This window comes from Salinimicrobium terrae DSM 17865, assembly GCF_000424665.1.
In the GTDB taxonomy this organism is placed as follows: domain Bacteria; phylum Bacteroidota; class Bacteroidia; order Flavobacteriales; family Flavobacteriaceae; genus Salinimicrobium; species Salinimicrobium terrae.
The window spans coordinates 57,672-288,357 of record NZ_AUKI01000020.1; the positions used below are offsets into that span (position 1 = coordinate 57,672).

At 40.3% G+C, this 230,686-nt stretch carries 206 protein-coding genes, 2 tRNA genes, 1 other RNA gene, 2 pseudogenes and 1 riboswitch (1 of these 212 running past the window's edge); of the genes and pseudogenes, 92 read left to right on the plus strand and 119 right to left on the minus strand.

Annotated elements, in window-relative coordinates; all coding sequences use genetic code 11:
• The 4 genes from H148_RS0109360 to H148_RS0109380 form a co-directional block, all read right to left on the minus strand.
• Positions 1-476, minus strand: partial view of a TolC family protein gene (locus tag H148_RS0109360; RefSeq protein ID WP_029034570.1) — the beginning only. Its footprint begins 865 nt before the window's first position; 476 of the gene's 1,341 nt are visible here — the first part of the coding sequence; its start codon is at positions 474-476; its stop codon lies beyond the left edge, outside the window.
• A 349-nt stretch (positions 477-825) separates the two neighbouring features.
• Entirely contained in the window at positions 826-1,692 is an 867-nt protein-coding gene (locus H148_RS17600) for a hypothetical protein (protein ID WP_051286346.1), read from the minus strand.
• Positions 1,693-2,385: an ion transporter gene (locus H148_RS18345; RefSeq protein ID WP_051286348.1), complete on the minus strand. Its 693-nt coding sequence runs from the start codon at positions 2,383-2,385 to the stop codon at positions 1,693-1,695.
• Positions 2,386-2,691: 306 nt separating this feature from the next.
• Entirely contained in the window at positions 2,692-3,123 is a 432-nt protein-coding gene (locus tag H148_RS0109380; protein ID WP_029034572.1) for a hypothetical protein, read from the minus strand.
• Between the two features lie 341 nt (positions 3,124-3,464).
• Here H148_RS0109380 and H148_RS0109390 point away from each other — a divergent pair, with 341 nt between their 5' ends.
• Positions 3,465-4,940: a glycosyltransferase family 2 protein gene (locus tag H148_RS0109390; RefSeq protein WP_029034574.1), complete on the plus strand. Its 1,476-nt coding sequence runs from the start codon at positions 3,465-3,467 to the stop codon at positions 4,938-4,940.
• A 232-nt stretch (positions 4,941-5,172) separates the two neighbouring features.
• Here H148_RS0109390 and H148_RS0109395 read toward each other — a convergent pair whose 3' ends face one another.
• The 7 genes from H148_RS0109395 to H148_RS0109425 all read right to left on the minus strand — a co-directional run bounded on the left by H148_RS0109395 (position 5,173) and on the right by H148_RS0109425 (position 10,846).
• Positions 5,173-6,648, minus strand: a complete 1,476-nt coding sequence (locus tag H148_RS0109395; protein WP_029034575.1) for an exonuclease domain-containing protein — start codon at positions 6,646-6,648, stop codon at positions 5,173-5,175.
• 283 nt (positions 6,649-6,931) lie between these two features.
• Positions 6,932-7,462 (minus strand): DUF4494 domain-containing protein, encoded by a 531-nt coding sequence (locus tag H148_RS17610; protein ID WP_037324971.1) that lies wholly within the window; start codon positions 7,460-7,462, stop codon positions 6,932-6,934.
• 126 nt (positions 7,463-7,588) lie between these two features.
• A complete protein-coding gene (locus H148_RS0109405) occupies positions 7,589-8,227 on the minus strand; it encodes a DinB family protein (RefSeq protein WP_029034576.1) in 639 nt (212 codons plus the stop codon).
• Positions 8,228-8,271: 44 nt separating this feature from the next.
• A complete protein-coding gene (locus H148_RS19010; RefSeq protein WP_211222987.1) occupies positions 8,272-9,132 on the minus strand; it encodes an SRPBCC domain-containing protein in 861 nt (286 codons plus the stop codon).
• On the minus strand, positions 9,113-9,511 hold the full coding sequence (locus H148_RS0109415; protein WP_029034578.1) for a DoxX family protein: 399 nt from the start codon (positions 9,509-9,511) through the stop codon (positions 9,113-9,115). The genes H148_RS19010 and H148_RS0109415 overlap by 20 nt, the downstream gene beginning before the upstream one ends.
• Before the next feature lie 21 nt (positions 9,512-9,532).
• Positions 9,533-10,468 carry a VOC family protein gene (locus H148_RS0109420; RefSeq protein WP_037324974.1) on the minus strand — a complete coding sequence of 312 codons (936 nt, stop codon included), beginning with the start codon at positions 10,466-10,468 and terminating at the stop codon, positions 9,533-9,535.
• A 6-nt stretch (positions 10,469-10,474) separates the two neighbouring features.
• Positions 10,475-10,846: a nuclear transport factor 2 family protein gene (locus tag H148_RS0109425; RefSeq protein ID WP_037324977.1), complete on the minus strand. Its 372-nt coding sequence runs from the start codon at positions 10,844-10,846 to the stop codon at positions 10,475-10,477.
• Positions 10,847-11,003: 157 nt separating this feature from the next.
• Here H148_RS0109425 and H148_RS0109435 point away from each other — a divergent pair, with 157 nt between their 5' ends.
• Both H148_RS0109435 and asnB read left to right on the plus strand, forming a co-directional pair.
• Positions 11,004-11,990 (plus strand): GlxA family transcriptional regulator, encoded by a 987-nt coding sequence (locus tag H148_RS0109435; protein ID WP_037324979.1) that lies wholly within the window; start codon positions 11,004-11,006, stop codon positions 11,988-11,990.
• A gap of 196 nt (positions 11,991-12,186) precedes the next feature.
• The gene (gene asnB / locus H148_RS0109440) at positions 12,187-13,878 is read left to right on the plus strand and encodes an asparagine synthase B (protein ID WP_029034582.1); all 1,692 of its coding nucleotides are present in this window, start codon (positions 12,187-12,189) and stop codon (positions 13,876-13,878) included.
• A gap of 98 nt (positions 13,879-13,976) precedes the next feature.
• Here the strand turns inward: asnB and H148_RS0109445 are convergent, their stop codons facing one another.
• Positions 13,977-14,717, minus strand: coding sequence for an energy transducer TonB (locus tag H148_RS0109445; RefSeq protein WP_029034583.1), 741 nt, complete (start codon positions 14,715-14,717; stop codon positions 13,977-13,979).
• An 805-nt stretch (positions 14,718-15,522) separates the two neighbouring features.
• Between H148_RS0109445 and H148_RS18350 the strand changes: the two genes are divergently transcribed.
• Positions 15,523-20,475, plus strand: a complete 4,953-nt coding sequence (locus H148_RS18350; protein WP_051286350.1) for a PAS domain S-box protein — start codon at positions 15,523-15,525, stop codon at positions 20,473-20,475.
• Positions 20,476-20,689: 214 nt separating this feature from the next.
• On the opposite strand, the gene H148_RS0109460 is transcribed toward H148_RS18350, so the two are convergent.
• Positions 20,690-20,911 carry a CDGSH iron-sulfur domain-containing protein gene (locus H148_RS0109460; RefSeq protein ID WP_029034584.1) on the minus strand — a complete coding sequence of 74 codons (222 nt, stop codon included), beginning with the start codon at positions 20,909-20,911 and terminating at the stop codon, positions 20,690-20,692.
• 286 nt (positions 20,912-21,197) lie between these two features.
• On the opposite strand from H148_RS0109460, the gene H148_RS0109465 reads away from it, so the two are divergent.
• The 10 genes from H148_RS0109465 (at position 21,198) to H148_RS17620 (ending at position 31,086) form a co-directional block, all read left to right on the plus strand.
• Positions 21,198-21,797: a SatD family protein gene (locus tag H148_RS0109465; RefSeq protein WP_029034585.1), complete on the plus strand. Its 600-nt coding sequence runs from the start codon at positions 21,198-21,200 to the stop codon at positions 21,795-21,797.
• Positions 21,794-22,510 (plus strand): DUF3307 domain-containing protein, encoded by a 717-nt coding sequence (locus H148_RS0109470; RefSeq protein ID WP_029034586.1) that lies wholly within the window; start codon positions 21,794-21,796, stop codon positions 22,508-22,510. Before H148_RS0109465 ends, H148_RS0109470 begins: the two co-directional genes overlap by 4 nt.
• A 33-nt stretch (positions 22,511-22,543) precedes the next feature.
• Entirely contained in the window at positions 22,544-22,684 is a 141-nt protein-coding gene (locus H148_RS18615) for a hypothetical protein (RefSeq protein WP_156877237.1), read from the plus strand.
• Between the two features lie 167 nt (positions 22,685-22,851).
• The gene (locus H148_RS0109480; RefSeq protein ID WP_245583413.1) at positions 22,852-24,339 is read left to right on the plus strand and encodes a S41 family peptidase; all 1,488 of its coding nucleotides are present in this window, start codon (positions 22,852-22,854) and stop codon (positions 24,337-24,339) included.
• A gap of 1,576 nt (positions 24,340-25,915) precedes the next feature.
• Entirely contained in the window at positions 25,916-26,554 is a 639-nt protein-coding gene (locus H148_RS0109490) for a hypothetical protein (protein WP_029034589.1), read from the plus strand.
• A gap of 73 nt (positions 26,555-26,627) precedes the next feature.
• Entirely contained in the window at positions 26,628-27,953 is a 1,326-nt protein-coding gene (locus H148_RS0109495) for a 2TM domain-containing protein (RefSeq protein WP_029034590.1), read from the plus strand.
• On the plus strand, positions 27,953-28,264 hold the full coding sequence (locus H148_RS0109500; protein ID WP_037325044.1) for a 2TM domain-containing protein: 312 nt from the start codon (positions 27,953-27,955) through the stop codon (positions 28,262-28,264). Before H148_RS0109495 ends, H148_RS0109500 begins: the two co-directional genes overlap by 1 nt.
• Positions 28,265-28,294: 30 nt before the next feature.
• On the plus strand, positions 28,295-29,044 hold the full coding sequence (locus H148_RS0109505; protein WP_029034592.1) for a LytR/AlgR family response regulator transcription factor: 750 nt from the start codon (positions 28,295-28,297) through the stop codon (positions 29,042-29,044).
• 118 nt (positions 29,045-29,162) lie between these two features.
• Complete coding sequence (locus tag H148_RS0109510) at positions 29,163-30,542, plus strand: APC family permease (RefSeq protein WP_083961633.1); 1,380 nt, start codon at positions 29,163-29,165, stop codon at positions 30,540-30,542.
• Between the two features lie 28 nt (positions 30,543-30,570).
• Complete coding sequence (locus tag H148_RS17620; protein ID WP_051286354.1) at positions 30,571-31,086, plus strand: SAM-dependent methyltransferase; 516 nt, start codon at positions 30,571-30,573, stop codon at positions 31,084-31,086.
• Between the two features lie 84 nt (positions 31,087-31,170).
• On the opposite strand, the gene H148_RS0109520 is transcribed toward H148_RS17620, so the two are convergent.
• From H148_RS0109520 to H148_RS17625, 3 genes are all read right to left on the minus strand, one after another.
• Positions 31,171-32,265, minus strand: a complete 1,095-nt coding sequence (locus H148_RS0109520; protein WP_029034594.1) for a sensor histidine kinase — start codon at positions 32,263-32,265, stop codon at positions 31,171-31,173.
• 3 nt (positions 32,266-32,268) lie between these two features.
• Complete coding sequence (locus tag H148_RS0109525; protein ID WP_029034595.1) at positions 32,269-33,033, minus strand: LytR/AlgR family response regulator transcription factor; 765 nt, start codon at positions 33,031-33,033, stop codon at positions 32,269-32,271.
• A gap of 70 nt (positions 33,034-33,103) precedes the next feature.
• On the minus strand, positions 33,104-33,697 hold the full coding sequence (locus tag H148_RS17625) for a hypothetical protein (RefSeq protein ID WP_051286356.1): 594 nt from the start codon (positions 33,695-33,697) through the stop codon (positions 33,104-33,106).
• 801 nt (positions 33,698-34,498) lie between these two features.
• Here H148_RS17625 and H148_RS17630 point away from each other — a divergent pair.
• Complete coding sequence (locus H148_RS17630; protein WP_037324981.1) at positions 34,499-35,572, plus strand: endonuclease/exonuclease/phosphatase family protein; 1,074 nt, start codon at positions 34,499-34,501, stop codon at positions 35,570-35,572.
• 43 nt (positions 35,573-35,615) lie between these two features.
• Here H148_RS17630 and H148_RS0109550 read toward each other — a convergent pair whose 3' ends face one another.
• Complete coding sequence (locus H148_RS0109550) at positions 35,616-36,311, minus strand: arylesterase (RefSeq protein WP_037324984.1); 696 nt, start codon at positions 36,309-36,311, stop codon at positions 35,616-35,618.
• 61 nt (positions 36,312-36,372) lie between these two features.
• On the opposite strand from H148_RS0109550, the gene H148_RS0109555 reads away from it, so the two are divergent.
• The 4 genes from H148_RS0109555 (at position 36,373) to H148_RS0109570 (ending at position 41,612) form a co-directional block, all read left to right on the plus strand.
• Positions 36,373-37,056, plus strand: coding sequence for an ABC transporter ATP-binding protein (locus tag H148_RS0109555; protein WP_029034598.1), 684 nt, complete (start codon positions 36,373-36,375; stop codon positions 37,054-37,056).
• On the plus strand, positions 37,043-39,589 hold the full coding sequence (locus H148_RS0109560; RefSeq protein ID WP_029034599.1) for an ABC transporter permease: 2,547 nt from the start codon (positions 37,043-37,045) through the stop codon (positions 39,587-39,589). Before H148_RS0109555 ends, H148_RS0109560 begins: the two co-directional genes overlap by 14 nt.
• Before the next feature lie 143 nt (positions 39,590-39,732).
• The gene (locus tag H148_RS0109565) at positions 39,733-40,740 is read left to right on the plus strand and encodes an LLM class flavin-dependent oxidoreductase (RefSeq protein WP_029034600.1); all 1,008 of its coding nucleotides are present in this window, start codon (positions 39,733-39,735) and stop codon (positions 40,738-40,740) included.
• Positions 40,741-40,823: 83 nt separating this feature from the next.
• On the plus strand, positions 40,824-41,612 hold the full coding sequence (locus H148_RS0109570; RefSeq protein ID WP_029034601.1) for a PhzF family phenazine biosynthesis protein: 789 nt from the start codon (positions 40,824-40,826) through the stop codon (positions 41,610-41,612).
• Between the two features lie 49 nt (positions 41,613-41,661).
• Here the strand turns inward: H148_RS0109570 and H148_RS0109575 are convergent, their stop codons facing one another.
• From H148_RS0109575 to H148_RS0109610, 7 genes are all read right to left on the minus strand, one after another.
• The gene (locus H148_RS0109575; protein WP_029034602.1) at positions 41,662-42,453 is read right to left on the minus strand and encodes a hypothetical protein; all 792 of its coding nucleotides are present in this window, start codon (positions 42,451-42,453) and stop codon (positions 41,662-41,664) included.
• Positions 42,454-42,595: 142 nt separating this feature from the next.
• Positions 42,596-45,091 carry a glycogen/starch/alpha-glucan phosphorylase gene (locus H148_RS0109580; protein WP_029034603.1) on the minus strand — a complete coding sequence of 832 codons (2,496 nt, stop codon included), beginning with the start codon at positions 45,089-45,091 and terminating at the stop codon, positions 42,596-42,598.
• Positions 45,092-45,339: 248 nt separating this feature from the next.
• On the minus strand, positions 45,340-46,776 hold the full coding sequence (locus H148_RS0109585) for a hypothetical protein (RefSeq protein ID WP_029034604.1): 1,437 nt from the start codon (positions 46,774-46,776) through the stop codon (positions 45,340-45,342).
• A gap of 253 nt (positions 46,777-47,029) precedes the next feature.
• Positions 47,030-47,659, minus strand: coding sequence for a class I SAM-dependent methyltransferase (locus tag H148_RS0109590; RefSeq protein WP_029034605.1), 630 nt, complete (start codon positions 47,657-47,659; stop codon positions 47,030-47,032).
• 76 nt (positions 47,660-47,735) lie between these two features.
• Complete coding sequence (locus H148_RS0109595; RefSeq protein WP_029034606.1) at positions 47,736-49,274, minus strand: SulP family inorganic anion transporter; 1,539 nt, start codon at positions 49,272-49,274, stop codon at positions 47,736-47,738.
• 376 nt (positions 49,275-49,650) lie between these two features.
• Positions 49,651-51,210 (minus strand): glycogen synthase, encoded by a 1,560-nt coding sequence (locus H148_RS0109605; protein WP_029034608.1) that lies wholly within the window; start codon positions 51,208-51,210, stop codon positions 49,651-49,653.
• 206 nt (positions 51,211-51,416) lie between these two features.
• Complete coding sequence (locus H148_RS0109610) at positions 51,417-51,923, minus strand: cupin domain-containing protein (protein ID WP_029034609.1); 507 nt, start codon at positions 51,921-51,923, stop codon at positions 51,417-51,419.
• A 225-nt stretch (positions 51,924-52,148) separates the two neighbouring features.
• Between H148_RS0109610 and H148_RS0109615 the strand changes: the two genes are divergently transcribed.
• On the plus strand, positions 52,149-54,833 hold the full coding sequence (locus H148_RS0109615; protein ID WP_029034610.1) for a phosphoenolpyruvate carboxylase: 2,685 nt from the start codon (positions 52,149-52,151) through the stop codon (positions 54,831-54,833).
• Between the two features lie 163 nt (positions 54,834-54,996).
• On the opposite strand, the gene H148_RS0109620 is transcribed toward H148_RS0109615, so the two are convergent.
• Together H148_RS0109620 and H148_RS17635 are read right to left on the minus strand one after the other, a co-directional pair.
• Positions 54,997-55,227, minus strand: a complete 231-nt coding sequence (locus H148_RS0109620) for a ferredoxin (protein WP_029034611.1) — start codon at positions 55,225-55,227, stop codon at positions 54,997-54,999.
• Positions 55,227-56,470: pseudogene (locus tag H148_RS17635) on the minus strand (peptidase U32 family protein). The gene H148_RS0109620 and the pseudogene H148_RS17635 overlap by 1 nt, the downstream one beginning before the upstream one ends.
• A 186-nt stretch (positions 56,471-56,656) precedes the next feature.
• On the opposite strand from H148_RS17635, the gene H148_RS0109630 reads away from it, so the two are divergent.
• From H148_RS0109630 to H148_RS0109645, 4 genes are all read left to right on the plus strand, one after another.
• On the plus strand, positions 56,657-57,133 hold the full coding sequence (locus tag H148_RS0109630) for a glutathione peroxidase (RefSeq protein ID WP_029034612.1): 477 nt from the start codon (positions 56,657-56,659) through the stop codon (positions 57,131-57,133).
• A 162-nt stretch (positions 57,134-57,295) separates the two neighbouring features.
• Entirely contained in the window at positions 57,296-58,270 is a 975-nt protein-coding gene (locus tag H148_RS0109635) for a DUF438 domain-containing protein (protein ID WP_029034613.1), read from the plus strand.
• An 86-nt stretch (positions 58,271-58,356) separates the two neighbouring features.
• Entirely contained in the window at positions 58,357-58,515 is a 159-nt protein-coding gene (locus tag H148_RS18620; protein ID WP_156877238.1) for a hypothetical protein, read from the plus strand.
• 158 nt (positions 58,516-58,673) lie between these two features.
• Positions 58,674-59,261, plus strand: a complete 588-nt coding sequence (locus H148_RS0109645; protein ID WP_029034614.1) for a hypothetical protein — start codon at positions 58,674-58,676, stop codon at positions 59,259-59,261.
• Positions 59,262-59,304: 43 nt separating this feature from the next.
• Here H148_RS0109645 and H148_RS0109650 read toward each other — a convergent pair whose 3' ends face one another.
• Complete coding sequence (locus H148_RS0109650; RefSeq protein ID WP_029034615.1) at positions 59,305-61,341, minus strand: M1 family metallopeptidase; 2,037 nt, start codon at positions 61,339-61,341, stop codon at positions 59,305-59,307.
• Positions 61,342-61,416: 75 nt separating this feature from the next.
• Between H148_RS0109650 and recG the strand changes: the two genes are divergently transcribed.
• From recG to pheT, 3 genes are all read left to right on the plus strand, one after another.
• A complete protein-coding gene (gene recG, locus H148_RS0109655) occupies positions 61,417-63,522 on the plus strand; it encodes an ATP-dependent DNA helicase RecG (protein ID WP_029034616.1) in 2,106 nt (701 codons plus the stop codon).
• Between the two features lie 157 nt (positions 63,523-63,679).
• The gene (locus H148_RS0109665; protein ID WP_029034617.1) at positions 63,680-64,591 is read left to right on the plus strand and encodes a tetratricopeptide repeat protein; all 912 of its coding nucleotides are present in this window, start codon (positions 63,680-63,682) and stop codon (positions 64,589-64,591) included.
• Positions 64,592-64,717: 126 nt separating this feature from the next.
• Entirely contained in the window at positions 64,718-67,144 is a 2,427-nt protein-coding gene (gene pheT, locus H148_RS0109670) for a phenylalanine--tRNA ligase subunit beta (protein WP_029034618.1), read from the plus strand.
• A gap of 103 nt (positions 67,145-67,247) precedes the next feature.
• On the opposite strand, the gene H148_RS0109675 is transcribed toward pheT, so the two are convergent.
• On the minus strand, positions 67,248-67,835 hold the full coding sequence (locus H148_RS0109675; protein ID WP_029034619.1) for a DUF4136 domain-containing protein: 588 nt from the start codon (positions 67,833-67,835) through the stop codon (positions 67,248-67,250).
• Between the two features lie 197 nt (positions 67,836-68,032).
• Here H148_RS0109675 and H148_RS0109680 point away from each other — a divergent pair, with 197 nt between their 5' ends.
• The 3 genes from H148_RS0109680 (at position 68,033) to H148_RS0109690 (ending at position 69,271) form a co-directional block, all read left to right on the plus strand.
• The gene (locus H148_RS0109680) at positions 68,033-68,758 is read left to right on the plus strand and encodes a hypothetical protein (RefSeq protein WP_029034620.1); all 726 of its coding nucleotides are present in this window, start codon (positions 68,033-68,035) and stop codon (positions 68,756-68,758) included.
• Between the two features lie 77 nt (positions 68,759-68,835).
• On the plus strand, positions 68,836-69,072 hold the full coding sequence (locus tag H148_RS0109685) for a putative signal transducing protein (protein WP_029034621.1): 237 nt from the start codon (positions 68,836-68,838) through the stop codon (positions 69,070-69,072).
• Positions 69,023-69,271, plus strand: coding sequence for a hypothetical protein (locus H148_RS0109690; protein WP_245583414.1), 249 nt, complete (start codon positions 69,023-69,025; stop codon positions 69,269-69,271). The genes H148_RS0109685 and H148_RS0109690 overlap by 50 nt, the downstream gene beginning before the upstream one ends.
• 62 nt (positions 69,272-69,333) lie before the next feature.
• On the opposite strand, the gene H148_RS0109695 is transcribed toward H148_RS0109690, so the two are convergent.
• Positions 69,334-70,959: an ABC-F family ATP-binding cassette domain-containing protein gene (locus H148_RS0109695; protein WP_029034623.1), complete on the minus strand. Its 1,626-nt coding sequence runs from the start codon at positions 70,957-70,959 to the stop codon at positions 69,334-69,336.
• Between the two features lie 185 nt (positions 70,960-71,144).
• On the opposite strand from H148_RS0109695, the gene H148_RS0109700 reads away from it, so the two are divergent.
• Positions 71,145-72,557 (plus strand): TlpA family protein disulfide reductase, encoded by a 1,413-nt coding sequence (locus tag H148_RS0109700; RefSeq protein WP_156877239.1) that lies wholly within the window; start codon positions 71,145-71,147, stop codon positions 72,555-72,557.
• Positions 72,558-72,609: 52 nt separating this feature from the next.
• On the opposite strand, the gene fsa is transcribed toward H148_RS0109700, so the two are convergent.
• From fsa to ffs, 3 genes are all read right to left on the minus strand, one after another.
• A complete protein-coding gene (fsa, locus tag H148_RS0109705) occupies positions 72,610-73,263 on the minus strand; it encodes a fructose-6-phosphate aldolase (protein ID WP_029034625.1) in 654 nt (217 codons plus the stop codon).
• 62 nt (positions 73,264-73,325) lie between these two features.
• On the minus strand, positions 73,326-74,138 hold the full coding sequence (locus tag H148_RS0109710) for an SDR family oxidoreductase (RefSeq protein WP_037324992.1): 813 nt from the start codon (positions 74,136-74,138) through the stop codon (positions 73,326-73,328).
• 38 nt (positions 74,139-74,176) lie between these two features.
• Positions 74,177-74,276, minus strand: an RNA gene (ffs, locus tag H148_RS18500) — signal recognition particle sRNA small type.
• Positions 74,277-74,363: 87 nt separating this feature from the next.
• Between ffs and H148_RS0109715 the strand changes: the two genes are divergently transcribed.
• Genes H148_RS0109715 through H148_RS0109725 form a run of 3 tightly spaced genes read left to right on the plus strand, consistent with a single transcriptional unit; the run spans position 74,364 to position 77,339 of the window.
• Positions 74,364-75,425, plus strand: coding sequence for a glutaminyl-peptide cyclotransferase (locus tag H148_RS0109715; RefSeq protein WP_029034627.1), 1,062 nt, complete (start codon positions 74,364-74,366; stop codon positions 75,423-75,425).
• Between the two features lies 1 nt (position 75,426).
• Entirely contained in the window at positions 75,427-75,834 is a 408-nt protein-coding gene (locus H148_RS0109720; protein WP_029034628.1) for an acyl-CoA thioesterase, read from the plus strand.
• Positions 75,831-77,339: a hypothetical protein gene (locus H148_RS0109725; RefSeq protein WP_029034629.1), complete on the plus strand. Its 1,509-nt coding sequence runs from the start codon at positions 75,831-75,833 to the stop codon at positions 77,337-77,339. Before H148_RS0109720 ends, H148_RS0109725 begins: the two co-directional genes overlap by 4 nt.
• A gap of 99 nt (positions 77,340-77,438) precedes the next feature.
• On the opposite strand, the gene glyA is transcribed toward H148_RS0109725, so the two are convergent.
• Positions 77,439-78,713 (minus strand): serine hydroxymethyltransferase, encoded by a 1,275-nt coding sequence (glyA, locus tag H148_RS0109730; protein ID WP_029034630.1) that lies wholly within the window; start codon positions 78,711-78,713, stop codon positions 77,439-77,441.
• Between the two features lie 110 nt (positions 78,714-78,823).
• On the opposite strand from glyA, the gene fahA reads away from it, so the two are divergent.
• A complete protein-coding gene (gene fahA / locus H148_RS0109735) occupies positions 78,824-80,113 on the plus strand; it encodes a fumarylacetoacetase (RefSeq protein ID WP_029034631.1) in 1,290 nt (429 codons plus the stop codon).
• 70 nt (positions 80,114-80,183) lie between these two features.
• Here fahA and H148_RS0109740 read toward each other — a convergent pair whose 3' ends face one another.
• Positions 80,184-80,378, minus strand: a complete 195-nt coding sequence (locus H148_RS0109740; protein WP_029034632.1) for a hypothetical protein — start codon at positions 80,376-80,378, stop codon at positions 80,184-80,186.
• Positions 80,379-80,498: 120 nt separating this feature from the next.
• Positions 80,499-80,897, minus strand: coding sequence for a bacillithiol system redox-active protein YtxJ (gene ytxJ, locus H148_RS0109745; protein ID WP_029034633.1), 399 nt, complete (start codon positions 80,895-80,897; stop codon positions 80,499-80,501).
• 202 nt (positions 80,898-81,099) lie between these two features.
• Between ytxJ and clpB the strand changes: the two genes are divergently transcribed.
• A complete protein-coding gene (clpB, locus tag H148_RS0109750; protein ID WP_029034634.1) occupies positions 81,100-83,700 on the plus strand; it encodes an ATP-dependent chaperone ClpB in 2,601 nt (866 codons plus the stop codon).
• A 220-nt stretch (positions 83,701-83,920) separates the two neighbouring features.
• On the opposite strand, the gene H148_RS0109755 is transcribed toward clpB, so the two are convergent.
• Positions 83,921-84,106 carry a CsbD family protein gene (locus H148_RS0109755; protein ID WP_029034635.1) on the minus strand — a complete coding sequence of 62 codons (186 nt, stop codon included), beginning with the start codon at positions 84,104-84,106 and terminating at the stop codon, positions 83,921-83,923.
• Positions 84,107-84,207: 101 nt separating this feature from the next.
• Here H148_RS0109755 and H148_RS0109760 point away from each other — a divergent pair, with 101 nt between their 5' ends.
• Together H148_RS0109760 and H148_RS0109765 are read left to right on the plus strand one after the other, a co-directional pair.
• Positions 84,208-85,308: an esterase-like activity of phytase family protein gene (locus H148_RS0109760; RefSeq protein ID WP_029034636.1), complete on the plus strand. Its 1,101-nt coding sequence runs from the start codon at positions 84,208-84,210 to the stop codon at positions 85,306-85,308.
• A gap of 4 nt (positions 85,309-85,312) precedes the next feature.
• Positions 85,313-85,831, plus strand: coding sequence for a SixA phosphatase family protein (locus tag H148_RS0109765; protein WP_029034637.1), 519 nt, complete (start codon positions 85,313-85,315; stop codon positions 85,829-85,831).
• Between the two features lie 117 nt (positions 85,832-85,948).
• On the opposite strand, the gene H148_RS0109770 is transcribed toward H148_RS0109765, so the two are convergent.
• A complete protein-coding gene (locus tag H148_RS0109770) occupies positions 85,949-86,695 on the minus strand; it encodes a DUF6503 family protein (protein ID WP_029034638.1) in 747 nt (248 codons plus the stop codon).
• Positions 86,696-86,816: 121 nt separating this feature from the next.
• Here H148_RS0109770 and smpB point away from each other — a divergent pair, with 121 nt between their 5' ends.
• Both smpB and H148_RS0109780 read left to right on the plus strand, forming a co-directional pair.
• On the plus strand, positions 86,817-87,272 hold the full coding sequence (smpB, locus tag H148_RS0109775) for an SsrA-binding protein SmpB (protein WP_029034639.1): 456 nt from the start codon (positions 86,817-86,819) through the stop codon (positions 87,270-87,272).
• 37 nt (positions 87,273-87,309) lie between these two features.
• Entirely contained in the window at positions 87,310-89,790 is a 2,481-nt protein-coding gene (locus H148_RS0109780) for a DUF5686 and carboxypeptidase regulatory-like domain-containing protein (protein WP_029034640.1), read from the plus strand.
• Between the two features lie 32 nt (positions 89,791-89,822).
• Here the strand turns inward: H148_RS0109780 and H148_RS0109785 are convergent, their stop codons facing one another.
• Positions 89,823-90,467 (minus strand): protein-L-isoaspartate(D-aspartate) O-methyltransferase, encoded by a 645-nt coding sequence (locus H148_RS0109785; protein ID WP_029034641.1) that lies wholly within the window; start codon positions 90,465-90,467, stop codon positions 89,823-89,825.
• A gap of 140 nt (positions 90,468-90,607) precedes the next feature.
• On the opposite strand from H148_RS0109785, the gene H148_RS0109790 reads away from it, so the two are divergent.
• The 8 genes from H148_RS0109790 to miaA all read left to right on the plus strand — a co-directional run bounded on the left by H148_RS0109790 (position 90,608) and on the right by miaA (position 99,590).
• Entirely contained in the window at positions 90,608-91,570 is a 963-nt protein-coding gene (locus H148_RS0109790) for a Gfo/Idh/MocA family protein (RefSeq protein ID WP_029034642.1), read from the plus strand.
• A gap of 8 nt (positions 91,571-91,578) precedes the next feature.
• Positions 91,579-92,469 (plus strand): 3-hydroxyacyl-CoA dehydrogenase family protein, encoded by an 891-nt coding sequence (locus H148_RS0109795; protein ID WP_029034643.1) that lies wholly within the window; start codon positions 91,579-91,581, stop codon positions 92,467-92,469.
• A gap of 37 nt (positions 92,470-92,506) precedes the next feature.
• The gene (locus tag H148_RS0109800) at positions 92,507-93,742 is read left to right on the plus strand and encodes a DUF1015 domain-containing protein (RefSeq protein ID WP_029034644.1); all 1,236 of its coding nucleotides are present in this window, start codon (positions 92,507-92,509) and stop codon (positions 93,740-93,742) included.
• Positions 93,743-93,748: 6 nt separating this feature from the next.
• Complete coding sequence (locus tag H148_RS0109805; protein ID WP_029034645.1) at positions 93,749-94,408, plus strand: YggS family pyridoxal phosphate-dependent enzyme; 660 nt, start codon at positions 93,749-93,751, stop codon at positions 94,406-94,408.
• 15 nt (positions 94,409-94,423) lie between these two features.
• Positions 94,424-95,785 (plus strand): exonuclease domain-containing protein, encoded by a 1,362-nt coding sequence (locus tag H148_RS0109810; protein ID WP_029034646.1) that lies wholly within the window; start codon positions 94,424-94,426, stop codon positions 95,783-95,785.
• Positions 95,786-95,790: 5 nt separating this feature from the next.
• Positions 95,791-97,755 (plus strand): hypothetical protein, encoded by a 1,965-nt coding sequence (locus H148_RS0109815; protein ID WP_029034647.1) that lies wholly within the window; start codon positions 95,791-95,793, stop codon positions 97,753-97,755.
• A 109-nt stretch (positions 97,756-97,864) separates the two neighbouring features.
• On the plus strand, positions 97,865-98,689 hold the full coding sequence (locus H148_RS0109820; RefSeq protein WP_029034648.1) for an ion transporter: 825 nt from the start codon (positions 97,865-97,867) through the stop codon (positions 98,687-98,689).
• Positions 98,682-99,590 carry a tRNA (adenosine(37)-N6)-dimethylallyltransferase MiaA gene (gene miaA / locus H148_RS0109825; RefSeq protein ID WP_029034649.1) on the plus strand — a complete coding sequence of 303 codons (909 nt, stop codon included), beginning with the start codon at positions 98,682-98,684 and terminating at the stop codon, positions 99,588-99,590. The genes H148_RS0109820 and miaA overlap by 8 nt, the downstream gene beginning before the upstream one ends.
• On the opposite strand, the gene H148_RS0109830 is transcribed toward miaA, so the two are convergent.
• The 16 genes from H148_RS0109830 to H148_RS0109910 form a co-directional block, all read right to left on the minus strand.
• On the minus strand, positions 99,583-104,679 hold the full coding sequence (locus tag H148_RS0109830; RefSeq protein ID WP_029034650.1) for an HYR domain-containing protein: 5,097 nt from the start codon (positions 104,677-104,679) through the stop codon (positions 99,583-99,585). The genes miaA and H148_RS0109830 overlap by 8 nt on opposite strands.
• Before the next feature lie 135 nt (positions 104,680-104,814).
• The gene (locus tag H148_RS0109835; protein ID WP_029034651.1) at positions 104,815-105,537 is read right to left on the minus strand and encodes a response regulator transcription factor; all 723 of its coding nucleotides are present in this window, start codon (positions 105,535-105,537) and stop codon (positions 104,815-104,817) included.
• Between the two features lie 3 nt (positions 105,538-105,540).
• On the minus strand, positions 105,541-107,112 hold the full coding sequence (locus H148_RS0109840) for a sensor histidine kinase (protein WP_029034652.1): 1,572 nt from the start codon (positions 107,110-107,112) through the stop codon (positions 105,541-105,543).
• Positions 107,113-107,185: 73 nt separating this feature from the next.
• On the minus strand, positions 107,186-107,770 hold the full coding sequence (coaE, locus tag H148_RS0109845; protein WP_029034653.1) for a dephospho-CoA kinase: 585 nt from the start codon (positions 107,768-107,770) through the stop codon (positions 107,186-107,188).
• Positions 107,767-108,726, minus strand: coding sequence for a YbbR-like domain-containing protein (locus H148_RS0109850; protein WP_029034654.1), 960 nt, complete (start codon positions 108,724-108,726; stop codon positions 107,767-107,769). Before H148_RS0109850 ends, coaE begins: the two co-directional genes overlap by 4 nt.
• Complete coding sequence (locus H148_RS0109855; RefSeq protein WP_029034655.1) at positions 108,716-109,726, minus strand: glycosyltransferase family 2 protein; 1,011 nt, start codon at positions 109,724-109,726, stop codon at positions 108,716-108,718. Before H148_RS0109855 ends, H148_RS0109850 begins: the two co-directional genes overlap by 11 nt.
• Before the next feature lie 95 nt (positions 109,727-109,821).
• Entirely contained in the window at positions 109,822-110,646 is an 825-nt protein-coding gene (locus tag H148_RS0109860; protein ID WP_029034656.1) for an enoyl-ACP reductase FabI, read from the minus strand.
• 46 nt (positions 110,647-110,692) lie between these two features.
• Positions 110,693-112,345 carry a DNA repair protein RecN gene (recN, locus tag H148_RS0109865; RefSeq protein WP_029034657.1) on the minus strand — a complete coding sequence of 551 codons (1,653 nt, stop codon included), beginning with the start codon at positions 112,343-112,345 and terminating at the stop codon, positions 110,693-110,695.
• A 354-nt stretch (positions 112,346-112,699) separates the two neighbouring features.
• Positions 112,700-113,590, minus strand: a complete 891-nt coding sequence (gene porD / locus H148_RS0109870; RefSeq protein WP_029034658.1) for a type IX secretion system protein PorD — start codon at positions 113,588-113,590, stop codon at positions 112,700-112,702.
• Positions 113,583-114,794 carry a bifunctional phosphopantothenoylcysteine decarboxylase/phosphopantothenate--cysteine ligase CoaBC gene (gene coaBC, locus H148_RS0109875; protein WP_029034659.1) on the minus strand — a complete coding sequence of 404 codons (1,212 nt, stop codon included), beginning with the start codon at positions 114,792-114,794 and terminating at the stop codon, positions 113,583-113,585. The genes porD and coaBC overlap by 8 nt, the downstream gene beginning before the upstream one ends.
• Positions 114,795-114,800: 6 nt before the next feature.
• On the minus strand, positions 114,801-115,127 hold the full coding sequence (locus tag H148_RS0109880) for a DNA-directed RNA polymerase subunit omega (RefSeq protein WP_425414077.1): 327 nt from the start codon (positions 115,125-115,127) through the stop codon (positions 114,801-114,803).
• Complete coding sequence (locus H148_RS0109885; RefSeq protein WP_029034661.1) at positions 115,124-115,957, minus strand: outer membrane protein assembly factor BamD; 834 nt, start codon at positions 115,955-115,957, stop codon at positions 115,124-115,126. Before H148_RS0109885 ends, H148_RS0109880 begins: the two co-directional genes overlap by 4 nt.
• 106 nt (positions 115,958-116,063) lie before the next feature.
• Positions 116,064-116,936, minus strand: coding sequence for a 4-hydroxy-tetrahydrodipicolinate synthase (dapA, locus tag H148_RS0109890; RefSeq protein ID WP_029034662.1), 873 nt, complete (start codon positions 116,934-116,936; stop codon positions 116,064-116,066).
• Positions 116,936-117,448, minus strand: coding sequence for a DUF6913 domain-containing protein (locus H148_RS0109895; protein ID WP_029034663.1), 513 nt, complete (start codon positions 117,446-117,448; stop codon positions 116,936-116,938). Before H148_RS0109895 ends, dapA begins: the two co-directional genes overlap by 1 nt.
• A 57-nt stretch (positions 117,449-117,505) precedes the next feature.
• Positions 117,506-118,204 (minus strand): hypothetical protein, encoded by a 699-nt coding sequence (locus H148_RS0109900; RefSeq protein WP_029034664.1) that lies wholly within the window; start codon positions 118,202-118,204, stop codon positions 117,506-117,508.
• 109 nt (positions 118,205-118,313) lie between these two features.
• Positions 118,314-119,000: a hypothetical protein gene (locus H148_RS0109910; RefSeq protein WP_156877240.1), complete on the minus strand. Its 687-nt coding sequence runs from the start codon at positions 118,998-119,000 to the stop codon at positions 118,314-118,316.
• Positions 119,001-119,179: 179 nt separating this feature from the next.
• On the opposite strand from H148_RS0109910, the gene H148_RS0109915 reads away from it, so the two are divergent.
• Together H148_RS0109915 and H148_RS0109920 are read left to right on the plus strand one after the other, a co-directional pair.
• Positions 119,180-119,932 carry a 5'-nucleotidase C-terminal domain-containing protein gene (locus H148_RS0109915; protein ID WP_029034666.1) on the plus strand — a complete coding sequence of 251 codons (753 nt, stop codon included), beginning with the start codon at positions 119,180-119,182 and terminating at the stop codon, positions 119,930-119,932.
• Positions 119,932-120,843 (plus strand): bifunctional metallophosphatase/5'-nucleotidase, encoded by a 912-nt coding sequence (locus tag H148_RS0109920; protein ID WP_029034667.1) that lies wholly within the window; start codon positions 119,932-119,934, stop codon positions 120,841-120,843. Before H148_RS0109915 ends, H148_RS0109920 begins: the two co-directional genes overlap by 1 nt.
• 59 nt (positions 120,844-120,902) lie before the next feature.
• Here the strand turns inward: H148_RS0109920 and H148_RS0109925 are convergent, their stop codons facing one another.
• The 6 genes from H148_RS0109925 to H148_RS0109950 form a co-directional block, all read right to left on the minus strand.
• A complete protein-coding gene (locus tag H148_RS0109925; RefSeq protein WP_029034668.1) occupies positions 120,903-121,295 on the minus strand; it encodes a response regulator in 393 nt (130 codons plus the stop codon).
• On the minus strand, positions 121,264-125,418 hold the full coding sequence (locus H148_RS0109930; protein WP_029034669.1) for a PAS domain S-box protein: 4,155 nt from the start codon (positions 125,416-125,418) through the stop codon (positions 121,264-121,266). The genes H148_RS0109925 and H148_RS0109930 overlap by 32 nt, the downstream gene beginning before the upstream one ends.
• Positions 125,419-126,277: 859 nt before the next feature.
• Positions 126,278-128,269 (minus strand): NAD-dependent DNA ligase LigA, encoded by a 1,992-nt coding sequence (ligA, locus tag H148_RS0109935; RefSeq protein ID WP_029034670.1) that lies wholly within the window; start codon positions 128,267-128,269, stop codon positions 126,278-126,280.
• Positions 128,266-128,931, minus strand: a complete 666-nt coding sequence (locus tag H148_RS0109940) for a VOC family protein (protein WP_029034671.1) — start codon at positions 128,929-128,931, stop codon at positions 128,266-128,268. The genes ligA and H148_RS0109940 overlap by 4 nt, the downstream gene beginning before the upstream one ends.
• The gene (gene prmC, locus H148_RS0109945; RefSeq protein ID WP_029034672.1) at positions 128,928-129,770 is read right to left on the minus strand and encodes a peptide chain release factor N(5)-glutamine methyltransferase; all 843 of its coding nucleotides are present in this window, start codon (positions 129,768-129,770) and stop codon (positions 128,928-128,930) included. The genes H148_RS0109940 and prmC overlap by 4 nt, the downstream gene beginning before the upstream one ends.
• A 124-nt stretch (positions 129,771-129,894) precedes the next feature.
• A complete protein-coding gene (locus H148_RS0109950; protein WP_029034673.1) occupies positions 129,895-130,380 on the minus strand; it encodes a GNAT family N-acetyltransferase in 486 nt (161 codons plus the stop codon).
• A gap of 29 nt (positions 130,381-130,409) precedes the next feature.
• Here H148_RS0109950 and ribD point away from each other — a divergent pair, with 29 nt between their 5' ends.
• From ribD to H148_RS0109970, 4 genes are read left to right on the plus strand one after another with little or no spacing between them, the layout of a single operon-like run.
• Positions 130,410-131,459, plus strand: coding sequence for a bifunctional diaminohydroxyphosphoribosylaminopyrimidine deaminase/5-amino-6-(5-phosphoribosylamino)uracil reductase RibD (gene ribD, locus H148_RS0109955; RefSeq protein ID WP_029034674.1), 1,050 nt, complete (start codon positions 130,410-130,412; stop codon positions 131,457-131,459).
• Positions 131,452-132,060 (plus strand): HAD family hydrolase, encoded by a 609-nt coding sequence (locus H148_RS0109960; protein ID WP_029034675.1) that lies wholly within the window; start codon positions 131,452-131,454, stop codon positions 132,058-132,060. Before ribD ends, H148_RS0109960 begins: the two co-directional genes overlap by 8 nt.
• The gene (locus H148_RS0109965) at positions 132,057-132,935 is read left to right on the plus strand and encodes an EamA family transporter (protein ID WP_029034676.1); all 879 of its coding nucleotides are present in this window, start codon (positions 132,057-132,059) and stop codon (positions 132,933-132,935) included. Before H148_RS0109960 ends, H148_RS0109965 begins: the two co-directional genes overlap by 4 nt.
• Positions 132,926-133,543, plus strand: a complete 618-nt coding sequence (locus H148_RS0109970) for an IMPACT family protein (protein WP_029034677.1) — start codon at positions 132,926-132,928, stop codon at positions 133,541-133,543. Before H148_RS0109965 ends, H148_RS0109970 begins: the two co-directional genes overlap by 10 nt.
• On the opposite strand, the gene H148_RS0109975 is transcribed toward H148_RS0109970, so the two are convergent.
• Positions 133,537-133,935 carry an acyl-CoA thioesterase gene (locus H148_RS0109975; RefSeq protein ID WP_029034678.1) on the minus strand — a complete coding sequence of 133 codons (399 nt, stop codon included), beginning with the start codon at positions 133,933-133,935 and terminating at the stop codon, positions 133,537-133,539. The genes H148_RS0109970 and H148_RS0109975 overlap by 7 nt on opposite strands.
• 211 nt (positions 133,936-134,146) lie before the next feature.
• Here H148_RS0109975 and dnaA point away from each other — a divergent pair, with 211 nt between their 5' ends.
• Genes dnaA through H148_RS0109990 form a run of 3 tightly spaced genes read left to right on the plus strand, consistent with a single transcriptional unit; the run spans position 134,147 to position 136,762 of the window.
• The gene (gene dnaA / locus H148_RS0109980) at positions 134,147-135,574 is read left to right on the plus strand and encodes a chromosomal replication initiator protein DnaA (protein WP_029034679.1); all 1,428 of its coding nucleotides are present in this window, start codon (positions 134,147-134,149) and stop codon (positions 135,572-135,574) included.
• A gap of 2 nt (positions 135,575-135,576) precedes the next feature.
• Positions 135,577-136,032: a low molecular weight protein-tyrosine-phosphatase gene (locus tag H148_RS0109985; RefSeq protein ID WP_029034680.1), complete on the plus strand. Its 456-nt coding sequence runs from the start codon at positions 135,577-135,579 to the stop codon at positions 136,030-136,032.
• 1 nt (position 136,033) lies between these two features.
• Positions 136,034-136,762, plus strand: coding sequence for an SAM-dependent methyltransferase (locus H148_RS0109990; RefSeq protein ID WP_029034681.1), 729 nt, complete (start codon positions 136,034-136,036; stop codon positions 136,760-136,762).
• Here the strand turns inward: H148_RS0109990 and H148_RS0109995 are convergent.
• From H148_RS0109995 to dapF, 4 genes are all read right to left on the minus strand, one after another.
• Complete coding sequence (locus H148_RS0109995; protein WP_029034682.1) at positions 136,740-137,414, minus strand: hypothetical protein; 675 nt, start codon at positions 137,412-137,414, stop codon at positions 136,740-136,742. The two genes, H148_RS0109990 and H148_RS0109995, sit on opposite strands and share 23 nt — an antisense overlap.
• A 195-nt stretch (positions 137,415-137,609) precedes the next feature.
• Positions 137,610-138,653, minus strand: a complete 1,044-nt coding sequence (gene mltG, locus H148_RS0110000) for an endolytic transglycosylase MltG (RefSeq protein WP_029034683.1) — start codon at positions 138,651-138,653, stop codon at positions 137,610-137,612.
• Positions 138,654-138,655: 2 nt separating this feature from the next.
• Positions 138,656-139,177, minus strand: a complete 522-nt coding sequence (locus tag H148_RS0110005) for a GNAT family N-acetyltransferase (RefSeq protein ID WP_029034684.1) — start codon at positions 139,175-139,177, stop codon at positions 138,656-138,658.
• Positions 139,171-139,959, minus strand: coding sequence for a diaminopimelate epimerase (gene dapF, locus H148_RS0110010; protein ID WP_029034685.1), 789 nt, complete (start codon positions 139,957-139,959; stop codon positions 139,171-139,173). Before dapF ends, H148_RS0110005 begins: the two co-directional genes overlap by 7 nt.
• 133 nt (positions 139,960-140,092) lie before the next feature.
• On the opposite strand from dapF, the gene H148_RS0110015 reads away from it, so the two are divergent.
• The 7 genes from H148_RS0110015 to H148_RS0110045 all read left to right on the plus strand — a co-directional run bounded on the left by H148_RS0110015 (position 140,093) and on the right by H148_RS0110045 (position 149,058).
• Positions 140,093-141,460 carry a S1C family serine protease gene (locus tag H148_RS0110015; RefSeq protein ID WP_029034686.1) on the plus strand — a complete coding sequence of 456 codons (1,368 nt, stop codon included), beginning with the start codon at positions 140,093-140,095 and terminating at the stop codon, positions 141,458-141,460.
• A 128-nt stretch (positions 141,461-141,588) separates the two neighbouring features.
• A complete protein-coding gene (locus H148_RS0110020) occupies positions 141,589-143,037 on the plus strand; it encodes a glyceraldehyde-3-phosphate dehydrogenase (protein WP_029034687.1) in 1,449 nt (482 codons plus the stop codon).
• A 275-nt stretch (positions 143,038-143,312) separates the two neighbouring features.
• Entirely contained in the window at positions 143,313-143,894 is a 582-nt protein-coding gene (locus H148_RS0110025; protein WP_029034688.1) for a hypothetical protein, read from the plus strand.
• A 68-nt stretch (positions 143,895-143,962) separates the two neighbouring features.
• Positions 143,963-144,649, plus strand: a complete 687-nt coding sequence (trmD, locus tag H148_RS0110030; RefSeq protein ID WP_029034689.1) for a tRNA (guanosine(37)-N1)-methyltransferase TrmD — start codon at positions 143,963-143,965, stop codon at positions 144,647-144,649.
• 116 nt (positions 144,650-144,765) lie between these two features.
• A complete protein-coding gene (gene rplS, locus H148_RS0110035; RefSeq protein ID WP_029034690.1) occupies positions 144,766-145,116 on the plus strand; it encodes a 50S ribosomal protein L19 in 351 nt (116 codons plus the stop codon).
• Between the two features lie 536 nt (positions 145,117-145,652).
• A complete protein-coding gene (locus tag H148_RS0110040) occupies positions 145,653-147,875 on the plus strand; it encodes an NADP-dependent isocitrate dehydrogenase (RefSeq protein ID WP_029034691.1) in 2,223 nt (740 codons plus the stop codon).
• A gap of 238 nt (positions 147,876-148,113) precedes the next feature.
• Positions 148,114-149,058 (plus strand): LysR family transcriptional regulator, encoded by a 945-nt coding sequence (locus H148_RS0110045; RefSeq protein ID WP_029034692.1) that lies wholly within the window; start codon positions 148,114-148,116, stop codon positions 149,056-149,058.
• 56 nt (positions 149,059-149,114) lie between these two features.
• Here the strand turns inward: H148_RS0110045 and H148_RS18870 are convergent, their stop codons facing one another.
• The 3 genes from H148_RS18870 to H148_RS0110060 form a co-directional block, all read right to left on the minus strand.
• Positions 149,115-149,312 carry a hypothetical protein gene (locus tag H148_RS18870; protein WP_029034693.1) on the minus strand — a complete coding sequence of 66 codons (198 nt, stop codon included), beginning with the start codon at positions 149,310-149,312 and terminating at the stop codon, positions 149,115-149,117.
• A 128-nt stretch (positions 149,313-149,440) separates the two neighbouring features.
• Positions 149,441-150,241, minus strand: a complete 801-nt coding sequence (locus H148_RS0110055) for a TIGR00266 family protein (protein ID WP_029034694.1) — start codon at positions 150,239-150,241, stop codon at positions 149,441-149,443.
• Positions 150,242-150,376: 135 nt separating this feature from the next.
• A complete protein-coding gene (locus H148_RS0110060) occupies positions 150,377-150,829 on the minus strand; it encodes a DUF4442 domain-containing protein (protein WP_029034695.1) in 453 nt (150 codons plus the stop codon).
• Positions 150,830-150,973: 144 nt separating this feature from the next.
• Between H148_RS0110060 and H148_RS17640 the strand changes: the two genes are divergently transcribed.
• From H148_RS17640 to H148_RS18625, 4 genes are all read left to right on the plus strand, one after another.
• A complete protein-coding gene (locus H148_RS17640; RefSeq protein WP_037325003.1) occupies positions 150,974-151,498 on the plus strand; it encodes a DUF4870 domain-containing protein in 525 nt (174 codons plus the stop codon).
• A gap of 70 nt (positions 151,499-151,568) precedes the next feature.
• Positions 151,569-151,913 carry a PadR family transcriptional regulator gene (locus H148_RS0110070; RefSeq protein WP_029034696.1) on the plus strand — a complete coding sequence of 115 codons (345 nt, stop codon included), beginning with the start codon at positions 151,569-151,571 and terminating at the stop codon, positions 151,911-151,913.
• The gene (locus H148_RS0110075; protein ID WP_029034697.1) at positions 151,906-153,627 is read left to right on the plus strand and encodes a PspC domain-containing protein; all 1,722 of its coding nucleotides are present in this window, start codon (positions 151,906-151,908) and stop codon (positions 153,625-153,627) included. Before H148_RS0110070 ends, H148_RS0110075 begins: the two co-directional genes overlap by 8 nt.
• Positions 153,627-153,764, plus strand: coding sequence for a hypothetical protein (locus H148_RS18625; protein WP_156877241.1), 138 nt, complete (start codon positions 153,627-153,629; stop codon positions 153,762-153,764). Before H148_RS0110075 ends, H148_RS18625 begins: the two co-directional genes overlap by 1 nt.
• Before the next feature lie 66 nt (positions 153,765-153,830).
• Here H148_RS18625 and trxB read toward each other — a convergent pair whose 3' ends face one another.
• On the minus strand, positions 153,831-154,808 hold the full coding sequence (gene trxB / locus H148_RS0110085) for a thioredoxin-disulfide reductase (RefSeq protein WP_029034698.1): 978 nt from the start codon (positions 154,806-154,808) through the stop codon (positions 153,831-153,833).
• Between the two features lie 142 nt (positions 154,809-154,950).
• On the opposite strand from trxB, the gene H148_RS17645 reads away from it, so the two are divergent.
• Both H148_RS17645 and H148_RS0110095 read left to right on the plus strand, forming a co-directional pair.
• A complete protein-coding gene (locus H148_RS17645; protein ID WP_051286358.1) occupies positions 154,951-155,622 on the plus strand; it encodes a trimeric intracellular cation channel family protein in 672 nt (223 codons plus the stop codon).
• Between the two features lie 66 nt (positions 155,623-155,688).
• Positions 155,689-156,042 carry a hypothetical protein gene (locus tag H148_RS0110095; RefSeq protein WP_029034699.1) on the plus strand — a complete coding sequence of 118 codons (354 nt, stop codon included), beginning with the start codon at positions 155,689-155,691 and terminating at the stop codon, positions 156,040-156,042.
• Here the strand turns inward: H148_RS0110095 and H148_RS0110100 are convergent.
• The 8 genes from H148_RS0110100 to H148_RS0110135 all read right to left on the minus strand — a co-directional run bounded on the left by H148_RS0110100 (position 156,039) and on the right by H148_RS0110135 (position 163,466).
• Positions 156,039-156,455 carry a DUF6691 family protein gene (locus H148_RS0110100; protein ID WP_029034700.1) on the minus strand — a complete coding sequence of 139 codons (417 nt, stop codon included), beginning with the start codon at positions 156,453-156,455 and terminating at the stop codon, positions 156,039-156,041. The genes H148_RS0110095 and H148_RS0110100 overlap by 4 nt on opposite strands.
• Position 156,456: 1 nt before the next feature.
• Positions 156,457-157,014 carry a YeeE/YedE family protein gene (locus tag H148_RS0110105; protein ID WP_029034701.1) on the minus strand — a complete coding sequence of 186 codons (558 nt, stop codon included), beginning with the start codon at positions 157,012-157,014 and terminating at the stop codon, positions 156,457-156,459.
• Positions 157,015-157,087: 73 nt separating this feature from the next.
• Positions 157,088-157,978 (minus strand): NAD(P)-dependent oxidoreductase, encoded by an 891-nt coding sequence (locus H148_RS0110110; protein WP_029034702.1) that lies wholly within the window; start codon positions 157,976-157,978, stop codon positions 157,088-157,090.
• Positions 157,979-158,096: 118 nt separating this feature from the next.
• A complete protein-coding gene (locus tag H148_RS0110115) occupies positions 158,097-159,638 on the minus strand; it encodes an acyl-CoA carboxylase subunit beta (protein ID WP_029034703.1) in 1,542 nt (513 codons plus the stop codon).
• Between the two features lie 15 nt (positions 159,639-159,653).
• Complete coding sequence (gene accC / locus H148_RS0110120; protein WP_029034704.1) at positions 159,654-161,096, minus strand: acetyl-CoA carboxylase biotin carboxylase subunit; 1,443 nt, start codon at positions 161,094-161,096, stop codon at positions 159,654-159,656.
• 42 nt (positions 161,097-161,138) lie between these two features.
• Positions 161,139-161,624, minus strand: a complete 486-nt coding sequence (locus H148_RS0110125; protein WP_029034705.1) for an acyl-CoA carboxylase biotin carboxyl carrier protein subunit — start codon at positions 161,622-161,624, stop codon at positions 161,139-161,141.
• Positions 161,625-161,749: 125 nt separating this feature from the next.
• Entirely contained in the window at positions 161,750-162,109 is a 360-nt protein-coding gene (locus H148_RS0110130) for a DUF3703 domain-containing protein (protein ID WP_029034706.1), read from the minus strand.
• Positions 162,110-162,128: 19 nt separating this feature from the next.
• Positions 162,129-163,466: an MBL fold metallo-hydrolase gene (locus H148_RS0110135; protein ID WP_029034707.1), complete on the minus strand. Its 1,338-nt coding sequence runs from the start codon at positions 163,464-163,466 to the stop codon at positions 162,129-162,131.
• A 301-nt stretch (positions 163,467-163,767) separates the two neighbouring features.
• On the opposite strand from H148_RS0110135, the gene H148_RS0110140 reads away from it, so the two are divergent.
• Positions 163,768-164,361, plus strand: coding sequence for a TlpA family protein disulfide reductase (locus H148_RS0110140; protein ID WP_029034708.1), 594 nt, complete (start codon positions 163,768-163,770; stop codon positions 164,359-164,361).
• A 101-nt stretch (positions 164,362-164,462) separates the two neighbouring features.
• Here H148_RS0110140 and H148_RS0110145 read toward each other — a convergent pair whose 3' ends face one another.
• From H148_RS0110145 to H148_RS0110170, 6 genes are all read right to left on the minus strand, one after another.
• Positions 164,463-165,074, minus strand: a complete 612-nt coding sequence (locus tag H148_RS0110145) for a class I SAM-dependent methyltransferase (RefSeq protein ID WP_029034709.1) — start codon at positions 165,072-165,074, stop codon at positions 164,463-164,465.
• A gap of 10 nt (positions 165,075-165,084) precedes the next feature.
• Positions 165,085-165,702 (minus strand): class I SAM-dependent methyltransferase, encoded by a 618-nt coding sequence (locus H148_RS0110150; protein WP_029034710.1) that lies wholly within the window; start codon positions 165,700-165,702, stop codon positions 165,085-165,087.
• Complete coding sequence (locus H148_RS17650; RefSeq protein ID WP_051286360.1) at positions 165,674-166,747, minus strand: MBL fold metallo-hydrolase; 1,074 nt, start codon at positions 166,745-166,747, stop codon at positions 165,674-165,676. The genes H148_RS0110150 and H148_RS17650 overlap by 29 nt, the downstream gene beginning before the upstream one ends.
• Before the next feature lie 6 nt (positions 166,748-166,753).
• Positions 166,754-167,239, minus strand: coding sequence for a methyltransferase family protein (locus H148_RS0110160; protein ID WP_342663249.1), 486 nt, complete (start codon positions 167,237-167,239; stop codon positions 166,754-166,756).
• Between the two features lie 25 nt (positions 167,240-167,264).
• Complete coding sequence (locus H148_RS0110165; RefSeq protein WP_029034712.1) at positions 167,265-168,062, minus strand: sulfite exporter TauE/SafE family protein; 798 nt, start codon at positions 168,060-168,062, stop codon at positions 167,265-167,267.
• A 65-nt stretch (positions 168,063-168,127) separates the two neighbouring features.
• Positions 168,128-168,763, minus strand: a complete 636-nt coding sequence (locus H148_RS0110170) for a Crp/Fnr family transcriptional regulator (RefSeq protein ID WP_029034713.1) — start codon at positions 168,761-168,763, stop codon at positions 168,128-168,130.
• A gap of 216 nt (positions 168,764-168,979) precedes the next feature.
• On the opposite strand from H148_RS0110170, the gene H148_RS0110180 reads away from it, so the two are divergent.
• Positions 168,980-169,768: a TlpA family protein disulfide reductase gene (locus H148_RS0110180; protein WP_029034714.1), complete on the plus strand. Its 789-nt coding sequence runs from the start codon at positions 168,980-168,982 to the stop codon at positions 169,766-169,768.
• A 150-nt stretch (positions 169,769-169,918) separates the two neighbouring features.
• Here the strand turns inward: H148_RS0110180 and H148_RS0110185 are convergent, their stop codons facing one another.
• Positions 169,919-171,715, minus strand: coding sequence for a nitronate monooxygenase family protein (locus H148_RS0110185; RefSeq protein ID WP_029034715.1), 1,797 nt, complete (start codon positions 171,713-171,715; stop codon positions 169,919-169,921).
• 455 nt (positions 171,716-172,170) lie between these two features.
• A complete protein-coding gene (gene serA / locus H148_RS0110190) occupies positions 172,171-174,063 on the minus strand; it encodes a phosphoglycerate dehydrogenase (RefSeq protein ID WP_029034716.1) in 1,893 nt (630 codons plus the stop codon).
• Positions 174,064-174,435: 372 nt separating this feature from the next.
• Between serA and H148_RS0110200 the strand changes: the two genes are divergently transcribed.
• The 5 genes from H148_RS0110200 to H148_RS0110225 all read left to right on the plus strand — a co-directional run bounded on the left by H148_RS0110200 (position 174,436) and on the right by H148_RS0110225 (position 179,824).
• Complete coding sequence (locus tag H148_RS0110200) at positions 174,436-175,749, plus strand: rhodanese-like domain-containing protein (protein WP_029034717.1); 1,314 nt, start codon at positions 174,436-174,438, stop codon at positions 175,747-175,749.
• A 336-nt stretch (positions 175,750-176,085) separates the two neighbouring features.
• A complete protein-coding gene (locus tag H148_RS0110210; RefSeq protein ID WP_029034718.1) occupies positions 176,086-176,520 on the plus strand; it encodes an RrF2 family transcriptional regulator in 435 nt (144 codons plus the stop codon).
• An 18-nt stretch (positions 176,521-176,538) separates the two neighbouring features.
• Positions 176,539-177,486, plus strand: a complete 948-nt coding sequence (gene nadA, locus H148_RS0110215; RefSeq protein WP_037325011.1) for a quinolinate synthase NadA — start codon at positions 176,539-176,541, stop codon at positions 177,484-177,486.
• Positions 177,487-177,489: 3 nt separating this feature from the next.
• Positions 177,490-179,019 carry an L-aspartate oxidase gene (gene nadB / locus H148_RS17655; protein WP_051286362.1) on the plus strand — a complete coding sequence of 510 codons (1,530 nt, stop codon included), beginning with the start codon at positions 177,490-177,492 and terminating at the stop codon, positions 179,017-179,019.
• A 58-nt stretch (positions 179,020-179,077) separates the two neighbouring features.
• Positions 179,078-179,824: a PepSY domain-containing protein gene (locus H148_RS0110225; RefSeq protein WP_029034720.1), complete on the plus strand. Its 747-nt coding sequence runs from the start codon at positions 179,078-179,080 to the stop codon at positions 179,822-179,824.
• A 167-nt stretch (positions 179,825-179,991) separates the two neighbouring features.
• On the opposite strand, the gene H148_RS0110230 is transcribed toward H148_RS0110225, so the two are convergent.
• Positions 179,992-180,291, minus strand: a complete 300-nt coding sequence (locus H148_RS0110230) for a DUF202 domain-containing protein (RefSeq protein ID WP_245583415.1) — start codon at positions 180,289-180,291, stop codon at positions 179,992-179,994.
• 59 nt (positions 180,292-180,350) lie between these two features.
• The gene (trhA, locus tag H148_RS0110235; protein WP_029034722.1) at positions 180,351-181,007 is read right to left on the minus strand and encodes a PAQR family membrane homeostasis protein TrhA; all 657 of its coding nucleotides are present in this window, start codon (positions 181,005-181,007) and stop codon (positions 180,351-180,353) included.
• A gap of 215 nt (positions 181,008-181,222) precedes the next feature.
• On the opposite strand from trhA, the gene H148_RS0110240 reads away from it, so the two are divergent.
• The gene (locus tag H148_RS0110240; protein WP_029034723.1) at positions 181,223-181,567 is read left to right on the plus strand and encodes a hypothetical protein; all 345 of its coding nucleotides are present in this window, start codon (positions 181,223-181,225) and stop codon (positions 181,565-181,567) included.
• 67 nt (positions 181,568-181,634) lie between these two features.
• Here the strand turns inward: H148_RS0110240 and H148_RS17660 are convergent, their stop codons facing one another.
• The 6 genes from H148_RS17660 to H148_RS0110265 form a co-directional block, all read right to left on the minus strand.
• Positions 181,635-182,006: an SPW repeat domain-containing protein gene (locus H148_RS17660; RefSeq protein WP_051286364.1), complete on the minus strand. Its 372-nt coding sequence runs from the start codon at positions 182,004-182,006 to the stop codon at positions 181,635-181,637.
• A 115-nt stretch (positions 182,007-182,121) separates the two neighbouring features.
• On the minus strand, positions 182,122-182,574 hold the full coding sequence (locus H148_RS0110250) for a hemerythrin domain-containing protein (protein ID WP_029034724.1): 453 nt from the start codon (positions 182,572-182,574) through the stop codon (positions 182,122-182,124).
• A gap of 9 nt (positions 182,575-182,583) precedes the next feature.
• The gene (locus H148_RS0110255) at positions 182,584-183,105 is read right to left on the minus strand and encodes a hemerythrin domain-containing protein (protein WP_245583416.1); all 522 of its coding nucleotides are present in this window, start codon (positions 183,103-183,105) and stop codon (positions 182,584-182,586) included.
• A gap of 198 nt (positions 183,106-183,303) precedes the next feature.
• Positions 183,304-183,489 (minus strand): LytTR family DNA-binding domain-containing protein, encoded by a 186-nt coding sequence (locus H148_RS18875; RefSeq protein WP_281169119.1) that lies wholly within the window; start codon positions 183,487-183,489, stop codon positions 183,304-183,306.
• 15 nt (positions 183,490-183,504) lie between these two features.
• Positions 183,505-184,059 carry a LytR/AlgR family response regulator transcription factor gene (locus H148_RS17665; RefSeq protein ID WP_245583418.1) on the minus strand — a complete coding sequence of 185 codons (555 nt, stop codon included), beginning with the start codon at positions 184,057-184,059 and terminating at the stop codon, positions 183,505-183,507.
• A gap of 279 nt (positions 184,060-184,338) precedes the next feature.
• Complete coding sequence (locus H148_RS0110265; protein ID WP_037325013.1) at positions 184,339-184,890, minus strand: hypothetical protein; 552 nt, start codon at positions 184,888-184,890, stop codon at positions 184,339-184,341.
• A gap of 335 nt (positions 184,891-185,225) precedes the next feature.
• Here H148_RS0110265 and H148_RS0110270 point away from each other — a divergent pair, with 335 nt between their 5' ends.
• The 4 genes from H148_RS0110270 to H148_RS0110285 all read left to right on the plus strand — a co-directional run bounded on the left by H148_RS0110270 (position 185,226) and on the right by H148_RS0110285 (position 192,362).
• A complete protein-coding gene (locus H148_RS0110270; RefSeq protein WP_029034727.1) occupies positions 185,226-186,035 on the plus strand; it encodes a formate/nitrite transporter family protein in 810 nt (269 codons plus the stop codon).
• A gap of 332 nt (positions 186,036-186,367) precedes the next feature.
• Positions 186,368-187,399: a chemotaxis protein CheB gene (locus H148_RS0110275; protein WP_051286366.1), complete on the plus strand. Its 1,032-nt coding sequence runs from the start codon at positions 186,368-186,370 to the stop codon at positions 187,397-187,399.
• A gap of 124 nt (positions 187,400-187,523) precedes the next feature.
• Positions 187,524-191,948, plus strand: a complete 4,425-nt coding sequence (locus tag H148_RS17670; protein ID WP_037325015.1) for a chemotaxis protein CheB — start codon at positions 187,524-187,526, stop codon at positions 191,946-191,948.
• Between the two features lie 48 nt (positions 191,949-191,996).
• Positions 191,997-192,362, plus strand: a complete 366-nt coding sequence (locus tag H148_RS0110285; RefSeq protein WP_037325017.1) for a response regulator — start codon at positions 191,997-191,999, stop codon at positions 192,360-192,362.
• A 114-nt stretch (positions 192,363-192,476) separates the two neighbouring features.
• Here H148_RS0110285 and H148_RS0110290 read toward each other — a convergent pair whose 3' ends face one another.
• Entirely contained in the window at positions 192,477-193,601 is a 1,125-nt protein-coding gene (locus tag H148_RS0110290) for a sensor histidine kinase (protein ID WP_029034730.1), read from the minus strand.
• A gap of 281 nt (positions 193,602-193,882) precedes the next feature.
• Between H148_RS0110290 and H148_RS0110295 the strand changes: the two genes are divergently transcribed.
• Positions 193,883-194,566: a M50 family metallopeptidase gene (locus H148_RS0110295; RefSeq protein ID WP_029034731.1), complete on the plus strand. Its 684-nt coding sequence runs from the start codon at positions 193,883-193,885 to the stop codon at positions 194,564-194,566.
• Between the two features lie 3 nt (positions 194,567-194,569).
• Here H148_RS0110295 and H148_RS0110300 read toward each other — a convergent pair whose 3' ends face one another.
• The 3 genes from H148_RS0110300 to H148_RS0110310 are packed head-to-tail and all read right to left on the minus strand — an operon-like array spanning position 194,570 to position 198,245.
• The gene (locus tag H148_RS0110300) at positions 194,570-195,427 is read right to left on the minus strand and encodes a universal stress protein (protein ID WP_029034732.1); all 858 of its coding nucleotides are present in this window, start codon (positions 195,425-195,427) and stop codon (positions 194,570-194,572) included.
• 11 nt (positions 195,428-195,438) lie between these two features.
• On the minus strand, positions 195,439-197,064 hold the full coding sequence (locus tag H148_RS0110305) for a BCCT family transporter (RefSeq protein ID WP_029034733.1): 1,626 nt from the start codon (positions 197,062-197,064) through the stop codon (positions 195,439-195,441).
• Between the two features lie 38 nt (positions 197,065-197,102).
• Complete coding sequence (locus H148_RS0110310) at positions 197,103-198,245, minus strand: hypothetical protein (RefSeq protein WP_029034734.1); 1,143 nt, start codon at positions 198,243-198,245, stop codon at positions 197,103-197,105.
• 339 nt (positions 198,246-198,584) lie between these two features.
• Here H148_RS0110310 and H148_RS17675 point away from each other — a divergent pair, with 339 nt between their 5' ends.
• The gene (locus H148_RS17675) at positions 198,585-199,706 is read left to right on the plus strand and encodes an alpha/beta hydrolase (RefSeq protein WP_051286368.1); all 1,122 of its coding nucleotides are present in this window, start codon (positions 198,585-198,587) and stop codon (positions 199,704-199,706) included.
• Between the two features lie 309 nt (positions 199,707-200,015).
• Here H148_RS17675 and H148_RS0110325 read toward each other — a convergent pair.
• A tRNA-Pro gene (locus H148_RS0110325) sits at positions 200,016-200,089 on the minus strand.
• A 248-nt stretch (positions 200,090-200,337) separates the two neighbouring features.
• Here H148_RS0110325 and ggt point away from each other — a divergent pair.
• Entirely contained in the window at positions 200,338-202,044 is a 1,707-nt protein-coding gene (gene ggt, locus H148_RS0110335) for a gamma-glutamyltransferase (RefSeq protein ID WP_029034735.1), read from the plus strand.
• A gap of 37 nt (positions 202,045-202,081) precedes the next feature.
• On the opposite strand, the gene H148_RS0110340 is transcribed toward ggt, so the two are convergent.
• The gene (locus H148_RS0110340) at positions 202,082-203,176 is read right to left on the minus strand and encodes a sensor histidine kinase (RefSeq protein WP_029034736.1); all 1,095 of its coding nucleotides are present in this window, start codon (positions 203,174-203,176) and stop codon (positions 202,082-202,084) included.
• 324 nt (positions 203,177-203,500) lie between these two features.
• Between H148_RS0110340 and H148_RS0110345 the strand changes: the two genes are divergently transcribed.
• Both H148_RS0110345 and H148_RS0110350 read left to right on the plus strand, forming a co-directional pair.
• A complete protein-coding gene (locus H148_RS0110345; RefSeq protein ID WP_029034737.1) occupies positions 203,501-203,992 on the plus strand; it encodes a DUF2306 domain-containing protein in 492 nt (163 codons plus the stop codon).
• A 55-nt stretch (positions 203,993-204,047) separates the two neighbouring features.
• Positions 204,048-204,272 carry a hypothetical protein gene (locus tag H148_RS0110350; RefSeq protein ID WP_029034738.1) on the plus strand — a complete coding sequence of 75 codons (225 nt, stop codon included), beginning with the start codon at positions 204,048-204,050 and terminating at the stop codon, positions 204,270-204,272.
• 43 nt (positions 204,273-204,315) lie between these two features.
• Here the strand turns inward: H148_RS0110350 and H148_RS0110355 are convergent, their stop codons facing one another.
• On the minus strand, positions 204,316-204,510 hold the full coding sequence (locus H148_RS0110355) for a hypothetical protein (protein WP_029034739.1): 195 nt from the start codon (positions 204,508-204,510) through the stop codon (positions 204,316-204,318).
• Between the two features lie 185 nt (positions 204,511-204,695).
• A complete protein-coding gene (locus H148_RS17680; RefSeq protein ID WP_051286370.1) occupies positions 204,696-205,676 on the minus strand; it encodes an alpha/beta hydrolase in 981 nt (326 codons plus the stop codon).
• 255 nt (positions 205,677-205,931) lie between these two features.
• On the opposite strand from H148_RS17680, the gene H148_RS0110370 reads away from it, so the two are divergent.
• The gene (locus H148_RS0110370; protein ID WP_029034741.1) at positions 205,932-206,822 is read left to right on the plus strand and encodes an arsenite methyltransferase; all 891 of its coding nucleotides are present in this window, start codon (positions 205,932-205,934) and stop codon (positions 206,820-206,822) included.
• A gap of 147 nt (positions 206,823-206,969) precedes the next feature.
• Here the strand turns inward: H148_RS0110370 and H148_RS0110375 are convergent, their stop codons facing one another.
• Complete coding sequence (locus H148_RS0110375; RefSeq protein ID WP_029034742.1) at positions 206,970-209,114, minus strand: glycoside hydrolase family 97 protein; 2,145 nt, start codon at positions 209,112-209,114, stop codon at positions 206,970-206,972.
• 158 nt (positions 209,115-209,272) lie between these two features.
• Positions 209,273-210,550, minus strand: coding sequence for an alginate export family protein (locus H148_RS0110385; protein WP_029034743.1), 1,278 nt, complete (start codon positions 210,548-210,550; stop codon positions 209,273-209,275).
• Between the two features lie 148 nt (positions 210,551-210,698).
• Between H148_RS0110385 and H148_RS0110390 the strand changes: the two genes are divergently transcribed.
• Entirely contained in the window at positions 210,699-211,934 is a 1,236-nt protein-coding gene (locus tag H148_RS0110390; protein WP_083961637.1) for a YaiO family outer membrane beta-barrel protein, read from the plus strand.
• On the opposite strand, the gene H148_RS0110395 is transcribed toward H148_RS0110390, so the two are convergent.
• The 4 genes from H148_RS0110395 to H148_RS17685 all read right to left on the minus strand — a co-directional run bounded on the left by H148_RS0110395 (position 211,931) and on the right by H148_RS17685 (position 215,876).
• The gene (locus H148_RS0110395; RefSeq protein ID WP_037325021.1) at positions 211,931-213,373 is read right to left on the minus strand and encodes a glycosyltransferase family 2 protein; all 1,443 of its coding nucleotides are present in this window, start codon (positions 213,371-213,373) and stop codon (positions 211,931-211,933) included. The genes H148_RS0110390 and H148_RS0110395 overlap by 4 nt on opposite strands.
• The gene (locus H148_RS0110400) at positions 213,370-214,425 is read right to left on the minus strand and encodes a hypothetical protein (protein ID WP_029034746.1); all 1,056 of its coding nucleotides are present in this window, start codon (positions 214,423-214,425) and stop codon (positions 213,370-213,372) included. The genes H148_RS0110395 and H148_RS0110400 overlap by 4 nt, the downstream gene beginning before the upstream one ends.
• A gap of 1 nt (position 214,426) precedes the next feature.
• A complete protein-coding gene (locus H148_RS0110405; RefSeq protein ID WP_029034747.1) occupies positions 214,427-214,777 on the minus strand; it encodes a DNA-binding transcriptional response regulator in 351 nt (116 codons plus the stop codon).
• A 190-nt stretch (positions 214,778-214,967) separates the two neighbouring features.
• On the minus strand, positions 214,968-215,876 hold the full coding sequence (locus H148_RS17685; protein ID WP_051286372.1) for a diacylglycerol/lipid kinase family protein: 909 nt from the start codon (positions 215,874-215,876) through the stop codon (positions 214,968-214,970).
• A gap of 137 nt (positions 215,877-216,013) precedes the next feature.
• Here H148_RS17685 and surE point away from each other — a divergent pair, with 137 nt between their 5' ends.
• From surE to H148_RS0110425, 3 genes are all read left to right on the plus strand, one after another.
• A complete protein-coding gene (surE, locus tag H148_RS0110415; RefSeq protein ID WP_029034748.1) occupies positions 216,014-216,742 on the plus strand; it encodes a 5'/3'-nucleotidase SurE in 729 nt (242 codons plus the stop codon).
• A gap of 409 nt (positions 216,743-217,151) precedes the next feature.
• A complete protein-coding gene (locus H148_RS18355; RefSeq protein ID WP_051286374.1) occupies positions 217,152-217,520 on the plus strand; it encodes a hypothetical protein in 369 nt (122 codons plus the stop codon).
• Positions 217,521-217,825: 305 nt separating this feature from the next.
• A complete protein-coding gene (locus tag H148_RS0110425; RefSeq protein WP_029034749.1) occupies positions 217,826-218,263 on the plus strand; it encodes a hypothetical protein in 438 nt (145 codons plus the stop codon).
• Between the two features lie 478 nt (positions 218,264-218,741).
• Here H148_RS0110425 and ltrA read toward each other — a convergent pair whose 3' ends face one another.
• From ltrA to H148_RS0110480, 12 genes and pseudogenes are all read right to left on the minus strand, one after another.
• Positions 218,742-220,004, minus strand: a complete 1,263-nt coding sequence (gene ltrA / locus H148_RS0110430) for a group II intron reverse transcriptase/maturase (protein WP_029034750.1) — start codon at positions 220,002-220,004, stop codon at positions 218,742-218,744.
• A 1,516-nt stretch (positions 220,005-221,520) separates the two neighbouring features.
• Complete coding sequence (moeB, locus tag H148_RS0110435) at positions 221,521-222,579, minus strand: HesA/MoeB/ThiF family protein (RefSeq protein WP_029034751.1); 1,059 nt, start codon at positions 222,577-222,579, stop codon at positions 221,521-221,523.
• A 1-nt stretch (position 222,580) separates the two neighbouring features.
• Positions 222,581-223,690 (minus strand): 2-iminoacetate synthase ThiH, encoded by a 1,110-nt coding sequence (gene thiH / locus H148_RS0110440; RefSeq protein WP_029034752.1) that lies wholly within the window; start codon positions 223,688-223,690, stop codon positions 222,581-222,583.
• Positions 223,683-224,462 (minus strand): thiazole synthase, encoded by a 780-nt coding sequence (locus H148_RS0110445; protein WP_029034753.1) that lies wholly within the window; start codon positions 224,460-224,462, stop codon positions 223,683-223,685. The genes thiH and H148_RS0110445 overlap by 8 nt, the downstream gene beginning before the upstream one ends.
• The gene (locus H148_RS0110450; RefSeq protein ID WP_029034754.1) at positions 224,459-225,094 is read right to left on the minus strand and encodes a thiamine phosphate synthase; all 636 of its coding nucleotides are present in this window, start codon (positions 225,092-225,094) and stop codon (positions 224,459-224,461) included. The genes H148_RS0110445 and H148_RS0110450 overlap by 4 nt, the downstream gene beginning before the upstream one ends.
• Complete coding sequence (locus H148_RS0110455) at positions 225,091-225,852, minus strand: hydroxymethylpyrimidine/phosphomethylpyrimidine kinase (RefSeq protein WP_029034755.1); 762 nt, start codon at positions 225,850-225,852, stop codon at positions 225,091-225,093. Before H148_RS0110455 ends, H148_RS0110450 begins: the two co-directional genes overlap by 4 nt.
• Positions 225,839-226,435, minus strand: coding sequence for a thiamine phosphate synthase (locus H148_RS0110460; RefSeq protein ID WP_029034756.1), 597 nt, complete (start codon positions 226,433-226,435; stop codon positions 225,839-225,841). The genes H148_RS0110455 and H148_RS0110460 overlap by 14 nt, the downstream gene beginning before the upstream one ends.
• 12 nt (positions 226,436-226,447) lie before the next feature.
• Complete coding sequence (gene thiC / locus H148_RS0110465; protein ID WP_029034757.1) at positions 226,448-228,304, minus strand: phosphomethylpyrimidine synthase ThiC; 1,857 nt, start codon at positions 228,302-228,304, stop codon at positions 226,448-226,450.
• 60 nt (positions 228,305-228,364) lie between these two features.
• Entirely contained in the window at positions 228,365-228,568 is a 204-nt protein-coding gene (gene thiS / locus H148_RS0110470) for a sulfur carrier protein ThiS (protein ID WP_029034758.1), read from the minus strand.
• Between the two features lie 96 nt (positions 228,569-228,664).
• Positions 228,665-228,764, minus strand: a riboswitch (TPP riboswitch).
• Between the two features lie 152 nt (positions 228,765-228,916).
• Complete coding sequence (locus H148_RS18880) at positions 228,917-229,531, minus strand: site-specific integrase (RefSeq protein ID WP_245583420.1); 615 nt, start codon at positions 229,529-229,531, stop codon at positions 228,917-228,919.
• Positions 229,517-230,149 (minus strand): annotated as a pseudogene (locus H148_RS18885) (phage integrase SAM-like domain and Arm DNA-binding domain-containing protein); the annotation flags it as partial. The pseudogene H148_RS18885 and the gene H148_RS18880, both read right to left, overlap by 15 nt.
• A gap of 216 nt (positions 230,150-230,365) precedes the next feature.
• Positions 230,366-230,440 (minus strand) — tRNA-Pro (locus H148_RS0110480).
• Positions 230,441-230,686: the final 246 nt, after the last annotated feature.

The window sequence follows — 230,686 nt, forward strand, 5'->3', positions numbered from 1 at the left end:
TGCTGTGCCTGGTATACCTGATAATAGGCATTTGCCACCCGCTCAATAATTTCTTCATTGGTGAGTTGGGCGTTGAGCTGGTAAAATTCCTTGGTGGATTTTGCGGCCTTTAATCCTGTAAATAAGTGCTGATTGAAAAGCGTTTGTGTTAACTGCGCGTTCGCATTTGAAGTCCATTCTTTACCAAAAGCCACGGCTATATCCTGGCCCGGCATTCCAAAAATCTCCCCCGGAAGTACATTCTCCTGTAAAAGCGGATTGTAAGTCGCATTGGCACTTCCCGACAGGTTAGGCAGAGCATTTGCCCGTACTTCTTCAATCTGTGCATCGGCTTTTCTTATATCCAGTCGTGCCTTTTCAGCTTCTGCTTTATGCTCCAGTGCGAATGCCACCGCCTCTGGAAGGTTTAGCTCCACGGGATCCTGGGCAAAGGCGATACCGGAAGTAAAGAGCAAACCAATTAATAAATTTTTCATTCCAAATTTTGTTTTTGATTCTTTGATCGTGTAAGACGGATGCAAAGATAAGACCAAAATAAACTAAAAAACCAAAAAAGTTTCATAGTTTATTTTATTGAAAATGAAATGATTAAAATTGATCTGATAATTCCGAAATATTAAATAACCGGATTGAACTACGAATTTTTTCGAACTCTGCTTCCGGAAGGAATTCACAGGAAGCTGAAGAGCCTTTACTATAACCGATGAGTCAAGAAAAAAACGAATAAATAATGTGGTAAAATCAAAATAGTGAAGCAAAGAACCGGCGAACAGCAAAAAAATTATTCCTGATAAAAGGCTTTGCGCCAGATTACAAATTTAAATCTCAGGTCCTGTACTTAAATAATGCAAGCTCCTGTATCAACGTTCGGTTTTCCAATCCACCGGCAAGTGCCCCTGTTGTCACTCCCACGGTACTAATGAAAACCGCGAGTCGGATCTTATCAATCAGAGTTACGTCCGGTTTGTTAAGAGTGGGCCAGGTGGTGATCAAATCTGTAGGAAATACATAAACCTCAATGATCATCATGAGTCCGCCTACCATGATGAATAACCCTATACATGCCAGGAAGATACTGGTGTAGATGACTGTATTGGCTACCGCAAGATGCTCAGTCAGGGAACGTTTTTCCTTCATTGGCAGGAACAGGTTCTGCACACGTACCAAATAAAAACTTGCAAACATTATACTTATCACTGCAAAGAAAGCCGCAGTTCCATTGGTAAGTCCCAGTCCCACATCCCAAATCTCTGCTGTAAAAACCAGGATCAATGCTGGTGCAACTGCAGCTGTTGCGAGGTTTGGCAGGGAAAATGGAAGTAAAATAGCCCAATTCCTGATCAAAGGTTTGAAGAACTTTCCCGGATGCCTTAAAGTCATAAGAAGATGAAAAATAAAGGTTTCTAAAACATTTCCATTTCTCAGTTCCCGATCGGGCATCTTACCGGAATATTTTTTCAGGTACTGCCTTTCAGAAGCATTGAAGATCGGAATTTCCGAAATCTTCTCCACGTATTGGAATGTTCGCATGACCCTACTGTCCCCGGACACACGATGTGGAAGTCCTAGAATATGTCCGCAAAGATGAAGGAAAAGGGTCGCAATATTTAACTTTACTTCGGGATGATGTAATTCCCTGGAATCTTTTCTTCGCGTTGTGGTAATAAATTGTCTGGTGGAAATCACCATCATTCATGTAACCTCAGAACTTAATCCTGCCTGTATTTTGTTCTTACTGGAAGTTAGGGGCACATCGGTTATTACACAAACCATATCGTAAGGTCCTTCTGCCATTTTTAAACTTGCCCGATCCAGAAAGTCTGATGCACTCCTTGGATTGTCATTTTCAAGTTTTATTTTATCTGCAATATCAAAGAACCACGGAATAGAAGTTGACCTGATAAGTTCTTCTTTTGTAAGCTTACCTATCTCTATAGCTAATATTTCGAGTTGATCTGATCTTCCTTCTTTACCGGATGCTATTAAGAATCCCACATTCATTTCCGGAGTCGGCTGTGGGCCCTGAGCTTCCTGTAAGGCCGAGAAGAATCTTTTACCCGAAGTAAGAGCCCTAATGATATTGGTGGAATTAATAAGCCGCACTGAACTTAAAATACGAACCGCATAAAATATGCGTAGCACCCTAAAAGCAGGGATGATTAAAGCAATTAATGTTATGATGTTATTTTTGAGATATTCTTTTTTCCTTGGGGCCAGGTAGACCTTTAGCGCGAATTCCAGGATAAAAGCGACCCAGATGCAGTAGATAATGATTTCCTGTGTGGCCGACAAACCTTTTACCAGCTCCAGAATAAAAAAATAGAGCCACACCATGGCCAAAACGAACATCGGAACCTCCAATTGTTCTTCAAGTTTGTAGAACAATCTGTATTTTTTTTCTTTTACTGTCCATCTTCAGAAAAGTTAAGCTTTTCTGCTGTTGAAGATGTTAAATAAGTTGTAAATGAACATTTTATTTCTTCAGAAATGGAGCTCTTGAAATATGTATATCAGACCAAAAGACCTAAGTGATTACGACTTTTAAATTAATGTATATTAAGGAGTTATAAGTCAAAGTCAGACAAATAAGATTTCAAGCTTCATAAATATCTTTCAAAAACATCATTTTTGACTCCTCTGCTCCAGCAAATTTTATAGAGAGCTAGTCTCTTTTCAGGAAATAGCTGAGATTTAGTTCATCCGCCTTTCCTCCATTCTCTCCCGCATCTCCCCATACATTGCAGTGTCACGTTCCACCATGTTCATAATATTCTGCATCATTTGTTCCCTTCTTGCAGGATCGCGGAGCAACATACTGTCCTGGTCAATAACAGCATAGAGCCCTACTAAAACGGAATCAATAACTTCAGGATCTGCCATCATGGTTGCTTCTACCTGTTCCCTAGTGTAGATGTTCCGCATCATTTGCCGGTTATCACGCATCTCGTCCAAAAATTCATTGAAAAGTTCTTCATCGGCCAATATTTGTTGATAAACTTCCTCCCTTTGCTCTTCATTATCTAAAAGATTTACCTCCCGTTCCTGTTCTTCACAGGACACGAAGATCGGAGAAATGATCAAACACAGAATGGCTACTAAATGGCTGGAATTTAAGTTCTTCATTTTAATAAATTTTAAATTTTTAGATTATTTCGAGTTGTTGCCGTATCTCCAATTAAATTAAGGATTTTTCAGCTAACCACCTAATTCACCAAATTGGATTTATTTTCTTCTAAAGAATCTCATTATTTTACTTGTATTCTTCCCTTCTTCCAACCATTTTGTGGATTAAATCCCCATCTTTTTCTGCTGCACCACGATTTATTCTACATCACGAAATCCAAACAACCTGATTTCCAAAGGGCTTCCTTTAGGTATGCAAATTGGTACTGCCCCTACAGAGAATTTTCGGAAAGAGAATCACCCTGCTTAGAAATTAATAACAGAAAAAAATTAAAAATTAAATGATAATACGAGCACTTAAATTGCCATCCTCAGCTTTGGCTAAAAAATTTAAAATTGACCATACTAATCGACCAAAAGATAATTCAGCAGCTGAAACAGAAAAAGCGCAGGTTTTGGATAATTACCGGAAAGCAAGCTTTACTAAAAGACACCTTTTGACATTAACAAGTACTTTTTTACTTCTCCTGGGGGGAGCATTCTCCTTTTACCTGTTGCAGCCTCAATTTGAGGAGATGAATTTAAGCAGGATGAACACATTGAGTGGAATGATCCTGCTCTTTGTCTCCGGCTTCTTATTGCTGTTCAGGTTGAGCTTTTTAGCATTCATTACCAGGTTGTTCTTTCGTTATAAGCCGGTAAGTTCTGTTACAGATGAGAAATTACCCACCTGCACTGTTATTGTACCTGCTTATAATGAAGGCAAACAGGTTTATGACACATTGATAAGCTTAACAAACAGCCTGTACCCGGAAGAAAAGCTGCAATTAATCGCCATTGACGACGGAAGTAAGGATAATACCTGGGACTGGATGCAAAAGGCCAAAGACCTTTTGGGAGACCGTGTTTCCATTTATCAACAACCAGTCAACCAGGGAAAAAGACATGCGCTTTACCGCGGATTTAACCTTGCAACAGGTGAGGTGTTTATAACAGTAGACAGCGATTCAATTGTGGAGAAAGATACTCTGCGTAACCTCGTCTCCCCTTTCGTAACCAATGAAGAATGTGGTGCAGTGGCAGGAAATGTACGTGTGTTAAACAACGAAAAAGCGATTATTCCCCGAATGCTGAACGTAAGTTTTGTGTTCAGTTTTGAGTTCATAAGATCTGCGCAGAGTGTACTGGGATCTGTTTTGTGTACTCCGGGGGCATTGGCAGCCTATCGTCGTAAGGCGGTAATGAATTGCCTGCCGGAATGGATTTCTCAGACGTTTATGGGACAGCCTACAGATATTGGGGAAGACAGGGCAATGACCAATATGATCCTTAAGCAAGGTTATCATGTTTTGTTCCAGCGAAATGCCTATGTACTTACCAATATTCCTGAAAAATTCAGCAGTTTACATAAAATGTTTACGCGATGGGAAAGAAGTAATGTTCGTGAAAACCTCATGATGACAAAATTTGCTTTTAAGCCTTTTAGAACCGGATCAAGAACGGGCACCCGTCTTTTACTGCTGAACCAATGGATGCATATGCTAACAGCTTATCCACTTTTCCTTATTATGATCGTGCTATTGGTTTTACACCCGGTATTATTTATTAGCTCTACCCTATTAAGTATCCTTATATTTTCAAGTCTGCCGGCCTTCTTTTATGCTAAAAAATACAATATGGCTGAAGCATTCTGGGCCTACTCCTACAGTATTTTCTATACTTTCAGTTTGTTCTGGATCACTCCTTATGCTATGGCCACAGCCAACAGAAGAGGTTGGTTGACCCGGGAACTGCCGGTAAAGAAACAAGCTGCATAATTATTTAATCGAAGTTTAGCTCCTCATATTCTGAAGAGGCTGTCTTAAAAGTAAGAAGAAGTCATCCTGAGTTTTTTTAAGGATCCTAATAAAAATCAACATCAAATTGAAGTTGAAACAGGTTCAGCTTGAACGAAATACGTTCTTTTTAGACAACCTCTTCAGTTATAAATCTTCGGAAAAACCTTCCCCAACAGAAGTGTCAAAAACACTATTTTTTAAGATCGTTTTATTACCCGAACAAAGACAAAGTGCCGTGAGCAGCCATTAATGCAGCATTCTTTCCTGCTCTTGCTGTGGCTCTAACCATAGTAGGATCTTCCTGATTTTCAAAAAAGATCATCTTTGGTTTCCCCTGCTTCCGCAGGTAATTACTTAGGATCTTATTGGTGTGGTAAGTAGCCGGTTGGCGCCTTAAAAAAGGCTCGTAATCTTCCGGTCCGCTCACCTGTGCCTGAGTATCTATAAATCCATAACCCTGATATTTTCCGTCCCTCACCAGGACAAAAGCTTCTTCATCCAAATGTCTTCCTTTTTCTCTTATTACAAAAGTTGAAGATTCCTCTGTGAGAGAAGCTATAGCTAATGCCACTTTCTTATTGTAGGCTTTCACCTGTTCTTTTCCGGAACAAATCCCCTCACAGCTTTCGATATTATAATGGGAACACTCTTCTACGTTCCTCTGTAAACTACAGTATTTAGGACAAAGCCCGAATTCCCTGCAAAGGAACTCCAGTTTTTCCTGCGCCAGGGCACGGCTATAAAAGGTTCCTATTGACTCTCTTAGTTTATTGGTTCTTTCCAGTGCCAGCTGGCTTATTCCCCGCTGATTTGTGTAACTAACGATTTGATAAACCGGTCCCGGACGTTTCTGGGCTCGATTAAACCGGGGATAATACTTCCTGATGCATTCCGATTCCAGCAGCAGGGCAACAAGCTCACTACCGGTAGTTTCATGGTCTATATGATAAGTTTCCTGTCCCAGCTCATATTCCTTGCTCATGCGATCATAAAAATGGGAAACCACCCGCTTTTTAATGTCAATGGCTTTCCCCGCGTAGATCACCTTATGCCGCCGGTCCTTAAAAAGGTAAATCCCCGGACTTTCCGGGAGGCTGTGAATTTGATCGGCATCAATATGAGGCGGTAAAGTCGCCTGTCTGGAACGAACGTGCAGGAAAGAATTGATCACCTTGTAATCGTCATCCAGGGACAACAGGCGTTGAAAAAGAATAACGGTAGCATCTGTATCTCCTTCAGCCCTGTGGCGGTTCGAAATAGGGATGTTGATAGAGTCACACAATCTCCCCAGACTGTATGAAAATAACCCGGGTATAAGTTTCCGTGAGAGGCGGACAGTACAAAGTTTTCTGCGAGTATATTCAAATCCCAATTCCCTGAATTCATTCCGAAGTACATTGTAATCAAAGTTTACGTTATGAGCTACAAAAATGGCATCGCGCGTGAGCTCCTCCACCTTTTTGGCCACCTCGTGAAACTTCGGGGCATCGGCAACCATGGAATTATAGATTCCGGTGAGCCCGGTGATCTGCCGGGGAATCTCCTTTTCGGGATTGATAAGGCTGGTGAATTTTTCAACGACCTTAGAGCCACGCAAAAGTACAATACAGATTTCGGTAAGACGATTTCCATTAATTCCTCCTCCGGTGGTTTCTACATCAATGACTGCAAATAATTGATCTTTCATGAAAGCTTCCAAAAAGGTAAAAGTAGGAATAATTTTTAAAGAGTAGGAATTTTTCCGGTAGAATGGAAAAAATCCGATTACGAATCCATTATTTTTCTACCCAAGCCTCATTAAACAAGATAAAGAAGCTGTTTGAAAAGTTATCATAAAGTTATTCTTGATATATTCAAGACCTTATTAATTTCGTCTTTTAGAACCTGAAACAAGTTCAGGTTGACGGAAATCAGACTTTTCAGACAGCTTCTCCTTTTTCTGCCATTTTTGAGAGGATTGAATTTCGCTTTTAAACAGCTTCAGTCTCTTCTGAAATTTCTTCTTTGTTCTCTTCTTCCGCAGTTTCAGGAGCTTCAACAACTCCAAACTTCTCTAGCTGCTCCTCTTCCCCTGTGAAGTATGGAAAAACATCTAAAATTGGAGATTCAGTAATAGCAGGGATCGTATAATCGCCCATACTATCTGCCATGGCTGTGGTGGTATTTTCAAAAGCCTCTTTTATGTCATTGGCCTGCACCAGCAAATAAATATTCGTTTTTCTTTCCTTGCCACTCTCCTCATCCAGGGCCACAAGGGAAACCTTTGACTTGAACCAGCGATCTGAATTCTCAAAAGGATGAACTTCAGAAAAATTGGCCACCTTAATATTCATGATCCTGAAATCTTCGTTGGTGTAAGCCTTCATCTCCTCCGTAATTCGCGATTCGGCCTCTGTATAGGATATCGCATCAAGCAGATAAGTATCTGTAGTCACCTTTTGTTCACCCGTTTCATGTGTTTTTCTGTATTTCACCTTACATTCATACCAAATTACGCTCATATCATATTTTTTAGGCTGCCAAAAATATCATTTTAAGCAGGCCCCGCTAAGAAAAATCACAAAGAGATATTCACAAATTTTGTTTGGGTGAATTGGAATTGTTAACCAGACAAATGTAGACCTAGATTAATTTTCAGGGAAATCTTCGGAAGCCATTAGCTCCTCAATCTGCAATGTATGCCTGGATGTGTGTCCTGCTATGAACACAAAAGACTGGTAAGCATCTATGGGGCCTAAGGGAGAGTCGTTTATTCGGTTCCGTAACTCTTCTACTGGCATGTCTCGAATGTAATCCAACATCAATTTTCTTTGCAAAGCCAGGTCCTCAAGTGCTCTTTCAGGATTGGTGTACGCCCCTTTTCCTTCAAGTTCTACTGGTGCCTTAGCTTTGTGGCTGCGATCAATAATGGCCATTTTAAGATCATCATCAGAAAGTGTTATTTCCGGCCTTCTTTCAGGATTGGCAGGTTTTTGCATTTGTTCCTTTACCATTCCAAAAATCATTTCTTCTGTAAGGATAATATGTTCCAGTACCTGACTTACAGACCATGCTTCTTCAGAAGATTTGTACTGCATTTGATTGGCAGTAAGTCCGCCGACCTGGTTTTGTAAGTCATCATTTGTCTGCTGAAAATAGTTCAACAGCAATTCTCTGTCATCTTTTTCTAATATTTCTTTCCCTGTTGTACACCTGTTTATTTCAGCTTCAGTCTTGCTGAAAAAAAAGAAGACGAGGGTGGTAAATATTAATAATATCTTTTTCATAGCTTGATTAGATTATTTTTTTTACTGAAAAACCTGATTCAATTTTAATTTCTCTCCACATAATTTTTGAAATTATCTAAAATTGCCTGCCAGCCGTTTCTTTGCATTTCTGCGGAATGAGACTTGTCGGCATCGAAAGTTTCCTCAATAATTGTGGAATTTCCTTTCTTGCTGAAGTATACGTGCGTTTTACGGCCATCACTCAGGGTATAAGAAATCTTCTTATATGGTTCAACTTTATTATAAACCCCTTCGAAATCAAAGCCGTGACTGCCGTCTTTTGCTTCCATTCTATATGAGAACTTTCCATTTTCTTTAAGATCGTTTTTGGCTGCAGGTGAGTGCCAGTCCGAATTCGCAAAATTCCATTGAGTAATATGCTTCGGCTCTGTCCAGTACTTCCAAACTTTGTCTGCCGGGGCGTTAATTTCTGTTTTTACTGAAATCTTCTGGTTTTCCTGTTTTTCTATCTCCGCCAGATCTTTCAGTTTTTCGAAAGCCTTCGGCCAGGCCTTATCAAAGTAATCCTCGTGGCCTTCATCAAGGTCCAGTTTAACGGTAAGCTGAGTTTTCTCCCCGTTCTCCTTCAGAATATATATCTCCTCTGCCCCGCTCCATGCTTTGACCATTGGACTTTCAAAATCTTCCTTCCCGTTTTTGTCCACCATTCCCAGGTGTATAAAAACCATTTTTTCAGGTTCCTTTTTCTCCTGAATCCTGGCTACCATGCCTTCGTTTTCAGCATTCAGAAACAGAACTTTCCCGCCTTCTTTCCAATCGGTCTCCACTTTTGATCCTTCTGCAAAGGCCGAGGTCCATTCCACATAGGATTTTTCTCCCCAAAGTACTTCCCATAAGCGCTCGCGAGGAGCATTTATCGTTGTTTTATACTGCTTGCGTTTCATACGTTTTGATTTTCCTGGTTTTTAATAATTGATGGTAACTGAAATAAGAAATCATTAACACGGTCAGGGTTATGAGCGGGAAAAATACAGCCGCACCAAAGCCGTCAACAAAAAAGATACTCAGGGAGGCAAAAATAAAGTCGAAAGTAAAGCCGGCATAAGCCCATTCCTTTAATCGCTTCGGAAACTGCGGAAGGATTAGTGTAATGGCCCCCAGGATTTTAAAAATGTTCAACAGAGTTAGAAAATATTCAGGATAACCCAGGTGCAAAATTCCCTGCCTGGCCATTTCTGTATGGCCGGTGAGCGCAGGCATCACTCCCTGAAAAAGAAATATGAGGCCTGTGGAACTCCAAAAAATAATTTTTAACTTTTTCATAATAAGTGGTTTATTAAGGTGTCAAAAATGGCTTTTTTGAATAGGATTTTCCAGCGCCTCCAAATCTATCTTCTTCATTTTCATCATTGCTTCCATAGCGCGTTTTGCTTTTTCCTTATCAGGATCATTCAGCAGTTTTTCCATTCCCACCGGCACTACCTGCCAGGAAATTCCTAATTTATCTTTTAACCAGCCGCACTGCTGCGCCTGTGGATCACCTTCTTCGGTTAATCGCTCCCAGTACTTATCGATCTCCTGCTGATCTTCACACTGAATCATAAGTGAGATTGCTTCATTGAAAGGAAAATCGTTTTCCATCCCGCTGTCCATTGCCATAAAGGTTTCCCCTCTTAGCTGAAACTGTGCATGCTTCACCCCTCCCAATGCATACTCATTATTATCCTCTTTCTCATATTTCATGATTCCCTCAACTTTGGAATCCTCAAAAACTGAAGTATAGAATTTTATTGACTCTTCTGCTTTTCCATGACTGTCACCGGTGAAGAAGAGTAAGGGACAAATTCTTTGCTCCGGCTTGTATTCGCTGTCATCTATCATAAGCTGCCAGCTAAGGCCGTAGCGATCCTGCAACCAACCATATTTAGAGCTCCAGTCATAAGTATCTAAGGGTAACAGTGCCTCTCCCCCTTCTAAAAGGGCATTCCACACCTGCTTTATTTCCTCTTCATCCCTACACATTACAAAAAGTGAAATTGAAGGATTGAACTTAAAATGTGGCCCTCCATTTAAGGCCAGCAATTGATATCCTTCCAGCTCAAAAGCCATAGTCATGATCGATACCGGCTCCTTCTGGTGAATGTCCTGTCCCGCTTCAGAATAACGGGTTTGGGAATGAATTTTTGAATTTCTAAAGATGGAGGAGTAAAATTTTACAGCCTCTTCCGCCTCTGTATCAAACCAAAGGCAGGGAACAATCTTTTGCTTTATCTCTTTCATGGCTTGTTATTTTTGTTGCTCTTTAATTGCTACCACATAGGAAGTCATTCTTTTAACCTTTGGTGATTTCATACCGTTAAGGACGTAGAAATCTGCAAAACCAAAACTTTTGATCTCTCCCGAAGGTTCCTTGATCTTCATTCTTCCGTTGGCCGCTGCAGTCCGGCCATGAGTGATGATTTGCTGCAGCTCCAGTTCCAGGGTCTCAACCTTGCTCATAGGTATCAAAAATTCCCTGACTTCCTCTTTTCCCTTCACAGTCTTCTCTCCTGTAAAATTCCATACAATATCATCGGCCATACTGTTTAGGATAAAATCGAGGTCATTCTTCGAAAAAGCCTCATTAAAATCTCTGATGAATTCTTCCTTTTCTCTCATTACTTCTGAAATTTTGGTTTTAGTAAAGCTACCTGAAATCGGAAAGGAAACTAAGGGGGATTTACGTCAACTTGTAGGGGGAATTGCGACATTTTTTTTGACAACACAAGTTAAAAGTTTTTAGGTAAATTTATAACTTACTTAATACCTGAAGCTTATGCCTAAGCATGTGTCGATTTTAATTCCCAGAGGCCACACCAGCCTGGTCAACATTGTAGGAGCTCACCAGATCCTCAATCAGGTAAATTCCTTCCTTATAGATAAAGAAAAACCTGTAAAGTTCAAGGTGGAACTGGTGGGAATATCAAAACCAACAGATCAAACTAATGGACTTTTCACTGTTCATCCTGAAAAGATTATTTCTGATGTTTCCAAAACCGATCTAATTATAATTCCTGCGGTCCATGATGATCCTGAAGTTGCTTATTCCAACAACAAAGAATTTGTTCCCTGGCTGAAGCAGCAGTATAAGAATGGTGCCGAAATTGCCAGCTTTTGCGTAGCAGCTTTTTTCCTCGCATCCACCGGACTTTTGGACGGCAGGCAATGTTCTACCCATTGGATCCATGCCGACGGATTCAGACAAATGTTTCCGAAGGTAGACCTGGTAGATGATAAGATCATGACCGAAGATCATGGCATTTATACTAGTGGTGGTGCCTACTCTTACCTCAACCTGCTGCTATATCTTGTGGAAAAATTCTGTGGCCGGGACATTGCGATTTTGACCGCCAAGACTTTTATGATAGATATTGATAAAGCAAGCCAGTCTCCTTTTATAATGTTTCAGGGGCAAAAAGCTCATGATGATATATTGGTGCAAAAAGCCCAGGATTACATTGAAAAAAATTTCGAGGAGAAGATACAGGTAGAAAAGCTTGCCCAAAAGTTCGCCTTAAGCAGGAGAAGTCTGGAACGCCGCTTTAAAAAAGCCACTCACAATACTATAACCACTTATATACAACGGGTAAAGGTGGAAGCCGCAAAGCGGAGCCTTGAAAATTCACGGGATAACGTCAATGAAGTAATGTATGGAATTGGATATTCCGACGAGAAATCCTTCCGGAACACTTTTAAAAAGATCACCGGGATTTCTCCTGTCCAATACCGCAACAAATACAAAACTGTGCCGGGACGGGCGTAGGATATAATTATAGTTCTCGGTAGCCAGAGATTCTTTTCGGAAGTAATACCGAAAATGACATTTTTGAAACCTGATCTCCACAGTTATTCACCAACCTTTTAACAGTTTTCCATTTTATTTTTCTTCATAAAACTATTTTAGTTTAATTTTTCTTCGATATTTGTGACTAATCAAATATTAATAAAAATTATTTAATGTGTGCGGAATTGTATGTGCTTTCGACCTAAAGGAAGCTTCTGAAACCCTAAGACCCCAATTATTGAACATGGCTAAATGTCTGCGTCACCGCGGGCCCGACTGGAGCGGGATCTACAGCAATGAGAAGGCCATTTTAGCTCACGAACGCCTGGCGATAGTCGACCCGACTTCGGGTAAGCAACCCTTAATTAGTGAAGATCAAAACCTGATCCTTGCTGCCAACGGTGAAATTTATAATCATCGGGAGCTAAGAAAACAGTTTGAAGGAAGATATAATTTCCAAACGGAATCAGATTGTGAAGTTATACTTCCGCTTTACCGGGAGAAAGGCCCGAAGTTTCTGGATGAAATGAACGGGATCTTTGGGTTTGCAGTTTATGATGTGGAAAATGATGACTATTTTATTGCCCGAGATCATATGGGAATTATCCCATTGTACATAGGCTGGGATGCAAATGGAACCTTTTATGTGGCTTCAGAATTAAAAGCTCTGGAAGGTCATTGTAACAAAATTGAATTATTCCCTCCGGGACATTATCTATCCAGCAAAGAGGAAGGTTTTCAACGTTGGTACCAGAGGGACTGGATGGATTACGAGAATGTAAAGGATAATGAGACCAGTATTGCTGAACTACGGAAAGCCCTGGAAGACGCGGTTCACCGGCAGTTGATGAGTGATGTGCCTTACGGAGTATTATTGTCCGGCGGACTGGACTCCTCTATTACTTCAGCTTTGGCTAAAAAATATTCCGATAAAAGAATTGAGAGCGGGGATACAGATGCTGCCTGGTGGCCGCGCCTGCACTCCTTCGCCATTGGCCTTGAAGGTTCCCCGGACCTGGCCGCTGCAAAAAAAGTAGCTGAACATCTTGATACGGTACATCACGAGATAAAATTCACCATTCAGGAAGGTATCGATGCCATAAGGGATGTTGTGTACCAACTGGAGACTTATGATGTCACTACCATTCGTGCCTCCACTCCTATGTATCTAATGGCCCGTGCTATTAAGGCAATGGGGATTAAAATGGTGCTTTCGGGAGAAGGCGCCGATGAGATCTTTGGTGGTTATTTGTACTTCCATAAAGCTCCCAATGCCAAAGAATTTCACGAGGAGACGGTAAGGAAACTGGATAAACTTCATCAATATGACTGCCTGCGGGCAAATAAATCCCTTTGTGCCTGGGGAATTGAAGGGAGGGTGCCATTCCTGGACAAGGAATTTATGGACGTGGCCATGAGGATAAATCCGCAGGATAAGATGATCAATGGGGAGCGCATGGAAAAATGGGTGCTGCGAAAAGCCTTTGAAGATTACCTGCCTGCAAGTGTCGCATGGAGACAAAAAGAACAATTTTCTGACGGGGTTGGATATAGTTGGATAGATACTCTTAAAGAAATGGTGAATGCGCAGGTTAGCGATGAGCAACTAAAAAATGCACATTTCAGATTCCCTGTACAACCGCCTAAGAGCAAGGAGGAATTTTTCTACCGCTCTGTGTTTTCTGAACATTTCCCCAGCGATGCTGCAGCCTTGTCTGTTCCTTCTGTACCATCTGTGGCTTGTAGTACGCCTACTGCCCTGGAATGGGATGAATCTTTCAGAAATTTGAATGATCCTTCAGGAAGAGCTGTTGCTAACGTACATTCCGATGCGTACAAGAAAGAAATGCGAAATGCTGCTCTTTAAAAAAGGGCTTTGAACCTGATTAATTTCAATAAAAATACTGGCAAAGATAAACCCCTCAGTGAAATTTCATTGAGGGGTTTTATTTAATTGGTGTTAGATCAAATCCGGTCCCGAACTTCGTACATAATTGGTAAGGAATATTCAACGGCAACGGGTTTATCTCTTTGCCTGCCGGGAATCATTTTAGGTAGAAGATTGACCACACGTTGTGCTTCCTCTTCCAGTCTCTTATTAGGTGCTCTGACACGAACATCGGCCACATCTCCGTGTTCGTTGATCTTAAACACAACAAAGATCCTGTTCATCCCTGTAATTCCCAATTCTTCACTTATGCCGACATCGAAATGTTTCCTTACATGGGCATCAATTTTTTGAGACATGCACTTCTTCTGCTCCTCCTTATTCTTTATATCTTCACAGCCCGGGAAGGTAGGGATCTGTTGAACCACCATAAAGGGTATTTTTTCAATTTCCTCCTCCTCCTCTTCAAAGGCGACTTCTTCTACCTCCACTATCTCTATTTTATCATCCTGAGTGCTTTCTGTAGACCGAATTTTCGTCTCCTCGACCTCTGCTTTATCTTCTACGACTTCTATTACCTCGGGCATTGGTGGTGGAGGTGGCGGAGGTGGCGGGGGCGGTGTGTTGAGCTGAGTAATAGGAATGTCCTCCTGATCGAAATCGGTTACCTGCACTTCCACCAGATCCAGGTCTTCATTTTGACTGAAATCCCACTCCAATCCTAAATAAGTGAGACTGAGCATTATGATCAATCCTACCTGGAAAAATATCAGACTGTTTTTACCGAGATCTGCCTTTGGATTTTTCTTGACTTGCATAACAGTAGATTTAGAAGTTAATAACTAAATCATTATAATTTTAAGGGTCTCCCCTTTTTAAAAATCTATTTTTTAGATTCTCCTCCATCTTCATTTTTTCAGTCTCCAGGCACCTATATTACCTGTTTAATTACAGGAGAAAATTATGGTAGTTCTTCATCAATATTCTTGAAAACATGCATCTAAAACCATATTAAAGATAGAGACAGTATATGGGTTAAAGAATGATATTTGTCATCAAGATTTAATTAAAAAGAGTAATAAAAAAGAGCCGATTCTCGACAGGCTCTCTTTTGTCCATAATATGTTCATCCAGACCATAGGTATTACCTGTTCGGCGGTAGGATATTGCCCGCCGTAGGGGTGTTCGGTATAAATGTTTGAAAACAATTCTTTTCTTGCCTGTGTTTCCGCTCTCGATAAGACACACTAAAGTTTCGGTTCCTGTCTTATTTTAGCGCTCAACCTCACTTTCAGCCAATTTTGGATATACGAGTAAATCTCCAGGCTTTCCTAAAACTGAGAATCAAATTTTAATTCTTTGTTCCCAAAAATTTAATCTGAAAGCCCGAACCCCGAATTCTTAAACTTTAAGCGGTGAACTCTTAAACTTGAATTTATATTGTTTCATTTTGCTTATATTCCGACTCAGGACATCTTTTAGAATCCTATAAATATTCGTTATGCAGTTGTGGTGAAAAAGTCGTCAAAACTACTTTTCAGCAATTCCAATTCTGCCGATAACCATTTGACCTGGATAAAAACCTAGGAGATTGATTTTTACTTTTAATTTATTAAGTATTTAATGGCAGACGCAGATAGATCCCCTATGGATTCGGGAGAAAATGATATAAAAGAAAAATTCGATTTCATTCAGAAAGTGGCCAACCTGAGTCCTAACATCCTGTTTGTTATTGACCTGCAGGAAAAAAAGGTAATTTTTATAAGTAAAAAGGTTAAAGAGCTGCTGGGTTATGATTCTGAATATTTTCTAAACAAGGGTTCCGATATTTTCCAGATCATTCTCCATCCAGATGATTATGAGCGGCGTATAGATAACCTCGAAAAGTGTAAATCACTTTCGGGGGAGGAAGAGTGTGAAATAGAGGTTCGATTACGTGCCGACGAAAATCAATGGGAGTGGTACAGGATTAAGGAGAAAATTTTTAAACAAGACCAAAACGGCAAAGTTTCTCATATCCTGGGTATCGCTCAAAATATTCATGAGCAAAAATTAGGAGAAGAAAAATTACAGGAAGAGCACAGAAGACTTCAAAATGCTCAGAAGATTGGTCATATTGGAAGTTTTGAAAGAGAACTCCCGGGAAATCTTCTAAAAGGGTCAAAAGAATTTTTTAATATTCTGGGCATTGAACCACGGCAGGAGGGCATTACTCTTGAGGAATTTTATTCTTATGTACATTCTGAAGATTTACAACCTCTTATAGATGCGGTAGACACCACACATACCACAGGACAGCCTGTTGACACCCTCACCCGTTTTGTTCGTCCCGATCAAACAATAAGGCATATTCATCGAAGAGCAGCAATAACTTATGATGATAACGGAGTACCACTTCGGGTTTATGGTACAATGCAGGACATTACAGAGAGAGTGCAGGCAGAGAAAAAAAGAAAAAGAGCAGAAAAGCTGATGCGCTCTACCGAAATTCTAGCCGGAATGGGTAGTTATGAGCTTGACCTTAAAACCAATGCAGCTTATTTTTCTGACGGGCTATACCACATCTTTGGAGAAGAACCCGGTGCTTTTACTCCTTCAATGGAGTGGGTAGACAAACGTTCACACCCCGATGATAATTCCAAGGTCCATGATATTATTAACCGCGCAATCGATGAAAAGAGTAATTATACTTACATTCGAAGGATCTATAAAAAAGATGGCAGTCTTAGAATACTCGAGGCACAGGGAAGAATTATTACCAATTCCCGGGGAGAAATTAGCAGGATAATTGGTCTTGTTCAGGATATAACAGAAAGAAGAAAGGCAGAAGAAGAGATTCGTAAAAGCGAGGATAAGAACCGTAACCTCTTAAGAGTTCTGCAAAATGCACCTGATTCTTACCTGGTGCTTTCCCCAGATTTCCGAATCAAGATGGTGAGTGATGCGTATTTACATGCCACAGACACAAAGCGTGAGAACATTACGGGAAAATATATCTTTGATGTATTCCCCGATAATCCCAATTTAAAAGAAGCGACCAGCGTCAAAACCCTTAAAACTTCTCTGGAAAAAGTTCTGAAGACAAAGAAACTGGATCGCTTGCCTATACTCCAGTATGATGTCCCCAACGGGAAAGGTGGGTTTGTGGAAAAATACTGGATTCCCAATAATTCTCCTGTACTTGATTCAAGAGGAGAAGTGGATTATATTATTCACCGGGCTTTGGATGTTACAGAAGTCATGAATGAAAAGGCCACTTTTAAAGGCCTGGTTTCCGAAAGTGAAATGCTTAAGACCTCTCTAGAGGAAATTAAGTTGCAGGCGCAACAACTGAAAGAAAACAGGGCCCTGCTGCAGTCTGTTTTTGACGCCTCCCCCAATTCCATAATTTTATATAAGACCCTGTATGATCAAAATGGAGAACCTGAAGACTTTGAGTTTTTTATGGTCAACGAATTTAATTATCTAACTCTTAAATTACCGCGCGATCTCATAGGAAAGCGGTACTCTGAATTCTTTCCTAATGTTCATCCTACCGGCATTCTTGACCAATTCAAAAATACTGCAATTACAGGTGAACCCGCAGATTTTGAAGTCTGGTACGAGGGACAGGGGTTACAAAACTGGTTCCATTTTAGACTGGCTAAACTGGGTGATCTCCTGCTCGCCACCGCCGAAGATATTACGGAGCGTAAGGAAGCTGAAAAAGAACTGCTTCAACTAAAAGAAGAACTTACTGAAAGAGCTACAGACAAGTACAGAAAAATAATAAATTCCATGGATGAAGCCTTTTGCCTCCTGGAGATCATCAGGGACGATTCTGGAACTTGTGTAGATTACAGGTACCTGGAGGCCAATCCGGTTTTCGAAGTTCAAACAGGTTTGAAAAATGTTGTTGGCCGTACTATGAATGAACTTGTCCCGAATATTGAGGATCACTGGAAAAAAATCTATGGAGAAGTTGCCTCGACCGGGGTGTCCATACGATTTGAAGATTACAGCGATGCTATGGAAAGATGGTTCGATGTTAACGCATTCAGAATTGATGCCCCCAATGAGCAGCATGTTGCAGTGATGTTTAAGGATATCACAGATCGAAAAGAAGCAGAAGAGCGCAAATCTTTCTTACTTGACCTAAATGATGCAGTACGACCGTTAGAGGAACCTGCAAAAATTCAGGAGACAGCAATGCAGATCCTGGGAAGGCATCTGGAAGTTAGCAGAGCTTATTATTCCGAAATATTTGAAGATGAAGATACCCTAACAGAAAGAAAGGGATATGTAAATAATATTGAACCATTAAAGGGTCAAGTGAAAATTTCTGATTTTAGTCCTGAACTTCACCAGCAGTTTAAGGACGGAAAAACCCTTGTACTTGAAGATCTGCTCAAAGTGTATGAAAATGACGGGAAGGCCAGGAACAGGGTAGGCGCTTCACAGGTTCGGGCTATAATTGCAGTACCCCTGGTAAGGAATGGCAGGTTAGTAGCGGTTGTAGCTGTTCAGCAAAAAAATCCGCGGCGATGGACTTCTCAGGAGGTAACCCTTGTTGAGGAAGTTTGTGAACAAACATGGGCTGCTATAGAAAAGGCCCAGGCAGAAAAATCTTTAAGGGAAAGCGAGCAACGTTTCCGAAACCTGGTGGAATCTTCTGCACTTGCAGTGTGGGAAACTGAACCCGACGGAACTGTAAAGAAAGACAGTACTTCGTGGCGTGATTTTACCGGGCAGAGTTATGAAGAATGGATAGGGAAAGGCTGGGCAAATGCAGTCCATAAAGAAGACAGGGCTTATATCGAGAGTCAATGGAAAAAATCAATAACCACACAGACGAAATTTGACGAGGAATTCAGACTTGTTGATTTTTCAGGAGATTCCAGATGGGTAAGTGTAAAGGCTATTCCCATTCTTGACATTGAAGGCAATGTCACAAAATGGTCTGGTATGAACATCGATATTCATGACAGGAAACAGGCCGAAGAAGCTTTGATCCACGCCAAAGAAGATGCCGAAGCGGCTTCAAGGGCGAAGGAAGATTTCCTGTCCACCATGAGTCATGAAATTCGCACTCCCTTAAATGCAGTCATAGGCCTTACAAATCTACTGTTGGATAGAAATCCCAGAGAAGACCAGAAGGAAAACTTGAATTCTCTTCATTTTTCTGCTAAAAATCTGCTTGCCCTAATCAATGATATTTTGGACTTCAGTAAACTGGAAGCAGGAAAAGCAGAATTAACAATAACCAGTTTTGACCTCCCCGGACTCTTACTGAATCTTAAACAGGCACACCAACCTTTGGCGGATGACAAGAAAACAAAACTGGAACTACATATAGATAAAAGCATTCCTGATCGCATTGCTGCAGACCAACTCAAGCTTTCCCAGGTGCTCCATAACCTCGTAAATAACGCAGTGAAATTTACTGCCAATGGAACAGTAAGTATTTCTGTAGATCTTCAACAGCAGAATAAGGATGATCTCTTTTTAAAGTTTGAAATAAAAGATACGGGGATTGGAATTTCCGAAGAGAAGTTAGAGCATATTTTTGAAAAATTTACCCAGGCAGAGAGCTCTACAGTACGTCAATATGGAGGCACAGGTCTGGGGCTTAGCATAACCCGCCTCCTGCTTGAGTTAATGGGCAGCGAAATAAAACTGCATAGCACGCCCGGTAAAGGATCGCGTTTTTATTTTAGCTTACCAGTTAAAAAGGCCAAGTTGGGAGCTGCTTCACCTACTTTTTCTATTACGTCGGAAAACTTCAAAGATTTGCGAAATCTTAAGGTGTTGCTGGTAGAGGATGTGGAGATCAACAGGAAGATCATCATCCAGTTTCTGGAGAACTGGTGGCAGCTAAAACCTGATGAAGCTAAAAATGGTAAGGAGGCTATAGAAATGGCCAGCAAAAATCATTACGACATGATCCTTATGGATATTAGAATGCCTGTGATGGATGGTTATGAAGCTACTTACGAGATAAGAAAATTTTCGGGATATAAAGATGTGCCTATCCTTGCCCTTACTGCCGACAAAAACCAGGAAGTGGAACAGGCAGATCACGAAACCAGGTTTAGTGGACTTTTAACGAAACCATTCGAGCCCCTTGATCTAAAGAAAAAGATCCTGCTTCATCTTCCCGTTTCCAATGGAGAAATTGAAAATAATGAAGAACAGACCTCTTCAAAAGTTCCTTCTGAATTGTCTTCAGAAAAAGACTCTGAAGGATTCAAGGATGAAAAGGAGGATCCTCTTTTTGAAATTTCCAGATATACAGAGATAGCCGGTGAGAATGAGGAGATACTGAAAAAACTCCTTTCGAATTCTATTAAAAGTCTGCAACTGTATCAAAAGGAATTTACAACTGCGGCAAATGAGAAAAATTTAGTTGGCCTTTCCGATCTTGTTCACAAGAACACGACCTCCCTGCATTACCTGCAGGCCAATGGTCTCACTAAGAAAATTAATGAGTTCAGGGAAATCCTGACAAACTCAGATTCAGATTTAGAGGAAAAACAAAAAGAAATTCTGCGAGAGTTCAGATCAATTATTGCCGGTCTGGAAGATTTAAGAAAATAGGTGATCTGTTTATAGAGGGTCTGTTTTAAAACAATTAACTCTCATCCTGACTTTACTGGCAGGTTTCAATTACCATTTCTTCATATTTTTCCAATACCTGTTTTTTGCCGGCTGAATGGAAATTGCCAATCCCCCACCGGAAGCCAGGTTCTGGTGAAGTTTAGATTCCAAATTCACCAGTACCTTTCTTATAGTGTAGCTATGATCAAGATACTTAAGATTTTGTAGGCAAATCAAATGCCGTCGCTTCGTGTTCAAAGTGGCCGCGATGGGAACCATCACAAAAAGGTTTATTGGCAGACCTGCCGCAGCGGCATAGACTCACCTTTTCCCTCCCTCCCAGATGGTATTCCTTTCCGTTCTTATCAACTATTTGAAAGTCCCCGTCAATGATGAGGGAGCCATTATTGTTCACGGTAATTTTTGTCTTTGACATTTTATAGAATTTAAAATGCAATATAACCTCTTTTGTCCGGAACAAAAATAGAAACTGGTCAACCTCCTGGAGTCCTTTCTTCTGCCTGATTTTTAAAAAACCAGCAAAACCTAAGTTATTATATCAGAAGAAGTTCCACTTGTTCCTACTCTGTTGCAAATTCTCTTTCAGCTACTTAATGAGAAGGGAAATATAACTTAAATATCGGCTTGATAACCGATAAACCAAATTATCGGGTTATTAAACGATATTTGCATATATCGGCTTTTAAACCGATATTGTGTTCATGAAAGCAGTTATTACAGGAGACATTATTAATTCCAGGATTGAGCTGGCAAGTCAATGGCTGCCAATACTAAAGAAGATTCTGCAACAGTTTGGGAAAAATCCTGAACAATGGGAAATTACCAGGGGAGATAGTTTTCAACTATTACTCGCACCAGAAGTAGCACTTTATGCTGCCTTTCAAATAAAAGCAGGGATTAAGCAACTTCGGGATCTGGATGTTAGGATGGGCATAGGAATTGGAGAACAGGATCATGAAGCTTCAAAGATAAGTGAAGCTAACGGGCCAGCCTTTGTACGTTCAGGAGAATGCTTCGAAAATCTTAAGAAACAAAATCTGGGTATAATCACCGGAAATCCCGAAAAAGATGAAATTTTCAACCTGCTCCTTAACCTGGCCCTGCTTACGGCAAATAACTGGAGTTCTACAGTAGCCGAGACTATTAGCATTTTTCTTCAAAACCCGGAAAAGAGTCAGACAGAGCTGGCAAAACAGTTAAACAAATCACAGAGCAGCCTAAGTGAAGCTCTTAAAAGAGGTGGCTTTGATGAGATCATACAACTTGAAAATTTTTATCGTAAAGAAATCCACAGCTTATGACAGCTCTCGCCCTAAAATTGTTGCTGGCCCATTTGATCGGGGATTTTCTGTTACAACCTGACAGCTGGGTGGCTCAAAAAAGACAAAAAAAACATCGTTCTCCTTTACTTTACCTGCATATAGCCGTTCACGCCGGGACAATGCTGTTACTCCTTAATTTAAATCTCAATTATTGGTTAGGCATAATATTTATCTTAATTACCCATTACATAATAGATCTGTTAAAATTAAACTTCGAAACGCAGCATAATAGAGGTAAACTTTTTCTTATTGATCAATTAGCACATCTACTGGTGATTGCGGGGGTAGTTTATAGTTATCATCTCTTTGAAGTTCAATGGAAGAGCCTATTCGACTCTGTTGTTGTACTTTTCTTTATATGCATAATAATTTTGGGACCGGTGGCGGCAATTATTATGAGACTACTTATGGGTCGTTGGGTGTTGCCAGAAGACAATGAGGAAGACTCCCTGCCCCAGGCGGGAAAGTATATTGGCATACTCGAGCGATTTATGGTATTTGGATTCATTGTGCTCCAACAATGGCAGGCCATAGGATGGCTAATAGCCGCCAAATCAATATTGCGTTTTAGCGATCTCTCCCGGGCTAAAGACAGGAAACTAACAGAATATGTTCTTATTGGTACCCTGCTAAGCTTCGTCATGGCTATAATTACCGGGTTGCTTTATCTTTACATCAGTCAAAAAATTTAAATAAAATTTTCTACTTTAGAAGGAATGGAATTAATGATGTCAAATACTGCATGGGGTTTCGCCATAATAATGGGCATTGTGCTCATAGGCGTGATGATCTACACCTTTATAAAGCTGCGAAAGCAAGCAGGAAAAGCTGAAAAAGAAGAAAAAGAAAAGAAAAAGATCAATTAACAGTATCAAATATTGATTTCCATTTATCCGACGACAAATACCCGGTTACCAGACCTTAATTAACTATAATCATCTGACTCTGGCACAGTTGCTGTATATACTTAATGGATGCGGTAGAAACATTTATATCATTAACTACCGGCCAACTAAAACCAAAGTATATGAAGATGAAAAATTTTCCTCTGCTGATTACCTTATTTGCCCTGATATTAACTTCCTGTTCCAAAGATGATGAAGTCCTGGAAGAGAATACCAGCTCGAAGAATTTGGGAGAAACTACTGAAGTTAGCGAACTTGAGGTAGAAGAATTTATTTATGCCGGAATGAATGAAATTTATTTATATAAAGCTGATGTTCCTGTTCTCGCTGATAATTATTTCGGTACAGAGAATGAAAAGTTAGACTATCTCGCCGGTTCTGGCTCTCCTGAATCTCTTTTTAAAAGTCTTAAGTTTACTAATGATAGATTTAGCTTCATGACCGATGACTACAAAGCACTGGAAGATCGTTTTAATGGTGTGAGTAGTAGTACTGCAGGTATGCATTTCGGCCTTGGTCAAATTAGCGGTACCAACAATTTGTTTGGTTTTTTACAATATATTATTCCTAATACTCCTGCAGCAGAAGCCGGTCTTACCCGCGGAACAGTCTTTACGCAAATTAACGGTCAAAAAATGACCTCCAATAATCTTGAGACCTTACTCGACTCAGATTCCTTTACAATTAATATAGGAAAGGTCGAAGATGGCACTTTGGTCCTTACCGATGAGACTGTTACTCTTCACCAGGCTTCTTACACGGCCAATCCTATTCACATGGTGAAAACTCTTGATGTAGATGGAAAAAAAGTGGGTTACCTTATGTATAATAGTTTTATTGGAAATTTTGATGATGAATTGAATCTGGCTTTTGGAGAACTCAAAAATCAAGGTGTCGAGGAACTAATTCTTGATCTTAGGTACAATGGAGGTGGCGATGTGGTCTCGGCTGTAGATCTTGCAAGCATGATCACCGGGCAATTTGAGGGGAAAGTGTTTATGCAGGAAAAGTGGAATGATACCTACCAGGCATACTTTGAAGAGCATAAGCCCGAACGATTACTCAATCTTTTTGACGATGAAATTAGAACCGGGGCAAAGATTAACAGTCTGGGCCTATTAAAAGTTTATGTTCTGGCCACTGCCAGTACTGCTTCTGCCAGTGAATTAATTATTAATGGACTTGATCCCTATATTAATGTCGTCCACGTAGGAGAAAATACTACAGGGAAATTCCAGGCTTCAGTAACCCTTTATGACAGTGAAGATTTCTCAAAAGATAAAGAAATTAATAAAAATCATACCTATGCTTTACAGCCTCTTGTACTAAAATCGGCCAATGCGAATGGTATATCAGATTATATTAACGGTTTGGATCCGGATGTTGAATTATCAGAAAACATAAATAATCTGGGTACTTTAGGAGATCCTAATGAGCCTTTACTGCAGGCTGCTTTAAATCATATCAGGGGGATTTCGCAAATATCGGCGGCAGATGCAGGCCAGCAGAAAAAAGCTGAAAGTAACCTGAAGATCATAGGAGACGGGGAAATGTTTGAACCCCATTATCAGAGAATGTATCTTGATAAGGTACCTGATATTCTTCGAAGAAATTAATTTAAAGGATTAGCATAACTAAAATGACCTTCTGTTCAGGGAGGTCATTTTTTTTGATGACTAATTTTCTTAAAAAAGGGCCGTCCTGCACTTCAGTATTAATTTCTACACTTTCTGTAGAACAATTCAACAACTTTTGATTTTATCTATAACGGAATAGTAAGGCCTCTCGATAATATTCCTATTAAGATTTAATGTAAAATATCCTGCCCGAAAATACTTACAATTCCCAAAACTTCAGGAAACATGCAGCATATGAACATTTTGATTCCACTAATTGTAATAATAAATAATCCTCACAGCCGGATTTTTGATTCTGAATTAAAAAAATGGAATTGACATTGCTTATATAAAAGTGTGTAAAACCAACAGTTATGAAAGCAAGAGAAAAACGATTGAATAAAAAGATCCTTTTTGAAACGTATCTTTCACAAATAAATTGGGATTGGCTATTCCTGAAAGGTCAATTGATTTTCACCGCTATAATTAGCCTTGGAACCTTAAGTTTTATACTATGGTTTTTGCAATAAAATCCCCTAATTTTCCTGTAGAACCACCTTTTTGAAGTTCGATTGAATAAATATTAAACTGCTGTTAAACTTCATATTAAGCTGAAACAAACTTTCTCAAACTTCGTCTATTATGTATGAGCTGTCCCCTCAGTTGATAAAAAAGACGGGTAATGAAAACAAAAAGTACATTTTGGACACACGATGACATTCAGGCTTATCGAACCCACATCAACCGGGATTCATGGTTTTTGAAAGGGCAATTTTTTCTTTGCCTTCTTGTACTTCTGGGAGTTATTCTTTATTTATTTATGAGACATTAATTAACCTAACCACAGCCTGACAACCATAATTTACCCTTATAATAATACAATCTGGCAAAATATAATTTCTGTTATAGCTATATGCTACTCATCTTTAGAAAAAATTCAAAGATGAAGCCCGATTTTTTCCTTGTGTTTTATTGTAGCCCTTTCTCTGTACAGGCACAGCATCAAGTTTCTGAAAAAGTTAATGGACAGTCAATTCTGAAGCCAATGTTTACCTGCAAGGCAGCTATGAGAACTCTACAACCGACGAGCTTGTTGAATTTTCCTATCCACACCTCAATTTTTGAAGAACAAACTCTGATGATTTCCTACCTATCCTTTGAACAACTGGCAGGAGCATACAGATGACTGGTAAGAGAACCTTTCGATTAAATTTAGAGAGGATAACACCGCTCTTGATGCCGTTATTAATAATGCCGGCACCTTTTCTAGAGGAATTAATTTTAAAATTTCTCTAATAAACCTCTTGGCATCGTTACTACGGCAGGAGTAGCCGGAGATCTTCGTTGCAGCTTTACTAATCTTCCGCGCAGGCAATAACTCACGGCGCCCACAGATCCTGTTTTATCGATTTTTTCTGGACAATTAGTAATGATAAAAAGGGTAATCAGCTAGATAATCTTTAGATAAATCAGTTCATCCTCGAAAATTTACAATTCAGTAAGAAAGAATGTCATTATTATTTTGATAGATGCACTTTCGAACCAGAATTAAACACTAAAATCAAAACCTGAAATTATGCAAGCTTTAATCGTAACTATCGTACTCTCCTTACTCATGGCTGTTGGTTTAAATGCCCAAACCCACTACGAGGAAAAAATGACAACGGCCTTTGAGCTATGGCAGGATCAAAAACCAGAAGATGCAGCCAACCTTTTTGAACGAATAGCCATTGGCGAAGAAGAAAAATGGCTTCCGTACTATTATGCAGCACAGGTCAAAATCGTGGAAAGCTTTCCTAAATCCAATAGGGTGAAAAAAGAGCAGCTACTTAAAGAAGCTCAAAGTTTTCTGGATAAAGCAATAAAACGAAATGGAGATGAAGTGGAACTAATGATTCTCCAGGCCATGTTGCATACCTCCAGGCTTACATTAGATCCTTCAACTTATGGGATGACCCTGGCTCCCGTAATCTCCGGAATTTATGCTGAAGCTTCAAAAAAAGCTCCTAAAAACCCGCGACTGGTACTCTCAAAAGCCGAATGGGATATGGGATCTGCAGCATATTTTGGAGAAAGCCCAACAAAATATTGTCCAAATCTGAAAGCGGGCCTCGAGCTTTTTGCAGAAGAAGACTATACTCCTACGATAGCTCCCTCCTGGGGAAAAGACAGGTTACAATTTCTATTGGCTCAAACCTGCGGAAGTGAAAATTAGTGAAAGACAAAAAACTATTTTTTAGTCAGCAAAAGAAGTAGATTTTAATTAAACTTGACCAGGTGAAGAAAAAATGAAAGAACTGCTCAAAATTACTAAGATTTCCATAATTATTTGTATTGGAATCCTTCTCATTAATGTCCTTTTTGGTGCACATAATTGGGAACAGTTGATGGAAATACAGCTATGGGGCGCTTACTTCTTTTATTCTTTTGTGCTTACGGCAATAAATTCTTTTTATTTTGCCTTTTTTGAAAGGAAAATTGGCTGGGAAGGAGCCGACCTTAAAAGAATACTGTTAGCTGCCGTGGGATCTATTGTCCTCACCATGATTGGTTTCTTCTTTTGCAGGCTGGTAGACCACACTGTTTTCCAAGGAATTGGTTTTGCTCAATTCCTCTCCAATGAAAAATTCAAATATTACCTTTTTCCTTTACTGTTAACAGCAATAGTTTCTCTTTTTTTCCATCTAATCTATTTTTATAAAGCACTACAGGAAAAAAAAATAACCGAACAAAAGATCATAGCCGGTACCGCTTCAGCAAAATTTGAAAGCCTAAAGAACCAGATCGATCCACATTTCCTATTTAACAGTCTCAATGTTCTTACGTCATTAATAGATGAAAATCCTGAACAGGCACAAAAATTCACTACCGGCCTTTCCAAGATCTACAGGTATGTACTGGAGCAAAAAGACAAGGAATTAGTTAGCCTACAGGAGGAACTAACATTTGCAGTAACTTATATGAACCTGTTGACAATGAGATTTGAAAACAGTATTTTCTATGAGGTACCACAGGAGTTATCTACACCTGAAGCCAGAGTGGTCCCTTTATCATTACAATTGTTGCTGGAAAACACAATTAAACATAACGTTGTAAGCGAAAAGAGCCCCCTGTACATTAAAATTTTTGTAGAAGATGGTTATTTGGTCTTAGAGAATAATCTTCAAAAAAAGGAAGTTCTGCAAAAACGTGCCGGGGTTGGGCTTCAAAACATTATAAGTCGTTATGCACTGGTCACCCGCCGCGATGTACAAATATTAAAAGATTCAGAAAATTTTAGGGTGAAAATTCCTGTACTGACTAAACAAATAACCACCATGGAATCGGAAAATATTACAGAAAACAATGCCTACTTTAAAGCTAAACAACGCGTAAAAGAGATAAAGGAATTTTACGAAAATTTGATTTCCTATTGCGTAGTGATTCCCGCTCTTATCCTCATTAACTACCATACCTATTGGGAATTTCAGTGGTTCTGGTTTCCTATGGCCGGTTGGGGCTTAGGCCTTGCAATCCACGCATTCTCAGTCTTTGGCTATGGAGCGAATTGGGAAGAGCGAAAAATACAGGAATTCATGGAAAAAGAACAACAACGAACAAAAACCTGGAACTAATGGAACCCACCGAAAAGACATATCAATACCAACTTGCGCAAAAACGCGTAAAGAAGATCAAAGATTTTTATATCCACCTGCTGGTATATTCATTCATTAATGTTGCCATAATTGCTGTGAATACCAGAGATGAAGATTTATTGGAAGGATTACAGGATTGGGGTAATTACTTTACTGCATTCTTTTGGGGGATTGGATTATTCTTTCACTGGTGGAGTGTTTTTGGACCAGATTTTTTCTTCGGAAAAAATTGGGAAGAAAAAAAGATAAGACAGCTCATGGAAAAAAATAAGCACCAAACCTGGGAATAAATTTTCCTGAATAAATACTTCCCACTAATGATACAAGCTTTAATCATTGAAGATGAAAAACCGGCTGCCCGGCGTTTACAACGTATGCTGGAAAAACTGGAAGTGAAGGTAATTACAACATTACATTCTGTAGAAGAGGCTACAGAATGGCTCCGAAAGAATCAAAATCCAGACCTTATTTTCCTCGACATTCAGCTTAGTGACGGGCTCTCATTCGAAATCTTTGAACATACCGAAGTGCATTCCCCTATCATTTTCACCACTGCTTATGATGAATACGCACTACAGGCTTTTAAACTTAATAGCATAGATTACCTCCTGAAGCCTCTTGATGACGAGGAACTTGCAGTAGCCCTCGAAAAATTTAAAAAAACCAGGTTTTCAAATCAAAAGGAAATCGATTTCAAGACTTTAAAGTCTCTGCTTAACATTCCAAATTCAGATTATAAAAAACGCTTTTCCATTCAGGTTGGCCAACATTTAAAACTCATCGATATATCTGAAATCGTTTGCTTTTATTCAGAAAATAAGGGAACCTACTTACATAACAAATCGAATAGGAGTTACATGTTGGACAGCAGCCTTGACAAACTGGAAACTGAAATAAATCCGGAGATATTCTTCAGGGTTAATCGCAAATATATTATAGCAATGGAAGCTATTGCTGATATTCTCACATATTCAAATACAAGGTTGGAAGTAAAGCTCAAAGACTATAATGAAGAACAAATCATTGTAAGCCGGGAGCGGGTAAAAGCCTTTAAGGAATGGCTTCAATAAAACCGGCTTTTGGTACAACCCTTTGCAAAAATTTTCCCAATCCTTAACCTTTTTAGCTTTAATTTACTTAGCTTCAATTAGTTCCAGATCAAAAAAATAAAGGAACGGACAAAAAAAGATGTCTATAGGAAAAGAAGAAGTTGAAATTCCGGAAAAAGAAAGGAAACGAAAAAAATTTGTGGCTCCGGGTCCAGTCTTAAGCCCATTTGATGCCTTTGCCCTCATTATAGGAATCGTTATCGGAGCCGGGATCTTTCGAACTCCATCTCTTGTCGCAGGTAATTTAGAATCGGGAGGAATGATGTTAACTGCATGGCTCATTGGAGGTGCAGTTTCCCTTATCGGCGCCCTTTGTTATGCAGAGCTCACCACTACATTCCCAAATACTGGCGGAGATTATCATTTTTTAATGCGGGCATTTGGAAAACGCACAGCTTTTCTATTTGCCTGGGCCCGTATTAGTGTGATCCAAACAGGTTCTATAGCACTATTGGCATTCATTTTTGGAGATTATGCTTCCCAAATTTACGAGCTGGGTGAATATTCTGCAGTGATCTATGCTGCAATTCTTGTCTTTGCACTTACAGCAATCAATATTATCGGGATAAAAATGGGTGCAGGAGCTCAAAAATTTCTTACTACGATTGAAGTATTGGGAATCTTATTGATCATAATCGTAGGTTTCTTCCTGGTCCCTGAAGCTTCAGCAACTTCTTTCGGTTTTTCTCCTGTAAACAACGGCGGAAATTCTCTCGGGTTGGCAATGGTATTTGTATTACTCACTTTTGGAGGTTGGAATGAGGCTGCATACATTTCTGCTGAAATTAGTAAAGGAAAAAGAAAAATGGCCGTTGTTTTAATAGCCTGTATCATAGTAATTACTATAATTTATTTCCTTGTAAATATGGCTTTTTTGAGAGGGCTTGGTTTAGAAGAGATGGCCGGTTCAAAAGCTGTTGCAGGTGATCTTTTAGAAATAGCTTTTGGACATTTAGGAGTTGTTATAATTTCCTTGTTAGTAGCTGTAGCTGCCCTTACTTCAGCAAATGCCACAATATTTACCGGGGCACGTTCAAATTATGCCTTAGGAAGAGACTTTAAGGGTTTTTCTTTCCTTGGAAAATGGAAAAGCAGACTGGAAGGCCCTGTAAACGCTTTCATGGTTCAGGGAGGCATCACCCTGGTGCTGGTAAGCTTTGGACTCTTCTCCAGAAGTGGTTTTGAAACCATGATTGATTATACTGCACCTGTCTTTTGGTTTTTCCTTCTGCTTGTGGGAATATCACTTTTTGTGCTGCGGAAAAAAGAACCTCTTAAAAAACGCCCTTTTACAGTACCCCTCTACCCTGTACTTCCTTTAATATTTTGTATTAGCAGTGCCTATCTCCTCTACTCCAGTATAGCTTATACAGGTTGGGGAGCCCTGGTAGGAATAGCTGTACTGGTTGCCGGGGCGTTAATTATGTTTCTTAAACCTTCTATTACTGAAGAAACATAACAAGAAAGTTTAATTAAATAGTCATCCTATGAAAAACCTGAAAATTTTATTTGTATTTCTTATCCTGCCATTCCTGTCTCAGTCTCAGGATGTGGTGTACGTTCCCACCAGCGACACAGTTGTTGACGCAAGGCTTAAACTTGCCGGGGTAGAATCTAATGACATAGTTTACGACCTTGGAAGCGGCGACGGCCGAATTGTAATTGCTGCAGCGAAAGATTATGGCGCGCGCGGAGTGGGAATTGACATTGATCCCAAAAGAATTTCAGAGTCAAATGACAATGCAGTTCATGCCGGCGTAACAGATAAAGTAGAATTTATAGAAGCCGATCTTTTTGAATCAGATTTTAGTGAAGCTACAGTAGTAACCCTTTACCTGCTTGGAAGGTTAAATAAAAGGCTTAAACCAATCTTGTTCGAACAGCTAAAACCTGGCACACGTATAGTTTCTCACGCCTTTAGCATGGGAGACTGGGAACCTGAACAAACACAAATGGTAGATGGCACAACCATTTATCTATGGACAATACCAGAAAAGAAATAGAGAGATCAAAAGAGCGCATGGACAGAATATTAAGAGGCTCATGTGATCCCCGAATCTTTACTTTTCGGAAGTTTATATGAAACTTCAGGAAAGCGGGATCTTCACTAAAGTTTCCACACCCGTACCAAACCTCCTGTTTGTAATCTGGAAACTGTAATTATTTCCATAGAGGTTTGACAATCGGGCATCAATATTTGCTAGGCCTTTGCCCTTCTTCATAAGTTCTTCTGTTCCTGCCTTGAGACCGGTACCGTCATTTATTACTTTAATGATAAGTTCGTTACCTTCAGCATAAATTCTTATAGTTACCTCTAGATCTATATGTTCATAGGAATAACCGTGCTTAATAGAATTTTCAAGAATGGGCTGTAGTAGTAAAGCCGGAACTTTTTTGGACAAAAGTCGCTCATCAACTTCCTTATTTATTCTAAGATGATCTGAAAATCTTACGTTTAAAATATTTAAATAATATTCCAGGGTTCGCATTTCCTTTTCAAGCGCAATTACATTTTCCTCCCCACTGTACAGGATCTCCCTCAGAAAATCACTGAGATCTGCAATAGTGTCTTTGGCTTTTTGTTTGTCAAGATCGGCCAGCACTGCAATGCTGTTAAGGGTATTAAATAGGAAGTGCGGTTGTAATTGAGAAGATAGCATCTTCATACGGGTATTCACAAGTTGCGTTTCCAGTTGAGCCCTGTGGTGTTCGGCTTCCTTTACCTGTTTCACATAATAATATGTGTAAATAATAAAGGTCATTGCAAAATATATTAGAAAATTAAGGTCCACCACAATCATAAACCTGGTGAAACTTTCTCTTATGGTATATTCTTCAAGGGTAAATAACCCGGATAAAATGCCGTAGAGATCAAAAATTAGTCGAATGATGAACCCTATGAGTATCGAAAATACGATATGAATAGAAATTATCTTGACCCAGGAATAATTCTTATGTAGAAAACGCTTGGTACTAATAGCTATGATGCTCATGTAAAAAACCACAACCAGCCAGTCAATGAGAATATTGTTCACCAGGAAATCGTACCAGGGTACTGGCCTCATATCGGGGAAATTCACCTGAAGATACGCGGTTTTTGTGATATAGACCAGATTAAAAAGCGCGTAGAATCCAGCTAGCAACAAGATTAATTTAAAATCTAAGTACTTTTTAATTTTCATTTTTTAAATCCCCAGTTTTTCAAGAAATTCTTTTTTATTCGATTTGCTTATGTGGAGGAGTTTATCATCATTCATGCGGGCATCCACTTCAGAATAGTCTGAATGTACTATCTCCTTTACCTGATCCAGGTTAACAATAGTAGAGCGATGTATTCTAAAGAAGCTTGCTTCTTCAAGCTGCTCTTCCAGGTTGTTGAGAGATTCCCGCAATACATACTTGCCTGAAGTTGTGTAAATCTCAGCGTAATATCCTGATGCTATAATATAAAGGATGTTCCTGGGGTCGATTAAAACAGTTTTATTACCCTGCTTAACAGGAATTTTTGCTATCCGCTTTTCTGTCTTTTTCTCCAAGGAGTAAATCCGGAACATCTCTCTGATCCTTTTTTCAAAAATATCATCAGCTTCTTTCCCTCCAATCTTAAGAACCCTTTCAACGGTCTTAAAAAACCGCTGATCCTTAAATGGCTTCAGAAGAAAATCAAAGGCTTCCACATCAAAGGCACGAGTTGCATAAGAATCATAGGCGGTGACGAAAACAACTACAGGTTTAGGCTTTATTTCCACCTTTTGGAGTACTTCAAAACCGTTCATATCTTTCATGTTAATATCCAGAAAAATAAGATCCGGATTGTCACCGTTAATCTTTTTAATCGCAGTTTGTCCATTAGAACACTCTCCAATAACTTCTATACCAGAAACTTCCTCCAGAAGATTAACAATTCTTCTCCGTGCCAGCTCCTCATCATCAATGACCAGTGCCTTCATATGTAAGAAATTTATTCTTCCAATTTAAAACATAATTGTTTTGGTTATTCCTCCCGCTTAAGAAAAACCATCAAACGACGGCGTCTGATGGTTTTTGATCTAAAAACTTTGCTTCCTTAATTGCTGGCCATTTCTGTTTCTTTGACTGGAGCTTGTAAAATAACTTTTTTCGATCTTTCCCATTTTCCAGGATAACCTTAAAAATATCCTTGCCAACCATGCCATTTCTACTGTTAGTGATATGAATATTTTTAGTCATTTTCCACCCCTTGTGGTCCCGATATAAATCATGTCTTAACTTTTCAGGCAAGACAATATTTTTAAACCTCGAGGCAGTTTTGAGTAAATTTCCCCTTTTATTAAAATCAGCAATTAAAAATCCTTTTCTACTAACGAAACTTACCTCATAACTATCATACTGTTCATGCTTTAATTCCGAGCTGAGGTTATTAATATTAAAATGGGTATCCATAAAAGCCAGTGGATCTTTTTCAAATTCCCCAACGGCAGATTCTTTTACCTTAAAGTAAAACCGATTGCCGTCTCCTTCAACATCGGATGTCACCGGAATGAATTCTACTTTTGCCTCTTTAAGTTCAGTGAATTCCTGTGCGTGGCCAGTTCCTAATACCAGCATTACCAAATAAAAAATAAGGGTTTTCATAATTTCATGTTTTAGAATTATTATACCCTAAAATTAATAGCTAAACCCGGCCTTACCCTTGAAAAAGATTTGAATGGCTAAACAGAAGTAACTATGAAGGCAAAAAGTGATAATAAATTGTAAATCAGCATAATTAAGACCAAATCTCCTTTTATATCAAAAAAGGAAAGATTAAACTGCTTATTTTGGATACTCACTGCAAAAGATATATTAAAAAAAGAAGCCGCCTCCTCTACAAACATTCCGGTTACCCTACATTCCCAGAAGTTCATTAGAAAAAAGCGGCCTTTCTAAAATTTTAAATATATCAATTTAGGATCTTTCACAATTCCTACCAAATGTGGAATAGTACTGGCTCCAAAATCCGAATGCAGTTCCTTAAATTTTTTCTCTACTGAACTTTTGCTGATGGTCACCAATTTATAATTCTTAACATTCTCCCGGATGTACTCCCGAGTGTACCCGGTCGATATGACCTTGAGAAGTTACATGTCCTAATCCACGAAGTCCACATTTTGTTATGTCTTTGAATATCGTTTATATGTACCGAACTATTTTTTTCTTTTTTATTAAATACAATGGCATCCCGTAGATTCCGTATTTGTAGAGGTAGAGCCACTTTTTTAAATTCTATAGGGCAAACTTAAAATAAAGAATGCAGGTGGAATTACGGTTTCCCGTAATTTTTCCGAAAATAAATTTTCAGATAATTTTAATTTCTCACTTTTCTCAGAAATTGAGAACTTACTTTTCCCGTTTAATACAATAATGTATATTTGAAGAGTCTTGTTAATTATGAGTATGAACCTCCCAGAAACTATTGCCCTCATACTAGGATTCCTTGCACTTTTACCTACCATAGCTTCCCTCACCAGATTCGACCAATGGTGGATTAGAGGTTTTGACTTTCCACGCCTGCAAATAAGTTCATTCATACTTATCGTAATTATATACTCTGGTGTGGTTTTCGATTTCAGTTCCTTTTGGGAATATGTAATTATGTTCCTCCTGGTGTTTAGCTTTTTATATCAGGGAGTAAAGATCTACCCATATACCTTTTTTGCAAAAAAGCAGGTGCATAAATTCAAAGGGAAAGATGATCCTAATGAAATTTCCATACTGGTGAGTAACGTACTTGCTACTAATAATAATTACGGTAAATTAATTACACTTATAGTTCAGAAAAATCCGGACCTGGTGCTCACCCTGGAAAGTAATGACGACTGGGAAAAAAACCTGGAAATAATAGAAAAACAGTATCCATACACTGTCAAGATCCCTCAAGAAAATCTTTACGGTATGCATCTCTATTCAAAACTTGAGCTTGAAGATATAGATATTAAATATCTAATGTCTGAAGAAATCCCCTCAATACATGGAAAAGTAAATTTACGCAGTGGAAAAAAAGTAAATATTCACTGCCTGCACCCAAAGCCTCCGAGCCCTTCTGAAGATACTACCTCAACCAATCGTGATGCAGAACTTTTAATGGTTGGTAAGGAAATTGAAGGACAACGGGCAACCTTGGTCTTCGGCGACCTAAATGACGTTGCCTGGTCGCGCACCACAGATTTGTTTATAAGCTTAAGTGGCTTATTGGATCCACGCATTGGTCGCGGATTTTTCAACACTTTTCACGCCCAGTATCCTGTCTTTCGATGGCCTCTGGACCACGTTTTTCACAGTGACGATTTCCTGTTGGACAACCTGAAACGCCTGGATGATATAGGATCAGATCACTTTCCTATTTTTATAAAGCTGGTCTACGACCCCGAAGATGATGATCTTAATAATAGCCCGAAAGATCCCGACCAGGAGGAAAGAGATTGGGCAGACGAGAAGATAGAAGATGGAAAGACCAATAACCATAATTAGGATCTTCAAAAATAGTAAATCTTAAAAAGGTCATTTTTGACACTTATTCCTTTTCTCCAAGTACAGGCTTCAGCACTTCCCATACATTTTTGGCAACAATATCATAACCCTCTGCGGTAGGATGGATCCCGTCCTGCTGGTTCAGATCAGGATCTCCGGCTACGCCTTCGAGCAGGAAAGGAATAAGGTGGATGTTGTTTTGTTCTGCAATTTCTGGAAAAAGCTCCCGAAAATCAGTCGTGTATTCGGGTCCCATATTGGGCGGGATCTGCATTCCGGCAAGAATGATCTCCACCCCCGGATTTTCTTCTCTAACATTATCAATAATTGCCTGCAGGTTTCTCCGGGTCTCTTCTACCGGAACTCCGCGTAGGCCATCATTCGCTCCCAAAGCAAGCACAAATACATCAACCTTCTGGTTGAGCACCCAGTCAATTCTGTTTTTCCCCGCAGCAGTGGTTTCCCCGCTTAATCCGGCGTTTACTACTTCATAATTAAACCCCAGGGAATCGATCATCTCCTGAATTTCGGCGGGATAACCTTCAGCGGGATCAAGTCCCATTGCCGCAGTAAGGCTGTCACCAAAGAACAATATGGTCTTGCTGTCTTCTGAATTTTCAGCTTCATTCTCAACTTCCGAAGCAGTTTCAGCTTCAGTTTCTTTTTTCTCTTTTACAGATTCTCCACAGGAGGTGAATAGCAAAAGTGTCAAAAATGGCAAATACAACAGGTTTCTCATAGCTACTGGCTTGAAGTGAAAATCATTTCTTATTTTGCTTTTTTTGAAAGCAAGTTTAAAGATGACAAAAATACTTAATGTTCACAACCTGGAAAAGAGCTATTCCAGTGGCTCCAAACAGCTCACCGTACTCCATGATATAACTTTTGATGTTGAAGAAAAGGAAACTTTTGCCATTGTAGGTCCGTCGGGTAGTGGAAAAACAACCCTATTGGGCCTATGCGCAGGCCTGGATCGTCCTGATACCGGCAGCATAGAACTTTGCGGCACCGAACTCAGCTCCCTTTCTGAAGATGAACGGGCCGTACTGCGCAATCAAAAAGTAGGTTTTGTTTTTCAGGACTTCCAGTTGCTCCCAACTTTGACTGCACTGGAAAATGTTGCTGTTCCGCTTGAATTGCAGGGAGCAAAGGATGCTTCGGAAGCAGCAAAAGTTCTGCTGGAGAAAGTTGGACTTGGCGGCAGATTCGATCATTATCCTTCGCAACTATCGGGTGGGGAACAACAGCGCGTGGCAGTAGCGAGAGCCTTTTCAAACAGACCTTCTATTCTCTTTGCAGATGAACCCACAGGTAATCTCGATGCCGAAACAGGAGAAAGGATAATTGAACTGCTGTTTAACCTCAACAGGGAAGCCGGAACTACTCTTGTTATAGTTACTCACGACCTTGATCTAGCAAAAATGACACAACGAATCCTGCGACTCAAAGGAGGAAAAATAATGGAGACTAATGAGCAGCAATAAATCAAGAGTTTCCTTTTCCTGGTTGTTTAAAATGGCATGGCGCGATGGTAAAGCCAGCGGACGTAAGCTAATCCTGTTTATGGCTTCTATCGTGTTAGGGATCGCGGCTGTGGTTTCCATCCAATCCTTTGGGGAAAACCTGAAGGATAATATTGGTCTGCAATCAAAGGCCATGATGGGAGCAGATTTTAAGATTGACCTTGACCAGGAACCTACAGAAGATGTTTTGTCTATTATCGACTCTTTAGGCGGTGCCCAGGCAAGGGAAATCGGTTTTACTTCTATGGCTGCCTTTCCCGGTAAAGACGGTACTAAATTAGTCCAGGTGCGGGGAATTGAGGGCGGATTTCCATTTTATGGGGAACTGGAGACGATCCCGGAGGAAGCAGCACAAACCTATCAGCAGGAAGGTGGAGCTTTGGTTGATGTCACCGTAATGACACAGCTGGGTCTTACCACAGATGACAGTATTAAGGTTGGGGAGGTCATTCTTCCTATTTCAGGAGCTTTACGTTCCATTCCCGGTAGTAATTCCTTTTTTAGTTCTGTAGCACCACCAGCAGTAATCCCATATCGATTCATTGAAGAATCTGGCCTGGTTCAAACCGGCAGCCGCATTTCCTATGATTATTACTTTACCGCACCTTCGGGAACAGACCTGGAACGACTGGACGAAGTGCTTGATCCACAATTAGATAGACTTGAAGCTGATCTTGATACTCACACCTCCACCAGTGAACGACTGGGAAGACGATATGACAACTTTGGGAAATTTCTCAACCTGGTGGCTTTTGTAGCACTGCTGCTGGGATGTGTGGGTATTGCAAGTGCCATTAACATCTACATCAAAGGAAAACTGAGGGCTGTTGCAGTTCTTAAATGTCTCGGAGCCACAAAACGACAAACCTTTATGATCTACCTGCTTCAAATTGCCGGTATGGGATTTCTTGGTGGGATCATAGGTACTATTGCCGGTTTAATCTTACAGCAGCTTTTTCCATTATTACTCGAAGATCTGTTACCCGTAGATATTCAAATGGCCTTTAAACCTCAGATTATTCTACTGGGTGTCCTGCTCGGTATTTTTATGGCAGTGTTATTTGCCCTGGTACCACTTATCGGGACTTTATACATTTCTCCTTTACAGGCTTTAAGAGTGCAAACCAACGGCAATAAGAAAAAGGGAAAAGCAGAGCTTGCAGTACTTGGAGGCATTTTTCTATTTATCCTTCTCTTTTCCTATTGGCTCCTCCAGGATTGGAAATATTCTCTGGCGTTTGTCTTTGGAATAGTTGTGACTTTCTCCATTCTCGCAGGAATAGCTCGTCTATTTATGAAAGTGACAAGGGACAATTTCCCTACCGGCTGGGGTTTTCCTGCAAGGCAGAGCCTTCAGAATTTATTCCGGCCCCAAAATCAGACTTTAACCCTGGTGCTGGCTATTGGAGTGGGTACTTTTTTAATAAGTACTCTCTATTTTACTAAAGACCTTTTACTTGCCCAGGCTTCTCTCGAAGGGCAGAATAACAGTCCGAATATGATCCTGCTAGATGTGCAGGCGGGCCAGGAAAAAGAAGTGGAACAAACTATTAGGGATAGTGGAAATCCAGTGCTGGATGACATACCAATCGTTACTATGCGGGTACAGAGCATCGATGGAAGAACTGTTAACCAAATACGGGAAGATTCAACATCGGGCATTAATCGCTGGGTACTTAATCACGAATTCAGGGTGACTTATCGTGATGCTCTTTCAGATTCTGAGGTGCTGACTTCCGGAGAATGGGTTCCGGAAGTTGAAGAGCCAGACCTCATCCCTATATCGGTAAGCGATAATTTTGTGGAAGATGCCCTGGTTAGTCTGGGAGATCGTATTTCATTCAATGTTCAGGGAGTTGTGATGAATACAGAGGTCCGTAGTATTAGAACTGTGGACTGGAGCCAAATGCAGCCAAACTTTACAATTGTCTTTCCAAAAGGTGTTTTGGAAAGTGCACCACAATTCAGGGTTATTACTACCAAGGTTCCCAATGAAGACGCCAGTGCCGCTTTGCAACAGGAACTGGTTAGACTTTTCCCCAATATTTCGATCCTGGACCTGCGGCAAATCATAACTGTAGTTGAAGGTCTCCTTAATAAAATTGCATGGCTTATTAATTTTATGGCCTTTTTTAGCATCATTACCGGGATCATTGTGCTTCTTGGAGCAGTGCGCACAAGCAAGTTCCAGAGGATCAAGGAGAGTGTTTTACTAAGAACTTTAGGTGCCCGCAGTAACCAGATTCTAAAGATTCTTGCTCTGGAGTATTTTTACCTGGGAGCACTGGGAACCTTATCGGGGATATTGCTCTCCTTAATTAGCAGCCAGTTATTGGCCTGGTTGTTATTTGATACTGCTTTTGTGCCCTCGATTTTTCCGTTACTGGTACTTTTCCCGGCAATTACAATCCTGGTCATTTTCATTGGCCTTACCAACAGTATCAGTGTTATTAAAAGTCCGCCGTTAGAAGTACTTAGAAAAGAAAGTTATTAAAATGGCAAGTATTGCCCGACTTTAAGTGGGAGTAAGTGCAAAAGAGCAGAATTGATTTGTAGAAATAGCATCATTCAAAACCTATCTGTTTTCTTATTGTACTTCTTCTGAAATCCCGAACTTTGAACAAATCTGAAATTGCTATGTCCCGAAATAATGAACCTAAACCATATTCCATTCTCGAACTTGCCAGTGTGGGTGTTAATTCGTCAATAAAACAAACTTTTGACAATAGCCTTGACCTTGCGCAAAAGGCAGAAGATATGGGTTATCACCGGTTCTGGCTGGCCGAACACCATAATATGAAAAGCATCGCCAGCTCGGCTACTTCAGTTTTGATAGGACATATTGCGGGAGGCACAAAAAAAATAAGAGTAGGAAGCGGCGGGATCATGTTGCCCAACCACTCCCCGCTCATAGTTTCAGAACAATTTGGAACTTTGGGTTCCCTATATCCCAACAGAATAGATCTTGGCCTGGGCAGAGCTCCGGGAACAGATCAGGTTACTGCACATGCCATAAGGAGTGACCGCATGCAGGCGGTATATAAGTTTCCGGAAGAGATAAGTCAGATTCAGCAGTATTTTTCCGTAGAAAATAAAGATTCCCAGGTACGTGCTACTGTGGCCGAAGGAGTAAACGTTCCAATTTATGTTCTTGGTTCCAGCACCGACAGTGCACACGTAGCTGCCGAAAAAGGTTTGCCTTACGCCTTTGCAAGTCACTTTGCTCCCGCACAGTTATTTGAGGCGCTCAATATCTATTACAACAAATTTCAGCCGTCCAAATATCTTGAAAAACCATATACCATTGGTTGCATAAACGTTATTGCAGCCGATACTGATGAAGAAGCGGAAGATATCTCAACCACACTCTTAAGAATGATGCTGGGAGTAATGACCGGGAAAATTGACTATATGCAGCCTCCCGTTAAAATGAATGTGGAGTTGAGAGAACTTGCCGCAAATCCTGCTTTTGAAAGGATGCTTAAATACGCCTTTGTTGGCAGCAAGGAAACTGTGAAAAAGAAAACTTCAGAATTTCTTGAAAAAACAGAGGTCAATGAAGTCATGGTCGCCTCTCATATCTACCATCATGAAGACAGGTTAAAGTCTTACGGAATCTTTTCCGAACTCATGAAAGACTTTTAATTTTTTGCCTTTTTTGAGAGGTAATGGAAGTTAAAGTAAATATATAGAAAGAAAATCTTCATTGTAATTTTCTATTTTTGGATATGCAATTACACCTTTACCAGATTAACGCATTTACAGATACCATTTTTAGCGGGAATCCTGCTTGTGTGGTACCGCTTTCAGAATGGCTTTCCGATGATTTACTTCTAAAAATTGCGCAGGAAAATGCAGTTGCCGAAACTGCCTTTTTTGTGGATAAAGGTCACAGTTTCCATCTTAGATGGTTCACCCCCGAAATGGAGATGGACCTGTGCGGACACGCAACTCTTGCGGCGGCTCATGCCCTAAAGGAAATTAGAAAATATCCGGGTAAAAATATCATTTTTGAAACTCAAAGCGGAGAATTACAAGTAAGCGTTAACGATGGGAATTACATTCTCAATCTACCAAATAGAAACCCGACTTTCACCGAGCTTCCGGAACTCTTACAAAAATCCCTGAACATCCAGCCACAGGAAGTGCTTAAAGCACGGGACTTCTTCTTGATCTATTCCAATGAAGAGGAAGTAAGAAAAATTAGAATAGATCGTAATTTTTTTGACCAACTCGAATTGGGAACAGGAGGAGTAATAGTTACTGCAAAAGGAACAGAATGTGACTTTGTTTCCCGCTTTTTCACTCCGGGCGCTATAGTTTTTGAAGATCCTGTAACCGGTTCTGCTCATTGTTCTCTCACCCCTTACTGGAGTGAAAGGCTGAACAAACAGGAAATGCAGGCAAGGCAATTATCAGAACGTGGCGGGCACCTGTTTTGTAAAAATCTTGGAGACAGGGTTGAAGTAGGAGGCGGCGCCCGTACCTATTCCATAGGAAAACTATGGACAGAATGAAATTACCGGAAAACCTGCAGTATGAATTTTTTAGTTACCTGAGTTAAATTTACAGATCCTGTTGTGCAATATCCTCTTGTAAAAGCAAAGCTGCGCATAAGGAAGACAGTAGTAATCTTTCTGAAGGATCGTCGGTATGAAGATAAACTTCTCCATTGTCAATCAGAGAAACCGCTGCAACCGACTCTCCTTTGCTGTTGAAGATCTCATACCCTATAGATCCAGCGATAATCTTTTCAACTCCTTTTTTTCCATTTATATGAGTAATAGGTTGCAGCGCATAGAACTTCTCTTCTGTGAGGGCAAAGAAACCGGAATAATCTTCGGGTGTGATTTGTGCTGCATGATTGTCGAGCAGCAACTGCCATGGCTTTACTTCATCATTCAGAAAAACCTGAAGGTAAAATAAGTTCTCAGAAAACCCCGAGCCTCCAAAAATGTCTTCCAATATATTTATTACAGAATTTGGGTTGTCTCCTATTTGAAGGTCTTCAGCATGAAATTCTGAAACAGCGTATACATCTGCAGCATTTCCGAAGGGATCTGAGAGAGAAAAATAGAAAGACTGTTCACTATCTGCATAATCCATCGCCACCAGGTTTGGATATGAAGGATCTGCAACCTGTCCGCTTATGAGATCAACTCTCGTATTACCACTGCGGGTCCAGGAACGTTTAACGGACGAGGTCTTATAGTCACCAAATTTTAATTTTTGATTAATAAGAAGCCCCTGCCGACCTTTAACAGGAAAAGCATTGGTTTCAGAAACCGAAAGTGCGGGTTTCACGGGAGCACACGCAATAAGCAAGAGTGCTAAAAAAAGAAAGGAGATTTTTTTCATAAAACAAGAAATATCTTGTAATACGAAGAAGCAGAAAAAATGTTACACTAAAATGCCATTTGTGAATACTTAATAATTTTCAGTCGTCACTACTCCCCTAATCTCTTGCTTTTACCCACTCTGAAAAATTCCTATTCTTTATTTAATTAGGAATTTTGACCGGCTCAACTTTCCAGATCTTTTCACAATAATCCCGAATTGATCGATCTGCCGAAAATTTTCCCATCCTTGCGACATTAAGAATAGATCTTTTGGTCCATTCTTTCTTGTCCTTCCATACCTTAAAAACCTCTTCTTTTTCTTTACAGTAAGAATCGAAATCCTTGAGAAGCTGATAGGTATCCTGCTGAAGTAAATTATCATATAGTGGTTTAAATAACTCAGTGTCTCCACCGGCAAGTTCACCGGACACCAGAAAATCCAGAACCTTTTTCAAATTACCGCTCTCCTGATAGTATTTGTAAGGCCTGTAACCCTCCCGACGAGTTTTTTGTACCTCCTCTGTTGTCTGTCCAAACAAAAAGAAATTCTCCTTTCCTACTTCCTCAAGAATCTCAACATTGGCTCCGTCCAAGGTTCCTATAGTAAGTGCTCCATTGAGTGCAAATTTCATATTCCCGGTACCCGAAGCTTCTTTTCCGGCCATAGAGATTTGTTCAGAAAGATCGGCAGCAGGATATACCCTTTGGGCTTGTTTGACATTAAAGTTTGGCAAAAATACTACTCTGAGGTATTTATTCGCCTCTTCATCATTGTTCACCAGTTCGGCCACAGCCGTGACAAGTCTAATGATTAACTTTGCCATAAAGTATCCAGGAGCTGCTTTTCCCGCAAAGATAAAAGTTGAGGGTGCGATATTCTCTGTCTTTCCATCTTTTATCCTTAGATAAAGATCAATAATGTGCAGCAATTTGAGGTGCTGCCTTTTGTACTCGTGAATCCTTTTTACCTGTACATCAAACAACATTTCTGGATCTACTTTAACTCCTGAATGCTCTTCCAGAAAGGATGCGAGAAATTTTTTATTCTGGAATTTTACTTCCCTCCAACGCTGTTGGAAGTTTTCATCTTCAGCAAACTTCTCCAGTTCCTTAAAACTTGAAAGCTCGGTAAGCCATTCCTGCCCAATCTTTTCAGAAATTAGGTCTGCTAAACCGGGATTGCTTACTGCCAGAAAGCGACGGTGTGCCACCCCGTTTGTCACATTAGTAAATTTATCGGGCCAAAGATCGGCAAAATCATTAAGTACCTGCGATTTCAGCAAGCGCGAGTGCAGTTCTGAAACTCCATTTACTTTAAAACTTCCAATGGTTGCGAGATGGGCCATCCTTACCGAAGGTTCCCCTTGATCATCTATAAGAGACATACGTGCGATTTGATCTCCGCTATAGCCTTTTTCTCTAAGTTCCTCCAAAAAGCGACTGTTGATCTCATAAATAATCTCCAGGTGCCTCGGTAAAATTTTCCCAAGGAGGGAGACTGCCCATTTTTCAAGAGCTTCGGGAAGCAGGGTGTGATTGGTATAGGCAAAAGTCTGCCGGGTTATATCCCAGGCCTCATTCCAATCTATTTCGTATTCATCCACCAACAATCGCATAAGTTCGGCTACGGCGATTGAAGGATGAGTATCATTTAATTGAATGGCGAACTTCTCGTGAAAATTTGCAATTTTCCGCCCCTGCATTGTGTGCAGGTTAATCATATCCTGTAATGAGCAGGAAACGAAGAAATACTGCTGCTTAAGTCTCAATTCTTTTCCTGAGAGGTTTTCATCATTAGGATACAAAACTTTAGTGATGTTTTCGGAACGTAGTTTCTTCTCGACAGCACGATAGTAATCACCTAAATTATACACTGAAAAATCAAAAGACTCCACGGCTTCAGCTTTCCAGAGACGCATTATGATCCCGTTACTTTGATAACCAAGAATAGGAGTATCATAAGCTGTACCTTTTATTTCAGTTTCCGGAAGCCAGTCTACCTGATATCTGTCCTTCCCATCTGTGCCATGCTCTGTTCTTCCACCAAATTTCACCACGTAAGAAATCTCGGGTCGCATGATCTCCCATGGATTGCCGTTATGTAACCACTTATCTGTGGTCTCCAATTGCCATCCATCTTTAATCTCCTGTTTAAAAATCCCGAATTCATAGCGAATACCATATCCTATTGAAGGTATTCCCAGTGTTGCCATGGAGTCCATATAGCAGGAAGCAAGACGGCCTAAACCTCCATTGCCAAGTCCTGGTTCAACCTCCTGATCGAGAAGCTGATCAAGATCTAAATCGAGTTCTATTAAAGCTTCCCTTGTCTCATCCACAATCTCCAGATTAAGCAGATTGTTACCGAGGTGGGGACCTGGAAGATATTCAGCCGATAAATAAGCTACTCCACGCGCTCCCTGCTGCGCATGTTTTTCCGTTGACCTCACAAATTGCCGCAGGGCTCTATCTCTTATTGTAAATGCAAGTGCGGTATAAAGATCATTATTAGTGGCTACGCCAGGAACTCTTCCAAGATGATAAAAAAGCTTCTGCAGAAAATCCCTTTTTATATCCTCCTTTGTTAATCCAACTTCACTGGCATTAGTGCCTATGGAAGCAAAATAACTTTCTATAGATCTATTGTGTTCTTTCATAGTTGCTTTTTTCAAAAAATAAGAAAAAAATAAAAATTGATAGTACAGATAATTACTTTATAAGATAATATTATGAATATTCTCCTATTTAAAACTTACGAAAACGTTTGATATAAAAATTCCTCCTAATTCGAGTGAAGTTCTTGCTAAAACACCCTTGCCCCGACAGTTCTTGGGGTGCTTTTGAAAAGATATTTTAGAATCTACTCCAAAAAGGAAGTCTTAAAATAAAATTTCAGGGACCCGGATCAGTCTTTTGATGTCATAAAAAGTCTCTTCTCTTTTATCATCTCAGTAGTTTTTGGGGGTAACATTTCTTCCCAACCCGTTTGCCCCTCTAATATCATTTGATGTACTTCTCTGGAATAAATATCAAGAATTTCGGGGTTATAGTCTGTAATATCAACCACCCTTCCGTTGTCTTTAAAAAATTTAAAAAGCTCCTTCATTCGTGGATGCACCTTAAGGTTCTCACTGGTGATGATTTCACCAGTTTCAGGATCTTTTAATGGATGCAGGTAAACCTTTAGATCCCGGAAGAACAATTTTCCAAAGGCCTCCAGAATTCCTCCGCTAAGGTGCCGGTAATATTTTTCATCAAACAAGGCTAAAAAAGTATTGATTCCCATGGTTAGTCCCATTCTTTCAGCAGTGTATTGCGAAAAATATTCTACCACTTTATAATACTCCTGAAAATTTGAAATCATTACCATTTGTCCTAAAGACCCCAGAAGATCGGCCCGGTCCAGAAAATCCTTCTCATCAATATCCCCTTCAGACCTAAGGTTTGACAAAGTAATTTCAAAAATAACTTTAGTTTTTTCTTTATTTACTTTTTTCTCGTCAAGAAACAGTTTTAGCGACTGCTCATACATATTCATATTCACCTTGGTTACAGGTCTATAGCTCCCTCTTAGGGTAAGAATATTTTTTTTGTATAATTCATTCGCCGGCAGGACGTTGTTTCCGGTAGAGGCAAACATAACCGCCTGGGTCATCCCGTTCTTTACCAGTTGCAGACTCATTAGCCGATTATCGACATCTTTGAAAACAGGGCCTGTAAAATTAATCATATCGATTTCGACCTGATCATTATTAAGGTGATCGTACAGATGCTTTAAAAGTTGCTTAGGATTATCATATTGATAAAAGGCGCCATAAATAAGATTCGTGCCCATAGTTCCCAGAGTGATTTGCTGTAGGCCTGCATTATTTTCATGGAATTGTACATGAATAATAATCTCACTGAATTCTTCTTTAGGACGCGTCTGGAATCTTATTCCCAACCAGCCGTGACCTTTATATTTTTTAGCGAAATCAATGGTAGCAACTGTATTAGCATAACTAAAGAAGAGTTTATCGGGATGTTTTTCTCTCGAAATTCTTTGTTCAATAAGATCAGTTTCATACCGCAGCATACTTTTTAACCTCGCTTCGGTTACATACCTTGCGTCCTTTTCGATTCCATAGATAGCATCGCTGAAATCCTTATCATACGCACTCATAGTTTTAGCTATGGTACCCGATGCCCCGCCTGCCCTGAAAAAATTTCTTACCGTTTCCTGCCCCGCCCCAATTTCGGCAAAGGTGCCGTAAATGTTTTCATTAAGATTTACACGTAGTGCTTTGTTTTTTACGGAGGGAACCGGATCAAAATCTGACTCATCTTTATCTCTGGATCTCATATTTCCAATTTACTTTTGATTTTAATTTAAGGATTAAATCTGGGGTGAAGAATATTTTTTGATAAGTTCTTTAAAAAAGGTCTGCCTAATGATATCCTCCATTTTTCAATTATTTAAGGCTCGATAATTCTAATTTCCTAAATTTAATCTTCTTGAAATAAAAAATATAAAAAACCTGAACACTACTTCTGAAAGGAGTAGGGTTTTTCTTTTTCTTTTCTGTGGTAATAGTTTTTCTTTTATTTTCCTAAAGTTATACAATTAACGTTATTAATCGATTCTTAATCTTCACCTCCCGGAACTGATATTTCTCCATGATATAGTCAAATGTTTCTTCCCGATAAATGAAAATATGGGTTGGATCCTTTTTATAATACCACGCTGAAAAATCTATACCCGGCTTAAAAAGGTGCGTCATACAAAATAATTGCCCTCCCGGTAAAAGCATGGATTTCAACAAGTCGAATTCTCTGGCAGGATTTTGAAAATGTTCTATGACTTCACAGCAAACTATAAAATCGTAAGATTTCTGCAGGAGTTTGGGGAAAGGCAAAAAAAACGGATCGTACGCAGAAATCCGGTATTGAAGATTGGTGAGTAACTTAGTAATGACAGGACCTGTACCGGCTCCAAAATCCAGGCCCACATGGTCCACGGGATTAAAGTTTTCAATAACCGATTCTACAATAGGAGATACAAACTTTTGATAACGGGGATCATCTACATCGTTATTATGAGTCAGGTATCTTTCCTTCTCTACAACCGGATTGGGGAAATATTCTTTTGGAACAAATATTCCCTTACAGTTGGTACATTCCCAATACTCTTTTTCTGGCTGGGAATAAAAAAGATCACCGCGAGAAAAACACAAAGGACATTCCATTGAACAATATTAAGTTGCGCCCTACATATAATGTACTCTCCGGAATAAGCCTTTCTTCAGGAAATTGAGTTTTAAACTATTTGTCTATAGCCACCTTGTATGTAGGATCTTCCAGAATATTTACCTCGATGATCTCATCAGCATTTTGGAGTAACCGGCGACAATCACGACTAAGATATCTAAGATGCAATTTTTTTCCCTGTTTCAGGTATCGCTCGGTCAATTTATTTAAAGCTTCAATACCAGACATATCTACTACACGACTTTCAGAAAAATTAATGATCACCTCATCAGGGTCCCCTAAAACATCGAATTTTTCATTGAATGCGGCAACACTTCCGAAGAAAAGAGGACCGTAGATCTCATAATGTTTCACTCCTTTATCATCAATGTATTTACGCGCCCGAATTCTCTTCGCATTATCCCAGGCGAACACCAGGGCAGAGATGATTACTCCAACGAGCACTGCAAGTGCCAAATTATGAAGAACCACCGTTACAAAAGTTACCAGCACCATCACCAGTACGTCACTCTTGGGCATTCTGCGGAAAGTTCTTAAACTAGCCCATTCAAACGTACCTACCGAAACCATGATCATTAGGCCGGTAAGTGCGGCCATTGGCAGAAGTTCAATAACATCTGCAGCAAACATTACGAAAACCAACAGCATAACTGCAGCGACAATCCCCGAAAGTCTTGCTCTTGCTCCCGAAGAGACGTTGATCAAACTTTGACCTATCATAGCACATCCCCCCATCCCGGAGAAAAATCCAGAAAGGATATTTGCAGAACCTTGCGCTACACATTCCTTGTTTCCCCGGCCCCGAGTTTCGGTAATTTCATCAACTATATTTAGGGTTAATAAACTTTCTATAAGGCCTACCCCTGCCATAATTGCCGCATAAGGAAAAATCAAGGCAATTGCATCCCAGGTAAACGGTACCAGAGGAATATGAAAAGGAGGAAATCCACCTTTAATTGATGCTATATCCCCAACAGTTTTAGTATTTATTCCCAGAAAGGCGACTAATCCGAAAACAACAAGAATAGCAGCAAGTGAAGATGGAAATACTTTAGTAAGTTTAGGTAAACCCCAAATGATTAACATAGTTAGCAAAACCAATCCCAAGAGAATGTACAAATTCTCTCCTGTCATCCATACAAGTTCCCCTGCTTCATTGACAGTTTTAAATTGATCCAACTGAGACATAAAAATGATAATTGCCAGTCCATTGACAAATCCGAAGATCACAGAATGAGGCACCAGTCTTATTAATTTCCCAAGCCTGAAAACGCCCGCCAGGATTTGGATAATTCCTGCCAGAACTACAGTAGCAAACACATACTCCACTCCGTGAGAGACAGCCAGGGCTGCAATTACTACAGCAACAGCTCCTGTGGCACCGGAGATCATCCCCGGTCGTCCTCCAAAAATGGAGGTAACAAAGCACATTACAAAGGCTGCATAAATACCGGTTAAGGGTGAAAGACCGGCAATCATTGCAAAAGCCACAGCTTCGGGAATTAATGCCAGTGCAACAGTAAGACCGGCAAGAATTTCAATTTTATAATCTACTTTTTGAGAAAAGTCAAACAGGTTGAAGATTTGTTTCATTTCAATAAAGGGATGATAGTATGTAATAATAAAAGGAAAAGCACTCCTCAGGAAATGGGAAGCACGAAAGTAAGATCAAATCCTAAAGATCAGGGCGGAGTAACCGGCGAAACGGATATTTTTTTGTTGCTCATCATAAGAGTCGGCAAAAATAGATTTATTTATTCTATGTCAAAACCACAATCTTCTTTTTTTGACAAAAGATATCCGAAAACCATTTATTTTCGAAGTACAAGGCCCGAAATTATTTATGGTGAAATATGCCATTTTTGACACCTTAAAATTTAAACATGTATTGCGGTAAATAAAAATTCCAGTTCCTAACTTTTAATTTGGAACTGGAATTAAATTTTAAATCTTGAAAATTTTGAATCCCTTACGCTACTCTCATATCTGCCGGGTTGGACATATAAAGTAGCTTGTAGTATTCATCTACAGATTTTTTCCAGGTAAATCTCATCTTACGGGCATTAACCCCAATCTGCTTCCAAACGGTTTTGTCATTTTCAAACAGGTAAAGGGCCTCATTAAAACTTTCCACCATGTTATAAACCTTTTCATCATAGGTTTTCCCATCAAAAGCAAATCCTGTATGTACGTGTTGTACAGTATCTTTTAGTCCGCCGGTGTGATGCACCAGGCAAGGCTGCCCATTCCGCATAGCCAGCATCTGACTAATTCCGCAGGGTTCAAAGAGACTGGGCATAAAGTAAAGATCTGAATCCCGGTAAATGGAATTCACTACCTGCTCGCACTGAGTATTTACAAAAATAAAATTCTTCCTTTTATAACTCAATTCCCTAAGCAGTTCTTCATATTCTCCTGCTCCTGTACCTAAAAGCACATAAACTCCATTGACCTCCTCTAATCTATCCAGGATTTTAAGTAAAGCTTCGGGAGAACGTTTAAAGAAATAGAATTTTTGTTCGGTCAAACGAGCGACGCTTGCACAGATGAATTTAGGTTTCTTTTTTAAAAATGGAACCACCTTTTCACCTGTATGTGCTAAAAATGCAGCTTTTTCCCAATCCAGTTCCTTCTGAAGTTGTTTAAAAATAGCAGTGGCAATATTTGGGAACAAACGATTTTTTTTCACCAGCGTCTCAGGTCGATAATCCGAACCGTTTAAAATACCATGAAATCGTCCTTCTCTATCTGCCTGTCTAAGGTCATTCTCCAGTCCTTCTCCTCCTATAAATTCGGGAGCTGCACTTGGGAGTAATACATCCTGTTTGTATGAAGGGGAAACGGTATGAACAGCATCGGCAAATCTTATTCCAATAGCCATAAGGTTAAAACAATCTGAATATCGGGGATCTTTTAAAGCCTCACGATCAATGTCCAAGTCGGGAAACCAGGTTTTCAGAGAGGAATAATTATTTCCAAAAGGTCTTATTCCCTGTAAGGCCAGGTTGTGGATACAATAAACAAACCTGTTCTTTTTAAGACATGAATACTCCGGATGATAAGTCTTCAAAAACAGTAAAATACTGGAATGCCAGTCATGCAGGTGCACAATATCAAGCTTTCCAAAATGTTTTTGTTTTATGGCCTCAGCCACTGCTGTACAAAAAATAGTATATTTTATTACATCGCTGTAAAAGGGCTCCAAAGGATCATGATGATATATTCCGCCGAGATTTCCCATTTCAATCTCGGGATGGTGAATGACGTAATGTGTAATATTCTTATCTTCCTCTTTAGCAGGTACTTCATAAAGATGAGCGGTATAAGACATACCACGCAATTCTAGTTGAAGTGCGGCTTTAAGGGTTCCGTTTTCGTGCAGTCTTGAATAAGAAGGAACCACTACATGTACCCTGTCTCCACGTTCGGAGATCTGTTTTGGCACATCGCGGATGACGTCTCCAACCCCACCAACTTTACAATTGGCAATAGCATCATTTTCTGAAGCAACAAAAAGGAAATTATTCATATTTATAAGCCCTTAAAAATTTTATATTTTAATTCGAAGCGAAAGTACTTTTAAAAAGCATAACTTACAGCATATCAAAAGGTTAATTTAGTACTAAAAAAGTGTCACTTCAAACGTTTTAGTTACAGTTTTACCTAAAAGCTGATCAAAAAGGTATCTTAAAAACATCTTTTTTCGCTGACCTGGATGAAAATAGTTTGAACTTGCTATTTGTTCCGGTTCCAAATTTCATTTAACCCTCCTTTTTTACCTTCCACAGGATCAAAATCGGGAAAAGGAACAGCTGCAATATTTTTATCGGCCCCGGGTCTCTCAGTTTCTTTACCGGTGTTCATGTCATGTGATCTTCCCCTGGGATAGGCACCCACAACGGCAAAATCTTCACTCCCCAGGTTCTTGTGAGCCACTCCGGCGGGTATTACGATCACATCACCCGCAGAAACCTGCAGTTTTTTGCCATTTTCACCACCTAACTGCAACAAAGCCGAGCCTTTATATATTCCAAGAACCTCATGCGTGTTACTGTGATAATGATGATAATCATAGACACCATTCCTCCATGAATTCTTCCAGTCATTTTCAGCAAATCTCTTCTCTAACCATTCTGCACCCGGATCTCCTCTTTCTGAAAAATAATCCTTGTATATCAAAACGGGATATTTACTGTTGGGGATCTTTTTGTCATCCTGAAAGAAATATGATTCGGGGTACATTGAAAATTTATTTATGTTTTACCTTCTTTCTAAAAGATAGGAAAATCTTTCGGGAATTCGATAACGTTTTCGAAATTTTCTATAAAAACATTTTTTTAAGCTATAACGATTGAGCCCAGTAAAATGGGGTAAAACGAGAAAGTTTCCTCTGTTGAATTGCTTAAAATGCTCTACAATTCCTTAAATTAGAGGGACTAATTTTCGTATAGATAAACTCCTATTAAAATGAACGAAATATCCAACAGTAAAGCATTTAATAAAATTGAGGAGGACATGCAATATCTCACCGATTGTTTCCAGCAGGTCTTAAATGATCTTGGAGAGCATGAACTTGCAAATTTACTCACGAAACATGAAGATCTACAGGATTCTTTTTCAACAGATCTCGTTTTGGAAGAAAAGCAGATCCAGGTATTAAGTATTTACCTGCAACTAATGAACCTGGTAGAAGAAAATGCCGCGGTACAGTACCGTAGGAAATTGGTAAATAATAAGGGAATGGACGCTGTAAGGGGGTCGTGGAGTGAAACTTTTAAACGTTGGAAAGAACAGGGGCTCACTGAAACACAGATGCAGGAGATAATCGCAAAAGTTAACTTAATTCCTGTACTCACTGCCCATCCAACAGAGACAAAAAGAATCTCAATTCTCGAGTTGCACCGGGAGATCTATCTTAACCTTATAAAGCTTGAAAATAGCTCCTACTCTTTTGCCGAAAGAAATGTTATAGCCGAAGATATTAAGACCCTGCTCGAAAGATGGTGGCGAACCGGAGAAGTCTATCTTAAAAAGCCCACAGTAGAGATGGAGAGACGTAATGTGATCCATTACTTAAGCAAGGTTTTTCCGCAGGCTTTGAAAAAAAGTGACAGTCAGTTTAAACAAAGCTGGATCAATATGGGTTTTAGTTCTAAAAATCTGAAATTTCCGGGATTGCAATTCGGTACATGGGTTGGTGGAGACAGGGATGGACATCCATACGTTACCGCTTCAGTTACAAAGTCTACTTTAGCAGAACATCGTAAGACTGCACTAGATCTTGTTCTTGAGCAACTCAACGAACTTGCCGCCGACATGAGTTTTTCAGGAATCAGCAATAAAGCTTCAAAACAACTTCAGGATGCCATAGAAAAAAAATCCGTGGAGCTGGGGGAAGAAGGAAAGAAATCTCTTGAGCGCAACCCTTATGAGCCCTGGAGACAATTTGTAAGTCTCATTATTCTGAAATTAGAACTTACCCAGGACAATTCAGAACAGGAAAACACTTATTATAAGAGTCCCGAAGATCTCATGCTGGATCTTAACATATTAAAAGAAAGTTTATTGGAGATAGGTGCAAACAGAATTATAGAAGACCTGTTATTTCCTGTGGAAAGAATGATTTCAACTTTCGGCTTTCACCTCGCCCGGCTCGATATTAGACAAAACAGTGAATTCCATGATAAAGCCCTTGAACAGATCCTCACTGTTGCTTTTCCCGATAAGCCGGCATTTAAAACCTGGAATGAAGAGGAGCGGGTTAAATTTATTTCTGAAGAATTGAAAAGCGATCGACCCTTTGCCATTGCAGGAAGATCTTTTGGACCCGAGGCAGACCAGGTGTTGGACAGCTATAAAGTCGTCAAAAAACATACAGATAAATACGGTCCACAGGGTGTAGGTTCTTTTATAGTAAGTATGACACGACAGCTAAGCGACCTTCTTGTCGTTTACCTCTTTTTTAGGGAGGTAGGTATAGACAGGCATACCTTCCAGGTCGTTCCTTTATTTGAAACCATTGATGATCTTATTGCTTCCAGAGACATTTTAGAGAGCTTTATTACCCATCCTGCCTATTATCGGGAACAAGACCAGGCACAGGAGGTCATGTTGGGCTACAGCGACAGTAATAAAGACGGAGGAATAATTGCCAGCAGATGGAACATTTACCGGGCCGAAAAAACCCTAACCGAAATGGCAGATGATCATGGGGTAGAACTAAGATTCTTCCACGGGATAGGTGGAACCATAAGCCGGGGTGGCGGTAAATATCATCGCTTTCTGGAAAGTATGCCTTCCGGAAGTATGAGCGGAGAGATGAAATTAACTGTGCAGGGAGAGACTATTGCTCAGCAGTTTGCAAACAGGCTTACTGCTACCTATAATTTGGAGATGCTACTCTCGGGAAGTGCGCTTCAAACAGGATATCGCCTTCATCCAAAGGGAAAGAAAGGATATCCCGTTGATACCCTGAAACAAGTGGCAGAATATTCCCAGGAAAAATATGAGGAATTAGTGGCACATCCATCCTTCCTTAACTTCTATGGAGAAGCCACTCCAATAGATGTGCTTGAATTAAGCAAGATAGGATCCCGGCCGGCAAGGCGTACCGGCACCAGGAGTCTTTCCGACCTTAGAGCTATTCCATGGGTATTTAGCTGGAATCAATCCCGGTTTAATATTACCGGATGGTTTGGAATTGGCTATGCCCTGCAAAAATTAAGATCTGAAGATCCTACACAATATGAAAGACTTAAAAAAGTATCCCAGGAATGGCCTTTTCTAAGATATGTACTCATCCAGGTGGAAACGAATCTCATGAACGCCGAACCGGCTGTAATGGAAGCTTATGCCTCTCTTGTAAAGGATGAAAAGATAAGGACCGAGGTGACGGAAATCATAAAGGCAGAACATCAAAAAAGTCTTGATGAAATTGGAGCAATGTTTGACGGAAGCCGCGAAGAGAGAAGACAGAGCCTACTCGATAACTTAAACCGCAGGAATGATGCCCTAATCTCCCTTCACCGTTTACAAATCAAGAACCTGGAAGAATGGAGAGCATCCAAAGGAAGTACAAAAGACGAACAACTTGTTACACATCTTTTGCAGATCACCACTGCTCTTGCCAGCGGACTTAAAAATACAGGGTGATATTCATCTGAATGAATCAAAAAAGAGGATTTAATAAAGCTGTTTAAAAGCTTGATTTACATCACTCTGAACTTGTTTCAGGGTCTACCAGTTATAAAAACTAAAGGATCCTGAAATAAATTTCAGGGTGACGTACAACCATCAAACTTCGGTAAATAATTTTTTACGTCTCTTTTACCGAAATGATCTTCACGGGACAGGCTTTTGCCGCCGCCTCACAAGGTTCAAGAATGGAATAATCTGCAGATTTTAAGGTGTGGAAGCCTTTGTTGTCAACCGACTTCAAAAGTACGCTTTTTCCATCCTTTTTTGACATCTGAAATTGACCGGGCGCAAGTTCGACACAATAGTTGCAACCAATGCATTTATTCCGCTGCAGGGTAACTACCACCATTAGACATTCACTATTTTATAAAGCTTATCTGAAAGTCTTACCCTAAATGGGACTTTAATGGTACAGCTATCTCCTTTTCCGGCTCTTTCTGAATCCAGATCGTTTACGAACATTTCTTCCAGCTCAATTTCCCGAGCTCCTGTACTGGGTCCGGTAATAAGGATCTTATCACCTTTTTTTATATCGTAAGCTTCGATCTTAAATTCGGCTATTCCTGCTTTAGGAAAATAATGAACTCCCTTGCCCACATAAACTTTCTTTTGCGTAGCCTGCGAACCTGATGTTTTGCTCCACTCCCCCAGTTTCTGGCCAAGATAATATCCACTCCAGAATCCGCGGTTGTAAACGGTGCTCAATCGCTCCATCCAATCGGCTACTTTTTGTTCAGAATAAGTTCCGTTGTACCATGAATCTATGGCTTCACGATAAGCTTTTATGAAAGTAGCCACATATTCGGGTGCACGGCCGCGGCCTTCTATTTTCAAAACCTGAACCCCCGCTTCCAACACCTCATCCAGAAAGTTTATAGTACAAAGGTCTTTTGGGGACATCATATATTCGTTGTCGATCTCGATCTCAAACCCCGATTCCTGATCGATCACTGTATATTTTTTACGGCAGTTTTGTTTACACGCCCCACGATTTGCTGAAGAATTATGGGAATGGAGACTCAGGTAACATTTTCCGGAAACTGCCATACAAAGTGCGCCGTGACCGAATATCTCAAGTTTTACCAGCTCTCCGGAAGGCCCTTTTATTTGCTCTTTTTGGATCTGCTCAGAAATCTTCTTAACCTGTCGAAGGCTCAACTCTCTTGATAAAACCATAGTTTCGGCAAAGAGGCTGTAAAATTTAACTGTTTCAATATTGTGATGTTGAGCTGTGTAGAAATATGCACATCAATTCCCATACCCCGCGCTGAAGCAATAACCGCCTGGTCACTAGCGATCACAACTGTTATTCCCGCACTTTTAGCTGCTGAAAGCAGGTTTTTAATCAAGGAAAGATCGTGGTCGTAAACAATGGTATTTAAAGTAAGATAGCTACGGACGGCTTTTGCCTCACATCTTTTCACAATTTCAGGAAGATCATCCATGGTGAAATTAATGGATGCCCTCGCCCTCATATTAAGTTGGTCCACCCCGAAGTACACAGAATCTGCACCATTATCCAAAGCTGCCTGCAGAGAATCAAAATTTCCTGCGGGTGCCATTAATTCCATTTTTCCTGAATTATTATCCATGACTTGTTTCCAATAAAAAGTTGCCGCAGTAGATAATTCTACCCGACAAGAATTAGGGGGGCAAAGAAAATGGCATTTTCGGAAGGAAAATATGACCGTGGTCACATAATTTCCTGATAAAAATTTTATTCAGAAAAAGAAATATCATGAATTTCCTAAAACCTTACCTTTACAAAAAGCTATTTTATGAGTCAGTTTTATGGTTTTAAGGCAAAAGATCTGCAGGGGAATGAAGTGAACCTGGAAACATATAAAGGAAAGGTGGCTCTCGTTGTGAATACTGCTTCAGAATGCGGTTTTACACCACAATTTGAAGGTCTTGAAGCTCTTTATAAAAAATACAAGGATGAGGGATTGGTAATTCTGGGTTTTCCCTGCAATCAATTCGGAAAACAAGAACCCGGAGATGAAAAATCAATTGCCGAAGGTTGTGTTATGAACTACGGTGTGACTTTTCCCATGTTCTCAAAAATAGATGTGAACGGAAAAGATGCTCATCCCCTTTTCAAATATCTAAAAAAAGAAAAAGGCGGATTGTTAGGCAGCAAGATCAAATGGAATTTCACCAAATTCCTTATTGATCGTGAAGGAAAGCCCGTTGAACGATTTGCACCCACCACAAAACCCGAAAGCTTAGAGAAAGACATTAAAAGACTACTTTAATCATCAACCCTTTCAGGATTCATAACCTTGAAAGGGTTCTTTTTGAAACAACAAAGATATCAGGTGTCAAAAATGCCGTTTTCGACAACCTTTCTTTATCATGTGACTTAGGTCATAATTTAGGACAAAATTATCCGCTTTCTTTGCTGAAAATTTTGAATTATGACCGCGACTTTAGAAACTTCAGCATTACCAAAAGGGCATCCCGTCAATATATACTCCGAAGAAAAAGAATTGATCCAGGAGTTAGGAAAGGAACTGTTGGAAACAAATCCCGAAATTGAAAATCAGAAGTTTTACAACATCTTCAATCAGCTTCAGCAAATAGAAAGAAGATTTGAACGCAAGGAGAATCAGCTTTTTCCGGTACTGGAACAAAAAGGCTGGACGGGTCCTTCCAAGAATATGTGGTCCTTTCATGATACTATTCGGGAGCAATTCAGGATCCTCAGGAACAAGATAGAGAACCGCAATTTTTCAGAAGCCTCACAGGATGCGCAGTACCTGGTGAGCAGCATTTTCAGGTTATTATTAGTCGAAGAAAGCGTCCTTTTTCCAAATGCCCTGGAATTACTTACTGAAGAAGACTGGAAAAAAGTGCGTAAGGGTGAGGAAGAAATTGGATGGATGCTGGCAGATACACCGGCAGCTTTCCCTGAACCTAAAGAAGAAGCATATATTCATCCTTCGCAGGACCACATAAAGCGGGAACTTTCTTTTGATACTACAAACGCATCTCACTATGATGAAGGATACATGACGGTAGACCAGGTAAACCTGTTACTAAGAACAATGCCGCTCGATATAACATATGTGGATGAGAACGACAAAGTGATCTTTTATAACCGCGGGGAAGAACGTGTGTTTCCTAGAAGTGCAGGGATCATTGGCAGGGAAGTTAAATTTTGCCACCCGCCAAAAAGTGTGGGAACAGTGTTGAAGATCCTGGAGGAATTTAGAAAAGGCACCAAAAACGAAGCCTCTTTCTGGATCAATTTTAAAGGACGCCTCATTTATATAAGGTATTTCGCAGTGAGGGATGAGCAAAAAACCTACCGCGGAGTTATAGAAATGTCCCAGGACATCACAGAGATTAAAAAAATCGAGGGCGAACAAAGATTACTGGACTGGAATTAAAAGGACTATAAAAGGAACATTTTATGATTTTCAATAAGGGATGATCCTTTTTTTATTTTTAGTTTTACCGGGCTAAATGAATTAAAATGGAGTATTTTCTTATGGGTGTTGCAGGACTGGCCATCCTTTTTCTTCTTCTTTTATTAATTAGAAACAGGAAGCAGGGTTTAAGACTTAAAAGAAATATCCAGGAAATAAAAAATCTAAAAACAGGTTCCAGAGATTACCAAAATTTCTTTGAATAAGGCTTTTAAATTCATCAGGTTTTTCAACTTCTTTACCAGAACAAAATTTTTCGGATTAATTATTACAAACCCGGTTCTCAACCGAAGGGGATTTTACAAAATAGCTTAAGAGCAATTTTATTATCTTTAAGCTTCATCCACTAAACTCTTTTTAGGTCATGAAAACTTACCAAATTATCCTTTTGCTACTTTTCCCATCCTTTATTTTTTCACAAACTGAAGTCCTGCCTGTTGAAATTCAGATAAAAACTGCAACTCTTGCAGCACCAGAAGAGCTACGGGAAGGAGTAATGGTTTATGGCTTTAATGAGCAGGGTGAAATGGTCGTTTTACGTGAGGGTACTAATCACCTGGTATGCCTGGCCGATGATCCCAATAAGAAAGGAATTAACGTCTCCTGTTATTCCAAAAAGCTTGAACCGTTTATGGCTCGTGGAAGGGAAATTTCTGCTGAAGGAATAGGAGAAATGGAAAAAAGGGAAAAAAGAAAAAAAGAAGCTGAAGCAGGCTCGCTTACCTTAACAGATTCCCCAGGAATGACAACGATTCTTACCGGCAGTGAAGAAAACTACAATCCTGAAACCGGGGAATTAACCGATGGACATTTTCGTTATGTGATCTACATACCTTTTGCCACTGCCGAATCCACCGGTCTACCCGAAAAACCTTTTGCACCGGGAATGCCCTGGATCATGGATTCCGGGACACATCGTGCGCACATAATGATCACGCCACCGAAGAATTGACTTAAGACTAAAAATTCAGGATTATTTAGAGGAGAATGAAAAATTAATTTTGGACCTTTTCAACTTCTGCCTGTTGCAGGGTCTTAAGTAATTCCTTTGCAAATTTTCTAAAACGATATGTGGGATGCTTTGCAGCCAGCCTAAGATGTTCCACACTTTCTTCATCAAAGGCATTCAACTGGTACAGGTACCCAAAAGCTTTTTGCCGCACCTGGAACCTGTTATGTGGAGCAGTGTAGCCCTTAAGTTCTTCAAAAAACTGCTGCTTCGAAGTCATTTCAGTTTCCGCAGTGGCCAGATTTAAAGCCAGCCAAAGAGTCCGGAGGTTTTTATCAATAAACCCTTCTCTTCCTTCCATTATATCAAGGTACCGCTGTCTATCTTCAGGAAAGGACATCCATAAATTATAAAGTGCCATTTCCTGCGTAAGATAAGACTCGTCCTCCAGCAGAGACTCATATTCAGGTTTTAGTTGAGATGGTACGTCTTGTAATGAAAATGCTATAGCTTGCCGGGTAAAAAGATTTCCGCTTGAAAATGCCTTTTTGTAGAGGTTAGTGACTTCTGCAGGATCTTCCAAAGATAGTTGCAGTACAGCTTCCTGTCCTAAATAATCATTCACGGGGAAACTAAGCGACCTAAGCAGCAAATTTCTTTTTTCGGAAACAGGCAAAGGTTTGGCCGCAGCCAATTCCAGGTACTTCTGAATAAAAGGGGATTTTTTAAGTGATTCCAGTGCCTCAGTTCCCTGAAAAGCGGACTGTTTCAACCAGTTCCTGACAAATTCTGAAAGATCCTGTCCACTGGCAGCTTCCATTTCAGTTATTAGATCCTTGGTGGTGACTGTGGAATATTTGTACTTTTCCAGGTAATTTTTCACACCCCGGTCAAAAGCTTCCTTTCCTATTTTCTCATTTAGAATATGTAAAGCCCAGGCTCCTTTTTGGTAATAGGTAAGAGAACTTGAATTTGTTGAAACTACAGCTTCTCCTTTCCCACTGTCACTTAACTGCTTGAGCTCTTCGGCAGTTTTAAAAAGTTTACGGTAATAATAATCCTCTCCAAAGATCTCTTTTTCGGCCAGTAAAGCATAATATGTGGCAAAACCTTCCTGCAACCAGTGATCTTCATGAGCAGCAGCAGTCACGAGATTTCCAAACCACTGGTGTGCCAGTTCATGAGCATTCACGTTCACGTAATTCTGATCGTTGTAGCCAATGGAATCTACCAGGAAGAGATCTGAAAATATGGTGGTTCCGGTATTTTCCATTCCGGCGTATAAGAAGTCGCGTACAGGAATCTGTTTGTAATTTTGCCAGGGATAGGTAACTCCGGTTTCTCTTTCAAAAAAATCCATCATGAACTCACTGTGTCGATAGGTAGGTTCCACCCTGTTTTTCATTCCTTCAGGATAATAGAAAATCATGGGAGTTCCACTTTCCAAATCTGTAACCTCTTTAAAATCTCCTGCAGCCACGGCGACTAAATAGCTGCTCATGGGCTTCTTCATATCAAAATTCCACCTGGTAAGGGAATCATTGACCTGTTGTGAACTCAGCAACTCCCCGTTTGAAACAAGGGTTTTTCCTGAAGGATAAATAAAACTAAGGTCAAATTCCAATTTCTCGGTAGGATCATCAAAGCTGGGCAACCAATGGGAAGTATATTTCCCCTGGCCCTGCGTCCACACCTGATAATCCTGCTGCCCTTCCCCTTCCGGATTCTTCGAAATAAAATACATGGTTTGATCTGGCGTAGCCGAATATTTCAGCTGAAGTTGCTGGTCCTGTGCCGGTGAAAAATTTCCGGTGATCCAGAATTTACTGTTGTTACTTCCGAAGTTCACCGGTTCACCGTTCAGTGAAACTTCAGAAAAATCCATTTTTTGAGCATCTATAAAGATGGAATCTACCTGCTCAAAAATGTCAAATTCATAAAGAATTTCCCCGGAAACTGCTTTTTTGGAAGGATCAATAGCAACTTCGGCCTCCAGGTGTTTAAAATCTACAGCGGTTTGCTGCTGAGAATAGCCTGTAGCACTCAAAAAAACCGCAAGGATCAGCAAAAAAAATTTTTCCATTATTCAAATATACATTACCTGCTCAAAATGGTAAAAACTAACCTTCCTAAAAGGCTTTTTTTTATCTTCGTTTATATGAATCCAGGCCTGCTGCAAACTCCCATCGACTACCTTAAAGGAATTGGTCCCAACCGGGCGGAGATCCTGCGGAAGGAGATTGGAGTTCACACTTATGGTGATCTACTCAATTTTTTTCCCAATCGGTACCTCGATAAAACCCGTTTTTACAAGATCGCACAGCTGGAAAGAAATACTTCTGAAGTTCAGGTCGTAGGGAAGATTGTTAATCTTCGAACCGTAGAGCAAAAAAAAGGGAAGCGCCTGGTCGCCGACTTTATTGACGATACTGGAAAAATGGAATTGGTATGGTTCCGCGGTCAAAAATGGATCCGGGAGAATCTGAAGCTCAACACACAATATGTGATCTTCGGAAAAACCACCTGGTATAATGGCCTTTTTAGCATGCCTCATCCTGAAATGGAGCTGGTGGAGGATTATAAAAAAAACCTGCGTACTGCCATGCAACCGATTTACCCTTCTACAGAAAAACTCGGAAAATCGGGAGTTACGAATCGGGTAATTAGCCGGTGTGTACAGCAACTTTTTTTGGAAAGCGGAAATAAATTTGTAGACCCTCTTCCCGAAAACATTCGGGAAGAACTGCATTTGCTGCCAAAAGCTGAAGCCCTGTTTAATGCGCATTTTCCGAAGAGCCAGGAATTACTGGCCAAGGCACAGTTCCGGTTAAAGTTCGAGGAGCTGTTTTATATTCAGTTGCAGTTGTTGATCAAAAATTTGATCAGGAAGAAAAAGATCAAAGGTTTTACTTTTGAGGAGGTCGGCTCCCACTTCAGTGAATTTTATGAGAACCATCTTCCGTTTGAATTAACCAATGCTCAAAAAAGGGTTATTAAAGAAATAAGACAGGATCTTGGCAGCGGAGCTCAAATGAACCGGTTGCTGCAGGGCGATGTGGGCTCGGGAAAAACCATTGTTGCTTTGATGAGCGTTTTGTTGGCACTGGATAACGGCTTCCAGGCCTGTTTAATGGCTCCTACAGAGATCCTGGCTATCCAGCACTACAATGGGATTTCGGAACTCGTTGCCGATCTTGGTATCCAGGTGAAATTACTCACCGGTTCAACAAAGACTTCAGAAAGAAAAATAATTCATAAAGCTCTGGAAAGTGGAGAGTTGCATTTACTCATTGGTACCCATGCCCTGCTTGAAGAAAAGGTGAAATTTCACAATCTTGGTCTTGCGATCATTGATGAACAGCACAGGTTTGGAGTCGCACAGAGAGCCCGGTTGTGGAAAAAAAATCATTTGCCGCCGCATGTGCTGGTGATGACCGCCACTCCTATTCCCAGAACGCTGGCCATGAGCCTTTATGGAGACCTCGATATTTCGGTAATTGATGAACTTCCCCCCGGAAGAAAGGAAATTAAAACTGTGCACCGTTATGACAGCAACAGGCTTAAGGTCTTTGCTTTTATTCGGGATGAAATAAGAAAAGGCAGGCAGATCTATATTGTATATCCACTTATCCAGGAATCTGAAACCATGGATTACAAGGACCTTATGGATGGTTATGAAAGTATTGCCCGGGAATTCCCGATGCCCGAATTTCAGATCTCCATCCTCCACGGACAAATGAAGCCGGCCGATAAAGATTATGAGATGGACAGGTTTGTAAAGGGAGAAACGCAAATCATGGTGGCCACCACAGTGATCGAAGTAGGGGTGAATGTACCCAATGCGAGTGTCATGATCATTGAAAGTGCCGAGAGGTTTGGGCTTTCCCAGCTGCACCAGCTTCGGGGCAGGGTTGGTCGTGGGGCCGAACAAAGTTTTTGTATCCTCATGACCGGCCATAAATTATCCAATGACAGCAAGACCCGGTTGGAAACCATGGTTCGTACTGCCGACGGATTTGAAATTGCAGAAGTTGATCTAAAACTCCGCGGCCCCGGAGATCTTATGGGCACTCAACAAAGTGGGGTGCTCAATCTCAAGATCGCAGATATTGTAAAGGATAACGATATTCTAAAAACAGCACGGCATTATGCTTTACAGCTGCTCAAGGAAGATCCCAATCTTGAACTGGAAAAAAATACAGTAGTAAAATATATCTATTCCCAACTTGTAAAGGAAAAAACAATCTGGAATTATATAAGTTGATTTTGCTCTTCAACCTTTTTTAACCGGGGAAACGAAATTTTTTCCTACGACTTTTCTTCGGGTTTTCCCCCATTTTTCTCCCCCACACCTTCCGAGCTTCATGAAATCTCAGAATTTTCTTAAATTTAAAGGTTAACCATTTAAAAATTAAATAGTTATGGAAAAGATTTCGAACACCATCGGATTAATGAGCGTAATGCTTATGCTTTTTGTTACTGTGGGCTTTGCACAGGAGAAAAAGTCATTGGGAGAGGAAGTGTACAAAACGTATGAAACCAGCGGAGTGGATGCCGCCCTGGCAAAATACCGGCAGTTAAAGATGGATACTACCAACTATACTGTAAGCGAATGGGAATTAAATGATGTCGCTTACAGGATAATGAATGAAAAAAATGACCTGGTAGCTGCCGAAAAGGTTTTTAGATTGAACATGGAAGAATATCCCGAAGCAGCCAATCCATTAGACTCCTACGGAGATTACCTGCTAAAAAAAGGGGATAAGGAAGAAGCCAAAGAGTACTTTAAAAAATCTATCGCTATTTCTGAGAATTCTTCTGTCGAAAGTGAACGCAATCAGCTATACCCAAACACAAAAGGAAAACTGGCAAAACTTGACAATAAAGACAAACAATTGGATTTCCTGGAAGGAAACTGGGAGGTTGAGGAAACCGGCTATAATAACAATGTGGAAGCTATGAAGAGAAAACGAAATCACAAGATCTCCTATGATGAAGGCGGCAGTGCGTTAATTATTAGATATATGAATGACGAAAACAAACTGGAATATATGAGGATATTTGCCTATGATGCTATGGATGATGAATTTGATGTAGCCCACATCAATCCTAATAGTCCACAAGGAATACAAATTTCTCAAATGAAATTGAAACCTAAAAGCAACAATGAATATGAAATTATTGGTCATTTTAATGAAAGAGATGGAAAGAAGGTGAACATGCGTCATGAACTGGTTCGGAAAGCAGATGACAATGTTAACTGGATAGTATTTGAGCAAGGAGAAAATGATCAATGGGAAAAACTATATTCCATGAATATGAAGAAAGAGTAAGTTTAAGAATAGATTGCAAATAAGGAGATGCATGTATCTCCTTATTTTTTGCCCTGTGCTGATGTAGATTTTAATTATGTCAAAATCATTCGTAATGTTATCTTTGCAGCTGGAAAAATTTATTCAATGAAGATTTCATATAACTGGCTCAGACAATTTATTAAAACTAACCGCACTCCTGAAGAAACCGGGGAGTTGCTTACAGATCTGGGCCTTGAAGTAGAAGGTATTCATGAATTTCAAAGTGTCAAAGGAAGTCTTCGCGGGATCATAGTAGGAGAAGTGCTTACCTGCGAACAACATCCCAACGCAGACCGACTCAAGGTCACCAAAGTAGATCTTGGTAACGGGGAACCTGTTCAAATAGTTTGTGGTGCTCCCAATGTAGCTGCAGGACAAAAGGTACCTGTTGCAACCGTTGGCACCACCTTATATGATGATAAAGGTTCGCCATGGGAGATCAAAAAGAGTAAGATCCGTGGAGAAAGCAGTCATGGGATGATCTGTGCAGAAGATGAGCTTGGCCTGGGCCAAAGCCATGAAGGAATTATGGTCCTGGATTCAAATCTCGAAGCCGGTACTCCTGCAGCGAGTTTATTTGAGATCGAAGACGATCATGTTTTCGAGATAGGACTGACTCCTAACAGAGCCGATGCAATGAGCCACTGGGGAGTAGCACGTGATCTCAAAGCAGGATTAATACAACAGGGAGAGCAACAGGAATTGATCACTCCATCGGTGAGCAGTTTTCATGTCGATAGCCGTAGCCGGAAGATTCCGGTGAAAATCACTAAACCTGATTTAGCTCCACGATATACGGGAGTTACCATAACCGGAGTAGAGATCTCTGAATCACCACAATGGCTACAAAATCGTTTAAAGGCTATTGGTATTACTCCCAAAAATAATGTGGTGGATGTCACGAACTATGTGATGCACGAATTAGGACAGCCGCTGCACGCTTTTGATGCCGACAGAATTAGTGGCAATGAGATCATTGTTCAAACGCTACCGACAGGTACAAAGTTTATCACTTTGGATGAAGTTGAAAGAGAACTACATGAAGAAGATCTAATGATCTGTGATGCAGAAAAACCTCTCGCAATTGCGGGAGTATTCGGGGGAATTGGAAGCGGGGTGACTTCCGGAACTACCAGCTTATTTATTGAAAGTGCTTACTTTAATCCGGTGACTGTCCGAAAAACAGCCAAACGCCACGGATTAAACACAGATGCTTCCTTTAGATATGAAAGAGGAATTGATCCTAATATGACAGAATATGCTCTTAAACGGGCGGTCTTGCTAATCCAGGAATTGGCGGGAGGAAGTGTTGCAAGTGATATAGATGATTACTATCCCAGGAAAATAGAAGATTTTCCTGTTTTCCTCACTTTTGAGAAGATCAATTCCCTGGTTGGTCAAAATCTTTCGAAAGAAACAATAAAATCCATTTTAGCCTCTCTGGAAATTAGAGTCAATAATGTTACCGAAACCGGAATGGGTCTTACCATTCCATCTTACCGTGTGGATGTTAAGCGCGAAGCTGATGTCATTGAAGAAATCCTTAGGGTGTATGGCTACAACAATATAGAATTTGGAGATAAGATAAATGCATCTGTCGCTAACTCAACAAGATACGAAGATTACAAACTCCAGAACCTCATTGCCGGACAATTAGTTGGTCAGGGATTCTTTGAAACCATGGCCAACTCCCTTACCTCCCAGGCGTATATAGGGCTAAGTGGACAAATAAAGGAGGAACATGCAGTAAAAATGCTTAATCCCCTAAGCCAGGACCTTTCGGTGCTTAGACAGTCTCTGTTGTTCTCGGGTCTTGAAGCCGTAAGTTATAATTTAAACCGAAAAAGAACAGATCTTAAGTTCTTTGAGTTTGGTAAAACCTATCACAACTACAACGGCGGACGGGAAGAGCAAAAACACCTTTCTGTTTTTCTTTCAGGTAATAAAAGCAGGGAAACATGGACCGGTGAAGTTCAAAAAGGAGGGTTTTTCTACCTCAAAGGAGTGGTTACTTCCATATTAGAAAGACTGGGAATCAATAATCTAAATACTTCACCTGTCAAAAATGATATTTTTTCTGAAGGTATTTCCTTAAGTTATAACCATGCTAAGCTAGTTGAATTTGGAGTTATCAAAAGGAAGATTCTTAAAGATTTCGACATTAATCAGGAAGTGCTTTTTGCTGATTTCAACTGGGACCTGATTGTGGAGACCTCTAAAAATCAACAACAAAAATTTAATGACATTGCTAAGTTTCAGGCAGTAAGAAGGGATTTCGCTCTGTTATTAGACCATAAAATTCAGTTTGAAGAAATTCATGGAATAGCATTCAAAACTGAAAAAAATCTTCTTAGAGATGTAAATCTCTTTGACGTGTATGAAGGTGGTAATCTTCCAGCAGGAAAGAAAAGTTATGCAGTTAGTTTCATTTTGCAGGACGAAAAGAAAACCCTTACCGATAAACAGATCGACAAAATAATGAGCAAACTGCAGCAAAATTTTGAAAAACAACTAGGCGCAGAGCTTAGATAAAAAAAGAGGCTGTCCAAATGAACAGCCTCTTTTTCTACCATAGCAATTAAAAAAATACCAATTCCAATTCATGATGAACTTATAAATAGGTTTTGGAACTTTTTTATTTAGGTAACTTGTCGAAAATGGCATCTACATAGCTTCTTATTTCTTCATCTAGATTGCCAGGCGCCACAAGATCTTCTGCCCTACCTCTCCACACGATTTCATTCGTTCTACGGTTAATAAGGTCAATCACAATAGTACCTTCTTTATAATTAACTTGTTGGATTCCGGTACCAACAATTCTGGGCACAGTGAAATAATTACTATAAGCATAATTTCTGTAATATGGTCCAACATAAAAACCGGGACGATAGTAGCTGTAATTTGTGTATACAGGACTGGCGTTTACTGCCATTTCCTCATCTAGCATTAGGTGATAATATACAAGGAGATCGGGTTCATTACGATCTAACCTGTAATTTAATTCCTGCATATTCTCGTTAATCTCGTCAATCACTATTTCATTGACCTGTACATTATCAAAACGAGAAGTCTGGATGGTATCTTGGTTAGGTAAAAAGGCGTAGCTGTTAAAACTGTTCAGGCTTTTTGCAGTCATTTTATCAGCGTCGACTTTTGGTCCACACCCGGTAAAAAGAATTCCTGCCATTATACTCAGACTTAAAAAGTGTTTTAAAAATTTCATTCTTTAGGGGTTTTTAAAGTTATCACTTATTAAGGTAGGACATATTTGAAGTCTGAAGAGAGACAATTGCAGGTTTAAAACGATTTTAACCAACAATTCTTAAAATTAACATTGTAATACCTTAATATTTACCCAAAAATCAAGGTTTTGCATGTTATATTGTTATTGCCTAATTTTAGCTGCTAAATGAAAAGGAAATGCTGCTAGAGAGAGTAAATCTTAAGAAGGAATTGGAGCTGCTTCGGAAAAAGGAGATGAAAGAACAGAAGATCCTCGAGGAAGTTCAAAAGATCTTACAAAAGGATTTGAATACAGAAGAAGAAATCCTTCAGCGGATTTCTGAAGGTGATTCTGAAGGGAATGGATTAAATGATTTAAAATTTGACCTGCTGGAAAGTGGCAAAATCTTTCACCTTTCCCAGATCAAAAAAATCTGTGTGGATTACCGCCTGCGATTTCTTGACACCCGCTTTTTTAAAGGAGAATTACCTCAGGAAGCTATTTCTGCGGTAAAAGAGCTGGAGGCAAAACATGAGATTGGAATCAAGGGTTTTAAAATGATTGCTCCCGCAAAATTTTTTAGACTGGAGAATGCAGATGATCCTATGCTTTTTGCGCCCCTTGGAAATAATTATTACTACCTTATTCACAAATGGGGAACAGATATACATCCCTTGCGAAGAACCCTTATGTGGCCATTAAGAAGCCTGGAAAACCTGTTGATTTCTTGTTTCTTTTTCAGCTTTCTCTTCACCTTTGGAATTAGAGAAATTTTTTTCTCACAATTCCGAGAAACCTCTCAATTCCTTATTCTGTTTATGTACTCTTTTAAATCTGTAATCGCACTGGTATTCTTCTACGGAATAAGCCTCGGAAAAAACGTAAGCTCGGGAAACTGGAACAGCAAATTCTACAATGCCTAAGCTTAAATGTTAAACTGAGATTAAATACGCCTGAAGTAATCATCCTATTCTTAAATTTATGATGAAATATGATTTTTATGAGCGAAGAAAAAGAATACAAAAGAGTTTATACAGGTAGTGAAGTAAATGTTCAACACCTAAAAAATCTTCTTGAAGAAGAAGGCGTTCAAACCCGTGTGAGAAATGACTTTGATTCGGGCTTAAGAGCCGGTTTTGGAGGCGGATTGCGGGGACAGGTTTTATTGTTCGCTAAATCTGAAGACTATGAGAAGGCACTTCGCCTCACCAAAGAAACTTTCCCCGATAGTGATTAATGAAATGACTGCTGCCCGCCGCAAAAACTACTTCAATCTTTTCCTTGGCATTGCTTTCCTGGGTTATGGAGGTTATCGTATCTATACTTTTATCACAGGTGCAGAATATACAACCTTTAGGATCATAATTGCCCTTGGCTTTATAATTCTGGGAGGTTTCGATCTTTACAAATTTTTTAGAAAAGATGCAGAAGAATAAAAAGGAAAGGTCCCAAAAATATCATTTTTGAGACCTTTCCTTTTTACCTTAACTACTTCTGGTTACCGGGTGTACATTTTCTCCCGTTGTTCTCTAATTTTGGGATCACTCATGTATTCATCAAAAGTCAGGTAACGATCAATCGCTCCGTTTGGAGTTAATTCAATTACTCTGTTCGCTACTGTTTGTGCAAATTCATGGTCGTGAGTTGTAAACATTACAGTACCCTTGAAATTCTTCAGGGAATTATTGAAAGCCGTAATAGATTCCAGGTCCAGGTGGTTGGTAGGCTCATCAAGCATAAGTACATTCGCCCTCATCATCATCATTCGACTTAACATACAGCGCACTTTTTCCCCTCCCGAAAGTACCCGGGATGTTTTTAAAGCTTCTTCCCCGCTAAAGATCATTTTACCTAAAAATCCGCGGATATAAACCTCTTCCCTTTCCTCTTCTGTCTTAGCCCACTGGCGCAACCAGTCCACCAATGTAAGATCATTGTCAAAATATTCAGAATTGTCAAGCGGCAAATAGGACTGATTGGTGGTAATCCCCCAACTAAATTTACCTGAAACCGGTTTTTCTTTTTCATTCAGGATCTCATAGAAAGCGGTTGTAGCCCGTGAATCTTTGGAATAGACTACTACCTTATCTCCTTTAGCGAGGTTAATATTTACATCTTTAAAAAGAGTTTCTCCTTCAATAGAAGCTTCAAGACCTTCTACATTGAGGATCTGATCGCCGGCTTCTCTTTCTCTTTCAAAAATAATGGCAGGATATCTTCTGCTTGATGGTTTTATATCATCAATATTTAGCTTGGCGATCATCTTTTTACGTGATGTTGCCTGTTTTGATTTCGCTACGTTCGCACTAAAACGACGAATGAACTCTTCGAGTTCCTTCTTCTTTTCTTCGGCCTTTTTGTTTTGTTGGGACCGTTGGCGTGCGGCCAATTGGGAGGATTCATACCAGAAAGTGTAGTTACCACTATAATGATTGATTTTTCCGAAGTCAATATCAGAGACATGAGTACACACAGAATCCAGGAAGTGACGGTCGTGGGAAACTACGATAACCGTATTGTCGTAATTTGCCAGGAAATTTTCGAGCCAGGAAATTGTCTCGTAATCCAGGTCGTTTGTTGGCTCATCCATTATTAAAACATCGGGATTCCCAAATAAGGCTTGGGCAAGAAGCACCCTAACCTTAAGTTTATTATCCAAATCCCCCATAAGGGTGTAATGACTTTCTTCCTTTATTCCAAGGTTTGAAAGCAAAGCCGCAGCTTCACTATCGGCATTCCAGCCATTCATCTCTTCAAATTCAACCTGCAGGACTCCTACTCTTTCCCCATCTGCATCACCAAAATCTTCTTTTGCGTAGATCTCGTCCATTTCTTTTTTTATATCATATAGGGGCTTATTGCCCATGATAACCGTCTCCAGGACAGAATACTCATCGTAAAGATTGTGATTTTGCTCGAGTACAGACATCCGTTTCCCGGGTTCCAGATGTACGTGACCCGAAGATGGCTCAGATTTACCGCTTAGAATATTTAAGAAAGTAGATTTTCCGGCACCATTGGCACCTATTATTCCGTAACAGTTGCCTTGTGTAAAAGTGGTATTTACTTCATCAAATAACACTCTTTTTCCAAACTGCACAGAAAGATTTGAAACTGATAACATATAGTCTGTTCTAAATTTTTGCAAAAGTAGCTATTTATGCTTATTCATTAAAAGATTAACTTTTTTAATTCTCTATTTAACGATGAGTTAACATAGGCATTCTAACTCCGCGTATACATTTGTTATCCCTTGTTTTGCCCCCTGGAACTTTGAGAAACAGAAGTTTAAATATTCCTCCCTATGCCTTGCCAGCACTACTAGTGCTGTTCCTCAACCTCATAATGACCGGTTGCAAAAGCTCTGGTGAAAATTTACCCGATTATGCTTACGTGGGTGGAGAGATTCTGAACCCTACTCTTAATTATGTAATCATTAAGTACAGGGGAAAAACTTTGGATACTCTTAAGCTTGACGAGAGGAATAGATTCAGTTATAAAATTGAGAATGCCGAAAATGGTCTCTACATTATTGAGCACAAGCCCGAAACCCAGAATATTTATATTACTCCCGGTGACAGCCTGCTCCTTCGAGCCAATACTTTGGCTTTTGATGAATCCCTGCACTTTAGCGGAAAAGGAAATGCCAAAAATAACTTTATGGCCGAAATGTTCTTGCAGGATGAGAATAATGCCCAGTTCCTACTTAATTTTCATGAGTATGAGCCAAAGGCTTTTCTTCTCAAAGCTGATTCCATCAAAATGGAACGCATGAACAACCTGCAGGAAGTGTCCATAAAAAAGGATTTTCCGGATGAATTTAATGAGTTGGCAGAACAGATCATTTCTTATGAAAACTATGATCTAAAAGAGCGATATACCTACCTGGTTAATAAGTACTATAAAGAATATTCAAAGCAGTTCCCTCCCGGGTTTCATGATTATAGAGAGAATGTAGACTTTAATTCTGCAAATCTTCAATGCAGCCCCGGTTACAAAAGGTTTCTTGAAAATTACCTGATCAACTACTCTCTGTCCTGGTGTGCAGACAGTGGTTTAGATATTTCCGACTGTTATAGTCTTACTAATGCAGAAAATGTCAAATCCCGGTTGCGTAAAGCAGGAGAACTGGTACAGGAGCCAACTATTAGGGAACGTCTTTTAGAAAAAATTGCAGTAAGAGGGATTGTAACAGCAAAAAACCGGGAAGATATTATTTCTATTCTAAAGGAGTTGCAGTCTCAAAATTTAAATGAAGGTAATCTTGAGGAGATGAGGCAACTGGGAACCATTCAGTTGGCATATTTACCGGGCACTTTTCTATTAGATGTGCCATTGATCAACATGGCAGGAGAAATCGTAAAATTGGAGGAGATAATTGATGCACCTACTGTCATTTTCTTATGGTCGGTTTACAATGAGGGACACGAGGAAGAACATGAGTTAATAGACCGGTACAGAAAAAAATACCCCGAAGTGAACTTCATTGGAATCAACCTGGATCTTGCCGAAGAACCGGCCTGGAGAGTAACAGTGAGACAGCATAATTATGATCCTGAAACTGAATTCCAATTAGCCACTACCCAAATTAAGAAAGAATTTTTCTCTTATTTCCTGGATAAAATTCTCTTCCTTGATTCTTCTGGCGAAGTACAAGTAGGAGACATTTACCTTTCTTCTCCCGAATTTGAATCCCGGCTTGTCGCATTTCTTAACCTATAAAAAAGGCTTTTATCCGCAGAAAAAAGGCTTTTATAATGTCATTTTTGAGAACTTAGTTTCCTTTTTTGTGATCTGCAAGAAATTTTTCCAGACCAATATCGGTCAAAGGATGGTTAAGTAAACCTGGGATTGACGAAAGTGGTCCTGTCATCACATCGGCACCAATCTTAGCGCAATCTATTACGTGCATGGTGTGTCTTACAGAGGCAGCCAGGATCTGCGTCTCAAAGCCGTAATTATCATAGATCTGGCGAATCTCCATAATAAGGTTTAAACCGTCTGTGGAGATGTCATCTAGTCTTCCAATGAACGGAGAGACATAAGTTGCACCGGCCTTAGCAGCCAATAAGGCCTGTCCTGCCGAAAATACCAATGTACAGTTTGTCTTTATTCCTTTATCACTAAAATATTTTATTGCCTTGATTCCTTCCTTGATCATAGGCACCTTTACAATGATCTGGTCATGAAGAGCAGCAAGCTCCTCTCCCTCTTTTACTATATTGTCAAAATCTGTAGCGATTACTTCAGCACTTACATCTCCGGTAGTGATTTCGCAAATTTTCTTGTAATGTGCGATGATGTTGTCCTTCCCTGTGATACCTTCTTTGGCCATAAGAGAAGGATTGGTAGTTACTCCATCAAGAACTCCCAAATCCTGGGCTTCCTTTATCTGATCAAGATTGGCGGTGTCAATAAAAAATTTCATACTGTGTTGTTATAATGGTTAGAATCTGCCGAAAAAATGCGATTTTTCCGACTCCTGCAAAATTACAATTTATAATGCTTTAAGAGTAGACTCTCATAAATTTTATCGGGTAATATCCTTTTAAGGACAATTGAAAATTTCTGTAATGGCTCCCCTACCTTATAATGTATTTTTGGATTTTTTTCCTGAATGATCCTGTAGATCGAACGGGCCATAAGCTCCGGATCCTTTCCCTGGTCCACATGCTCATTCATGATCTTTAAAGTATTCCCATAAGCCTTTTCATAAGGTGATCCCTTTACAACAGGCGCATGATACCTTCCGGCAGCGATGTTGGTTGCAAAATCCCCGGGAGCAATATTTGTCATCTTGATATTAAAACCCTTAAGTTCCATTCTAAAAGCCTCCGTAGTTAGTTCCAAAGCTCCCTTGGAAGCCGAATAAATTCCGCGATAAGGAAGTCCCATGTATCCGGCGATAGAAGTTACATTAATGACAAGCCCACCGTTATTTTTTCGCATTTCCGGAAGTACTGCTTTGATTACATTAATAGGACCAAAATAGTTGGTATTAAAGGCCTTTTTGATCTCCTCATCCGGAGTTTCTTCAATGGGTCCGGTAATTCCAATTCCGGCATTATTAATAAGGATATCAATTTTTCCTGCGGAAGCAATGACTTCAGCCACGGCAGAGGATATGGTTGCAGGTTTCGTGACATCAAGGGCCACAAGAGGAAATGGAGAATCCTGTTTGTTCGGATTTCGGCTGGTTCCAAAAACGGTGAAATTTTTTGACTGAAGGAATTCGGCTATAGCCTTGCCAATCCCTGAAGATGCTCCTGTAATAAGCACCACTTTTGAAGCTGTTTCTGTCATGCTGCAAAGATGCAATAAATCTGACTTATAGAAACAAAAAATGGCAAGCTACCCACATCACACCGCTACGACCGCTTACCCTTGCTGCGTTCCCGCCCTGGGGGAGTTCAGCAGGAGCTGGTTGTGTGGGACTTGCCGGGGCAAATATACAACCTTTCATACTTTTTGCAAGTATTTTCTAAACCGAATTCTTTAAATTAGCCTGCATAAAAATTTCTGTGAAACATGAAGGTTCATAACATCCTCTTTTTGTTTGCTTTGAGCATCTTTTTCTTTTCCTGCGGAAGTGATCCCGATGATTCGGAAAGCAATTATATCCTTGAAATAGGAGAAAATAAAAAGGAATTTCAGCTGGGAGCAAGCATCCGGGCAAAGGTGAGTGGCGAAAAAGATTCTGTCATTTATTATCTGGGCGACCAGCGATTAGCCAAAACCGTAGGTGAGGAATCTTTGGATTATACCTTTAACAATGAAAAACTTGGTAAATGGAACCTCACCGCCAGGATATACCTTAATGGTGAACATCAGGAAAAGCACCAGGAAATTACCCTTTTTAATGACACTGCTCCCATCTCTTATTCCTACGAGATCATCAATAAGTATCCTCATGCCACAGATGCTTACACGCAAGGCCTGGAATTTTACAACAACACACTCTACGAAAGCACGGGCCACTATGGCAGTTCTTCTCTGCGCCAGGTAGATCTACAAACGGGAGAAGTTCAGAGAAAGATTGATATCCCTTCCAATTATTTTGCCGAAGGAATTACCATCCTCAATGATAATATCTACCAGTTAACCTGGAAGGAAGGCAAAGGCTTCATTTATGATGTGGAAACGTTCGAAAAAACAGGAGAATTTGAGTACGGCGAGAGTGAACAAGGTTGGGGACTGGCAAATGATGGTAGTACAATTTATAAAAGCGACGGAACAGAAAAAATTTGGTTTCTCGATCCCTCGTTGCCCTCAGTGCCCGAAGAAGATTTTATCCAGACAGTGACGAATCGTACTGTTGCAACCCAACTCAATGAACTGGAATGGGTTGATGGAAAGATCTACGCCAATACTTATCAAAAAGATGGGGTAGCTATTATTAATCCTGAAAACGGCGCGATTGAAGGAGTAATTAATTTCTCGGGCCTTCGGGATCAACTGGGAAATACTGCCGATCTTGATCCCGTGAATGATGTTCTCAACGGCATCGCCTACAACAAAGAAACCGGAAAACTTTATGTAACAGGGAAAGACTGGGATACACTTTTTGAAGTAAAAATTGTTGAAAAATAGAATGGTAGTACCTGCAGAAACATATACGCACCAAAGAACAGTCGCACAAGAAGATCTTGACGACCTCCACCACGTGAATAATGTTCGTTACGTACAGTGGATACAGGATATTGCCAAAGAACACTGGGAAGTTCGAGCTTCAGCCCAGCTTAAGAATGAATTTATCTGGGTTGTCATCCGGCATGAGATCGATTACAAAAAGCAGGCATTTCTTGGAGATGACATTCTTATAGAAACTTTTGTTGGGGAGACGACTTTTGTGACGTCAGAAAGGTTTGTAAATATTAAGAATGCTGAAACAGGTGAAATTCTTGTGGCAGCGAAATCGATGTGGTGCCTCCTTGACGCAGATTCCAAACGGCCTACGAAGATCACAGAAGAACTTCGCACCGTCTTCCATAAAACATGAAAAAGCTTATCGGCTTCATTCTTGTATTGTTGCTGGTGCTGTGGAGCTCCTGCCGCAGTGATTTTGAAGCTGAAGAGTTTACCGGGAATCTTGAATTTTCACGCGACACAGTTTTCCTCGACACCGTTTTTAGCAACCTCACCACTACTACTTATTCTTTAAAGGTTTACAATCGTTCCGGTGAGGATGTTTTCATACCTGAAATTTCTCTGGCAGCAGGGGAAAATTCTCTCTACAGGTTAAATGTAGATGGACTACCGGGAAATTATTTTGAAAATATTGAAATTCTCGCCCGGGACAGTATTTTTATATTCATAGAAACAACTATGCCTTCTGAAGACCTTCAGGAATCTGAATTCCTTTACACCGATAAACTGCAATTTAAATCAAAAATAAATGTTCAGGAAGTTCCTCTGGTTACACTGGTAAAGGATGCTGTTCTTTTATTTCCTCCAAAGAACGCGCAGGGAATTCCCGGGAAAATTGAATTCGACACGAATGGAGACGGCGAACCAAATTTAGTCACAGGATTTTATTTACCTGAAGATCACCTCCAGCTTACCCGAACTAAACCTTATGTAATTTACAGTTATGCTGTCGTACCTGAGGGAAAAACTTTAACCATCGACCCCGGCGCCCGAATCTATTTTCACGCTGACAGCGGCATTCTTGTTTCTAAGAATGCTTCAATCCAGGTCAAAGGTGCGCCCAGTACAGATCCTGAAAAAATGGAAAATCAGGTGATATTCCAGGGAGACAGGCTACAGAGTATCTATAAAGATATTCCGGGTCAATGGGGAGCGATCTGGCTCCAGAAGGGGAGTAAAAATCACCTTTTTGAGCATGTTACCATACGAAATGCAAGCGTGGGGATACTGGCTGAAGAAACTACCGACTCCCCTCCTATTCGGTTTAAAAATGTGGAGATCTACAACTCGGCCGTTTCAGGATTAAGAGCTGAAAAAGCAAATATTACCGCTGAAAATCTCGTGATCAACAACAGCGGAAATGCTTCTCTTCACCTCAACGGCGGAAATCACCTATATAAACACGTGAGTATCGCTAACTACTGGCAGCAAAGTTTTAGAATTTCCCCAGCCGTTTTTATGTCTAATACTTTGGAAGAAAGACCTGCTCCACTTCAGGTAAAATTCTTCAATTCCATCATCTTCGGAAACGAAAGCAGGGAATTAGGTCTTGAAATAGACGGAAACGTTCCGGTAGAAATATTTTTTTCTCATACCCTGCTAAAGTTTTTGGATGAAGAAACTGAAGGTAAATGGTATGACTTCAGCAATAATGATATCTACAACAAGGTCGGGTTAAATGAAGACCCCTTATTTGTAGCACCAAAGGAGAATAATTTGCAGCTGCAATTAAATTCCGCAGCAATGGACAAAGGCGATCCCAACATTGCTAAACAAGTTCCGCAGGATCTTTTGGGTAGAGATCGTGCTCAAAATCCGGATCTGGGAGCCTATGAATTTGTGGAAATTAAGGAATAAAAAAAGCTGCCCGAAAATCCCATTTTTGAGACCTTAGGCAGCAGTTTTTATAGAGACTAGATCGCTAGCGCTGCTAGAAACAAGAACCAGGACTTTTTGCTACATCTGGAATAACGGTCTTCCCTGCATTAGGTCAATTACATCTTCTCTTACAGCATTTAATTTATCGTCATCTTGAAAGTTTGTAATCACGCGATCAATAAGATCAACTATGGTATCCATATCGTCTTCTTTAAGTCCACGAGTAGTAACGGCAGGAGTTCCAATTCTAATTCCGGAAGTAACAAAAGGCGATTTATCATCAAAAGGCACCATATTTTTATTTACGGTAATATCGGCTTTTCCAAGAGCCTCTTCAGCTTCTTTTCCGGAGATATTTTTATTCCGCAGGTCAATAAGCATCATGTGATTATCTGTTCCGCCCGAGATTACCTGGTAGTCTTTTTTTACAAAAGCTTCGGCCATTCTTTTTGCATTCTTTTTCACCTGCACTGTATAGTGAAGAAATTCATCTGTAAGCGCTTCTCCAAAAGCTACTGCTTTAGCGGCAATAATGTGCTCAAGTGGACCACCCTGATTTCCGGGGAAAACTCCGCTGTTGAGTAAGGCAGACATTTTCTTTGGACTTCCATTTTTCAAAGTCTCTCCAAAAGGATTGTCAAAATCTTTTCCCATCATAATAATTCCACCGCGAGGTCCGCGAAGGGTTTTATGGGTAGTCGAAGAAACTACATGGCAATGAGGAATTGGATCGCTAAGCAGACCTTTGGCGATTAGACCGGCAGGATGAGCGATATCGGCAAACAGGATCGCACCAATACTATCGGCTATTTCCCGAAAACGTTTATAATCTATTTCTCGTGAATAGGCGGAAGCACCGGCAATGATCATCTTTGGTTGCTCCTTTTCAGCAATTCTTTGTACCTCATCATAATCTATAAGTCCGGTTTCTTTGTCTACTCCGTAGAATACAGGCTCATAAAGTCTTCCGGAGAAGTTTACCGGGGAGCCGTGAGTTAAATGGCCGCCGTGAGAAAGATCGAATCCAAGGAATTTGTCACCGGGTTTCATACAGGCGTGGAATACGGCTGTATTTGCCTGGGATCCCGAATGAGGTTGCACGTTGGCATATTCGGCGTTGAACAATTCTTTTAACCTTTCAATAGCAAGATTCTCTACTTCATCTACCACTTCACAACCACCATAATATCTTTTTCCGGGATAACCTTCGGCATATTTATTAGTGAGCACAGAACCCGCTGCTTCCAGCACTTGTTCACTTACAAAATTTTCACTTGCAATTAACTCTAAACCATTTAGTTGCCTTTCTTTTTCTGCCTTTATTAAATCGAATAATTCGCTATCCCTTTGCATATGCTTTTTTTACGTTAAATAATACTCAAAAATAGCAAATACATTCGGTTCTTAGTAAGAAAATAATATATTTGGTTCGAATTGATTTTAACAAAATACCAACATTTATTATGTCCATTACAGCTAACGACCCTACACGAAAAACATGGCTGGAAGTACCCGAAAATTCCGATTTTCCCATTCAAAATATTCCCTTTGGTGTCTTTCTTACCCGGGATGATATTATTACCATAGGAACCCGCATTGGAGATACTGCCATTGACCTGGGAGCCCTTCACCAGCTAGGCTATTTTGAAGGAATTCCATTGACCGATGATATTTTTCTTCAGGACACCCTGAACGATTTTATTTCTGACGGAAAAAAAACCTGGAGACTGGTAAGAAACCGTATCGCAGATATTTTCGATAAAAATAACGGTAAACTAAGGGATCATGAAGAACACAGAAAAGTGGTTCTTTTCGGCCTAGATGAGATTGAAATGCAGTTACCTGTACAAGTAGGTGATTATACAGACTTTTATTCGAGCAAAGAACACGCAACCAACGTGGGAAGCATGTTTAGAGATCCCGAAAATGCCCTGCTTCCAAACTGGCTTCACATTCCTGTGGGCTACCACGGAAGGAGCTCATCAATTATTCCCAGCGGAATTCCCGTTCACCGGCCTAAAGGACAAACAAAACCTAAAGATGCAGATCAGCCGGTTTTTGGACCTTCAAAAAGAGTGGATTTCGAACTTGAAATGGCTTTTATTACAACAGATGCAAATCACCTGGGAGAACCTATTCCTATTGATGAAGCCGAAGATTACATTTTTGGACTCGTACTTTTTAATGACTGGAGTGCCAGGGATATCCAAACCTGGGAATATGTGCCTTTGGGACCTTTCCTGGCTAAGAATTTTGCGTCTTCAATTTCACCATGGATCGTGACTTTGGATGCACTGGAACCATTCAGAATAGAAAGTCCAAAGCCGGAAGTAGAACTGCTCCCTTACCTGCAGTCCAGCGGAAAGAAAAGTTTCGATATTGAACTTGAGGTTTTTATTCAACCCGAAAATGGAGAGGAAACAAAGGTCTCGCAATCTAATTTTAAGCACATGTACTGGAATATGAGTCAGCAGCTGGCTCATCATACAGTAAATGGGTGTCCGGTAATATCAGGAGATATGATGGGTTCAGGAACCATTTCGGGACCTACACCCGATTCTTATGGTTCTATGCTGGAACTTTCCTGGAAAGGTGAAAAACCGGTGAAACTGAATGACGGTACCACCCGTACTTTTATTGAGGATAATGATACAGTTACTATGCGTGGTTTCTGTAAAAGAGAAAATTACAGAATAGGGTTTGGAGAAGTAAGCACAAAGTTACTCCCTGTTTTTGAACCCAAAAAGAAATAAGAAATTAAAAAATTGAAAAAGAGCCGCAAAATTTGCGGCTCTTCCTTTTTAATTTGGAGGTGAGATAAGATTATCTACGTTCTTCTCTTCCTTTTTGACCTTCATTACTTCGGTCCCGGTTCATATCTCTCTCTCTGTTGGCATCCTCCTGTTTTTGCTTATCACGGTCACCTGCAGCTTGTTGAGCAGGATTTCTTCTTTCTTCTTCCTGGCGCCTTTGTTTGTCCTGGCGATCTCTGTTCTGATCTTCTCTTCTCTCTTCCATAATACAAATTTTTAGAATTAAATTTATTCTTAAATATACCCAGTTAACCAATACCTAAGTATTTGATTATAATACTTTTAACTCTTTTTCAGAAGATTAACTTAACTTCAGGAAAATTAACTAAATATGCTCCTTCACATTTTCAAGTTCAATAGACTGGTGCGAGGCGTGATGAACAACTTTCCTGTCCTTGAGAATAATCATCTGCGGACTTTCATGCCTGACTCCAAAGCGACTTGCAACTTCGTTAGATATGCCCCGGTTGGCTAAAAGATCAAGAAAATAAAGTCTTACCTCCTTATCCTTTGGCAGGTCGTATTCTCTTTCAAATTTCTTCAGCACCATTTTACTTATTCCGCAACTGGTGGAATGTTTAAAAATTACTATCGGCTGTTTTTCAGATTCCTTTTCAATCTCTTCCAGCTGGTTACTTTCGGTAAGGGCATGCCATGGCACCTCCTCTATCTCTTTTTTAACTATATCCCGTTCACTTTTAAAAACCTTATCAAATAATCCCATTTCGTAATTCTTTAGTTACACATTTCTTGAACTATGTAAAATAGTAAATTCATTTGACCTTTTCCCTATTAAGACTAAAGTTTAGTATCTTTATAAGAGACAAAAAGTCATCATTTTACTCTTCTTATCAGCCAATTTGTCTGCTGTCTGGTGCTGGTACATGCTTTGCTTAACTTCAGAAAAAAGGATTAAAGATCTTACTATGAACTTAAATAATTTTACTATAAAAAGTCAGGAGGCCATACAACAGGCCCAGCAACTGGCTCAGGAATTGGGGCATCAGCAAATAGAGAACGAGCATATATTTAAAGCTGTTACTCTTGTTGATGAGAATGTGACTCCCTTTCTTCTGAAAAAGCTCAATATTAATGTTGGCCTATTCCAGCAAATCCTTGATAAAACGCTTCAGAGTTTTCCGAAGGTAAGCGGCGGAGACATTATGCTTTCCCGCGAATCTTCCAGAACCCTGAATGAAGCATCTTCAGTAGCCAAAAAAATGGGCGATGAATATGTATCTGTAGAGCATCTCATTTTAGCCATTTTTGGATCTTCCAGTAAAGTTTCGCAGATCCTGAAAGACCAGGGTGCGACCGAGAAAGGTTTAAAAGCAGCGATTCAGGAACTTAGAAAAGGAGAAAATGTAACCTCCCAAAGTGCCGAGGAAACCTATAATTCCCTGAACAAATACGCAAATCACCTCAACAAACTGGCTGAAGAAGGAAAGCTGGACCCGGTAATAGGAAGGGATGAAGAAATTCGAAGGGTATTGCAAATACTTTCCCGAAGAACAAAAAACAACCCAATGCTGGTAGGAGAACCCGGCGTAGGTAAAACAGCTATCGCCGAAGGCCTCGCCCACCGGATTATTGCAGGTGATATTCCGGAGAATCTTAGAGATAAGCAGATCTATTCCCTTGACATGGGAGCTTTGATCGCCGGTGCAAAATACAAAGGTGAATTTGAGGAAAGACTTAAAGCGGTAATTAAGGAAGTTACTTCCAGTGAAGGTAATATTGTACTGTTCATTGACGAGATCCACACCCTTGTTGGTGCCGGTGGTGGACAGGGAGCCATGGATGCAGCGAACATTCTTAAACCCGCTCTTGCCCGCGGAGAATTACGGGCTATTGGAGCTACAACCCTTGATGAATACCAAAAATATTTTGAAAAGGATAAAGCCCTGGAGCGACGTTTTCAGAAAATTATAGTAGATGAACCCGATACCGAAAGTGCCATTTCTATCCTCCGCGGTATCAAAGAAAAGTATGAGACTCATCACAAAGTACGTATTAAGGATGAAGCAATCATCTCGGCAGTTGAGTTGTCTCAGCGATACATTACTAATCGTTTCTTACCCGATAAGGCCATTGATCTAATGGATGAAGCAGCTTCCAGGCTACGTATGGAGATCAACTCCAAACCCGAAGAGCTCGATGTGCTGGATCGTAAGATCATGCAGCTGGAAATTGAAATGGAGGCCATCAAGCGGGAGAATGATGAAACCAAGTTGAAATCTCTTCGGGCAGATCTCGCCAACTATAAAGATGAGCGAAACGAGCTGCACGCCCAGTGGAAAAACGAGAAAGACGTTGTGGACAACATTCAGACCACGAAGTCCAAGATTGAAGAATACAAACTCGAAGCCGAACGTGCAGAGAGAGAAGGCAACTATGGAAAAGTAGCCGAGTTGCGATATGGAAAGATTAAGGAAGAGCAGGAAAAACTTGCAGAACTTCAAAAACAGCTGGAAGAGAATCAGCAGGGGAAATCGCTGATCAAAGAGGAAGTTACAAATGAGGACATTGCTGAAGTTGTTGCAAAATGGACCGGAATTCCGGTAACCAAAATGCTGCAGACCGAGCGGGAAAAACTCCTGAAACTGGAAGACGAACTTCACCGCAGAGTTGTAGGACAGGATGAAGCCATACAGGCGGTGAGTGATGCGGTGCGCAGAAGCCGTGCCGGCTTACAGGATCAGAAAAAACCCATTGGTTCCTTCCTGTTCCTTGGTACTACCGGTGTCGGTAAGACTGAACTCGCCAAAGCCCTGGCAGATTATCTCTTCAATGACGAGAGTGCGATGACCAGGATAGACATGAGTGAGTACCAGGAACGTCATGCTGTAAGCAGGCTCGTTGGTGCACCTCCGGGGTATGTTGGATATGATGAAGGAGGGCAATTAACTGAAGCCGTGAGAAGAAAGCCGTATTCTGTTATTCTCCTTGATGAGATCGAAAAAGCTCATCCCGATACTTTTAATATTCTTTTGCAGGTTCTTGATGAAGGAAGGTTGACCGATAATAAAGGTCGTCTAGCCGATTTCAAAAACACAATCATTATAATGACCTCCAACATGGGCTCTCATATTATCCAGGAGAAATTTGAGACAGGGAAAGATATGGATACTGCCATGGAAAGTGCCAAAGTGGAGGTGCTGGCTCTTTTAAAACAAAGCGTTCGTCCTGAATTCATTAACCGGATAGACGATATCGTAATGTTTACGCCCCTTACAAGGAAAGACATTAAAGAAATTGTTGGTCTTCAGCTTAAAGGAGTAACAAAAATGCTGGCGAAGCAGGGAATCACTTTAGACGCAACTCAGGAGGCTATTGCCGATCTTGCTGAAAAAGGATTTGATCCACAATATGGGGCAAGACCCGTTAAACGAACTATTCAAAAAGCAGTTTTGAACAAGCTTTCTAAAGAGATCCTAAGCGGAAATATTCATACAGATAGTATAATTCTGTTGGACTCCTTCAATGATGAACTGGTCTTTAGAAACCAGGAAGAAATTGTACAATAAGATCAAATAGTTATTAGAGGCTGTCTAAAAAATAATAAAATCGTCATTCTGAATTTATTTCAGAATCTATTAAATCTGTTTTTCAGATCTTTTTTGAACCTGAAACAAGTTCAGGTTGACGTAAATAGAATTTTTTAGAAAGCCTCTTTTTATTTTAAAGGTCACTTCACAGATTAAGTCTTGGGTCCTGGTTATTGTATTGAAGCAAACTCAAACCAATTTACCACCGGTCTATTTCCTGTTTAAGTTGTTCTTTGGTTCGGCCGGTCTTTTCCTGTAACCGTCCTATCATTTCATCAAATTTTCCTTCCCGGTAGGTAGTATCATCATCGGTGAGATCACCGTATTTTTGTTTAAACTCACCTCTTATTTGTTTCCACTTTCCTTCTAATTGATCATCATTCATAATTTTGGTTTTTATGGTTTCATTTGAAATTACAAAAAACATGACCCAACAACTTTAAAAATCTCATATTTTGCTCTTAAGATTTTGTTATTTTTATCGCCATGAAAAAAGTTCTTCTTCTTGTATTTTTAGCTTCAGCCCTTGTAGGTTGCAAGAGTTCCAGAGTGGGTGACACTTCAAATGTCCAGGTGAGATTTCTTGACGATTACAATATAACTGATGGACTTGAAATAAAAGACACGGAAGTTGGCGGACTTTCGGGCATTGACTATCATGAAGGAACCTATTATATGGTAAGTGATCATCCCTCCAATCCTCGCATTTACCTGGCTACCATAGAAATTTCTGAAGAGAAAATAGATTCAGTAGTAATTTCCGATGTAATACTTCTTGATAAGAAGCATAAAAGCCTGAAGGACCAGCACCTTGACCTTGAAAGTATCCTGTTTGAACCTGAAGACGAAAATTTTCTTTTAAGCAGTGAAGGGAATATCAACAACAACAAAGATCCCATGCTCTTTAGGGTGTCAAAAATGGGAGATTTTGTAACCTCTTTTGCCGTACCCGAAAATCTATTGGCTGAAAGCATAAAGAAACCCCGGAACAATGGAACTCTTGAAGGTCTTACCGAATCTTATGACGGGAAAGGTGTCTGGGCCGCAATGGAGCTCCCCCTGGAAACCGATGGTCCTAAACCAAAACTGTACCCTACAAAATCTCCGGTAAGGATTACACATTTTGATAAAGAAACTCAAACTGCAACAAAGCAGTTTCCATATAGATTAGACCGTATAGCGAAGATCCCCTGGTTATATTTCGCTGTTAATGGGGTGACCGATCTACTGGAATACGCACCGGACAAGTTCCTGGTATTGGAAAGAGGATTTTCTGCAGGTCATGGCCAAAAAGGAAATACAGTGAGAATATTTGATGTAGATGCGACTCTTGCCACAAATACACTGGACATAAATAACTTAAGAGTTTCCTTCAACAATCCGGCAAAGAAAACCCTGCTTTACGATTTCAAATGGGCAAAAAAATTTCTTAGTCAGGAGATAATAGACAATATTGAAGGGATTACTTTTGGACCCACCCTCCCTAACGGCAACCAAAGTCTTATTTTAATTTCAGATAACAATTTTAACTCCATGGGACAGCAATTGAACCAGGTCATCTTAATGGAATACATTCCAAAAAAATAGAACTATGGAAACCTTTATAATTTTTCTTATTTCCTTTTTATCTTTAGGTTCAATTGATCAGGCAAATGAACAGCCGGTGCAAGAGACCACGACATACTATTTTGTAAGACATGCCGAAAAGGATGAAAGTGATCCCAAAAATAAGGATCCGAAGCTTTCTGCTGAAGGCCAAAAGAGAGTTCAGGAATGGATTGAAATATTTAAGGATGTCCAATTTGACCTGATTTTATCTACCAATTATGAAAGGACCCGCACAACAGCTTCTGGAATCGCAGCATCTCAGGAAAAAGAAGTGCAGTTCTACGATCCCCGAAAATTATATGATCAGGATTTTCAGAAGAAAACTGAAGGGCAAACTGTTCTGGTAGTTGGACACAGCAATACTAATCCTTCTTTTGTAAATATGATCCTTGGAAGCGAAAAGCATCAGGCTTTAGATGAGAAAGAATACGGAAGCCTGTTCAAAGTAATGATTTCTCCCACCGGGGAAAAAACTTCTGAAGTTGAATACCATAATAATTAGGTAGTCAAAAAAGGCAAAATTCGATTCAAATTCTGCAATGTTACCAGATGGATATGATCAGTACTAACATCCTGATATAGTTTCCTATTTATTTTCTAAGATAATTCGGTTTAGAAGCTAATCCTGAACTTCAACATTCAGAATTTCATTTTCTATTTGGGAGACCTTTGTTAATTCCCCTTTTTGGAACATTTCATCCAGATTTTTCAACGGAGTAGAGTGCTCATCGGTCTTATAGTTTTCATAATCGACAAACCTTATCCCTTCCACATATCGTGGATTCACAGCTTTCCTGAATCTTATTCCGCCTTCGTTAACAAAAAAGCGATAGGCAAGATAATCAATGGTTAAATCTTCTTTATTCACCCAATACATATAGATGTCTTCATGATCTGCTCCCCCACCTTCCTGCTTAAAAGTGACTTTAATTTCATGATATACCTGATCCCCGATGGTGTCCTGCCCAACAAGTTCTTTTATAACGGCGTCATCATTTAAACCGAAAGGTAACTGCACGAAATAATGAACGGAGTTTACACTTTCAGCATAGATTCCCGAAAGAGAATCAGATAGAGTTACCTGTTCTTCTCCTGTATAGCGTTTAAAACCTTCGTTGTTTAATACATCGTAGTAAGTAGTTCCCGTAGAGTCGGTGAGGTTTCGTGTAAATTCATAAAGGCCCTTATCTCTTGAGCTGGTATATTTGTAATTTCTGAAGATGAATTCAATCTCTGCTTTTTCATAATTTTCTCCTCCGGCTTTTTCAATAGCTTCAGAAATGATCTTATCGGCTTCAGAAGCTGAAGGTTCATCATTACAGGAAATCAAAGCGGCAAAAAATAGAAGTAAAAAGCACTTTTTCATATTGGGGACTTATAAAGCAACAAAAATACCGATTCCATTTTTGAAACTGAAATTATAAAGACTCTTTTAAGAATTCCACAAAAACAGTGCTAATTCGCTAAAGCTTATTATTTTTGTTAATATGAAGAACGACATCAACATCAAAAACCGAAAAGCAAAATTTGAATATGAGATCCTGGACAAATATATTGCCGGGATCAAGTTGGCCGGTACAGAGATTAAGGCTATCAGGGAAGGAAAAGCTTCTATAGCCGAGAGTTTTTGTGAGTTCTCCAATAATGAACTGTTTGTGATCAACATGACTGTTCAGGAATATTCTCATGCCACCTATTTTAATCACGATCCCAAACATGCACGAAAACTTCTTCTTAATAGAAAAGAATTAAAGAAGCTGGAAAAAGAAGTGAAAAATTCTGGACTTACTATTGTTCCGCTCCGGCTGTTCATCAATGACCGCGGACTTGCGAAACTGCAAATCGCCCTTGCAAAAGGAAAGAAGATGTACGATAAGAGGGAGGTGATCAAGGAACGGGAAAGCAAAAGACGTTTGGACCGTATCCAGAAGGATTACCGCTAATTATTTTATTGGTAATTTTCCGGTAAATTATGTTTCTATGAAGGGCAAATTTCCATTGCTTACTTTACTCCTTTTTGTATTCCAGGCTACTTTTTCTCAGGTTAAAGGAACGGTAACAGATACTCTAGACCAGCCACTTCCATATGTAAACATTTATACCGAGGACGGGGAAATTGGTACTACAACCAATGAGGAGGGCATCTATGAATTAAAGCTAACTCAGCCGGGAACTTACAAGCTGGTTTTCCAATTTTTGGGCTATGAACCGGAAAGAAAGCAGATCACGGTCAAAGATTTCCCCTACACTCTTGATGTATCGCTGGTTTCAACCACAACAAGTCTTGATGAAGTAACCGTAATTGCTGGTGAAAATCCTGCAAACAAGATCATGCGAAACGCTATTGCCGCCCGGCAACGGAACCTCGAGAAGATTCAAAAATATACCGCAGATTTCTACTCCCGTGGTTTATGGAGAGTTGAGAATGTCCCTGAAAAGATATTGGGTCAGGAAATTGGCGATTTGGATGGCAGTCTCGACTCCACCCGTAGCGGAATTATTTACCTGAGTGAAACTATTTCTGAAATCAGCTATCGTGCTCCCAATGATTTTAAGGAAAACATTACAGCTTCCAAAGTGAGTGGAAATGACAATGGCTTTAGCCTTAATTCTGCACAGGAATCTAATTTCAACTTTTACAAAAACACTGTAGATATAAATGCCAAAATAGTTTCTCCGCTGGCCGATTATGCTTTCAATTATTATAATTATCACTTGGATGGAATATTTTACACAGATACCGGGCAGCTCATTAACAAGATCGAAGTGGAGCCAAAAAGACCAAAAGACAATGTCTTCTCGGGTTTCATCTATATTGTAGAAGACCTTTGGCAAATTTATGGTGTGGAATTGCAAACTACCGGGGAGGCCATACAAGTCCCCCTTATAGAAGAACTTGACTTCACTCAAAATTTTAAATTTTCTGAAGAAAACAACTTCTGGATCAAGATCTCACAAACGGTGGATTTCAGTTTTGCGATGTTTGGAATTACGGGAGACGGTAGATTCACCGCCGTTTACAGCGACTACAATTTTGATCCAGATTTCGATAACACTTTTTCAAGCGAGGTTCTGTCTTTTGCGCCCGCTGCAAACAAAAAAGATTCTCTCTACTGGCAAAAGGTAAGGCCGGTACCGTTAACTGCTGAGGAGGTTGAGGATTACGTTCGCAAAGACAGCATTCAGGATTTAAGGAGTTCCGAGAAATATCTTGACTCTGTAGATGCAGTAAGTAACAAATTTAAAATCCCCGACCTTTTATTTGGTTACAGTTACAGTAATTCTTACCAAAAAGAATACTTCAATATAAGTTCCCCGTTATTAGGTGTTCATTTTAATACTGTCCAGGGCTATAGTCCCACCGTAAAGATCAGCTTTAGAAAAAATGAGGATGATCTTCAGGGAGAATACTGGCGGCTTTTTTCTGAATTCAATTACGGCTTCAGTGATGAACGGCTCAGGGTTAGCGGTGGCTTTCAGAAGAAATTCAACAACATTTCCAAACCTGTACTTACTGTTTCTGGTGGAGTTGAAACTGCTCAGATCAATGACACACAGCCAATTTCAGAGATGATCAACAGTATTAGCAGCCTCTGGTTTGAAAGAAATTATTTAAAACTTTATGAGCGAAAGTTTGCTGAAATAGCATACGAACAGGAAGTTTTGAATGGGTTCGGACTCTATTCAAGTCTGGCTTTTGAAGAACGTTCACCACTTTACAATACTACTTCACAATCTTTCATTGATGTGGATGACAGGAGCTACACTTCCAATAACCCTTTACAACCTGATAATTTTGGATCGGCACCCTTTAAGGAGCATAACATTTTCAGGCTCAATCTTAGCGGAAGATTCAATTTTGGGCAAAAATATATGAGTTTTCCAAATGCTAAGTATAACATCCCCTCCAACAAATATCCCACGCTCTTTATCACTTATGAAAAAGGATTGGGAGCCTCTATTGAACAATACAATTTTGACCAGATTCGTGCTGCCCTGCGCCAAAATGTGGAGCTGGGAAATAAAGGGACTTTTAGTTACAATATTAAAGGGGGAACTTTTTTTAATTCTGAAGGAATTTCTTTCCTGGATTATAAACATTTCCATGGAAATCAAACCCGCATTGGCAACGGCAACTACCTGAACCAGTTTCATCTCCTGCCTTACTATGCCTTAAGCACCAGCAATAATTATTTTGAAGCACATATGGAGCAGGATTTTCAAGGATGGATCCTTGGAAAAATTCCCGGAATCAACCAATTAAACTACAACCTTATCTTAGGCGCTCATTTTCTTTCTACAGAAAACAATGAACCTTATTCCGAATATTCTGTAGGTCTGGATAACTTGGGCTTTGGAAAATACCGGCTGTTACGGCTGGATTACGTAATTTCAAATTTTGGCGAACAGCGAAATGGAGCCTTTATTTTTGGGCTGAAGTTCCTGGGGATTCTGGAATAGTTAGGAAATTCTAAAAAGAAGGTATAGATATTTCAGTTTCTATCTTCCAGTAGTGGAACGAACCTGAAATTTCCGAATTCAGTTTTCTCAAATTCGGTTTCAGATTTTCTCTCAAAAAGAGTCATTACCTGGGTGTCTTTCCCCACCGGGATGACCATTCTCCCTCCCACTTTCAACTGGCTCAATAACGGCTTCGGAACAAAAGGAGCTCCTGCGGTTACTATGATCCTGTCAAAAGGAGCATAATCCGGCAGACCTTTGTATCCGTCTCCAAAAGCTAAATACCGGGGGCGATACCCTATTTTTGAAAGGAAAAGCTTGGTTCTCTTAAACAACTCCAGCTGCCTTTCAATACTGTACACCTTTGCACCCAACTCGCACAAAACAGCGGTTTGATAACCACTCCCGGTGCCTATTTCGAGTACTGTATCTCCTTTTTTTACCTGCAGTACTTCAGTTTGAAAAGCCACTGTATAGGGTTGAGAAATAGTTTGGTCGGCAGCAATGGGGAAAGCTTTGTCCTGATACGCGTGATCTTCAAAGCTGCTGTCCATGAACAAATGCCGGGGAATTTTCTTAATGGTCTCCAGAACTTTTTCATCTTTTATACCTTTATCTTCCACCACTTTGGCCAGTTGCAACCTTTTTCCCTGATGTTTAAGTGTATCTTTTCGCACCCTCTTTACTTTTAAGTGACCAAAATTACATAAAGATTAACTCAGGCTAAAGAAAAAAAGGAAATGGGCGGTTTTATTCGGATGTAAATGGCATTGGCTTTAGGGCAAGAAATGTTATTTTTGTTGAAAACCTTTTAATTATGCTAAAAGCCGGCGTCCTGGGTGCAGGACACTTAGGAAAAATTCATCTGCGTTTACTAAATGAGTCAGAAAAATATGATCTCGTTGGTTTTCACGATATAGATGAAGAAAGAGGCCGCAAGGTAGAGGAAGAATTTGGATATAAATATTTTAGTGATCTTGATAAGCTCATTGCTGCTGTAGATATGATTGATGTGGTGACTCCCACCCTTTCTCATTTCGAGGTGGGACAAAAAACCATTAAAGCAGGTAAACATTTATTTATTGAAAAGCCTATTACCAATACCGTTGAAGAAGCCGAAGAGCTGGTGAAATTAGCCGGGGAGTATAATGTCAAAGGCCAGGTGGGGCATGTAGAAAGATTTAATCCTGCTTTTAGGGCCGTTGCAGATAAAATTGAAAATCCCATGTTCATCGAGACGCATCGCCTGGCAGAATTTAATCCACGGGGAACAGATGTTCCGGTAGTGCTGGATCTCATGATCCACGACATTGATGCTATTCTTAGCGTAGTTAAATCTGAAGTGAAGGAGATCAAAGCCAACGGAGTTTCAGTCATTAGTGATACGCCCGATATTGCCAACGCGCGTATAGAATTTGAGAATGGCTGCGTGGCCAATCTTACCGCCAGCAGGATCTCCCTGAAAAATATGCGGAAGGCACGATTCTTTCAGCGGGACGCGTATATCTCAGTAGATTTTTTGGAAAAGAAATGCGAGGTCGTGAAAATGAAGGATGCGCCTGAAGTGCCGGGAGATTTTGATATGATCCTTCAAAATGCCGAAGGTTTAAAAAAGCAGATTTATTTTGACAATCCGCAGGTGAACCCGAATAATGCCATTTTGGACGAACTAAATTCTTTTGCCGATGCTATTGAGAACGATACAACTCCAATTGTGAGTCTCGAGCATGGAACGCAGGCTTTGCGTGTGGCAAAACAAATTATAAATTCATTTAACTAATACTTTCTATGAAAAATATTGCAGTTATTGGTGCAGGAACTATGGGTAATGGAATTGCCCACACTTTTGCTCAATTTGGTTATAAGACAAATCTTATTGATAAGTCGGAAAAGACCTTAGAAAAGGGTATGGAAATTATTGCTGGCAATCTTGACCGTATGGTGGCCAAAGAGAAAATTTCTGAAGAAGACAAAAAAAATACGCTGAAAAATATCACCACTTTCACCCAACTTTCTGAAGGTGTAAAGAACGTCGACCTCGTGGTGGAAGCAGCTACAGAAAATGTGGATCTCAAACTTTCCATTTTCAAGCAACTCGATGAGTTTTGTGCAGCCGATACTGTCTTAGCTTCAAACACTTCTTCAATTTCGATCACGAAGATTGCTGCTGCAGTATCAAATCCTGAAAGGGTGATCGGAATGCATTTTATGAATCCGGTGCCGGTGATGAAACTGGTAGAGATCATTCGTGGATACAGCACCAGCAATGAGGTAACTTCTCAAATTATGGAGCTTTCTAAAAAGCTAAAAAAAGAGCCTGTTGAAGTTAATGACTACCCCGGATTTGTTGCCAACCGTATTCTTATGCCAATGATCAACGAATCTATTGAGACCCTGTACAATGGCGTTGCGGGTGTTCAGGAAATTGACACCGTAATGAAACTGGGAATGGCGCATCCTATGGGGCCATTACAACTAGCCGATTTCATTGGGCTGGATGTTTGTCTTTCCATCCTGGAAGTGATGTACAGCGGCTTTAAAAATCCGAAGTATGCAGCATGTCCTCTTCTTGTGAATATGGTACAGGCAGGCAAATTGGGAGTGAAGTCGGGTGAAGGTTTCTATGATTATTCAGAAAGCAGAAAAGCCGAAAAAGTTTCCGGCCAGTTTACTTCTTAAAAATGCCATTTTTCGAACCTATTTTAACTAGAAACACTTGGCAAAAATAATTCCGTTCAAGGCAGTGAGACCTTCCCGGGACAAGGTGGGTCTTGTGCCCACACGTCCATATCAGGAATATTCCCTGGAAGAAGTAAGATTTCAACTGGAGCACAATCCATTTTCTTTTTTACATATCATCAATCCGGGATATAAATTTCAGAAGGAAATTTCTGGTAGTGAGCGCTTTCAGCTTGTAAAGAACCGCTACCTGGAATTTAAAGAGGAAGAGGTTTTTATTCAGGATGAAAAGCCGGCTTATTATATCTATAAAACTATTTCTCGTGATAAGGCTTACTGCGGAATTATTGCTGCTACAAGCGCAGAGGATTACGAAAATAATGTGATCAAAAAACACGAGGATACCATTTCTCACCGGGAACAACTTTTTAAGGATTACCTGAAAACAGTAGGTTTTAATACAGAACCTGTACTGCTTACCTACCCCGATAGCGCAGTGATTAACGAAATTACCTCCCAGGTAATGCAGGAGCGGCCCGAATATGAGTTTTCATCTCTAAACCGTGATATACATTATATGTGGATCGTAAATGATCCTGAACAAACCGAAAAAATAAGAAAGGAATTCGAACGCATGGCAGCCGTTTATATAGCCGATGGCCACCACCGCAGTGCTTCTTCCTGGCTTCTGGCAAAAGAGTCCCGGGAAAAAAATCCCAATCACACGGGAGAGGAGCCTTATAATTTTTTCCTGAGTTATATGATCGCCGAAAGCAACCTTAAACTTTACGAATTCAACCGGTTGATACGCGATCTTAACGGTCTGGGAAAAGATGAATTCTTGATTAGTCTCGATGAATGGTTCCGCATAGAGAACAGGGGAACGCAGTTATACAAACCTTCTAAAAAACATCATTTTTCGATGTACCTTGATGGAGAATACTACTCTCTTTATCTGCGAAAGACCAACTATGAGTTTACAGATTCTTTAAGTTCTTTGGACCCTTACATCCTGTTCATCAAGGTCCTCAGACCCATTTTGGGCATTGAAGATCTTAAAAATGATCGCAGAATATCTTATCTTCCCGGAAGAAACGAAACTTTTGACGTTAAAAAAGCGGTAGATGAAGAAGAATTTGCTGTTGGTTTTGGGATGTTGCCTTTAACCATTGAGGAGATTAAAGAAATCGCCGATGCAGGTCTCACAATGCCTCCAAAAAGCACCTGCATAGAGCCAAAACTAAGAAGTGGTCTCACCATTTATGAATTCTAAGATTTTATGAGCATTTCAGGAAATATAAAAAAGATTAAAGCCGAAATACCAACAGGGGTTACCCTGATCGCTATTTCTAAAACCAAGCCCGAAAATGACATTTTAGAGGCCTATGATTTAGGGCACAGGATCTTTGGTGAAAACAAGGTCCAGGAAATGACCGAAAAATGGGAAAATCTTCCAAAAGATATTAAATGGCACATGGTAGGTCACGTACAACGGAATAAGGTAAAGTATATGGCCGAATTTGTAGATCTCATCCATGCAGTCGATTCTTTAAAACTGCTCAAGGAGATCGAGAAACAGGCCAAGAAATACGACCGGACCATTCCATGCCTTCTACAAATCAAAATAGCCGAAGAAGACACGAAATACGGAATAGATGTTGATAAAGCAGAAAGCATCCTGAAATCTGATGCATATAGTCAAATGACTCATGTCAAGATAGTTGGTTTAATGGGAATGGCCACTTTTACAGAAAAAGAAGAAAAAATTAGAAAGGAATTTAACTTTTTAAAGACTACATTTGAAAATCTTAAATCCAGGTATAATTCTTTTAGTACTTTATCGATGGGAATGAGTGGAGATTATAAGATCGCCATTGAATGCGGAAGTACAATGATAAGAGTAGGGAGTTCCATTTTTGGAGAAAGAAATTATAATTAATAGGGCAGTTAGCATTTGTACGCAATTTTAGACATAGAAACTACCGGCGGGAAGTATAATGAAGAGGGAATAACAGAGATTGCTGTTTATAAATTTGATGGACATAAAGTCGTAGATCAGTTTATTAGTCTAATAAACCCCGAAATCCCGATACAACCTTTTGTAATTAATCTCACTGGCATTAACAATGAGATGCTTCGGCATGCGCCAAAATTCTACGAAGTGGCCAAACGGATTGTAGAGGTAACAGATGGCGCTATTCTCGTGGCTCATAACGCAAAATTTGACTACCGTATCCTGCGGACAGAATTCAGCCGCCTTGGTTTTGATTATGAAAGGCAAAGCCTTTGTACCGTGGAGCTCTCCAAAAAACTTATTCCCGATATGCCTTCCTATAGCCTCGGAAAACTGGTTAGATCCCTTGGAATTCCTCTAAGCGACCGACACCGGGCCAATGGAGATGCCCAGGCTACGGTTAAGCTTTTTAAAATGCTCCTTGCAAAAGATTCAGAAAAGGAAATTCTTAAGAGTTCAGTTCGTAATGCACCCAAATTGCAGATGGACACCAAACTGATGCACCTCCTGGAAGACCTTCCCTCTATAACAGGGGTTTACTACCTTCACAATGCAGACGGAGACATTATTTATATCGGGAAAAGCAGGAATATTAAAAAGCGGGTAAATCAACATTTTACCAGCGAAAACAGAAAATCTCTTGAAATTCAAAAGGAAGTAGGCTCCATTACTTATGAAGCTACAGGAAATGAATTAAATGCTCTTCTCAAGGAGAATGAAGAAATTAAACGCAACAAACCCAAATACAATAAATCTCTAAAAAGATCTATATTTTCTCATGCCCTTTACCAGGCCAGAGATAAGGATGGATATATCCATTTAAATATTGGTAAAGTTGACGGCAGGAAAAAATATATCACAGCTTTTGCCAATCTGCAGCAGGCAAAGGCTGCCCTGGAAAATATTCTTCGGGAGTACGAGTTGTGTCAAAAATATACCGGTTTGCATAAAGGCACCGGGAGCTGTTTCAATTATAGTATCAAGGAATGCCGGGGAGCCTGCACAGGCGAAGAACATGTGAGAGATTACAATGAGCGCGTAAGCCAGGTGCTCGAAAAATACAGCTACGAAAAACAAAATATGCTGGTCATTGACCGCGGCAGAGATTTGGATGAAAAGAGTGCGTTACTGGTGGAAGAAGGACAGTTTAAAGGTATGGGTTATTTTAACCTGAATTATCAGCTGAATAACATGGAGATCATCAAATCAATAATTACTCCGATGAAGAGTGACAGAGATGCACAGCAAATAATTCAGAATTATCTCAGAAAGAATAACCGCCTTAAGATTATCCACCTATAATACTCATGAATAAATTTTTACTCCTCCCAATCCTCTTTCTTGCGACTACACTTTGTGCCCAGGAAGAATCATTTAACCTTACCGGTCTTACAGTATCCAACTCCGAGCTCGAAGCCAGTGTTTACAGTAAAGACTCTACCGCAAATGCCTTTTATATTTATGAAGACGGGTATAGCCGCTTTCAACAGGGTGGAGATTACAACCTCCTCACAGATTATAAGGCTAAGATCAAGATCTTAAACAAAGAAGGTTTTGATCAGGCAAACATTGAAATCAGACTCTTTAAAGGAAAATCTGGCGAGGAAAAGCTCCGTGACCTAAAAGCTGCCACTTATTATCTTGAAAACGGCAGGCAACATGTGAGATATCTTAGTCCCGATCTTGTCTATACAGAGGAACATCCCGAATATGACATTGTCAAGTTTACCTTCCCCTCTGTTCAACCGGGAGCGGTATTAACCTATACTTTTCAAAAAGAATCCCCCTATATTTTCAATTTTGAAACATGGTGGTTTCAGGAGGATATTCCAAAAGTCTATAGCCGCTACCTGACCGATATCCCCGGAAATTACAGATATAACATAAAAAAGATAGGAAGTCAGCCGCTTGATGTAGAAAATAATGATTTGAAAAAAGACTGCTTCTTTGTTGAGGGTATCGAAAAACCTGCAGATTGTACCCGCTCAGAATATGTCATGAAGGATATCCCTGCTTTTAAAGAAGAGAAATATCTGACCTCAAAATATAATTTTATCACCCGAATTGAATACGAGCTTCAGGAGATCATCATGACCGATGGTCGAATCAAAAAATATACAGAGACCTGGGAGGATGTGGACAGAGAGCTTAGAAGAGATAATGATCTTGGGAAACAGCTTAGAAAGACCAAATGGGTACGGGGTGTTCTTCCTGAAAGTATAAGCAGCAAAACAAACAACGTTGAGAAAGCCCGGGAGATCTTTGAATTTGTAAAAAATAACTACAGGTGGAATGGCGAATATAAAATTTACCGCAATGTTAGCATTAAGGATCTACTGGAGGAGAAAACCGGAAATGTTTCGGCCATTAACATCCTGCTCCACAACCTGTATGTAGAAGAAGGATTTAAGGTTCTTCCCTTGTTAAGTTCCACCAGGGACAATGGTTTGCCAACACAGTTATATCCGGTACTTTCAGAATTTAATTACCTCATGGTGCAGCTGGAGGTAGATGGAAAAAAATACCTGCTGGATGCAACCGAGAAAAATACCGATTTTGGTGTCACTCCTTTCCGTACCCTGAATAAATACGGCCGGTTGCTGGACTTTAAAAATGGCAGCAGCTGGGTAGATATAGAACCCGAGGGTTACTCCAATATCATCCTTCAGGATTCAATAAAATTGAATAGTGATGGAACTACAACAGGAGTTTCTGTTCATTCTTTTTCGGGCTACCACGCCTTGGGAGTAAAAAATAAACTGGATGAAATCCAACCAGATGAGATTTTTAGCGCTCTGTCGAACCCTAATTCCCACACCAGGAGCCTTGCGACAGTTCCCAATAAAGATCAGGATAAAGTGGATATCACCTTTGCGCTTCATAATTCCAGTCAAAAGATCAATGATTTGATCTACATTAATCCTTTCAGCTTTAAATTCTTCAGTGAAAATCCATTCAAGTTAAAGGAGAGAACTTATCCCATAGATTTTGGTTACAAAGATGTCTATACCTACAATATAATTCTGGAAATACCGGAGACTCATGAATTCGTAGAACTTCCTGAAAACAAAATGTTGAGCCTTCCCGAGAATGGCGGATCCCTTCGTTTTGTAACCCAGAAGATAAACGATAATTCCCTAATGGTTCATTGCAGGGTTGCATTCCCTCAATCTGTATACAGCCAGGGCTTTTATCCTTACCTGCAGAAGTTCTTTTCAGAAATGATCGATATACAGGAACAATCAATAGTATTAGTAAAGGAAAAAGCATAAGGTTTCCCTCTCTAGAGGCTTTACTTTAACGGCTTAAACAAAAACAAATTCCTGTTAAGTAAAAGGCCATGTGCCGAAAAATTCTATTTTTACTGCATAACCATCATCAGTGAGCGATTCAACCTCTTCAAATTGGAAAAGTAAACTTCATGAGATCATCTATGAAGCTGACACACCTACGGGGAAGGCTTTTGATGTAGGATTGCTTATTGTTATTTTACTTAGTATCGTTCTGGTAATGCTTGAGAGCATTCCGGGTATGAGTGATAAATACTATTGGGAATTCTATACGGCAGAGTGGATCATTACCATAATCTTTACCATAGAATACATTTTGAGGATTGTGGTAATTAACCAACCTTCGAAGTATATCTTTAGCTTCTATGGTGTAGTCGATCTGCTTTCCACACTACCAACCTACATTGCCATTTTAGGCGGAGGGCACAATCTTTTATTCGCAGTAAGGGCCCTAAGACTGCTCAGGATCTTCAGGATCTTAAAAATTACACGATATATTGGGGAGTCAAACAAGCTCCTGCTCGCTTTGCGAAATAGCCGTGCCAAGATTCTGGTCTTTCTGTATGCAGTGCTTATTCTCTGTGTGATTATGGGAACTGTAATGTACCTGGTGGAAGGGCCCGAAAATGGATATACCAGCATACCAACGGGTATCTATTGGTGTATAGTAACTCTAACAACGGTAGGTTTTGGCGATATTCACCCTGTCACACCTTTGGGACAATTCATAGCCTCTTTAATTATGATAACCGGTTATGGGATCATTGCAGTACCCACAGGAATTGTAACATCCGAGTTTACCCGAAGGAATCAGGATATACCTGTCAATACTCAGGTTTGCCCTCACTGTAATGAATCAAAGCACCTGGACAAAGCAGAATACTGTCATAACTGCGGAAATCTCCTGAATGAATAAAAAGCACCTCATCGTAGTTGTAGGTCCCACTGCTATCGGTAAAACTTCCCTCGGAATTGAAATAGCAAGACATTTTAAAACCGAAATCCTTTCAGCCGATTCCCGGCAGTTCTATAAAGAAATGAAAGTAGGGACTGCGGTACCTTCTGAAGCAGAATTAAAAGCCGCAAAACATCACTTTATTCAACATATTTCTATTGAAGAAGAATATTCTGTAGGAGATTTTGAGCGGGATGCCATGCACAAACTACAGGAATTATTTCAAAAACATGACGTCTTAGTGATGGTTGGCGGCAGCGGACTTTATGTAGATGCTGTAGTCAATGGCCTGGACGAATTTCCGGAAGTAGATCCTAAAATTAGAAACGAATTAAAGCAGGAGCTGGAAGAAGAAGGATTGAAAAAGCTTCAGGAGGAATTACAGAGACTTGATCCTGAATATTATTCCGAAGTTGATCTTCAGAATCCTCATAGAGTTATAAGAGCACTTGAAATTTCCAGGGGGACAGGCAAACCATATTCAGCTTTTAGAAAAAAGAATGTCAAAAATCGCTTTTTTGAGACCTTATATATTGGACTTTCTTCAGAAAGAGAACTTGTTTACGATCGCATTAACCGCCGGGTCGATAATATGATGGAGGAAGGCCTTTTGAAAGAAGCTGAAGAACTTTTTCCCAGGCGAGAACTTAACGCATTGAACACAGTAGGATATAAAGAACTCTTTAAGTACCTGGATAAGGAATGGGACCTCGAAACAGCGGTGAGTGACATAAAAAAGAACACCAGAAGGTTTGCTAAACGCCAGTACACCTGGTTCAGGAAGAACAGGGACATTCACTGGTTTGAAACCGGTACTCCCCCTTCAGAAATTATCTGTTTTACAGAGGAAAAGGTTACCTGATAATTGCCCTTTCCAGATATTCCCTTCCATTAGTAAATATAAGCAGTGGATATACTCCTGCCCTATACTCACTTAGGTTCAGGGTGTATTCCAGGATTGGTATGCTGTTGTCATAACTGTGCTCCAGCAGGAAACGGCCTCTCATGTCGAAAACCTGGATCCTGTCAATGTGAAGACCTGGAGATAGCTCAAATTTTAGCAGCCCGTCACTTGGATTGGGATACATAATTAAAAAATCATTTTCAATAGGCCCCGGTTGTAAATCGCAAGTGTTTAGAGGATCCTCCACTACAACTTTTACAGTACACGAGCCCGTTCCATTAATCGTTGAAAAAGACAAAATCACTTCGTTCTCCCCCAAATCCTCACAGGTAAAATCTGATTGACTTACCGTATAAGTTCCACCCGTACCACCGGAGAAAAGGTCCTGAGGCCGCAATTGTGCTGTTCCATTAGCATTTAAAGCAAGGGTAAAAAGGTCAACACACTCAACAGTCGTCGGATTTTCCTCATTGGGCAGAACCTGAATTGTAGCTTCGCAGGTATCAATATTTCCCGAACTATCTGTAACTGTAAGCACTACCTGTTGCTCCCCAAGATGTGCTGTCGTAAAAGTAGACCGGTCGAGACTCATAGAAACTATTTCGCAGTTATCTGTAGATGCAATACCAAATTCTTCTGCAGACAAAGTTGCTGTTCCCCCTGCGTTTAATGTCAATTCAAAATTAGCTTTACAAACAGCGACGGGATCAATATTATCCACCACCTCAAGCTCAATTTCACAGGTTTGAGAAGGATCACCTGCTTTTGATAAGGTAATATAATGGATCCCAATATCCTCACACGTATAAGTTACTTCACCAAAAAATTCATCTTGGTCGGGATTTCCTTCTAATAGATCCTGTGCCGTTAAAACAGCTTCTCCACTGGCATTTAGTTCAAGAGTAACTTTTTCTACACAATTGAGTTCCCCACTTGTAGCCATATAAGGTTTGACATTCACCCCGACTTCACAAAAATCTGAATTTCCGGAGGAGTCTGTGACAGTGAAACGTACAGTTTGAAAACCTACATCGGCAGATGTAAAATTGCTTCTGCTCAAAACCATGGTATCGATTTCACAATTGTCCGTAGAATTGAGGTTGACATCATTCACAGATATTTCCCCTTCCCCATTCTCGTCCAGCATCAGGTCAATTTCGGTAGTGCAATTAACCTGTGGGGGTAAATCATCAATAATATTAACCTCTATTTCACAGCTCCCGGTGTGCTCCCCATAATAAGTCGCCGTTATTATATGAGTGCCAATATCATCACAGGTAAAATCTTTTTTACTTAACTCCAATTCTATATTCTCCTGTTCCCCCGTATAATAAAGACTCAGTTCCACTAACCCGTTTTCATCCAGTGACCGGGTAAGAGAATCAACACACTCAATACCTCTTTCCGGATCATAGGGTACTACATTTATAGTAGCCTCACAGGTGTCCATATTTCCATTAACATCAACTACGGTGACCAGAACCTCATTCTCTCCGGCATCTGAAGTTTCGAAGCGATCCTTACTTAGAGTGACGCTTTTTATTTCACAATTATCTGTTACCGTTTCCAGTAACATTTCTGCCGGAATGATCCCGTAGCCATCTTCATTGAGGAAGAGTTCAAAATCTTCCCGACAGCTGAATACCGGCAGAGTGTCATCAACAGGTTCAACGGTGAAAAAACAAGTTGCACTCTTACTGCCGTCAACAGCAGTTAAGACAACCTCTGTAGGACCTGCCACCCTCGTGCCTGCCGCAGGTTCCTGGGTCACTTGTGCAGTGGCCGAGTTAACACTAGCCATACTGCTATAATCGGGTAATTCAAAAAAACAATTAGCACCTAATGATTCAGTTTGATCTCCGGGACAGAGGATTTCAAGGGGTTCTTCCCCTTCCATTAAGACAAGCTGAATTGCACAGGCCGTGGATTCGTTGTCATATTCATCATATGCAAAAATACTAACCGAAGTATCTGCAAGAATTTCATCTCCTGCCTCAGGAAACTGAGCATACCTTATTTCTCCCGCCCCGGTACAATTATCAAGCGCTGTAACTTCTCCTAAAAGGTTAGGGACTGTATATTTGCCATTTTCGGCGGCAATGAATTCTACGGAATTTTCCGGACAGGTAATTACGGGTGGAGCTTCGTCAACCACCTGGACATGGGTAGTACATTTCGCCGAGGTACCATCAATGTAATATACGGTTAACTCTACCGGCTGGGCCCCAAGATCCTCGCAAGTAAAGAAATTTGGCTCTACCTCCATACTCTGAATTTCAGAGTCCTGAGGGTTTCCATCATAAACAGCCACCGGATCTAAAGTTGCTGTTCCATCCTCACCCAGAGGGATATTTGAGGTTTTACAGTTAATAAAACGGTCAGGATTATCCACCACAAGCTGAACAGTACAAACATTGGATTCATTGTCATATTCATCGTAGGCAAAAATTCTGAGCGTAGTATCTGAAAAAATTTCTTCCCCGACTGCGGGGATCTGAATAAAAGTAATGTCCTGGCTCCCGGTACAATTGTCAATTGCTTCTAAATCCCCTAGAAGATTGGGCACAAGAAACTGACCATTTTCAGCGCTAATATCTACAGAACCTGGAGAACAGGTCGTAATTTCAGGGGCTTCTTCATCATCCACGGTTATAATTAAAATGCAGGTATCTACATTATCGGCAGCATCTCTTGCTTCAAATTCAATTTCAGTCACCCCCACCGGAAAGAAAGAGCCTGAAACCGGACCGCCATTGATGATTGTAATAGTGAGGTCACCGGCATTATCACTGGCTTCTGGAAAATCGTATTCTACGATCGCACCGCATTCTCCCGTATCGGTCAGCACCTCAATATTGGGTGGACAAGTAATTACAGGATCCTCTTCGTCTTCGGCTTCATTTATGGTCACCGTGAAGCTGCAGGGGGTTTTATTTCCTGAAGCATCTGTAACAACAAATGTATTGGTGATAGTTTTTCCAACAGGAAACACCTCTCCTGAGGCAAGTCCGCTGGTTTGCTCAATTGCGGCCCCGGTACAGTTATCACCAAAGGGAACAGTGTATTCAACTTTTTTTCCGGTTTCCCCGAATGGAACAGTTTCGACAATGTCTGGGGAGGGACAGGTGATTGTAGGGGGAATGTTATCAATGAGGGAGACAGTAAAATTACATTCATCCACGAATGTTCCATTCTCACCGTCATAAACTTTTATAATGACCTCAAGATTGTTGTCCTGTCTGGTGGCGGTTTGAACCAGATATTCCTCGTCAGTGAAATTTTGAAAGTCGGATAACAAATAACCAAAATCTGTTTGTGGATAATTACAATCGGCATCCAGTTCCAGCTCAGGAATATTTCCTTTATCGGGACATGAAAATGTGGGTTGAGGAGCTGCTTCAAGCTTGACTGTAAAAAAACAGGAAAAGACATTACCCGCAGCATCTTCCGCAGTAATGGTTACTCTTCCACCTTCGGTTATCTCTCCAGGAGACGGATTTTGAGTTATTCCAACGTTAGGATCACAGTTGTCACTTACCCGGCTGCTATAATCTGGTAGCATGTATTTTCCTTGTTCATTCCTGGATAGAACAACTTCAGCCGGAGTACAATCAATCACCGGCGGAGTCTTATCCCATACCATGGAAAAATTATTTGAAGCTTGAGCAGGGGTGTTATTACAGTCCACATCTACACCAACACCTGGGGGAACATTTATAGTCGCCGCTTTACATTCTTCATCAATTGTTAAATCGGCAGTAAATGTGGCAGGCAGGCGGTTGTACCATTTCAGGTCAAAAATGAATTGAGTCGGTAAAATAAGTTTGGGCGGGAAATCATTGCTCAATTTGGTTCCCTCTGTTTTAAGATCGCCATTATTTACGGCTAAATAACCACATGGTTTTAAAGCTAAATCAATAGGAATATTAATTTTATCTTTAATTGTTTTGGGCGTTTCATTTAAATTATTCGTATTAAAAACTTGAATTCTTAGATCACCTAAATTTAAGGCCAGACTAAGTATATCCCCCGCTGTTATATTCTCAAAATCTAGAAAAACATTTAAATCTACCCCCGCAAAATCGGCAACGTATAAATATCCATACTCATCCACAACTAGACTCCCTGGACTATTTAGTTTCGAGTTACCCCCGTTGATAGTACCTTTATGCTCTCCGGCAGAATTAAAGATTTGAATTCTATTATTACCGCTATCCGAAACATAAATTGTCTTATTAAGATCAACAGCTATTCTGATAGGATCGTCTAATTGATTTGAGCCATCTCCTTCCCCATTATTGATTTCACCAATTTGATCTCCAGCAGGATTAAAAATTACTATTCGATCATTATTAGTATCAGCTACATAAATATTATTGTCGGGTCCAATGGCTAAACCAGTTGGCGATGATAATTTTTGAAATCCAATATTACCAGTAGCAGACCCTCCGGAATCATTAAATATTAAAATTTGATTCTTTCCTGTATCAGCAATATATATTTTTTGATCCTTACCTATAGCTAAGTCGCGAGCATCACTTAAAGCTTCAGGCTTGATAATAGGATTTCCCGCAACGGCAACCCCTGCAGAATTATATTTGAACACACCATTACTTAATGTTAGTGCATAAGTAAAACCGGCCTTATCTATATCTATTGCAATTACTGCATCCTTTGAAGGTGCAAGACTCGTTTTTTCCGGAGTAACAATATCAACATTAAGATAAAAATTCCTTAGCCGAAAGTAATTTACATATGAAAAATCAGGCCAAGTGACCTGAAGTTTTCCTAATTCACCTCCAGATATGACAATATCCTCTAACCCAAACCCACTAATTGGCTCATCAAATCTAAAAGTTACTGGTACAGGATTCTGCTGAGTAGGACTGGTTTCAGGAGAAGTAATAGTCACCCCGTCCTGGGCAAATAGAGAAGAAGAAAACAGAAAAAGTAGCAGGAAAAAAAGTTTCCTACCATCACAACCAAAAAAATGCCGCAAGAGTACGGCAGTAGAATTACATTTTTGGATGGTTTGGAGTCTCCTCATTCAGCGCAGGTTACAAACAAATATAAGTAAGTAAAACGTAGACCCCGGTAAAGTATTGTTAACATACAAATATCAAGACATCGTTGCAGGTTCCCCTGCAACAATGCCAGATATTAGAAACTGAAAATTTGTACGTTAACTTTTTGCTTCTTCTTTATTTCTTATCACCAGTCTAAATCCTTCCCCGTGAATGTTAAGGATCTCTACGTTTTCATCCTTTTTAAGGTATTTACGCAGTTTGGCGATATAAACATCCATACTTCGGGATGTGAAATAATTGTCATCTCTCCAGATCTTTGTCAGGGCCAGTTCTCTTGGCATAAGATCGTTTTCATGAAGGGCAAGAAGACGAAGTAATTCATTTTCTTTTGGAGATAACTTAGATGGCTCCTCATCTCTAAAAGTAAGGAAGCGAAGTTTTGAATTAAGGTGGAAATCCCCTATCTGGAATTCAAATTGCTTACTGTCGGCCACACTGTCTGTAGCTTTGCGCTGCATGATCGCTTTGATCTTCATAAGCAGTACTTCGCTGTCAAAAGGCTTGTTGAGGTAATCGTCTGCCCCTACTTTATATCCTTTCAACACATCTTCTTTCATAGCTTTTGCCGTTAGAAAGATGATAGGAATTTCTTCATTCTTTTCCCTTATTTCCTTGGCAAGAGTAAAACCATCCTTGTACGGCATCATCACATCCAGGATGCAAAGATCAAAATCATCTTTTTTGAATTTTTCAAATCCTTCCATACCGTTCTTGGCGTGAGTGACTTCATAGTCGTTCATGGCCAGGTAATCCTTTAATACCGTTCCAAAGTTCGGATCATCTTCAACTAGTAAAATCTTCTTATTTTCAGTTTCCATAAATTAAGATATTAGTGGTAGTTTAATTATAAATGTACTTCCTTTTCCTTTCTCACTTTCCACGCTTATTTGTCCGTGGTGGTCATCAAGGATACGTTTTGCATAGGCAAGTCCAAGGCCGTGGCCTTTTACGTTGTGGATATCACCGGTATGCTCGCGATAAAATTTTTCAAATATTTTTTTCTGAACAGGTTTAGTCATTCCGCTTCCCTGGTCACGTACTTTCATTACTATATAATTCTTGACATTCTCTGTGTAGATATCAATCCTGGGTGCATCTGGCGAATATTTAACCGCATTATCCAGCAGGTTTACGATCACATTGGTGAAATGGGTCTGATTTGCAAGGATAGATGCTCTCAAGGCTCCAAAATGTGTTTGTATGTATCCTTGTTTGTCTTCCACAATTAAATCTACATGGGTTATAGCTTCCTCAATTAATTCATGCAAATCAAGTCTTTCCTTTTTAAGGTCAAGTTCGTTCTTTTCCAACCTGGAAATTCGCAGTACGTTCTCTACCTGGGCATGCATTCGTTTATTCTCATCCCTTATCATTCGGTGATAATGGGCAATTTTTTCGGGATCGTTCATGACCTTGGGATTCTTGATCGCATCCAGCGCAAGATTTATTGTCGCAATGGGAGTCTTGAACTCGTGGGTCATATTATTTATGAAATCTGTTTTTATCTCAGATATCTGCCTTTGCCTTATCAATTGGGACAGCGCACTGGAATAGGCTATTACAATGATGAGTGTAAATATGATCGATAAAGCCGCCATTAATGTAATGGAGGACAAAACGACCTGTTTCTTTTCGGTAAAGTTCACAAACAACTGATAGTTGTTACTGCTGTTTGCTGAACCAAAAAGCGGCACCCTGTAAGTGGTCCTGGCATCCAGTTTAAAATTTTCCGACTGCACTTTTGTAGCCAGGCCATTTCCATAAATCGCATATTGAAAGGAGGTATTCATCCCCCTGTTCGTAAGTTCATTCTGGATCAAACTTTCCAGATTTGACTTTGAAACCCGCTCATGCAAAGGTTTCCGGCTCGTATATTCGTTCACTGTGGAACGGATAAATTCTTTTTCCACATCATTCATTCTGAAGATGCGGTTGATCCTGCTTGAGGTGGTGAGCATGTTCTCGTTCAAACTATCATTCTCCACCAGCTTAGACACCCTCTGATTAATTAGTTTTTTAAACCGGAGAGTATCTATAGATGCATCCAGAAAAGCTGCCGAAAGTCGGTAATCCTCTTCCAGCTCTCCCTGTGAAGAGAGATAAGCATCCTCAGAAACATCATCACGCTCCTCTTCAAAAATTTCATTTATCATAGAACTGTCTGCCTGTGCACCCAGACTGTCTACCAGTTCCTGCATAGCGAAATAATAGTTCTCCAGTTCATTATTCTCAACCTCTGTGGCTACCCTTCGCAGTATCTGTTTGGCATTAAAAGAGAATTGCTCTTCCTTACTCTCAACTGTATTCTTTATCCAAAACCCCTGAACAAATATAATTCCTATAAGAGAGAGGCTCATGAGAACCACCAAAAGAAAAAATATCTTTTTGTTCATATCTTCAAAAATATGATTTTAACATTTAGCCAAACAGGCCTTTAACCAAATGTTAACAAAAGAAAGTCAGTATTTACGCGCTCTGGAGGAGGGTTTCGTGCAGTTTTCGTACTGCTTCACGGGTGTGGGAGAGCTCCCGGTTTTCAATAATGAACTCGGCCAGTTCAGCTTTTCTTTTATCACTCCACTGGTGGCTCATTCTGGCTTCTATTTCTTCAAGTGTGGAATTATCCCGTTCTTGCAATCTTTCTATTTTGCGATCGTAGGGAGCCGTAACGAGCAAATTGTAATCACATTTTCGGTAGCCTCCTTTCTCAAAGAGGATAGCCGCTTCATAAATAACGTATGGTGCACTTTGAGCCATTTTCCAGGTTTCAAAATGTCTGCCTACAGCCGGGTGAATTATTTGATTTAACTGTTCAAGTTTTTCACTGTCTCCAAAGACTTTTGAGGCAATAAATTTCCTGTCGGGTACTCCTCCCTTGTAGGCTTCCTCTCCAAAAAGCCGAATTATTGCAGCCTTTACATTTTCATCATCCAGCATTAGCTTCTTGGCTTCCTCATCGGCAATGTACACAGGGATCCCCAGTTCATTAAAGAATCCGGCCACTGTAGTCTTTCCGCTTCCAATTCCTCCTGTAAGCCCCAGTACTTTCATTTCTTTATTATAAACTGAATTCTCTTCTCGTTGAGTCTGATATTGGACGTGAAATCTGGCTTCTGAATAACTTCCGGGATCAGGAAATCCTGCTGCCCTCTTACTTCGTTGAAATCAACCACCACCCTGAAGTCTGAAGCTGTCACTTTATTAAAATCCTTCAGGTTGACCAGGTAAAAAAGAACCACTTCTTTTGGAAAGATCACTACATTAAGCCCCTGGGGCACATTAATGATCTCGATAGGAACCTGTACCTTCCCTTCAGTAAATTTTTCCACATCCACAGCATATTGTACTCTATTGCGATAGAAAGTGACGTTGGGAAGACCGGTGGTGTCCAGATACACTACTCCTTTTTGATCATCTTTTACTTTTGAAAGGGTAAGCCGCTGAGTGTAAAGTCGGGACAAAGTATCCAGGATATTATCTGGCCCGCTAACTTTTATGGAGTCCGGTTCAATTCGCAATTCATCCACAGCCGAGAAGCCCACCGCATATTCTACCTTGATACGTAGATCCACCGGCAGTTTTTTCTCCTGTCTTTGTTCAAAATTTACCACCAGTTCGTCTCTCAAAAAGTTGATATCATCCAGGTCAAACTCCAGTTGAGATTGCAGTTCTGTACGATTTTCATTAATAACATAAACTAAAGCACCATTCTCAACTGTAGCTTTAGAAAGATCTATGGAAACGGTGGGTGGGAAAAGTGAAAACCAGGCAACGGTAAAACCATTTTCCTGCATCCTGAATTCAAGATTTTCGGGTATATCCCCCACCAGTAATTTATCTGGCGGCATATTGACATATTCGACGGGGATCTCCAGTATCTCATTGTAGGGCTTCGAAAACTGAACAAAGATCCAGATCACAATGGCAAAAAAGAGGAAAAATAAAAATGAGTTGAAATCGGTCTTTTTAAACCGGGCCCTGGTAAGTGTCTTAAATTTATTGAGCATGTTTAAAGAATAGCTTTGGAAACCTCTCTTCCGGATCCATATTTAGAATCCTAAGATAGCAGGTTGCCTTGCAGTAACCAAACCCGTAACCCAAAAATTGAACAAGAGCAGCTACTATAGAAAGTGCGGCGATCTTTATACTTCGGTTGAGAAATAAGGAGTGTAAAAACAGCAATAAAAAATATCCGCCAAAGAGCCAGAGCGGCAAATACCATCCAAAAATGGCAAAAATGAGGGCTGCTATTAAACCTAAACTGAACAAAGTCGGAAACCAGTATATAATTTTAGCCGACTCAGGGTGCCATTTGTTGAGAATTGGTCTCACCATCCCGAACTTCTTCACTTGTTGATGAAACTTCTTCCAGTCTATACGTCGCTTGTGATACACAAAAGCTTCCGGAAATAACCGTGTTGAAAAACCCTTTTTTTGGAGCCTGAGTGCAAGATCGGGATCTTCACCGGGATGAATTCTTCCGAAGCCACCACTTTCCAAAAAAGCTTCTTTAGACAAGCCCATATTGAAACTGCGCGGTTGGAAATCACTCACCCGCTTCTTCCCTCCTCTTATTCCGCCTGTGGTCAAAAAGGAAGTCATGGCGTAATTAATGGCTTTCTGAAGGTCAGAAAAACTTTCGTGAGCCGCATCGGGGCCGCCAAAACAATTTACGAACCGCTTCCGGAGTTCTTTATCTACTTCAGCGAGGTACTGCGGCGGCAAAAGCACATCAGAATCCAGGACCAAAAAGTAATTTCCGGCGGCTTTTCTCATTCCGAAGTTGCGCGAATCGCCCGGTCCCGAATTAGACTTTTTGAAGTAGCTGATGTTCAGACTTCTGGAGAAATCCTGCACCACTTCTTCCGAAGAAATTATAGAACCATCCTCCACGATCACCACCTCAAACGGCCCATCAAAATCCAGCTCCTGCATACTTTGCAGCAGCTCCCGTATTTCATTGGGACGATTAAAAACCGGAATTACAAACGAGTAGGAAACTTCCATGGCACAAATGTATTAAAGAAAAAGCTGCAAAAAAGAAGAGGCCTCAAAAATGACATTTTTGAGACCTCTTCCTATCTATTGATATTTGAACTAGCTTACTCTTCCTTGCCTTTTATAAAAGCTTCCATCACCTGCTGGCTTACTCCCATGTTGGAGAATCCACCGTCGTTGAAAAGATTTTGAAGGGTGACTCTTTTTGTAAGGTCCGAGAACATGGCCACGATGTAGTTAGCACAGTCCATTCCGGTTGCATTTCCCAGGGGAGACATTTCATCTGCATAGGCTATAAATCCGTCGAAACCTTTCACTCCTGTACCCGCAGTGGTCGGTGTTGGTGATTGGGAAATGGTGTTTACTCTTACTTTTTTCTCCTTTCCGAAAAAATACCCGAAACTACGGGCAATAGACTCTAAAAATGCCTTATTATCGGCCATGTCGTTATAATCGGGAAAAACCTTTTGGGCAGCGATATAGGAAAGCGCCATAATACTTCCCCACTCGTTCATCGCATCCTTTTTGTAAAGGCTCTGCATTGTCTTGTGGAAAGAAACTGCCGAAACATCCCAACCTTTGGTAGTGAAATCATAATTCATATCTGTATAATGATTCCCTTTTCGCACATTTACCGACATCCCGATGGAATGCAGTACAAAATCCAGCTTTCCGCCAAGAATTTCCATGGCTTTTTCTACTAAATTCTCAAGATCTTCCACTTTTGTGGCATCTGCAGGAATGATCTCAGAACTGGTTTTTTCAGCAAGATCCTTAATATTTCCCATTCGCATTGCGATAGGGGCATTCGTAAGAACAAATTGGCCGCCTTCTTCATGCACGCGCAAAGCCGTTTTCCAGGCAATCGAGTTTTCATCCAGGGCTCCAAAGATGATCCCTTTTTTTCCTTTGAGTAGATTATATGACATGGTTGGTGTTTTGTTTTGTTAAGCCGGTAAATATAAGAAACATCTTTTAATTCAGAAGGGCTTTCGCATGTGCCACCGCAGAATCACTGATGTTCTTGCCGCCCAGCATCATTGCCAGTTCCTCTATCCTGTCTTCTCCTTTCAATTCTTTGATATTCGTGATGGTGCTGTTGACGGCGTCTTCTTTATAAATTTTGAAATGTCTGTCCCCTTTTCCTGCAATCTGTGGAAGGTGGGTAATGGCGATAACCTGCATGTTTTTTCCCATTCTTTGAAGAATACCGGCCATTTTTTGAGCAATATCTCCGGAAACTCCGGTATCTATTTCATCAAAAATGATCGTAGGCAGATTGCTGTAGGTTGCCAAAATGCTCTTTACAGCTAGCATGATCCTGGAAAGTTCCCCGCCAGATGCTGCTTTTTTGATGTCGTTATAACTTCCACCTTTGTTTGCTGCGAGCAACCAATTAAGCTTATCCTGCCCGTTGTGGTAAAATTCTTTTTGTTGCTCCAGCTCAATTTTTAATGTCGCGTTGGGCATACCAAGGTCGGCCAGGATATTTTCCACTTCCTTAATGAACTTCGGAATAACGCTCTTTCGGGAGGTATGAATTTCTGAAGCTATTTTCTGAAGCTCTTCCTTTTTTTCTAAAATGGCTTTTTCTGAACGTGCTATTTCTTCATCGGCATTTTCTGAAACCGCGACTTTCTTTGCAAGGTCTTCCTGGATTTCCTTTAGTTCCTCCACTGAACCTGCTGCATGCTTCTTTTGCAGATTATACAACACCTGAAGTTTTGCATTCACCTGCTCCAGCTCGGCCGGATTCGCTTCTACCTTATCCAATGCCGATTCAAGTTCGGTAGCAATATCATCCAATTCTATATTGACGCTTTGCAGTCGTTCAAAAAGTTGCTGATACTGGCCGCTAATTCCGGCAATCTTTTGAAGATTATTTTTCGCTTCCCGAAGTGATGCCGCAGCCCCTACCTCCTCCTGCTGAATATTATTGATCGCACCTCCCAATTGCTCGGTAAGTTGCTCCACATTGCTTAGCTCCTCATACCGCTCTTCCAGCTCTTCCTGCATTCCCGTTTCCAGTTTGGCTTGCTGAAGTTCTGTAAGCAAGAACAAGTTGTAATCGTATTCTTTTGTGGCTTGTGCCTGCTCTTCTTTTAAATCCTGTAACTGCTTCTGAAGTTTTTTCAGCTGCTGTAGACCTGCCTGATAATCCTTAATGGTTCCGGCATTTTTAGCCAGAGAATCGATCACAAGAAACTGGTATTCATTGTCTCCAAGGCTTAGAGTCTCATGCTGGCTATGGATGTCCAGCAGCTTTTCTCCCAGCGCCTGCAGCGAAGAAAGATTTGCGGGAGTATCATTAATAAACGCCCTACTCTTTCCTGAAGGCAAAATTTCCCTTCGTATAATGGTTTGTGATTCGTAGTCGAGATCTTCTTCAGCAAAAAGTGATTTAAGGTCGTATGAAGAAATATTAAAACTTCCTTCAATAACACATTTCTTTTCCTGGTTTCGAATGGCACTAAAATCGGCACGCTTCCCCAACAGCAGAGAAAGAGCTCCCAGCATGATAGATTTTCCCGCACCGGTTTCTCCTGTTATTATGGTAAAGCCGCTTTGAAGATCCATTTGAATATCTTCAATAAGGGCGTAGTTTTTTATAGAAAGGCTTGTGAGCAAGAGAATGTAAATTTGGGTTAAAGGTAAAACAATTTACAATTGTCAGGGAGCAATTAACAGGGAACAAATTATCATTGAACAAATTTAAGAATCAACTTTCAAGCACCAAATCTCACGAATTCAAAATTCAGAGTTCAAGCACCAAATTCCTGGGGATTCAAAATTCAAAGTTCAGGATTTAAAAAAGGTACTTAGAATAGAAATTGCCTACTTGAAAACTGCGCACTGCCTACTGAAAAGAAAGGTCTCGACTCCGCTCGACCAGACAAATGAACTGCGTAACAAAAAAATTGCGATTCTGCTCGACCAGACATTGAACTGCCTACTTAGCCTGCGCACTGCTCACTTAAAAACCTAATACCGAATATTCCCCCACTTTTCAGTTAATGTGGGTGCCATGGTATTTAAAGCGTCCACTACTTCCCTGATGTTAACCTGTGGCCCACCGCTAAAGATCTGTTCCACCTCGTCTGCCTTGGCATCAAAAAACGTCCTTAGCAAAAGAGAATTAGGACGGCGGCTATTCATTCGTTGTAGATCAATAATAGCTGTAGCAACTCCTTCCTTACCTTCCTGGGGTGACATATGCATTAGATCTAAACCATTACGATGATAAGTGTAAAGAGCATTTCGATATCCCGAATAGGTATTCGAGAGCAGGTCAGCATTGAGTTGATACCGGGAGCGATTCCCATCTGTTCCTTTCCAGCCCCTGTAGGAACTCTGCTGTGCGGTTCCCACAATTTGATTAGCAGTTTCAAAATAGGGCGTCCCCCCTTGTTCCCCGAAGGTATCGGCATCCAACCCCAGGATGGTGTATGCATAATAACCAATGATTGAAGAAAGATTTGAATCAAACTGATTGGGACTGAATTCCAGCGGCTCATACTCAGTATATTCAAATGCCAGTTGTTCATCATTAAAATTAAATACAGGGCTTACCATGGTGGAGCCAAAAACCGGTCTGGATGACTGCACCTGAATGCTGCCTGAAAAACTGTTGCCGTCATAACTGTTGATGTTGATGAACATACTACAGTTGATACGCTCCTGCGGAAGAAATTCCCTGTTGGTCCAGCGAGTCTGATTGACAAACTCGGAGACTGAATTTTCAAGAGTCTTAAAGACTGAAGCATTTACCTGTCCAGTTTGTTCACTATTAACAACAATCTGGCAGTTTAATTCCTGGGCTCCTGCACCTAAGCTCAGACTAAACATAAATAGTAAAACAAAAATTCTACTCATGACTTAACAGGATTATTTCATTCAGGATATCCTGAGCTACTTCTTTTTTGGATTTTACCTGAAACCCTTTTTTCTTTCCATCTTTGAACAGGATCCTGACCTTGTTGGTTTCAGATTTGAATCCCGCACCGGAGTCATTCAGGGAGTTTAACACGATAAAATCCAGGTTCTTTCTTTTCAACTTCCCGATGGCGTTCTCTTCTTCATTCTCAGTTTCCAGGGCAAAACCGACAAGGAGCTGATGTTTCTTTGCTTCCCCCATTGCCGAAAGAATATCAGGATTTTTCACCAGCTCAAGTTCCATAGTCTCTGCCGACTTTTTAATCTTTTGGCTCGCTGAAACTTTCGGACGATAGTCGGACACCGCTGCTGATGCAATGGCAATATCAACTTCGGGAAAAAACTTTGTCGCTGCTTCAAACATTCCAATAGCACTCTGCACCCTGATTAAATTTATCTCCGAATTAGGATTCTGCAAATGTGTAGGACCAGAGATTAAAGTTACTTCAGCTCCCGCAGCATGTGCAGCGGCAGCAAGTTCAAAACCCATTTTTCCACTGGAATGATTTCCTATAAAACGTACAGGATCGATTGCTTCGTATGTGGGACCTGCTGTGATTAGCACTTTTTTATTCCGAAGCGGAAGACTTTCAGTAAGATGATCTTCAATAAACCCAAGGATGTCTTCGGGTTCTGCCATTCGGCCTTCTCCCGTCAATCCACTGGCCAGTTCGCCCGAGGTAGCCGGAATCATTATATTGCCATAGGAAATCAGCGTATCAAAATTTTCCCTCGTGGAAGGGTGTTTGTACATATCGAGATCCATTGCCGGGGCAAAATAAACCGGACATTTAGCAGAGAGATATGTGGCAAGTAAAAAATTATCACTGTGTCCTTTTGCCATTTTTGAAAGAGTATTGGCAGTGGCAGGTGCGATAAGCATAAGATCGGCCCAAAAGCCGAATTCCACATGGTTACTCCATTGGTTACTGTGATCTTCTTCTTTTGTAAAAGAAGAAATGACCTCATTTTTGGAAAGTGTGGATAAGGTAAGGGGGGTTACAAATTCTTTGGCTTCAGGGGTCATTATTACCTTCACCTGCGCCCCGGCCTTTATAAATAACCGGACTAAGAATGCTGTTTTATAAGCGGCTATACCCGCGGTAACGCCGAGAAGTATTTTTTTGCCGCTTAATACAGACATATTATTTTATTCTTCGCTTTTGGTATTGCGATAATAGATTTTTTCATCCAGCCACTCCTGAACTGCTAAAGCATGTGGCTTTGGCAATTTTTCATAGAACTTGGAAACCTCAATCTGTTCCTTGTTTTCAAAGATCTCGTCCAGACTATCGTTGTAAGTAGCAAATTCATCAAGTTTTTCAAGAAGTTCTTTCTTGATCTCACCGTTTATTTGCGTAGCCCTCTTGGAGATTATTGAAATCGCCTCATAAATATTATTGGTAGTGGCATCGATCTTGTTCTTGTCAAGAGTCGTAGTGTTTAGTGGAGCATCTGTTTTCTTTAGATCTATCATATTCTCGTCTCAGATTTTAATTGTTGTTCTGTTTTTTCAATGTCTTTCAAGGCTGTATTGGCCATTTCTATGAACTCGCCTTCGGGATAATAACGCTGATAATCCTCATAATATTCCCTTGCCTTTTCCAATCGCTCGGGCATGGCATAAGCATAACTGTTGATGGCATACAAATAAGCCGATTCAAACCTGTAGTACATGGCTCTTTCCCTAAAAGGAGAACCGGGATAATCAGAAATGAAATTGTCAAAAGCTGCCATCGCCGCAATATAACTCTCGGTATGATGATATTGCTTTGCAATTTCATACACTTTTCTCTCCAGCTTCACCCTAAGCTCTGTTGCCAGTTCATTGGCTTCATCCATTCTTTCACTCTCAGGAAACCGGTCGATAAACTCCTGAAGTTGACCTATTCCTTTAACCGTCTCAGTTTGATCAAGATAGTATGGCGGAGAAAGATAATAATAACTCTTAGCTCCTTTAAAAGCAGCTTCTTCAACCTTTTCACTCTCCGGGTACGTTTCCGCAAAACGCTCAAATTGATAAGCGGCCAGGAAATAATCCCCCAGTTCATAATAAGTATCTGCAAAAAGAAAGGCTAATCTTTGCCCCTGGGGTTTACCTCTATATTCGGGCATTAACTGCTCAAAAAGCCGTAAAGCCTTCCGAAATTTCTTTCTGCTGTTCCCTTCGCCTGCTTTGGCCTCATTATATAAGTTTTCTGCAGTTGTATACTTGAGAGCAGTATCTTTGCTCTTTAACACTTCCTGATATTCTCCACAGGATGTCAAAAGAAAAACTACGCTTAAAAATAGGATGATTTTCTTCATTCTGAATTTTAACATCTGGCAAAAATACTCTTTTCTGCCTTATTACAAAAACTTTAGTTTCAGCACAAATTACACCAAAAACACAGGTTTTTCTAAAGTTTAATGATTAGAATTTTTCTACAAACTCATTAATTTTTTGAGTTAGGTTTTCAGTAGAAGGAACCAGCGGCAATCGAAGGTTATTCTTTACTATACCTCGCTTTTTTAGAAGGGCTTTTATACCCACAGGATTACCTTCAGCAAAAATGAGATCTATAGAAGGAGCCACTTTATAATGCAGGTCATAAGCTTCATCTACTTTTCTTTCGAGTCCGAGCTTCACCATTTTGGAGAACTCGGCAGGAAATCCCTGTGCAATAACAGAGATCACACCATGCCCGCCGGCCAGAACCATTGGCAGAGTAACCATATCGTCTCCCGAGATTGTAAGGAAACCTTCGGGAACGGCATCAATAATTCTCATAGCCTGCACTATGTCTCCCGCAGCTTCTTTTATCCCGATGATGTTATCAACCTGTGCCAGGCGTTTAACGGTTTCGGGAAGCATATTAGAGCCTGTTCTTCCGGGTACATTGTACATAATAATGGGCTTTGGCGAAGCGGCCGCCACTGCCTTATAATGCTGAAAAATTCCTTCCTGGGAAGGTTTGTTGTAATAAGGAGAAACCGACAACACTGCATCAAAAGCCGAAAGATCTGTGTTCTTTACCTCTTCTGAAACTTTTGCAGTATTATTTCCGCCAATTCCAAGTACCAAAGGAATACGACCATTATTTTCTGAAACTACAGTGTCAATTACCTGCTTTTTCTCCGCGGAAGTAAGGGTAGCACTTTCCCCGGTAGTTCCAAGAACCACCATGTAATCAATCCCATTCTCAATTTGGAAATTCACCAGATTCCTAAGTGCTTCCACATCTATAGTAAGATCGTCTTTAAAAGGAGTGATTAACGCCACCCCTGTTCCAACAAATTTGTTCATTAAGTTGTTGTGTTTAATATTTTTAAATACTTTTTCAATTCTTCTGTGAAAATTTCTGCTTCTGAAAGTCCTGCGGAAATTGTCAGGTCAAAAATGCCGTTCTGGTCCGGGATTTTCCTCCCTACCTTCAGCCTCGCACGGGTTACCGAAACGAGAAAATCGGCCATTTTATTTTCTGAAGCGGTAAATGAAATAAGAACATCATATTGAAAAGCCATAAATGCCGAAGCCGCTTGAGAGGTTTTACCACTCCAGCCAAAGTCCTCTTTAGAAATCACCGGGTAGTCAAAAGTCCCATTTTTGACACCTTTTTCTCTACAACTTACAATGTTAACCTCATGCTGTTGAAGGTTTAAATCCCCCTTCAGCTTTAAAAAAGATTTGATTGATTCTTCATTCACCTCATCCAGGATAATTCCCAGTTTACACTCCTTACTTTCAGCAACAGAATTATCTCCGGTTTGGCGCAAATTCTTTCTTGCCACAGCAAGTTTAATATCTGTTATTTTCACGGCGCAAAATTAGGAAATATAGCATTACCAAACGCAAAGGAAACTACCGATTTTTCGCTATACCAGGTGCAAAAGCCTGAGTTTCTTTTCGGGAGTGATAAAAAAGAGGAAAACAAGTTTTATTGCCGCAAATTTTATGAGGGTTCCTACGATTTCCACACTAAGATCTCTAAAGTAGAAAACCTCCATATCCCTTAAAACAGCCGAAAAAATGAAAGAAAGGGTCAGGCATATAAAGAAAACAGCCTTTTTAGAAAATGAATTCAGATAATAAATCAGTGCAGTAATAGCAAAAAACAAAAGATTGATATAATAAATCACATATAGCCAGAAGGAGAGATCATTTGTTAAACTGCGTTCGATTTCAATAATATGAACCCATAAAAGATATACATAAACAGCGATCACCGCTATAAAATAAAGGGTGGTAAACCTACTGCCTTTCTCATACTCTGTATGTTTAATAGCTTCACGGGCTAGAAAGATGTAGCTGATTAACCATAATCCAAGTTTCACCTGTTCAAAATACCAAACCCTGCCGCCCCAGGAAATTAAAGTAGCCGCTATTGCTATTCTCAAAAACATCAAAAAATTATAATTCTTAAAGGGAATTTTTTTGAGATAGTAAAGGACCAGAGGTAAGAAAAACAGAATTTCACCCAGCTTTTTAATCAAAAAGCTCTCGGAAATAATACCGGCCAGATTTATACCTATAGCAGTGATAGCCAGGAGAGAAAGAATAACCTTTTGTTTCATTACCGGGGGAAATTACCCGCAATATAGAAATTTTGTGAAGAACAGGCTTTAATGTTAATAATTTTGATAAAAAAATAAAAAAATATCATTTGTAAGAGAGAAAAATATTCTAAAATCCCGGAAGAATAGTATTTTTTCTTCGATGAAAGGCGTGTTCTACCATTCCAAAAAGAGCGATAACATGAAACAGGGGATAGAAGATTGTGACGCTGACGTCCGGTAAAATAAATAGTTTGAAAAACAGGGAAAGCTCGGATAATAACAAAGAGGCCGAAGCCAGCATAAGCCACAAAGAGGCATAATGGGATTTAAGGATGTATTGTGAAAAGGTTATAGCCAGAAGAAGTGTTAGCACCAGAATATATATGTACGCTATTACCTGGTGAGAAGGAATTACCTGCGGTACAAGATCGCCCAGGGTGAAAAACAGAAATCCGAGAAAAGCATACATGATTAACAGTGAAATGCCCTCCACAAGGTGAATTTTTGCCCTTTTGAAGCCTGTCAGGGCAAAAACATATAGAATCATTATTGCACCTCCAAAGCACCAGAGGGTAGATTCTGGATGACTAAAAAACCCCTCTAACATTAGCAAATCCCGAACGTAAAATAACATTAACACAATAATCATTGGCAGGAACCAGGTTTTTGCTTTATACCTGTAATATAAGATGAGCACGGGGATTAAGAGTGTGGTTGAGATAAAAGTAAGTGCCTGAATATTGAAAATAGCACCGACAATAAAAATTGTACCAAGAAACAGGAACAACAACAAAATTTTTTGACTCGTCTTCACAGTTTTAAGTTAGAAATAGCCAGCATATCCTATCAATTTGGCCGAAAAATAAAACAATTTTCCTTTAAGACTACAAATAATCTTAAAAAAAGTAAGAAAAGTGACTATCTGCTGAAAAATTCGAATCTTCTATTTCATCCTTACAAAAACTCCTACTTTTGTTTTTTACACAACACGAAATGAAGCGATACTTACTCTTCTTAATGCTAATAGCCGGTTCCTGTAAATTTAGCGGTGATTACACCCCCACCCGAATTGAGGGAGAGCAGTTGGAAATAACTTCTGCCATTAAAGCTAATGATTCCCTGGAAAGGTTTATTGAACCATATAAGACAAATATTGATCGGGAGATGGAACAGGTTTTGGCCTACGTTCCTTATAATTTGACCAAAAACGATGGGGAATTGAACACTGCTATAGGGAATCTAATGGCCGATGCTTTAATGGAACTGTCCGCTCCTGTTTTTAAAAGTCGCACTGGCGAAAATATTGATATAGTCCTACTGAACTTTGGAGGAATTAGGTCATCGATTACTATGGGCAATGTCACCACCCGAACAGCTTTCCAGGTTATGCCTTTTGAAAATGAGATCGTGGTGGCAACATTAAAAGGAGAAGCCATAAGGGATATGATCCACTATCTCATTGATTCGGGGAATGCACATCCTGTGGCAGGCATTGAATTACAACTTGAACAAGATAATAGTATAAAAAAGGTTTTAATACAGGGGGAACCGCTACAGGAGTCTGCAACATATAATGTCGCTACAAGCGACTACCTCCTGCAGGGAGGAGATAATATGGTTTTCTTTTCTAAGGCTCAAAAGGTAACCAATCTAGATTATAAAATCAGGAACCTGCTCATAGATTATTTCAAGCAGGAAGACACCCTTACTCCTGTAAGAGATGAACGATTTATTAGATTCAAATAATGGAAAGACGTAAATTTTTAATAAGAACAGCTACCGCCGGTGCATTTGCAGGGATTGGAGGTTTTGGTCTAATGTCTTTTGTACCAAAGAGAGAACTTAAGCATATAACTATTCTACATACAAACGACGTTCATAGTCATATTGAGCCTTTTGAACCGGACCATGCGCTATACCCGGGTTTGGGAGGAGTTGCCAGAAGGTATACTCTGATACAACAAATAAGAGAGGAAAACCCTCACACTTTACTGCTCGACGCTGGAGATATTTTCCAGGGTACCCCTTACTTTAATTTTTATGGTGGGGAACTGGAATTTAAGCTCATGAGCAAATTGGGCTATGATGCAGCGACCATTGGCAATCATGATTTTGATAACGGAATTGAAGGCTTATTCGCTCAATTGCCGCATGCTAAATTCCCATTTATAAATTCCAATTATAATTTTGAAGATACAATCCTGGAAGGAGTAATAAAACCTTATCAGGTCTTTTTAAGAGACGGAATAAAAATAGGAATCTTTGGTTTAGGAATTGAACTGGAAGGCCTGGTAGGAAAGAAGCTCTATAAGGAAACTGAATATCTTGATCCCGTAGAAATTGCAAGAGAAACAGTGAGAATTCTTAAAGAAGAAGAAAAGTGTGAGCTGGTCATCTGTCTTTCCCATCTGGGGTATGAATACCAAAGTGATAAAATAAGTGATCTAAAACTGGCAGCAGCCACAAAAGGCATCGATTTGATAATTGGTGGTCACACCCACACATTCCTTCCGCAGCCTTCAGTGGTACCTAACAGCATTGGTGAAAATGTAATAGTAAACCAGGTAGGATGGGCAGGAGTAAATCTTGGGAGGATTGACTTTTATCTGGATTCTTCAGGAAAAACCAGTGGCCGGGGAGCTGCCATTATTGTTTGAAAAATCAGCTCAAATGCTTATTTTTTCTTATATTTTAAAAATTAGTTAGTTTTTCCAAACTATAATTGTAATTCCTTCAGACGAGTCTTTGACAAAGGTTTTGACAGGAAATCTGTAACATATGGGAAATTTATTCTTTCATCTTTAAAATCCTCAATTGAGGAGGATAATATAAAGATGGTAAATCGCTGAATTACCTCCTCCTCTAATTTTTCCAATTCTTTCAGGAATTCCCAGCCAGACATGGTTGGCATGTTTACATCAACAAATAACACCATGGAAGCGCACCCATCCTCTTTTAAGATCTTATTTCTAATTGTAGAAAGTGCAATTTCGGGTTCATTAAATGTCATTACATCGGCATCGGGATCATAACCTTTGACAGCATATTCACATATTAAATTATTAGTACGATCATCATCAACTATTATATACTGCTTCGGTTTCTTCATCTTCCAACTGTTTTAATTCTTTCTCTGCTTTAAATTCAATAGTGAATTCTGTTCCTTTATTCTCCTCACTGGAAACCTGGATTTTACCACCCATTAATTCCACCTGCGTCTTCACCATAAATAGCCCCATACCTTTTCCTTCAACATGATGATGAAAACGTTTGTATAGACCGAAGATCTGTTTTCCCTTTTTAGAAAGGTCAATTCCCATTCCATTATCTTTAAAACTGATATAAACATTACCCTCCCTGTTTTCTGAAGTTATCTCGATTACAGGAGGAACTTCAGGTCTGCGGTATTTGATACTGTTAAAGATTAAATTATAAAATATACTATGAAGGTAAGTTCGTATAGAGTTAATAGAAGTTACTTCAGAGAAATTAGTAATAATCCTGACATTCTCTTTCTGGATTACCTGACCTATACCGGTTTCAACCGTTTCCACCAGTTCATTAAGGTCTACCGGTTCCTTTTTCTCACTCATATCTACCTTCACATGAAGGATATTATTAAGATCCCGAATGATAGTATCCAATCTCTGAACATTCGAAAGAAGTTCTTCCTGAAACTGCATTTTAACTTCAGAAGGATAATCCTCTTTAATTAAATCCCCCAATCCAATTATGTTTGCCACAGGGGCCCGAAGGTTATGGGAGATTATATAAGAAAATTGTTCTAATCCTTTGTTTGCTGCTACAAGCTCCTCGGTATGCACCTTTAGATTCTTATTGAGTTCTATAATTTGAAGCTCCGATTCTTTTCTTTCTGTTACATCTCTAAAATAAACCGAAAGTCCTCCTTTTGAAGGATATGCTGTAACGTCAAACCATTTATTTACCCTTTCAAAATATTCTTCAAAATCTACAATTGTTTGTTCCCCGACTGCTTCTTGATAACATCTATAGAATTCTGTATCTACGGCATCTGGGAAAACATCCCAAAAGTTCCTGCCTAAAATATAATCTTTAGAATTTTCCAATAGTTTCTCGGCATGTTGATTCCAGTAAGTTACAACCCAGTCATTATCCAGAGTAAAAAAAGCATCCCCTATACTTTCGAGAATAACCTGCTTTTCTTCTGAAGCTTTTAAGGCTTTCAACTCTGAATTTTTAAGAGTCGTAATATCTTGAAAACTTCCATTAATCCGAACACATTTCCCATCAACAAAAGTAGGTCGGCCAATTTTTCTCACCCAACATTCATTTCCTTTTGCCGTCACCATTTGCAACTCAAGGTCATAAGGAATGTTGTCTTCAACAGCTTTTTTAAATGCCCGGATCATACGATCTCTGCTGTCCCCTTGCTTATAGTACAAAATTCCGGTTTCATAATTTGGCTCATAATCTTCACTTACCTCATGAATTTCTTTGGTAACCGGGGACCAGAATAAATAATCCTTAATGAAATCAAATTCAAAGCTTCCTATGCGGGAAAATTTTGAAGCTTCATCCAGAAGTTCTTCCAGTCTTTTCCTTTCAGTGACATCCTGTATGGCGCCAACCATACGAAAGGCTTTTTCATTTTCATCACGAAGGATAAAACCTTTTTCTACAACAAAAGAGTATTTCCCATCTGCATTTTTGAACCTGTATTCTGCCTCCCAGTGATTTTCTGTACCCTCAAGGGTGCGGGCAAGGCTGTCCTGTATATGAAGTCTTTCTTCAGGATGGATGTTTTCTGTCCATGAATCAACTGTTAAAGAAAATTCCCTTTGGGAATATCCAAAAAGTGCGTAAAAGGCTTCTCCCCAAAACAAATAATCTGTTTCAATATCCCAATCATAAATAGCATCTGAAGTTGCTTTAGATACCAGCTCATAACGCGTATTGCTTTCTTTTAGAGAGCGCTCTGCTTCTACCCTGTCTGTAATATCAATTCCCACTCCCTGTACTTCAAAAGGATTTCCACCAGCGTCTGTAAGACAAATGAAATCCCATAGGGTTGGTTTTACCTTTCCATCTTCCTGTAGCTTATCCATTTCCACCTGGTAGACCACATTAGGATTGGCTAAACATTTTTCAAAAATGCCCCTTACCCTTAATTGATCATATTCCATTACACTTGTTGAAGCACATTTACCAACAAGAATACCATCAGGAAAGATCCAGTTGAAATCTGAATCAAATTTTTCATTTACATAGGAATAATTCCCGTCCAAATCTATCCTGGTAAGATAGTTGGTCTGCGACTTTAGAATACCTCGCTGCCTGCTTTCACTTTGCTTTAATTTAAGCATTGCATTCTTGAAATCGGTCACATCCTGAATAGAGCCCTCGAATCTAACCGGCTGCCCATTACTATCCTTTACAAGTTTTCCTTTTTCATGTACCCATTTGATGCTTCCATCGGGAAGTACAATTCGGTGTTGAAAGTCCATATCCTTACTTCCCGAAAAAGCTGCCTTTTGTTCCTCCAGTAGCGCATCAAGGTCATCGGGATGAATTGTTTTATAGAATACTTCCGGCCCAACCTGAAAATCTTCCTTTCTTCTTCCCCATATTCTATAGACCTCATCACTCCAGAAGAAATATTCATCTTGTAACCCTACTTCCCAGTAACCAAATTTGGCCAGTCTTTCAGCCAAAAGAAGTTTTTTACTCTTCTCTTCAAGCTCTTGTAGTACACTTTCTTTCTCTGTAATATCAATAGAGGTTACAAGCCTGCAATCTCTACCATTAAACTTAATCCCGTAACCGTGGACTTCAACAGTTATTTCTGATCCGTCCTTCTTCTTATGAGTGAATTTTCCAAAGTCAATAATGTCATTAGCATCTTTAAGGTTTTCCAGATTAGCCTTCAGCTTCGATATTTCCTCTTCGGGACGAAGATCATAAAGGTTAAAACTCAAAAATTCTTCTTTTGAATAGCCGTAATGTTTTAGTGCTGCTCTATTTACAGCAACAATTTTAAAAGTCTCCAGATCAAAGATCCAGTTGGGAAGTGGATTGTATTTAAATAAATGTTCATAATTCTTTTTGGACAACATTAATTCTTCCTCTACTTTCTTCCTCCCGGTTATATCCCGAATAATGGTAGACGCTATTTCCTCTCCATTTTCATCTAAAGATACAGCTGAGGAAATTTCTGCAGGAAACCTGCTGCCATCCTTTCGCTTCAAAACCATTTCTCCAATGAAACCAGCTTTGGTCTTTCTAACTTCCAAAAGTTCAGCCAGTCCTGAATTATCATCAATAGTTCCCTGACGTCCTATCCTACAAAACTCTTCTTCTGTTCGTTGTAGCATTTCACATGCGGCAGGATTGGCTCCAAAAATATTTCCATTGGGGTGAGAGAGTAAGATAGCATCCATGCTATTTATAAAAAATGCCCTGTACTTCTCTTCATTTCTTTTTAAGGCAATTTCAGCCTCACGTTGAGCGGTGATCTCTTTAAAGTTATTTACTATTCCACCAACATCTTTATCATGCAAAAGGTTTGTAAAGCTAGCTTCCATCCAACGCCAGGTTCCATCTTTATGTTTCACACGCGCCGTAATGGTATCAAGTGATATCCCGGGATTCTCCAGGCACAGAGCCATATAATCAAGTGCAGGCTGCACGTCTTCAATATGAACAATCTTTGTGATATCAATTTTTAAAAGATCTTTATGTGAAAAACCCAGGATTTTTTCAGCTGCAGGAGAGATATAAGATGTGGTTCCATCGGGAGAAAAGACCACCAGGGCATTATCTCCACTTTCCACAAGTCGCCTGAATTTTGGTGGTTCTGGTTTTGAATTATATTCTTTTTTTATCTTCAGAAGATTTGATAGAATAATGGCAGGCAATTGCGGGAGGTCGTCCTTCTGAATATAATCATCTGCGCCATTTCTAATAAGCTCCATGGCATAACCGGCAGAATTATTGTCTGAGATGACAATTGAAGGCACCGTTAAATTAGAATTTTTAAAAGCCTTCAAAGCATTCTTAATAGGGAATAATGGGTTTTCATCAGTAATTAAAGCTATATGTGGATTGAAATTCTTTAAAGCCTCTACAAATTTTTCATTTGTATTGACTGAAAGGTGTTCAAAAGTGTAATCGGTTGTTTGTAAAACTTTAAGAACCGGGTTTATATCTACCTGCTCATTTACAACGTGGAGAATTCTATATTGTTCACTCATTATTTCGTACCATCATTTCCCTCTGCTTCCCCACCTATTAGTGGTTTCAACTTCTAATTTTCGACTAACTGCATAATTAATCTGTTGAAAAGCAGAATTTGCGGATGCGAAAATAGGAAAATTAACTCAAATTTAAGGGTTATCCCAACCCTTAATAAGAAAATAGCCTAGCTTATATTCCTAACAACCAAAACCCTCTGAAATTCCTAGCTCGATAATGCCCTTTTCGTTTTTTACAACAAAAAACAAAAATATATTACAGAATATTCTTACAAGTGGGACGAATTGGACAACTTATACGAATAAGGGAAGATTAAAGAGATACCCAACATCATTTATAACTTAAAAGAGACAACTTTAACTTTAACTGTAGGGTTTTTATGATTAGGCAATACTAATTGTCATTGAATTCATCTTTTTTGGAAGGAATATTCTACTTGAGAATTCCTAATCGCAGAAATTGTAAGATCAATTTTTTAAGAATTCCTTAGATAAAAGAGAGGGAGAGAGTCTTATCGAAATGACTAAATCAAACTTTATCTCGCCTTAAAAACCGATATATAGTTTTGAATATCAATTGAATAACCTTCTGAAGATAGCTATGGATAATGATCATTGAAAAAGACAAAGACTCAAAATTGGGTTAAAACTGAAATCAAGAGCAGCAGCTACTGCTTAAAATTCTAATTTTGACCCGATTTTAGTAAAGATAAAAGATACATAATTAAAAAATTGCATCATGATCAAAAGAAAAGTTCTTGATACTTACAAGGGGATGTGTTTTCAACAACGATCAATGTTTACCATCTTCCTGATTCTTTCAATTATCCTAACGGCTATAATATCTACTGGCCTCTAGTCACCCGATCATTCCCAGGAATTTTTTCTCATCGATGATTGGGATCTGTAAACTTTCGGCTTTCGCCAGTTTACTTGGCCCCATATTTTCACCGGCCACAACATAACTGGTCTTAGAGGAAATAGAACCGGAAACTTTTCCGCCGTTATCTTCAATCAGTTTCTTAAGGTCATTTCGGGACATTTCGAACACTCCGGAGACAACAAAGGTCTGGCCTTCGAGCTTATTGGTCTGGTTGGCAAGTTTTTCAGCAGATATCTCCAGTTGCAGGCCATAGCCTTTTAACCGCTCGACATTCATTACATTCTCTTCATCTGCAAAGAATTCCACAACGCTTTCGGCTATACGTTCCCCAATTTCATCAACATTTTCAAGCTCCTCCTTTTTTGCCTTTTTTAATGCATCAATATTCTTGAATTCCTTTGCCAGTTTTTTAGCTACAGTTTCCCCCACGTACCTTATTCCCAGGGCAAACAGCACCCGTTCAAAAGGGATTTGCTTTGAATTCTCAATTCCATTGATCAAATTTTCAGCCGACTTCTCAGCCATACGTTCCAACGGTAGGATCTGTTCTTTCTTCAATTCATAAAGATCGGCGTAATTTCCAATCAGCCCTTCATTGACCAGCAAGGCCACTGTCTCTCCTCCAAGACCTTCAATGTCCATTGCTTTCCGGGAAATATAATGCTGGATCCTTCCAATGATCTGGGGTGGACAACCATTAAAATTAGGGCAGTAATGCTGCGCCTCTCCTTCATTTCGCACTAGGTCAGTTTCGCATTCGGGACATTGGGTGATATATTCGATTGGATCGGATTCGGGATCTCTTTTGGTAAAATCCACCCCAATGATCTTCGGAATGATCTCTCCACCTTTTTCTACATACACTTCATCCCCTTCTCTAACATCCAATTTTTCAATTTGATCGGCATTATGTAGGGATGCTCTTTTTACCGTTGTACCTCCAAGCTGCACCGGTTCGAGGTTGGCCACCGGCGTGATCGCTCCCGTGCGTCCCACCTGGTAACTTATCTTATTCAATTTTGTAGAAACCTGCTCGGCTTTGAATTTATAGGCCATTGCCCATCTTGGAGCTTTTGCAGTATATCCCAGCTCGTCCTGCTGGTGCAGGCTGTTCACTTTTACCACTACTCCATCCGTTTCATACGGCAGATCATGACGATGAATGTCCCAGTAATTAACAAAATCCATTACCTCCTTCAGATTTCTGGCAAGCTTTGCTTCCTCCGGAATTTTAAATCCCCATTCCCTTGCTTTTTGAAGGCCCTCATACTGAGTTTTGATTCCGGATAAATTTCCGCTTAAACTGAACAAAAGACAATCCAGGGGTCTTTTCGCCACTTCGGCACTATCCTGCAATTTCAAACTTCCCGAAGCTGTATTCCGGGGATTCGCATACGGCTCTTCTCCTGCCTCTACTCTGGCAGCATTCAACTGAGCAAACCCTTCATACGGAAGCACGATCTCTCCTCTAATCTCAAATTTTTCGGGATAATCTCCCTTTAATCTCAAAGGCACAGACCTTATAGTACGCACATTATTGGTGACATCATCTCCCTGTATGCCGTCGCCCCGGGTCACAGCCTGCTTAAATTTCCCTTTTTCATAGGTAAGACTAATAGAAGCCCCGTCATACTTTAACTCACAGGTGAAATTCACCTCACCATCAACCTGCTTTTCTATCCTTTTCTCCCAGTTTTCAAGATCTTCCTTGGAATATGAATTATCAAGCGAATACATCCTGTTCTCATGAACAACCGTTGCAAAACTTTTGGTGACAGCGCCTCCAACTCTAAGCGTGGGAGAATTCTCGTCGTAAAATTCCGGGTGTTTTTCCTCCAGTTCCTGTAATTCCTTCAGCTTTTGGTCAAAATCATAATCGGAAATTTCCGGCTTGTCCAAAACATAGTACAGGTAATTGTGGCGGTGTAATTCCTCCCGCAGCTTATTTATTTTTTCTTCGGGTTTCATAGAAGAGTAAGTCTTTCGTGCTTAAATGAGGTTCCAAAAATGGCATTTTGGACAGATATTTTTATTTCAAAAGGCGACGGATAAGCTTTGTCCCCCACAGGTATCCAGTCCTTTTGTTCTTTGTTGATAATAATGAAAAGCCCTTCGTCGTCACCGGTAGCGCAAAAATGCTCGTAATCGCCCGTAAATTTGGTAAGACCAAAATGAGAATTGAGGAAATCGAAACTCTCTTCCACATTTGAAGTTGCAAGGCCAATTTCACTGATCCCCAAAATACTTTCTGAAGAAAATTTTTCGGAATCGGCTTCATAGATATGTTTTCTGGAAATAAATTCCAGAATATTTTTATCTTCATCATAAAAGTAAATGGATCTCGCCCTCCAGGCCGGAAAATCGATGATTTCCTTGTCATCCCCAGGCAAAATTTCCACCCGCTCCTTGAGCCATTGGAGCGCCTTTTCTTCCTGCAGCGCCGGAATGTGAAAAGCTATATGGTAAGGAGTAGCATTTCTATCCTCTTCAAACTCGAGGGTCGAAAAACCCATTTTCACCCGGAAATTCTCTTCTGAAGTTTTTTCCACACCAAGCGCCAGGACTTCGCTGTAAAAGCGCAGCTGGCCTTGAAGATTAGGAGTGTAAAGCTTCAAAAATTCAATTTTCATAATTTGATGCCTCTTAACATGCGATCCACCCCGAAAATATCCTTTTTCAGGCGGGTTTGGAAATTTTTTTCAGTTAAAAGTGCTTCAGTTTCATTTCCAAGGTACTGGTTGATCTCGAAGTACAATTTCCCTCCTGCGTGCAGGTTGTTTGCTGCCAACTCTGTGATTTTCCGATAGAAGATCAGGGGATCATCATCCTTCACATAAAGAGCAGTTTCGGGCTCATGTTCCAGCACATTGCGCTGCATCTCATTCTTCTCCAGCTCCCGTACGTACGGCGGATTCGAAACTATCACATCAAATTTCTCCGGAAGTTTTTCCAGGCTCAAAATGTCATTTTGAAGAAACTTTATTGAGACATTTTTAATCTCTGCATTCTTTTCCGCCACTTCTAATGCCTCTTCTGAAATATCCAAAGCTGAAACTTTCGCCTGCAGATTTTTAGCCAGGGAAATCGCAATGCAGCCACTACCGGTACCAATGTCCAGGATTTTAATCTCTTCGGAAGCATCCAGATCTTCCAGTACCCACTGCACCAGCTCCTCAGTTTCCGGCCGCGGAATGAGTACATTCCTGTTCACCTGAAAATTTAATCCGAAGAATTCTGTGTTGCCGGTGATATACTGGATGGGTTCATGTCGCTGAAGCCTTTGTAAGGCGGTATTCAGCTTTTCCTCTTCCTCTGCTGACAGTTCCCGCTGCGGATCGAGTGCAAGATCCAACCTGGAAAGTCCGGTAAATTCCTGCAGCAGGATATTAAAGAACGAACCCGTCTCCTCCTTAGGATATTCCTTTTCTAAGGTGTCAAAAAAGTGATTTTTGAAGGCTGTTATTTTCATTCACTGGTAGTATTTCATGCAAAGGGCGCAAAGATTCCCCCTAAATCCCCCTGAAGGGGGACTTTAATTTTCAAATTCTAAAATCAACTTTGGAATTTGGTGCTTAAAAAATTGGAATTTGAGATCAAAGATCTCTAATCAACCAAACACTACAATTGTAATGCCCGGTATCGCCCAGCGGACCTTCCAAAGACTCAAAACCTGAACGAAGATAAAGCTTCTGGGCCTGCTTCATGTAAGGCATGGTTTCTATGTAACATTTTTCAAAGCCCTGTGCTTTGGCAAATTCCAGACATCTTTTCATCATTTCGGCTCCCACGCCCTTTCCTCTCACCTCGGGTAAGAAATACATTTTTTGAAGCTCACAGATAGAGCCTTCAAAATTGGCTAAAGGAGCTATCCCTGCACAGCCGACGACTTTTCCGCTATCCTCCACCACAAAATACTCCTTATTCGGAGCATTATATTCTGCATGCATATCATTTAGGGAAGCGTCTTCATAAGCCGTTCCCACTTTTGGTACTCCCATTTCCACCAGGACACTTTGCACTAAAGTTTTAACCTGTTCATTATCTTCGGGTTTTATTTCCCGTATTACATAACTGCTCATTATCTCTATTAAATGCTATTTTTGTGCCGGTGAAGATACATGAAAAATACATAAATCGCTGTATTCAGCTGGCTCAAAACGGACTGGGAAGGACCTACCCCAACCCCGTTGTAGGCAGTGTTATTGTTCATAATGATGCGATTATCGGGGAAGGCTGGCATCAAAAAGCCGGGGAACCTCATGCCGAGGTGAACGCAGTAAATTCTGTGAAGGATAAGAGCCTGCTTTCGAAGTCAACAATCTATGTGAGCCTGGAACCTTGCAGCCACTATGGAAAGACACCACCCTGCAGTAATTTAATTATTGATAGCGGAATTAAAAAAGTGATAATTGGAACTGCAGATCCATTTTCTGAAGTGGCGGGTAAAGGAATCAAAAAATTAATGGACGCCGGTTGTGAAGTCCGTGTGGGTGTTTTGGAAAAGGAATGCCGGGAGCTCAACAAACGCTTTTTCACTTTTCACACCAAACAGCGGCCTTATATCATCCTGAAATGGGCACAAAGCAGCGACGGCTTTTTAGCGCCTTTACCTCTCAAAAATGCCGAAAGAAAGCCGGTTTGGATCACCGGAAAATATACGCAGCAGCTCGTTCACAAATGGAGGTCTGAAGAACAGGCAATTATGGTAGGCACCAACACCGCAGTGGCCGATAATCCTAAGCTCAACACGCGGTTGTGGCAAGGCAATAACCCGGTACGGATTGTCCTTGACAGAACCTTGAGAATTCCGCAGGATTCTCACCTTTTTGACGGCTCAGTTAAGACGATTGTACTGACAGAAAATCCTTCAGAAAAAATATTGCCCAAAAATGTCATTTTTGAAACCCTAAATTTTCAGGAAGACCTGGCACAACAGGTTTGTGAGATCCTTTTCCGTCACGAGATCCAATCGGTCATTATTGAAGGCGGCAGGGAGACGCTGCAGACCTTTATCGATACCAATTTATGGGATGAAGCCCGAATTTTCACCGGAAAACCGCATTTTAGAGAGGGAATTAAAGCTCCCGAAGCCTTTGGCAGCCTCGCTTCCGAAACAAGAGTGGACGAAGACCACCTAAAAATTATTCTTAATGATTAAGTCCATAATATTTGATTTTGGAGATGTGTTTCTCAACCTGGATAAACCCGCAACGGCCCGGGAATTAAAGAAGCTCGAAATTTCACATTTTTCAGAGGAAATGCTGCAGCAGAATATGCAGTACGAAAAAGGGCTTATTTCTTCGGAAGAATTTATTTCAGGTTATAGCAGGTCATTTCCGCAGTTAACTTCAGAAGCATTTGTAAATTCCTGGAATTCCATCCTGATTGATTTTCCGAAGCACCGACTGAAATTTCTTCAGCAGCTGAAAAAAGAGGGTAAGTATAAGTTAATCTTGTTGAGTAACACCAATCATATTCATATTGATTGGGTGAAGCAGAATATTTCCTTTTTCGAAGAATTTAAAAACTGCTTTGATGCTTTCTACCTTTCGCAGGAGATCAACCTGCGCAAGCCCGATCCTGAGATCTATGAGTATGTACTGGAACAACACGACCTCAAGCCTCAAGAAACACTTTTTATTGACGACACTGCCGAAAATACTGAGGCCGCTGCAAAACTCGGCATCCACACCTGGAATATCGATCCCATGAAGGAGGATGTAGTCGATCTATTCACTGTTAAAAGCGAATTGTTTTGATCTATCTGCTGCTAAGCGTACTTTCTTCGAGTGTGATCTTTGTGATCTTCAAACTTTTTGAGCGTTTTAAGATCAACACGCTGCAGGCGATTATCTTTAATTATTTCTTCGCTTTTTCAGCTGGAATGCTCATTGACCGCCAAATCCCAAATCCTCTAAAAGTGGTTTCTGAAGCCTGGTTCTTAGGCACTTTTATTCTTGGGTTCATGTTCATCGCTGTCTTTTACCTGGCAGCCCTTACCACTCAAAAAAGCGGATTATCTGTAGTCTCTGTAGCTACAAAAATGTCAGTCGCAATTCCTGTACTTTTCGGAATCATCCTTTACAATGAAAGCACGGGCTGGATTAAAATTACAGGGATAATCCTGGCTCTTATAGCAGTATATTTAACCTCAATAAAAAAGAAAGAAGGCATAAAAATTAAGAAGCGGAATTTGATCTTTCCGCTCCTGGTTTTCTTTGGCAGTGGAATTATTGACACCACACTCAAGTTTTTGGAAACTTCTTATGTCGCCGAAGCCGATGTCGCTCTTTTCTCTTCTACTATTTTCGCAATTGCCGGACTTATAGGAATTTGTATTCTTATTTTCCAGGGGATAAGAGGATCTCTCCGCTTAAGTTTCAAAAATGTGATTGGAGGAGTCGTTCTGGGAATCCCGAATTTTGGATCCATTTACTTTTTGGTACTGGCTTTACGCACAGAAGGCATGGAAAGTTCCACAATCTTTCCGTTGAACAACGTCGCTATTGTCATGATCTCGACCTTCCTGGGAATTCTTTTATTTAAGGAAAGGATGTTACCAAAGAACTGGATTGGAATCCTGCTGGCCATTACCAGTATTATTTTAATTGCCACTGCTGAAGAATGGATGTAAAGGATACATATAAAACAATCACAGCGGCTTCTCCCGAGGTGCTTTTTAAAGACAAGAACAGCAAATTCTTTGGATATGCTTTTCCGGTTACCACTGAAGAAGAGGCTAAGGAACATCTCGAGGACCAAAAGAAGAAACATCATGCCGCGCGACACTGGTGTTACGCCTGGCAGCTGGGAAAAAGTCATTTTCATTACCGGGCCAATGATGACGGGGAGCCATCAAATTCGGCAGGAATGCCCATTTATGGACAAATTCAGTCTTTTGAAGTTACCAATATTCTAATTGTGGTGGTGAGATACTTTGGCGGGGTAAAATTAGGAGTCGGCGGTTTAATCAATGCCTACAAAACTGCTGCACAAATGGCATTGGAAGAATCGCAGATCGTCACCCGCACCATCGACCTGAAGTTTGAGATCTCCTTTGATTATCCCGAAATGAACAAAGTGATGCGGGTGATCAAGGAAAATAATTTAAATGTTGTGGATCAAATCCTGGAACTCGACTGCAGGATCATAATTTCGGTAAGAAAAGGTGAAGCCGAAAGGATCTATGAAAAATTTGATGTTACATATAAAGTTGCCATAAAAGAACTTGAAGATCAATAACCCAGTTTCTCCAGAACATACCTTGGACATTTCACAGGTTTATTCTTTTCTATATCCATAAATATTAAGGTAGTTTCGGCTTCGGTTAAAAGTTCATCGTGTTGATTGAAGATCTCGTATTCAAATTCTATCCGCACTCCGGGTTTCTTTTTGAGGCGGGTAATGATCTTTAGCTCATCGTCGAATTTTGCCGACTTTTTAAATTTCAGATTAAGTTCGTAAACAGGCAGCATAACCCCTTCCTCTTCCATCTTTCGATAGGAAATGCCAATAGCCGCAAGCCAGTCAATACGGGCAATTTCAAGATATTGCGCATAGTTGCCGTGATAGACTACTCTCATTTGATCTGTCTCTGCATATCTAACTTTAACATAGGTGAGATGGCTTTTCATGATTTTTTTGATGAATTATTTAATTCGGTTTTGTACTTTCACAGTGAACGAAGTATGCTAAAATTTTTGTTAAATTTCAAGTAGGCAAACGTTTTTTTTTCAGATAATTTGTTCACATATTTGTTGCTCTAAAAAACCCGGGAGAAAGATATTTTCTCTTTTTCTTATGGAAACCACTACTAACAAACGCATTAAAAATTTAGATTCCGGAATGTCAGAAACTGCGCAATCAGTTTGGAATAACTGCCTAGACTTTATAAAAGATAATATTACTCCACAGGCGTATAAAACCTGGTTTGAACCAATACAGGCAGTTAAACTTTCAGACAGGGCTTTGAGCATTCAGGTACCTTCTAAATTTTTTTACGAGTGGCTTGAGGAGCACTATGTTAAACTTCTTAAAGTTTCGTTAAACAGAGTGCTCGGTGACCAGGCAAAATTAGTGTATGTCATAAGAATGGAAAATACCTACGGAAACAAACAACCTTTTACAGAAAAGATCCCGAGCACAAATCGTTCGAACATGACTTCCCAGGAAGTTGATGTGCCGATTAAGAATAAAAATCCGGAGTTAAAAAATCCGTTTATAATTCCTGGTATCCGAAATGTAAAGATTGAATCACAGCTTAATCCCAGTTACAACTTTGACAACTTTTTGGAAGGAGACTCCAACAGGTTGGCAAGATCTGCAGGACTGGCCGTGGCTAATAAACCGGGAGAAACTTCTTTCAATCCTCTACTAATATTTGGAGGGGTAGGACTTGGGAAAACCCATCTCGCCCATTCTATTGGAATTGAGATTAAGGATAAATATCCGGAAAAGACGGTTTTATATATTTCTGCAGAAAAATTTACCCAACAATATATTGAGTCGGTAAAGAAGAATAATAGAAATGATTTTATTCATTTTTACCAGATCATAGATGTACTTATTGTGGATGATATCCAGTTGCTTTCGGGGAAAGCCGGAACTCAGGATGTTTTCTTCCACATCTTTAATCACCTGCACCAAAACCGGAAGCAGGTTATCCTTACCAGTGATAAGGCACCGGTGGATATGCAAGATATTGAACAGCGGTTGCTTTCCCGATTTAAGTGGGGACTTTCAGCCGAATTGCAGCATCCAGATACAGATACCAGGATTTCCATTATTAAGAGCAAACTTTATCGTGACGGAGTAGAGATGCCCGAAGAGATAGTAGAATTTCTTGCACATAATATAAAAACGAATATCAGGGAACTGGAGGGTGCTATAATTTCCTTAATCGCTCACTCCTCTTTTAATAAAAAGGATATTACTCTTGAGCTTGCCAAGAAGATCGTTGATAATTACGTAAAGAATACAAAACGCGAAGTTTCAATAGACTATATCCAGAAAATCGTTAGTGAATATTTCCAGATGGATGTGGAAACACTACAATCTAAAACCAGGAAAAGACACATAGTCCAGGCCCGACAGTTAGCCATGTTCTTTGCCAAGAAATTTACAAAAGCCTCTTTAGCCAGCATAGGTTCTCAAATTGGAAAAAGGGATCACGCTACTGTACTCCACGCCTGCAAAACTGTTGACAATTTAGCTTCTACAGATAAACAATTTCAAAAATTTGTTGAGGACATCAACAAAAAATTAACCCTGTAAATATGAAGACCAGAATCCTGATGGTGTGTCTCGGCAATATTTGCAGGTCACCCCTGGCCGAAGGCATTCTCAAATCCAAGATTAATCCACAGGAAATTGTTGTGGATTCAGCAGGAACCAGTGATTACCATGTGGATGATTGTCCGGACCCAAGGTCTGTTTCAATTGCGAAAGAGAACAATCTCGATATTACTTCACAGCGGGGACGTCAGTTTTCAGTAGAAGATTTTGACAGCTTTGACAAAATTTATGTCATGGATATGGCCAATTACCGCGATGTAATTTCCAAGGCCAGAAATGAAAAAGATAGAAATAAGGTATCCCTCATACTCAACGAAATATTTCCTGGCGAAAATGTAGAGGTCCCGGATCCTTACCACGGTGGTGCTGATGGTTTTAAAAGGGTATATCAAATGCTTAATGAAGCCTGTGAAGTTATTGCCAAAAAACATCAATAATTTGAACAATCCCTTCTCCTTCTCTGGAAAATTATATTTACTACCCACAACTCTGGGTGATAATGACCCGCTGGAAGTTTTGCCGGCAACCGTTCAACAACAGGTTGAGCGTATTGAGACCTTTATTGCCGAAAATGAGAAGACCGCCCGCAGGGCAATAAAAAAATTAGTCCCGGAAAAATCCCAGCCTTCCCTTCAGTTTTTTCTTTTAAATAAACATACAGATCCTGCTGAAATTCCTTCTTTTTTAGAAGCCTGCAAAGCAGGTAAAGATTTAGGTTTGCTGAGTGAAGCAGGTTGCCCCGGAGTTGCCGATCCCGGAGCCGAAGTGGTGAAAATCGCCCACAGGGAAGGCATTCAGGTAGTGCCAATGGTTGGCCCTTCCTCTATTCTTTTAGCAATGATGGCTTCGGGGATGAATGGACAAAATTTTGCTTTTAACGGCTATCTTCCTATTGATAAAGCAGCCCGAAAAAGTGAGATAAGAAATCTGGAGAGGCTTTCCCTTGAGAAGAATCAGGCGCAGGCTTTTATTGAGACTCCTTATAGAAATAATAAAATACTGGAAGACTTGATTCAGACGCTGCATCCCGGTACCCGCATTTGTGTAGCTTGCGATCTAACCTTAAGCACAGAATATATTGTTACGAAAACAGCTGCAGAATGGGGTAAAACAAAAATGGACCTTCATAAAAGGCCCACCATTTTTATATTACAGAAGGATTATTAGCTTTCGCTTTCCTGTCGGGAACCACAAAAGAAGTATCAAAGCCCTCAAACTTTTTAAAATAATGCTTAATTGAGGTACCAAAACCATCACTAAAACTGTTGGTTCCATTACTTCTAAGAAATTTCTTGACATTCCCGGGTCCTGCAAGGTGAGCTGCCGCAAGAATTCCCGATTCGGTGATCCTGATCCCATTTACTACCTGATCCTGAAATCGTTCAATATCTTTACGCAGGATCCATTTATTACGAGAGGCATTTGCGTAAAATGCAGCTTCCTGAAGATCGGGGGAGTTTAGAAAAAGAGTTGTGTCTCTTATTCCGATTAACTTTAGAGTTCCTCTACCAAACTGGTATTTCCCCATGTAACCAAAATCGTTGATCACCTTGTAATCCCCTCCGGATTCTTTAAAACCCAAAGCCTCTTTAAAGGCTACATACGACTTGCCTAATTGTGGGTAAAATCGAAGTTGTGGATCAAAAACAGTAGCATCTGGAGAAAATGGAACATCAAATATAAGTTCCTCATTTACTGTCTTAAACTCCTCAAGCAAAGCAGTATTAAAATCTTCTGCTTTGTGGGTCGAAAAGCTATAAAAGAAAATTGATGCTCCTACAACCGGTAATACTGAAAATTTTGCAACTTTCTTCTTCATCCTATTTGTTTTTGCTCGAGAAAACCTAAAAGCTTTTCCCGAAACGGCCGACAAATGTAAGACTTTTTTTAATAATCTAATTATCAACCTGTTAAACTTTAATCCCATAGAAATTCCTACAGGTTTGGACATTAAAGCATAGAACGTGCCAAAGAGGAAATTAGTATGACCTATAATCTTCTAAAGCTTAATTATTTACCTTTTAATTTTTTGCTCATTAATCCACCGAATATAGGCTCTCTTATTGGCATTGTGCTGCGAGAGGGTTTTCCCAAACTTGTGGTAGCCAAAATTCTCCACATCGGCCACGAAATAAAAATAATCGTGATCCTCATAGTTTAGAACAGCATCAATTGAGGAAATATCGGGCATGGCTATGGGCCCGGGAGGAAGCTCTTTGTATTTATAGGTGTTGTATGGGGAGTCCAGGGTAAGATCTGCATACAAAACCCTCTTTATAATGGTATCAAAATTCTGTAATTTGTCCTTCAATGCATAGATCACCGTAGGATCTGCTTCCAGTTTCCAGCCGTCTTCTATCCTATTCATGTATACCCCGGCAACTTTGGGTCTTTCATCTACTTTTGCTGTTTCCTTTTGCACAATGGAAGCGACCACCATTACTTCGTGGGGTGTGAGTCCTAACTCTTCCGCACGGGCCAGCCTTTTTTCTGTCCAGAAACGATCATATTCGGATTTCATTCGGTCACGAAATTCTTCAGCAGAAGTATTCCAGAAAAACTCATACTTATTAGGAATGTACATGGAGAGGGCATTCCTTTCTCCAAAGCCATACTGTGTTAAAAAAGCAGAATCCTTCATACTTTCCAAAAGATCTGTACTATCTGCTTCTATTTGGGAAGCTATTCTTCCTGCAAGATCCTCAAGCCTTTCCTGATTATTGAAAGTCACCCACACAGGCTCATTAGTACTGCGGAGTGTATTTATAATCTCATTGTTGTTCATGCCCTTTTTAAGAATAAATCTTCCGGCTTTAATATTGTCCACATATCCCTTTTTTTGCGCCACAACTTCAAATTCCTCTTCGTTTTCAAGGTAAGGTTCCAGCAGCTCAAGTACCTGAGGATAAGTAGCACCGGTAGGCACATAAACTTCCACAGTTTCTTCAGAAAAAGCAGTGTTTGAAGAAAAGATAATATCATATATGTACCAGGAAAATCCTGCCAAACCAAGGATTCCCAAAAGGGCAATTATTAATAAGATTTTTTTGATATACATTTTTAGTTGATCAATTGATACATAACTTCATTTTTATATTCTCCACCCACCAGATTCCAATCTTTTTTTGTTGCTGCTTTAAAAAATCCTGTTTTCTCGAACAGTAACTTACTCGAAATATTCTCGTCCCCCACATTTGCATAGACCTGATGCAGACCCAAATGTGCAAAACAGTATTTACAAACCAGTTCCAAAGCCTGGGTGCCATAACCTTTAAGGCGGTTCCTTCTGTTAATAATCACGATGCCTAAAGCAGCACGCCGGTTTTTTGGATCAAAATCGAAAATATCAATAAAACCAACTGGCGCTCCTGCAATGTCACAAATAACCAGTCTTAGCTGTTTAATATCGTAAATATCTTTATGAGAATTCTCCAGATATTGCCTGAGAATGTAGCGGGAAAAAGGTACACTGGTAGCACTAACCTCCCAAAACTCCTCATTATTCTCCACTTCAAAAAGCAGATCGAGATCTTCAGGTTCCAACGCTCTTAAATAGACCAGATCTCCTTTTAAGGTTAACATGTTATTTCTCCTTTAAAAACTTGTTTTGCAGGTCCCTTTAACCAAATGTTTCTATACCCGTCATCCAAAGCCTGAAAACTAACCTCCAGGTCACCGCCCGGTGTATTTAATTTAACAGTAGTTGAAGATGTCCTTCCCGAATGAAATGCAGCAAGAGCCACAGCTGTTACCCCTGTACCGCAGGAAAGGGTTTCACCTTCCACTCCCCTTTCATAAGTTCTCACTTTAAAATTACCCTTGTCTGTAGAAGAAACAAAATTTACATTTGTTCCTCCCTGTGGATTATACTGTTGTGAATAACGTACTGCTGAACCTTCCTTTTTGACGTCTATCGAAGCCACGTTTTCTGAAAAAATGACATGATGAGGAGAGCCAGTGTTCAGAAATAATGCGTTACCGATTTTAGAAATAAAGTCTACGTTTGCCATTTTCAGGCCGACCAGGTCTTTTTCTATTACTGCTTCGTGAAAACCATCTATTGCAGTAAAAGCTGCCTTATGGGAAACTATTCCTAAAAATTTTGCAAAAGCAACCAGGCATCTTCCGCCGTTACCACACATACTGCTCTCATTTCCATCGGCATTGAAATAAACCATTTCAAAATCTTCTCCTGTTTTAGCAGGCTTTTCCAGGAGGATAAGACCATCTGCTCCAATGCCAAATTTTCGGTCACAAAGAAAATTTATCAAAGTGGTATCATTTTTGGATAAAACCGAAGTACGGTTATCTACCATAATAAAATCATTTCCCGTACCCTGATATTTAAAAAAGTTCAGTTTCATCTGGCGATTTTGAGGGGTCAAAGATACAATAAAACATAAAAATCGGGAGCAGTTGAGTACAGGTATTACTATGGAAGATTTGAACTAAAAACTTTAATTATTTGTTCCTCATTAACTAAAAAATATAAGAAATATGAAAAAAATCACAAGTTTTCTCATGATCTCGGTCTTAGGCGGAATTCTTACCCTTGGTGGATACGTGCTTTTTATTGAAGATGATACCATCTTCATTCAGGAAAGTTCCGGTATCCCCGCCTACACGCCGGTAAATTTTAATTCGCTTCCTGCAGATGGTAATGTCGATTTTACAGAAGCAGCCAGCAAAACAGTCAACGCAGTTGTTCACGTCAAGAACGTAGGAACAGTTCGACAATCTCCCTTTTCTTCCAGTACCGCTCAGGCCTTGCAGGGAGCCGGTAGTGGAGTAATTATTTCTCCGGATGGTTATATAGTAACAAATAACCACGTAATCCAGAACGCAAGCCGCCTTCAGATAACTCTTAACAATAACCAGAACTACATGGCTGAAGTCATAGGAACCGACCCGACAACTGATATCGCCCTACTGAAAATTGATGCTGAAGATCTCGATTATCTGCCATTTGGGGATTCAGATAATGCACAAATTGGTGAATGGGTATTGGCAGTAGGAAATCCATTTAATCTTACCTCAACAGTAACCGCCGGAATTATTTCCGCAAAGTCACGGGACCTCGGAATGGATTCAAATGTCTCCTCTTTTATACAAACAGATGCAGCAGTTAATCCCGGAAACAGTGGAGGCGCATTGGTCAACACTTATGGTGAACTCATTGGTATTAACACAGCTATTACTTCTAAAACCGGAACTTACGTAGGATATGCCTTTGCGGTACCTTCCAACAACGCAAGAAAAATTGTTGAAGACATTCTTGAGTTTGGAGATGTACAACAGGGCATACTGGGAATTCGGGGAGTACAAGCTGCCAGGGTGCCAGGAGATTACAACCTAAATATTTCTGAAGGAGTTTATGTTGACCAGGTAGAAGACGGAAGTGGTGCAGATAAAGCAGGAATTAAATCGGGAGATATCATCATCAGACTTGACGACGTAGAAATCCGGAAATTCTCGGATCTTACGGGTTATATTGGTTCTAAAAGACCGAATGATATTGTGAAGGTACAGGTCATTCGAAGTGAAAAAATGAAAGAATTTGATGTTACTCTTACCAAAAAAGCTGACGTCTATCAAATAAAGGTAATAGGCCTTGAAGTAACTAACGCCACGGCTGAAGATCTTAAACAAAAGAATGTAAAGAATGGTGTGAAGATTACAAGAGGTCTAACCCCTCAAATGCAGAATGAACAACTTTACGGTACTATTATTACCGCTATTGATAACATTCCGGTAAAGAATGTTGAGGATGTTGAAAGAATAATGACCCAACGATCTTCCCATGACCCCATAACTGTCACATTTATAACTCCTGATGGTGAAAAACAAAAATATGTTTGGAGATAAGTTTCAAGTTTAAATGAATAGAAAATACCTGCTAAAAAAGCAGGTATTTTTTGTTAAAATATTTTTACGAAAACGTTTGAAATATATACTTTTGCTCCAGTTTTTAAAAGCAACACAATAAAGAAAAAATGAATTCCAACGAAGTCTACGAAAAAGAATTATCCTTTCAGGCAGATCGTCGCAGGGCGGCAGTCCAATTTATTAGAACAGTAAGTGATTTATGGTACGACAAATCTATTGAACTGGTTTTATTTAGAAATCAATTAATAGACCGCAATGTCAGTGATATCCTGGACCTGCACGAATATGCAGGTGAATTTGTACAAAAGCCAATATCTATTTTTGATTCGGTTGAAATTGCTGAAGCCATACAAAGATTGGATTTCCCCCCAGCAAAGCTTGATATTGGAAAGCTGACCTATGAATACCATTTGGATGGTGAGAAATCCTCAAATGCAACAGCTTTTGTTTCAGGAAGATTGAAAGACGCAAAAAAGGTTGATGAGCCTACCCCAAAAGATGTAGTGCTGTATGGCTTTGGACGCATTGGAAGATTAGTTGCCCGGGAACTTATGACACGCACAGGTAAAGGAAGCCAGTTGAGGCTTAGGGGAATCGTTACCCGCGGGAAAATTGATGAGACGGTCCTGGCAAAAAGAGCCAGTCTTCTAAAAAATGATTCTGTGCATGGAAATTTTTCAGGAACTGTTTCTTACAATGTTGAAAAAAAATGTCTTATAGTTAATGGCACCACAGTTCACATGATTTCGGCAAATGAACCCGAAGAAGTAGATTATACCTCCTACGGAATTAATGATGCACTGGTAATAGACAATACCGGAGCTTTTAGAGACCAGGAGGCCCTTAGCAGACATCTAAGCTCAAAAGGAGCTTCAAAAGTCTTACTAACTGCCCCTGGAAAAGGTATTCCCAACATTGTACATGGGGTAAATCACCTGGAGTACAATCCCGATGATGTTTCTATTTTCTCGGCGGCATCATGTACAACAAATGCCATCACTCCTGTTTTAAAAGCTGTGCAGGATTCCCTGGGTGTAGTTCACGGACACCTGGAAACCATTCATGCCTATACAAATGACCAGAACCTGGTTGATAATATGCACAAGAAGTACAGGAGAGGACGTGCTGCCGCCCTTAACATGGTAATTACCGAAACAGGAGCAGGCAAAGCCGTGTCTAAAGCGCTTCCGGTATTTGAAGGTAAACTTACCTCTAATGCAATTCGCGTTCCTGTGCCAAATGGTTCTCTTGCGATCCTTAATCTGGAAGTGGAAACTTCCACCTCCCGCGAAGGAGTAAATGACATTCTGAAAAAATATGCTCTGGAGGGCGATCTGGTCGAACAGATCAAGTACTCTATAGATAATGAACTTGTTTCCACCGATATTATGGGTTCTGCCCAACCCTCTATTTATGACAGTAATGCCACAATAGTTTCCGGAGATGGAAAAAACATATTACTATATGTTTGGTACGACAATGAATACGGCTACAGCCATCAGGTTATAAGGTTGGCAAAATATATCGCTAAGGTAAGAAGATATACTTATTATTAATTGTTAGTTTAGTTAGTTAACCTGCCCGTCATCCTCTGGTGACGGGTTTTTTATTTCCTGGGGTTCAAGACTCTGCCCGCGCTCCTTAGGTTTCCAAAAAATTAACTAAAAAGTTCTTCAGTTGCAGGACCGTCAACCGGATTATTGTATAATTTTGCCACCTCTTTTCCTATGCCCGTTTAGACACAGAAAGTTAAAAGAGAAAATTTAAAATTTTCTCTACAATAACAATTATAGGGGTTCGTTGTGATTATGACCAAGAAATTATACTTGCTATGAAGAAGATTATATTTGCCGCTTTTATTTTATTTACTGTTAACACAACAGTAGCACAAACTCCGGGGGAAACCACTATTGCTGAAAAATTTCAGGAATTAATTACCAGCTCCAATAATTTTAAGGGTTATAAAGTGGTTGATACAGATCAACTCACCACCTTACAGGAATTGACCTCAAACAGGATCACAGAACTTAAAGAAGAAATAGCTTCTTCCCAGGATGCATTCCAAGCTCAGGAAGCTGAAATTAAGGAACTACAGGCCCAACTGGAAGGTTTTCAGGAACAGTTAACTGCTGTAACCGCTCAAAAAGATGAAATATCTTTTTTGGGAATGTCATTTAGCAAAGCCACCTACAACACAATGATGTGGAGCCTGGCGGGAATATTGATTCTGGCGCTGGTCTTGTTTGTGGTGAGATTCAAGAGAAGTCATGTCCACACCACAGAAGCCCGTAAAAACCTGGCAGAACTGGAAAAGGAATTCGATGCCTACAGAGCGAAGGCTTTGGAAAAAGAGCAGCGTCTGGGAAGGCTTTTACAGGATGAGAAGAACAAGCAGCTTAAAGTTGCTAAATAACAGTTCTTCCCTTTTGTTGCTAATAACTAACTTTACAGCGTTATATTCTGCCTGTAAAATTCCGTCTCATGAGACTTGATATAATTACTGTTGTCCCTGAAATTTTAAGAAGCCCTTTTGAGGCATCTATTCTTAAAAGAGCAATTGAAAAAGGCCATGTGGAGATCCACCTTCACAATCTACGGGATTACGTGACAGATAATTATAAACAAATTGACGATTACCAGTATGGAGGAGGTGCAGGAATGGTCATGATGATTGAACCCATTGACAAATGCATACAGGGTTTGAAAGCAGAAAGGGATTATGATGAAGTTATTTATATGACCCCCGATGGTGAAACTCTTAAACAAGGAATTGCCAATGAACTCTCTTTAAAAGAAAATCTCATTATTCTTTGCGGCCATTATAAAGGAGTGGACCAAAGAGTGCGGGATCATTTTATTACCAGGGAAATTTCAATAGGGGATTATGTTCTCTCGGGTGGAGAACTGGGAGCAGCAATACTTTGTGATACCATTATAAGACTACTTCCAGGGGTTCTTGGCAATGAAACTTCGGCGCTAACAGATTCTTTTCAGGATAATTTACTTGCCCCGCCAATTTACACCCGCCCTGCCGAATATAAAGGCTGGAAAGTACCGGAAATACTCACTTCCGGAAACACGCCAAAGATTGAAGAATGGCGGGAAGAGCAGGCTTATGCCCGAACTTTAGTTCTGAGGCCAGACCTTTTAAATGAAGAAGAAAAATAAATAAAAGGTTTCTTTTTAGAATCATAAAAATTATTACTTTTGCACACGTTTCTGAACCAACCTCTGGCGATCTCCGTGAATGTTGTTTTAGACTTTATTTTTAAACCATTTTAGACATGGAGTCCTTAATTAAATTTGTACAAGACGAATTTGTAACAAGAAAAGATTTCCCGGAATTTTCAGCGGGAGATACTATTACTGTTTATTATGAAATTACAGAGGGTCAAAAAACCCGTACCCAGTTCTTTCGTGGAGTTGTTATTCAAAAAAGAGGAACAGGAGCTTCTCAAACCTTTACTATTCGTAAGATGAGTGGAACTGTAGGTGTGGAGCGTATCTTCCCACTTAACCTTCCTGCCCTTCAAAAGATCGAGATCAATAAGCGCGGTAAAGTCCGTAGAGCCAGAATCTACTACTTTAGAGAACTTACCGGTAAAAAAGCTCGTATTAAAGAAAGAAGAAGATAATCTTTCAATATACCGTTCAAAAAAGCCTCATTTATTGAGGCTTTTTTATTAATTATAATTTTAGGATATTTTTATAACTACCTGGCTACAAAATACTTGTGGGAGTAAAATTTCTTTCGTAAATTTAATACAGAGTTTAAAGTTAAAGAATGTCGAAAGGAGTTCTTCTTGAAAACTCGATGTAGAGCAAAAGATCTTTACATAGGTTTTTATCATTTTGAACAACAATATGCAGGACATAGTTGGTTTAATTCGGTAAAAACGTTTTGGATGATTTACACACACTCTTTTGGGAAATGTAAATCGATCCAGTTGAAATAACAGCTTGTTTGTGAAATTTAGATTTCACTTAAGAATGTAAAAGTTCAGCAAAGACCTGTTATTTCATCAGAGCCATTTCATTATGAAAATAGTGAAATGGCTTTTTTTTGCACTATTTAAGCCTTTTCCCGACACTATCTTAACCTTTGCACCTGTGAAATAAGCTTTAAAAATGGTAAATTGCAGACTCTTGATCAAAAAATTAAATTTTAAATATGTCGAACACAACCAGAATTATTTATACCAAAACAGACGAGGCTCCTGCCCTTGCAACATATTCTTTATTACCAATTGTAGAAGCCTTTACCAAACCGGCCAATGTTGAACTTGAAACCAGAGATATTTCTCTGGCTGGAAGAATACTTTCCCAGTTTCCGGAAAAGCTGAATGAAGATCAGAGAGTTTCTGACGATCTTGCCGAATTGGGCGAACTTGCAAAACAGCCTGAAGCAAACATTATTAAGTTGCCAAACATCAGTGCTTCCATTCCGCAGTTGAAGGCAGCCATTGAAGAATTACAGCAAAAGGGATACAACCTTCCTAATTACCCGGATGAACCAGGCACAGATGAAGAAAAAGAGATCCAGGCGAAGTATGACAAAGTAAAAGGTAGTGCTGTAAACCCCGTACTTCGTGAAGGAAATTCAGACAGACGCGCTCCCAAAGCAGTTAAAAACTACGCAAAGAAGCATCCGCATTCTATGGGGGAATGGAGCAAGGATTCCAAAAGCCATGTAGCCACCATGAGTAGTGATGACTTTAGACATAATGAAAAATCGGTAACTCTTCAGGAAGCGACGAAAATTAATATTCAGCTTAAAAACGCCTCCGGAAATACTACTGTTCTAAAAAAGGATCTGCAGCTCCAAAAAGAGGAAATTCTTGACGGAACTTTTATGAGCAAAAAAGCGCTTATAAAATTCCTTGAAGAACAGGTGAAAGATGCTAAAGAAAAGAATATCCTTTTCTCTCTGCACATGAAGGCGACAATGATGAAGGTGAGTGACCCCATTATTTTTGGTCATGCCGTAAAAGTTTTCTTTAATGACATTTTTGAGCAATATGGAACCGAGCTACAAAAAGCCGGCGCCGATCCTAATAGTGGTCTCGGGGATGTGCTTAATGTGATAAACAGCCTTCCGGAAGATAAAAAGAAAGAGATCAATTCAAAAATTGAAGAGGATATCAAAAATGGACCGGACCTGGCCATGGTGAATTCCGACAAGGGAATTACCAATCTGCACGTGCCAAGTGATGTGATCATTGATGCTTCTATGCCGGCAATGATAAGAACTTCAGGAAAAATGTGGAATGCCGAGGGTAACCCGCAGGATGCAAAAGCCGTAATCCCCGATAGTAGTTACGCAGATCTTTACGAAGCAACTATTCAATTCTGTAAAGAAAATGGTGCTTTTGACCCAACAACTATGGGAACTGTACCTAACGTGGGACTTATGGCTCAAAAAGCTGAAGAATATGGTTCTCATGACAAGACTTTTGAGATCAAAGAAGCAGGGGTGGTACAGATAGTTACTGAAGATGGTAAGGTCCTTATGGAACACGAAGTTGAAAAAGGTGACATTTGGAGAGCCTGTCAAACCAAAGATGCTCCGGTACAGGACTGGGTTAAACTTGCAGTTAGCCGCGCCCGTGCAACAAACTCTCCGGCTGTATTTTGGCTGGATAAAGATCGTGCGCATGATGCAGAGATCATTAAGAAAGTGGAGCACTATTTAAAAGATCAGGACACTGACGGCCTGGAGATCAAAATAATGTCTGTTGAAGAAGCCACTCTTTATACTCTTAAGAGAGTTAAGGATGGCAAGGATACCATTTCGGTGACCGGAAATGTTCTTAGGGATTACCTTACAGATCTTTTTCCGATTCTCGAATTAGGAACAAGTGCAAAAATGTTATCTATAGTCCCTTTAATGAATGGCGGCGGATTGTTCGAAACAGGTGCCGGAGGTTCGGCTCCAAAACACGTACAGCAGTTTGTGGAAGAAGGACACCTGCGATGGGATTCTCTTGGAGAATTTCTCGCACTGGCTGTTTCCCTGGAACATTTAGGGGAAAAATATGATAATAAAAGAGCTTTAGTCCTGGCAAATGCCCTGGATAAGGCTACGGAAGAATTTCTGGAAAAGGACAAATCCCCTTCCCGAAAAGTCAATGAACTGGACAACAGGGGCAGTCATTTCTATCTTGCACTTTATTGGGCACAGGCTGTAGCTGAACAAAATGAAGATCAGGGTCTAAAAGACCATTTTAAAGAAATAAGTCTTAAGCTAAAGGAAAATGAAGAACAAATTCTCCAGGAACTGATAGATGCACAAGGTTCTCCGGTTGATATCGGCGGATATTATAAGCCTGAAGAAGAAAAAGTGACTTCGGCAATGCGCCCAAGCGAAACTTTAAACAGCATCCTGAGAGGATAATAGATTTTCATATATTATAAATAGAAAAGAGTTGGCTAACCGGCTCTTTTTTACATAAAAGAACTGTAGAGTTATAACTAAACAGGTGTCAAAAATGTTATTTTTGACACCTGTTTAATTTCAGGTCTAATGAAGGTTAAGTTCTTTTCTGAACCATCAGGTATAAGTAAATCACGACTTTTTTTTAATATCTATAGAAAAAATAAATACTTTTGCAGCTAATAATATTTCAGGAAATATGACAATTACCCAGTTACATTATGTTTTGGCTGTTGCCGAGCATCAGAATTTCACTAAAGCTGCGCAAAAAGTATTTGTAACTCAGCCTACTTTGAGTATGCAAATTCAGAAACTGGAAGATGAACTGGATGTCCTGATCTTTGATCGTAGTAAAAAGCCTATTGAACTTACTGAGACAGGTCGTAAAATTGTTCAGCAAGCCAGGAATATTGTAAATGAAAGTGACAGGATCAAGGATATTGTAGATCAGCAAAAAGGGTTTGTGGGCGGCCTTTTCAGACTGGGGGTAATTCCCACGGTTATGCCTACTCTGTTACCTATGTTCCTGAACAATTTTATAAAGAAGTTTCCAAAGGTGAAGTTGAAAATTGAGGAACTCCACACCGAAGCAATAATTGAAAGACTGCAGGACGGGCATCTTGATGCGGCCATTGCAGCCACCCCGTTAGAACTTCCTAATATTAAAGAACAGGTTCTTTATTATGAACCCTTTGTTGGATACATTCCGCCGGGTCACAGACTGCACTCCAGGAACAAACTTGAGGTGGATGAACTCGACCTGGATGACATCCTTCTGCTGGAAGATGGACATTGCTTTAAAGAAGGTATTCTTAATTTATGTAAGGCTACGCGGGAATCTGGAAACAAAAATATTCAGCTGGAAAGCGGCAGCTTTGAAACAATGGTTAAACTTGCCAATGAAGGCTTGGGGATGACCCTTCTACCCTATCTTCATACCCTGGACCTGAAGGAGAATGAACAGAAAAATATTAGAATGTTTGTAGAACCAAGTCCTGCAAGGGAAGTAAGTATCATCTACAATAAAAGTGAATTAAAAATGCAGATCATTGAAGCTTTACGCAGCACGATCGCCGGAGTTATAAAAGGCGCAATAGCCTTTCAGAACGTACAAATAATCAGTCCTCTCCAAAAAAATAAATAGAGATCCTTATCCTGACTATCAATAAAAAAAAGCGGCTCCAGGAGCCGCTTTTTTATTTAAGGATTTAGATAAATTAGACATTTATTCAATTCGGGATTTTGCCGAATCAGGGTGAAAATGTAAAGCTTCAATTCTTCAATCTCATAAGGGAGTAATCGTTGAAGTGCCTTTTTCACCTCTTTGCAGAACAGAGTAACATCAAAACTTACTTTACTAAGTACGGTCTTAGTGTACTCGAACATCGCTCTTGCCATAATGAAAAAATTAGTTAACCTTGGTTAGAAAAAGTAATGGTTATCTATAAGCGAAATCGTTTTCGTTAATGATATAAAAATAAGCTTTTTTTTCTAAAAAGGAACAAGATGAAGCTAATTTAACACTCCTAAAATCGGTTATCCCCACTCACCATATTCCCAAGGCCTCCCAAGATACTACCCTCTCCTTTATCTTTACCTCCGCCCTGTGGTGCCGCAGCAAGTATACGCCCTGCAAGTCTGCTGAACGGGAGGGATTGAACGAAAACTGTCCCGGGACCTGTAAGGGTAGCATAGAATAAACCTTCCCCGCCAAAAAGGCTATTTTTAATGCCTCCTATAAATTCAATATCGTAATTCACATCTTTGGTAAAACCAATAATGCAACCAGTATCAACCTGAAGTTTTTCACCCGGTTGCAGGACTTTTTTTGCCGTAGTACCACCTGAATGAACGAAGGCCATCCCATCCCCTTCCAGTTTTTGCATAATAAAGCCTTCTCCTCCAAAGAATCCCCTGCCCAGTTTGCGACTGAACTCCACTCCAATGGCAACTCCTTTGGCCGCACATAAAAAAGCATCTTTTTGACAGATAAATTTACCACCATATTCGGTAAGGTCCAGAGGGATCACTTTTCCGGGGTAAGGAGAAGCAAAACTAATCTTCTTCTTCCCCGGCACCTGATTGGTAAAAATGGTCATAAAAAGACTTTCCCCAGTGAGTAATCTCTTTCCCGCTCCAAGGACTTTTCCCAGGAAACCTTCGTTTTGTTTGGAACCATCTCCAAAAATAGTATCCATCTTGATACCGTTATCCATCATCATAAAATTCCCGGCTTCGGCAATTACAGCCTCCTGTGGGTCCAGCTCCAGCTCTACGTACTGCATCTCTTCCCCAAAGATCTCGTAGTCTATTTCATGTGCATTCATATTAGTTAGGTTTAATGTTTAAAATTCAAAATTTAAAATTCAAAGTTTGGCGTTCTAGCGTCTGGAGTCTATTCTGATCTTTTAATCTACTGATTATTACGAACCCATCACTGAATACTGATAACTAAATACTGCCTACTTTAATTTAATCGTCCATTCAAATTCAAATACTGAAACTTCGTCTCCATTTTCATTTACTCCCCGAGAACGCATCCAGAAGGTTTGGCCTTCCCCGGTTTTTATTGTCTCTTCAATAGCTGTAATGACCAGGTGCGCATCATTACATATAAAGGATATTTTGCCTGTTGCCTTTTTGGTGAATTTAGAATTATTCTGCGCCACCAGCATCGAAATACGCTTATTAGAAGCTTGTATAGCCGTCATCACCAAAGCTCCGGTACTTAATTCGGCCGCCATCGCCTGTACAGCAAAGTATAGAGAGTTAAAAGGATTTTGATTGATCCAGCGATGGGTGACGGTTGTAATGCAATGGGTTTCATCTATTTCCTTAACTCTTACCCCGCATAACCATGCACTGGGAAGTTTAAACATTAAAAAGGAATTCAATTTTTGAGATGAAACATCCATAGTTACTGAAGATTTTTCTAAAAGTATTCAAATTATTCAACATGTTAAAATGTTAAATTTTGCATTTGATCTAAAAATTATAGTACTTTGTTTTGCATAATACTGTCTTTAAGACATATATTTGCATAAGAAAATCAATCAAAAATGACTAATCAATCGACAAATCCAGACAAAACAGTGGCAGCATTAATCCATTTATCCACTTTCTCGCAGTTCTTCTTTCCCTTCGGAAATTTTATTTTCCCTTTGATCTTTTGGACTGCTAAAAAGAATGATCCCTTTGTTAATGAACACGGAAAACAAGCTCTTAATTTTCAGATAAGTCTTTTCCTTTATGCTTTGTTCCTTATAATGATAGGAGTTGCAGGTGCAATTATTATTGGACTCAATCTGAATTTTGAAGATTCCTTCTACTGGAATGAACATCAACAATGGATCGGGAATCCGCTGGAAGCAGGTCCTGTAGTTATTTATATCATGACTATGGCGTTTTTACTTCTGGCACTCTTTGTATTAAATATTTATGCAGTTGTTTCAGCTACTATAAGAGCAGGTGAAGGCAGGTATTATAAATATCCGTTAACTGTTAATTTTCTCAATGCAGATGGATATCTCGAAAATCCTTCCGAAGCTACAGATAATACTACGCCAAAAGAGGCTTCAGAATAAATCATCAATCAATTATCATCATCAATCAATCAAAAAATGAGCAGTTCAACAACATTCAAAACCCAACACTATGAAGATTGAAAACACGAAGGCACAAATGCGCAAGGGTGTTTTGGAATACTGCATATTGTCTGTACTTAGAGACAATGATGCGTATGTAGCCGAAATCCTTGACACCCTGAAAAGTGCAAAACTCCTGGTGGTAGAAGGAACCATTTACCCGCTACTCACCCGGCTTAAAAACGCCGGACTCCTCACCTACCGGTGGGAAGAATCCACCAGTGGGCCACCAAGAAAATATTACGGCCTTACAGAAACCGGAAAAATATTTCTTAAAGAATTAACCCACACCTGGGACGAGCTGCAAACAGCAGTAACTATTGTAACCACCCAAAAACCTAAAAATCATGAATAAAACAGTCAATATAAATCTTGCCGGCATTTTCTTTCATATTGATGAGGATGCTTATGCCAGGCTGCAACATTACCTGGAGGCCATTAAAAAGTCTCTCACCAATACTTCTGGCCAGGAAGAGATCATTCATGATATTGAAGCGCGTATAGCCGAACTTTTTGCTGAAAAGATCAAAAATGAAAGACAGGTAATAGGCATCAGGGAAGTTGATGAAGTTATTTCTGTAATGGGCCAACCTGAAGACTATGTGCTTGATGAAGAGATATTTGAAGATGAGCCGGTCTATAAAAAAACCAGGGGCAAAAAACTATTTCGAGATACCGAGAACAGCTACATTGGCGGAGTATCCTCCGGGTTGGCTCATTATACCGGTATTGATGCTTTATGGATAAGAATTGCCTGGATCCTCCTTACCATCTTCTCTACGGGGGCTTTTATCCTTATCTATATTGCACTATGGATCTTTGTTCCCGAAGCTAAAACTACTGCCGATAAACTTGCCATGCGTGGGGAGCCGGTAACTATTAGCAACATTGAACGCAAAATTAGAGAGGGGTTCGATGATGTGTCGGGAAAGATGAAGGACATCAACTACGAAAAATATGGGTATAAAGCGCGGTCTGGTGCAAATTCCGCTGCCACCGCCGTAGGTGATGTCGTAAAATTCATTCTTAACCTGTTCGTAAAGTTAATTGGTATCTTCCTTTTATTACTGGCAGGAGCCACTTTAATCGGCCTCTTTATTGGTTTATTTTCCATAGGGACTTTTGGAATTATCGAAGCTCCCTGGACAGATATGGTAGAGATTTCGGGACCGGGGGCAGACAGTATATGGATCATTTCCCTCCTCGCTTTTTTCGCGGTGGGAATTCCATTCTTTTTCCTGTTCATACTTGGTTTGAAGATCCTGGTAAAAGATCTCAAGTCCATTGGGAAAACTGCCAAGCTGGTACTATTAGGACTTTGGATCATCTCTGTATTGGGATTAATATTCTTCGGAATCCAGCAGGCTACGGAAAGAGCTTTTGATGGCGAAGTAAGAACTTCTGAAAATTTACCTGTGACCGCAAATGATACTTTGTACGTCAACATGATGGGAGATCCACAATTTAATTCCACTCCCTATAAATCAAATGACCTTAATATCTCCTATGATGAGAATGGGCAAAAGGTAATATGGATTCAGAATGTGCAGTTAATCGTTCAATCCACGTTGGATTCTACAGCAAGAATGGAGATCATTAAAGAAGCTGAAGGGAAAACTTATGAAGAAGCCCGACAAAGAGCTGAAGAAATTAATTATACCACCAGTTTTTCTAATGATCGCCTTGATTTAAGCGGCTTATTCACCACAGATCCTTCAAACAAATACAGGGACCAGAAAGTGCAGGTAACCCTGTTCCTTCCCGTGGGCACTGTGCTTTATGCAGCAGACAACACCTATTCCTTCCATCGTAACACAGATAATTTCGGCGACATCCTGCATAATGGATATGAAGAGAGATACCTCAAAATAACACGTGAAGGAACAGATTGCCTGGATTGTCCTGCCGAAGAAGAAGACCCATGGGGAGATTCCAACAGTGACTGGGACACAGGAGATGCCCAGGAGCAAAATAGCGATTGGGACACAGGAGAAACCGAAGAGGAAACTCTTAATGAATTACAAGAGGAAGAACCCGAAGCGATCAAAACCGATACAATCTCAGGATAATGGCAGTACTTATAGAAATTGTAGTGGCCTCCATCTTCACTCTTCTTTTTCCATCCGTAGAAGAGTGTGAACCTGAAGTTGCAGAAAAAGCAAAAACAGAACAAGTTTGCAAGATCTATTCTTCCGAAGAATGTTAGAATTAACCAAAAACAAAAAGGCTGCCTTTGAGGGCAGCCTTTTTTATTTACAAAACAATCAGTTCTCTATTTTGTGGCAACTTCTTCTTCCTCGGCACTCTCCACCGTAGCAAGATATCTTTCGGCATCCAGGGCAGCCATACATCCTGTACCGGCAGCAGTGATTGCCTGGCGATATTCTTTGTCCTGAACATCTCCCGATGCGAAAACTCCAGGCAAATTAGTTTTGGTGCTCTTACCTGTAGTAATTATATAGCCGGTATTGTCCATATCCAGCTGACCTTTAAATATTTCCGTATTTGGTTTGTGTCCAATCGCAATGAAAAGTCCGGTGATGTTGATCTCCTCTTTTTCACCTGTTTTATTATTCAGGATACGAAGCCCTTCAACCACCTGATCTCCCAATACTTCATCAACCTCAGAATTGAACCGCACCTCAAGATTCTTAGTATTAAAAACCCTGTGCTGCATGGCTTTTGAAGCCCGCAGTTCATCTTTTCTTACCAGCATGGTAACTTTTGCACAAATATTTGCCAGATAGGTAGCTTCTTCGGCGGCAGTATCTCCTCCTCCAACAATAGCTACTTCCTGATTTTTATAAAAGAATCCGTCGCAAACAGCACAGGCCGAAACTCCTCCGCCTCTTAAACGCTGTTCACTGGGAAGACCAAGATATTTCGCGGTAGCCCCTGTAGAAATGATCACAGTTTCGGCTTCCAACCACGTGGAGTTATCCACACAAACCTGGTGGATCCCGCCATTTTCCTTACTCAATTGTACCTCGGTTACCATTCCAATGCGCACCTGGGTGCCAAACCTTTCGGCTTGTTTTTGAAGATCGATCATCATTGCAGGACCGTCAATCCCATCGGGATAGCCTGGGAAATTATCTACTTCGGTGGTGGTGGTTAGCTGGCCACCGGGTTCCATCCCGGTATACATTACCGGGTGAAGATCTGCTCTGGCAGCATATATGGCCGCAGTATAACCTGCAGGGCCCGAGCCTATAATAAGGCATTTTATTCTCTCTCTGGTTTCACTCATGATGATAAAAATTTCTTCCTGTAAAAGTAGTAACTTTCAAAGAAACCTTACAGTTTTATAGATACAGATTTGTTATAGAAGAATAACTTCTGTCATTGACAGAAGGTTTTTCAGGCTCCTCCTATTAACCTACCTTTGGAGCATGATCGATTTGTCCCTATTCAATATCCTGGACCTGTTGGGAACTATTGCCTTTGCAATTTCGGGAGCTCTCTCGGCCATGAACCGCAGACTCGATCTTTTCGGAATTTTTATTATAGCATTTGTCACAGCAATTGGCGGCGGGACGGTAAGAGATATATTAATAGGAAATACGCCGGTGACCTGGATGGAAAACACTATTTATATATATGTTATTGGATTTGTGACTATCCTGGCAATAATTTTCAGAAAAAACCTCGATCACCTTAAAAAATCTCTTTTCCTCTTCGATACCATAGGCTTGGGAATTTTCACCATTACCGGGGTGGAAATTGGGATTCAAAATAATCTTAACCCTATTATTTGCATTACCCTGGGAGCCATTACAGGCACCTTTGGTGGAGTGATAAGAGATATTCTTTGTAATGAGATCCCGGTAATCTTTAGAAAAGAAATCTACGCCACCGCTTGTATAGTGGGAGGCCTGGCTTTTATTATATTTTATGAGCTGGGAATGCCACAGGATGTAATTTATATCATCACCTCATTGACTGTGATAATTATAAGATTACTGGCAGTGAAATTTCAAATCTCCCTTCCTTCCTTCTACCTTTCTCAGAAAAGATTTACATCATTTTCTTTCCCAGCCTGTAACGTTTTCATTTCCAGATAGTCTTTAAGGTAAGAACAATCAAAATCCCCCGAAGAAATTGATTATTAATCTTTAAAATATTGCATTATGAAACGTTTTAAATTATTACTGCTGACCTTAGCGATCACTGTTTCTACAGTTATCTATGCAGAAAAGCCTGAAAGGATCTATGACCTCAACGGCCTTACTGCCGAAATCGAACTTTTACTTCGGGATACTAACCAAAGCCTGCAAGAAGGAACTAGCGTCACTGTTTTCTTTTCTGTTTCAGAAAACATGAGCATTCAATATGTCAGCGTAGCCGCACAAGACCTGGAAGTAAGCCATCTGTTACAGAAGAAACTTCAGGGACAAAAACTTGACGGACTAAAGTGGAAGGAAGGAATGATCTACGAACTCTCTGTCTTCGGAAAAAATCCCGGAAAATGCCTTGCCAACTAATGTGGCAAATGCTTCCGAAGCAATCCGTAAAGGAAAGCGCCCCCTAAAGCCCCAATTAGGACAACCACTACAGAAATATATCCCGCGCCTATTAAGGTATAAATAGGCCCGGGACATGCTCCGGCCAAAGCCCAGCCCAACCCAAAAATAATCCCTCCAAAAAAGTACTTTTTAAAGCCTCTTTCTTTAGAGGCTATTTTTATGGGTTCTCCAAAAAAAGATTTCAGGTGCTTTCTTTTTATAATCTGCACTCCAATTATTCCTATGATTAAGGCTGAGCCTATAATTCCATACATATGAAAGGCCTCAAACCTGAACATCTCATAAATGCGAAACCATGAAGCAGCTTCAGATTTGAACATCACTATCCCAAAAAATATCCCGATTAATAAATAACCTGCTGTTCTTTTCATCTTAAAAAATTATTGGAAATAATAAGTGCACCATCACGAGGCCGCCAATAAAAAATCCTATCACGGCTATGAGAGAAGGTAACTGGAGATTGCTGAGACCCGAAATGGCGTGGCCCGAAGTACATCCCGCAGCATAACGGGCTCCAAAACCAATTAACAAGCCTCCAATTAACAGGATTGCAAGCGACCCTATATCTGTAAAGGCTTCCATACTAAAAAGTCTTTCGGGCAAATAGGCTTCCCCGGCACTAAAAAAACCCAGGCCTTCAAGATTAGAAACCGTTTCGGCCGATATTTCTACTGAAGTGTCTGTGGAAAGCAGATGTGCTGCAAAAAACCCTCCTATTGCTGCTCCCAGGATTACGATCAGGTTCCAGCGGCTCGCCTTCCAGTCCACATTAAAGTAGTCAGATCTTTTCCCTGCGCCACAAACCGTGCAGAGAGTTTCAAGATTGGAAGACATTCCAAATTTCTTGCCCATAAATATAAGCAGGAACATTACCAGTGCGATGAGGGGACCGGCTACGTACCATGGCCAGGGTTCTAAAATAAATTCCATAGAAATATTTTTGGTAAAGATATGATTTCAGTTTTTCAACCGAATTCCGGGATCATTGGGAAAACCGATAAAGCTATTGCTTTAAAAAATCCCTGACATTCTGCAGCACCTTTTCGGAAAGTCTTCGCTGGGTTTCTGCTGCCCATCCCGCACTTTTTTCCGCAGTTATGACCCGGTCTAATTTTTCAGTCCCTTCTGAAAGCTGCTTCTTTCCATCCCCGTCAAAAATGGCAAAATTCCCATCTTTTTTTATCCACTCAACAAAAGCTCCCTCTTCAAACGGAAGCCCCAGGGAAGTGTTGATCAGGATCTTTCCGGTTCCAAAAAGGGCAAAATCGGTTGCTTTTAAAACCAGCGAATTCTTCGGAAGATGCAGGGAAATGATATCTACAGTCTTTAACAGTTGGTCCAGCGGCAGATAATTAATCTGATCTTCCCAATCTTTTTTGCGGGTACGGCTGTAATAATAAAGGTCAACCCCGAATGGCAACAAACATTTCGCAACCAGCTGCCCCGTTGTTCCCAGTCCAATAATCCCGATCTTTTTACCGGTGAGTTCCTGCGGCATTTCTTTCCATTGCTGGCCTGCATACCCGTGCAGCAAAAACACTAGTTGCGACACTATAAATTCGGCCACCCCGGGATCGCCGTAATCTTTTATTCCGGTTACGGTTATTCCTCTGCTTCGCGCAAATTCCACCGCCACATTAGCTGATGCATCATCGTACAAGCTACAGGCCATTCCAATGTATTTTAGATCGGGACATTGCTTTATAATGTCCTCTGGGATCTCTGTTTTCCATGAAACAATAACTGCTTCGGCGTCTTTTATTCTGTTTAAAGTCTCTTCTTTTGAAGGTTCATCGTCATACACCACCACCTCTTCACAAAAATTCTCAAGTTCTTTAGTAGCCCAGGGCTCTAGCTTTGTATAATCTACATAAACTAATTTTTTGAACTTCATTTTTTTAGATGTGAGATGTGAGATATGAGATGTGAGACTTTAGACTGTAAACGATAGATTTGAACTCCACAATTCTTTAATTTTGAATTTTGAATCTTGAACTTTGAATAACCGCAGGTTAAAGCGGAATATTCCCATGCTTCCTGTCTATCCGTAAGATTTCTTTGTTTTCGAGCATATTAAAGGCCTTCAGAAGTTTCCTGCGGGTATCACGGGGCATAATAACCTCATCAATGAATCCGCGTTGGGCAGCAATAAAAGGATTAGCGAATTTTTCGGCGTATTCCTTCTCCTTTTCAGAAAGTTTAATTTCGGGATCTTCGGCTTCTTTGATCTCTTTTCTGAAGATGATCTCACTGGCTCCCTTAGCACCCATCACGGCAATTTCTGCCGATGGCCAGGCGTAGTTAAGATCGGCGCCAATGTGTTTGGAGTTCATCACATCATAAGCCCCACCGTAAGCTTTACGTGTAATAACAGTCACCCTGGGAACCGTGGCTTCACTCAGGGCATAAAGTAATTTTGCACCGTGAAGAATGATGCCGTTCCATTCCTGGTCTGTTCCCGGCAGGAATCCCGGAACATCTACCAGCACCAGCAGCGGAATGTTGAAGCAATCACAAAAGCGCGTAAAACGGGCTGCTTTCCTGGAAGATTCCACATCCAGTACTCCTGCAAGACTCATGGGCTGGTTGGCTACAATACCTATGCTCCTGCCCCCCAATCGTGCAAACCCCACAATAATATTATCGGCGTAATTCTTATGGATCTCAAAAAAGGTATTTTCATCAATAATTCCTTTGATCACCTCATGCATATCATAAGGCTTATTTGAACTATCGGGCACTATGGATTCAAGTTCTTCCCTTACCTCATCTCCAAATTCGTATGGCAACTTTTCGGCAGTGACTTTATTGTTCTGAGGAATATAGCTAAGCAGGCTCTTGATATCCTCCAAACAACTTATGTCATTCGCAGCAGTCCTGTGGGTAACACCACTTTTGGTGGAATGTGTGCTGGCGCCCCCCAGTTCTTCGGAAGTCACCTCTTCATTAGTCACTGTCTTCACTACATTGGGACCCGTCACGAACATATAGCTGGTATCCTGAACCATAAACGTAAAGTCGGTAATGGCGGGGGAATAAACCGCACCCCCGGCACATGGTCCCATGATGGCAGAAATCTGAGGAACTACTCCTGAAGCCTGCACATTTCGGTAAAAAATGTCTGCATAACCTCCCAGGGATTTCACTCCCTCCTGAATCCTTGCTCCACCCGAATCATTGAGCCCAATGACCGGCGCTCCAACCTTCATTGCATGATCCATGATCTTACAGATCTTTTCGGCGTGGGTTTCTGAAAGTGAACCTCCAAAAACGGTGAAATCCTGGGCAAATACATAAACCAGCCTGCCGTTAATGGTTCCATACCCTGTAACCACACCGTCCCCATAATACTGCTGATTCTCCATTCCGAAGTCGGTGGTGCGATGGGTAACGAGGATACCTATTTCTTCAAAGGAGCCTTCATCCAAAAGATAATCCACCCGTTCGCGGGCGGTAAGTTTCTTTTGCTTGTGTTGCTTTTCTATTCTCTTTTCGCCACCGCCTTTAACGGCTTCGGCCATTTTTTCTTTCAGGTTTTGGGTGTTCTTGCTCATAGATTTCTTCTGCAATTATTTATTAGGTAATCTCAACTGCTCTCTGTCCTGCAGGTACTGTTTCAGCGCTACAAGAGCAGCCAACTCTGCTTCCTCCCGGGTTTGGGATTCAAGTTTTTCTGCAGAATAGTATTTTTTCACGAAATGGGTATCAAAATCTCCACTTCGGAAGGCTTCATGTTCAAAAACGAATTTTCCGAAGGGTAAAGTTGTACTAACACCTTTAATCTCGTACTCACTAATTGCCTTCAACATTCTCTGGATAGCTTCTTGCCGTGTCTTTCCGTAGGTAATGAGTTTAGCGAGCATGGGATCATAGTAAATTGGCACTTCCATTCCTTCCTCAAAACCATCATCCAATCTCACCCCTTCTCCCGATGGTCCGCGATACCGCTCCAGCAGCCCAACACTTGGCATGAAATCTTCAAGGGGATCTTCGGCATAAACCCGAAGCTCCACGGCGTGTCCCGAAATCCTTAAGTCCTCCTGAGAAAATGAAAGAACTTCTCCCCTGGCTATTTTTATTTGTTGTTCCACGAGATCTATACCGGTGATCAATTCGGTCACTGGGTGTTCTACCTGCAACCGGGTATTCATTTCAAGGAAATAGAAATTCTTATTTTCATCCAGAAGGAATTCTACTGTCCCTGCGCCAACATATTCACAAGCTCTGGCAACTTTGACAGCAGCTTCCCCCATTTTTTTACGTAACTCATCATCAAGAATGACCGATGGCGCTTCCTCCACCACCTTTTGATGCCTCCGCTGAATACTGCATTCCCGTTCAAAAAGATGCAGGATATTGTCGTGGGAATCTGCCAGAACCTGGATCTCAATATGCCGCGGACTACCAACATATTTCTCTATAAATACCGAACCGTCTCCAAAGGCGGACTCCGCTTCACTAATCGCCCGCTTCATCTGGTCTTCCAGCTCACTTTCTTTCTCCACGATACGCATACCCTTACCGCCACCTCCCGCCGAAGCCTTAATAAGGATGGGGAATCCTATTTGAGCGGCAATCTTTTTGGCCTTTTCGGGATCTGTAATTGCTTGATCAATCCCCGGTACCATAGGAATATCATAGTCTTTTACTGCATCTTTTGCAGCCAGTTTGCTTCCCATGATCTTTATGGCTTTAGAACCGGGACCTATCCATGTAATTCCATTATGCTCAACTTTTTCAGCAAAACCGGCATTTTCACTTAAAAAACCATACCCGGGATGTATTCCATCCACATCCAGCTCTTTGGCAACTTCAATGATCTTATCCCCCAACAGGTAAGATTGATTTGATGGAGCTTCTCCTATACAAACAGCTTCATCGGCAAATTTTACATGGGGAGCGTTGCGATCTACTGTTGAAAATACAGCTACAGTGCGAATTCCCATTTGGCGGGCAGTTTTCATCACGCGCAATGCGATCTCTCCCCTATTGGCTACTAATATTTTTTTCATTCAATTTATTTATTGGAATCGGAAATTTGGAGGTAAATAGTGTTATTCCATTTCAAGGAGCAACTGATTTTTATCTACAGTTTGCCCTTTTTGAACATTTACTGATTTTACAACGCCATCCCTGGGAGCGGTGAGTGTATTTTCCATTTTCATGGCTTCCAGGACTAAAAGATAATCTCCTTCTTTGACCTCATCCCCCTCTTTTACCTGCACATCAAAGATAAGACCCGGCATAGGAGCTTTTATATCATTGATCACCTGCGCAGCGGCAAGACTTAATCCCATCTCTTCAATGAGAAGATCAAGTTCATTGGAAATCTTCACCTCAAAAGGCCGGGAATTCACTCTAACGATATAGGCCCTGTTTAAAAAGTGGGAATCCTGAAGTTGAGTCGAGAAAGAACGGTGATCTTTTAAAACATGTGCAGACCCGGAAGAAGTTTCCTGAAGATCAAGGGCTTCAACCTGTTCCCGGGTAAATTCAAACTCCATATTTCCATCTACCGTTACTTTATATTTTTCTTCCATATTTGCGGTTTTTATGCGCTTTGGGTAAATATAATAAAAAAATATCCGCTCATTTTCGGGATTTTTGAATAATGGCAATAAAAAAAGCCACCTCACTGGCGGCTTTTTTAGATATTTCGAGGACACTATTTTTTAAACAGCAGCTGAATATCTTCGGGTAAGGGCATAGGTCTTAAAGGAGGAACATTTGCTCCGCCGGTATTTCCCAATGGTATTTTACCCACAAAAGATTTTATCCCTCCAATCAACAAACGGGGGAATTGCCCCAGGACCTCTTTCGTGTCTTTTATGCTAATTCCAAACTTCAGCATGAGCCAGTGCGCATACGAGTGCTCCCACGGGTAAGACTGACCAATTATATGCGCCCGTTCCAGATGATGCCAGGCATGCACAAAATTTCCCTGCTTAAAAGTTTCTCTATACTGCACCAGCTCCCGCAGGTAATAGTACTTAAGCCGTTTTGGAATAACAGTATTAAATTTCATTTTTTGTTCTCATTAAATCCTAGTTAAACTCCTTAATATTTTCACTAAGATCGTAAACTTTGGTCTTGGGAAAATGATTTTCCAAAATACTGCTTCCGGCAGAAGATCGATATCCACCGGCACAATGAACCACGATAGGTTTGTCTGCAGGCACTTCGTTGGATCGTTCCCTAAGTTCATTTAAAGGTATCGCTATTGCATCATCAAAGATCTTTCCCTGTGCAAGTTCGCTCTCATTCCTTATATCAACAATGGTGTATTGCTCTTTATTATCCTTAAAGTCCTTCAAGTTAAATTCATCCGATTCTTTTAAGGTTGCCCCGGCAAGGGTGACAATTCCTCTTAATTGTTTTTCGTAACCTATTTTTGCAGTTCTTTCCAGGATATCACCTACCTGTCCCATGCTTTTTACCACTATATAAAATGGCTCTTTGGGCTTCACAATTGCACCCAACCAGGTTTCGTATTTATCATCTTCACTTCGCGCCATGATATTTATACTGTTGGGCAAATGATTTTTCTTGTATTCATCCCCGTCCCGAACGTCTATTACAGTGATGCCTTCTTCTACTTTATCTACAAGTAGCTTCAGCTTTACTGCTGCTTTTGTTTGCTGCACATTATCGGCACCGGTCTTATTTACATCAACATTGAACCCAAAATAATGCGGAATAAAAGGCTGGTCCTGGAGTATGGTTTCAACAAATTTTTCTTCGGTTTGTTCCCGAAAGGCCCAGTTGTACTTCCGCTCATTCCCTAAAGTACTCGAGGAATCTGAACTCATATTTTTGCCGCAAAGAGAACCTGCCCCATGTGCAGGATAAACCAGGGCATCGTCTGGCAAATTGTTATACTTGTTGTTCATGGTGTGATACATGGCTTTTGCCAGTTCCACCCGCTTAGCGGTCATGTTACCAACTTTTTCCCTAAGATCTGGCCGGCCAACATCTCCAATGAACAAAGTGTCCCCTGTGAACAGAGCAGTTTCCCCCTTCTCTTCAGCAACTATGGTTATACTGTCCGGGGAATGCCCGGGTGTATTAATTGCTTTAAAAATTACCTGTCCCATTTGTACAGAATCTCCTTCATCAAAAGCTTTATGCTCATAATCTGCTCCCAGTAATTTGCTCGCATAGATTGTAGCTCCTGCTTGTTCATGGATCTGACAATGACTACTTACAAAATCGGCATGAGGATGCGTTTCAAAAACAGCCACGATCTTTGCATTCTCTTCCTCTGCATAATTATAATACTGCAATGGATTTCTTCCAGGATCAACCAGAGCCATTTTTCCTTCGCTTACAATGGTATAAGAATAATGTGCAAGCGGGCTATCTTTAAATTGTTTAATCTTCATAATGTTCGGTTTAAATTTTAAAGGGCCGGAATAGATCCGACCAATAAATCTAAAGCAAAAATACCTTTTTTCAGGAGGTTAGTCCGTAACATGGGTTACAGAAAGCCAACTGTTTGATATACATTAATCTATTTATTAAAAATTTCGCAAAAATTCAGAAGATATAACTCAGCGTCCCGGTTGCTATAGCCACTAAAATACTTAAAAACCTGTTTCTCTCAAAACCGGGTGGGGCTTATGTAACAAATGTGACATTCTCGTTCATGAGGTATTTCTACATTTGCTCTTCTTAAAACTTACCATGAATAAGAAACTGAAAAAAAATTTAATTGAATTCGGCCTTATTGGAGCAGTCTTCCTTGGCCTTTTTATTACCGGTCTTCATACTGAGGTACTCGGATTCCTCCAACGCGGAATCCTTGCCACCGGCATCATGGATCCCGATATTAAGGACAAAGCAGAAATGGCTTCCCTCACTCCCGCCGAAAGTGCAGATCTTAATATAAGCCTGGAAAATTCAAAAGGTGAAAAAGTTAATATGGAAGATTTCCGGGGGAAGGTAATCTTTCTAAACTTCTGGGCGACCTGGTGCCCTCCCTGTATAGCAGAAATGCCGGGGATCCATAAACTTTACGGCGAGATGAACGAGAAGAATGTAGAATTTGTAATGTTGTCTTTAGACAACGACTTTGAAAAAGCAAAAAATTTCAGGGATAAAAAAGGATATACTTTTGAGATCTATAAATTGACAGGACCATTACCCGCCGCATATTCTACGAATAGCATCCCAACAACCTATGTTATAGATGCAAATGGAAATCTTGCACTAACCCACCTGGGAATGGGAGATTTTAACACTAAAGAATTTAAAAAGTTTCTCAGGGATCTACAATAAAATATGGCTGCTGAAAATATCATTTTAGCAGCCAATTTTTTTTCATCTATATAGTTTTCAAGAACCGGACTTTCCCTTTTTCTTAAAGCTGAAGGTTCCGGTTATTTCTTTTGCGCCACAAAACGTATCACTGCGCCCAGGCCGTTGTGGTATTTGCCCTCCTTAAGATCTATCTCAGCTTCATACAATTCCAGAAAGTTCAGGCTTCCAAAATCTTCTTTGATCTCTTCCATTGAATAAAGTAAAGCTTCATCTTTAGGACCACCCACCTCCGGATTCTTTTCCTGATAAACTTTGTGTTTCTTGCTGAAACCTTCAAAAAAGATCAATCCGTCCCTTCGTATAAAAGAAATCAATAATTTGTGGTATTTTTTCCGGACATCCACCGGAAAATGAGCATAGATCAAGGCAACGGCATCAAAATCATCTTTTTCAAAACCCAGCTCAGGGAGTTCTCCTACACGATAATCCAATTCCACTGCATGTTTTTTAGCGAGACCTTCTGCTTTTTTCTTAGCTTCTTCACTAATGTCAAAAGCAGCGACCTTCCAGTCACACTTGGCCGCAAAAACAGCATTCCTCCCCTCTCCTTCCGCAGCGAATAAAATCTCGCCGGGATCGAATTGTGTAAATCTCGAATGGAAATACTCATTCGGCACTTCCCCGTAAACATATTCTTCTTCACTATACCTTTCGTTCCAAAAATCCTTCATCTTTTTATTTTTATTTTTTCTTCTGAAAACTACAAACAGTAAAATTCTGCGTACTACCTGATGGCGTTGTGTGATCCACACTTTTTCCGCTTAACACATTGAATTCCTCCTGAAACAACTCCTGCATTTCTCCTACCGAGTAACGCTGAACCTCAAGGCCACTGCATTTAGTAGGTCCGTTTTCCGAAAAGGTGCTCATAAGCACATAACCTCCAGGTTTTACAGCTTCAATCAATGTTTTTAAATATTTTTCCCGCTGAGTTTCCTCTGTGAGAAAATGAAAAGCAGCGCGGTCATGCCACAGGTCAAACTTCTTCCCGGGATTAAAGTCGGCAGCATCGGCAACGATCCAGGTCACCTCATCCGCTTTTTCGCACATCCGCTCCTTTGCCCTTTCAATGGCTTTTTCAGAAATATCTACTACAGTGACATCGGTGTAGCCTTTGGAAACGAGAAATTCAGCTAAAAAACTGTCTCCGCCACCAATGTCTATGATAGCTGCATCCTTTTCAAGTTTACATTCGTTAATTAAGTTCAGCGATATTTCCGGCATTGGTTCATACCAGCTCACCTCTGTAGGTTGTTTTTCGGAATATACCTTATCCCAGTGTTGCTTGTCCTGCTCCATATTTATTATCTTTTTTTTCGAATAGCCACCAAGGCTCCTGTTGATATTCAGAATTAAGATCTACTGCTTCGCCTATTTTCGGAATCATATAATTAAGACCGGCGGCATCAGCTGCAGTTATGAATCTTTGTATGGGTTCATTCCAGGGATGATAGGAAAGTCCAAATTTTCCCCAATGCACCGGGATCACTTTTTTAGCTTCCAGATCTATGGCCGCCTGTGCAGTTTGCTCGGGAAACATATGGATTTGAGGCCAGTATTTCCCAAATTGCCCACACTCCAGGAACGCAAGGTCAAAAGGCCCGAATTTGCTGCCAATTTTCCTGAAAGTCCCATCATAACCGGAATCCCCGCCAATAAATATCTTCGTTTCCCCTGCTTCCAAAACAAAAGATGACCACAGCGTTTGCGCTCTTTTAATTCCCCTACCGGAAAAATGTCGGGAAGGAGTTGCGGTAACTTTTACTTCTGAATTTACCCTATGTTCCTCCCACCAGTCAAGCTCGTTAATTTTGTCATTTTTGACACCCCAGGTTTCCAGGTGAGCTCCTACTCCAAGGGAAGTAACCACCGTAGCCGCCTTTTCATGCAGCTTTTTTATACTTGGATAGTCCAAATGATCGTAATGATCATGCGTAAGGATCAAAAGATCTACAGGCGGAATATCTTCAGCATTAAAATGGTCGGCTCCTTTAAAAGCTTTTCCAAAAAATCTGAAAGGAGAGGCATTTCCGCTAAAAACGGGATCTACCAGGATCCTGAAATCCTTCAGCTGAATAAAATAGGACGAATGCCCAAACCAAACTACGGAAATCTCATCACTGTCAAGACCGGATAGATCTGATTTTATATTTGGAAGCTCTTCAGAAGGCTCAACAGAGGAAGGTCGGAAAATCATCTTTTTGAGGATCCTGAACATGGAAACATCATCTGGATTCACCGATGTATTTTCCACATTTTCGAAACTTCCATCCCGGTAATGAAGCGAACTTTTTATTCTTTGTAACCTTTCACCCTGCGGATTCTTCCCAAATCTTTTTACCATCTATCTTCAAATTCTTCCTCTAAATTTAGGAAAAAATCTGCCTGTATCTTTCTTATAATCCAGATATTCGGGAAAAGCAGCTATGAGTCTCTCCTCTTCATATCTGCTTTTAAAGTAGAAGATCAGGAAAAGTAAAAACGTCATGAGAAGCTTATACCCCGAGCCCATCCAGACCGAAATTCCGAAACCCATAAAAAGTACCCCTGAATAAATCGGGTGCCGGGCAAAAGCAAAAACTCCCCCGGTAACGAGTTTGGCTCCCTCTTTGGGGCTTGGGAAAGGTGAAAGATTAGTATTGAGTTGTAAAAACGCCGCCAGCACAAGTAACAGTCCAATAATTGCCAGTACCATTCCCAATCCGTGAAGATTGTCAGATAATTGAAAATGCCAGGCCTCTACCTCAAATAACCAGGCAATAAAAACAAGGAACTGGAGCATTACAAATATTTTGTCCTTTTTGGGAACAGCCATTTTTTTATAATTTGATATTATCTCTTCATTTCAAAATTTCAGAAAATCAGAAGATCTCTTTCCAGAAAATATAGATCCCCATAAGCAGCACAAACCAACCGAAACCTTTCTTCAGCTTCTTTCCGTCAATAAAACGGTTAAGCCAAATCCCTACAAAAATTCCGATGATAGAGATCGTTGTGAAGATAAGAAGAAAGAGCCAGTCTATTTCCAGGTTTTGCACATCTCCAATAAAGCCGATCAAAGATTTAACTGCAATGATCACCAGCGATGTGGCTACTGCTCTTTTCATGGGCAGTTTGGTCATTAATACCAGCGCCGGAATTATAAGAAATCCCCCGCCGGCCCCTACAATTCCGGTTAAAACGCCTACGATCCCGCCTTCCAGCACTATAAACAGGTAATTATATTTTACTTTTTTAGGCTTCGCATCTTTTTCTGAAGGTTCCAGGATCATAGATACTGAAGCCAGGACCATTATAAAGGCAAAGAACAGCATGATCCCGATATTCTTTGTTACAGTGAAATCCCCAATGGTTATAATGGTTTCAGGAATGGCAGGAACCAGAAATTTTCTTGTGAGATAAACGGCAATAAAAGCGGGAATCGAGAAAACCACTGCGGTTTTAAGGTCTACTCTTTTCTTCTGAAGGTTCTTTATTGATCCAAAAAGAGAAGTTGCGCCCACAACAAAAAGGGAGTAAGCTGTAGCGGTCACAGGATTAATAGAAAGCAGGTAGACTAGTACAGGTACTGTGAGAATAGAACCTCCACCGCCTATAAGCCCAAGAATTACTCCAATAATTAAAGCTCCCAGGTAACCAAGAATATCTATTATCTCCATTGTTTCAAAAGTTCCGCACAAAAGTAAGTTTTCAAACTTGCCGGATCTGTAACAAAGGTCACATTTTAAAGATCATGCACCAGGATACTATTCCGCTGCAATCTTATTTTCCCCTCATTTTCGAGCTTTTTCAGGAGGCGTGAGATCACAACCCGCGAAGTATGCAGATCATACGCGATCTCCTGGTGTGTAATTTGTAGCTGTTCATCCTGATTGATCTTGGCTTTGTCCTGCAGGTAGCGCATAAGGCGCTCATCCATATTCAGGAAAGCAATGGTATCAATGGTATCAAGCATTTCAGTCAACCTGGAGTGGTAACTCTCAAAAACAAAATTCCTCCAGCTCTTGAACCTCGAGGTCCATTCTTCCATTTTTTCAATGGGGATCATTACAAGGCGCGTATCCTTTTCAGCAACCGCCCTAATCTCACTTTTGGTCTGTCCCAGGCAACAGGACAGGGTCATGGCGCAGGTGTCGCCCCTCTCCAGAAAATACAATACCAGCTCGTCCCCATCCTTATCCTCACGCAGGATCTTAATGGCGCCTTCCAGCAGGAGGGGCATGTTTTTCACATAATCTGAAATTTCAATAATTGTTTCTCCTGCCTTAACCTCCTTTAGAGTTCCGAATTTCAGGATCTCTTGTAACAGTTCTTCTTCGAAAATGAAATGGTAGGCTTCCCGTAAATCTTTTTCAAGCATAAGGCAGGTTTTGTTCGTGTAAATTTACAGTATTTTTGAAAATGCCTCCTCATCATTCCCGGAACTCTTCATCCATAATTCCAGCAGGAACTTTTCCGGAAATAGCTTTCGAAAATGCCATTTTAGACCCCTCATATTTCTGCCGAAGGATTAACAAGAGACTTTCCCCATTATGGCAAATTCCATATCTTTGGAACCTCAAAAAACGACACTATCTTGCGATATTTCACAACTTTACTCCAGGTTTTTTTCTTCGGAAGCTTTCTCTTTCTCACTTCCTGTGAGGAAAATGAGAAGATGACCGAATCTGAACTTATCTTCTCCTCTATACAGACCGATCAGGCCAAATGGTGGAGGTATCACAAAACCAATATTGATCTTGCATCAGATTTTATTCCGCTGGGAGAGGAAGGGGACACCATTTCAGAAAAAGCCTTTTTCGAGGAAATTTTAACCGGAGATTTCATTACCCTAAAACTAAAATCGAATACCGGGACAGACCGCTATCAGCTCTTCAGGCTTGGAGAAGATGCAGACGATGATATTAGTTACACCATTATGGCCGACACCTATCCCGAATACCGGCATTTTATGATGGAAGGACAGGAATTTCCCGACTTTGAGTTAACCGATCTTGAAGGAAGAAAATTCTCTAAAGATCTGGCTGAAGGGAAAACGCTGGTAGTAAAAACCTGGTTTCTAAGATGTAAACCCTGTATTGAAGAAATGCCTCAACTCAATGAGCTGGTAGAAGAATACAAAAACCGTGAGGATGTAATCTTCATGAGTCTTTCGCTGGATCCTGAAGAAGAACTTAAAGATTTCCTTACTACCAGAGAGTTTAACTACCCGGTAATTGCCAATCAAAAAGCTTTTATTGAAGACACTCTGGGCTTTTCTATTTATCCCACCCATATCGTTGTAGAACCGTCGGGCAAGATCAAAAAGGTAGTGAATACAGCTCCCGAAATGATCGCTGCTTTGAAGTCAATGGACAAGGGTTAAGAGCTTTTTGGCTATTGATTATTGGCTGTTGGCTAACGGCCAAAGGCTAACAGCTCTTGGTTCTTGACTCTTGGCTAACAGCAAAAAGTTAGCGACTAAAAAAAACTCTCCAAAAAAGTCATTTTTGAAGAGTGTTTTTTTTGAACTTTCTTAGTTACTGAGGCTTGTTTTGATCTTTATCACTTCAAGTTCCCATTTTTTTAGCCCCTGGTCAAAAGCTTCTTTCTTTTTAATGAATTCCTTTTCTGCCAGCTGCCTGTAGTGGGAAACTCCTTCAAGGAGATTGTTACAAAACCCCGTCCAGCCTTTGATATCTCTTGGTCCGGGATTAAAATTACTCCTTATTTCCTCTTTTAAATACTCAACATACAACTGCATTTCCTTGAGGAACATATGCGGCCGCGAGGGATCCTGGGGCAGTTCATTGCGTCCGTAAATATGATCTGTCATCTCCTGCAGACTCGCAGTTTTACTAAAATTCACAATATTTGGACCCGGACAAATGGTCACGGCATCCAGCTTTTCCACAATTGGCACTTTATAATTGAGCCCGGCGGAATTACTTAAGCCAATGCACAAACATTCCTTGCTTAGCAGGTCGTCCACCTGGTACTTGTATTCGGCTTCGGGCAGGCCTGCCTTTTCCAGCTGCTCCAGCTTTAATTTCTGGTATTTCCTGGAGGCGGTACAAATAGGTTCTTTAGTGAACTCGGTATTTGAAACCAGGTACTTTTCGGTACAGGGACTTCCGGGTTTGCCTTTGTCGATCCTTTGCTGCCTTTCTTTTTCGGCAGTAGTTCCTTTGAGGTAGTTGAATCTCACTCCCAGGGGAGAAGCTTTACTCAATACCACATCCTTTTCCCGGCTCGCAGCAAGCAGTTCAAGGGTTTTGTCATCTACGGTGGTAGCTTCGGGACACAGCAAAAATGGGGTTCCCCAACCGGCACCGTCAACTCCGTAATAGCCGTAGAGCAGTTTTTGTTCTTCGGCAGTACCAATTCCGCCCTGCACGGTAATATACACAGGATGCGGTTCCTCAAATCCTTCCTGCCCTTTGGCCATTATCGCCGGATTATAAAGACTGAAAAGTTCTTTTCTTAATTCTTCTTTTTTATTTCTGAATTCTTCCAGAATTGGTCCCAGCAGATATCCCTGAGTGGCAAAAGCATGTCCGCCGCAATTGAGGCCCGATTCAATTCTGAATTCACTCACCCAAATGCCCTTTTTGGCAAGATATTTTCCCTGAATTAGTGCCGAGCGATAATCACTGACTTTAATGATCACTTTCTTCTTGAACTGCCCTAAACCTGAAGCATCAAATTCCCTGAAGTTTTCCAGGTAGTTGAACAGTCTTGGGTTCATGCCGGCAGAAAAAATAACTGCTGAATTTTCAAGATCACTTTCGGCGTAAGCTTTAAGCGCGCCCAGGGCATCAGACCCATCCGGTAAAATCTCTCCGGCTCTATTGAAGTTATTCTTATCAACTTTAGTCATTATGTTCACCTCGATCCCACCGGGACGAATGTGCTTCCGAAGAAAATTTTCGAGTTCGGTCTTGGCTTCTCCATGCTCCTTCAGAAATTGGTAGTACTTTTCTTTAAGCCCACTTTCCTCGGGTAACATTTCGAAATACTTTACGATCTCCGAACCCTTTTCAAAAGCTGATTCTTTCAGCTTTTCAAATTTTACGTGCACATTACGGTTCACGAGATTCAAATAATCTGTGATGCGACGCACGCGGTAGTTCTCCTCGTGTTTTTCAATTGGAACATAAGGTTCCTCGTTTTGCTGGTAATAGTACTTTCTCATCATCTCGATGAGGTTGTCTTCAATGATAGACAATGCCGAGGTAATTCCATAGGAAGCCACCTTGACAGGAGTGTCTATAGTGAATGCAATACCCATGACCGGAATATGAAACCGGTGTGGGGATAGATTATATGTCATATTTAATGGTTTTTAAAGGCAAAACCTCAAAGATGACTAACCTCCTGTTCCTAAAATATGATTTGGGTCATATTTGGAAGGAGTTATGAGTTGAGAGTTATAAGTTGGAGTTGCCGGTTATCGGGGTGTGAGTTGTGGTTGTGGTTTGCGAGTTCTGAATCTTGAATCATTGTTGTCCGGGAAAAGAATCTAGATCGCTCCGCTTCTAGAATTTAGAGCCAAGATTTGTATATAATATACTGAAAACCAAAGTTTTATAAATTATAAATACTGGTGCAGCAATTAAAAAATTGAAAACCACCTCTTAAAACAGCGAAAATCTGATTTGGATCAGCATTAGCAGGTTTTTTTCGAAATACTTATCTTTTAATCGGACAACAATGATCTTGAACCTTAAATCCGAAACCCTGGATTTTGAACTTTGAACCTTGAACCAGAAATCCTAAACCTTAAACCTAATAAAGCACCCGGAACCTTATTGTACCTTCAATTCCCTTCATTTCGGCGATCACTTCTTCGTTGTAGGCTTTATTGATATCTGTGATCACGTATCCTATAGTTTCATTTGTTTTGAGGTATTGGCCTACAATATTACATTCATGTTGAGACAGGATGTTGTTAATATGAGCTATTATCCCCGGGCGGTTATGATGAATATGAATAAGACGGTGCGCATTTTCCAGAATTGGAAGTTGCAGGTTAGGAAAGTTCACACTATTTGTGGTACTTCCGGTATTGATATATTCGATGATCTTTCCGGGTACAAAATTTCCGATATTCACCTGGGCCTCTTCGGTACTTCCACCAATATGAGGCGTTAAAATGACATTTTTAATACCTCTTAATTCAGATTCAAACTCTTCATTATTTGTTTTTGGTTCCTTCGGGAAGACATCTATTCCGGCACCTCTTATTTTGCCGCTTTCCATGTATTTTCTCAAAGCTTTTATATCCACCACATGGCCCCGGCTAAGATTTAGAAACACAGAACCTTCTTTCATTAATTCAAGTTCCTTGTCACCTATGAGATCCTGATTTTCCTTACGCCCGTCAACGTGTAGGGTAACAATGTCCACTGTCTTTAGCAACTCCTCCAGGCTACTGCATTTAGTAGCATTCCCCAGCGCAAGCTTTTCCATGAGATCGTAATAATATACATCAAATCCAATAGCTTCGGCCACTACCGAAAGCTGGGCACCAATATTTCCATATCCCACAATGCCGAGCTTTTTACCACGGACTTCCCTGCTACCAATGGCCGACTTGTTCCAGTTACCGGCATGCATCTCACCAATCCTGTCGGGCAGGCCACGCATTAAAAAGATGATCTCCCCAATAGCCAGTTCCACTACAGATCTTGTATTGCTAAAAGGAGCATTGAAAACCGCAATGCCCTTTTTAAGGCATTCTTCCAGGTCGATCTGGTTTGTACCTATACAAAATGCACCCACTGCTATGAGTCGGTTGGCATTTTCAAGCACCTTCTTAGTCACATGAGTTTTAGAGCGGATTCCAAGAACAGAAACATCTTTAATTTTTTCCGCCAGCTCCTCTTCATCCAGCGCTCCCGAAATCGTGGTCACATTATAACCTTCGTTCTTCATGATCTTTTCGGCGTCTTCGTGCACGTTTTCAAGAAGCAAAATTTTTATACGATTTTTGGGATAAGAAATAGCTTTGTTCATTTTATGGAGGTATAGAAATTCGTCTAAACTTGGAGTGATATGGTCGGCTTTTTCGAGAACGTTGCCGCGTTCAACATTTTCGGTAAAGGCATAGAACTTATTGGCAAGGCCGGCAGCTTTGATTTCATAATCTGTGTAGCCATCACCAATTACGTAAACATCTCCCTGCAGATCCATACGCTTGAGCATTTCTACCTTTCCGTTATTGGAAGAAAGAACATTTGTGGTGTCAAAGGAAGTTAGCTTTCCGTTGTCATCTGGTTTAAAAGTGTTGGCAAAAACATTCTCTTCCCTTATACCAAATTCCTTCACAATGGGAACAATAAATTCTTTGAAACCATTTGAAATAATATAGATATTCTCCTGATTCTCTTCAAAGAACTCTCTGTTGCGAACAAAACTTGTGGAAACCTTACTTTTAAGACGGTCCACCAGTTTTGGGAGATGTTGTTCTTCAGCGTTGAGAAGGGCGAGGCGCTGTTCAAGGGATTCCCTAAAGGAGAGATCCCCGGCCATCCCGCTATTGGTAAGATCAATTAACTTTTGTAGCCGCTCTTCCTTTTCATTATGACCTTCCAGGGAAATTTCCCCTAAGATATCAAGAGCTTCCACCTGTGTAAAAGTACTGTCAAAATCAATTACAAAATGCCTTTTATTCCTCATGCTGAATTTATTGAAATCTTCCCAAAACTAAGCTTTTTCAGGCACACGCGGAAGATTTAACCCTAAAGAACAAGACATTTATCACTTCCTGAAATGCAGCGCAGAAAAATAATTTTTTTTCAATGATTTCGGGTTTTAACTGAGTTATTTGAAAAAAGCCTCCTTTCAAAATTACTTGTCTCATCTAATTTTTGGTTCTGGACTCCTAATAAAAAGAGAAAGACCTGTAGTCGAAATCTCCAGCTTCAGCAAGATTTAGGAATTTCTTAAGTCGGCACCTGCTTAAGAAAAATCGAAATTTAAGTATCTTGGGAAAAACAGGGATCCACAGGGCTTATTCAGACGTTCTTTTCTATCTCAAATTCAATTTAAATGACACAGTTTAAACAAATAACCACTCAGGAATTATTAGACAAACAGAAAAAAAGTGCAGTCATCATTGACGCCCGGCCGGTTGATGCATATAACGGCTGGAAACTACATAATGAACCTCGCGGTGGTCATATAAGGGGTGCTAAATCTCTGCCTGTAAAATGGACCGGCTATATGGACTGGATCGAGATCGTTAGACATAAAAAAATAGATCCTTCCGAAGAGATTATTATCTACGGCTATACGCCCGAAGAAGCACAGAAAGTTGCTGAAAGTTTTGAAAAAGCAGACTATTCAAAAATAGCAGTTTATAACAACTTTTTAACCGAGTGGGCTACAGATGAGACCTTACCAATGGAGTATCTTCCGAAATACAGGCAACTTGTTTCTGCCGAATGGGTAAAGGAACTGATCTCCGGCAAAAAGCCCGCAGAATACGAAAATGATAAATACGTGGTGGTGCATGCTCATTATCGTAACCGGGATGCTTATTTGAGCGGACATATTCCGGGCGCTATTGATATGGACACCAACGCGCTGGAATCCCCTGAAACCTGGAACCGGCGCAGCCCCGAAGAACTAAAGAAAGCTCTGGAAGAGCACGGGATCACAGTCGATACTACAGTGGTACTCTACGGAAAGTTTATGTTCCCCGATAATGATGATGAATTTCCCGGAAGTGCTGCCGGCGATATTGGAGCCATAAGAAATGCTTTTATAATGATGTACGCGGGCGTGAAAGACGTGAGGGTACTCAATGGCGGCTTCCAATCCTGGGAAGATGCAGGATTTGACGTGGGTACAGAAGACGTGCCGAAGCAACCGGTTTCTGATTTTGGTGCCAGAATCCCTGCCCGACCCGAACTGGCTGTAGATGTTCCTCAGGCTAAAGAAATGATTGCCGACCGTGAAGCCGAACTGGTTTGCGTGCGCAGCTATCCTGAGTATATAGGAGAAGTAAGCGGTTATAATTACATAGAAGCAAAAGGCAGGATCCCGGGAGCCATTTTTGCCGACTGTGGGAGTGACGCATACCATATGGAAAACTACAGGAATGTTGACCACACCACCCGGGAATTTCACGAGGTGATTGAGAACTGGAAGCAAAACGGGATCACCCCAGATAAACACCTGGCTTTTTATTGTGGTACCGGCTGGCGTGGCAGTGAAGCATGGTTTAATGCATGGCTGTTAGGCTGGCCCCATGTTTCGGTTTATGATGGCGGCTGGTTTGAATGGAGTAACAATCCCGCCAATCCTTATGAAACGGGAGTTCCGGAAGAAGCAGCTTCAAAAGATCAATCTCAGCATTAGTCTGCATATCTCTTATCTGCAATGAAACCGAGAACTTAAAAATTGCTCGCCGGAGAACCTTTTACGATGTATCGGGTAGCGTGGTCACCCGTGATATTCCGCCAAAGGTATTTGCCGCCGGGAATCTTTGTAAGGTCTGAGAAAAATAACTGAAGAGAATAAAAGGTCTTATTTACCGGAATAACTCTAGTCCATGGAAACATCGGGAATTTCAACTACAGTAATTCCCCTGAATGAAAATCCAACTGAAAAAAAAAATCAACGGTAACTGATACAGGTCATAAAATAAAGACAATTAGGTCCTTAATTTTGCTATTTAACCTAAAAATTTTGACCATGTTCTCAAAAGCCTGTGAATATGCAATAAGGGCCGCTATTTTTATCGCTTCGGAATCTGAAAAGGACAAAAGAGCCAGCCTTAAAGATATTGCGCGGGAAATAGACTCTCCGGAAGCCTTTACTGCAAAGACCTTACAAAAGTTAAGCCGTAGCGGCATCATTACTTCTACCAAAGGTGCCCACGGCGGGTTCGAAGTAAAAGGAGATTTATCGAACACTATCATGATCTCCCAAATTGTCCTTGCCATAGACGGGGATAAAGTCTATACCCGCTGCAGCCTTGGGCTTCACAATTGTTCCGAAGACCACCCCTGCCCTTTCCACTCCAGGTTCAAACCGGTAAGGAACGGCCTGCAGCAAATAGTAGAAAATACCAGTCTTAAAGATCTCACCAGCGGACTCGTTTCGGGAGATACTTTTTTAAAGATATAAAACCAGAGCAAAATTTTTATGACAGTAGCCACTCTGAATCAAACCAGCCTTCAGGAAAAGGTAACCCAATTAAAAGAGAAGAAAAATGCTGTGATCCTGGCCCATTATTACCAGGAACCGGAGATCCAGGAGGTAGCAGATTTTATTGGGGACTCCCTTGAACTGGCCAAAAAAGCCGCCCAAACATCGGCAGATATTATCGTATTCGCCGGCGTTCATTTTATGGCCGAAACCGCCAAGATCCTGAACCCCTCAAAAAAGGTGCTTCTGCCCGACCTTAAGGCAGGCTGCTCCCTGGCCGACAGTTGTCCGCCGGATGCATTCCGGGAGCTGAAAAAACGATATCCGGATCATGTTGTGGTGACCTACATAAACTGCTCAGCGGAGATCAAAACCCTCAGTGATATAGTTTGTACCTCCTCCAATGCCGAAAGGATTATAAACTCAATTCCGCAGGACAAACCTATAATTTTCGCGCCCGATAAAAACCTGGGGAAATATCTCATGGAAAAAACCGGCAGAAAGATGCTGCTGTGGGACGGTGCCTGCATTGTACATGAGGCATTTTCCCTTGATAAGCTGCTGGAGCTATATAAAGAACACCCATCGGCACAAATCATTGCCCATCCGGAATCTGAGACTCATATTCTTAAGGTCGCAAACTATGTTGGCTCTACCTCGGGAATGCTCAATTATGTCAAAAGCAGCGAAAAAGACACTTTTATTGTAGCTACAGAAGCGGGAATCCTCCACCAGATGCAAAAAGATGTGCCATGGAAAACGCTCATCCCGGCACCGGCTAAGGAAGATAATACCTGTGCTTGCAGTGAATGCGCATTTATGAAGATGAATACTCTTCAGAAACTTTACAACTGTCTCGAAAAAGAAGACCTCGAAATAATCCTGTCACAGGATCTTATGGAAAAGGCCCTGGTGCCCATTGAACGCATGCTTAAACTTTCTTAAAAAATGAAAACAGATGTGCTGGTAATAGGCTCGGGGGTAGCAGGCCTGACCTTTGCTATCAAAATAGCAGCAGCCCGGCCAGATGTACAGGTTACGGTGATCACTAAAGAAAAGAACGAAGTTTCCAACACCGCCCAGGCCCAGGGAGGGATCGCGGTAGTTTTGGACAAGCTTCGGGATAGCTTTGAGTTGCATATTAAAGACACTATAAAAGCCGGCCACGGACTCAACGATCCAAAGGTGGTGGAGATGGTAGTATCCCAGGCTCCTGCACGTCTTCTGGAGTTAATTGGCTGGGGCACCTCCTTTGATGCAGGTAAGAATGGAAGTCTGGAGTTAGGCCTTGAAGGAGGCCATTCCCGAAACCGCATTGTACATCACCGGGACTTAACCGGCCTGGAAATTCAGCGAAAATTGATCTCCCGTGCAAGATCCTATCCCAATATTCAGTTCTTTGATCACTATTTTGTGACAGATCTATTGCTGGATGATCAGGAAAAATCCTGTATAGGAAGTACGGTGCTGGATAAAAGGACTGCACAAAAAATAAATATTGCATCAAAAGTCACCTTTTTAGCCAGTGGTGGCAGCGGGATGGTATTTGAGAACACCACAAATCCATCGGTCGCTACCGGGGATGGCGTTGCAATTGCCTGGAGGGCAGGTGCACGTGTGAAAAACATGAATTACATGCAGTTCCACCCCACAGCTTTGTATGAAAAAGGTAAAAACCCACTCTTTCTTATTTCTGAAGCGGTTCGGGGCTATGGCGCCTACGTGGTAAACAAGCAGGGCAACAGGTTCCTTTTTAAATCTGATACCCGGGGAGAGCTCGCTACAAGAGATGTGGTTTCTGAAGCTATTGTAAAAGAACTTAAGGCTTCGGGTGAGAAAAACGTTTACCTTGACTGCAGACACCTTGACTTTAGCAATTTCAGTAAAAAATTTCCAACCATAGTTTCCTATTGCAACTCCATAGGAATAGACCCGGCTACAGATCTTATTCCTATAGTTCCTGCCGCTCATTACCAGTGCGGGGGAATAGAGGTGGATCAAAAAGCGAGGACTTCGGTGGGGCAGCTATATGCCTCGGGAGAATGTGCTTATACCGGTTTGCACGGTGCAAACCGTCTGGCTTCCAACTCTCTGCTGGAGGCCCTGGTTTTCTCACATGAAGCCTCCACGCTAGTTTTAGAGGAGCTGGACCAGATCCCCGAACCACAACTTCCTGAACAAAAGGTGTTGCTCAAATATGAAGAAGAGGCCGATGATGAGATCATAAACAGTCTTAGGCTTCGGCTTAATGAGATCATGAATTACGATCTTTTGCATTCGGCTCCAAAAAGGGCAAAAACAGAGGCGCTTGAACGGCTGCAGGAGTTGCAGGAAATGCTGGATAACTATCCGCCTTTTAACTCGGGCACTGTAGCCTTCTATGAGCTGCGGAATATGGTGCAAACCGCAATTTTGATCATGAAGGAGGTGCTGGATGAATTCTTTCCAAAAAAGGGAGTTCCGCAGGAAATTTTTTAGATAAATACTTTCAGCTGAAGCAGAATTAGTATAATTGTAAAAATTATAGCTCCCAAAAATGCCATTTGTTAAACGAAAAACTGCTTCGGCCTTTAGAAAAGCACACCGCTATCTCGGAATTTTTCTCGGAATCCAATTTCTAATGTGGACCATTAGCGGAATGTACTTCAGCTGGACAGATATTGATGAGATCCATGGAGATCACTTTAGAAAAGCTCATGTTCACCCTGCTTCTTTCTCCAACCTTGCCGGTATTTCGGAAGTAGCTCCAGCTTTGGAAGTCAACTCCCTTCAGCTAAAAGATATTGCTGGGGAACCTTATTACTGGGTCAACGAAGAATTTCTCGTTCACGCCCGCACGGGTTCTCAAAAACAGGAAATTTCGAAGGAGGAAGCTGTGGAGATAGCAGAAAAATATATGTTAGAAAGTTTAAGTGTTTCGGGAATTGAACGCATCACCAGTACCGGGAACCACCATGAGTACAGAGGAGGTAGTCTTCCCTCTTATGTGATCTCCTATGCGGGATCTGAAAATATTAAAGCTTACGTTTCTGCACAGGATGGCACCTTTAGATCTTTGAGGCACAGGGACTGGCGCTGGTTTGATTTTCTGTGGATGACACACACCATGGACTACGAAACCAGGGATGATTTCAATACATTTATCCTGCGCGCCTTTTCCTTACTGGGGTTGATCACGGTCCTTAGCGGATTCCTTCTATGGTTCATCTCCTCTCCTACTATGATGAAGCTCTTTGGAAAGAAAGGAAAACGAAGAACCAGAGGGAAAAAACGGCGGGGATAGATCTATTGAACTTTAGCCAAAATTGACATTAACTGAAGGGTTCTCGCTTAACCTTTTAAAAAAGGAGTTTGAAAAATGTCATTTTTGACAGGTTAGGCACTGTTGATCTTCAATAGGATTTTGGGAAAGGATATTCACTAAAGGGCTTAGCAGGTTCATTTCGGAAGTTATTCCTCATATTCCTTAATCTGAAAGTATTTTTTAATATGTCTTCTAACATAAAGGAATCTTGCAACTCCAATCAACATGATAAAAGGAGCGATGACCAGCAGAAAAATTCCCAGGTCATACATATCCCGAAGCACTTCTACTCTAAGAATTGCCACTCCCGAGCTTAATATCACAATAAATGTACGCAAATAAGCAAGAAATGTACGTTCATTTGCCATACGGGTGCGGTCTATAGCCAACCAGTCGCGAGTGATGAGATCTTCTTTAATTCTTATATTCTTTTTCCTGCGTTTCAAATTATCGAAAGCTTTGAATAAAGGTAAAAATTAATCTGAAGTAAAACCATAGGTGGCAATTATACCGGCGGAAGGACATGTCTGTAAATTGCCATAAAATGACAATAACTGCCTAACAGCACAAAGAAATGAAAGATTGCATGGTTATAATTCAACCTGCTAATGCTGTAGAGTACTGCACCGATAGTGTATGCGAGTCCGCCGCCCAAAAGCCACTGTAAACCTTGTGGGGAAAGGTTTTCCATTAAGGGTTTTATAGCGAAAACAATTACCCATCCCATGCCTACATAAAGAAGGGTTGATAAGATTTTAAACCTTCCGGTAAAGAAGAGCTTAAGGATAGTTCCCAGTAAGGCGATTGCCCATACCACTCCCAGGATGATCCAACCGGTACGGCCCTGCAATGTTACCAGGGCAAAAGGAGTATAGGTCCCGGCGATGAGTATAAAAATGGCAATATGATCAAATATTTTAAAGTTAAACCGTTTCCTTAGATCCTTAGTGCTGTGGTAAAGCGTGGATGCCAGGTACAGTAAGACAAGGGAGGAGCCAAAAATGAGAAAACTCAGCAACAATTTACTGCTGTCAAATTCAAGTGCTTTGAAAATTAAAAGGAAGAGACCCAGAACGCTCAGGACCAAACCTGCACCATGGGAAACTACGTTTAAGAGTTCCTCCTTAGGAGAATAAAACCTGATCTTGGGCGGTTTTTTCATGAGCTGCGATACTTGTTACAAAAGTAAACTTATAACCAATTAATTCAAACCGAAACCAGCTTATAAGAATTTTCATGGAATAGTTATTGTAACTTAAAAAGAAACATCGATGAAAAACAATTTTTATAGATGAAGTGTAAATAATATTCAATTTAACTTGCAGGATTAAAATATTCAATTAATTTAGCTCCTTCAGTTTCACCTAGTTACAACATATGGATCTGTTACTTGCCCTTGTGGCTTTTGAAATAATCGCATCGAAATTTTTAGTATCCTATATTTCTTCTTACGGACCTGCCGGGTCTTATGAAGAAAAGAACCCACTACTCCGTACTGTATTTAAAAGACTAAAGCTGCAACATGATGTTTGGCTTTCCTTCTTTTGTACTGTGTTGCTGACTGCAGTTATTATATTTATGCTCACCTCTGCGTATACAGCCACGGTCTACCAATTAGTTTTTGTCCTGGCGGGTTTTTATACTACGGTTCTAAATCTTGGTGCAGCCCACAGCGTTTACTTTCAAAAGAATAATTTTATTACCAGAAGGCTTTTGAGGTAAAAGAGTCAAGAACCAGGAGCCAAGATTTAATTAAAAATATCCCCCCTAAATAGTAATCCTAACAAAATCAGGAATGGCTATCGTGCGTGGGATTCTCTGCCCCGGGTGGTTTTTTCTCTGTTAAAAGTCCTGCTCCAATTTCCAGAATTCCCAAAACCACAAACGGCCAGGTCAATTCATCGGCAAAACCGAAAAGCCACGGAGAGGTGGCAAGCAACACTCCTCCCAAAACATCCATGCCGAGGTGCGTTTTCATCGCCAGGATCTTGAATAATCCCAATTCATAATCTGTAAGAAGACTGTAAAGGATCACTCCTGCACCCAGGATGACCAGTAAAGTAGAGGCAGCACCTTCCGGAATTGCCGGGTGCAATGGAAGAAGGATCAATAAAAGACCCATGAGATAGTCAATATAACCGTGAATTTTTGTGCTGATCATAATTTCAGTTTTAAGTTACAACCTACAATTACTTAACTTTACTTCTTAAAAACCAAAGGCTTAACACAACTTTGTACTGAATTCATGAATCTTTTCTGAAGAATTCCCCAACTAACTAAGATTTCCAAAACTTATCCTTCCAGTCCTCCTCATTGAAGACAATACTATCATGATGAGTTTGCAGCTGAAGTAGCTCTTCGGGGCCCACTTTTTTGACGATCTCCTTAAAAAGTACCCGCTCTTCATATCTTATAAAAGTACTCAACTCTTCTTCCAGCAGGTTCAACACTCTTTCATTATCGCAGTCACAGCTAAGTAATTTATTGATTCGCCGGTGGTTGGCCAGTGCTTTTTTAACCCGTACATTATTTCCTAATAGGGGAAAAATAAACTGTTCTTCCAAATCAAAATGTGGGTCGAGATAGTTTCTCTTAAACCAGTTGGTGTACTTTCTTATTCTTTCCTTATCGACACCCTGGCTAAGTCCCTTTCTTATATTTTCACACACCCTAAGGGCCTGTTGGTGTTCCAGAGACAAAGGTTCCAAAGCTTGAGAAGTTGCAGTCATATCTAAATTTTAAATCTTTTTGGAATTCCAGAAATGGTCTTCCCAATTGTCATCTGAAAAAGCTATGGCGTGATGCTTTTGCTCAATATCTTCAAATTCCTCCGGAGAAGCTATTTGCTGCACTTCATTAAACACCACTCTTTCCTCAAACCTGATATGGCTGTCCAGCTCTTCCTCTATGAGGCTAAGGGCCTTAAGAACTTCAGATTTCTGATTAAATAATCTCTTAAGCCTCCGGTGTTCTGCAAGGGCTTTTTTAATCAGCTGATTTTCATCTCCCAATACAGGAAAAACATATTCTTCTTCAGCTTCAAAATGCGGATACAAATATTGCTTTTTGAACCAGTCGGTATAACTCTTCATTCGCTCCGGGGCAACCTCCAGCTTTATTCCCTGCCGTATTTTCCAGCAAAGTAAAAGGCCGTGATGGTGTTCCCGGCTCAGAGGCTTTAGAGCTTCATGTCGTTTGATTGGTTTTTTCTTTTCCATTACTTTTCTTTCGTTCCAGATCCTTCTCTTCTGAAGGTCCATTTCTTATTTGGCCACAAACGTTGCAAACTTTAATAGATTCCCTTATTGCTTTGGAAGCAACTTTAGCAGAGATAATTTGATCCTTTTCTTGCATTAATACTTCTGACTAATTAAGACAAAAATGTCCAAATAAATTTTAATATTTTATGATGGTAATCATATAGAGTGATAATGATTAAGGACCAAGGATTTTCCCAATTAAATGCCCAATTTTTCTAAAAAAGGTTTTTTTTGAGCTTTACTGGTATGAAGAAGTCGACCATCGGCCATCTTAGCGTCAATTTCGCCATATTCGGAGTGAACCAACTCCTTTACATGATCAAGGTTGACAATTGTTGAACGGTGTATTCGAAAGAACACATTAGGATCAAGAATTTCATCCAGGGCGCAGAGGGATTCTCATAATAAATACTTATTGTTATGGGTATATATTTCGGCATAACACCCTGAAGAGGTGACGTAAAGTATATCTTGCGGTTCAAGAAGGATGGTTTTGTTTCCCTGCTTTACAGGAATCTTAAATATAGTCCCTGTAGAACGATTCGTGTAAAAACCCAGACGACTTTGAATCTTACCGTCTATATCCAGCTCTTCCCGCAGAATAGTGTTAAGTACTTTTGAGACTGTTTTATAGAAGCGCTCATCCTTAAATGGCTTTAAAAGCAAATCACAGACGTTGGCTTCAAAGGCCTTACTGGCATCGGGGTTGTGAGCGGTTAAAAGAACAATTACGGGACGGGGGGAAATTTTTATTTTTTCAAGGACATTGAAGCCATCCATGTCTTTCATTTCCAGGTCCAGAAAGATTAGATCGGGTTTAAGAGAATTAATTTCTTTAATGGCCGTTTTTCCACTAGAACATTCTCCCAAAACCTCGACTTCCGGCACCTTGTTAAGAAGGTTAATCACCCGCTTTCTCGCGAGGGCTTCATCGTCTATTATTAAAGCTTTCAAAGGTCGAAGCTTAATTCTAATTACTTATTCAAAGTTACATTTTTTAGTGCTAATAAGGGAAGAAACGGGGGAATAAAAACATATAGATTTGTGCTCTTTTCCTCCGTTATAAATATAAAAATTCCTAAAAGAAAAAAAGGCTGCTATGATAACCAAGGACTATCAAAAAATTATTCACTACCCCCCTTCGTCCCGGGTATTCCTGAGACCCTGCACCTGGAAAGGTGCAAAATGAATTTCTTTTTCGACAGTCCCTGATTGAGCCTCAACTATCAACTATTATTTGCTCGCAACTTCTATGGGTTTCCCATCAGTAACCTGAATTTTCAAATTCTGTACCTCATCCCCTTTCTCCAGGCGAATCTTAAAATATTCTTGCTGCACATTTCCGTCCCTTCCTTTGGCCACATGAATGTTACGAGTCATATTCCATCCCTTGTAATTCCTATACACCTCTTCCTGTAAGTGGGGAGGCAGAAGAACATTTTTAAGCTTATAAGAAACTGTGAGTAAATTTCCTTCTTTACAATATTTTGCTCTCATCTTTCCTTTATTACTTCTTACCTCCACCTGGTATTCCAGCGTTTTTCCATCCTCCACGAGATCAATAAAGGCTTCTATTTTGCAGTACCTGTCAAGAAATTCAACAGGATCTTTTTCAAATTCTCTTCCGTACTTCTCTCTAATTTTAAATATATATTTTTCACCATCTACCGTAACTTCAGGTAGCACAGGATCGAACCCTACACGGGCTTCTTTAAGTTCAGTAAATTGAGCATTGCCAATTTCTGCCCACATCAAGATCACAAGAGAAACAAAAAAAATTTTCATGATAATAGCTTTAGATTATTACTTTTCACTCCTTAATTTATACGTCGGTACGTTAAATTCCATGCAAATTTACGGGTGAAAACAGGCTTCTTTCAGTGCTATGATATCAATAGCCCGAAATAGATTACCGGGACCCACTTTGGGGATACAGAACCAATGTTGTTGTAGAATAATAACATAGTTTTAAGGCTCGATTAACCATTTATCAAACGGCTAGCATCTATTTTTACTTTGCCGTGGTGGCTTCCATCCTGCTAACTTCAAAAATAGATATACAGAGTTTTTACAAAGAAGTTGCTTTTGTCTGATGGTTTCATAATCAAATCCAATTTTATATGACAAAGGAAAACTTTTCTGATACAGACAAACAGGAGTCGGAGGAAAGAAAATCTCCTACTGCAAAAGTTATACATGATTCTATTTTTATAGAAGCTCTCTCGGAATTATCCCGTTCCTCTTCTGCATTGTTCTGGTCTGGCCTTGCTGCCGGGTTGTCCATGGGATTTTCTATGATTTCGGAAGGATTGTTAAGGGCTAATCTTCCTGATGTTGAGTGGCGAGTCCTGATATCAAATTTGGGCTATAGTGTAGGATTTCTTATTGTCATTCTGGGAAAGCAACAATTGTTTACAGAAAATACACTAACCCCGGTTTTGCCACTCCTTCAAAGAAGAGATCTAAAAACGTTTTGGCAAGTATTAAGGCTTTGGGGAATAGTGCTTATTGCAAATCTTATTGGAGCTGTCATTATAGCATTTGTGGCTTCGAAAAGCCAGGTATTTGACCCACACGTTCAGGAAGCTTTTAAAGAAATAGGGAAAATGGCCATGAAACCTTCTTTTGAAGTCACTTTACTTCGGGGAGTCTTTGCCGGTTGGCTCATTGCATTAATTGTGTGGCTTCTACCTTACGCGCAAACCGCACGTATATGGGTTATTATCATTATAACCTACATTATTGGTATAGGCCATTTAAGTCATTCAATCGCAGGATCAGTAGAGGTTTTTACACTGGCCTTTATGGAACAAACGTCCTGGGGGAATGCCTTAATCAACTTTACTATTCCCGCTTTAATTGGTAATATAATAGGTGGTGTAGCCATCGTTGCCGTACTAAATCATGCACAGGTAAAAGCAGATTCATAGCAAAAACAAAAAACAGCCTGCATGTGAAAGTTTATAGTTTTGCCCGTAAATAAACATGATCAGGACAAACTCTAAACTGAAGCATATCCAAAGAATACTGAAAAAATCGGAAAAAATACAGTTGAAGTAGTAAAACGCTGACTTTAAAACAAGAAAAAACACATAGTAACAAGAAATCAAACTTAAGATGCTTAAATTAGACTGAAATGAAAATTCCGGGCTCGCCAGCTAACAACGCTTTTATATGAGACATGGCTTTTTCTTGTTAAAAACATAGGAGAAAATGAAATGTTCCGGATAAGGCATTTAATTATTTTAGTTTGATTAAAAAAATGGAAAAAAGCAATAAAACAGATAATTCAGGAAAAATTTCTAAGATAGTTGTAATAGGTACATCTGCAGGAGGGCTTAGTGCATTGAAAAAATTAATTAGTCAACTGCACAAGGATTTCCCTCTGCCGGTACTGGTTGTGCGTCATATTTCTGCAGATGCTACTGGAAATGTACTTTTAGACGAGTTAAATAAGTTGAATACAATAAAATGTCAGCATGCAGAAAGCGGAGATAACCTTAAACCCGGACATCTTTACCTGGCACCATCAGACCATCACCTGATGATTGGAGAAGATCTTAAAATACTGGTGACTAAAGGAGCCCAGGAAAACAGGTATCGTCCTGCTATTGATCCCTTATTTCGATCTGCTGCCGTAGGATTTGGTACCGGGGTTATTGGAATATTGCTAACGGGTTATCTCGATGATGGAACGGCAGGAATGAAAGCCATTAAAAGATGTGGAGGAACCTGTATTGTCCAGGATCCTGAGGAAGCCGATTATCCAGCGATGCCAAAGAATGCTTTAAATAATGTAAAAGTAGATCATTGCCTGCCTATATCTAAAATGGGAACCCTGCTTTATCAGCTTATCCCACAGAAATTAAAACAAAGTAAACCTGTTCCGGATGATGTTTTAATAGAGACTAAAATTGCCGAACGTGTTTTGAGTGATTTGGCTTCAGTCAATAAAGTGGGCGATCAGGTACCATTTAATTGCCCGGGTTGTGGTGGGGTTCTATGGAAAGTGGAAAAAGATACCGATCTCCGGTATCGTTGTCATGTGGGGCACGCATATACGGCAGCCTCTCTTTTAGCTGAACAGACAAAAAAGATTGAAGAAACCATGTGGACTGCTCTAAGAATGTTCGAGGAACGTAAAAATTTGCTGACTACCATGGCAAAGGACAAAAAAGGTGTTGGTTCTAAATCGGCCGAGGAAAGAGCAAAAGTCTCCCAGGTTCATATCGATAGGATTAGGGCAATCCTGAAAACAGCTAATATTGAAAGTGAGGATGATATGCCTACCTGATGAATACGTGATATTTAACCCTCATATTTCTCTTCTTTCTCACAAACATTTGTTATAAAGCTCTTAAAGTTTTTATAACCTGTAAAAAAGGGTATTTTTATATTATCCCCATAGGATATTGTATATGAAAGAACCTAACCAAAAAACTCCAAATAAAGCACTCACCAAATCTAAAAATAAATTTCCCGTAGTAGGCGTTGGTGCTTCCGCGGGGGGATTGGCGGCATTTAAACAGTTTATAAAATCCATCCCCAAAGATTCAGGAATGGCCTATGTACTGGTGCAGCATCTGGACCCAAACCATGATAGTCAGCTGCCGGAACTATTGCAAAAAGTCAGCAATATTCCTGTTCTGGAAATTTCAGATGACATTAAGGTGGAGCCCAATAATATTTACATTATCCCCAGCAATAAAATGCTGCTTTCTAATGATGGTAAGCTGGAACTCAGCCCCAGGCCCGAAAAGAGCGAAAAATTAAAAAACCTGCCTATAGACTTGTTTTTCACCTCCCTTGCATGGGTTCACCAGTCGCATTCTATTGGAGTAGTATTAACAGGCACAGGGAGTGATGGTACTGAAGGATTAAAAGCCATTAAGGAACATGGGGGCATCACGTTTGCCCATGACCTGGAGTCGGCAGAGTATGATGGAATGCCCAAAAGCGCAGCCGATGCGGGAGTGGTGGATTTTGCCCTTCCCCCGGATAAAATTCCTGCAAAAATTCTTGAAACAATTAAAAAAATCGCCGCCAAGGATGCCGATGGCGACGATCAAAAATACAACGGGCAGGATGAGAAGGTTTTTAAACAAATCCTTTCCCTGTTGCGAACGCGTAGAGGAACCGATTTTACTTACTATAAGCAAACCACTATTCGCAGAAGAATACTCCGCAGGATGGCTCTTAATAATAAAGAAGAACCTTCAGAATATCTTGAACAATTAAAATCAAAGACCTCCGAACAAGATGTGTTGTACCAGGATCTATTGATCCCGGTAACCGCTTTTTTCCGGGACACCGAGGTTTTTGACACTTTATGTCATACTACCCTTCCAAACATTATTAAGAATAAGCAAGAAGGTGTTCCCATTCGAATTTGGGTGTCGGCATGCAGCACCGGCCAGGAAGCCTACACTATTGCTATCTGCCTCCTGGAGTTCTTTGAGAACAATCCTTCATCGGGCCCCAGGGAAAAAATACAAATATTTGGTACAGATATTAGCGAACCTGCCATTGAAAGATCTCGAACAGGGATTTATAAAAAAAATGAAGTACAGGATCTGTCTCCCAAACGTTTGAAAAAATATTTTACTAAAAGAGATGGCCATTACCAGATAAACAAGAAGGTACGCGAAATATGTGTTTTTGCCCTTCATAATTTCCTCATGGACCCGCCATTTGGGAAAATAGACCTTGTAAGTTGCCGCAATGTGCTCATATATATGGAGCCTTACCTTCAGAAAAAGGCCCTTACCACCTTTCACTATGCCCTAAACCAGAATGGGTATTTATTACTGGGAAAATCGGAGACCGTGAGTAATGTACCCGATCTTTTTGCTCCTTCAGAAAAACAGTATAAAATATACTCCCGCAAAGATAAACGCAGCAGGTTCATGCTGGTGACCAGCAAGCGAAGCGAACAAAATATTAAAGACATTAACACCGATTTCCGGGAAGAAAATACACGTACCGATTTCCAGACGATCGCAGACGATGTTATCCTGAGCAATTACTCCCCGGCCGGGGTGGTGGTGAATGAAACCATGGATATTGTTCATTTTCGGGGAAATACCAGCAAATTCCTGCAACAGTCCCCAGGAAAACCTACCCATAACTTGTTAAAAATGGCAAAATTGGGGCTGTCCTTCGAACTCCGGAATATTTTGCATCAAGCCAAAATAAACCAGCAGAAGGATCCCGAAGGAAAATCTGCTATAGTAAAAAATGACATATTAATAGAAATAGATGGGCAAACATGTAACGTTTCCATAGAAGCTGTTCCTTTGCCGAAACTTGTAGAGCCCCATTATCTCGTCCTTTTCCATGACCATGGGCTCGCAGTCTCCAATGAGGACACTTCTGGAGCACCAAAAGATAAAGAAAAAGACAGGCGCATAAAACAACTGGAACTGGAACTTTCCCAAACCCGGGAAAATATGCGCAGCATTACCGAAGACCAGGAAGCAATTAATGAAGAGCTGCAAAGTGGCAATGAAGAGTTGGAAAGTAGCAGTGAAGAACTGCAGAGTTTGAACGAGGAATTGGAGACCAGCAAAGAGGAATTGCAGAGTACTAATGAAGAACTAACCAGCTTAAACCAGGAGTTGCAGAGCCTCAACACTCAGCTCGTGAGTTCCAGGGATTATGCTGAGATCGTTGTTGATACTATTTGGGAGCCCCTGTTGATTCTGGATAAAAATCTACATGTGAAATCTGCCAATAAAGCTTTCTACAAAACATTTAAGGTTCGGGAAGAGCAAACAGAGGGAAAATTGGTGTATGATATAGGTAATAAACAGTGGGACATTTCCCAATTGAGAACCCTGTTGGGTAACATTTTGCCAGAAAAAGAAGGTTTTACCAATTTTGAGATGACACATGATTTCCAAAAAATTGGAACGAAAACCATGCTGTTAAATGCCCGGCAGATCTTTAGTCCCGATAATGAAGACAATAGGATCTTACTGGCGATTGAAGATATTACAGAAGTAAAAAAGGCCGGTGCAAAAAATGCGAGATTGTCGGCAATTGTAGAATCTTCGGAGGATGCCATTATTAGTAAAACCCTCGATGGAACCATTACGAGTTGGAACAGAGGTGCAGAAAAAATATTCGGATATAACCTTAAAGAAACTATTGGAAAACACATATCGATTATTATTCCCAAAGAGTACCAGGACGAGGAGGATACAATTACCGAAACAGTTAAAAAGGGAGGTAAAATAAATGAATTTGAATTGGTAAGAATTACCAAAAAAGGAAAAAAAATCCCCATATCCCTTACAGGTTCCCTGGTAAAAGATGCGGAAGGCAAAATAATTGGGGTCTCCGAAATAAGTCGTGATATTACCGACCGTAAAGAGGCAGCGGAAAAAATTGAACAAAGTGAGCGCCAGTACCATGAAATGATCTATTCTTCCCCTTCATTAATTGCTACTTTTACAGGAGAAGACCATAAAATTGGTATAGCCAACGATGCAATTTTAAAATCCTGGGGGAAAGGCAGAGATATAATCGGCAAGCCGCTATTTTCGGTATTGCCCGAAATAAAGGCACAAGGCTTTGATGTAATTCTAAAAGATGTTTATAAGAAAGGAGAACCTTTCAGTGCCATTGAAAGACCTGTGAAATTGCTTAAAAATGGAAAAATAAAGACCATATATTACAATTTCATTTATTATCCTCAGAGAAATGCCAACGGGGAAATCTTTGGAGTAGTAGTCATAGCCACCGAAGTGACCCCACAGGCCGAATTCCATATTAAATTAAAGGAGAGTGAATCTCATTTTAGGAAAATGGCCGATTTAATGCCGGGGAAAATCCTTAACACAGATGAAGAAGGAAACGCCTACTATTTCAACAGGCATTGGCTTAATGACACCGGTCAAAGCCAGGAAGAACTTGAAGGCCGTGGTTGGCAGAATTGTATCCATCCAAATGATCTTGAAAATTTCATAAGCACCTGGAAGGAATCTTTGAGCACCGGGAAAGAGTTTGAAATGGAGTTTCGGTGTGCAAACAAAAACGGAGGATATAACTGGCATTTAGGCCGGGCCGTACCTCTTAAAAATAACTTCGGGAAAATTCAATTCTGGATCAATTCGGCAATAGAAATTCAAAAATTAAAAGATGAGGAAAAACGTAAAGAAGATTTCCTCAAAATGGTAAGCCATGAGCTTAAAACCCCGGTTACTTCTATAAAAGGATATGTGCAATTGTTGTTAAGCATACTTAAAAAAGATAAAAATATAGTTTTGGAATCTTTACCCCTTAAACCTTCTTTGGAACGCATAGATACCCAAATAGGACGTTTATCAAGACTGATTTCTGAAATGCTAGATCTCTCCCGTCTTGAGGACAACAAGCTTGTATTCCAAAATAAAGTGTTCAGCATAAATGAATTGGTAGATGAAACCATTCAGGATATCAATCATTCCAGTACCGGCCAAAAGATTACAATCAAACATAAATTTGAGTGCACGGTCAATGCCGATAAGGATAGAATTGGTCAGGTATTAATAAACCTAATCACCAATTCCATAAAATATTCTTCTAATGAACACCCGGTTGAAGTAAAAATTGAAAAAGGAGAAAACAATTATGTCAAAGTAAGCGTGAAAGACAAGGGTATAGGCATAGCCGAAAATGATTTACAAAAGATATTTGACCGTTTTTACCGGGTAAGGGAAAATGAAGATATGTATGCCGGTTTTGGAATTGGTTTGTTCCTTTCTAATGAGATCATACAACGGCACGGGGGGAAAATATCAGTGAAAAGTAAAATAGGAGAAGGTTCTGTTTTTTCTTTTTCGTTGCCTTATGTAGTTTGAATAGTTAGCTGTGTTAGAAATATTTAATAACATAACCTGAACAGAAAAATGGAAAAGAATAACAAAAAAGTTTTAGTAGTAGATGATGACAAGGGGATTGGTGAAATGCTCCAAATGCTGCTTGAAATGAACGGTTATGAGGTATTTGTCTCCGAAAAGCCCGAAGAGACTGAAGAAAATATAATTGCTCATAATATTGATTTAGTACTTTTGGACATGCTCATTTCGGGTGTTAACGGTACAGATGTTTGTGCCCGGTTAAGAAGAGATGAAACCACCAAACATGTAAATATATTAATGATGTCCGCCCTTCACGATGCAGGAAAAAAATGCAAGGCAGCGGGTGCCAATGATTTTATTGCTAAACCCTTTGAAATGGAAGAGCTACTGGAAAAAATAGAATCGTCCCGTTAAAGACCAGGTTAAGTATCACAGGATATCCCCCTTAACACTCCGAAAAAACCGGCGCCAACATCAGGAGTTCCTTGCTCCCACTCCATGTTGTTAATTTAAGCACCCAGATTTTGTTTAAGACTTTCTGGGAAGGGTAATTTCAAAATTGGTGCCTTTTTCTTCAGTACTGCTTACTTTTATTTGTCCGTTATGACCATCTACAATTTGCTTTATAATATACAAGCCAAGTCCATAACTATCCCTTTTTGTGGGATCTCCATTAGTTTTAGTGAAATTACCGGTAGAAATCATTTCTTTAATACTTTTCGGTATTAGCGGCCCTTCATTGTGAATCTTAAAGAATGCATCATTGCCTTTAGCAAGTATACTAACTGTGACAGGACCACCGGGTTTTCCGTGACGCAAGGCATTAGTAATTAAATTGGTCATTAATTGATCCAGCCTTAAAACGTCCCACTCTCCCTGTACGGGACCGGGAGATTCAATGATCAATTCTGCTTCGGGATAAGCTATCTGTAATTCCTGAACAATTTTAGTACTTTGTGTTGAAAGATCAACCTGTGATTTATTAATATTCATACCGTTTCCCAGGCGCAAATTGGTTAGTTCCAGAAGATTATCTATCAATTCTGCCATACGTTTTACACTGGAACCAGCACGCCCCAGTAAGGATTTCTCCTTTTCTGATAAATTCTTGGACATCTTAAGAATTGACTGCACTCCAGAAATGGCAGCAAGAGGATTTCGCAAATCATGCCCTAAGATACCCATAAACCAATTTTTACTATCATCTACTTTATTTTGAAAGCGTTCTACTGAAATTATCAGTAATTCATCAATGGCTTCATTAAAACGAATCATATCCTGAAAATCAGTCTCCAATTTCCCGGCTTTACTATTCGCTTCCCATAACCGGAGTACACTAGCCCTGAGTGCTCTGAATTCCGAGCATAATTCTATAAGGTTAAAACCTTTATCTGCCCGCTGTTCCCCATGCTGGTTGGCAGCCTCAGATTCACCAGACAACATATTCATATTTCCTTTTGACTTCTCTTCCTGCTGGGCATCAGTTTCTGATGATTCCATGCTCTCCACTACTCTATCGAGCATTTGCTTGATGTGATCCCGGACCTCCTCAAGATCTAGTTTACCAACGCATTCAATATTATCTTTGGCGAATTTCACCCATTCGTCAGTAATTTCTTTCTTATGGGTTTTAATAAAGTGAGCAAACTTCATATAATTAAATTGTATTTGTTTTAAAATAAAACTTTGAATTATATCGTCCTACCTATTTAGATAGAATTAACAGATAAGCCTTTAATTATAGGCTGTTCAATTCAAAATCCTTCTTACAACCTACACTTTTTTTTGGGCGACACTTGATGATGGACGGGAGAGAACTAATTGATGGAAAAAACAGATTTATTAAACCCTGTTAAAGATCTTTCTTAAGATTCTCGATTTCTTAATATTTGTAATAGTCAGCATTTGACGAAAAGACACAAAAGTAAATTACAATGTTTGGAATTAGCGATTTACCGAAATTTTTTCTGGCTTTCTTTCTGGTAATGCCGCTAATTTCTATCCTGCACGAAGCAGGTCATGTATTTTTTGCCTGGCTTATGGGAGGTAAGAACATCAAGGTAAGTATTGGCACGGGGAAGCCAATTTTTAATTGGGGAATGATTGAGGTACGTAAATATTATTTTTGGTATGGCCTGTGTACCTTCGAAAACCTTAAAATCAACAGAAGATGGAGCAATATTCTTGTTTTTGGGGGAGGAAGTCTTTTTAATCTGATTGGAGTATTGACTGTAATGATCCTGGTAGAGCAACAGTTGATGGACACCAATATGTTTACTTATCAATTCACCTATTTCTCCCTCTACTACATTTTCTTTGCACTATTTCCTATGCCTTATCCCGATGGAAACTACAGCGACGGGAAAATAATTCTGGATCTTCTACGGAACAGAAAATATGCTGTTATGGAAAGAGTTTACCGGGTACAATGGAACTCTGAAAAAAAACAATGGTATGTTCTTAACCATGAGAAGGAATTTGTTGAAGCCTTTGAGAATGAAGAAGAAGCCTCTAGTAAAGCAAGGGAAGTAGCTAAAAACTATCGACCCAGTAGAGTTGTTAATATAAAGGACGGAGAGGAAAAAGAAATCCATAACTACCCACGAATCCCCCTGTAGGTTCTATTTTACAACCCAGAGAGGCACCCCGAAATTGGCGTTAAACAATTCTTCGGTTACACTTCCTACTGCAAAAGGGGAAAAGGTATTGCCCCCTTTATCTGCAACCACTAGTAGGTCTGGATTGGATTTTTTGATATTGGCAATGATCTTTTGTGCAGCACCAGATTCCCTTCCCAGGAAAAACAAAGGTTCAATAGATTCAGAATAATTAATTTTTTTAATGTACTTGTCGATTTTCTCCTTCACATGTTTTTCTACTTTGGGAGCCATTGCTTCAGGAGAAACGTAAGGTGAAAACTGTACCGGCACGCTATAGACATGGACAAGTTTAAGAGAAGTTTCATCATGCTTCTGTAAAGCCCTGGTTACATTGAAGACTTTTCGAGATTCAGGTGAAAGATCAGTTCCGGCCCAGATCAATTCGATCTTCGGTTTCGCTGCACGCGGTACAGCCAAAATATCACATCTCAATAACCTTAAGAGTTTCCCGCTCACCAATCCGGTACCTTTTTCATGTTTTTTATTGCCAACTATGGTCAGTTGTACAGCATATTTGTCCACTACATATTTAATAAGGGATTCGCTGTAAGGGTCTTCAGAAATTAATACCTCCCAATCTATTTCAGCCTTGAAATGTTCCTGTACTTTTTCATTAAGTTCATCTCCAATGACCTGGTCAAGGTTAACATCTTTAAGTTGTTCTTCAAAAAGTTCAGAAATTGCATATTTCTTTATGTTATGAACAAAATAAACTTTTTCTGCTCCCAATCTTTTGGAAATAAAGGAAGCGTATTTAATGAGCACCTCATCCAGGTCTGACAGGTCGAGTGCAACGAGAATATTTTTATAGGTTTTCATAAGAGCTGAAGTTAAAGTTTAGGATTTGATTTTTCGGTACCACGTTTTTTAATTATATCTGCCACCTTTTCTTCGTAGCTTTCCCATTCTTTCTGCATTTTTCGTTCTTCGGTTTGTTGATGTTCATCCCGCAGAGCGGTATATAAGGAATAACACATGAACAGAAGAATAAAAGCGAAGGGCAGCCCTGTGGCTATAGATGCAGTTTGTAATGCCTGCAAACCTCCACCTATGAGTAAAACCGCGGCTACAGTACCTTCGGCAACTGCCCAGAATATCCTTTGCCCCACAGGAGCATCGATCTTTCCTCCAGATGTAAGGCTGTCTACAACAAGAGAACCGGAATCGGAAGAAGTAACAAAGAACCCTGCAATTAAAACTACTCCGATAACATTCATTACCACCGCAAAGGGATAATCTTCAAGAAAAACGAAAAGTGCGGTGGCCACATTGTCATCAACTGCATCAAGTACAGACATGTCTCCTACCAAAGCCTGTTGAATTGAAGTGCTTCCAAAGGCCGTGATCCAGAAAAAGGTGATGAGCGAAGGAACTATAAGCACTCCCAGAATAAACTCTTTTATACTGCGACCTTTACTAATGCGGGCAATAAACATCCCAACAAACGGGGACCAGGCGATCCACCAGCCCCAGTAAAATACGGTCCAGGCATTCTGCCAGTCATTTCCTGTATAACTTTCGGTCCAGGTAGAGATCTGCAGAAAGCTATAAAAATAGTTTCCTGTATTTTGTACAAAAGACTGAAATATAAAGATTGTAGGCCCTAACAGAACTACAAGCACCAGTAAAAGCACTGCTATTCTCATATTCCATTCGCTCAAAAATTTCACCCCTTTGTCCACTCCCAATACAACTGACCCTGTCGCAATAAGGGTAATTCCCACGATAAGGGAGACTTGGGTAACAATTCCGCTACTAAGGCCAAAAACGTGAGCAAGTCCTGCCGCAATTTGTTGAACCCCCAGACCAAGGGAAGTGGCCAGTCCAAAAACTGTTGCCAAAACAGCAAATATATCAATAAGATCACCCCATTTTCCGTAAATTTTATCCCCCATAATAGGATAAAAAACCGAACGAATCGTCAATGGGAGCCCGTGGGAGTAGGTGAAATAAGCAAGTGATAGCCCCACCAGTGCATAAATTCCCCAGGCGTGGAAACCCCAGTGTAAAAAGGTGAAATTCATCGCCTCCTGGGCTGCAAGCGGGGTTCCTCCCTCTGCAAGAGGAGGATTCATGAAATGGGTCACCGGCTCTGCAATACTCCAAAATAATAAGCCTATCCCCATTCCTGCACTAAAAAGCATGGCAAACCATGAAAGAGTTTTAAATTCGGGCCGGGCATCCTTTCCGCCTATCCTTATGTCGCCGTACTTGCTGAAGGCAAGGTAAATGACAAAGATCAGGAAGATATTTACACACAGCACAAAAAACCAGCCGACAGTGTTGGCGATAAAATCCTGAATTTCGGTAAAATAAGTTTCTGCCTGTTCTCTGAAAATGAGGGTAAGCGCTATACTTATTATAATAATTATGGAAGAGGTGAAAAATACGGGACCATTGACATCCAACCCCATTATAGATTTTTTCTCGTCGCTTCTTACAATTTTTTTAGTCATGAAATAGTCTTTTATCTCCTGGTTGTACTATGGTAATTTTAAAAATAATACCCGATATTGATATTGAACCTGGCCTCCCAATTAGCCTCCGGAGTACCACGGCTAAAATCATCGATGTAATTCCCTCCCAGCCAGGAATGATTTAAACCGGCAGCATAATCAATATAGGTATAAATATTCCCTGCTGTTATCAGTACACCCGTTACGTTCATGGCAGAATCATCAAAATCATCTTCTTCCTTTTGCATATATCCAAAATCGTTATAAAACAGAAGAGCCGATACCGGCCCCCAGTCTACAGAAACATTTCGGGCCAGGGTAAGAGTGTACATATTGAAATCTGCAGCAACTTCATAAGGGGCACCATAAGCCGCCATTAAAATCACCTCCCGGGATGCCAGAACGGAGTTTTCAGGATTGTGAGCGATGTTCATGGCTTCAGCTTTAAGATTCCAGTTGTTATAGGTTGCTTCATAATGCAAGGCAAGACCATAATGGTCTCCGGTTTCTTCGGTGTCGAGATTGTAAAGACTTCCATACTGTCCGGAAATTCCAATCCGTTGCAGCACATTTCCGTTAAATTTGTAGACGAATTTTCCGTTGAACTGGTTGATCTCTTTATTTCTTCCTGCTACATCATAGGAATACCTGCTATGGGAGATCTCTGTGTCATTTCCAAAGCGCATTTCTTCAGCATTTTTGAAAAAAGCCAGGTGATATTCCGTGTTCTCTCCCAGGTGAATGTATTTGATCCCCATATCGTGATCATCCTCCAGGCCTACATAGTAAGACAGATTGAAAAACCAGTTGTTGGAGTTATACTGCTGAATTCCAAAAGGCACCTGCGTTAATCCCAATTGCAATTCATCTGTTTTGCTGAAGCGATAACCAAACCAGCCTTGCTTTAGCATTCCACCGCCAAAGGCTTCTGAATAGAACCGGTATTCGGCATTAAGATATAGGCCTTTATAAGCTGCATTTGCATTGATCCTGAACATATCATATCCAAAATCCCCTCCTCTCTTCTTCTGCTCCGGTTTCCATGAGGATAAATTGTAGTTGAACCGTAAAGCACCGCCAACTGTCACTTCCGGATTTTCTTGTGCATTAAGAGTATTAGGAATAGCTACTATGATTAGTAAGAGCCCGATTGTAATTAATGGTGTAATTTTTAAATTCATTCACTTTACTTGAGGTTTTCAAGTTAGGTTTAGGAATCTGGAAAGCCATTTATTTTGTGATAAAATAATGTTAAGCGACACTTTAAAAATAATGATCAATAAGAATTCCCCTCAAGCTGTTGTTTTCTATTCGCTTATCAGCTAAGATTTTTTCAAAACAAATAGGATTCTCTTGCATTACTTTTACACTAACTATATATAATAAACTAATTATCAGCCCCATAGGTTTTATGAGTTTTCAAAGCCTTGAATCTTAAAGTATAACAATTAAAGACATAATTGTTGTTAATAAACCAAAAGAAAGGGACAAATGCAGCTATTTTTATAAAAAACAGTACGATGAAAAAATTTGCTACAAATACTTTTAAGCTTAAATTTCTGCTCTTGATAATGATCGTTTTTCTTTATTCCCAAAACGGAATTGCCCAGATCGCAGCTAATGTAGAGACAGCCACGAATGCTGAAAAAATTCAGCCTGAAGGCCCGGCACCAGATTGGGCCCCGGGTATTGATCCTCAAATGCTTGCTGTTATTGAGCAATTTCAAAGTTATGGAATTGTCCCATATGCAAAACTCACTGCCGAACAGGCGCGGGAAGAACCCACTTTTCATACTGCCTTGCAGGAACTACTGCGGCGGAATAATATTACTCCGGAGGTTGCCGATGTATCCGTCAATCATAAGGTAATACCCAGTGGTACAGATCAGGATCTTCTGGTTAGGATCTATACCCCTAATTCCGGAACAGGTCCGTTTCCCGTTATTGTATATTATCACGGGGGAGGATGGGTAATAGCCGATCTTAATACCTATGAGCCTTCAGCCAGTGCTCTTGCGGCCAAAACCGGAGCTATTGTTATTTCTGTAGCTTACCGGCAGGCACCCGAGCACAGATTTCCGGCGGCGCATGAAGATGCCTTTGCCGCCTATGAATGGGCGCGGGATTCTGTAAGTACTATTAATGGAAATCCAGATATGGTAGCCACAGCGGGTGAAAGCGCAGGTGGTAATCTGGCCGTTGCCGTAGCTTTAATGGCAAAACAAAGAAATGTAGAAATGCCAAATCATATTCTTTCTGTATATCCTATAGCAGATGGTAATATTGATTCTCCAACTTATGATGAGTTCGTGAATTCACTTTTTCTGAATAAACCTCTTATGAAATGGTTCTTTGAGCAATATAATCCTGATTGGGAAACAGAGGAAAATCAATGGATCTCATTAGTGAGTGCTGATCTTAGCGGCTTACCACCAACTACCATAATAAATGCAGAAATCGACCCTTTACGTTATGAAGGAATGAAACTCGCCGAAAGCTTAGAGGCAGCAGGTGTACCTGTAGATCGTAGAGTCTATGAAGGAGTGACCCATGAATTTTTTGGTATGAATGCTCTTTTGGAAGAGGCTGTGGCTGCACAATTATTTGCAGCATCACGCCTGCAGGAAACTTTCAAGAAATAGTTAGATTCTGAACATAAGAGATGCCGCCTGCAGCTTTTCTTGTTATACTCTGACGCCGCAAGGTAAACTTTGCATGCTGAATGCAGCTAGAATTCTTAGTTCCAATTTGAGATTTAGAGCTTGAAAAAATGGAATTAACCAAAAGGGTTTAGGATTTACAGAATCCTCATTACATCCGGCGCTAGAAATATAAAAGTTCTGCAGGCTAGCGCCTGCAGCTTTTCTTGTTCAAAGACTGTGCTGCAAAAGTAAACTTTGCGCACCGCTTTAAACAAGAAAAGTGATGCTCTCGCATCACTTTTATACTTGTCGGGATGACAGGATTTGAACCTGCGACCCTACGCCCCCCAGACGTATACGCTACCGGACTGCGCCACATCCCGAATTGAAAGTGCAAATTAAGCAGCTTATTTCTAATTTTCAAAGGGAAACCATAGCTTTTTCCATCCTCTCTCATATTGTGTTAATCTATCATACCGAAATGACACATAATGAGTCATTTATTAAAAATCTTATTTAGAAAATTCTTTCATAGTTTTTGTCACTAGCTACAGGGTTTAAGACATTTTTTATAAAGCTGTAATTTTTTTGCCTTAGTTTAGCTTCTGCGCCTAAAAAAAGCTTTCCCTGTATGAAGAAATATTTCATCTTTTTCCTCCTGGTTGTTCTTCAGCAATCCTGCAAAATCCCTGCAGAACCCAAGATATATCCTTCTCTATCTGAACGCGGACTGGTAGCAGAGCACGCTATGGTGGTTTCGGCAAGAAAAGAAGCCTCAAAAATAGGATTGGAAATCATTAAGATGGGTGGTAATGCATTTGATGCAATGGTCGCGACAGAGATGGCTCTTGCTGTTGTCTATCCATACGCGGGCAATCTGGGCGGTGGCGGCTTCATGGTCTACCGGCTCAACACCGGGGAAACCGGAGCTCTTGATTACCGGGAAAAGGCACCGCTTAGGGCTCATAGGGACATGTTTCTCGACAGCCTGGGAAATGCAGATCCCAAAAAAAGCCGTTCTGGAGGCCTCGCTGTGGGAGTTCCCGGAACTGTAGCCGGAATATTTGCCGTTCATGAAAAATTTGGGAGTATGTCTATGGAGAGGATCCTGGCTCCTGTGATTACCCTGGCAAAAAAAGGATTTATAGTAACTCCAAACCAGGCAGCCTCTTTGCAACGACACAGAAACTCAATTATTAAAGCCAATGGAGAGAACGTCCTTTTTGCGAAAGAACGGGAACCGGGAGATACATTTAGGAACCACGCCTTAGCAGCAACTTTGGTGAAGCTTTCCACCAATGGAAGGAATGAATTCTATTCCGGTGAAACTGCAGAAAAACTGGTGAAATTTCTGCAGGAAAAAGGGGGCATTATTACAATGGAAGATCTTGCAGCCTATGAAGTACAGTGGCGCGATCCAGTTGCTTTCCAGTACGATGACCTTAGGATCATCTCCATGTCACCTCCCTCCAGCGGAGGGATCGTTATGGGGCAGATCATGAAAATGATCGAACCCTATCCCCTGCACGAATACGGACATAACTCGGTGAAAGGGATTCAGGTGATCACAGAAGCCGAAAGAAGAGCTTACGCAGATCGTAGTTACTACCTGGGAGATCCAGATTTTGTGGAAATTCCGGTGAAAAAACTGTTAAGTCAAGAATATCTTGAAAATCGTATGGATAATTTTAGCTTTGACCACGCCACTTCCTCTTCTGAAATTAGTCACGGTACCATTCCCGGCTATGAAAGCATGGAAACCACTCACTACTCTATTGTGGATACCGAAGGTAATGCAGTATCAGTGACTACTACTCTCAACGGTGCTTATGGGTCAAAACTCTACGTGGAGGAACTTGGTTTTTTCCTGAACAATGAGATGGATGATTTTAGTGCAAAGCCGGGAGTACCTAATATGTTTGGGCTTATAGGAGCCGAAGCTAACGCCATAGAACCCGGTAAAAGAATGTTGAGTTCAATGACTCCAACTATTGTGGAAAAGAATGGAGAACTTTTCATGGTTCTAGGTTCGCCGGGAGGCTCCACCATCATAACTTCGGTGATGCAAACGATCCTCAATGTTACGGAATTTAATATGGGAATGCAGCAGGCTGTGAGCGCACCGCGTTTTCATCACCAGTGGTTACCCGATGAAGTGCGCTTTGAACCTAATTCTTTTTCAGAAGCTACGTTGGACTCCTTGAGAAAAAAAGGTTATGAAGTTACAGTGGGTGAATCTACCATCCTGGGAAAAGTAGATGCCATCCTGGTCCTACCCAATGGAAAACTCGAAGGTGGAGCCGATCCACGGGGAGATGACACTGCTGCCGGATTTTAAAATCAGGTGGAAATCTACCATTTTTGGCACCTGAGCCTTAATTGCTTTCCCTTGCCTTAAAAAATATTTTGAATGTAGTACCTTCTCCTTCTTTGCTCTCAAGTTTGATCCTGCCCTCATAGTCCTCCACCATTCTTTTCACCACGTAAAGTCCCATTCCTGTGCCGCTTATCTCTTCAGATAACCTGGAAGATTTTTTAAAGATCTGCCGTTGATATTTTTCCGGGATGCCAACACCATTATCCCGCACACAGAGTACAACAAAACCGTCAACCGATTCTGTAGCTATTTTTATTTCTGAAGATTTTTTGGGATCGCTGAACTTAACAGCATTGTGAACAATATTGTAAACCACACTTCTTAAGCTGCTGCGTGGAAAGATGATGCCTGAAACTTTAAGATCTAATGTAACTTTGATCTTTTTTTCGCGGATCTCCAGTTTAAGGGCGGTAAGTATATCTTCACATAAATCTTTGATGTGCAGTACATGTTCTCCAGAAGTTTCTCCTTTCTGCTCCCATTTTCCCGAAGTAAAGTCTTCTACGAGATCTTCCAGGCCTCTCGACGATTCTTTCAGTGTCTTAATCCACTTTTCAAAATGTTTAGTGTCGTTTTTCTTATGTGCGATTAATAACCCATCAGCAATTAAAGTAATGGCTGAAATTGGTTGCCTTATGTCGTGGGCCAGGGCGTACATGAGGGTCTGGTGCTGTGAATTAAGTTTTTCAAGACTTCTAATGGCAAGCAGGCGCCTGGTAATATCCACAAATGTAATAATTACCCCATTAATTTGTGCTGTCTCAAATTCGATGTATGGTACGATGTTCATTTGAAACCAGCGCCCGTCGGTAGTCTGAACTTCTTTCTCCAGGCTTTTTTTCTTGTTATCAATTACATCCTGAATATCTTCAACAACATGTGGGTAACGCAGGTTGTCTTTAACATCGGTAATATTCTTCCCAACATGATCATAAGTGAGTGAGAATTGCTTCATGGCCGGGGGAGTAAAGATTCTCAATATGAGATCTGCATCCACGAACAGCTGCGGGATTATGGTATTAGAAAAGTAATTTTCAAGATCAAAATTGAGCTTCCGCAGTTCACGGGCATCCTCTCGTGGAGTTTCAGACATATTATGACAATTGCATATTAAAATGCAAGATGTAAATAACGTAATATAAAAAAGAGTAAAACAGAAAAACTTTCAAAGTTTTAAGAAAATTTTTAGATCAGTTAAATCTAATAATTCCTTTTCTTTTGAACCTGTAGCCGCTAAAAGCACATTTTAATCACTGTACTTCCCCCGCAAGGTGACATAAAAAATCTAAGCAAGTAAAGCCAACTTAATTTTTTTAAACTATTAGTTTTTACAACTCATCTGTAAATTCTTACAGATGAGATATTAAATATTGGGTTTTGTTTATTTCACTCCTAATTTATGTGGAAAACTAAAGAGATGCCACACGACTCTATTGGATGGATCCATACCATTGCAGCAGTAATTGCTTTAATTACAGGAAGTTTAGTTTTGTTAAAGACCAAAGGAACATTTCTGCATAAAATGACAGGAAGAGTGTATGCTGTTTCTATGCTCATGGTTTGTGGTACAGCATTTATGATATACCGTGTTCATAACACTTTTGGTATTTTACACATTTTTGCATTAATTAGTACTATAACTTTGTTCTTAGGTATGCTCCCGTTATATTTAGGTCTTCATAAGAAACCAGTTGTAGCACATTTATCCTGGATGTACTGGTCGGTTATTGGACTTTATTGTGCTTTTGCTGCAGAAATTTTCACACGTTTGCCTACCATCCTGAATATTAAGAATACGTATGGAATTTTTTATGCCCTAATAGGGTTGTCTGCAGGAATTGTTGGATTTATTGGCAGTCATTTTTTTAAGAGAAAGAAAAAAGTTTGGGAGGATCAATTCGGTTCTTAGAATTAAAACAAGGATGTAAATTTATTTTAATTATAATTGGAATTTTTAAATATCTATGAAAGACAAATTACTTGGTCCGAACAACAGTTTATCTAAAAATACCAGAATAGCTTTGCTCATCGGAGGAATAGTTCTATTGATCATGAACCTGTCTCTGGTGGATTACGAGCATTTATTGTCCCGCAAAAATCTTTCCCCCTGTCTAAATATGGTTGCCAACATTTTAATCATTGCGGCAATAGTGGTTTCATTAAGATATACAAGAAAAAAAGACAAATAGATCAGATCTGCATCCTCTCTGAAAATAGATTTATAGAAAGACTTTATTTTTTCCGGAGAATTACCTCATAACTTGCACTAAGTTTTAACTCGTTAATAGTATTCCAACTGTGCATTTCCTTCCGGTCGGGATAACCTAACTCCTCGTCCTGCCAATCTGTAATCTTTGGTTCCTGTTCTTCTGTCCCAAAGACTGAACATAAAATAGTAGTGACAACAGCAACTATAACCTTTTCCATTTAAGCGGATTTTTGGTAGTTAAAAAACGAATGCTGTAGGGAAGCGGACCAAAAGTAGGTATTAACTTTTTATTAAGAAAATGTCCGAAAGTTAAATTTGAAAAGAGCTCCTAAAAATGGCATTTTTGAGATCTTGTTTTTATACTTAAAATCCTGAAGAATTCACAGTTAGGTTTATTCTACCATTACTTCTGAATATTTTTCATAAAAAACCTGATCACCTCAAGGTTAATCTCTCCGGTAGACCAGTGTCCCACTTCTGCATAGGTGCGAAATTCAGCATTTACTCCCTCCTCCTTATAAATCTCCTGACAATTTTCCCATCGTTCCGGCTGCATTTGTCTTCCAACCGTAGCATAAATCACACTGCGTTCTGCATCGTTATAGGCATCGTCAAAAGGCACTGCATCATTGTTATCCAGTGCACCCATAAACAGAAACTGCGGAATTTTCCTATACTCTTTAAGATTGACTTCCCTGCCTGATATCTCCTGAAGATCGTTAATTCCTAAAGGATAATTTAGTTCGTGACCATTCATTACCTTCTTTGGAAGCATAAGAATACCGTTTAAACCTCCCACCGATGCCGCCTTAACTATTTCAGGATGTAAAAATAAAAAGCGGTTTACAAAACTACCCGAAGCAGAAAAGCCGCTCATTAGTACCTTCTCTGCTACAGGGATTTTTAGTTCTTTCAACCGGGAACTTACATCCTTAATCATGGCTACTAACTGCAGGTCAAGATTTTCAAAATTTTCATTCTCGACCAACAAAGCGTCACGGTCGAGGGCATGAGTATAAACCAGATCGTGTGCTTTGGGTCGAGGAAAGATTGGCACCAAAAAAGGAATCTTCATTTCGGTAGAAACATTATTTCCTATGGATCTTTCTGTAGCCACAAACATGGCTGCTTTTCGATGAACTTCAATGGAATCTGAAGTAAATCCGGTGTTATTCGGTTCCACCAGCAACCAGGTCTTTTTCTCTTTTTGTAATCCTTTCGGGATGTACAGCAAGTAGTCATAGGCAAATCCGGCTTCGGGGTTTGCCTTCACGGTAATAAGCGTGTCCTGCTGAAATTTTTTAGCTGCACTTCCTGAAACTACTGTTTGGGAAAAGGCTGCACAGAATGAAAAAATAAGACTGAGTGTAAAAAATGATTTCATAACTGACTTTTTAAGAAACTGACTGCCAGATAGTTTGTTTGACAAATTTCGACAAATGACAATACAATTACCTTTTTTACCAGAATTTTTTTTACGAAATACGATACTTTTTGAGGAAGATCTGTGTTAAAAATACATACCGCTTCACTCACTAATGTATTAGGAAAAACCGTCCAATTTTTTCTTAATGACATATATTTATCGTAATATTACAATGATTATATAAAATATTCTTTTCTACAAATTACTATTGTTATGAAAAATGAGCAAGAACTTAAAGATTCAGTGAGAGAACGCTACTCAAAAATCGCCGAGCAGGGCAAGGCAGAGAATGCTGCCTCCTGCTGTGGCGCGACCACTCCTTCCAATAAGGTTTATAACATCATGATGGACGACTACACCGGAACCGAAGGGTATATTGAAGATGCCGATCTTGGACTTGGCTGTGGACTTCCTACGCAATACGCCGGGATCAAAAAAGGAGATACAGTGATAGATCTGGGATCTGGTGCGGGGAATGACTGCTTTGTCGCCAGGCATGAAACAGGAGCTGAAGGAAAGGTTATAGGGATTGATTTTACTCCGGCTATGATACGAAAAGCCCGTATAAATGCTGATAAGTTAGGTTTCAATAACGTCGAATTTCGCGAAGGAGATATTGATGACCTGCCGGTTAATGATAACACTGCAGATGTAATAGTTAGCAACTGCGTGCTCAATCTCGTACCAGATAAGCCAAAAGTTATTACGGAAATCTTCAGGGTATTAAAACCGGGGGGACACTTCAGCATTTCAGATATTGTTCTGGTGGGCGATTTACCAGTAGCTTTGCGCGAAGACGCCGAAATGTACGCAGGTTGCGTAGCCGGTGCCATTCAAAAAGGGGATTATTTGCAGTACATTAAAAATGCAGGTTTTAAGAACCTCATCCTTCAAAAAGAAAAACCAATCACCATTCCCGATGATATTCTGTCGAAATATCTTTCAGAAGTAGAAATTACCGAATTTAAAAAAGGGGAAACCGGAATTTTTAGCATTACCGTTTACGCAGAGAAACCGGGAGTAAAAAAGGAAAAACCAAAAATTAAAATGACCGCCCTGCAAACAGAGGGAGCATGTTGCGCACCGGATTCGGGTTGTTGTTAAATGGAAGCCGTCAGTTCCTACTGCCGTCAGTATGAGTAATTTTTTCACGAGCGGAAGCCGGGAAAAAATTATATTGAGCACGGCAGCGAGCACAAAAAAAGCAGGCAAGAATTTGCCTGCTTTCCATCATTTTTGGGAGGTATAGATCTATAACTTCTTCAAGCCACGGGTTTCAGATTTATCTGCTTCAATGATGCTAATAGCATATCCACCTCCCGGAGCAGAAGGCTGTGAGAGTTTTGATCTATTGTTTACTACCACTTTTCTGATATCATAAGCTTGCGGATTCTCCCGGTAGTGCGCATCTTTAGCATCAGAATAAATAGTAGCTATATAAGTTTTGTCTTCATCAAGAAAATCAAAGCTGATTTTAGAAGTTCTGGGTGTTAGCCCGTTCACATTTCCTAAAAACCAATCATTGGTTCCTTTTTCCTTTCGGGCTATGGTGATATAGTCTCCAGGCTCGGCTTCCAGATATACGCTCTTGTCCCAGTCTATTCCTACATCTTTTATGAACTGAAAAGCATCGGGAAAACGTTCATAGTTCTCGGGAAGATCGGCAGCCATTTGAAGAGGAGAATACATAGTAACGTATAAGGCCAACTGATTAGCAATCGTACTGTTTACCCACGAATCATTTTCAGGATTGACTTTGGAAATATCCATTTCAAAGATTCCCGGAGTGTAATCCATGGGTCCACCAATAAGTCTCGTAAATGGCAATATTGTCACGTGATTCGGCTTGGAACCTCCAAACGCCTGATACTCTGTTCCCCTTGCTGATTCATTAGCGATAAGATTTGGCCATGTTCTGGCAACACCTGTAGGCCTCACCGCTTCATGAGCATTAACCATGATCTCATAGTCTGCCGCTTTTTCAATAGCATACTGATAATGATCTACCAGCCACTGGCTGTAATGGTTCTCCCCCCTGGGAAGGATATCGCCTACGTAACCGCTCTTTACAGAGTTGTAACCGTGATTTTTCATGAATTGGTAAGCTGTGTCCAGATGGCGTTCATAATTTCTTACCGAAGAAGAAGTTTCATGGTGCATCACCATTTCTACTCCTTTGCTCTTTGCGTAGTCCTCTATTTCTTCAAGATCAAAATCGGGATAAGGAGTCAGGAAGTCAAAAACATAATCCTTAGAATTTCCGAACCAGTCTTCCCATCCAATATTCCAGCCTTCAACAAGGACTCCGTCGAACCCATGCTCGGCAGCAAAGTCAATATAACGCTTTACATTTTCTGTTGTTGCGCCGTGAGTGTCATTGGGTGTGGCATTTTCATAATCGGTTTCTCCAAGTTTTACTGCAGGAAAGTCATTGGTATAGTGCCACGAACTTTTTCCTGTGATCATTTCCCACCATACTCCAATATATTTCATCGGCTTTATCCACGAAGTGTCATCAATAGCCACAGGGTCGTTAAGGTTGTAGGTCATTCTCGAGGCCAAAATATCTTTGGCATCATCGCTAACAATAATCGTTCTCCAGGGGGTTTTTCCCGGCGCGATCATATAGGCTTTGTTACCCAGGACATCCGGTGTTAGCCATGATTCCAAAACCATATTCTCATCGTCCAGATTAAGGTGCATTGCAGAATAATCAAGTAAAGCAGCCTCGTGTAAATTGATATAAAGACCGTCATCTGTTCTTAGCAGAAGTGAAGTTTGCACCCCGGTATCCGAAAATGAAGTTTGAGAAAGATTCTCTGTAATGGATGTTTCCATTAAACCGCGTATTTCTGAAAGTCTTGACTCAATATAATCGTACTCCTGCGTATCATAATCTCCCGGAATCCAGAAGGCCGTATGATCTCCCGTCATTGCAAACTGAGTTCTTTCATCTTCCACAATAAAATGTCCCAGGTTTTGCTGTTGTGGAAATTCATATCTGAATCCGAGTCCGTCATTAAAAACCCTGAATCTAATGATCATTTGACGATCTGTAGACTTTTGATTTAGTACTACTGCAAGTTCATTGTATTGATTACGAATCTCACTTTCCTCTCCCCAAACAGGTTCCCAGGTTTCGTCAAAATCAGATTCTTTATGTTCAATAACTTCAAAATTGTTGAGCAGCGAATGTTCATCATTTTTTAATTCTAAGCCGAGTTTGCTTGTCTCGATTACAGCTTGGTCCTTATATAAAAGATTATAGGCAGGCGTTCCATCTTCCAGCAGCATAAACTCCATTTGCACCTCTCCATTGGGAGAAGCAACGTTTTGAGCCAGAGTTAGCTCGGTACAGCTTAAGCAAAGACAAGCCGTTATAAATAAATTCTTCATCTTCAAATTTTTATTCTTTAGAGGCATTATTTAATAAAATGAATGGCAAATATATGGCTTCTTCCGAAGAAGGAAATATCTGGACCTATTTTGACAATTGTTATTGGAAAGAAATTAGCCGGGAATTTCCCGGCTAATATGATAACTACAAATAAGATTTATAAAGCATTCGGGGAGTCCTGAGGTTTTGTAAAACTAAACAACTTAGGACTAAAGCTCACCATCACCCAGGCCCAGTTCTGCGTTATGGATGCATTCCCTCCTTTTAGGATCTCAAGTGATTCACTGCCAAACATCTGGGAATAACCAAGATTGATCCCCAAATCCTTCCGCACCTTATATCCCGCTGCAATGTCTATTTCTGTCCCAAGGTAATCATCCTGCTCATTTCCGGCAGAATCGGTGATAGTCGCAGCCGATGAGAAAACATGAGGCGTTACAGAAATTTCAAATTTTGAAGTGACATAGGAAAACTTTCCGTAGAGATCTAAAAGGCCGACAGAATTCTGGTGGTTACCCACATAAAAATAGTCCATATGCCCATTGAAGGCGTGGTTTGTTCCAAACAGCGGAGTGAATGATTTGAGTTCTCCTGAAGTATCGTTCATATCTGTCCCCGAAAGATATTCGGCTCCCACTCCAGTTACGAAAATATCAGCCAGTTTGTAATTTAGATTAATGCCTGCATACCATGCAGAAACTTCCCGACCTGTATGACTTCCCGCCTGCCCGTAAGCTCCAACATTACCAAAAAGATCTCCAGAAACGAAATTGTGAAAGGCTCCATAGGTTTGAATATAATCTACTTCCCTCTCCTGCGTGGCTGCATCAAATTCATAACCGGTATTCATTAGAAGGAAACTAAAACCAACATTGTTGACGTCCAGATGGTACCAGGCCATTTGAAGGTTTTGATAATTATTTATGCTGTAAGGAACTTCTAACAAAGTTTCTGTCTCGGCGTTATAGGCTGCAGCAAGATCCAGCCTGTGGTTTGCAGCAGGCTTCCAGGAGACAAGAGCCGCATCATGACTGCGTGCTTGCTGAGCCCAGCCAACTTCCCCTAAGATCCTCTGGTTGTCATAGGATAAAACCTGTCTACCTATACGGAAAAGAAAATTTCGACTTGTTTGATACTGGCCATAGGCTTCAAATATTGAAAAGGAATTATTATCTTCTAAACGCATGGTTGGAGTATCCCCCCAAACACCAATGCTCTGGCCTGAAAATTTCACCTTCAGGTTTTCGTCACCATACCCAAGAGTAAGACGGGTACGTTGGGACGTATGGGCAGCAGGATCTGCATCCTCCGGTAATAGTGTTTTATATCCATTCCTGAATTCAAACCTTGGTCGCACCTGCAGGTCGGCTTCAAAGGTCTGTGAAAATAAGGTTGATGAAAAAAGAAGAGCGAATAAGAAGTAGAATTTATTCATTTTTATATAAATTTTCAGCTACAAAAGAATCTATTGCTCCTGTTATAAACTATGATTTTTCTCATAATTACATAAAAATTTAAACTCGCCCTCGCAATTAAGAACTATAAAATTTTCATATTTTTAGCAAACCTTTGCCCCCTCACTTATGAAGCACCTCCTACTGTTTTTAATGATTTCTTTAAGTTCATTTACCGCAGTTACCCAGGAAATAAATACAGATAAATTATACTATGAAGCTTTGGAGGAGTATCAAAGTGGCAACTTCAAGAAATCTCTTGTGCTTACGACTACCGCTCTTACTGCCGCTCCTGAATATCATGATATAAGAGTACTCCAGATACGGAACAAGTTTGCTTTACAGCTTCTGGAAGAAACTAATGTAGATCTTGAATTTTTACTGAACCGGGCCCCTCATTATGAAGGGGTAAAATCATTGACTGTTCAACGTCTCCGACAAATGGAATCGCAAACTGCACTACTATTTGCAGATCACCTTCTGGAGATTTATAATGAAGATGCCGAAATAAACATCATTAAAGCCCGACTCCTGTTGCAATTAAGTAAATCTGAAGAAGCAAGAACGCTAGCAACAAAAATTTTCCAACAATCTGCTCTTAATGATGGCCAACGATATGCTTTACATCAAATAATAAACCTCACTGTCAAAAATGCCGTGCAGGTAACGGGACAGTACATTTCTTTTAGCGATGACTATCCCCGGAATGACCCCTGGTATGTAGTAAGTACAGAATACCAGCACAACTTTTCAAATATGGCGCTCATTGGAAGATTAACCTATTCAGATCGCTCCTATAATGATGGAACTTTATATGAAATAGAGGCCTATCCTATTTTTTCCGAGAAATTATATGCCTTTGGTAACGTTGGTTTTCCTGATGGAAGTGTTTTTCCCGAATTTAGAGCCAGTGCTTCAGCTTTCTATAATTTCGCACCCTCTTTTGAAGCTGAAATAGGATTTAGAAGCTTAACTAATGATAGCAATACCCATTTTATAGGAATTGGAGGACTAACCACCTACACCGGGAAATTTTATTTAAATGCAAGAGCTTTTATTGGTCCCGAGCAATTTGAGAAACTGGTTCAGAATTACCAATTCAATATTAGATACTACTTAAGCACCCCCGAAAATTACCTTTTTGGAAGGGTGGGTAGCGGTATCTCCCCAGATGATCCTACACTGTACACCCAGGCTCAGGAAAATCCTGCTTTGGATGCCTGGTATATAAATACCGGAATTAATAAATCCATCGGAATTCATCACGTAATTTCTATTAGCGGCGGAATGCTTTATGAAGATTTAGCGAATGACAAGAAAGGACAACAGTTATTTGCAAGCCTGGGTTACAGGTATAAATTTTAAGAAGAAGCTGAAGTTTCTGTACTAAATCCTTTTCGGGTCATGGTACCCCAACCCGATTTAATTCCGAAGAGTTTTTTATAAAGTCCCTTAAGCTGCCCAAAGACCAAAACAGGATGAAAAATAAAAGGCTCGAGGTATGCTGCAAGTAAAAGCTCTGCAACTTCCCGGGCAGAAGAATAATGCCTGAAATTTAGGATATAAAAGAAAACTGCTACTGAAGAGAAGATGCACCCCAGCAAATAAACTGCTGTGAACAGTAGTATCGCCGATGGCCAGTCAATGAGCCCGTGATAGCCAAAGAATATTATAAAGATGATCCCTAGAAATTCAACTATGGGCGCTCCAAATTCAAAGAAGCACCAGTAAGGAAAAAAGATCATTCCCATTTTCCCATACCTGGGATTCATGAAAAGGTAACGATGTAACTTCAGAGTTTCCCAAAGACCCCTGGTCCATCTATCCCGCTGTTTTACAAAAATGCTGTAGGTATGGGGAACTTCGGTCCAGCAAAGGGTTTCAGGGATATAGACCACTTTGTATTTCTTCTTCAGTTTTTCCATATGAACCCGGAGTCGGATACAAAGCTCCAGGTCCTCTCCAACCGTGTTAATGTTGAAACCTCCTACTTCTAATAACCGGGTGCGGGGATACATACCAAAGGCGCCAGATACCAGCATGAGACCGTTCACTTCTCCCCATCCCATTCGACCTATAAGAAAAGCCCTAATATATTCCACTACCTGGGTTGTAGGTAAAAGATCCTTCGGAACTTTTAGCTTTTTAAGGACACCGGACTTAATTTCGGAATCATTTGCAACTCCAATAGCTCCGCCACAGGCAATAATTTCCCGGTCTCCTTCCTCCAGGTATGGCCGTACCATTTTAAGAATAGCATCCTGCTCTACAATACAGTCGGCATCTGTACAGAGAACAAGCTCTGTAGTGGCGAAATTAATTCCGCAGTTTATAGCATCACTTCGCCCCCCATTGTTTTTATCAATAATCGTCAGGTGTTTATACTGGATCTCTGTACTTTTATATACCGCCCGTACCATAGCAGTGGGAATAGGCTGTACGATAAAGGTAGAATCTATAGTTTTCAGCTTATATTTTTCAATAAGCAAATCCATGGAGTTGTCTTTGCTCCCATCGTTTACTACAATCAATTCATAAAAAGGATATTGTATAGAAAGAAGGGATTTTACATTTTCAACAATAGTTCGACCCTCGTTAAATGCAGGAGCAACAAGAGTTACCGAAGGAATATCTGTGGCACTAACAATATCCTTAACCTGCAGGAATCTTGACCGGCGCTTATTGCGTTTAACTGCCATTGCAGAGAGGACTACACCCAAAAAATAAAATGATAGCAGGAGCATTCCGTAGACAAAGAATAGCCAACTTATTTTTACATAGAAGCTGTACAATAAATCAGTCATATAACTTCTTTTAGAGCGTCAATGGTGGAATATTGGCTGTAGTAGAATTCATGCACCAGCTTTTCATGGCCACTGGTCCAGAGAATTTCGGCTGCACTAAGCTCAAGAATATCATTCCCGGTATGCAAAATGGCATCATAAAATTCCAGATCGGGGGTGTCTGAGATCTGGTGTATATACTTTAGCAACTGTACCTGTTGTTCGATTGTGGGAACGTTAAAAATCTTAGCTTTTACCTCTTGGAGCTGTTCTCCCGTAAGTTTAAATGAACTAATACAATAAATTGCCGTTTCCCGGCGATCAAAACTTTCATGATCAAGGAAACCAATGATATAATCGACTTCTGTAAACAAATTATACTTCCTGATGATCCTCATTAGTAACTCCTGTGCGTAAGGTCGTTGTGTCGCATAAGTTTTTTTTAAATATTTAATTTTCGGATCGGGATAGAGAGCAAAAAGCTTCTCCACGATCTTGATCTGTTGCCAGAGTGTCATTTCTCTTTTTAGATAAGGAAGAAATCGAAGACTCTCCCATCCCAGGAAAACAACCATAGCAATCTGCGCCTCCCTTCTTACATAAATATTAGGATTATTACGTTCCCTTGTCACATCTTTTAGATACTGGGATTGTTCCATTTCATAAATTTCCCTTATTCCTCTTGCCTTCACATACCATTTCCTGCTCTTAAGCTTGGATTGGGCTGCTCTATAGGGAGGAATTTGACTAAAAAGAAGACGTAATTTGATGTAATTTTCTCCCAGCATTGTTCTCTGGGCCCTTATCATAAGATCTATAAGGTACTGGATATTAGCCTTTTTAGAAGGTTTAGCACCTACAGCCTGTAAAGCTCGCTGAACATTTATAAAAGAATATTCCTCCCCCCTGGGTGGGTAAAGGTACTTTGCTATTTCGTTGGCAAATGTATATTCAATCCTATCCAGTTGTTTTTTTCTAATCTTACGGTATAGCAGGCTAATACCAATAGTACACCACACCAAAACGAGAAAAAAAAGCAGGATTGAAATAAGCAGAAGTAGTTTTCCCTCCATACTATGACAACATTTGTTCTACTTTGTCAAAATTGAAAGGAACTGCAAAAAAGCCGGATACATGCCCCATCTCCAAAATGTTTTGACGAACTTTCTTCTGCCCCATGCTGGTAATGATTAGCAGGGATTTATGCCGTATGATCTCTTTTATCTGGTATACGTAATCCAGGGGCGCAATTCCGTCAAATAAAATATCTGAAATAATAATATCGAAGTTTTCATCCTGATCTTCAATATCCAACTGGTCCAGGCTACGTATTGCTTTACAGCGATAGTCGTGATTTAAGATCATTCGTTCCAGAACCTGTAACAGAATGAGGTCCTGCTGAATTATCAGTGCAGTTTTTACCATATGAGGCTAAGTAGGGAGTACTGAATTGGGGCTCAGTACCTTACAAATCTAACAAAAATTAGTTATAAATATGTTAATCCAGTCATTCTTTTTGACTGATAAAGAAGTATATACGTTAAACATCTTGTTTATCGGCAGGGTTTTAATCGGATAACAAAGTGGATCTGTAAAATTGAATTGAAATCATCCTCTAACTTTCAACTATGAAATTAAAAGCAGCATGTTTGTTTTCGACTTTTATTTCTTCTCCTTTATAATCATCAATTCTCTCATCATCTATGTGCATATCCTTACCAAACCATTTAAACCGAACCTTCTTTACCTTCTTTGAAAAAACAAAATCCTCAAGGAAAATATTTTCATCCTTTTTTAGAAGATCCTGAATATAACTTTCCAGGTCTTTTCGGGCTTTTTCGGGTACGGCAACCAGTTCAAAACTTCCATCGCCCGTCAGGGCTCCGGGAGCAAGTTCAAAATTGGGACCAATGAACCTGATGTTCATTAGTTCCACCAGAAGAAATCTTCCGGTAATTTCTTCTCCATCAGCAATAATTATTGCTTCACATGCCTTGGAGTTTCTTACGATTTCCAATAGCTCTTGCAACGATTGATTAAGTTCATCATCAGGATCTTCCGGCTCTCCTTCGTTTTTCTTTTTCTTTTCCATTACTTTCAGCAGCTTCGGAAAAATTCCAAAGCCCAGTCCTTCGATAAAAAATCCTGCTTCCCCCGCACCTTCCACCTGTCCCACATCAAAAGGTTCAATATTCTTAAGTTCATCAAGTGCTTTAATAGAAAGATTTAAATTTAAAGTGGTAGCAATATTATTAGCTGTGCCCAATGGCAGCACTTGTACAGGGGTTTTTTGAATGGGTGCTCCCACCTTGAGTAATTCTGCAGCCAGTTTTTGTACCGTGCCGTCACCCCCGGCAAGAAAAATGACATCGGCCTCGTTTCGAGTAAACCGCTCCCAACCCGGTGTATCTGTGGAATAATATTTAACCTCATATCCTGCCGCTTCAATTTTTTTTACCAGAGTTTTTTCATCATGTTTCCCAGATCCAGCCGTAGGGTTATGTATAAGAATTGTTTGTTTCATTACCGTGGTTTCCAATAAAGATAAGATTCCGTTAAGAAGAATATGGCTTCATTAACACAGACTTATAATACTCAGGTTTTATCTTAGTCTAAAGTTTTGTATTTTAAAATAACAACCACATTAAAGATAATTAACTTATGAAAATACTTGTAACCAATGACGACGGAATTTACAGTCCCGGGCTTTCCTGCCTGGCTAAATGTGCCTCCAAATACGGGGAAGTAATTATAATGGCTCCCGATGTTGAACAGTCATCTATGGGCCAAGCCATAACCTCTGCTAAGCCTATTACTTATAAAAAATCCCCCATCCACTTCGAAGGAATGGAAGCATATAGAGTAAGTGGAACTCCTGCCGATTGTGTCGCTCTGGGAACTCATTTATTTGATGATATAGATATTGTCCTTTCGGGTATCAACATAGGATCAAACCTTGGAAATTCGGCTTGGCATTCCGGAACCTTGTCGGCTGCACGACAGGCTGTATTGTTTGGAATTAGAGGTGTTGCACTTAGTGTATCAATAGGTGATAATGAACCCGATTTTGATGCCCTGGAACCTTTTGTTGTAGATTCATTAAAAGAGGTGATGCATGAATCTTCAATGGAACTCCTTAATATCAACTTCCCAAGAAAACCCGCAGGAGATATTGTCTGGACCTGCCAGTCGGTACGTCACTATGATGGGAAAGTGGTACAGCAGGAAGACCCTATGGGTCGCGAGCATTACTGGTTCACCGTCTTCCCCATTGAAGATGTAGAAGAAGGAACAGACAGGTGGGCTGTGAAGCATGGTAAGACGAGCATCACCCCAATGATCCTGGACCTAACTGATAAAAAAATATACGAGGCGAAAAAGGAGAAATAAGGATAAGATTTTTTTCCTTAACCTCACAGAATAAAGCTCTGCACTTTGGTGTGGGGCTTTATTTATGTGACAGCACTTTAAATAATTTTTTTAAGCCCTCATTACCCTTCCTATTCCGCCGCCGTGCTTACACCTCCATACCTATTTGGATTTCAGTAGCTGCACCATCAAAATTGGCCTGCTGTGCATTATGTTAAATACAAGCTTTAAATTATTATTCTAAAACCCTTTTTTTTTCGGTACAAGCATCTGCGCATGATATAATTGTCGAAAAGGAATGAATATTTTCATCTTTGGAAAATTTCAGTTCAATTTATATTAATCTCACGCAACCTTTTAAGAGTTTCTGCTCATATAAGTATAAGCAGTTCTAACTTAAAAGAAATAAAATGAAAAATTATTCTCACTTATGTTCATTCTTCCATTACTTTCCTGCTCAATAGAGACAGATGGCCCTTTAGATCCGGGTATGCCGGGTGACTGGGTTCTTGTACAAACCTCCGGGCAGGTTAAAAATTCGGTACAAACCGGATCAGATATGCCTTTTCAGGAGGCATATACTTTAAATGCCGATGGAACCTTTACAAAAACAAGAATTCACGATGGAGAAGTATTAAAAGCAACAGGCACATATGAAATTTCTGAAACCAGCAACGAAATGCAGAGCCCGGAAGTAAATGTTTATGTTTACTTTCACCATGATAAACAAAGCATGTTAGTAGCTACATGCTACTCTTCTTCTTTGACTGAACATCTCTATCTTACTACCGATGTGTGATGGGTTGGGTCTACAGTATGAAAAACTGGATTAGGAAAATAATTAATAAACCAACCATGAAAAGGTTTGTGGGGTAACTATCAAAATTGTTTTCGTTTGACGCAACCTTTTTAAAGTTTCCGCTCTTAGAAGTATAAGCAGCTATAATTTAAAAGACCTAAAAATGAAAAAATTACTCTTAATTTTGTTTATTCTTCCCTTTTTTTCATGTTCTGTTAATACAGAAGAAAAAAGCTGTTCAAAAAGAATCTTTTGAAGATAAATTCAGTTTATCACCTACCATTGCGGCCGTTTACTTTGGGAAAATGGGAGAGGGAAATGCTCTTGATAAAAAATTTGCTGGTAATTCAAATCCTGGTGGGATCACTATAGCCTACGGCCTCTCCCTGGCTTATCAATTATCGGATAAGATTAAGATCCGCTCCGGGGTAAACAGCCTTAATCTCAGTTCCAAAACCAGGAATGTGGAAAATAACCTTGCAGGAAATGCCAGCGCATTAGAGGGAAATCCTGCTGGTAATATTCATTATTCCGCCGGATACGGAACTTTAGATCAACAACTCGACTTTATTGAGATTCCTCTAGAACTGGAATTCGCTTTAATAGATAAGCAGGTGGGAGTAAGTTTAATTGCAGGTGCCAGTACATTTTTTCTTCAGGAGAATGAGGTTACCATAAGTACTGCCGGATTCACCGGTAGTTTAGGCCCTGCTAACAACCTGAATAACAGCCTTACTATTTAGGAATCTTTTCAAGGGTACGTTTTAAGTTCTAAAAGCTTTACTTGCTTTATTATCAAATTTAGAACAATAAAGATTTCTACAGTCGGTGCTCCTGTGGGGTGAAACTTGATCATTTAAAGATAAAAAATTCCGAGGGAAAAATGGAATTATAAATCCTAATAAGGATATTTTATAACAATGATAAAATCTTTTTTTAATACCTTTTTATCTCTTGTTATTGCTTCACCATTTTATAAGGATTATCAATCAAATCCTGAGGAACCTCTATTAACCCAGAACTTATTTCCAATTAATTTCTAAATTAGATTTTAATAATTCTTTGCCACATTTGTTTTTCTTTAAAAAGAGATATGGTTGAAATAATTGATTTATAGAAGGTGGGGGTTTGTCGAGTAGGTAAAGGGGAATTTCACCCCTAAACCTCTCACAGAACCGTACGTGAATCTCTCAATTCATACGGCTCCTCTCAGCCAAGACTTTAAGGTTTAAGCCCTGAATATTGCCAATGTTCAAACAGGTATGGTTCGAGCCTGCATATTTTCTGTAGATGTCGTAGCGCAAGGACCCACTGCTTCCGCTTGAACCTACGGTACTTATTACGTATCCATTTTATCAAGCGAATGTGCAATGTTCTAAATAGTTTCTTGAGGCCTCCCAGTCGAAATTTACCGTAGTAGTTTATCCATCCTCTGATTTTAGGCCGCAACAGAGATGCAATTTTGCTCAATGGGAACTGTACCATTTTATGGATGTTCATCCTGAAGAGCTCTTCATTTATCCTGTTGATGCTTTTCTGACTGATGGCAGGGGTAAAACCTAGTTTCATTATTCCCCTTATTTTAACTACTCTGGGTTTAAAGGTGTGACCCAGAAAATCGAACTTCTGAAATTTCACTTTAAACCTTGGTCTTTTCTTCTGATTTCTGCGACAGTACACTACTCTTGTCTTCTCCTGATTCACTTCCAGTTTACACTCTCTGAATCGTCTTTCGATTTCTTCAAGAAGTCGGTTAGCATGAGGCAAGTGGTAACAATGAACCACAATGTCATCAGCATAACGTTCAAACTGGATATCAGGATAGCGCTTTTGGATCCACTTGTCGAATACAATATCCATAAAGATATTAGCTAATACAGGACTAATTACTCCGCCCTGTGGTGTGCCTTTACCATTCGGATTATGCAGCGTTCCATCAGATAATTGCACTGGAGCCTCCAGCCACCTTTTCACGTACAGCAAAATATGCTTCTCCTGTGTATGGTGCTGAACAGCTTTCAGTAGCAGTTCATGATCAATGTTGTCATAAAATCCTTTTATGTCCAAATCAATGACCCAGCTATATCGTAAACAATTTATACGACATTGGCCTAAGGCATCATGTGCAGATTTCCTGGGACGATACCCAAAACTGCTTGGACTAAAGGTGTGATCAACAATTGTGTTTAACTGCGATGCAATTACTTGTTGGGCAACCCGATCAACTACAGTGGGAATACCCAAAGGTCTCATTTTACCTTTCCCTTTTGGGATTAGTACCTGTCGAACAGGTTTAGGGAAGTAACTCCCACTGGCCATCCTGTTCCATAATGGGTACAGATATTTCCGTGGTTGACTACTTACTGTTTCAATGGATAATCCATCTACTCCAGCACTCCCTTTGTTGGCTTTTATTCTCTTAAAAGCTTCATTTACCTGCAACCTGCTAATAGGTTGCGTCTTGTGTTCTTCATTAAAAATCATCCTTAAATTACTTTAAGTTGTAATACAATAAATGAACATGCTTGAGTGAAGTCCTTCGCTCACAAGATGATTAATCTTGTTCTCTGGAGTATTTTCGCTACTACGACTTCATCCGTCCCAATACCTAACGTCGCTACTTTCTGGTTTTTCCGCTTCGGGATTTTCACCATTTTTGCTTCTCATTTAGATATTGGTTCTCCTGTTCCTTGATAATGCCTGAGTATGGTTCTTGCCTCCTATATGCCGGGTGTCGTATGGTCAGTAATCAGGTATCCACCATACTTAATCTATCGGAGCTGCTCTCTCCTCAATTTTGACACCGTAAAGGTCACTTTCGACACGTCCATAGAGGTTCACTTACGTTCAACTCCCATACTCTCACCAGATCTTGTCGCTCAATACCTGTTCTCTTAAAACAAGCACCACAAGATGGTTTGAACAATACGCCTGAACATCTTGTTCGATAGGCCAACATTTTATGAAACGGTACCGTGAGACTTCTAACTTACCATCCAAAAATGGGGTTAGCTCGTTTCTGTTTCTACATAAAATTCTATCATCATTATCAAAGTTATGTTATCATTTCAATGAACTTTTTAGGTTCTATTGTACTCCCGTGATAACTCAGGACACACAGCAAGAGGAGAACACGCGGAGCGATGTTGTAATGGTTCTCCCCCTTTGTTTATAGGACTTCGCATCTTTTACTTTCAAAGACTATTACTAATTTTGCGGCAAATGCTTTGGGAACCCTTATAAATAAAGAATTTTTTGCGGCAAAAGTTACTAAAAGCCATTTTTAAAACTATTGTGGAGTTTATAGCCCTGGTATTACAACATAATATTAGTTCGGAAGATCTAAGCTTGCAGCATTGGCTGGACTTTCATTAAAGAAACAGGGGAATTATAAAAAATTGACCCTCTCCTATAGAATTACAAAACTCACGATTGCAAAAAACCTATAGGGAGGGATTTTTCTGATTTAGGATCAATAGAATAATATAGCATATAAAGCAAAAGAGATTGTACCCACTAGCAATACTAACCTAAAGATCCTTCTACAAGCTTTTAAAAAATTGGCTCTGCCGCCATTTTCAGTAGAAAAGATGTTCTCCCAGCTCTCGTCCATAATGAATTGTAGTTTTTACTGGAACAACAGAAGGCGCGCGCCTGCAATGCCAGTAGTTAGTTAATTCATAGTCATTAAATAGAATATTTATAATTTACTTAAAATTTTCTTAATAAAAAACATTAAATTACAGTATGAGAAATAGTTTACATGCTCATAAATTAAAAACCATTAGAATTTATTCCTCTTTGAAATTCTTCAAGAAATATCTGTGGCCTCACAACATGGTATTAGTTCGGTAGATTTGGGCTTGCAGCACTCCGCTGTGCTTCGTTCGCTTGTCTTATTTGACCAGTAGGACTACTCAGTTCCTCGAATGATATTTTCTTCCCCTGGTTAGAACTTTTCCCGGTTCACGAATTACGTCCACAACTAAAATAAAAAGTTTCAAGATTTCACTGCTTTAAGACCTCCTTTCAGGTTGTGCATCTTTTTTTCGGGAAAGAAAGCTTTTATTATAGAAGTAGCTTCCAAACTTCTCACTCCTGAGGCGCAGTACACCAGCAAATTATCTTCGGAAGCTAATTCGCTGTACCTTTTTTGTAGCTCCGGAAGGGGAATGTGGAATCCTCCGATATTGTGGATTGCCCGCTCTTTGGCCGTACGAACGTCTAATAACGAATAATTTTCCGGGGTAGATTTATATTGCTCATAAGAAAGAGATTCCGAAATGCCAGTCCCGCAGGAAAAATTGATTTCTTTTAATTCCGTTACCACCACATCGGAATTTTTTGAAAAGGGCAGGATTTTGTTTTGCATCTCAAAAACATCAAAAAGGAGTAATTTCCCTGATAATACATTGCCAATCCCTAAGATTATTTTTAGCACTTCATTCGCCTGCAGGTTTCCGATGATTCCGGGTAAAATTCCCAAGACACCGACTTCGCTACAGGAAGGCATTTCTTCAGCAGAACCGGGTTCCGGAAAAAGACAGCGGTAAGTAGGTCCATTCTGGTAATTAAACACCGATACCTGTCCGTCGAACTTAAAAATGGAACCGAGAACCAGAGGCTTTTCAGTTAAAACAGCGGCGTCGTTGGTCAGGTATTTAGTGGTGAAATTGTCACTTCCCTCAACGATGATATCGTACTCCGAAAATAAATCGTATGCATTTTTCGCCGTCAATCTCTCATTATAAGCCACTATTTCTATCAAAGAATTCATCTCCTGAAGCCGGTTTTTGGCAGCAATTACTTTTGGCTCCCCTACGTTTTTTTCTGAAAACAGGATCTGCCGCTGTAAATTTGAACTTTCTACCAGATCATCATCTATTATTCCTATTTTTCCCACTCCGGCGGCAGCAAGATATTGTAAAACGGGGCATCCAAGTCCGCCGGCTCCTATCACCAGGACCTTTGCCTGCTTCAGTTTCAGTTGTCCTGCTTCACCGATTTCATCGAGAAGTATGTGCCGGAGATAGCGCTGCTTTTCTTTTTCTGTCAACATATTACCAGCTTTTTTCCCAGTCCTTCCAGACAGGTTCTATCCCGGTTTCAGAAAGCATTTTTGCGATAAATTCTGTACTTCTTTCGTCGGAAATTTCGAACTGCTCCAAAGATTGCGGCTCCACCACATAACCTCCGGGATTTGTTTTAGATTCTGCACTCATCGAAGTGATTCCCAGGTGAACGATATTGTTCCTGAAGATCTCACTTTCCCGGGTGGAAATAGACAATTCCACTTCTTCATCCAGTAATCTGTAAGCACAAATAACCTGAAGCAGGTCGGGATCTGTCATCTCCACTTTTGGTTCGAGTCCGCCACTGAAAGGCCGTAAGCGAGGAAATGAAATAGAGTACCTCGTTTTCCAGTAGGTCTTTTGCAGATATTTGAGATGTAAAGCAGTGAAAAAGCTATCGGCTCTCCAGTCTTCGAGTCCGAACAACGCACCAATTCCAATTTTATGGATTCCTGCTCTTCCTAGCCGGTCTGCAGTTTCCAGCCGATAATCGAAGTTCGACTTTTTTCCTTTCGGGTGATGGACCTTATAGGTTTCCCGATGATATGTTTCCTGATATACCAGTGTGGCATAAAGTCCGTTTTCTATCAGCTGTTCATATTCATCCTGATCTAACGGCTGAATTTCAATGGAAATATTAGAGAAATAGGGTCTCAATAGTTTAATCGCATTACACATGTAATCGACGCCCACAGTCTTGTTTGCCTCACCGGTTACGAGCAGAATATGGTCGTATCCTTTTGACTTTAAGAATTTGGCTTCCTTGATTATCTCTGCATAGCTCAACGTCTTTCTGGGGATTTTATTCGTCATACTGAACCCACAGTAGGTGCAAATATTTTGACATTCATTGCTCAGATACATGGGAGCATACATCTGCATCGTATTTCCGAAGCGCTTTTTGGTGATCGTCTTGCTCTGCTGCGCCATTTCTTCCAGAAAAGGCTTTGCGGCAGGAGAGATGAGCGCTTTGAAATCTTCCAGATCCCTTTTTCTGTACTGCAGTGCAGAACGCACATCGGCTTCTGTTTTTGAGAAAATGCTCTGCAGCACCTCATCCCAGGAATATTCGCTTAAAGTATCTTTGAAACTACTCATATAGAAATTGTGTTAACGGACTACTTGCTTCGGCTTGTTGTCTTTGTGGAGCCAGTTTTGCGGTGTAGGCGATTCTTCCTGCTTCCACAGCGAGTTTAAAGGCTTTTGCTATTTCCACCGGATTGGGAGAAACTGCAATTGCCGTATTTACCAAAACAGCATCGGCGCCTATTTCCATAGCATGTGCGGCGTGAGACGGACTCCCGATTCCCGCATCTATAATCACCGGCACGTTGCTTTGTTCAATGATGATCTCCAGGAAATCCAGTGTTTTTAGTCCTTTGTTGCTGCCAATAGGAGCACCCAGAGGCATTACACACTGCGCGCCCACTTCTTCAAGCCGCTTGCACAAAACCGGATCGGCATGGATGTAGGGCATTACCACAAACCCCATTTTTACCAGTTCTTCGCAGGCTTTTAAAGTCTCTATAGGGTCCGGAAGTAAATATTTGGGATCGGGATGAATTTCCACTTTCACCCAATTCGTTTCCAGTGCTTCTCTGGCCATTTGGGCAGCAAATAGAGCTTCTTTGGCATCTCGCACGCCCGAAGTATTGGGTAGAAGACTGATGTAAGGATCTTTTAAGGAAGAAATCATTTGGTCGTCGTCATTTCCCGGTTCCACTCTTTTTAAAGCCACCGTCACCAGTTCACTTTGAGAAGCTAAGATCGCCTGTTGCATTACTTCTGAAGAACTGAATTTTCCTGTTCCCGTAAACAAACGGGAAGAAAAGGTTTTGTCTGCTATTTTTAATTGATCTGTGTTGCTCATAATTGTGTCTCTGAAAATTGTTTGTTAATTTCCTGAAGTACTTTTTCGGGTTGCGGATGAGTGGTTAGCCACCCGGAAACTGCCACTCCGTGCACCCCTATTTCAGCCAACGCGGGAATGTCGCTTGGCGTTATCCCGCCAATGGCAATGACCGGAATTGATGTTCCGCCGGCACTAAGGCTGCTTAGCAGCTTCCGGTAACTTTCTGCTCCCAATACGGGGCTGAGGTTCTTCTTGGTGGTTGTAAAGCGGAAAGGACCCAGGCCAATATAATCTACCTCTTTTTCACAAAGGCTTTCGCAATCCTCAAGCGTGTTTGCGGTTCCTCCAATGATCTTATCCGGCCCCAGGAGTTTTCTGGCTTCCAAAGGGCAGCTGTCTTCTTTTCCTAAATGAACGCCTGCGGCATTCACCTTTTTTGCTACCTCCGGAAAGTCATTAATGATCAGTTTCACCTGGAACTTTTCACAAATTTTTTTTGCTGATTTTGCTGTTTCAAGGACCGTCTCAAAAGATTCATTTTTGAGGCGCAACTGAACCCAGTCTGCCCCGGCGGCACATATCCTGCGAATGTTTTCCAGGTGTTCTGCGGGCGTTTCTCCCTGTGATATATAGTGTAAGTTGGAGATCATATGTTATGATATGCTAATAATGTTTTGTTTGATGCTAATACTTTCTCAATGTACTTTTTTGCTTTTCGGGTAGCCTCCGGAAGTGGATCACCCAAAGCCAAATGTGCTGCAAGTGCTGAGGATAAAACGCATCCGCTACCGTGCTTTTCTGAACAATTGGTTCGTCCCGGCTTAAAGCTCAAGGTTGCTCCTTCTGTGGTAAACAGTTCGTCCAGTCCAAGTGCATCCGGTCGGTGTCCTCCCTTTAGATACAAATTGGTTTTGCTGCTTATTTTCCGGATCGTTTCTTCCATAGGCAATTCAGGATAAAATAGTTGCAACTCCTCAAAGTTCGGCGTGACTACAAAAACCTTTTCGAGAATGGATTCGAAATTCTTCTGAAAATCTTTTGGTTCCTGAAATGAGAATCCGCTACTGGATTTTAAAACCGGGTCCCAAATGATCCTGATGCTTTGGTTTTTAACCAGCAGTTTGTCGATCACTTTATACAAAACCTGAAGGTTTTCCACAATTCCGATTTTCACAACCTCTACAGGAAATCTTTCCAGTAAAAGTTCCAGTTGCTGAAGGATAATACCTTCAGAAGTCCAGTGACAGGCTTCAAATTTTTTATCATTCTGAATCGTATTTGCAGTGTTTACCGCCAATCCATAACATTCCAGGCTTTCAAAGGTCTTGACATCAGCCAGCAATCCGGCTCCGCCGGAGGGATCAAATCCGGCAATGCTTAAAACAAACGGTCTTTTAGTGGTAAACATTTCTGTACTCTTTATAGATTTCAGTAAAAACCTTGTCTCTGTTTTCATCAAGCCATACGGCTCCCAATACTGCTACTCCCGCATATCCCAATTCTTTTGCTTTCGTAATATTATCGGTTTCAATTCCGCCTAAAGCGATCACTTTGTGTTGCACATTTTCTACATTAAAAGCCCGTCCCTTATGACCAGTTTTGGAAACTGAATTAAACACCGGACTCAAAAAGACATGATCAAATGCCGAAGCTTCATTTTTCAGCTGTTCCAGATCGTGAAATGAAGAACTCACCGTAAAGCCATCCGATTTATACTGCTGTATATATTCAGCTAAATCTTTCTTTTTGCTTCGGCAGCTTTCCTTCAAATGAATACCTTTTACCGGAAAAATTTCAGCTAAATGATGATGTTGATGAAGTATCATTCTTTGAAGGTATTTTTCTTCAAATCGTGATAACCATAACTTCAGTTCTTCTTCCGTCATTCGCGGTTTGCGAACGTGTAAAAGGGGCAGCCCATTCTCAAAAAAGTGAATGAGCTGTTCCTTTTCATCACCTTGGCTTTCTTCCGAAGTAAAAAGAATCAGCATCTGGATTTCCGTTTACAGGTAAACTTCGCTTCCTTTTGCTTTAAATTCTTCTGACTTCTTCTTCATTCCTTCTTCAATGGCTTCGTGTGTGTCCATTCCGTTTTCTTCCGCAAAATTCCTAACATCCTGAGTAATTTTCATAGAGCAGAAGTTTGGTCCGCACATCGAACAGAAATGGGCTACTTTGGCATTTTCAGAAGGTAAAGTTTCATCGTGGTAAGACCTCGCCGTATCCGGATCGAGTGCCAAATTGAACTGATCTTCCCATCTGAATTCGAATCGGGCTTTACTCAAGGCATCATCCCTGTGCTGCGCTCCGGGATGTCCTTTTGCCAAATCTGCAGCATGGGCAGCGATTTTGTAGGTAATTACCCCTTCTTTCACATCGTCCCTGTTAGGTAGTCCCAAATGCTCTTTTGGAGTCACATAACATAGCATGGCGCATCCAAACCAACCGATCATTGCCGCGCCAATTCCACTGGTAATGTGGTCGTAACCGGGAGCGATATCTGTGGTCAATGGCCCTAAAGTATAAAAAGGAGCTTCCCCGCATACTTCCAGCTGCTTGTCCATATTTTCCTTGATCATGTGCATTGGGATATGACCGGGACCTTCAATGATACATTGTACGTCATGTTTCCAGGCAATTTTTGTAAGCTCTCCCAAAGTTTCAAGCTCGGCGAATTGCGCGTAATCATTGGCATCGGCAATACTTCCGGGACGTAGTCCGTCACCTAAAGAGAAAGAAACATCATAGGCTTTCATGATCTCACAAATTTCTTCGAAATGTGTGTACAGGAAACTTTCCTTGTGATGGGCCAGACACCATTTTGCCATAATAGAACCTCCCCGGGAAACCAATCCTGTGACCCTTTTTGCCGTATGCGGAACATAAGCCAAACGCACTCCGGCGTGGATGGTGAAATAATCCACGCCTTGTTCGGCCTGCTCAATAAGCGTATCCCTGAAAATTTCCCAGGTAAGGTCTTCTGCTTTTCCGTTTACCTTTTCGAGTGCTTGGTAAATAGGCACCGTTCCAATGGGCACCGGAGAATTTCTAAGGATCCATTCCCTCGTTTCGTGGATGTTTTTTCCGGTGGAAAGGTCCATGATCGTATCTGCTCCCCAACGGCAGGCCCAGACGGCTTTTTCCACTTCTTCTTCGATGGAAGAGGTTACCGCTGAATTCCCGATATTAGCGTTGATCTTTACCAGAAAGTTACGGCCAATGATCATAGGCTCATTTTCGGGATGGTTGATGTTGGAAGGAATAATTGCTCTTCCACGCGCAACCTCATCACGCACAAATTCCGGAGTAATAACTTTTGGGATACTGGCTCCAAAACTGTTTCCGGGGTGTTGTTCTGAAATTTGCTTGATCTCCTCCAGCTTCTGGTTTTCCCGAATGGCAATGTATTCCATTTCAGGAGTAATAATTCCTTTGCGGGCATAGTGCATCTGGGTCACATTCTGTCCCGGTTTTGCTTTAAGGGGTTTTCTGTTCCTTTTGAAACGAAGCTCATCCAGTTTTTCGTTGTTTTCCCTTTCACGCCCGTAAGCTGAAGAAAGACCTTGTAATTGCTCTACATCTTCGCGGCCGGCAATCCAGCTGTTACGGATAGGCCTTAGACCTTTTCGAACATCGATCTCTATTGATGGATCTATATACGGTCCGCTGGTGTCATAGACCAACACAGGGTCGTTTTTCTCTACTTTTCCGTTGAATTTATCTACCGTGTCGCTAAGCAAAATCTTTCGCATTGGGACTTTAATATCCGGATGGATCTTTCCGCGTACGTAGATCTTTTCGGAGTTGGGAAAAGGTGCGCGGCTAATAGTTTGCTGCTTTGGAGTCTGGTCCTTTTTCATATTTACTTTTGTTTAATGTTGATAACTTCTGGCTTCCGGAAAAATTCTTCCGAAGCAATTTTATCCTCCCTGAGTGGCCCTGATAATAAGTACGTTTTCACCTTCGGCCAGTTCACGCCGGGTCCAGTCGCTTTTAGAAATAATCTGATTATTGACAGCAACAGCAATCCCTTTTTCAGAAATGTTGAGCTGGGTCAACAGGTCCTGAAGGTTGGATGGTGAATTAAAATTGTGGGCGGTGTTGTTTACGTTTACAGTTATCATTGTTTTGAAATTTATAGCTGTAAACTGCAGGGGAATTCCCAAAAGAAAAAGTAAATACAAACCAGAATTCTTCCAAAACGGAATTATGGCAGAAAATATGTAGATAACACTTTTCCCTTCGCGGGTATTAACCGGATCAGGTTCAAAGGGTTTTATCTCAGCCAATTTTTAAAAATCAGCACCCCTAAAGTTTACGTTTTCAAATGTAAAGGAATTTTATTGGGAAATAAAAATTTATCCTGATCCTGATACACTTTTTATGATTCGTACGAATATTTACATATCATAGATAGAGTATAGCAGAGTGTCGAACTGTAGACATTCTTTTCGTATCCCGATTTTTCTCTCCTAACTTTTTTGAGCTTCTATTTTTTCTTTCAACAGCAGCATATCTGAACTCACTTTAGTCTCCAGGACACGAGCGTAGATCTGCGTTGTTGAAAGTTTGGTGTGGCCAAGAAGTTTTGAGACTGTTTCAATAGGGACTCCATTCGACAAGGTAATGGTCGTTGCGAATGTATGTCGGGCAGAATGAAAAGTGATGGTCTTCCGGATATTTAATTGCTCCATAATCTCTTTCAAATATTTATTCACCTTCTGGTTTGAAAAGACTGGGAACAGGGTTTCAGAATTGGGATTATCATTTTCTTTTAAATAAAAAGAAAGAATCTCCTGAGCTTTAGGTAAAAGTGGAACTTTTACCGTTTCATTTGTTTTTTGCCGTTTGGTATAGATCCAGTTGATACCATCAATACCCTTGGCGATTTGATCAGGAACTAATTCTTTAATATCTACATAAGAAAGACCACAGTAACAGGAGAAAATAAAAATATCTTTTACCTTTTCTAAAGAAGATCGGGTAAAAGTTGTAGCCTCCAGAATTTCCAGTTCCCGTTTTGACAAATACTGCCTCTCATATTTCTCAAATCTAAATTTGAAGCTGTCAGAAGGATTTTTTGTCATCCACCCTATCTTAACCGCGAGGTTGAGCATTTTCTTTAGCCGCTCCAAATGCTTCATGGTACCATTGTTTCCACAAGTTTTCCGGCTGATTTTGGCAGAATAGGTTCTCAAGAAGTTTTAAAAATCGGTAATGAACCGGTAGTTTATCTCGTTTAGATGAAGATCATTTGTCTTTTTTTCTTTTTGCAGGAATTCTTTAAGATAGTTTTCTGTAGTTCCGTAGTTCTTAAGGGTTCCCTTCTTAAGAATAGTTTTCATATGAGTATCATGGTATTTAAGAAGTTCCAGAAGGCTCTTATGTTCTTTATCATTTCCTAGATACCGTGCTTTAATTTTTAAGGCAGAAACCTTCTTATTTTCAGAGCAAAGCTGTTTGTGGCATTCCATGAGTCTAGTATAAACCTGGTCTAAGTACTGGTTTAAAACTCGTACGTCTTGTCCAAAACCTCTACCTCTTCCCTTTTTTGGGTCCCATTTATTCACCGGGATGGATCTTTTTAAGCTAATTTCTGCACGTTTTCCATCAACAGTAATTCGTGCATAAATAGAAAATTTTGAAGTGTCTGCGCTGGTTTTTCTAACGTAGAATAAAACGGAGAATGTAGTAAAATCAGGCATTTCGAACGTATTTAGTTGAACAATAGATTAATTGCAGACGAGCTAAAATTTCAACTTTATGCCTTAGAAAGATAGAGAATTTGGAATAACAAATCGTTCACCGAATCATTCACCAAACTTATCATATTTAATGATATTATATGATATTGTTAAAAATGAAAAACCCTCTAAATCAAGGATTTACAGGGTTTTTAACACTCCAAATATGGAGGTTCGTCGGGGTGGCAGGATTCGAACCTGCGGCCTCCTGCTCCCAAAGCAGGCGCGATAACCGGGCTACGCTACACCCCGTAATCAGCTAACGCTGACAACTTTCAAAAAACAGTAAAAAAATTCCAATTACCTCCCAAAACGGGCACGATAACCGGGCGGAGTTTATCCTAAGCAAATCTTATCAGAGATTTGGCGAAGGGCTACACCCTAAAATCAGCTTTCGCTGACAACTTTAAATAAACAATTTTCAAATTTCAATTCAAAATCTTGATTTTAGATTTTGAATTTGAATTGCTGTAAGCGGCTGCAAATATAAGAAAGAAC

Excerpts from the sequence above, each read along its gene's own strand:
- H148_RS17600 (WP_051286346.1), bottom strand. The coding sequence starts at position 1,692 with ATGATGGTGATTTCCACCAGACAATTTATTACCACAACGCGAAGAAAA.
- H148_RS0109380 (WP_029034572.1), bottom strand. The coding sequence starts at position 3,123 with ATGAAGAACTTAAATTCCAGCCATTTAGTAGCCATTCTGTGTTTGATC.
- H148_RS0109390 (WP_029034574.1), top strand. The coding sequence starts at position 3,465 with ATGATAATACGAGCACTTAAATTGCCATCCTCAGCTTTGGCTAAAAAA.
- H148_RS0109395 (WP_029034575.1), bottom strand. The coding sequence starts at position 6,648 with ATGAAAGATCAATTATTTGCAGTCATTGATGTAGAAACCACCGGAGGA.
- H148_RS17610 (WP_037324971.1), bottom strand. The coding sequence starts at position 7,462 with ATGAGCGTAATTTGGTATGAATGTAAGGTGAAATACAGAAAAACACAT.
- H148_RS0109405 (WP_029034576.1), bottom strand. The coding sequence starts at position 8,227 with ATGAAAAAGATATTATTAATATTTACCACCCTCGTCTTCTTTTTTTTC.
- H148_RS19010 (WP_211222987.1), bottom strand. The coding sequence starts at position 9,132 with ATGAAACGCAAGCAGTATAAAACAACGATAAATGCTCCTCGCGAGCGC.
- H148_RS0109415 (WP_029034578.1), bottom strand. The coding sequence starts at position 9,511 with ATGAAAAAGTTAAAAATTATTTTTTGGAGTTCCACAGGCCTCATATTT.
- H148_RS0109420 (WP_037324974.1), bottom strand. The coding sequence starts at position 10,468 with ATGAAAGAGATAAAGCAAAAGATTGTTCCCTGCCTTTGGTTTGATACA.
- H148_RS0109425 (WP_037324977.1), bottom strand. The coding sequence starts at position 10,846 with ATGAGAGAAAAGGAAGAATTCATCAGAGATTTTAATGAGGCTTTTTCG.
- H148_RS0109435 (WP_037324979.1), top strand. The coding sequence starts at position 11,004 with ATGCCTAAGCATGTGTCGATTTTAATTCCCAGAGGCCACACCAGCCTG.
- H148_RS0109445 (WP_029034583.1), bottom strand. The coding sequence starts at position 14,717 with ATGCAAGTCAAGAAAAATCCAAAGGCAGATCTCGGTAAAAACAGTCTG.
- H148_RS18350 (WP_051286350.1), top strand. The coding sequence starts at position 15,523 with ATGGCAGACGCAGATAGATCCCCTATGGATTCGGGAGAAAATGATATA.
- H148_RS0109460 (WP_029034584.1), bottom strand. The coding sequence starts at position 20,911 with ATGTCAAAGACAAAAATTACCGTGAACAATAATGGCTCCCTCATCATT.
- H148_RS0109465 (WP_029034585.1), top strand. The coding sequence starts at position 21,198 with ATGAAAGCAGTTATTACAGGAGACATTATTAATTCCAGGATTGAGCTG.
- H148_RS0109470 (WP_029034586.1), top strand. The coding sequence starts at position 21,794 with ATGACAGCTCTCGCCCTAAAATTGTTGCTGGCCCATTTGATCGGGGAT.
- H148_RS18615 (WP_156877237.1), top strand. The coding sequence starts at position 22,544 with ATGATGTCAAATACTGCATGGGGTTTCGCCATAATAATGGGCATTGTG.
- H148_RS0109480 (WP_245583413.1), top strand. The coding sequence starts at position 22,852 with ATGAAAAATTTTCCTCTGCTGATTACCTTATTTGCCCTGATATTAACT.
- H148_RS0109490 (WP_029034589.1), top strand. The coding sequence starts at position 25,916 with ATGCAAGCTTTAATCGTAACTATCGTACTCTCCTTACTCATGGCTGTT.
- H148_RS0109495 (WP_029034590.1), top strand. The coding sequence starts at position 26,628 with ATGAAAGAACTGCTCAAAATTACTAAGATTTCCATAATTATTTGTATT.
- H148_RS0109500 (WP_037325044.1), top strand. The coding sequence starts at position 27,953 with ATGGAACCCACCGAAAAGACATATCAATACCAACTTGCGCAAAAACGC.
- H148_RS0109510 (WP_083961633.1), top strand. The coding sequence starts at position 29,163 with ATGTCTATAGGAAAAGAAGAAGTTGAAATTCCGGAAAAAGAAAGGAAA.
- H148_RS17620 (WP_051286354.1), top strand. The coding sequence starts at position 30,571 with ATGAAAAACCTGAAAATTTTATTTGTATTTCTTATCCTGCCATTCCTG.
- H148_RS0109520 (WP_029034594.1), bottom strand. The coding sequence starts at position 32,265 with ATGAAAATTAAAAAGTACTTAGATTTTAAATTAATCTTGTTGCTAGCT.
- H148_RS0109525 (WP_029034595.1), bottom strand. The coding sequence starts at position 33,033 with ATGAAGGCACTGGTCATTGATGATGAGGAGCTGGCACGGAGAAGAATT.
- H148_RS17625 (WP_051286356.1), bottom strand. The coding sequence starts at position 33,697 with ATGAAAACCCTTATTTTTTATTTGGTAATGCTGGTATTAGGAACTGGC.
- H148_RS17630 (WP_037324981.1), top strand. The coding sequence starts at position 34,499 with ATGAACCTCCCAGAAACTATTGCCCTCATACTAGGATTCCTTGCACTT.
- H148_RS0109550 (WP_037324984.1), bottom strand. The coding sequence starts at position 36,311 with ATGAGAAACCTGTTGTATTTGCCATTTTTGACACTTTTGCTATTCACC.
- H148_RS0109555 (WP_029034598.1), top strand. The coding sequence starts at position 36,373 with ATGACAAAAATACTTAATGTTCACAACCTGGAAAAGAGCTATTCCAGT.
- H148_RS0109560 (WP_029034599.1), top strand. The coding sequence starts at position 37,043 with ATGAGCAGCAATAAATCAAGAGTTTCCTTTTCCTGGTTGTTTAAAATG.
- H148_RS0109565 (WP_029034600.1), top strand. The coding sequence starts at position 39,733 with ATGTCCCGAAATAATGAACCTAAACCATATTCCATTCTCGAACTTGCC.
- H148_RS0109570 (WP_029034601.1), top strand. The coding sequence starts at position 40,824 with ATGCAATTACACCTTTACCAGATTAACGCATTTACAGATACCATTTTT.
- H148_RS0109575 (WP_029034602.1), bottom strand. The coding sequence starts at position 42,453 with ATGAAAAAAATCTCCTTTCTTTTTTTAGCACTCTTGCTTATTGCGTGT.
- H148_RS0109580 (WP_029034603.1), bottom strand. The coding sequence starts at position 45,091 with ATGAAAGAACACAATAGATCTATAGAAAGTTATTTTGCTTCCATAGGC.
- H148_RS0109585 (WP_029034604.1), bottom strand. The coding sequence starts at position 46,776 with ATGAGATCCAGAGATAAAGATGAGTCAGATTTTGATCCGGTTCCCTCC.
- H148_RS0109590 (WP_029034605.1), bottom strand. The coding sequence starts at position 47,659 with ATGGAATGTCCTTTGTGTTTTTCTCGCGGTGATCTTTTTTATTCCCAG.
- H148_RS0109595 (WP_029034606.1), bottom strand. The coding sequence starts at position 49,274 with ATGAAACAAATCTTCAACCTGTTTGACTTTTCTCAAAAAGTAGATTAT.
- H148_RS0109605 (WP_029034608.1), bottom strand. The coding sequence starts at position 51,210 with ATGAATAATTTCCTTTTTGTTGCTTCAGAAAATGATGCTATTGCCAAT.
- H148_RS0109610 (WP_029034609.1), bottom strand. The coding sequence starts at position 51,923 with ATGTACCCCGAATCATATTTCTTTCAGGATGACAAAAAGATCCCCAAC.
- H148_RS0109615 (WP_029034610.1), top strand. The coding sequence starts at position 52,149 with ATGAACGAAATATCCAACAGTAAAGCATTTAATAAAATTGAGGAGGAC.
- H148_RS0109620 (WP_029034611.1), bottom strand. The coding sequence starts at position 55,227 with ATGGTGGTAGTTACCCTGCAGCGGAATAAATGCATTGGTTGCAACTAT.
- H148_RS0109630 (WP_029034612.1), top strand. The coding sequence starts at position 56,657 with ATGAGTCAGTTTTATGGTTTTAAGGCAAAAGATCTGCAGGGGAATGAA.
- H148_RS0109635 (WP_029034613.1), top strand. The coding sequence starts at position 57,296 with ATGACCGCGACTTTAGAAACTTCAGCATTACCAAAAGGGCATCCCGTC.
- H148_RS18620 (WP_156877238.1), top strand. The coding sequence starts at position 58,357 with ATGGAGTATTTTCTTATGGGTGTTGCAGGACTGGCCATCCTTTTTCTT.
- H148_RS0109645 (WP_029034614.1), top strand. The coding sequence starts at position 58,674 with ATGAAAACTTACCAAATTATCCTTTTGCTACTTTTCCCATCCTTTATT.
- H148_RS0109650 (WP_029034615.1), bottom strand. The coding sequence starts at position 61,341 with ATGGAAAAATTTTTTTTGCTGATCCTTGCGGTTTTTTTGAGTGCTACA.
- recG (WP_029034616.1), top strand. The coding sequence starts at position 61,417 with ATGAATCCAGGCCTGCTGCAAACTCCCATCGACTACCTTAAAGGAATT.
- H148_RS0109665 (WP_029034617.1), top strand. The coding sequence starts at position 63,680 with ATGGAAAAGATTTCGAACACCATCGGATTAATGAGCGTAATGCTTATG.
- pheT (WP_029034618.1), top strand. The coding sequence starts at position 64,718 with ATGAAGATTTCATATAACTGGCTCAGACAATTTATTAAAACTAACCGC.
- H148_RS0109675 (WP_029034619.1), bottom strand. The coding sequence starts at position 67,835 with ATGAAATTTTTAAAACACTTTTTAAGTCTGAGTATAATGGCAGGAATT.
- H148_RS0109680 (WP_029034620.1), top strand. The coding sequence starts at position 68,033 with ATGCTGCTAGAGAGAGTAAATCTTAAGAAGGAATTGGAGCTGCTTCGG.
- H148_RS0109685 (WP_029034621.1), top strand. The coding sequence starts at position 68,836 with ATGAGCGAAGAAAAAGAATACAAAAGAGTTTATACAGGTAGTGAAGTA.
- H148_RS0109690 (WP_245583414.1), top strand. The coding sequence starts at position 69,023 with ATGAGAAGGCACTTCGCCTCACCAAAGAAACTTTCCCCGATAGTGATT.
- H148_RS0109695 (WP_029034623.1), bottom strand. The coding sequence starts at position 70,959 with ATGTTATCAGTTTCAAATCTTTCTGTGCAGTTTGGAAAAAGAGTGTTA.
- fsa (WP_029034625.1), bottom strand. The coding sequence starts at position 73,263 with ATGAAATTTTTTATTGACACCGCCAATCTTGATCAGATAAAGGAAGCC.
- H148_RS0109710 (WP_037324992.1), bottom strand. The coding sequence starts at position 74,138 with ATGACAGAAACAGCTTCAAAAGTGGTGCTTATTACAGGAGCATCTTCA.
- H148_RS0109715 (WP_029034627.1), top strand. The coding sequence starts at position 74,364 with ATGAAGGTTCATAACATCCTCTTTTTGTTTGCTTTGAGCATCTTTTTC.
- H148_RS0109720 (WP_029034628.1), top strand. The coding sequence starts at position 75,427 with ATGGTAGTACCTGCAGAAACATATACGCACCAAAGAACAGTCGCACAA.
- H148_RS0109725 (WP_029034629.1), top strand. The coding sequence starts at position 75,831 with ATGAAAAAGCTTATCGGCTTCATTCTTGTATTGTTGCTGGTGCTGTGG.
- glyA (WP_029034630.1), bottom strand. The coding sequence starts at position 78,713 with ATGCAAAGGGATAGCGAATTATTCGATTTAATAAAGGCAGAAAAAGAA.
- fahA (WP_029034631.1), top strand. The coding sequence starts at position 78,824 with ATGTCCATTACAGCTAACGACCCTACACGAAAAACATGGCTGGAAGTA.
- H148_RS0109740 (WP_029034632.1), bottom strand. The coding sequence starts at position 80,378 with ATGGAAGAGAGAAGAGAAGATCAGAACAGAGATCGCCAGGACAAACAA.
- ytxJ (WP_029034633.1), bottom strand. The coding sequence starts at position 80,897 with ATGGGATTATTTGATAAGGTTTTTAAAAGTGAACGGGATATAGTTAAA.
- clpB (WP_029034634.1), top strand. The coding sequence starts at position 81,100 with ATGAACTTAAATAATTTTACTATAAAAAGTCAGGAGGCCATACAACAG.
- H148_RS0109755 (WP_029034635.1), bottom strand. The coding sequence starts at position 84,106 with ATGAATGATGATCAATTAGAAGGAAAGTGGAAACAAATAAGAGGTGAG.
- H148_RS0109760 (WP_029034636.1), top strand. The coding sequence starts at position 84,208 with ATGAAAAAAGTTCTTCTTCTTGTATTTTTAGCTTCAGCCCTTGTAGGT.
- H148_RS0109765 (WP_029034637.1), top strand. The coding sequence starts at position 85,313 with ATGGAAACCTTTATAATTTTTCTTATTTCCTTTTTATCTTTAGGTTCA.
- H148_RS0109770 (WP_029034638.1), bottom strand. The coding sequence starts at position 86,695 with ATGAAAAAGTGCTTTTTACTTCTATTTTTTGCCGCTTTGATTTCCTGT.
- smpB (WP_029034639.1), top strand. The coding sequence starts at position 86,817 with ATGAAGAACGACATCAACATCAAAAACCGAAAAGCAAAATTTGAATAT.
- H148_RS0109780 (WP_029034640.1), top strand. The coding sequence starts at position 87,310 with ATGAAGGGCAAATTTCCATTGCTTACTTTACTCCTTTTTGTATTCCAG.
- H148_RS0109790 (WP_029034642.1), top strand. The coding sequence starts at position 90,608 with ATGCTAAAAGCCGGCGTCCTGGGTGCAGGACACTTAGGAAAAATTCAT.
- H148_RS0109795 (WP_029034643.1), top strand. The coding sequence starts at position 91,579 with ATGAAAAATATTGCAGTTATTGGTGCAGGAACTATGGGTAATGGAATT.
- H148_RS0109805 (WP_029034645.1), top strand. The coding sequence starts at position 93,749 with ATGAGCATTTCAGGAAATATAAAAAAGATTAAAGCCGAAATACCAACA.
- H148_RS0109815 (WP_029034647.1), top strand. The coding sequence starts at position 95,791 with ATGAATAAATTTTTACTCCTCCCAATCCTCTTTCTTGCGACTACACTT.
- miaA (WP_029034649.1), top strand. The coding sequence starts at position 98,682 with ATGAATAAAAAGCACCTCATCGTAGTTGTAGGTCCCACTGCTATCGGT.
- H148_RS0109830 (WP_029034650.1), bottom strand. The coding sequence starts at position 104,679 with ATGAGGAGACTCCAAACCATCCAAAAATGTAATTCTACTGCCGTACTC.
- H148_RS0109835 (WP_029034651.1), bottom strand. The coding sequence starts at position 105,537 with ATGGAAACTGAAAATAAGAAGATTTTACTAGTTGAAGATGATCCGAAC.
- H148_RS0109840 (WP_029034652.1), bottom strand. The coding sequence starts at position 107,112 with ATGAACAAAAAGATATTTTTTCTTTTGGTGGTTCTCATGAGCCTCTCT.
- coaE (WP_029034653.1), bottom strand. The coding sequence starts at position 107,770 with ATGAAAGTACTGGGGCTTACAGGAGGAATTGGAAGCGGAAAGACTACA.
- H148_RS0109850 (WP_029034654.1), bottom strand. The coding sequence starts at position 108,726 with ATGCTCAATAAATTTAAGACACTTACCAGGGCCCGGTTTAAAAAGACC.
- H148_RS0109855 (WP_029034655.1), bottom strand. The coding sequence starts at position 109,726 with ATGGAAGTTTCCTACTCGTTTGTAATTCCGGTTTTTAATCGTCCCAAT.
- H148_RS0109860 (WP_029034656.1), bottom strand. The coding sequence starts at position 110,646 with ATGTCATATAATCTACTCAAAGGAAAAAAAGGGATCATCTTTGGAGCC.
- porD (WP_029034658.1), bottom strand. The coding sequence starts at position 113,590 with ATGAGTAGAATTTTTGTTTTACTATTTATGTTTAGTCTGAGCTTAGGT.
- coaBC (WP_029034659.1), bottom strand. The coding sequence starts at position 114,794 with ATGTCTGTATTAAGCGGCAAAAAAATACTTCTCGGCGTTACCGCGGGT.
- H148_RS0109880 (WP_425414077.1), bottom strand. The coding sequence starts at position 115,127 with ATGATAGATCTAAAGAAAACAGATGCTCCACTAAACACTACGACTCTT.
- H148_RS0109885 (WP_029034661.1), bottom strand. The coding sequence starts at position 115,957 with ATGAAGAAAATCATCCTATTTTTAAGCGTAGTTTTTCTTTTGACATCC.
- dapA (WP_029034662.1), bottom strand. The coding sequence starts at position 116,936 with ATGAACAAATTTGTTGGAACAGGGGTGGCGTTAATCACTCCTTTTAAA.
- H148_RS0109900 (WP_029034664.1), bottom strand. The coding sequence starts at position 118,204 with ATGAAACAAAAGGTTATTCTTTCTCTCCTGGCTATCACTGCTATAGGT.
- H148_RS0109915 (WP_029034666.1), top strand. The coding sequence starts at position 119,180 with ATGAAGCGATACTTACTCTTCTTAATGCTAATAGCCGGTTCCTGTAAA.
- H148_RS0109920 (WP_029034667.1), top strand. The coding sequence starts at position 119,932 with ATGGAAAGACGTAAATTTTTAATAAGAACAGCTACCGCCGGTGCATTT.
- H148_RS0109925 (WP_029034668.1), bottom strand. The coding sequence starts at position 121,295 with ATGAAGAAACCGAAGCAGTATATAATAGTTGATGATGATCGTACTAAT.
- H148_RS0109930 (WP_029034669.1), bottom strand. The coding sequence starts at position 125,418 with ATGAGTGAACAATATAGAATTCTCCACGTTGTAAATGAGCAGGTAGAT.
- ligA (WP_029034670.1), bottom strand. The coding sequence starts at position 128,269 with ATGAAACCCGAAGAAAAAATAAATAAGCTGCGGGAGGAATTACACCGC.
- H148_RS0109940 (WP_029034671.1), bottom strand. The coding sequence starts at position 128,931 with ATGAAAATTGAATTTTTGAAGCTTTACACTCCTAATCTTCAAGGCCAG.
- prmC (WP_029034672.1), bottom strand. The coding sequence starts at position 129,770 with ATGAAAATAACAGCCTTCAAAAATCACTTTTTTGACACCTTAGAAAAG.
- H148_RS0109950 (WP_029034673.1), bottom strand. The coding sequence starts at position 130,380 with ATGAGCAGTTATGTAATACGGGAAATAAAACCCGAAGATAATGAACAG.
- H148_RS0109960 (WP_029034675.1), top strand. The coding sequence starts at position 131,452 with ATGATTAAGTCCATAATATTTGATTTTGGAGATGTGTTTCTCAACCTG.
- H148_RS0109970 (WP_029034677.1), top strand. The coding sequence starts at position 132,926 with ATGGATGTAAAGGATACATATAAAACAATCACAGCGGCTTCTCCCGAG.
- H148_RS0109975 (WP_029034678.1), bottom strand. The coding sequence starts at position 133,935 with ATGAAAAGCCATCTCACCTATGTTAAAGTTAGATATGCAGAGACAGAT.
- dnaA (WP_029034679.1), top strand. The coding sequence starts at position 134,147 with ATGTCAGAAACTGCGCAATCAGTTTGGAATAACTGCCTAGACTTTATA.
- H148_RS0109985 (WP_029034680.1), top strand. The coding sequence starts at position 135,577 with ATGAAGACCAGAATCCTGATGGTGTGTCTCGGCAATATTTGCAGGTCA.
- H148_RS0109995 (WP_029034682.1), bottom strand. The coding sequence starts at position 137,414 with ATGAAGAAGAAAGTTGCAAAATTTTCAGTATTACCGGTTGTAGGAGCA.
- mltG (WP_029034683.1), bottom strand. The coding sequence starts at position 138,653 with ATGTATATCAAAAAAATCTTATTAATAATTGCCCTTTTGGGAATCCTT.
- H148_RS0110005 (WP_029034684.1), bottom strand. The coding sequence starts at position 139,177 with ATGTTAACCTTAAAAGGAGATCTGGTCTATTTAAGAGCGTTGGAACCT.
- dapF (WP_029034685.1), bottom strand. The coding sequence starts at position 139,959 with ATGAAACTGAACTTTTTTAAATATCAGGGTACGGGAAATGATTTTATT.
- H148_RS0110015 (WP_029034686.1), top strand. The coding sequence starts at position 140,093 with ATGAAAAAAATCACAAGTTTTCTCATGATCTCGGTCTTAGGCGGAATT.
- H148_RS0110020 (WP_029034687.1), top strand. The coding sequence starts at position 141,589 with ATGAATTCCAACGAAGTCTACGAAAAAGAATTATCCTTTCAGGCAGAT.
- H148_RS0110025 (WP_029034688.1), top strand. The coding sequence starts at position 143,313 with ATGAAGAAGATTATATTTGCCGCTTTTATTTTATTTACTGTTAACACA.
- trmD (WP_029034689.1), top strand. The coding sequence starts at position 143,963 with ATGAGACTTGATATAATTACTGTTGTCCCTGAAATTTTAAGAAGCCCT.
- rplS (WP_029034690.1), top strand. The coding sequence starts at position 144,766 with ATGGAGTCCTTAATTAAATTTGTACAAGACGAATTTGTAACAAGAAAA.
- H148_RS0110040 (WP_029034691.1), top strand. The coding sequence starts at position 145,653 with ATGTCGAACACAACCAGAATTATTTATACCAAAACAGACGAGGCTCCT.
- H148_RS0110045 (WP_029034692.1), top strand. The coding sequence starts at position 148,114 with ATGACAATTACCCAGTTACATTATGTTTTGGCTGTTGCCGAGCATCAG.
- H148_RS18870 (WP_029034693.1), bottom strand. The coding sequence starts at position 149,312 with ATGGCAAGAGCGATGTTCGAGTACACTAAGACCGTACTTAGTAAAGTA.
- H148_RS0110055 (WP_029034694.1), bottom strand. The coding sequence starts at position 150,241 with ATGAATGCACATGAAATAGACTACGAGATCTTTGGGGAAGAGATGCAG.
- H148_RS0110060 (WP_029034695.1), bottom strand. The coding sequence starts at position 150,829 with ATGGATGTTTCATCTCAAAAATTGAATTCCTTTTTAATGTTTAAACTT.
- H148_RS17640 (WP_037325003.1), top strand. The coding sequence starts at position 150,974 with ATGACTAATCAATCGACAAATCCAGACAAAACAGTGGCAGCATTAATC.
- H148_RS0110070 (WP_029034696.1), top strand. The coding sequence starts at position 151,569 with ATGAAGATTGAAAACACGAAGGCACAAATGCGCAAGGGTGTTTTGGAA.
- H148_RS0110075 (WP_029034697.1), top strand. The coding sequence starts at position 151,906 with ATGAATAAAACAGTCAATATAAATCTTGCCGGCATTTTCTTTCATATT.
- H148_RS18625 (WP_156877241.1), top strand. The coding sequence starts at position 153,627 with ATGGCAGTACTTATAGAAATTGTAGTGGCCTCCATCTTCACTCTTCTT.
- trxB (WP_029034698.1), bottom strand. The coding sequence starts at position 154,808 with ATGAGTGAAACCAGAGAGAGAATAAAATGCCTTATTATAGGCTCGGGC.
- H148_RS17645 (WP_051286358.1), top strand. The coding sequence starts at position 154,951 with ATGATCGATTTGTCCCTATTCAATATCCTGGACCTGTTGGGAACTATT.
- H148_RS0110095 (WP_029034699.1), top strand. The coding sequence starts at position 155,689 with ATGAAACGTTTTAAATTATTACTGCTGACCTTAGCGATCACTGTTTCT.
- H148_RS0110100 (WP_029034700.1), bottom strand. The coding sequence starts at position 156,455 with ATGAAAAGAACAGCAGGTTATTTATTAATCGGGATATTTTTTGGGATA.
- H148_RS0110105 (WP_029034701.1), bottom strand. The coding sequence starts at position 157,014 with ATGGAATTTATTTTAGAACCCTGGCCATGGTACGTAGCCGGTCCCCTC.
- H148_RS0110110 (WP_029034702.1), bottom strand. The coding sequence starts at position 157,978 with ATGAAGTTCAAAAAATTAGTTTATGTAGATTATACAAAGCTAGAGCCC.
- H148_RS0110115 (WP_029034703.1), bottom strand. The coding sequence starts at position 159,638 with ATGAGCAAGAACACCCAAAACCTGAAAGAAAAAATGGCCGAAGCCGTT.
- accC (WP_029034704.1), bottom strand. The coding sequence starts at position 161,096 with ATGAAAAAAATATTAGTAGCCAATAGGGGAGAGATCGCATTGCGCGTG.
- H148_RS0110125 (WP_029034705.1), bottom strand. The coding sequence starts at position 161,624 with ATGGAAGAAAAATATAAAGTAACGGTAGATGGAAATATGGAGTTTGAA.
- H148_RS0110130 (WP_029034706.1), bottom strand. The coding sequence starts at position 162,109 with ATGAAATTTAATACTGTTATTCCAAAACGGCTTAAGTACTATTACCTG.
- H148_RS0110135 (WP_029034707.1), bottom strand. The coding sequence starts at position 163,466 with ATGAAGATTAAACAATTTAAAGATAGCCCGCTTGCACATTATTCTTAT.
- H148_RS0110140 (WP_029034708.1), top strand. The coding sequence starts at position 163,768 with ATGAATAAGAAACTGAAAAAAAATTTAATTGAATTCGGCCTTATTGGA.
- H148_RS0110145 (WP_029034709.1), bottom strand. The coding sequence starts at position 165,074 with ATGAAGGATTTTTGGAACGAAAGGTATAGTGAAGAAGAATATGTTTAC.
- H148_RS0110150 (WP_029034710.1), bottom strand. The coding sequence starts at position 165,702 with ATGGAGCAGGACAAGCAACACTGGGATAAGGTATATTCCGAAAAACAA.
- H148_RS17650 (WP_051286360.1), bottom strand. The coding sequence starts at position 166,747 with ATGGTAAAAAGATTTGGGAAGAATCCGCAGGGTGAAAGGTTACAAAGA.
- H148_RS0110165 (WP_029034712.1), bottom strand. The coding sequence starts at position 168,062 with ATGGAGATAATAGATATTCTTGGTTACCTGGGAGCTTTAATTATTGGA.
- H148_RS0110170 (WP_029034713.1), bottom strand. The coding sequence starts at position 168,763 with ATGCTTGAAAAAGATTTACGGGAAGCCTACCATTTCATTTTCGAAGAA.
- H148_RS0110185 (WP_029034715.1), bottom strand. The coding sequence starts at position 171,715 with ATGACATATAATCTATCCCCACACCGGTTTCATATTCCGGTCATGGGT.
- serA (WP_029034716.1), bottom strand. The coding sequence starts at position 174,063 with ATGAGGAATAAAAGGCATTTTGTAATTGATTTTGACAGTACTTTTACA.
- H148_RS0110200 (WP_029034717.1), top strand. The coding sequence starts at position 174,436 with ATGACACAGTTTAAACAAATAACCACTCAGGAATTATTAGACAAACAG.
- H148_RS0110210 (WP_029034718.1), top strand. The coding sequence starts at position 176,086 with ATGTTCTCAAAAGCCTGTGAATATGCAATAAGGGCCGCTATTTTTATC.
- nadA (WP_037325011.1), top strand. The coding sequence starts at position 176,539 with ATGACAGTAGCCACTCTGAATCAAACCAGCCTTCAGGAAAAGGTAACC.
- nadB (WP_051286362.1), top strand. The coding sequence starts at position 177,490 with ATGAAAACAGATGTGCTGGTAATAGGCTCGGGGGTAGCAGGCCTGACC.
- H148_RS0110225 (WP_029034720.1), top strand. The coding sequence starts at position 179,078 with ATGCCATTTGTTAAACGAAAAACTGCTTCGGCCTTTAGAAAAGCACAC.
- trhA (WP_029034722.1), bottom strand. The coding sequence starts at position 181,007 with ATGAAAAAACCGCCCAAGATCAGGTTTTATTCTCCTAAGGAGGAACTC.
- H148_RS0110240 (WP_029034723.1), top strand. The coding sequence starts at position 181,223 with ATGGATCTGTTACTTGCCCTTGTGGCTTTTGAAATAATCGCATCGAAA.
- H148_RS17660 (WP_051286364.1), bottom strand. The coding sequence starts at position 182,006 with ATGATCAGCACAAAAATTCACGGTTATATTGACTATCTCATGGGTCTT.
- H148_RS0110250 (WP_029034724.1), bottom strand. The coding sequence starts at position 182,574 with ATGACTGCAACTTCTCAAGCTTTGGAACCTTTGTCTCTGGAACACCAA.
- H148_RS0110255 (WP_245583416.1), bottom strand. The coding sequence starts at position 183,105 with ATGGACCTTCAGAAGAGAAGGATCTGGAACGAAAGAAAAGTAATGGAA.
- H148_RS0110265 (WP_037325013.1), bottom strand. The coding sequence starts at position 184,890 with ATGAAAATTTTTTTTGTTTCTCTTGTGATCTTGATGTGGGCAGAAATT.
- H148_RS0110270 (WP_029034727.1), top strand. The coding sequence starts at position 185,226 with ATGACAAAGGAAAACTTTTCTGATACAGACAAACAGGAGTCGGAGGAA.
- H148_RS0110275 (WP_051286366.1), top strand. The coding sequence starts at position 186,368 with ATGGAAAAAAGCAATAAAACAGATAATTCAGGAAAAATTTCTAAGATA.
- H148_RS17670 (WP_037325015.1), top strand. The coding sequence starts at position 187,524 with ATGAAAGAACCTAACCAAAAAACTCCAAATAAAGCACTCACCAAATCT.
- H148_RS0110285 (WP_037325017.1), top strand. The coding sequence starts at position 191,997 with ATGGAAAAGAATAACAAAAAAGTTTTAGTAGTAGATGATGACAAGGGG.
- H148_RS0110290 (WP_029034730.1), bottom strand. The coding sequence starts at position 193,601 with ATGAAGTTTGCTCACTTTATTAAAACCCATAAGAAAGAAATTACTGAC.
- H148_RS0110295 (WP_029034731.1), top strand. The coding sequence starts at position 193,883 with ATGTTTGGAATTAGCGATTTACCGAAATTTTTTCTGGCTTTCTTTCTG.
- H148_RS0110300 (WP_029034732.1), bottom strand. The coding sequence starts at position 195,427 with ATGAAAACCTATAAAAATATTCTCGTTGCACTCGACCTGTCAGACCTG.
- H148_RS0110305 (WP_029034733.1), bottom strand. The coding sequence starts at position 197,064 with ATGACTAAAAAAATTGTAAGAAGCGACGAGAAAAAATCTATAATGGGG.
- H148_RS0110310 (WP_029034734.1), bottom strand. The coding sequence starts at position 198,245 with ATGAATTTAAAAATTACACCATTAATTACAATCGGGCTCTTACTAATC.
- H148_RS17675 (WP_051286368.1), top strand. The coding sequence starts at position 198,585 with ATGAAAAAATTTGCTACAAATACTTTTAAGCTTAAATTTCTGCTCTTG.
- ggt (WP_029034735.1), top strand. The coding sequence starts at position 200,338 with ATGAAGAAATATTTCATCTTTTTCCTCCTGGTTGTTCTTCAGCAATCC.
- H148_RS0110340 (WP_029034736.1), bottom strand. The coding sequence starts at position 203,176 with ATGTCTGAAACTCCACGAGAGGATGCCCGTGAACTGCGGAAGCTCAAT.
- H148_RS0110345 (WP_029034737.1), top strand. The coding sequence starts at position 203,501 with ATGCCACACGACTCTATTGGATGGATCCATACCATTGCAGCAGTAATT.
- H148_RS0110350 (WP_029034738.1), top strand. The coding sequence starts at position 204,048 with ATGAAAGACAAATTACTTGGTCCGAACAACAGTTTATCTAAAAATACC.
- H148_RS0110355 (WP_029034739.1), bottom strand. The coding sequence starts at position 204,510 with ATGGAAAAGGTTATAGTTGCTGTTGTCACTACTATTTTATGTTCAGTC.
- H148_RS17680 (WP_051286370.1), bottom strand. The coding sequence starts at position 205,676 with ATGAAATCATTTTTTACACTCAGTCTTATTTTTTCATTCTGTGCAGCC.
- H148_RS0110370 (WP_029034741.1), top strand. The coding sequence starts at position 205,932 with ATGAAAAATGAGCAAGAACTTAAAGATTCAGTGAGAGAACGCTACTCA.
- H148_RS0110375 (WP_029034742.1), bottom strand. The coding sequence starts at position 209,114 with ATGAAGAATTTATTTATAACGGCTTGTCTTTGCTTAAGCTGTACCGAG.
- H148_RS0110385 (WP_029034743.1), bottom strand. The coding sequence starts at position 210,550 with ATGAATAAATTCTACTTCTTATTCGCTCTTCTTTTTTCATCAACCTTA.
- H148_RS0110390 (WP_083961637.1), top strand. The coding sequence starts at position 210,699 with ATGAAGCACCTCCTACTGTTTTTAATGATTTCTTTAAGTTCATTTACC.
- H148_RS0110395 (WP_037325021.1), bottom strand. The coding sequence starts at position 213,373 with ATGACTGATTTATTGTACAGCTTCTATGTAAAAATAAGTTGGCTATTC.
- H148_RS0110400 (WP_029034746.1), bottom strand. The coding sequence starts at position 214,425 with ATGGAGGGAAAACTACTTCTGCTTATTTCAATCCTGCTTTTTTTTCTC.
- H148_RS0110405 (WP_029034747.1), bottom strand. The coding sequence starts at position 214,777 with ATGGTAAAAACTGCACTGATAATTCAGCAGGACCTCATTCTGTTACAG.
- H148_RS17685 (WP_051286372.1), bottom strand. The coding sequence starts at position 215,876 with ATGAAACAAACAATTCTTATACATAACCCTACGGCTGGATCTGGGAAA.
- surE (WP_029034748.1), top strand. The coding sequence starts at position 216,014 with ATGAAAATACTTGTAACCAATGACGACGGAATTTACAGTCCCGGGCTT.
- H148_RS18355 (WP_051286374.1), top strand. The coding sequence starts at position 217,152 with ATGTTCATTCTTCCATTACTTTCCTGCTCAATAGAGACAGATGGCCCT.
- H148_RS0110425 (WP_029034749.1), top strand. The coding sequence starts at position 217,826 with ATGGGAGAGGGAAATGCTCTTGATAAAAAATTTGCTGGTAATTCAAAT.
- ltrA (WP_029034750.1), bottom strand. The coding sequence starts at position 220,004 with ATGATTTTTAATGAAGAACACAAGACGCAACCTATTAGCAGGTTGCAG.
- moeB (WP_029034751.1), bottom strand. The coding sequence starts at position 222,579 with ATGTTGACAGAAAAAGAAAAGCAGCGCTATCTCCGGCACATACTTCTC.
- thiH (WP_029034752.1), bottom strand. The coding sequence starts at position 223,690 with ATGAGTAGTTTCAAAGATACTTTAAGCGAATATTCCTGGGATGAGGTG.
- H148_RS0110445 (WP_029034753.1), bottom strand. The coding sequence starts at position 224,462 with ATGAGCAACACAGATCAATTAAAAATAGCAGACAAAACCTTTTCTTCC.
- H148_RS0110450 (WP_029034754.1), bottom strand. The coding sequence starts at position 225,094 with ATGATCTCCAACTTACACTATATATCACAGGGAGAAACGCCCGCAGAA.
- H148_RS0110455 (WP_029034755.1), bottom strand. The coding sequence starts at position 225,852 with ATGTTTACCACTAAAAGACCGTTTGTTTTAAGCATTGCCGGATTTGAT.
- H148_RS0110460 (WP_029034756.1), bottom strand. The coding sequence starts at position 226,435 with ATGCTGATTCTTTTTACTTCGGAAGAAAGCCAAGGTGATGAAAAGGAA.
- thiC (WP_029034757.1), bottom strand. The coding sequence starts at position 228,304 with ATGAAAAAGGACCAGACTCCAAAGCAGCAAACTATTAGCCGCGCACCT.
- thiS (WP_029034758.1), bottom strand. The coding sequence starts at position 228,568 with ATGATAACTGTAAACGTAAACAACACCGCCCACAATTTTAATTCACCA.
- H148_RS18880 (WP_245583420.1), bottom strand. The coding sequence starts at position 229,531 with ATGACAAAAAATCCTTCTGACAGCTTCAAATTTAGATTTGAGAAATAT.